The organism is Arthrobacter sp. Soil761 (assembly GCF_001428325.1).
Classification (GTDB): domain Bacteria; phylum Actinomycetota; class Actinomycetes; order Actinomycetales; family Micrococcaceae; genus Arthrobacter.
In genome coordinates this window covers 166,036-393,865 of the sequence record NZ_LMSF01000028.1, presented here as the reverse complement: position 1 = coordinate 393,865, position 227,830 = coordinate 166,036, and the positions used below count along the sequence as shown (strand labels likewise).

Sequence of the window (227,830 nt, the reverse complement as noted above, 5' to 3'; positions counted from 1 at the left end):
GGCCGCCGTGCTGGCAGGCATGCCCGGGGTCCTGGGCTGGATTACCCTGGCCGGCGCGGGCTACCTCCTGTGGCTGGGGGTGGGAACCCTCCGGTCTTGGCGCGGCGCGAGCTTCAGCGCGGACGCGGCCGGCGCCGCCGGAACACAGGCCGCCGGAACACAGCTGCGCACCTTCCTGCAGGGGATGGGCACCAGCGGGATCAACCCCAAGGGCCTGCTCTTTTATGTGGCCCTCATACCGCAGTTCGTCAGCTCCGAGGCCTCCCTGCCCGTGCCGGTGCAGTCCGGGCTGCTGGGCATGACGTTCGTGGCACTGGCGGGCCTGGTTTACACGGTGGTGGCCCTGCTCTCGCGCTCCCTGCTGCAAAGCAGGCCCGGCGCCGCCCGGGCAGTAACGCTTGCCAGCGGCATCATCATGGTGGCACTGGGGGCCGTGCTGCTCGGCGAGCAGCTGGTGCCGTTCCTGGCCGGCCGCCCCCAGTAGCCGGTCCGGGTTCCTACTCTCCGCCGAGTTCCTTCCAGTCCTGCTCCCAGATCCGCCGCATCTCCTCATCCTTGCGGATGCGCGGCGGCGCCTCGAGTTCGCGCTGCAGTTCCGGGTCCCCGCGCCGGCGTCCCCAGTCGCGGGGATTCAGCGACCGCCGGCCCGATTCCAGCACGAGCAATGCCCGGTCCGTCAGCGCGTCGTTGCGGAGCACAAGGTGTGTCTTGCGGCGGCGCAAAACTTCGGCGATGGCCTGGTGCGCAGCCTCCAGCCGGCCTTCACGCCGCAGGGCACGGGCGCGGACCAGCAGCAGGGCAGCGGAGAGATCGTCCGCGTTCAGCAGCCCCTCCGTCCAGTCAATGACCGTGCGGCTTCGTCCCAGGGTGAGGGCCAGCGAGCAGCGCGCCAGGGCCATGGGAAGCGATGGCGGCAGCCCGCCCAGTGCGTCGAGCGCCGCTTCGGTGCGGCCCGTCTCGCGCAGCGCATGGGACAGGGCAAGGAACACCGATTCCTCGCTGAACAGCACGGGGATCTCCACCCGCTCGGCCAGTTCGATCCGGGTGACGATACGGGTGAGGTAGGTCGATGAGTAACGGTTGGCTTCGTCGTCATTGCGGGTGGCGAGCCCCCGCTGCAGGAGTTCCGACGCCCGCAGGTAGCCGCCGTGCTTGTACGCCAGGAGCCCGCCCATGAGGTAGCAGAGCCCCGCCCACCCGGGGTAGGCGCGCGCCAGGGTGATCAGGCGCTCCGGTTCGTGGCTGGTGAAGACGGCTTCATGAACCGCCTTGGCAGGCTTGGGCAGCAGCCGCTTGAGCCGCGGCACCTCGCCGTCGATGGAGAGCAGGGCAGGGTTGCGGCCGCCGAGGACGCCGGTCAGCAGGCCGCCCACTCCCCCGGCAAGGTCGTGGACAGGGGTGCGCAGCTGGGCCTGCCCGAACGGTGTGAGGTCGCGGTTGTCCCAGTAGATCGGTGCGGTCTCCCCGGCGCTCATCTTTCCATGCTAACCGGGAGGGATCTCCGGCTTCCCCGCCATGAACCATTCAGTAAAGGAGCGGGCACGGCCGGATCCATCAAACCTGATCACCCACAGATTGTCGTACGTGGGCCTGCCGCCCGAGTAGGTGGTGAGGCCCTGGACAAAGGCGGTGTCGCCGTCGCACCCCAGCAGTTCCCAGCTGAACGTCCAGTCGGCCGGCTCGTCACGTGCCGCCAGCCAGCCCTGGACGATCCCGTCGTGGCCGCGCCAGGGTTCGGGATCATGGGGACGCGTCTCGTAGAGCGCGTCCGGGGCAAACAGGTTGCGGATGTCATCGGCGCCGTTGCTGGTCCAGGCAGCCTGGTATTTTTCCATCCAGGCGTGGACATGGTCCCGGGCTGAAGCTGGCTGGGTCATACCTTGGTTGTACCCGGGCAGGGTCCGGGGCGCAATGGACTCAGCCGTTGGCGGCGGCGATCCACACACCAATGACCCAGGTGCTGGCGGCAAGGCAGGCCAGCCCGAACTCCGCGAGCATCCCCAGCCCGGTGGCCTTCAGCGCGGCCCAGCTGGACTTCGCCGCCGTCGAAAAATTCCGAGTCCGGAGGAACTCGCTGGCCAGCAGCCCGGCCGCGAAACCAACGAAGAGGCCCACCACAGGGATGATGAACATCCCCACCACGCCCGCCACGAGGGCCACCACAATGCTGCGGCTGGGAATGGCATGCTGCTTGAGCTTCCTGCCGGTGAGGACGGCACCCGCCGTCATCCCCGCGGCGACAAAGATCATGGCCACCGCAAACACGACCCACCCCGCAGACCCGGCGCCGCCCCAGATGGCCCACGCCAGCAGGCTCACGCCAATGAGGACGCTGCCTGGCAGGACGGGAATGATGGTGCCGGCCACCCCCACCAGGATCGCCAGGCCGCACAGGATGGTCACCACGGTTTCGGAGCTCATGGACTTCAGTCTAGGGCCGGCCCTTAACGCCCGACGGCGGTGCCTCCTTCGGGGAAGGAGGCACCGCCGTCGTGGTTTCTGCCGGAAAGGGGATTTACTCCGCTTCCACCGCCGCGGCGACGGCCGCGGTGACCGCCGGTGCCACGCGGGGATCCAGCGGGCTGGGGACGATGTAGTCGGCCGAGAGGTCCTCGGCGGCGAGCCCGGCGATGGCGCGCGCCGCTGCGAGCTTCATGGCCGGGGTGATGCGGCGGGCGCCGGCGTCGAGGGCACCGCGGAAGATGCCTGGGAACGCCAGGACGTTGTTGATCTGGTTGGGGAAGTCGCTGCGGCCGGTGGCCACCACGGCGGCGTACTTTACGGCCACCTCGGGCAGGACTTCGGGATCCGGGTTGGACAGGGCGAACACGATGGCGTCCTGGTTCATCGATGCCAGGTGCGCCTCGTCCAGCTTCGAGGAGGAGACGCCGATGAAGACGTCGGCACCGGCCAGCGCTTCAGCAGGTCCGCCGGTGATGCCGCGGGGGTTGCTGCGGCCGGCGAGGTCGGCCTTCTTGCTGTCGGGGCTGGCAGCGAGGTCGGCGCGGCCGCTGTTGATGACTCCGCGGGAGTCGAGCAGGACGACGTCGGTGATCCCGGCTGCGAGCAGGATTTCGGCGACGGCGATCCCCGCCGCGCCGGCGCCGGACACCACCACCTTCAGGCCCTCGAGGCCGCGGCCGGTCACCTTGGCGGCGTTGGTCAGCGCTGCCAGGGCCACGACGGCGGTTCCGTGCTGGTCGTCGTGCATGACCGGGCAGTCAAGGGCTTCGATCAGCTTTTCCTCGAGCTCGAAGCAGCGCGGGGCGGAGATGTCCTCAAGGTTCACGGCGCCGAAGCTGGGGCGCAGGCGGACCAGGGTTTCCACGATCTCGTCCACGTCCGTGGTGTTGAGGACCAGGGGGATGGAATCAAGGTCGCCGAAGGTCTTGAAGAGGGCGGACTTGCCTTCCATGACCGGCAGCGAGGCGCTGGCCCCGATGTTGCCCAGGCCCAGGACGGCAGTGCCGTCGCTGACCACGACCACCAGGCGCTCGGCCCAGGTCAGGGTGCGGGCCAGTTCGGGCTTGGCGTGGATGGCCCGGCTCACCTCGGCCACTCCGGGGGTGTAGGCGATGGACAGGTCCCGCTTGTTGGACAGCGGAACAGTGCTGGTGACGGAGAGCTTGCCGCCCTGGTGGGCCGTGAAGATTTCGTCTTCGGTCAAGGCCGTGGCTGCTGAATCGTCGGTGGCTGTGATTGCGTCAATGGACACGTCGTTGTCTCCTGGTGCTGGCCGTGGGCACACGGCACATCGGGAACCGGGCCCTCCCGGGCCCAGGCGTGGAAGGTAGTGCGACAGGAAACCCAAGGGTGGCGGGTCCGCGGGAACGCCGGGGATGTTTCCGCCCTGCCGCTCCTGTGCCCCAATGGTAGGCAGGCCCGAAAGGGCTGCCGGGTCCTGCTTGACACAGCTTTAGCCTGACAAAACGTTTATGCAGGACGATTTGTGATCCAGATCACGGCATTATGGCGTATTTAATTGCCCTTTGGTCTAGACCAGTTACGCCGACCGGGACACTGTGAAGCCCGCCTCGGCCCCGGGGGACAGCCGACCGCACGCCTTTTTCAGGTCCTCCTCGGCTTCGAAGAGGGACAGTCGGCGGCTCCGGACGGACTGGACCAGACCAGTGACGGTCAGGAGGAGGACCCTGGCTCCCACGGCGTCGCCGCAGGCACCCGCAACGAGCTTTTCGCTGAGTGCATCAATCTCGCGCAGGAGTGCGGTGGTGTCCTTGTCCGGGTGGTACACGCCCCGGCTGAGGCATTGCTCCACCGCGGGCTGCATGACGCGCATGTGGAAGATTTCCATCAGCAGGCCGGACAGTGCCCGGCCCCGGAAGCGCGGCGACGAGCCCCGGGAACCGGCCTGCAGCTCGTCCAGCTGCTGCCGGTACAGCGCCAGCATCAGGTGGGTGGGGGACGGAAAGTAACGGTAGAGGGTTCCCAGTGGCACGTCCGCTTTTTCTGCGACTTCGGAGAGTTCCACGGCGTCAAGACCCGTGCGGGCGAACCCTGCGGCGGTGTCCAGAATCCGCGTGTAGCGGAGGCGCTGGCGTGGAGCGGAAGGCCGGGCGGCCATGGGCGGATGGTCTGAAAAAGTCTCGGGCATCAGCATTCCGGGGTTGTGTCGTAGGGACTGCGGCCAGGAGCGCCCCCACTTCCGTACCGCCCTGCAGCCCGGTTCAACTATACGGCACAGGCGTGTGCCCTAATTAGTCAGCGGCCTTAGTTTCGGGCGCCGGCAGGTCAGTCGACGCCCTTGATTTTCACCACGAAAACGGCACCCAGCAGCCCGATGGCAGCCGCCGTGAGGAACAGCGTCCGGTAGCCACCCCAGTAGGCCACGGCCAGCAGCGCCAGTCCCGGGGCAACCACCTGCGGCAGCGAGTTGGCCACGTTGATGATCCCCATGTCCTTGCCGCGGCTGACGGCGAACGGCAGGACCTGGGTCAGCAGCGCAAAGTCCACGGCCAGGTAGGCGCCGAAACCGACGCCCAGGACGGCGGCGCCGGCGAGCGCGCCGGGCCAGACGGGAAAGAAGGCCATGATGGCTCCGGCCATGGCGATTATGGCCGAGGAGGCGATGACGAACGGTTTCCGCCTGCCCACCCGGTCACTCCAGGGACCGGCCACCACCGCGGTGGCCATGACCATCACCGCGTAGATACCCGTCAGGACCAGAACCCCCGCGGCAGGATCCTCATGGCCTATGACGTCACGCAGGAAGAAGAGCAGGTAGACGATGGTCAGCTGGTTTCCCACGTTGACCAGGAAGCGCGTGAGCCAGGCCCAGGCGAAATCCGGGTGGCGCCGGGGACTGATCCAGAAACCCTTGAGGAAAACCCTGGGCCGGAAAGCCTCCAGCCCGGACTTGGGCAGGGCGGGATCATTCCGGTGGAACAGGTACGGCAGCACGGACACCAGCAGGGCGCCCGCACACAGCCAGTAGCCCACCATGAAGTTGCCGGAGACCACTGCCCCGAAAACCGCGCCAGTGAGGATGCCAAGGGTCTGCCCCATGGCCGCGAGTCCGCCCACTCCCCCGCGCTGGATGACGGGAACCCGGTCCGGGACGGCGGCGGTAATGGCCGCGTACGCGGCATTTGCACCCAGCTGCACCAGGCACCAGAAAAGCACCATCAGGGCCACCGCGGCAGAGAAGGACATGGCCAGCAGCGCCGCCGTGGCCAGGACTGCCCCGGCCAGCACCCACGGGGCCCGCCGGCCGAACCGGGACGTGGTCCGGTCCGAGAGGGCACCGAAGAGGGGGTTGGCCACCAGCGAAACCCCCGCACCGCAGGCCGTCACCAGCGAGAGGATGGCTTCCTTGGAAGGCGCATCAATGCTGATCGCCTGCTGGCCGATGAACACGTTGATGGGACCGAAGAACGCCGCGTTGATGCCCACGTTCACCAGCACCAGACCGGTGACCCAACGGGCGGTGACCTTCTGCACCGGCTCGGCGAGCGCCGCCGTCGCGGTTTTGCCTGCGGCATCATCCGGCGGCGCGGGCGTGTTGAACGGACTCATTGGCGTGCTCCCCCTGGTGCGGCCGGCTGGCGGTGGAATCAGACTATCGTGGGCGGTACCGGGCCACCGGGCACGCGGCGGTCAACGCCGCCCGGGGGATCACGTTGCCGGGTAACAAATTGCCGAGTATCGAGGAGAACCAGATGAGCGCACCCACCCCGGCCGAAGGCACAGCGGTCAATACCGCCGACCTCTACGATGAGCGCGGCGACGAGCTGGCGTCCGTCTCCCTGCAGTTCCAGTCCCTGGGTGGCCGCTCGCACTTCAGCGGCCCGGTCCGCACCATTCGCTGCTTCCAGGACAACGCCCTGGTGAAGTCCACGCTGGGGTCACCGGGGAACGGGGCGGTCCTGGTGGTGGACGGCGGCGGATCGCTGGGCACGGCCCTGATGGGGGACATGATCGCCGAAAGCGCCGTGGCAAACGGCTGGGCCGGCGTCGTCATCAACGGCGCCATCCGTGACCGGCTGGCGATCGCGGACCTGGACCTTGGCGTCAAGGCCCTGGGCAGCAACCCCAGGAAGAGCCAGAAGGCGGGGGCCGGCGAGGTTGACGTGGATGTGGTGATCGACGGCGTGACCTTCCGTCCCGGAGCCACCGTCTGGTGCGATCCGGACGGCATCCTCGTGGAGCGCCAGCAGGAAGCCCGGCAGGGCGGGGAATAAAAACAACGAGTAAGATAGTTACTGAAAGCAACTATCGCTGCTTATATCCTTTCCTTCCCCTTGGAGCACCCATGTCCAAAGCCACTGCCGCGCCCGGCCCCGGAGAAACCCTGACGCAACGCCAGATCGTCACCGTGATGGTGGGCCTGATGCTGGGCATGTTCCTGGCATCCCTTGACCAGACCATCGTCTCCACTTCCATCTACACCATTGCCAATGACCTGGACGGGCTCTCCCTGCAGGCGTGGGCCACCACCGCGTACCTGATCACCTCCACGGTCAGCACCCCGCTGTACGGCAAATTGAGTGACATCTTCGGCCGCCGCCCGCTGTACCTGACCGCGATCCTCATCTTCCTGGTGGGCTCGCTGTACGCCGGCTCGGTCCACTCGATGACCGAACTCGCAGTTGCCCGCGGCATCCAGGGCCTTGGCGCCGGCGGCCTGCTGGCCCTGGCGCTGACCATCATCGGCGACATCGTCTCGCTCAAGGACCGCGCCAAGTTCCAGGGCTACTTCATGTCCGTGTTCGGCATCTCCTCGGTCCTGGGCCCGGTGGTGGGTGGGGCATTCGCCGGGTCGGCGAACATCCTCGGTTTTGACGGCTGGCGCTGGGTCTTCTTCATCAACATTCCCATTGGCCTTGCCGCGCTGACGGTGGTGTTCCTGTTCCTGCACCTGCCCGCCAAGCACCTGAAACAGAAAATCGACTACTGGGGCGCCGCCGCCATCACCGTGGCCATCGTTCCGCTCCTCCTGGTGGCTGAGCAGGGCCGCACGTGGGGCTGGACCTCCGTGAACTCTTTCCTCTGCTACGGCCTGGGTGTGGTGGGCATTGCCTGGTTCCTGCTGGCGGAGAAGCGCGCCGGCGACTACGCCCTGATCCCGCTCCGGCTCTTCCACAACATCACGTTCGGACTGTCCTCGCTGCTGAACTTCATCATCGGCATCGGCATGTTCGGCGCAATCGCCATGCTTCCGATGTACCTCCAGCTGGTCAAGGGCCTCACCCCCACCGAGGCCGGCCTGATGATGATCACCTTCACCGTGGGCATCCTGTTCGGCTCCATCACCGCCGGCCGCACCATCTCGGCCTCCGGCACGTTCCGCATCTTCCCCATCATGGGTACCGGCATCCTGACCGCCGCCGCCCTGGTGATGGGCTTCTCACTGGCAGTGGACACCGAACTCTGGGTCCCCGGACTCATCGCCGTCTTCTTCGGCGTCGGCCTGGGCTTCTGCATGCAGCCGCTCACCCTGGCCATGCAGACCTCGGTACCGCCGCGGGACATGGGCGTGGGAACCTCCTCCGCAGCGTTCTTCCGCTCCATGGGCGGCGCCGTGGGCACCGCCGTCTTCATCTCCATGCTCTTCAGCATGGCGGCAAGCCGCATTGCCGACGGCATGAAGGCCGCCACCACGGACCCGGCCTACCTGGCCGTCCTGAAGGACCCTGCCGTCGCGTCGGACCCTGCCAACGCCAAGCTCTATGAATTCTTCAAGAACGGCGCCTCGAACGACTCCCTGAACGACACCAGCTGGCTGCATACCGCCAACAGCACCCTGACCAGGCCCATCACCGAGGGCTTCGCCACGGCCATCGACACCGTGATGCTGACGGCCGCGGCGCTCACCGGCCTGGCGTTCCTCATCAGCTTCGCCCTTCCGCGGAAGAAGCTGACCGACCAGAAGGCATCCCCGCAGGACAAGGACAGCATGGAGATTCCGGCGCACTAGCCGGCAAGCGCACGGGTGGGACGACGACGGCGGCACAGCCCGCCGTCGTCGTCCTGCGTTAACGGGGCAAACGGCGCCAAGTGGAACCTCGGGCGGTGACGTGCCACACTGTTTAGCGCGTGTGCGCCGGCCATTCTGCCGGTACCGCAGCCGACGACGTCCGCACCGCATCCATAAAACCCCCAAACCCAGGGAGAACCATGCCCACTGCACAGGAGCAGACCACAACCGGGATACCGCGGCGGGTGATCTGGCTGGCGCTCGCGGGGGCGGTGGGCGGATTCCTCTTCGGCTTCGACTCATCGGTGGTCAACGGCGCCGTGGACGCCATGAAGGAAGAATTTGCCCTGTCAGAGGCCGTCACGGGCTTCGCCGTAGCCATTGCCCTGCTGGGCTGCGCGGCCGGCGCCTTCCTGGCCGGCAAGGTGGCGGACCGCTACGGCCGCATTCCGGCCATGAAGCTGGGCGCCCTGCTGTTCCTGGTCAGCGCCGTGGGCACGGGTTTCGCGTTCGGCGTCTGGGACCTGGTGTTCTGGCGCCTGGTGGGCGGCCTGGGCATTGGGCTGGCCTCCGTCATCGCGCCCGCCTACATCTCCGAGATTTCGCCGCGAAAGGTCCGCGGCCGCCTGGCTTCGCTGCAGCAGCTGGCCATCACTACGGGTATTTTTGCCGCGCTGCTGTCTGACGCGCTCCTGGCCACCAGTGCCGGCGGTGCGGACCAGGCCTTCTGGCTGGGCATTGAATCATGGCGCTGGATGTTCCTGGCCGCCGCCGTCCCGGCCGTCGTTTACGGTTGGGTGGCGTTCACCCTGCCCGAGTCCCCGCGGTTCCTGGTGTTCCAGGGCAAAGAGGACCAGGCCCGGGAAGTCTTTGAGTCCATCGCACCCACCGAGGATGCCGGTCGGCATATCCGGGACATCCGGGAAGCCATTGAGGAAGACAAGCTGGCCGGGCAAAAGGGGTCCCTCCGCGGCAAGGCCTTTGGCCTGCAGGCTGTGGTTTGGGTGGGCATCACGTTGTCGGTGCTCCAGCAGTTCGTGGGCATCAACGTGATCTTCTACTACTCCACCACCCTGTGGAAGGCGGTGGGCTTCCAGGAGAAGGACTCCCTGGCCATCTCGGTGGCAACCTCCGTCACCAACATCCTGGTAACCCTCGTGGCCATCGCCCTGGTGGACCGCGTGGGCCGCCGGCCCATCCTGCTGGCTGGGTCCGTGGGCATGGCCGTGTCCCTGGGCGCCATGGCCGTGGCGTTCTCCTCGGCAACAGGCAGCGGCGAGAACATCAGCCTGCCGGGCGCGTGGGGCCCCGTGGCCCTGGTGGCCGCCAACGTCTTCGTGATCAGCTTCGGCGCGTCCTGGGGACCGCTGGTGTGGGTCCTCCTGGGCGAGATCTTCCCGTCCCGGATCCGTGCCCGGGCGCTGGGCCTGGCCGCAGCGGCCCAGTGGGTGGCCAACTTCGTGATCACCCTGAGCTTCCCGGTCATGGCAGCGGGCTCGCTGCCGCTGACCTATGCCATGTACGCCCTGTTCGCTGCGGCTTCCTTCTTCTTCGTCATGTTCAAGGTCCCGGAGACCAACGGCATGTCCCTGGAGCAGGCCGAGACGCTGTTCGTACCCAAGGGCTCCGCCAAGGCCTAGCAACGCCCCATCACTTTTGGCGGCCTTCCCTGGAACGCTCCATCAGCTTCAGCAGGAAAACACCAAACCCTCCATCACATGCCGTGATGGAGGGTTTGGTGTTGGTGCGCCGGCAGCGGCTACACGACGTGCGGTTCGTGCGAGGACAGGTAGGCCCGGCCGCCGAACGCGACCAGGATGGCGATCACCATGGCCACCGCCCCGGCAAAGAACGGGACCTGCGGGCCGAAGTGCTCACCGAGCTGCGCCGCCGCGAACGGGGCCAGGGCACCGCCCATCCAGCGGACAAAGTTGTAGCCGGAGGAAGCCACCGGCCGGGGCGAATCAGAGACGCCCATGGCCAGTTCCGTGTAGATGGTGTTGTTGATGCCCAGCAGCGCGCCGGCAACAATGACCAGGACGACGACGGCAGGCACCGAGTGCCCCGCGGCCAGTCCCAGTCCGGCCAGGTCCAGCATGAGGACGAACAAAGTGCCGGTCAGTACCTTCACCGCGCCGAAGCGGGTCTGCAGGACCGGTGCAACGAAGACGGAAAATACCGCCACGGCCACACCCCAGCCAAAGAAGACGCCGCCGATGCCGTACGCGTCCATGCCCAGGATGAACGGGGTGAAAGCCAGGATGGTGAAGAAGCCGTAGTTGTAGAACAGGCCGCTTGCCGCCGTCGTCCGCAGTCCCTTGTGGCCCAGCGCCAGCAGGGGGTCCCGCAACCGCACCTTGCGCTCAGGCAGCGGCGTCCTGGGCAGGAGGGCGATCAGGGCGATGAAGGCGGCGGCCATGAGGACGGCGGTGCCGAAGAACGGGGCGCGCCACTGCCAGCCGCCCAGGAGGGCGCCGAGCAGCGGGCCGAGCGAGATGCCCAGGCCCAGTGCGGCTTCGTAGAGGATGATGGCGGTGCCGGCGCCGCCGCTGGCCACCCCAACAATGACGGCGAGGGCGGTGGCGACGAACAGGGCGTTGCCCAGTCCCCAGCCGGCGCGGAAGCCCACCAGCTCGTCGACGCTGCCGGACAGGCCGGACAGCGAGGAGAACACGACGATGACGGCCAGGCCGATCAGCAGCGTCCGCTTGCCGCCGATGCGGGAGGAGACGAACCCCGTGATCAGCATGGCCAGCGCGGTGACCAGGAAGTAGCTGGTGAAGAGGAGGGAGACCTGGCTGGGGCTGGCGTCCAGGTTGGTGGCGATGGCCGGAAGGATGGGGTCCACCAGGCCGATGCCCATGAAGGCGAACACTGCGGCGAGGGCGGTGGCCCATACCGCCTTCGGCTGTTTGAGGAATGAGGCCTTTTCGGCCGTCAAGGTTGATTCTGGTGCTTGCAGGGTTTCTGCGAGCTGGCCTTCCATGGAGGGTGCTCCTAAGTTCGTGGCTGGTTCAGTTCTGGAGGGATGCGTTGATTTTGTCGATGACCGGCAGGGCCTCCGCCAGGGCTTGGCGGTCCTGGTCGGTGAGCGTGCTGAGGATGGCGGCCATCACCTGGTTGCGCCGCCGGTTTGCGGAGTCGACGGCGGCACGGCCTTCGGGGGTCAGGATCACCCTGACGGCGCGGGAGTCATCCGGGTCCGGTTCCCGGCGCGCCAGGCCTGCGCGTTCGAGCTTGATGATCTGTTCGGTAGCGCTGGGCACGCGGACACCGAGGTTCCGGGCGATCTCACCGACGCGCTGGCCCTCGCCGAGCAGCATCTTGAGGGTACTGAGCTGGGCGGCGCTGAGTTCGCCGTCCGCGTCGAGGCGCCGGACCAGGTAGACGCTGTGCCGCAGGGCTTCACGGAAGGCGCCGGCAAGTTCGTGGAGCTGGGGATCGTCGTCAGTCATCGTTAGGTACCCTAACAGTTAGGGAACCTAACGGTCAAGGGTCAGAGGGTCCGCTTCATTCCGACATGGCTTGCTTCGAAGCCCAGCTGTTCGTAGAACCTGTGGGCGGCCGAACGGCTATGGTGCGTTGTCAGCTGCATCAGGTCGCAGCCCCGGCGCCGCGACTCCGCGATGGCCCAGCCCACCATGAGCCTCCCCAGGCCCTGCCCGCGAAGGGACGCGGCCACGCGGACACCTTCGAGCTGCGAGCGCCACGCGCCCTGCCTGGAGATGCCGGGAAGGAAGCTCAGCTGGAAGGTTGCAACCACCGGCCCCTCCTCTTTCCCCTGCGGCACCCTTTCGCCGACGAGCAGGAGATGGGCGGGGTCGGCGTGGATCGCGTCAAAGGCGCGTTCGTAGGGTTCCATATCCTTCGCGGTCTCGCGGCCGGCGCCCAGGGCGTCGTCGGCCAGCAGGCGCACCATGTCCGGGATGTCGGCACGCGTCGCGTGCCTGAGGCGGAACGTCCCGCCGTCGACGTCGGCGGTGAGCAAAGCAGGCGCGGCATTTGGGTTCTGGTTCACCCGCCCAGCTTGGCACAGACAAAGAACGACGCCGGCACTTGGGTAAGTGCCGGCGTCGTTCTGATGGAGCGTCGCCGGAATTCCTGCAGGATCTGATGGAGCGTTGCGCTTGAGGGCGCAGGTAATGATGGAGCGTGTCAGTTGGGGCGTCAGGCGGGGGTGCCGGCCATTTCGGCCTGCCGCTCCTCGACGAGGGTGGCAACGGCGGCGAACAGCGGGTGGCCAGGCGCCAGCCCGGTGATTTTTGCCGTGGCGTCGGCGGGGCTGGTGGAGCGAAGGATTTCTGCCAGCTCCGTGGCCTCTGTATCAGCGGGGTCGTTGAACCGGAGCGCTGATGCGATGGCACCAAGCAGGGCCTCCGGCACCACGCCACGTTCGGCCAGCTCGGCGGCGGGGCCAATGAAGCGCTCGTTCCGGCTCAGCTTCCGCAGCGGAGCACGGCCCACCCGGTTGACGGTGTCCGGAAGATAGGGATTGGAGAACCTGACCAGGATCTTCTGGACGTAGGCTTCCTGCTCATCGTTGCTGAACCCGTGCTTGGCCACCAGGAGCTGCTTGGTCTCCTCCAGCACCGCCCGGACATCCTCCGCCACGTCCTGGTCCGCCATGGCGTCGGAGATCTTCTCCAGGCCCGCCTCGAACCCGAAGTATGCCGCCGAGGCGTGGCCGGTGTTCACGGTGAACAGCTTCCGCTCGATGTAGGGCGAGAGGTCGTCCACGAACGTGGCGCCGGGGATCGCCGGAGCGGAGTCACCGAACGCGGTGCGGTCGATGACCCATTCGTAAAAGGTCTCCACTGTTACGTCCAGCCCCTGCCCGGCCTCCTGGTTGGGCACGATCCGGTCCACGGCAGTATTGGCGAACACTGCCTTGCCGTCCAGCACTGCGGCGGTGGCCCCTGGCTGGGCGGCCACCTCCTTGGCCAGGATGTCCGTGGCGTTGATCGCGTTCTCACAGGCCATCACCTGCAGGGGCGCCCGGCCGGGTTCCCTTGCGGCGATGCCCTTGGCGATCACCGGCGCCACGAACTTCAGGATGTGCGGGCCCACTGCGGTGGTGACGATGTCCGCCGTGGCGATCTCGGAGACCAGTTCCGCCTCCTGGGCGTTGGAGTTCAGCGCCCGGAAGTTGTCCACGGTCCGCACGGCGGGATTCTCCCCCACTTCGTGCACGGCGTAGCTGTCCGCTTCCTTGAGCCGGTTGATCAGGTCTTCGGCCACGTCCGCGAACACCACTTCGTAGCCGGCATCATGCAGGAGCAGCCCCACGAAGCCGCGGCCGATGTTGCCGGCCCCAAAATGTACTGCCTTCACTATGCGTTGACCTTTCCGAAAAGCTCCAGGACTTCATCCTCGGATGTGGCGGCCTCGAGCCGGGCAACCTGTTCCTTGTTGGTGAAGACCTTGGCGATGGACGACAGGATGTGCAGGTGCTCGTTGTTGATGCCGGCGACGCCCACCACGAACTTCACCTGCTTGCCGTTCCAGTCGATGCCTTCCGGGTACCGGATGACGGAAACCGCCGACTTGCGGATGTGGTTCTTGGCGGCGTTGGTGCCGTGCGGGATGGCCAGGAAGCTGCCCATGTAGGTGGATACGGACTCTTCCCGCTCATGCATGGCGGCGATGTAGCCCTCATCCACGGCGCCACGGGCCAGCAGCAGCCGGCCCGCCTCGTCGATGGCGGCGTCGCGGGTGGTGGCCGAACCGCGCATGACCACGCTCTCGCGGGCCAGGATGTCGGAGCTGCCGGCGGCAGGAGCTGCCGCTGCCGCACCTGCTGCGGCAGGCGCTGCGTCCACCGGCGCCTCGGCGGCGTGCGCACCGTGGGCGGTGCCGGCGTCGGACGTTCCGCCTTCCGTGTTGCTCTCGCGGACCAGCTCGACGATCTCGTCGTACCGCGGGCTGCTCATGAAGTTGTCCACCGAGTAGTGGACGGCACTGGACGTGGCCGGCTTGGCCCGCTCGGTCAGGTCCTGGTGCGTGATCACCACGTCGTAGGTGTCGCTGAGGCTGGCGATGGAGGCGTTGGTGACCTTGACGTCCGGGAACCCGGCCGCCTTGATCTTGTTCCGCAGCACCGAGGCGCCCATGGCGCTGGAGCCCATGCCGGCGTCGCAGGCGAACACGATGTTCCGGACGGGTCCGGCCAGCACGCCCACTCCGCCGCGGCCGCCGGACGCGGCACCTGCGGAAGCGCCTGCACCTGCACCTGCACCTGCACCTATCAGGGTGGAGGAAACCGAGCTCTTCTTGCCCTTCATTGCCTCCATGCGGGCGGTGGCGTCGCCTAGGTCTGTTTCGTCGCTGTGCTTGGTGGTCTTCATGATGACGGAGGCCACCAGGAAGGATGCCGTGGCGGCGAGCACCACCGACAGGATCACGCCGAGGTAGCTGTCGCGGGACGTCTGGGCCAGCACGGCGAGGATGGATCCCGGAGCGGCCGGCGCAACCAGGCCCGCGCCGGTGACGGCCAGGGTGGCGATGCCGGTCATGCCGCCTGCGATTGCGGCCAGGATCAGCAGCGGGCGCATGAGCACGTACGGGAAGTAGATCTCGTGGATGCCGCCCAGGAAGTGGATGATCGCAGCACCGGGCGCCGACGCCTTGGCGGCACCGCGGCCGAAGAACATGTAGGCCAGCAGGATGCCCAGGCCGGGACCCGGGTTCGCCTCGAGCAGGAACAGGATGGACTTGCCCTGGTCCAGCGACTGCTGGACGCCCAGCGGGGTCAGCACGCCGTGGTTGATGGCGTTGTTCAGGAACAGGACCTTGGCGGGCTCGATGAAGATGCTGGTCAGCGGCAGGAGGCCGTTGTTGACCAGGAACTGCACCACGTTCCCGGCACCGGTGCTGAAGGCCGTGACCAGCGGTGAAATGCCGAAGAAGCCCAGCATGGCGAGCAATGCGCCCCAGATACCGGCAGAGAAGTTGTTGACCAGCATCTCGAAGCCGGGGCGGATCTTGCCCTCCCACAGCATGTCGATCTTCTTCATGGTCCAGCCGCCCAGCGGGCCCATGATCATGGCGCCGATGAACATGGGGATGCCGGCACCGACGATCACGCCCATGGTGCCGATGGCCCCCACCACGCCGCCGCGGACGTCATAGACGTTCTTGCCGCCGGTGTATCCGATCAGGAGTGGCAGCAGGTAGGTGATCATGGGGCCCACAAGGCCGACGTTGGGCTTCCCGCCGGTCTCACCGAAGCCACCGAGGACGGGTACGGGCAGCCAGCCCTTCTCAATGAAGAGGGCCGTGATGATGCCCCAGGCGATAAACGCCCCAATGTTGGGCATGATCATGCCGGACAGGAATGTCCCGAACTTTTGGACGTGCACGCGCGCGCTGGTGCGGGGTTTTGCAACTGTCTCTGTTGCCATGTGATTTCCTAACCTCATTCCTGCTGCTCCGCAGGAGTGGTCCGATGATTACGACGACGTACTGCTGGGTACTACGGGGGTCCGGGGCTAACCGGCAGGGCTGGTGGAGATCCGGTGAAGCCATTCGAGGAAGAGCTTGAGTTCCGAGCTGGAAAGCTGGTCAGAGTGCGAAGCCTGAAGTGCGGCGTTCAGGGCGATCGCTGCCACCACCACCGAGGACTTTCCGGTGCCGCCCGGGGCCGGGCCGCTGGCGGGCTCGGCGGACACCGCGAAGATCATGGCGTCCCGGGTCATGGTGGACAGTTCGAGGTTGCGTTCGGAAGCGGGCTCCGCAATCAGCATCAGCGTCACGCCCACGTTGGCAGCCAGGATGGACCTGGCTGCCTCCCGGGGCTGGACGTTCAGCTGGCCCGCCGCCGCTGCCTTGTTCAGCATCTCCTCCATGAGCGCCTCGGCGTCCGCCACGATGGCAGGCCGGCTCTCCGGGCGGATATTGCCGAACATCACCAGGTACAGCTCGGGCTGGTTCAGTCCGAACTGGACGTGGTTGTCCCACATTCTCCGGATGTCCTCGATGGGCTGTCCGGAGGGGGCGAAATCCCTTTCGCCCGCGACATATTCTTCAAACCCTGCGGCGACGACGGCGTCGAACAAACCTTCCTTGTCACCGAAGTGGTGGTACAGCGTAGGAGCCGAAACCCCGGCCAGCTGCGTGATCTGGCGCGTGGACACCGGAGCCCCCGCGGATTTTGCCAGCAGTTCCGCGGCAGCACGGAGCAGCCGCATTTTGGGGGGAAGCTGGCCATCCAAACTCATAACCGCTACCCTAGCACCTATAGCGTTGCTATATGAACTGAATCACATACAATTTTTTCAGGCACGTTTCCCGCCCTGGACGTAGCAGTCCTCCGGCGGACCCGGCACGGCGCCGGGGGAACTTGGCGGGCCTGTCTACCGGCAGAGAATGAGGACCTTCAGTGCAGAACTTCCCAGGAGTAGGCGTCAGTCCAGGCCGCGTCATCGGCACCATCCGGCAGATGCCCAAACCGATCAGTGAGCCTCCCGCCGGTGAACAGCTGGCCCCGGACACCACTGCAGAAGAAGCCACCGCAGCACTGAAGGCCGCCGCGCAGGCCGTGCACGACGAACTGAAGGACCGCGCCGCCCATGCCACCGGCGACGGCAAGGCCGTCCTGGAGGCCACCGCCCTGATGGCCAAGGACACCATGCTGATCAAGGGTGCGGCCAAGCTGGTGGCCCGCGGCACCTCTGCCGAACGCGCCATCTGGGAGTCCGGCTCCTCCGTCTCCGAAATGCTGCACAACCTGGGCGGCTACATGGCCGAACGTGCCACCGACGTCCTGGACGTGCGCGCCCGCATCGTGGCCGAGCTCCGCGGCGTGCCCGCGCCCGGCATTCCCGCGTCCAACACCCCGTTCGTCCTGGTGGCCGAGGACCTGGCCCCCGCGGACACCGCAACGCTTGACCCGAACAAGGTCCTGGCGCTGGTCACCGCCGGCGGCGGCCCCCAGTCCCACACCGCCATCATCGCCCGGTCCCTTGGCCTGCCCGCCGTGGTTGCCGCCGTGGGAGTGGACGAACTGCCGGACGGCACCGAGGTGTACGTGGACGGCGCGGCCGGCCTCATCACTTCCGACCCCGACGAATCCCTCCGGGCAACAGCGGAAGCATGGGCCGCCACGGCGTCGCTGCTGGCTGAATTCACCGGCACGGGCGCGACGGCGGACGGCCACGAGGTGCCGCTGCTCGCCAACGTGGGCGGCGGCAAGGACGCCGAAGCGGCCGCCAAGCTGGGCGCCCAGGGCGTGGGCCTGTTCCGCACCGAGTTCTGCTTTTTGGAGCGCGACACCGAACCCAGCGTCGAAGAGCAGGCTGCTGCCTACAAGAGCGTTTTTGATGCCTTCCCCGGCAAGAAGGTGGTCCTCCGGACGCTGGATGCCGGTGCGGATAAGCCGCTGCCGTTCCTGACGGATTCCACGGAGCCCAACCCGGCCCTTGGCGTCCGCGGCTACCGCACCGACTTCACCACCCCAGGCGTCCTGGACCGGCAGCTGGAAGCCATTGCCCTGGCTCAGAAGCAGTCAGGAGCCGACGTCTGGGTCATGGCCCCGATGATCTCCACTGCGGAAGAAGCGGCCCGGTTCGCCTCCATGTGCGCCGACGCGGGCATCAAGACCCCCGGCGTGATGGTGGAGGTCCCCTCCGCGGCCCTCACCGCCGAGGCCATCCTCCGCGAAGTCAGCTTTGCCAGCCTGGGCACCAACGACCTCACCCAGTACGCCATGGCCGCCGACCGCCAGCTCGGCCCGCTGGCCAACCTGAACACCCCGTGGCAGCCGGCCGTCCTGCGGCTGGTCGGACTGACGGTTGAAGGATCCCGGGCCGAGGGCCACAACAAACCGGTGGGTGTCTGCGGCGAGGCCGCCGCCGATCCCGCCCTCGCCGTCGTCCTCACCGGCCTGGGCGTCAGCACCCTGTCCATGACGGCGCGGTCCCTCGCCGCGGTGGCAGCAGTCCTGAAGACGGTAACCCTGTCCGAAGCCCAGGACCTGGCCAAGCTCGCCCTGTCCGCGCCGAGCGCCACCGAGGCGCGCGCGTGGGTCCGGGAAAAGCTGCCGGTATTGGAGGAGCTGGGGCTCTGACGGGTCCGCGGCCACGCCGGCTGCGGCCGGGATAGGCTACGTCCATGGCATTGATAGCCCCCCGCGTCACGGCCGGCCTGCCCGCCGGCGAAGCCCGCGTCCTGACGCGCGCCCTCGAGGACAGCAATGACATCACTGTCTTCGTCGACGGAACGGTCCATCGGCTGCCCGGGCAGGCGCGGGACGCCGTCGTGGACCTCCTTGCCCGGCTGGGCCGCGGCGAAACGGTGACCGTGAGCAGCGTGGCGGAAATGCTGACCACGTCGCAGGCGGCAGAGCTGGCGGGGATTTCGCACACCTACCTGCGCAACATGACGGACCGCGGTGAGATCCCGGTGGAGTACCGCGGCTCGCACCGGCGGATCCGGCAGGCTGACGTCATGGCGTGGCTCGAAAGCCAGAAACTTGCCGAACACAAGCGCAGGCAGGACAAGAACGCCGGCGCAGACGCCGGCCCGCGGGAATAGTGCCCATGGCGAAGGCCGGAGACCGGACAAGCCCTCCGCTGCAGTCAGCCGACCTGGAAGCCCACGGGCTGAAAGGCCGGATCCTGTGGGCTGATGGAACACCTGCACCGGGGCTGGAACGCGCGGACGGTTCGCGAGAGCCCGCATACATCCTCATCCACGGCATCGGCGTTTCCCACCGCTACCTCCGGCGCCTGCACGGTGAGCTCGCCGCCACTGCCCCCACCTATTCCCTGGACCTGCCTGGCTTTGCCGGCACCCCCAGGCCGGGGAGGCAGTTGTCCGTGGAGGACTACGGCGCCTTCATCGCGCAGGCTCTGAAGGCCAGCGGCATTGGCCCGTACATCCTGGTGGGACATTCGATGGGCGTCCAGTTCGCCATCGAGGCGGCACTCTGCGCACCGGACCACGCACTGCGGCTGGTGTTGATGGGTCCCGTGGTCGATTCGCGGCACCGCAGCGTGGGGCGGCAGGGCCTGGCACTGTTCCTGGACTCACTCCTCCGGGAAAGCGCCTCCTCCAACTGGCTGGTGGTGTCGGACTACTTCCGCTGCGGTCCGCGATGGTACTTCACCGTGCTCCCCGTGATGATGGGCTACCCCACGGAGCTGCGGCTGGCGGGCATCAATGTGCCGGTGCTGGTCCTGCGCGGGAAACAGGACCCGGTGGCGGGCGCGGATTGGTCGCGCCTCCTCGCCCAGGTGGTGCCGCAGGGACGCTTTGTTGAGATCGACCGGGCAGGACACGTGGCCCAGCACCTGCGGCCACGGCAGGTAGCGGCCGCCATCATGTCCTTCACCGAGGCCGGTGCCTAACGCCAGGTCTGGGTACTCAGATCCTTGGCCTCGCCGCCCAGCGCCGCATCTTCAACGCGGCGTGCAGCTCCAGGCGGGGCATCCCCTTCAGCGGGTCCACCCCCAGCAGCTGCCGGATCCGGCCCAGCCTGTTGTAGATGCTGCTGCGGTGCAGGTGGAGCTTGCCGGCCACATCCTGCACGGACCCATCGTTGTCATACAGGAGTTCAAGGACCGGGATGAGCTCGCCGTTGCGGTCGTGGTCCTCGAGCATCCGGAAGTACACCGAACCGGAATCCGCCCAGGCCCCCACCCCTCCCCCGGCCGAGGCGAGAAGCTGGTAGACGCCCGTTGCGCGGATGTCCACCAGTTCACCCAGCTGCGGGTCCACGGCTGCCGCCTGCGCTGCCACCCGCGACTGCCGGTATGCCTCGGAGAGCTGGCGGGTCTTGGAGAAGCCCTCGCTGATGCCCAGGATGATCCGGTGGACCGGGCGGCCGGACCGTTTGGCCAGCTCCAGCTGGTAGTGGACCAGGACCTGGGCGTGGTTGGCCCGGCCCGTCGACTCGCGGAACAGCACCACCGAGTGGGTTTCCGTACCGGCGCTGAAAAGGGCGGCGTCCACGCCCACGGTTGCCTGGAGCGCTGTGGAGCGGTGGATCAGGGTGGACGCGATGGGGTCCGGGCCGCTGGCCCAGCCGTCCGCATCGAGCACCGTGACCATCTGCCACGGACCGCGGCCCTGGACTTCCTTCCACCCGGCCACGGCGGCCACAGCGTTCGGTTCTCCCGCGCAGGCGGCCAGGAACTCCCGCTCCCGGCCCCGCCGGAATTCGGATTCGGCCGTATTCGAATCGAGCAGGAGGCCGGACAGCAGCTCAAGCTCATGGTTCACGCCCGGCAGCTGGGTGAGGATCGCCGTCGGGCTTTCCTCCGCGGAGTCCTGCTGCACCCAGAGGTAACCCACGCGGAAGCCCCGCACCATGAGCGGAACGCAGACCCTGCCCAGCATGCCCAGATCAGGGTTGGCCGGGACCACAACGGGCCGCACGGCGGTGGCGATGCCGTGCGAGAGCTGCCACGCGCTCACGTCCGCCGGGACCTTTTTGCTCAGCAGGAAGTTCACCCGCACCCGGTCGGCGTGGGACTGGTTGGAGCTGTAGGCCAGCAAAAGGCCGTCCAGGTCCTCGAGGGACAGGCCGCGCCCCAGCTTCTGCGCCACCTGTTCGACGAGCTGTTCCACACCCTGCTGCTGCATGGGGCAACACTACTGCGCTGGGAGCTCTACAGACGAACGGACACGAGGCGACACCTGACGCTTCAGTGCTCGACACCTGTCGAGCACTGAAGCGTGAAAACCGCGGAATCACGGGGGTCCTTGGCATGGCTGCAAGCCCGCTCCGTGTCATGTGGCTCACAGCCGGATTTATCGTTGAAACACGAAATCCTTTCCGTTTTTACGGCCCACCGGCCCCGCACACTGGAGCAGACGATGATCATCGGCGTCCCCAAAGAAATCAAGAACAACGAATTCCGCGTGGCCATCACCGCGGCCGGAGTCCACGAATTCCGCACCCACGGACACACCGTCCTGGTGGAGCGCGGTGCCGGCCTGGGCTCAGGCATTACCGATGAGGAATACTCGATCGCGGGCGCCGAGATCGTTAACGAGGCGGACGATGTCTGGGCCCGGGCCGACATGGTGATGAAGGTCAAGGAGCCCATCAAGTCCGAGTACCACCGCTTCCGCAAGGGCCTGATCCTCTTCACCTACCTGCACCTGGCTGCCGAGCCGGAACTCACCCGCGAACTCATCAACTCCGGCGTCACTGCCATCGCCTACGAAACGGTGCAGGAAGGCCGCTCGCTGCCGCTGCTGGCCCCGATGTCCGAGGTTGCCGGCCGCCTCTCCGTCCAGGTGGGTGCCACCTCGCTGATGGCTCCGGCCGGCGGCAAGGGCGTCCTGCTGGGCGGCGTTCCCGGCGTGCGCCCCGCCAAAGTGGTGGTCCTGGGCGCCGGTGTTGCCGGCACCAACGCCGCAGCCATGGCCCTGGGCCTGGGTGCCGACGTCACTATCCTGGACATCAACATCAACCGCCTGCGCGAACTGGACGCCCAGTACCAGGGACGGCTGAAGACGGTTGCCTCCAACAAGTACGAGATCGAAAAGTCAGTGGTGGACGCCGACCTGGTGATCGGTTCCGACCAACGACCTCGTGGCCCGGATGAAGCCCGGCTCGGTCCTGGTGGACATCGCGGTGGACCAGGGCGGCTGCTTCGAGGACACGCACCCCACCACGCACCAGGAACCCACGTACAAGGTGCACAACACCATCTTCTACTGCGTGGCCAACATGCCCGGCGCCGTGCCCAACACCTCCACCTACGCGCTGACCAACGTCACCCTGCGCTACGCCGTGTCCCTGGCCAACCTGGGCGTGAAGGCCGCCTTCGACCGCGACCCCGCCCTCGCCGCCGGCCTGAACATCGCCGCCGGCCACGTGGCACACCACTCCGTGTCCGAAGCCCACAACCTGCCCCTCGTCAAGGACTGGCACGAACTGGTCTCCGCGTAAGCCCCTCCGTCGATTGCTCCCTACTCGCCCTTTTGAGCCCTCAAAACGGCGTCTACGGGGGCCCTGTGGGGAGCAATCGACGGGCCTAGGCCAGTTCGCGCGCTTTTTCCATGATTTTCAGGACCGCGACCGCGTCCTCCGGGTCTACCGGGAGGGGACGGGCCGACGCGGTGCCGCCGTCGAGGATCTTGTCCGCCAGGATCCGGTAGAACTCGGGGTACGCGCCGCGTTCGGTGGGGAGCCGGTCCAGGTGGCCGTCGCGGCCCAAGAGGCCGGCCCACTCCGGCGCCTCCTGGCCGTAGGCGGGATCCAGGGGGCTGCCGCCGGCCGCCATGTAGGGCTCCTGGGGGTCCACACCGTTCTTGGTGAAGCCGCCTATCGAGCCCAGCACCCGGAAGCGCGGACCCTGCTGCGCGCACAGCATGTTCATGGTCAGGTGGCTGGTCACCCCCGAATCGTGCCGCAGGACCAGGAAGACGTCATCATCCGTCCGCTCATCCGAGCGCCGCGCCTTCAGCTCGGCGTGGAGCACGGCGGCCGGGCCGAACAGCTGCAGCGCCTGGTCGATCAGGTGGCTGCCAAGATCAAACAGGATGCCTCCCCCGTCGACGGCTGTGGCCCGGGCCTTCCAGGCTTTGCTGATGGCCGGGGACCAGCGTTCGAAACGCGACTCGAACCTGGTGACGCTTCCCAGCGACTGCGCGGCCAGCAGCTTTCGCAGCGTGAGGAAGTCCCCGTCCCACCGCCGGTTGTGGAACACCGTGAGCACGCGGCCCAGCTGCCGCGCCAGGTCGATCAGTTCCTGCCCCTGCCCGCTGGTGACCGCAAATGGCTTGTCCACCACCACGTCCAGTCCCGCTTCCAACGCTGCCTTGGCCAGCGAATGGTGCGTCGCGGGCGGCGTCGCCAGGACCAACAGGTCCAGGTCGGCTGCCCGCTTAAGGACGGCGGCACCGTCCCGCATTACCTCCACCCCTGGAAGCCTGGATGAGGCAGCCGCCCTCCGCCCGGCGTCGGACGTGGCCACGGCGTCCAGCGAGTAGCTGCTGTTGGCCGCGAGCAACGGCGCGTGGAACACGCTGCCGGCTAGCCCATAGCCGACGACGGCGGTACGGATGGTGCGCTGGTCGCCTTCAGTTCCGGTCATGGAACCAACGCTACCCCTGGCGTGGCGGCATCGAACAAGACCCGTTAAACGCCGAAAGAAGGCACCCCTGGTGACCAGGGGTGCCTTCTTTCGGCGTTGTGCGGCTACTGCCGCGGGAGGGACGTTACTTCTTTTCCCAGCCGATGGTGGTCCAGTCCGGAACCTGCGAGAGGCTCTTGAAGAGGGACGGGCCGTAGTTGGCCAGGCCGGTGCGGACGAAGGAGATCTGCGGGCCGTTGAAGACCACGCCCATGGAGTAGTACTTGGCCATGTGCTCCTTCTCCACATCCATGGCTGCCTTGTTGCGGGCGGCGTTGTCCTCGATCGAGGCGAGGTCGGCAATCTTCTTGTCCAGCTCGGCGTCGCCCAGCTTGTTCTCGTTGGTCTTGGAGTCGTAGTACTGCTTGACGGCATCGGTGGCGTCCGGACCAACCGTGTAGCCGGAGATGCTCAGGTCGAACTCACGGCTGCCCAGGACCTTGCCGAAGTCGGCGGAGGCGCGCTGGTCAATCCCGACATCCATGCCGCCGGCCTGGAGCTGCTTCTGGAGCGTCTGGGCCACTGCCAGGGTGGTGGGGTCGTCGCCAAAGTTGCTGATCTTGAAGGCGGCGGGCTTGCCGTCCTTCTCCATGATCCCGTTGGCGTTGGCCGTGTAGCCGGCGTCGGTGAGGACCTTCTTGGCGGCGTCCGCGCCGGTTTCCTTGACCGGGTAGTTGTCCTGGTAGTAGTCCGAGAACGGCAGGAGCATCATGGAACCGGAGCTGGGCTCCTCCCAGTTCAACCCGTTGAAGCGGACCTTGCGCAGGGCTTCACGGTCGACGGCGGCGAAGATGGCCTTGCGGACGTTGACGTCGGTGATGCGCTGGGCGTTCAGGTTCAGGCCGCCGGCAAACAGCCGCTGGCCGCGGCGGATGTCGGAGTCCTTGGTGCCGTCCAGCTGCTTGTAGAGGGAGATGGTGTTGGCCGACATCGCGTCAATCTCGCCGTTCTTGAACGCGGCGATCTGGGCGCTGGTTTCCAGCTGCCGGAAGGTCACGTTGGCAAGGACCGGCTTCTGGCCCCACCACTTGTCGTTCGGCACCATGGTGACGGTCTTGGCGGCGGTGTCGTACTGGTCCAGCTTGAAGGGACCTGCCATCCATTCGGGGTGCATGTTGCCGTTGAAGCCCTCATTGAAGATTTCGGGGGTGTTGACGGCGGGGTGGATGAGTCCGAAGAACAGCGAATCCACCGGGAAGACCGGCTGGCTGGTCTTGACGATGACTTCCTTGTCGTTGCTGCCCGCTTCGACGGAGTCAACGAACTCGTAGGCGCCCGAGCTGACGATGTCGTAGCCGGCATCCGGGCTCTTGAGGATGTTCCAGGTGTTCTTGAAGGCCTTGACGTCGATCGGGGTGCCGTCGTTGTAGGTGGCCTTGGGGTTCACCTTGATGGTGATGGTCTGCTTGCCGTCCTTGACCACGCTGTCCACTGACTCGCAGAAATCCGTGTTCGGCGTGACCTTGCCCTTGAAGTCCACCTTCCAGCAGCCGCCCATGCCGCCGCCGTTCATGGCGACCGGGTTCATGGGAACCTGCAGCGCTGAGTTGTCCGCACTGTTGCCGTTGTTGGAGAACCCGTTGAAGTCCGGCCCGATGTTGCCCAACGGAAGGGTGACCTTGCCGCCCTGCTGCAGGTCGGCAGCCGGCTTCTCGTTGATGCTGATCAGCTTGGCCAGGTCGCTTCCCGATGCCTGTGCCTTGGCCGTTTCGGGGCCGCTGGCACCGCCACCGCCGCAGGCCGTCAGCGCCAGGGCCGCAGCAACAGCTGCAGCTCCGCCGATCCTGTTCAGTTTCCTCATGGTTTTCCCTTCATTGGTGCGAGTGGTGGTGCTTGTGGGTCGAGAAGTCCTAGGGCGCATGGTGGTCCGCCGGTTCGTGGACCACCAGCATGTCCTCATCCAGTTCCCCATCCGGAAAGAAGCAGGCGAACTGCTGGTCCGCGGCGGATGCCGCAGCTTCCAGGGGCGGTTCCAGGGTGAGGCACTTTTCCTGCTTGGCCGGCGGCAGCGCCGCGAAGACAGGACAACGGGTGGCGAAGTTGCAGCCTTTGGGTGCCTGCAGCGGCGAGGGCAGGTCACCCTGCAGGATGATGCGTTCGCGGGTGCGTTCCAGCTGGGGGTCCGGAACGGGAATGGCGGAGAGGAGCGCGCGGGTGTAAGGGTGCCGGGGGTTGTCGAACACCCGGTCCACGGCACCGATCTCCACGATTTTGCCCAAGTACATCACCGCCACCCGGTTGGAGATGTGGCGCACCACGGAGAGGTCGTGCGCCACCAGCAGGTAGCTCAGGCCCAGTTCGGCGCGCAGGTGGTCCAGGAGGTTGATCACGCCGGCCTGGACCGATACGTCCAGGGCGGAGACGGGTTCGTCCAAAACCACCAGCTTGGGGTTCACGGCCAACGCCCGGGCGATCCCGATCCGCTGCCGCTGGCCGCCGGAGAACTGGTTGGGGAAGCGGTTGACGTGGTCCGGCTGCAGGCCCACGAGCTTCATCAGCTCCATGATCCGCTTCCTGGTGGCCGCCCGGTCCATGCCCGCGTTCTGCAGGGGTTCGGCAAGGACCTCGTACACCGTGAACCGGGGATCCAGGGCGCCGGTGGGATCCTGGAACACCATCTGGAGCTCGCGGCGCATCCTGGCTTTGGTCTTTGCGTCGGCAGCCTGCTTGTTGCTGAGCCCGCCGATCACCACCTCGCCGTCCTGGTCCGGATGGAACTCCATGATCTCCAGGAGCGTGGTGGTCTTTCCCGATCCGGACTCGCCCACGATGGAGAAGCATTCACCTTCGCGGATATCAAAGGTCACGCCGTCCACGGCCTTGACCGTGCCGATCCTGCGCTTGATCAAGGCGCCCCTGGTCAGCGGGAAATGCTTCCGCACGTCCTTGAGCTTCAGCACGGTGTCCCGCTGGGCACGGGGGATGGCGTCGAAGCGGGACACAGGCACCGGCGGGGCGGCGAACACGTCGTGGACATCCACAGTTCCGCCCAGCGATCCGGACTTGATGCAGGCGGCACGGTGCAGTGCGCCGCCGTCGACGGGTGCGAGGGCGGGCTCGCCGTCAAGGCAGGCCTCCGAGGCAAGGGGGCAGCGGGGTGCGAACGAGCATCCGGTGGGGGCGTGGAGCAGGTTGGGCGGCATTCCCTCGATGGGGACGAGCGAGGATTTCTCCGCCACGTCCACCCGGGGCACGGCGCCCAGCAGGCCCATGGTGTAGGGCATCCGCGGGTTGTAGTAGATGTCGTCCACGGCACCGGTTTCCACCGGCTTGCCCGCGTACATGACCATGATGTCGTCTGCCATCCCGGCCACCACGCCGAGGTCGTGCGTGATCATCACGACGGCGGCACCGGTCTCCTCCTGTGCCGCGTGGAGCACCTCGAGGACCTGGGCCTGGATGGTGACGTCCAGGGCCGTCGTCGGCTCGTCCGCGATCAGGACGCGCGGGTTGTTGGCGATGGCGATGGCGATCATGACGCGCTGGCGCATGCCGCCGGAGAACTCGTGCGGGAAGGCTTTCAGCCGTTCACGGGGGCTGGGGATCCCCACCATGGCGAGAAGCTCGACGGCGCGGGCTTCCTTGGCCTTCCTGCTCATGTAGGGGTGGTGGATGGCCAACGCTTCGATGATTTGGGTGCCCACCGTGAAGACGGGAGTAAGGGAGGAGAGGGGGTCCTGGAACACCATGGCAAGGTCGTTCCCGCGGAATTGGCACATGGCCTTGTCGCTCAGCCCCAGCAGTTCCCTGCCGTTGAGCCGGACGGAGCCGGAGACCTGGGCCGCGGGCGGGAGGAGTCCCATGATGGCCAGCGAGGTGACCGATTTGCCGGAGCCTGATTCACCAACGATCCCCAGGGTCTTGCCGGGCATCAGGTCGAAGTCGACGCCCCTGACGGCGTGGACAACGCCGTTCTCTGAACTGAAGCGGACATTCAGGTCGCGGACGGACAGCACTGCGTCGGCAGGGGCGTGCAGTCCTGCCACGTGCAGGCGCTCCACGTCCGACCGGGCGGGTTCCATGGCTCCGGTGGTGGTTTCGCTGCTCATGCCGTCTTCTTTTCCGCGGGGATGGTCCGGGCTTTGGCCTTCCTGGCCTTGCCGGTGGAACTGGAGCTGGGGTCGAAGGCGTCCCGCAGGCCGTCGTTCATCATGGCCAGCGAGCCGGTCAGGAGGAACATGACGGTCAGCGGTACCCAGAACATCCAGGGGAAGGTCTGCACCTGGGAGGTGGCACCGCCGATCAGGACGCCGAGGCTCACGTCCGGGACCTTGATCCCGATGCCGATGAAGGAAAAGGCCACCTCGGCGAGGATGGCCGCCGTGACCCCGCGGGTGATGTCCAGGATCAGCAGCGAGCCGATGTTCGGAACCAGGTGGCGCCAGACGATCCGCCGCGGCGGCACGCCCATGTACTGGGCGGCCTTGACGAAGTCACGCTGCATGAGGGACATGGACATGGAACGGATCAGGCGGGCCGTCCCCATCCAGCTGAATACCAGCAGCACGATGATGAGCAGCAGCCACGAGGGAAGGTCCCGCTTGAGGCCCGCAGCGCCGCCGCTGGTGGCGACGGCCACCACCAGGAGTGCCGGCATCATGATCAGGGCCTCCAGGATGAACAGCATCACCTTGTCCACCTTGCCGCCGAAGTAGGCCATGCTGCAGCCGTAGACGGCGGCGATCAGGACCGACACGAGGCCTACCACCAGGCCAATCAGGATGGAGATCCTGGTGCCCTCGACGGTCATGGCGTAGAGATCGATTCCGGCCTGGGACGTACCGAGGAAGTGGTCGGCCGATGGCGGCATTCCGATGTTGAAGGGGTCGATGGTTTCCTTGTCCCACGGGGTGAAGAATCCCCCGATGAACGAGAAAACCGTCAGGGCCAGGAAGATGGCCAGGCCCGCCACTGCGGTCCTGTTCCGCAGGAAGCGGCGGAAGATAATGGTGTTTTTGCCGATGACGACGTCGGCGCTCTCCAGGTGCGCGTCCTGCGCCACGGCTGCCGGGTCAACGGCGTTCAGGTTGGTCATGGCTACTGCACCCGCACTCTCGGGTCGACAAGCGTGGTGGCGAAGTCCGCCAGGATGGCGCCCAGGGCGAAGATCACGGAGCCGTAGGCCAGGGTGGCCGTGGCGGCGTTGACGTCCTGCAGCGAGATGGCGTCAATGCTCCAGGAGCCAACACCCGGCCAGGCAAAGATCTTTTCGGCGAAGAAGCCGCCGGCGAAGATGGCCGGGATGGTGAACGCGATGCTCTGGGCCACCGGAATGAAGGAGACGCGGAGGGCGTGCCGGGCGATTGCCTGGTTCCGGCTGAGCCCCTTGGCCCGGGCGGTGCGGACAAAGTCGGCGTTCACGTTGTCCAGCAGGTACTGCCGCTGCGCAATCTGGTAGGCGCCCCAGCCCACGAGTGTGATGGCCACCGTAGGCACCACGTAATGCGCGGCCAGGTCCATGGCCTGGGGCCAGCCGGCCGCTACGCCCGGTGTGGAGATGCCGGTGACGAAGAAGATCCGGTCCCCCACGGACTCATTGATGTTGATGGCTCCCAGCTGAACCAGGAAGTACGCGATGGGCGCGGGCACGATGTATGCGAGGTAGCTGTAGGACGTGATGACGCGGTCCTGGAACTTGTACTGCCGTGCGGCCGAATAGACGCCGAGCGCGACGCCGATAACCAGGGTAAGGATGATGGACGCCAGGAAGAGCCGGGTGGAGATCCAGACGCGGTCCCCAAACTCGGCGTTGATGTAGGCGCCGTTGGGGCTCCGGCCCCAGTCCCAGCGGGTGACGATCCCGGTGAGCCAGTCAACGTAGCGCTCCCACGGGCTGAGGCCCGGGTCCAAGCCCTTCAGCCGCATGGAGTTGGCCACCTGCTCCGGGGTGGGCCGGGGGATGCGTTCCTGCTCGAGCAGCGCCGGCTTGAGCGAGCTGACAGCCAGGAAGTATCCGGCGGATGTGGTGAGGAAGATCATCACCACGTACGTGAGGCCGCGTTTGGCGAGGTACTTGAGCATGGGGCTATTTCTTTGGCCGCGCCGCCGGATGCTGGACGGAGGAACACTCCAATGTCCGATGTCGTGCCGTGCCGCTGGCCAAGTCAACCTTCACTGCTGGATCCTTCCGTCGTCCCCGGACAAGCACGGGTTGTGCCGCCTCACCGGGTTCTGCACCAGCGGGTAGCTGGCCTCCCGCAGCCCCATGGGCAGGTCCTGGTGGACTATGTCGCGGGTCACATTCCAGAGGAAACTATCACAAGCATTCACCGGAAAAGCGCCGCAATCCCCCGAAATCAGGCGGGCCGTATCAGATCGTTATGAATAGTTCTGTGAAGTTGGTTTGACTGGACGCAAGGGCGTTCCACCGCGTAATCTACGCGCCGCCCGCCACGCGTGTGACAAGATCGCGCCAGGAAGTTGCCAGCCGTTCACTGGTGACCCCATGTTCGCGGACAAGGTGCAGGAGCCGCTCGGGGTCCAGGCTGGCATTAAGGGATCCGGCCATCAGCCACGGTTCGGGGGACTCGAAGCCGCCTTCGCGCAGGAGCATCTCCACGTGCCGGTTCCAGAGGGCGGCGGCCGGGACGTCAAACCTGCTGCGGGAGGCGTGTCCGGCAGCGAGGACCAGGTCGCCGTATTCCAGTACGTAAGCGATCCGCTCGGCGCCCAAGGGCGATGAGCCGGTCCAGCGGCGCAGCCCCTGGGCCCAGGGGCGGCGGGCCGAACAGGACGCGGGCCTGGAAGGCGGCCTCCGAATCGTTCAGCAATGTCAGCATCAGTCCGGCGCGGCTGCCGAAGCGGCGGAAGACCGTGCCCTTGCCCACCCCGGCGTGCCCGGCCAGGCGGTCCATGGTGAGCGCCGCCGCTCCGCCCTGCGCAATCAGCTCCCGGGCAGCCAGCAGGAGACGTTCCCGGTTCCGGGCAGCGTCGCTGCGTTCCGCGGCCGTTACCGGGGTCATTCCCGGCCGCACTGGGATGGAACTCACACAGACAGTGTAGCCACCGGGAATATAAGCGGACTGCGGTCCGTTTAGTACGGTGAAGGCTCCATGAGCCTCTGTTCACCCGAACGCGGTCCCCGCCGCGACCCTAGCCAGGAGATTCCATGACCAAGAGCACAGTCCTTACCCTTGTCGGCAGCCTCCGCGCCGAGTCCACCAACCAGAAGCTGGCGGAAGCCATCCAGCTCAACGCGCCCGAGCAGGTGGACGTGGTGATCCACGAGAGCCTGGGCAACATCCCCTTTTACAACGAGGACCTGGACGTGGAAGGCCAGGTCCCGGCTGCCGCCGCGGCACTGCGCGCCGCCGCCGAAGAGGCCGACACCCTCCTGCTGGTCACCCCCGAACACAACGGCACCGTTCCCGCCGCCCTGAAAAACGCCATTGACTGGCTGTCCCGCCCCTTCGGTGCCGGCGCCCTGGCGGGCAAGCCGACCGCCGTCGTCGGTACAGCATTTGGCCAGTACGGCGGCGTGTGGGCCCAGGATGAGGCACGCAAGGCCGCCGGCATCGCCGGCGCGCAGATCCTCGACGACGTCAACCTGGCCGTCCCGGGCTCCATGGTCCGCTTCGCCGAGGTCCACCCGAAGGACGACGCCGAAATCGTGGAGCAGATCAAGGGCATCTTCGACACCCTGGCCGCCGCAGCACCGGCAGCCTAACCTCCCGCGCCACTTGGCAGCTTAGGGGGCCCGGCAGCGCCCGGCATGCAGCTTTGCATGCCGGGCGCTGCCGGCTTAAGGGGCACTTCCCAGCCGTGACCAACTCTTGTCCCAACCGGTACCTTCCGGACATCTGCGCGGACCAGGGCCGCCGTAGCGTTAATCCACTGGACCTACCGGATGGGATTGCGTGCCGCATGGCAAAGAGACGGAGTTGGGGCGGCGGTGGCAGCGGCAGCAGGGTGCCTTGCGCTGCTGGTCAGCGCTTGCAGCGCCCCTCTCCCCCAACCGGAAGGGCCATCCGCGCCTGCCACCGGCGGAAATGCCGGAACCAGCGCAGCGCCGCTGGCCCTCCTTCCGGCGACGATGGAAAGCAGCCCTCCGGGGGCGGAGCAAGGAAGACCGGCCGGAAGGCCGCAAAGTACGCCCCAGGCAGCGGCACCCGCAGGTCCCCGGGCCAGCGCCGCCGCCACGGCCCCGCCGGTAACGGCCTACTTCGTGATGGTGGACGACGGCGGGAGGCACGGTATCCGCTTTGGCTGCAATGACAGCCTGGTCGCCTCCGCCCCACTGGCCGGCGCCGGGGATGGCCGGCTGAAGGCTGCAATCGCTGCCCTCCTTGACGGCGGACAGCAGGCGGATGGACTGTACAACGCGCTGGGCGGCTCCAGGCTGAAGTTCCTGTCCGGCAGCTTTGACGGCACCACGGTCACGGTCTACCTGGCGGGCGCGCTGAAGCCCGGCGGAACCTGCGACCTTCCGCGCATTGACGCCCAGCTCACCCAGACCGCCCTTGAGGCAGTGGGTGCAGTCCGGGCTGATATCTACATCAACGGAAAGACCCTGGCGGACTCCCTGAAACTGAAGTAGCCGGCCGCCGGTAAATCAGTAATAAACATATGTTGCTTTTAGAGCAACAACTGGCTGTATCCTGACTCTGTGACCCACGAGACACTTGACACCGCGGCAGGCACGCTGCCGGCGGAAGCCATTGATGCAATCGAGCGGGCGGCAACGTCGGCACACCGGCACGAGGAACTGTTCTCCGAGCGCGCGGCGAACATCCGGCAGTCGGCGGTGAGGGATGTCTTCGACATCTCCATGCGGCCCGGCTTGGTGTCGCTGGCGGGGGGAAGCCCGTACCTGCAGTCGCTCCCCCTGGACCGGCTCGCAGCCACGGCGGCGAAAATCATCGCGGAGGACGGCCTTACCGCCCTCCAGTACGGGGCCGGGCAGGGCACAGCGGAACTCCGGGCACAGATCTGCGATGTCATGGCTGCAGAAGGAATCCTGGATGCCCGTCCGCAGAACGTGGTGATCACCGCAGGTTCCCAGTCCGCCCAGGACGTTGCCACCAAGCTGTTCTGCAATCCGGGCGACGTGGTGCTGGTGGAGGACCCCACCTACGTGGGCGCACTGAACACGTTCGAGGCATACCAGGTCCAGGTGGAGACCGTGGAGATGGACCAGTACGGCCTGGTTCCGGAACTGCTGGAGGCGCGGATCGCCGCCCTGCAGCTGGCGGGCAGGAGCATCAAGTTCCTCTACACCATCCCCAACTTCAACAATCCATCCGGCATCACCCTGGCCAGGGAACGCCGGCAGCAGGTGGTCGATATATGCCGCAGGGCGAATATCCTTGTCCTCGAGGACAACCCTTATGGCCTGCTCCGCTTCGAGGGGGAGCCCTTGGCTCCCTTACGGGCCGCAAACCCAGACGATGTCATCTATTTGGGATCATTCTCCAAGATCTTCGCGCCCGGCCTGCGCATTGGCTGGGCCCTCGTGCCGGAGCACCTGCAGCGCCGCTACTACTTGGCCGCCGAAGCCGTGACGCTCTGCCCGCCCGCCCTGAACCAGATGCTTGTCTCGGCCTACCTGCGCGACTACGACTGGAAGGGACAGATCGAGACCTACCGCCGGCTGTACGCCGAGCGCTGCCGCGCCATGCTGGCCGCCCTCAGGGAATACATGCCCGCGGGAACCACCTGGACCAACCCGCAGGGCGGCTTCTTCGTCTGGGTGACGCTGCCGGAGGGTGTTGATACCTACCCATTGCTGCACAAGGCGATCGATGCCGGCGTCGTGTTTATCCCCGGCGCCGCCTTCACGCCGTCGGACGAACCGTCCAACAAGCTCAGGCTCGCCTTCAGCGCCGTACCACCCGATGCCATCGCCGAGGGAGTGCGCCGGTTGGCGCCGGTGCTGCAGGAAGCCATCGCCGCGCTGTAGCGTAAGCCACACGAGTGCCGAAACCTAGCAAAGGAGCATGCATATGGCTGGAATCATCGTTGTAGGGGTTGACGGCAGCGAGACGGCGAAGAAGGCGGCGCAGTCAGCCAGGGACCTGGCTGCGGCCCTGGGCGCTTCCCTGCACGTCGTGTCCGCCTTCGACAGCGACCGGACCGAGGTGTTCGGCAGCGGCAGCGACCGCTGGATCGTCTCCGACGCGGACGCCGCGGAGCAGGTGGCCCGGACGGTGGCGGAATCGCTGGGCCGCGACATCACGGTGACGTATTCGGCAGCGCGCGGCCGCCCGGCCGACGCCCTCATCAAGGAAGCCATCCGCATGGACGCCAGGATCATCGTGGTGGGCAACCGGCGCATGCACGGCATCGGGCGCGTCCTTGGCAGCGTGGCCAACAGCGTTGCCCACAACGCACCCTGCGACGTGTACATCGCCAACACCTACGACGCCGACTGAACCGTCAGGACCGGCCGCCGGCGTAACGCCGGACACTCCCCGTGGTGGTGCATGTCGCTGCGGGGGGTGTCCGTTCTCACCGGCTGAAACCGGTTTCGCTGCGTTCTCCAACGATAAAATTGGAAAAGGCCCCAAAGGCGTGGACATTGACAAATCCACCCCCATCGAAGGGCTCCCCCTTGATCACCTTGCAGCGCCGGCAGCTCGTTGGCCACGACATCCTCCTGGCCCGCCACGGAAACCACATCTCCTCCATGCGCGTGGACCGGAGCAACGGCAGGGTAGTTGCGCTGCTTGACGACGGCAGCCTGGACAGCGCCCCCAACCTGATCGCGCCGGGACTCGAGCTTCCCCAGACCGTGCGGAGCGTCCTGCGCGAGGACTGGAAGCTGCTGGGCGCCTGGGCCGGGATGGCGGCCCTGATGGGCGGCCTGATGACCGCAGCCGCTGTGGTTCTGGGAACCACAGCTGATCCTGCCCTGCTTGAGGCCCTCACGGCCTACTCCGCGTACTAGGCGTTCAGCCCACCAGCCAGCCCTGGAGCAGCCACCAGATCCCGGCCATCACCACTCCGCCAAAGAGCGAACCTGCCACCACCTGCCCCGGGGTATGCGCCCGCAGGACAACGCGTGACCAGCCCACCGCCGGAACCAGGAGCAGCAGCGGGGCCCAGGCCGCGCCAAGCATCAGCACCAATACGACGGCGGCACAGGACACTGCAGCGGCATGGCCGCTCATTTTCCAGAACGGGCTGACGACTGCCAGCACGGCCACGCCGCCCACCACCGCCAGGACCATGGCGGTCACGCTCTGCGGGGCGTTCACGGTGTCCAGCACCAGCAGCCCCACGGCAATGCAGGCCAGCGCCATCAGCAGCACCGGGGCGCGCTGCCTGCGGTCGCTCACATGATGGTCCGTCACCTTCCCCAGCCTGACCAGCACCAGCAGCACCACAAGCGGAAGCACGCACACAAAGAGGGCCGCCAGCGCCCCGTAACCCATGGTCCCGGGGAATCCTGCCTCCGTCAGGGGGCTGATCAACAGCTGGATGCTCACCACCACCGGCGGCTGGAAGACCTCAGTCAGCCACCTGGCGGTGTGGTTCCTGGCCCGGATTGAGCCGCTGCTTACCGTCACGTCCTGGTCCGGGCCCTAGTCCAGCAGGAGCGCGGGCTCTTCCAGGATGGCTGCGACGTCGGCCATGAAACGTGCGGACAGGTCACCATCCACCACGCGGTGGTCGAAGGATCCTCCCAAGGTGGTGATCCAGCGGGGAATCACCTCACCGTCCAGGACCCAGGGCTTTTGCTTGATGGTTCCGAAAGCAACGATGGCCACCTCGCCCGGGTTGATGATGGGCGTGCCGGTGTCGATGCCCAGGGCACCGATGTTGGTGATGGTGAGCGTGCCGCCCTGCATCTCGGCCGGCTGGGTCTTCCCGGCCCTGGCGGTGGTGGCCAGGTTGTTCAGCGCCAGCGCCAGCTCCTTCAGGGACAGGTCCTGGGCATTCTTGATGTTCGGGACCATCAGGCCGCGCGGGGTTGCGGCGGCAATCCCCAGGTTCATGAAGTGCTTGACATGGATTTCAGCGGTGTCGGAGTCTTCGTTGTCCACCCACGACGCGTTCACGCTGGGGTTCCGGGCCGCGGCCCAGATGACGGCCTTGGCCAGGATGAGCAGCGGCGAGACCTTGATGCCCTCGAAGTCCCGGGAGGCCTTGAGCCGCTTGACGAATTCCATGGTGCGGCTGGCATCCACGTCCACGAAGATGCTGACGTGCGGCGCTGCGAAGGCGGATTCCACCATCGCCTTTGCGGTGGCCTTGCGGACGCCCTTGACCGGAATCCGCTCCACGCGCTGGTCCTGCGGCTTTCCGGCCTTGCCCCAGAAGCCGTCCGCCTTGTCCAGCTCGGCATCGCGCTGAGACTGGTAGCTGACCAGGTCCTCGCGCGTTACTTCACCCCGTGAACCGGTGGCAACAACATCTGCCAGGTCGATGCCCAGGTCACGGGCAATTTTCCGGACGGGCGGCTTGGCCAGGACCCGGTTGACCAGGCCCGTGATGGTACCGCCAAGGGTAGGACGGTTGTCGACGGCCGCGGGTTCGGTGGCGGACACTGCAGCCGGCGTGCCCGGCTGGACAGGTTCAACCTGCGGGGCATTGACCGTCACGGCAGCGGCCGGCGCCGTTTTCCGCGGGCGCCGCTTGACCGCGTCGGCCTTGGGGCCGGACCCCACCAGCGGGCCGGCGGCCGGGGCACTTCCGCCAGCGCCGCCGTCGGCCGTTGTGTCCACTGCCGCATCCTGCGGGAGCTTGCCGTAGAGCGGCTGCACTGGTGCTTCCGGTGCACGGACGTCAGCGGGTGTGGGATCGCCGGACACGTGGTCGCTGACGCTGATGATGGCCGTGCCGACGTCCACGGTCACCCCTTCCCCCACCAGCAGTTCGGTGACCGTCCCGGCGAACGGGGACGGCAGTTCCACGATGGACTTGGCGGTTTCGATCTCGCAGAGGACGTCATTGATGGCGACGGCGTCGCCCGGCTTGACCTTCCAGGAGACGATTTCCGCTTCGGTGAGGCCCTCGCCGACATCGGGCAGGTTGAACTTGTTCAGGGTCATGGTGTCCTCAGTAGGAGAGGGCGCGGTCCAGCGCCTCCAGGATGCGGTCGATGTCCGGAAGGTAGTCTTCCTCCACCTTGGCAACGGGATAGGGCATGTGGAATCCGCCAACGCGGATCACCGGGGCCTCGAGCGAATGGAAGGCACGTTCACTGATGCGGGCGGCGATTTCGCCGCCGATTCCACCGAAGGTGGGCGCCTCGTGCGCCACGATCAGCCGTCCGGTCTTCTGGACGGAGGCGGTGACGGTGTCGAAATCGATCGGCGAGATGGACCGGAGGTCGATGACCTCAACGCTCCTGCCGTCCTCCGCCGCGGCGTTGGCGGCCGCAAGCGCCACGGGAACCAGGGGGCCGTAGGCAACAATGGTGGCATCAGTACCCTCACGCAGCACGTGGGCCTTGAAGGGGTCCTCCGAGGGACCCGGAGCGTCAACGTCGACGTCGCCCTTGAGCCAGTAGCGCCGCTTGGGTTCGAAGATGATCACCGGGTCCTGGCATTCCACGGCCTGCTGGATCATCCAGTAGGCGTCGTGCGGGTTGGAAGGGGTGATGATGCGCAGGCCTGCCGTGTGCGCGAACAGCGCCTCGGGGGACTCGGAGTGGTGCTCCACGGAGCCGATGCCGCCGCCGTACGGGATGCGGATGACGACGGGAACCGTAAGGTTGCCGTGGCTGCGGGCGTGCATCTTGGCCAGCTGGGTGGTGATCTGGTTGAAGCCGGGGAAGACGAAGCCGTCGAACTGGATCTCGCAGACGGGGCTGTAGCCGCGCAGGGCCAGGCCGATGGCGGTGCCGATGATGCCGGATTCGGCCAGCGGGGTGTCCACCACGCGGTCCGGGCCGAACTCGCCGATCAGCCCGTCGGTCACCCGGTACACACCACCCAGGGGACCAATGTCCTCGCCCATCAGCAGCGACTTGGGGTTTGCCGCCAGGGTGGCCCGGAGGCCCTCGTTGATGGCCTTGGCAATGGTCATGGTGGTCATCAGTGGCCTGCCTTTGCTTCCTGCGCGGCGGCTTCTTCCTCGCCGGCGAATCCTGCGCTGTACTCCTCGAACCATGCCAGTTCCTCGGCCACCAGCGGATGCGCCTGGGCATAGACGTTGGCGAAGGCCTGCCGGATGTCCGGGTTTTCAAGATCATGGGCGGTGCGCCGGACATACGCGGCCAGCTCGTCGCCGTCGGCCTTGACCTTGGCGAAGAAGTCGTCGTCCGCCAGGCCTTCGGCACGCAGGTACTTCTCGAGCCGTGTCAGCGGATCCTTGGCCCGCCAGGCGTCTTCTTCCGTCGACGGGCGGTACTTCGTGGGGTCGTCGGCGGTGGTGTGCGCGCCCACCCGGTAGGTGAAGGCCTCGATCAGGACAGGTCCGTTGCCCTGGCGGGCATGCTCCAGGGCCCATTCGGTGACTGCATGCACGGCGATCACGTCGTTGCCGTCCACCCGGATCCCCGGGAAACCATAGCCCTTGGCGCGGTTGGACAGCGGAACCCGGGTCTGGACGTTGGTGGGTACGGAGATGGCCCAGTGGTTGTTCTGGCAGAAGAACACCACCGGCGCCTTGTAGGAGGAGGCGAACACCATGGACTCGTGCACGTCACCTTCCGAGCTGGCGCCGTCACCGAAGTAGGCGATGACGGCGGCGTTCGGCTGCTCGTTGGCCGCATCCGTGGCGGCGGCGAGCTTCTGGTCGCGCTGGATCCCCATCGCGTAGCCCACGGCGTGGAGGGTCTGGGCAGCCAGGACCAGGGTGTACAGGTGGAAGTTGGTGTCCTTGGGGTTCCAGCCGCCGTTGGAAACTCCGCGGAACTGGCGCAGGAGTTCGGCCAGGTCCACGTTGCGGGTCAGCGCGACGCCGTGCTCCCGGTACGTGGGGAAAATGTAGTCCTGCGGCTGGCTGGCACGGCCCGAGCCAATCTGCGCTGCCTCCTGGCCGGTCAACGGTACCCACAGTGCCAGTTGGCCCTGGCGCTGGAGGGCGGTGGCTTCAATATCGAACCGGCGGATAGCGGCCATGTCCCCATACAGCCCACGCAGGTCCTCCGGGGTCAGTTTGTCCGCGTAGCCGCTGAAGACCGGATCGCTGCCGAGCTTCCCGTCGGGGCCGAGCAGCTGCACCATCTGGGCCGCGGGCTCGCCCATGACGGCTTCAGCATCGGCTTCCCGCTGATCGTCTACCGCTGTTCCGTCGAACTCGGTGGAAGGCAGATGAGTGCCCATACCGTCTCCTTGCTTGCCGCATCCGGATGCAATGCAAATGTCGCTGGGATATATGCCTCAAAAGGAATACATTCCCTTTGCGGCATATACATTGGCTTACTGATCCTAACTTTATCTTCGGTAAGTAGCGGGAGGGCTACTTGTTAAGTGCTAGGAAGTTGCCGGTGCCTTTGTATAGTCGGCACACAACTGGAGGAACCGGGTGTTGGCCTCGGGTTCCCCGATACTGACCCGGACGCCCTCCCCGGGGAAGGCCCGCACGGAAAGGGCACGCGTCCCCGCCAGCTCCGCAAAGGCTGAACTTTCAGGACCGAGTGCCAGCCATACGAAGTTGCCCTGGGCATCCGGGACGGCCCATCCGAGCTCCTTCAGGCCGGCGGTTACCCGCGCCCGCTCGTCCACGAGCTTTTGTACCCTTTCCACAACCTGGGCGTAATTCCCAAGGGAAACAATTGCTGCGTCCTCGGCAATTTGGGACACGGCGAACGGGGTGGCGGCAACGCGGAGGTACTGCGTCAGTTCCGGTTGGGAGACGCTGTAGCCCACCCGAAGGCCGGCCAGTCCGTGGGCTTTGGAGAAGGTCCGCAAAACCACCACGTTGGGGTATTTGCGGTAGAGGTCGATCCCCTCAACGGCGTCCTGGGCCCTGACGAACTCCTGGTAGGCCTCGTCGATGACCACCACCACGTCCGCCGGCACGGAACGGATAAAGGCTTCGGTTTCAGCAGCGCCGAGTGCCGGGCCCGTGGGATTGTTGGGCGTGCAGAGAAGGATGACTTTGGTGCGGGCCGTTACTGCAGCCGCCATCGCTTCCAGGTCATGCCGTCCGTCCGCGGTCACGGGGATGCGCACGCTTTCCGCACCTGCCAGGCCCACGCTGATGGGGTACGCCTCAAAGGAACGCCACGCATAGATGACCTCGTCCGCCTTGCCGTCCTCGTTCTGGCCCGCAAAGGCAGCCAGAATCTGGTTCAGTGCGCCCAAACTCCCGGCGCCGGTGACGATGTCCTCGGCGGGCACGCCAAGGAATTCCGCCAGCGCCGCGCGGAGCCTGCTGCTCAGCGGATCCGGGTACCGGTTGAAGTCCCGCTGCCGGGCGATCGCCTCGAGGACGGCCGGAATCGGGGGCAGCGGGTTCTCGTTGGACGACAGCTTGTAGCTGGCCAGCCCGCTGACGGCGGCCGGTGGCTTTCCTGCAGCGTAGCGGGGCAGCCGCTCCAGCACCGGGCGGGGTGCAATGCCGCCTGCCCTGGTCTCAGATGAGGTCATGGCTTCTAGCCTACTTCCAAGCCCCCACGGGAATCGGGGGACCATGCACCGAAATTCAGGGCACGCTGCCGGCCGCACATCAGCACCTTGTGGAAGCATGGTGCCATGGGTTCATTCATCCTCCGGGTCATCGTCAATGCCGCAGCTCTTTGGGTGGCCAGCTGGATCCTGCCGGGCATGGACATCTCCAGCACGGCGGCATCGGATGCCGTGGCCCGCAGCGGTATTTCACAGGACACCGATGCCATCGGGATCGTCCTGGCCTACCTCTTCATCGGCCTCATCTTCGGGGTGGTGAACGCCTTCGTGCGGCCGCTGGTCAGACTCCTGGCGCTTCCCATCACCATCCTGACCCTGGGCCTGTTCGCGATCGTCATCAACGCCGCCATGCTGTACCTGACAGCCTGGATCAGCGGCTACACACCGGTGCACCTCACTATCGATTCCTTCTTCTGGACCGCCGTCCTGGCGGCGATCATCATCTCCCTGGTCTCACTGGTGGCAGGTTTGCTCCCGGGCGGCAGGCGCTGACCCCGGGTCCGGGATCCAGCCTCTAAGTAGGAAGGCGGGCGGAAACAGGTACCCGGCAGGTGCCGTTTCGCCACCCAGCTCCCAAAACAGCAGTACCCGCCACCCATGACCCCTGCCGGACGGGCCGCTTAGGCTGCGAACCGGGGCCTCCAGAGGCCCTGTTGCTGTCAGTTCCGGACCACGGGGGGCCCACGCATGAAGCCCATGAGATTCCTGCTTGCCGCCTGCCTGCTTTTGGCGTGGCAGGCAGGCCCGGCACAAGCAGACGCCGAAACAGGGCCGGCACCGCGGAGCATGACCGCGCTTGGCAACGACATCTCCTGGCCCCAGTGCGGCGCAGACCTCCCCGCACCCCCGGCATTCGCAATCGTGGGCGTCAACGGGGGACGGCCGGACACCGTCAACCCATGCCTGGCTGCCCAACTGGCGTGGGCGGACCAGACGTCGGATGCCGCCGGGGGAACTCCGGCGGCGGTGTACGTGAACACCGCCGCAACAGGACCGGTGGAGTCGGTGTGGTGGCCTGCGAGCAACAACTACCGTGGCATGGACGTCAGCAACCCCTACGGAGTGTGTGACGGCACGGGGGCACCTGCCTGCGCCTACGTGCACGGGTACGCCATGGCCGCCAATGACGTTGCCATCCTGAAGGATTCGGGCGCCGGGGAGCTGCGGCGCATGTGGTGGCTGGATGTTGAAACCGGAAACAGCTGGCTGTGGGACAAGACCGCCAATGCTGCGGAGCTGGAGGGCATGACCGCGTTCCTGGAGGGCACTGGCTTGGACGTGGGGATCTATTCCACCGGTTATCAATTCGGTGAAATTGTGGGGGAAGTGGGCCCCGGCAGCAACCTCTACCGGCTGAGGAACTGGCTGGCGGGTGCGGAATCCACGGACTCTGCCCGCGAATACTGCTCGGCTTCCCCCCTGGCGCCGGGCGGGACCGTCACGCTGACCCAGTTCACCGAAGGCGACCTGGACTACAACTACCGGTGCACAGCCGCCGTGCCGGCGCCGGCCCCGAAGCCCGCCCCGCAGCCGGACCCGCAGGGAAAGACGCGCACCAAGAGGTTCGCGGAAATGCACGCCGCCCAGATCTCCTGAGGCCCTGCCCTGCTTTGGCTGGATGCAAGTTTTACCTGGCACCCGGCTGCGGCCGCCCCGAAAAGGGGTCCCTGCGTTCCCTGGGAAGAGGAGGCGGTGGCGGCTTGGACAGGGAAAACCTGGTGGCAGTGGCAGCACCGCCGGCACCCAGGACCCCGCCCAGCACCGCCGTGGACTGGGCCAGGGACGGGTCCTTGCTGGCGCCCACCAGGCGGGCTGCCTCCTCATAGCCGGTGAGGCGGTGGCCCGGCCCCAGTCCGGCGTCTTCTCCCCCGCGCACGTAGAGGTCGTTGTTCACGGTCACCGTGACCTGGTTCCTGGCATCCCGGTTGTCCAGGCCATCGCTGCCGGGCACCCAGTCCGTGCGGTGTTCCAGGTGAAGAGTGCTGACATCGGGGGGAGGCGTTATGCGCGAAATGGGCGATCCCGCAGTCAGGACGTATTTCATGTCGTACTCCTTGAGGAACTCCTTGTCCGCCGCCAGGTTCATGGCATGGATTCCGCCCTGGCTGTACCCCACCGCAACGACGTCCGCTCCCGGCTCGGCGCCGGCCTCCCGGAGTGCCTGCAGGACTGCGGCATTCACCTGCCGGGAATTGCTGCCCAGGCCGTCGACGATTCCGGCAAGATCGAACGGGTTGGTGCCTTCGTCTTCGTCATGGACCTGGGTTCCCGGAACCACCACCACGTAGGCCTTTCCGCCTCCGTTGTCCACCTCGATGACTTCGATGTAGCCACTGCCGCGCTCCTCCACCAGCCTGACCCGTTCAAGCAGCCCGGCGGGGGTGGCGTCGAGGTCGATGGGCACGCGCTCTTCCTGCCTGGCCGTCACCGGGCCCGGACGCAGCGCGGGGTTGACGCCTTCGACCAGAGACTTGATCAAGGGAAGGGTGGTGACGGCATTGGCCACCAGCATCTCCATGGCATCCCCATTGAGGAATCCCGTCCGCCAGAAGTCCACATGCTTCCGGAGCTCAACGTCCGGATTCGACAGGCCCAGCATCCACTGCGTGTGGGCAATGGATTCGGCCATCTGGTAATCCCACCTGCAGCTCCGTACCTGGCCGCTGATCCGCTGGAGCTCCAGCCGGACCCTGAGGACCGCCTCCCTTGACTCCCCCACGGCAATAAGCGCTGCAGTCCCCGTGGTTCGCGGCTGGTTCTGGTACTCACCAAGCTCCCGCCAGACCGTGAAAAGCTCCGCCTCGATGGCGGCGAGACGGCCAGCGAGTCCATCGAGCTTCGCGGCCCCCGCATCCAGTTCCTCCAGCTGGACGGTGATTCCACCCACGCCACCGGAAATGGTCAGGATGCCGTCCGGGGGCGGTGGTGAAACGTGGATGGGACCTCCTGAACCGGAGGGCGTCACATCGGCCATCAGAACCGGCTGCCCGGCGAGCACTCGGCCGTCAATGCTGCGCTGGCGTGCGCGGCCACCGCGGCAGACGCCTCCCGCACCCGGTCAAGCGCCCTGCGGACCGCCACCGCCTGCAGGCTGACCGAATCGCGGTATGCCTGCCCGGCAGGTGATTCCCAGTTCGCCAACTGGATGTCGTGGAATCCTGCGAGCACCTCTTCCGCCGTGTGACAGCACTGCGCCACCCTTCGCCCCAGTTCCTGGACTTCAAGGCTGACGCCCAGCCCGTTGCCCCATATCCCGTCCGTCAGATCGTTCCCCATGCCAGCTTCCCGTCACGGCCTTCCCGGCCAGATGTTTCGCCATCTCCCTGCTGTGTCCAACGCTAGGCAGGCAGCCCCCGCGGGGTAAGCACCGCCGTCGGCTATGTGGACAAGTAACGTGGCTGCCCGGCTTAAGGCGGTGCCGGACTTCATGAAAGAATCAGCACATGCCTGAAACTGCCGCCACAGCTGATACCCGTACGCCCTCAGGACGCCTGGCCCTCGCCGCGTCATCGGAAAAAATCGCGCTCGGACCCCTGGACGGCCGTTACCAGTCCGCCGTCGCCCCCCTCGTGGACTACCTGTCCGAGGCCGCCCTGAACCGCGACCGGGTGGCTGTGGAAGTTGAATGGCTCATCCACCTGACCAGCAACAACGTCCTGCCGGGAGCCGGTCCCCTCAGCAAGGAGCAGCAGGACCAGCTCCGCGCCATCGTCACCGAATTCGACGCCGCCTCGGTAGCCGAACTCGCAGAGATCGAGGCCGTCACCGTCCATGACGTGAAGGCCGTGGAGTACTACATCGGCCGCCGGCTGCCCGCTATCGGCATCGAAAACCTGACCGCCATGGTCCACTTCGGCTGCACTTCCGAGGACATCAACAACCTTTCCTACGCGCTGGGCATCAAGGGCGCCGTGGAGGATGTGTGGCTGCCCGCCGCCCGCGCCCTGGTGGAACAGATCAGCAGGATGGCGGAAGACAACCGCGCCGTCCCCATGCTGTCCCGGACCCACGGCCAGCCGGCCACGCCCACCACCCTGGGCAAGGAGCTGGCTGTCATCGCGCACCGCCTGACCCGCCAGCTGGACCGGATCGAAAAGACGCAGTACCTGGGCAAGATCAACGGTGCCACGGGCACCTACGCCGCGCACGTGGCCTCCGTCCCGGGCGCTGACTGGCAGCAGGTGTCCCAGACCTTCGTGGAGGGGCTGGGCCTGACCTGGAACCCGCTGACCACGCAGATCGAGAGCCACGACTGGCAGGCAGAGCTCTACGCCGACGTGGCACGCTTCAACCGCATCCTGCACAACGTCTGCACGGATATCTGGAGCTACATCTCCATCGGCTACTTCGCCCAGATTCCGGTGGCCGGCGCGACGGGTTCGTCCACCATGCCGCACAAGGTGAACCCCATCCGCTTCGAGAACGCCGAGGCCAACCTGGAGATCTCCAACGGCCTGCTGGACACGCTGGGCGCGACGCTGGTCACCTCCCGCTGGCAGCGCGACCTGACCGACTCCTCCAGCCAGCGAAACATCGGCGTGGCGTTCGGCCATTCCCTTCTCGCCATCTCCAACGTGGCCAAGGGCCTGGAGCGCCTGGACGTTGCCGGGGACGTGCTGGCGGCGGACCTGGACACCAACTGGGAAGTGCTGGGTGAAGCCATCCAGATGGTCATGCGCGCGGAGGCGATTGCCGGCGTCGAAGGCATGGAGAACCCGTACGAGCGCCTCAAGGACCTCACCCGCGGCCAGCGCGTCGACGCAGCGCGCATGCGCGAGTTCGTTCAGGGACTGGGCCTTTCCCCAGATGCCGAGGCACGCCTCCTTGCCCTTACCCCGGGCAAGTACACGGGCATCGCTGACCAGCTGGTGGACCACCTGAAGTAGGCTCCGCACCAACGCAGAAGATTACGACGGCGGCGCCGGGCTCCCCAGGGCCCGGCGCCTTTCTGCGACCCCGGCGATGTGACGCCCGTTCCGGCCGTACGCCGGCAGCATTCCGGAGTGCGAAACTGGGATCATGAAGTTGCTCCTGATCCGCCACGGCGAAACCCCCGGCAACGTGCTGGGCCAGCTTGATACCGACCATCCCGGCCCTGGGCTGACCGAACTGGGCGAGCGCCAGGCGGAGGCCATGGCGCGGGCCCTGGCCAACGAACGCATCGGGGCCCTCTACGCCTCAACGCTGATCAGGACCCAGATCACCGCCGCCCCGCTGGCGCGGCTGCAGACCCTCGATGTCGAAGTACTGGAAGGGCTGCACGAAATCGAGGCCGGATCGCTGGAGAAGCTCACCGACCACGAATCCCACAAGCGCTACATGGGGACGGTCATCTCCTGGGCCGCCGGGGACCTGGATCTCCGCATGCCGGCGGGTCCGGACGGCCACGCCTTCTTCGAACGGTTTGACGGTGCCATCGCCCGGGTGGTGGAGCGGGCCGAACATCACCAGCACGGCACCGTTGCGGTCGTCAGCCATGGTGCAGCCATCCGCACGTGGGCCGGGTTGCGGGCCGACGGCGTTGACCACGAGTTCGCCGCCCGCCATGTCCTTGCCAATACCGGGATCGTGGCGTTGGAGGGCGACCTGCGTGCCGGCTGGAACCTGATCCATTGGGACGGCAGCCCGGTGGGCGGCCTCGCCCTGGCGGACCCGACCGCCGAGGACCCGACAGGGCGGGACGCGGGCGCCCCCTAGATCTGCTGCCGGTGGCGCCGGGGAGAGAAGATGCGCATTGCCTTGCACGGGACGGCACCCGGCTCCACGCGCTGACTTACACGGCTGCGCTGGTCGTCCCCGCCGGGCCGGCTGTCTTGGGCCTGCACCGGGGCCGCGGGGATCAGCCGTGCTGCCATCCCCGCGGCGCTTGCCGCCGTCGGCCGTTCGACGGGATCCATGGCTGTCAGGGACCGCAGCAGGATGGCCCATTCACCGAGGTGGTCCGGAACATCCGGTGACCGCAGGGTCCTGGCCACAAGGGATTCGATGGCGGTGCCCGGAAACGCCTTGGAGCCGGTGAGAAGCTCCAGCAGGACCAGGCCCATGGCGTACACATCCCAGGAGGGGTCAGCCGTGCCGCCGGAGGCCTGCTCGGGGCTCATGTAATGCACGGTGCCGGAGGAAATTCCGGGCTCGGGAGCCGACCCCGCCGCGGCGGCGATTCCAAAATCGATGATCCGGACCGGACTCCTGCGCAGCCCGCTCAGCATCAGGTTGGCAGGCTTGATGTCCCGGTGCACAAGCCCGCTGGAGTGAAGGTGCGCCAGTGCACGGAAGAAACCCTGTGCCCAGAGTGCAACATCCCCGGGCCCCGGATTCTGCAGCCGGATGGTTTCGGCCAAGCTCGCGCCCAACGCAAGTTCCTCCACCAGAAAGGGGCGCCCGGAATGGCGCCCGCCGTCGGGCATGACGCCCTGGGCCAGCAGCCGCACGATGGACGGGTGGTTGAGCCCCGCCAGCACGCTTGCTTCATTGCGGATGCGCTGGTGCTGCTTCCGGCCGTTGACTGCCGCGATCTTGACTGCGGCATCAGGACCGCCCTCCAGGTCAACCGCACGGAAGACTTCGGCAGCGGACCCGCGGCCCAGGCGTTCCCTGAGCTGGTAGCGCCCGGCAATGAGACCGTCCGGGCCAGGTTTCTGCGGGCTGAGCGGCAGTACAGGCGCTGCCGTCCCGGCGATGCTCATGCTGAAAGGGCAGCAGAGGTGTGCGTGGCGCGGACATCGGCCGGCTGCCAGGCATCCAGCTGGAATCCGCAGGCGCAGCGCCACACGGGCGGAAGCTCCGTACCCCCTGCGTCGGCCGGCGTGAAGGTGTAGCTGGCGCGGTGCCATCCCACAGCCGGCGTCACGAGCTGCATGGCGGCACCACAGTGGACTGCCGGATCTCCCTGCGGCGCAGTGGTGCCGTCCAAGGTGGATTCCAGCAGGTCGCTTGTCAGGACCGCCCCGGCCAAGCGGGGTTCAGGCGGTGAAACTTCGGTGAAAGTAACCAACACACTCACGACTCCGTTGGGAAGCAACTTTGGGAACAATCGTAAGCTTACATATAACTAGTTGATCTAGCTAGTCCAGCTAGTGAATTTTCCGGTCCTTGCCTTCGGGCGCCTGGAGCGCGTCCGTCATCCGCTGGAGGAAATCGACCACGACCCGGGCCTCCTCCGCGGTCAGGCCTTCCGCCACCTGCATCATGCGCCGGTGCATGGCGCCGAGCGTCTCGCGGACCTCCTTGTCCGATTCAACGGTGGGGATGACCACCACGGACCGGCGGTCCGAGGGATGCGCCTCGCGGCGAACGTGGCCGCTGGCCACCAGCCGGTCGATCAGCGAGGTTGTGGAAGCGCTAGTAATATTGAGGAACTGGCTCAGGTCCTTGGGGACAACCTGCTTGCCTGAGGCCTGCACACGCAGCAGATACCGCAGCGCGAGAATGTCGGTTTCCCCCATGCCCATGGAGTCCCTGGTGGTGCGGCGGATTTCGGTTTCGGCCGCGCGGTAGTCGCGGAGCGACTTCAGCACCGCAGCACTGTAGTCCAGCTGCCCGTCGGGCCCGTACCAGTAGCCGGATCCCTCGTTGCCCATAGAAGCCATGGATTTATTTTAGACCAGCTGGTAACTAGGCTGCCAAGTAACCTGCCCAGCCGCGTCAACATCCGCGTTATCCAGGTGCTTACCGCCAGGAAACACCTGTGTAACTCCCCGCGCCTAGCCTTATCAGGCATACCCCTCCGGCGAATCGAGGCAGATATGCAGACCAACCCCAGGCTGAACATCCGGCAGGTCCCCTGGTCCAACCCCGTGGGCGCCGACCTCCGCCGCGCCCAGCAGGCCGAACTTGACGCCCGCTTTGGCCGGCCCGACCACGAACCCGGCCCGCCGCCGTCGGGCGCCGACTGTGCGGTGTTCCTGGTGGCGTACGACAAGGGTTCGGGGCAGCCTGTGGGCTGCGGGGGGCTGCGGCTCCTGGACGGATCGACGGCGGAAATCAAGCGCCTCTACGTACTGCCGTACACGCGGGGATCCGGGGTGGCCAGCTCCATCCTGGCGGCCCTGGAAGCGGAGGCCTTCAGGCAGGGCATTACCCGCATCAAGGCAGAGGCGGGGTCCGCGCAGCCGGACGGCCGGAACTTCTACGAGAATTCGGGATTCGAGGCCATCCCGAACTTCGGGCCCTACGTCGGGGTGGAACACTCGTACTGCTACGCCAAGAGCATCAATGCCCGCAGCGCGGCGCAAACCGCCATGGCCTAGCTGTAGAGCCTATGGCGCCGGTGCCGGCGCGCCGTCACACTGTAAGGGCGCACCGCCCCGTCGGCTAATCTCAGCCTATGGAAACAGCGGACATCACCTTCCGGACCCGCAAGTGGGTGCGGCCCGAGGACCTCAACGCCAACGGGACGCTCTTCGGCGGCAGCCTGCTGAAATGGATTGACGAAGAGGCCGCCATCTATGCCATCCTCCAGCTGGGAAACGGCCGCGCCGTCACCAAGTACATTTCGGAGATCAACTTCGTCAGCTCGGCCGTCCAGGGCGACCTCATCGAGATGGGCCTCACGGCCACCCGGTTTGGCCGGACCTCCCTCACCATGCGCGCCGAGGTCCGCAACATGATCACGCGGCAAAGCATCCTCACCATCGAGGAGATCGTGTTCGTGAACCTGAACCAGGACGGCAAGCCCGAGCCGCACGGCTACACGGAGATCACCTACGACCGGGACCGGATTCCCACGCGCCACCTCAGCGGTACCACGGTCAAGGACTAACGTTCGCCCCCGGTTCACGCCGCGGGCCCCCAGAGTTTCCCCATCTGGTCCAAAGTGGACAGCCGGGCTGTTTATCGAATCGATAGGTATAACAGCCCGGTTTTTGTCATGCACGGCTATAGGCTGTGCGGACATGCTCCGATTCCAGTCCAGAAATGAGTCCTGATCGTGCGTAAATTGCAGACTTTGGTTGCCGCCGCCGTCGCCGTCACCCTCCTCGCCGGATGCGGTGGTGGATCGAACCCACCAACTTCAACGGGGGAAGCTTCCAAAGCTCCGCAAGGTGCGTCCGGGGACACCCTGGTTGTCTACACCAACTCCAACGGTGAAGGCCGGGGTGACTGGCTGGCCGCCAAGGCGGCCGAGGCCGGATTCAAGATTGAGATCGTGGGGGCCGGCGGCGCTGATGCCACCAATAAACTCATTGCCGAGAAGAACAACCCGATCGCGGACGTCGCATTCGGCTTGAACAACATGTACTTCTCGCAGATCAAGAACGAGGGCGCATTGGAGGCCTATCAGCCGGCGTGGGCAGGTGACGTGGACAAGGGACTCGGTGACGGCGAGACGTACTGGCCCCTCGTGAAGCAGGCGATCCTCCTTGGCTACAACTCTGACAAGTTCGCCAAGGATGCAGCACCGAAGGACTGGACTGACCTGTGGGCCAAGGATGAGTTCAAGAGCCGCTATGAAAGGGTCACCGGCCTGGGCACCGCCACAGCCCAGCTGGTCTTTGCCGGCATCCTCTCGCGCTACCGGGACGACTCAGGGGATTTGGGAATCTCCGATGACGGTTGGAAGCAGGTTGAGCAGTACTTCAAGAACGGAAGTCCCGCCGTGGCGAAAACCGACCTGTTCGCCCGCATCGCATCCGGTGAAGTGGACATGGGGCAGATGCCGTCCTCGATCATTGCCGACCGCGAAAAGTCCTTCAAGGTGAACGTCGACACGGTGATCCCTGCGGTTGGCGTCCCGCTGGCGGTAGAGCAGATCGCGCTGGTGAAGGGGACCAAGAAAAAGGACCAGGCGCAGAAGTTCATCGACTGGTTTGGCAGCGCCGAGGTCCAAGGCGAGTTCGCCCAGAAGTTCAACTCCATGCCGGTCAACAAGGGCGCCCAGGCAAAGGCCAATCCCGAGGTGGTGGGCTTCTTCGCGGATCTTAAGCAGCAGGACATCGACTGGGACTTCGTCCAGAAGAACATGGGTGCCTGGGTGGAGAAGATCGAGCTCGAGTACATGACGTAACCGTCCTGCCAGTCACCGTTCCGCTTTCCATCAGACAGGTATGCCATGATCCGCTTGGAAAACATCGAAGTTACCTTTGGCGATTTCACCGCCATTCCGCAGCTGGACCTGCATGTGCGCCCCGGCGAGTTCTTCACCCTCCTGGGGCCCTCGGGCTGTGGAAAGACGACGGCGCTGCGCACCTTGGCCGGCTTCATCCAGCCGGCCAAGGGTACGGTCCGGGTGGATGGAAAGGACGTGACCCGGCTTCCCAGCGACAAGCGGCAGGTGGGCATGGTGTTCCAGAATTACGCCCTGTTCCCCAGCATGAGCGTGTGGGAAAACATCGCCTTCGGGCTCCGTGTCCGGAAAGAAAAACCTGCCGAGAGCGACCGACTTGTGCGGGATATCGCGCGGCGCGTTGAGCTCAGCGATGAGCAGCTGGCGAAGAACGTGGCGGAGCTGTCCGGTGGCCAGCAGCAGCGCGTTGCCGTGGCCCGCGCCCTGGTGCTGCGGCCCAAGATCCTGCTGCTCGATGAGCCGCTGTCGAATCTCGATGCCAAGCTCCGCCACCAGTTGCGCCAGCAGCTCAAGGACCTGCAGAGTGAATTTGGCATCACCACCGTCTATGTCACTCACGACCAGGATGAGGCACTCGCCATGAGTGACCGCGTCGCGGTGTTCAACAAGGGCGTCATCGAGCAAGTGGGGACACCCCAGGACATCTATGACCATGCCGCCACGGAGTTCGTCTGTAACTTCATCGGCGACAGCTCAACCCTGACTCTGGACTTTGTCTCCGAGGTGAACCAACTTTCGGGGGCCGGCCTCAGCACCGACGCCAGATCCTACCTCCGCGTGGAAAAGGCTTCACTGGACCGGCCCTCCGGCGGAGGCACCGCCGTCGGGCTTCCGGCCACTGTGGTCTCCCGCACCTATCATGGCCTCCACAGCCGCTACGTTGTGCGCAGCCACGGCGCGGACATCCGCCTCCTTGTCAGGGAGAACGGAGGCACGCACCCGGAGGCCGGCACGAACACCACCGTCTATGTCCAGCCTGAACACATCCTCCAGTACCATCCGGAAACCGGTGTGTCGCTGCGCCGGGACCGGGCGGTTGCCCTGCCATGAGCGCCAACGCCACTGTGCGCAGCATGGGCCGTTCACCCTTCGTCCTGGTGGTGGGCGTCGTCCTCACCTGGTTCATCACCGCGTTTTTGGTCTGGCCCAACGTCAATATCCTGATTGCCACCTTCTTTCCTGACGGCAGCTTCTCGGGGCGCGCCGCGGAGAAGCTGTTCTCGTCGCAGCGGGCCATGAAGGCACTCGGCAACAGCTTCCTCCTGGCCGTGGCCCTTTCCGTCACCGTCAACGTGGTGGGGGTCTTCATCGTGCTGGTGACGCACTATTTCCGGATCCGCGGCTCGCGCATCCTCTTCCTTGGCTACGCCTCCACCTTCATCTATGGCGGCATCGTGCTGGCTGCGGGATACAAATTCATTTATGGGGACAAGGGCATCGTCACCTCGCTGCTGGTCAAGCTGATCCCCGGAATGGACCCGGGATGGTTCTCCGGGTTTTTCGCCGTCCTGGTGGTCATGACCTTTGCCACCACCACCAACCACATGCTCTTCGTGGCCAACGCACTCAAGGGGATCGACTACCAAACCATCGAGGCCGCCCGGAACCTTGGCGCATCCCCCTGGACGATTCTTCGGCGCATCGTCCTGCCAATGCTCAAGCCCACGCTGTTCGCCGTCACCATCCTGTCGTTTCTGACCGGGCTGGGGGCTTTGAGCGCACCGCAGGTGCTGGGCGGCCGCGAATTCCAGACCATTACCCCGATGATCCTGACCTTCACCAACAGCCCCACGTCCAGGGACCTGGCAGCGCTGCTGGCAGTGATCCTGGGCCTGGCCACCATGCTGATGCTCGCCGTCATGTCCCGGCTTGAGAAGGGCGGCACCTACTTCTCGGTGTCCAAGGTGTCCTCCGAGCTGCAGAAGCAGGACATCACCAACCCCGCAGCCAACATGGCCGTCCACGCCGTGGCATATCTCCTCTTTGCCATCTACACGCTCCCGGTGGCCCTGATCGTGCTCTACTCGTTTGCCGACGGCGTGGCCATCCAGACGGGGCAGCTGTCGCCGGCCAACCTCACGCTGGACAACTACGTGCGCGTCCTCACCCAGCAGTCCGGGCTCCGTCCATTTGTCGTCAGTGTTGTGTACAGCGCCTCGGCGGCCGTTATTGCCGTCGGCGGACTGCTCTTCGTGGCCCGGCTGCTGCAGAAATACAAAAACTGGGTGGCCTCGGCCTTCGAGTACCTGCTGCACATTCCCTGGATCCTGCCGTCTGCGCTGCTGGCTTTGGGCCTGATCGTCAGCTACGACCACCCCAGCCCGCTGGTGGGCGGTGCCGTGCTCACCGGAACAACGGTGATCCTGCTCATCGCATTCGTCACGGTGAAGATTCCGTTCACCCTCCGGATGCTCAAAGCGTCCTTTGCCTCCGTGAATTCATCGCTGGAGGAGGCTGCATCCATCATGGGAGCCAAGACGCTGTACGTCTTTCGGCGCATCCTCCTGCCGTTGGTTCTCCCGGCGGCAGCAGCCATAACCGCCCTGAACTTCAACAGCCTGTTGGACGACTATGACACAGCCATCTTCCTGGCCCACCCGCTGGTACAGCCGCTGGGCCTGGTGATCAAGGCCAACACCGATGGCGCAGAAGGCACCGAGGGTATTGCCAACACGTTCGTCTACACGGTGCTCCTCATGATCATCACCGGCGTGACGATGTACCTGGTCTACGGCAGGTCGGGGCGGAGGCGGACCAGGAAACGACTGCCCGCGGTACCGCCCGTCCAGCAGGCTCCTGGAGGACTCCCCGGCGCCCAGGCCCCCGGCGGGGACGACGCAACACGGCCTGCCGCGGCCGTGCGCTGAATCACCTGCCGGAACTGCTGCCGACGGCGGCGCGTTTGTTGCGCCGCCGGGCCAGGTTGAGCAGGCCGTCACGCAGCGGCTGGCCGCGTTCGGTGAGCGCGACGCGGCCCAGCGCCGAGGACGCCAGGCTCACCGCGCGGGTCCGGAACCTCCGCTGCCGGTCGTAGGCGCGCAGTGCCTGGTCTTCGGGCAGCGTGTTAAGCAGGTCTGCAAGTGTCACCGCGTCAACCAGCGACTCGCAGGCGCCGCGGCCAAGTGTGGGCATCATGGCATGGGCCGCATCACCGATGAGCGCAATCCTGCAACTGACGTAGGAGCCCAGGCGCGGAACCGTCCACAGGCGCTGGACCAGGCATTCCTCCGGCGTGGCTGCAGCAAGGGCGCGCCGGATGGCAGGTGCGTGGCCCGCATAGCGCTCCCGGGCCTGTTCCAGCGCTGACGGAACGTCGATCCCGTAGGGGCCAAGTCCGGACCGGTAACTGGCGTACCAGAAGGATCCGCCCCGGGCGGCGGCCATGCCGAACAGGTCCCCGCGGCCCCAGTACTCGCCCACCTCGTCCGGGGCAACTGGAGTAGGCAGGGTCCCGCGGAGGGCGAGGTAGGGCGTCAGACGTGCGTCCGCGCCGGGACCCCAGGCCGTGCTGCGGACAACGCTGTGGACGCCATCGGCGCCAACCACCAGTCCCCCGTCCGCGGGCAGCCCCCGTATCTGGCTGGTGGCCCGGCGGACGCTCCCCGGGACGGCCGTGTCCAGGAGCCGCAGCAGGTCGGTCCGGGAAATGCCGAACATTTCCCCGGCATCGACCGTAACCCAGGGCTCCCCCTGGGCGTTACGTACCGACCCGCTCCCGAGCACCGGGCTCACCGCCCGCGCCCGGTCCAGTATCCCCAGCCGGGCCAGGGCGCGTTGGGCGTTGGGCCACATCCCGAGAGCGTTGCCGACGGCGGGCAGTTCCGGACGCTTCTCGTACACCGTCACGTGGAAGCGGTTGGGGTCCAACGCCGCCGCGAGGGCAAGCCCGGAGATGCCCCCGCCCACGATGGTGATCGTCTCCATACCCAGGATTCTACTACTTTTGTAGTGAATTGAAAGGAGTCCCACTAGACTGTGGCCATGCGCGACAGACGTACCCAGCTCCTTGATGCCGCGCTGTCCGTGGTGGCAAACAAGGGGCTGAAAGGCCTCACGCACCGGGCCGTGGATGCCGCCGCCGACGTGTCCGAAGGCACGACGTCAAACTATTACCGCAACCGGTCAGCACTGGTGGAAGGCGTCCTGGACCGTTTGCTGCAGCTGGACGCAGAGCTCCTGCAGCACGTTGGCCCGGCCGGTCCCCCACGGGACGTCGACCAGCTGGCCGGGCAACTGGCCGCGATGGTTCTCGCGCTGGCCCGGCAGCATGCCGGCCTCACCAGGGCCCGGCTGGCCCTGTCCCTGGACCATCCGGAGGCGGTGACCGGCGGGCACCACCTGCTGGTGGGCGGGCTGGAACAGGCTCTTGCAGCCCTGGGGGTGGCTGACGCAGCAGCACGCGCCCGGGATATCGCGGACTACGGCGACGGGGTGCTGTTGCACCTGCTTACCGTCAGGCGCGACGAGCAGCCTGACGCTGCCGCCATCGCGGCGGCCGTCCGGCGACTGGCAGGCCCCTGAACCCACCCCGGCCGACCGCCGTCGTCCTTCTCCCGCGGCTTTAGGCGCCGCCGGGCCAGCCCGTGTAGGCTTCGGCCAGGTAAGCCATGCCGTGGCGGGAGGAGACCACCGAGTTCAGCTCGCCGAGCTGGCGCGCGCGGGAGAAATCGTCCGCGTCGGCGGGGGTGTGCAGCATGGTGGTCATCCAGTACGAGAACTGCTGCGCCTTCCAGACACGCTCCAGGGCCCGGTCGCTGTAGGTTTCCAGCAGGCGGCCGGAACCGGAGTTGTAGTGGCTGTCCAGCCCCTCGAAGAGGACCTGGACGTCGTTGATGGCAAGGTTCAGGCCCTTGGCACCGGTGGGCGGCACGGTGTGCGCGGCGTCGCCGGCGAGGAAGAGGTTGCCGTGGCGCATGGGGGTGTGGACGAAGCTGCGGAACGGCAGCACCATCTTTTCCAGGACGGGCCCTTCCTTGAGCTCGAAGCCGTTGCCGTTGACGCGGCTCCGGAATTCGGCCCAGATCCTCTCGTCGTCCCAGTCGGCCACGTTCTCCTTGGGGTCGCACTGGAAATACATCCGCTGGACTGTCTCCGTACGCTGGCTGATCAGGGCGAATCCGTTGGCCGAGTTGGCGTAGATCAGTTCACCGGAGCTGCGCGGGGCCTCGGCCAGGATGCCGAACCAGGCGAAGGGGTACTCGTGGAAGTACCACTTGCGGTGGGCATCCGGGATCTGGAACCGGCAGTGGCTTCGGGAGCCGTCGGCACCCACCAGGAAATCCGCCTGGATCTCGAACTCAACGCCTTCGGAGTCGGTAAACCGGACTTTCGGGCTGCCCTCCAGGTCATGGACAGTGGTGTCGGTGACGCTGTAGCGGACGTCGCCGCCGTCGTCCTTCCTCCGCGCGGCGAGGTCCAGGAAGACGTCCGTCTGCGGGTACAGCCAGACGGACTCGCCCACGAGGTCCTTGAAGTCGATGCGGTGGCTCTCGCCGTTGAACCGCAGTTCGATGCCATCGTGCCGGTCGCCCTCGCGCAGCACACGGTCCGAGACACCGCTGTCCACCAGCAGGTTGACCGTCCCGTGCTCCAGGATGCCGGCGCGGACGGTGTGGGCAATCTCCTCGTGGCTGCGGACCTCGATGACCGTTGACTCGATGCCTGCCTTCGCCAGGAGATGGGACAGCATCAGCCCTGCCGGGCCGCCTCCCATGATGGCCACCTGGGTGGTGATGGTTTTTCGTGCCATGACTGCGTCTCGCTTCGTTGCGGGTCCCGCCACGGGCGGCACCGGATCGGTTTGTCTGCCATCAGTGTGGGGGAAGCCGGGTGACCGGCGTTACAGAAATTCCGTTGAATGGTTCAGGCGTCCGCAAGTTGCCGGGCAATGCCCCGGGCGGCCGTTTGCAGTGCCGGAACCAGTGCCTGCAGGCGCATCTCCTGCAGGGGCACCACGACGCCCAGTGAGGCTACGGCCCGCTGCCGGCGGTCCAGCACGGGCACCGCGATCCCCCAGGTGCCCGCATCCACCACGCCTTTCAGTTGCGCAAAGCCCTGATGGGCGGTCTCTGCCAGCAGCGCCCGGACGTCGGCCGCAGCCAGCCTTCCTTCGGGATCGGTGAACTGGCCCAGGTACTCCTGCTGCATGGCCTTGTCCTGGTGGGCCATCAGCGCCAGTCCGGCGGACGAGATATGGATGGGCATCCTGCCCGCTACCTGCGCCCGGTTGGCCACCGAGCCCCGGCGGGACAGCCGTTCCACAAAGAGCGCCTCCCAGCCATCCAGCACCGCGAGGTTCACGTTTTGGTTCAGGACCTGCTGGATGTCCTCCAGAAGGGCATGGCTGCCTGCCGGAGCGCCAGCGCCGGCGAGGCACGGTTCACCAGTTCCCACAGCCTGAGTCCAGGCCGCACCATCCCGCCGGGAGCAGTCTCCAGCAGTCCGTGACCTGCCAGCTGGCCCACCAGCCGGTGGGTGGTGGTCAGCGGAAGGCCTGCCCGCCCGGCAAGGTCAGACAACTGGAGGGCATTGACATCCTGGGGAAACGCGGAGATCAGCCGCACGATCCGGTCCACCACGGAATCGCCGGACGGGGAGTTGGCCAGCGTGAACACCTGCTTCCATTGAATGGGAAAAGTTGTCCCAGATTACACCCGATAGTGATACAAACCTCACTGGGGATGTGGGCAATGCTGCCCACCCACTGCCGGCAAAGCAGACTGCCGCTCAAAACTCCTGGAAGATACACCGAGGTATTTCTATGTCATTTGCGCCATCCCAGCACCGTTCCAAGTGGCCAGTCTGGCTTTGCTGGCTGGCTATGGTTCTTGACGGTTTTGACCTGGTGGTTTTGGGCACCGTCATTCCCACACTGATCAAGACCCATGAGCTTGGCTTCGACGCGGTGGGTGCCACCTTGGCCGCCACAATCTCACTGGTGGGCGTTGGCGCCGGTGCCCTGTTCATCGCCCCGCTGTCCGACCGCTTTGGCCGGCGCCGCCTCCTGGTGGCCTGCGTCCTCTGGTTTTCGATCTTCACCATCGCCGTGGTGTTCGCACCCAACGTGGCGGTGTTCTGCGCCTTCCGGCTTCTTGCCGGGCTGGGACTGGGCGCCTGCCTCCCGGCCGCCCTGGCCTACATGAACGATTACGCTCCGGCAGGTACCGCCGGAAAGTCGACCACCCGGACCATGACCGGCTACCACGCCGGCGCTGTGGCCACGGCCTTCCTTGCCCTGCTGCTGATCCCGGACTGGCGGATGATGTTCGTCGTGGGCGGGCTGGCAGGCTTCGCCCTGGCACCCTTCCTGTGGTTCAAGCTCCCTGAAACCCTTCCCCCGGCTGCGGCAGGAACAGAACCTGCCGCAGCCCGCACGGGCTTCCGGGACCTGGCACGGAAGCCCTACCCCTTGGTGGCGCTGGCCATCGCGGCCGCGTCCTTCATGGGGTTGCTCCTGGTCTACGGCCTGAACACCTGGCTTCCGCAGCTGATGGCCGGCGCCGGGTACACCGTCAGCACCGGCCTGGTTCTCCTGCTGGTCCTCAACGTAGGGGCCGTGGTGGGCCTGGTGATCGCGGGGATCCTGGCCGACAAACACGGCACCAAGCGTGTGGTGCTGCTGTGGTTCGGACTCTCCGCGGTTTTCCTGGCTGTCCTGAGCGTCAAGATCCAGAATGAACTGCTGCTCAACGCGGCAGTCTTTGTCACCGGCGTGTTCGTCTTCAGCGCACAGGTCCTGGTTTACGCATGGGTCAGCCAGCTGTTCCCGGCAACCCTCCGTGCTACAGCCCTCGGCTTCGCCGCCGGGGTGGGCCGGCTCGGCGCGATCATGGGCCCCGCCGTCACCGGCACGCTGGTCGCTGCCAACATCGCCTACCCCTGGGGCTTCTACGTCTTTGCGGCCGCTGCCGCGATTGCCGTGGTAGCGCTGGTGACGGTGCCGCACGCCATCGCTGCGGTCCGGGAAGCATCAGCCGCGGAACGTCCGTAACGGGTCACCACCCGCCCCTGCCCCTGGTGTTGCAGGGGCGTGCACAAGGCGGTCAGGCCGCCGTCGTCCTTTGCCTGATCCGGCGCCATGCGCCGGGCGCCAGCACCACGGCAATGCCGACGGCGGCGCCGATCACGGTCTCGATGATGCGGTCGCGCAGCAGGATGGAGGGTGACGCCGGGACCACCAGCAGTGTTGAGACCAGCGCGAGGGGTGTCACGAAAACCTGGGCCAGAAGGTACTGGCGGATGATGAACATCTCGGCCCCGAACTGGCACAGCGCCATCACCAGCACGGTTTGCCACGGCTGCAGGCCCACCAGCAGCACGGCCGCGAGGACCAGCAGGCCCAGGACCGTGCCGATGATCCTTTGTATGCCGCGGCGCACCCGGTGCCTGGTGGTGTGGCCCACCAGCGGCACCACGGCAGCAACCATGGCCCAGTAGTTGTGCCCGAACCCCAGGCGCTCCCCCGCCCACGTGGCCAGCGTGCCGGCAAGGCCTGCGGCCACCAGGTAGCCGAGCCCTTCAAGCCAGGCCGCGCGCTTCTCCGCGGGAGTGCGGCGGATGCGGGGAGGCCTGGCCCAGGGAGTCCTGTGGCTGGGAAGGATGCGGGACGAGAAGCCAACCAGCAGGGCGAACACCGTGGTCAGGACGGCCACCAGCATGCCTTGCCAGAGCGGCGGCTGGTTGGGAATGGATGCGATGGCGGCGAAGGCGAAGATATGGAAGAGCGAGCCGCCGGGGCGCAGCCTGAGCCAGGAAATGGCAACCGAACAGGCGCCGGCCACCAGCGTGGTGGCCAGGACCAGCAGCCACGTGTGGGTGGGGGCGTCCAGGCCCCAGGCGGGACCCATGCGCGCCGCCAGCGCCGCCAGGAGCATGACGAGCAGCATCAGCAGACCGGCGCGCAGCTGCAGGATAAACCGGACGGCGTGGGGTTCGCCGCGGCCGTAGATTCCGGTGAAGGCGCCGAAGGACGCGAAAATTGCCAGGTCCAGCCTGCCGAGCAGCACCAGCGTGATCAGCGGAACGAAGACGCCCACGGCGCACCTGAACGCGGGGTGGTGGTCCTTGTTGCCGGGGGCAATGCTGAACAATTCAGCAAACAACTTCACGGGCAGCGCCTTCCTGGGGTGGATTCTGACGGGCGGCCGCGCTGACGTTCCTGATAAATCCTACGGTGCGGGACCCGGAAGGCCCCCGGCGCGTTCCCATGAATGGAATCGGGAGGCAATGCGGTGGAAACAGCACCGCACCATGCTTGTGTCATGAAGCGCCCTGCCCACAACACACCCGCTGCCGAACTGCGCTGCGAGGTCTGCGGCCTGATGCCTGAGCCGCCCAAGGCGCGGCTGACCTTGGCGAACGTCGCCGTGATGCTGCCCATCGAGCTGCTGGTCCACGCCCTGGTGATGGAGACCCACCTTCCCTATGTGGCCAAGGTCCTGGTGCTGACCCTGACGGCCACAGTCCTGGTGATCTGGGTGGCCGAGCCCTCGGCTGCCCGGATCCTGCTGCGCTGGCTGCACGCCCCGGCCCTCCGGCACCGGCGGCAGCTGGCGTCGGCGCCGTCCCTGTGGCGGGCGCGGACGCTTCTCCAGGACCGGCCCGGTTCGCTGCAGCGGATCACGGCGGCGCTGGCCCGGCTGGACACCAACATCCTGAGCATCCACGTCCACCCGGTACCGGCTGGGGTCCTGGATGAGTTTGTCCTCTCGGTGCCCGGGGACGTGGGCGAACGGGAACTGCTGGCGGCACTTCACGACGGCGGCGGCAGCAGTCCGCACGCCTGGCCCACCACCGCCCTGGCCATGGCTGACGGGCAAACCCGGGCGCTCAGCCTGGCAGCGAGGATCGCCGCCACCCCGGACGAACTCCCCCTGGCGGTGGCCGAGCTGCTGCACGCACGGATTGTGCCGCCGTCGGACGCCGGCTTCAAAGCGTCCGACGACGGGACGCACCTTAAGATCCCCACGGCCTGGCATGGCCCCATCACCTTCTCCCGGCCGGATGAGCCGTTTACGCCGGCCGAGTCCGCGCGGGCCCACCGGCTGGCGGAACTGGCCGAGATCCTGTCCCACCGGCCGGACGGATCCCCCACGGCGCGTTGAGCTTTCGGCGTTGCTGCCGCCCGGCCTTACCCGTGCGCGGCAGTCACAATCCGTCAGCAGGGCCCTTGCAGCGCCCGGCCGGCAAAAACCCTTGACAGTGGCCGGAGTCACTTCTACCTTTGATTTTGGGATCCCAAATTGGGATCCCAAAAGTGCATTTCCCGCTCAACGCTCCGGATCGTCCAGTGGCCCCCTGCCGGCAGGCGCAACAACCCTGCCCGGCACGTACGTACAACGCACCATTCGCATCCTCCCCATCCGTAAACTTCCCCGTGAAGGAGAAGCTGTGTCCATCCCAAACACTGAAACAACGGCCACGTCCGACGAGGCCACCCCCGGCACTACCGAAACGCGCGGAAAGGACGGAACGCAACGGCGCACCTCCGTCCGCTGGCGGCTGTTCCTGCTGCTCCTGGTCCTGGTGTCCGTCAACTACATCGACCGCGGCTCCATCTCGGTGGCCCTGCCCATCATCCAAAAGGAGTTCGACCTCGCCCCGGAACTGGTGGGCCTGCTGCTCTCCGCCTTCTTCTGGACCTACGCCCTGATGCAGATCCCTGTGGGCCTGCTCATCGACAAGTTCGGTCCCCGCAAGGTGATGACCGCCTCCTGCGTGGGCTGGGGCGCGGCAACGGCCGCATCCGGCATGGCCGGCGGCTTCCTGAGCATGTTTATCGCCCGCCTCGGCATCGGCGTGACCGAAGCAGGCGTCATGCCCGCCGGCGGCAAGCTCAACGCCATCTGGATGCACAAGTCGGAGCGCGGCCGCGGTGCCACCATCCTGGACGCCGGCGCCCCGCTGGGTGCAGGCCTTGGCGGCATCCTCATCGCCGGCCTCATCGCAGCGACGGGCAGTTGGCGCAGTTCGTTCGTCATCGCCGGCGCCGCAACAGTCCTGATGGGCCTGGCCGTCTGGTGGTACGTCCGCGACGACCCGCGGCAGCACCGCGGTGTCAATGCCGCCGAAGCCGAGTACATCGAAGCGTCGCACGCTGCCGAGGATGCCGAAGCTGAGCTCGACGGCAGCCAGGGCAAACGCGCACTGCTCCCCTACCTCAAGTTCCGCTCCTTCTGGGCGATGTGCTTCGGCTGGCTCGGCTTCAATGGAGTGTTCTATGGCCTGCTGACCTGGGGCCCGCTCTATCTCGCCCAGGCCAAGGGCTTCGACTTGAAGACCATCGGCTGGTCCACCTTCGTCATCTTCGGTGCCGGCTTCGTCGGTGAAATCCTGGGCGGCACCATTGCGGACAAGTGGCGTGCATCCGGCGCGTCAGCCAACCGGGTGATGCGCACCCTCCTGGGCATCTCGAGTGTCGTGGTGATCGGCGGCCTGGTGGGCGTCACCGTGGTCCCGGACCCCACCACCGCTGTGGTCCTGCTCTCCCTCGTCATGTTCTTCCTGCGCTGGGTGGGCCTGTTCTGGAGCATCCCCTCCATCCTGGGCGGCCGCACCAACGCAGGCGTCCTGGGCGGTGCCATGAACTTCAGCGGTAACATCTCCGGCTTCGTCACGCCGATCGCCGTCGGCCTGATCGTCGGAGCCACAGGTTCCTACACCTGGGCGCTGCTGTACTTCGTGGGTTCCGCGGTGATCATGGGCGCCTCAGTCCTGACGCTGAACTACAACAAGCGGCTTCCTGTCTAAGCTGACCCTCGCAGGGAAACTTGCAACCAACGCCCCCGCAGCCGGGAGCAGTGCCGTACAAAATCCGAATGGAGCATCATGCTGACCGCAGAAGAGACCCAGGACAAGGACCGCCCCCTCCGCGAGACTGTCCGGGATACCCTCCGCACCAGGATTTTCGAAGGACACTACGCTCCCGGCACGCGGCTGGTGGAACGCGACCTGGCAGCCGAATTCTCCGTCTCCCGGCTGCCGGTCCGCGAGGCCCTGCGCATGCTTCGCCAGGAAGGCCTGATCAGCGACCGGGGCGCCCGCGGGGCTGAGGTGAGCAGCCTCAGCCCCAAGGACGTGGAGGACCTCTTCGATGTCCGCCAGTCCCTGGAAGTCCTGGCCTGCCGGCTCGCCGCCAAACGGGCCACCAAGGAGGACCTCGCCCATTTGAAGGGGCTGCTGGACGATGCGGAAACCTTCCTGGCCAAGGGATCAGTGATGGAGGCGCACCGCTCCAACAGCGAATTCCACGACGCCATCACCCGCATCGCGGACAACAACTTCCTCAAGTCCGCCCTGGAACCCCTCCAGGGCCGCATGCACTGGCTGTTCCGGCATGTCAGCGACCTGCCCGAACTCATCCGCGAACACCGCGACCTGTACACCGCCATTGCCAGCGGCGATCCGGACAAGGCAGCCGCCCAGTCCGCATCACACATTGGAAAGTACCGGGACCAGTTTCCCGAGGACTTCCAGAAGACCGAACCAGAATTCCACCGGAAGAGAAAATGAAACTCCTGGTCATCAACCCCAACATCAGCGCCGATGTCACCGCGCTGATTGAATCCGAGGCGCTCCGTTCCGCCTCCGCCGGCACCGAACTGCTGGTCAGGACTGCCGGGCACGGCGTGGAGTACATCGAGACCCGCTTCGAAGCCCTCATCGCCGCGGGTGCCGTGGCAGAGATCATTGCCGAACACACCCGTCCCGGCGCAGACCCGGTGGACGCCGTGGTGGTGGCTGCCTTCGGGGACCCGGGAATGCCGGCCCTCAAGGAACTGGCCGAGGTGCCCGTCATCGGGATCACCGAGGCCGCCCTGTGCGCAGCAGCACTGCAGGGCCACCGGTTCTCCATCATCGCCATCTCGGACCGGATCAAGCCCTGGTACCGCGAGTGCGTGGAGCAGTTCGGACTTGCCGGACGGCTGGCCTCCATCCGTTCCATCAATGACTCCCTGACCAGCATCGCCTCCGTCCAGCAGGACTTCAGGGAAACCCTGCTGGCACTCAGCCGGCAGGCCGTGGCGGAGGACGGCGCCGACGTCGTGATCCTTGCCGGCGCCCCGCTGGCCGGCCTGGCCCGCGACCTCACGGGGCAGATACCCGTCCCTGTGGTGGATGGCATCTCCGCAGGCATCCGCATGGCCGAGGCCGTTGCCGCCCTGCAATCCGGGCCGCACCGCGCCGGCGCCTTCGCCCCGCCGCCGGCCAAGGACCGCAAGGGCCTGTCGCCAAATCTGGACGCGGCCCTTGCCGCCCGCCAGGAGCACGCCGGCACCCCCCAGCCCGCCGCCTAGCCAGAGCCCAACAACTTTAGGAGGACACCGATGTCCCACCAGCCACAACTCGTCATTGCCAACGCCATCGTGGTGAACAGCCACGGCCGCCGGGAGGCGCACGTCGTGGTCCACGACGGCCGCATTGCCCGGCTCGTCGACGCCGCCGGACCCGTCCCCGCGGCGGACCGCACCATCGACGCGGCGGGCAAACTCGTGATCCCCGGCGGCGTGGACGGACACTGCCACGTGGCCCAGGTCACGGGGCGATTCCGCACCCTGGACGACTACCGGACCACCTCCACGGCAGCGCTGTGGGGCGGAACCACCACCATCATCGATTTCGGAATTCCCCGCGACGCCCAGGAAACCCCGCTCGCCGCCGCCCTGTACAAGAAGGAACTCGCCACGGAGTCCCGCTGCGATGTTGCCCTTCACGGCGCCGTGGTCACCTGGGACGAAACCGTCCCGTGGCAGCTTGAGCAGCTGGCAGCGGAAGGCGTCCGGTCGGTGAAGATGTACACCACCAACCGGGGCACCACCATGGCGGACGGCGACACCATCCTGAAGGTCATGCGGGAAATGGTCCGGCTGGACGGGTTGACGTACATCCACGCCGAACACGATCCCATCATCGCCGACTGCACCGCCCAGCACGCGGAGGACGGGCGGATCGGCATCGAACACCTGCACCGGACCCGGCCGGAACTGGCCGAGGAGATCTCGGTCAAGGAAACCCTGGCCATGGCCGAGTACACCGGCGCACCGGTGTACTTCGTCCACCAGTCCACGCCCGGGGCAGTGGACCTGGTGAGCGAAGCCCGCTCCCGAGGACTGGAGGCCTACTCCGAGACCTGCCCGCATTACGTCACGCTGGACGATTCCGTCTACGGATCCACCTTCCCCGAGTGGTTCGCCTGCTGCCCGCCCATGCGCAGCCCGGAAACCGTGGCCGCCCTCAAGGAGCGGCTGGTGTCCGGAGCCATCCACACCATGTCCTCCGACCACTCCTGCTACGACCTGTCCCAGAAGCGCGAGCGCACCGACGACGTGCGCGCCATGCCGCACGGACTGCCCGGCGTGGAGACGCGGATGCCGGTGACGTTCACCGCGATGACCTCCGCCGGGGCAACCGTGGAGCAGTTCGTGGAGGCTTTCGCTGCCGCGCCGGCACGGATCAACGCCGTGCCCGGCAAAGGCTGCATCGCCGAGGGGTTCGACGCCGACCTGGTGGTTTTCGACCCCGCAGAGGAACGCACCGTGAACGGCGCGGCCCTGCACATGGGAACGGACTTCTCGCCTTTTGACGGGAAGGCACTCACGGGCTGGCCCGCCGTCGTTGTTTCCAAGGGACGCGTGGTCCTGGACGCGGACGGCTTCCATGACCCCGGCGCCGTGGGCCGCTTCATCAACCGCACCGGCTTCCGGCAGCACCAGTCTGCTGCCCCCGAAGCTTCCCGACTCGCCGCCGCCCTCTAGGAGCCCCCATGCCTGCAAGCACACGCCCCCGCCGGATCGGCATGATCGTGCCGTCCTCCAACACCTGCCTGGAACCGCAGACCTACCGCATCCTGGGCGGCCGCACCGACGTCACGGTGCACTTCACCCGGATCCCAGTCACCCGCATCGCGCTCGATGACTCCTCCGACCGCCAGTTCGATCCCACAGTCATGCAGGAGGCAGCAGCGCTGCTGGCGACGGCGGACGTGGACGTGATTGCCTGGAACGGCACGTCAGGCTCGTGGCTGGGCCCGGCGCACGACCAGGAGTTGGCGGCCGGGATCAGCGGCGCCACGGGCATCCCCGCCACCACCTCCACGCTTGCCTACCTGGAAGCCTTCCGGACCTTCGGCACGGAGCGGATCGGCCTGTTCACCCCCTACACCGCGGACGTGAACCACCGGGTCATCGCCTGCTACGAGCGCGAAGGCATCAAGACCGTGGACCACCGGGCGCTGGGTTTGAGCGACAACGAGTCCTTTGCCCGGGTCACCGACGACGAGGTGCGCCCGGGGTCCCTGGAACTCGCAGCCAATGCCCCGGACGCCCTGGTGTACCTGTGCACCAACCTCTACGGGGCCAACATCGCCGCCGAAATCGAGGACAGCACCGGAGTGCCGGTGTTGGACTCCGTTGCCGTCACCCTCTGGCACGCTCTGAAACTGGCAGGCGCGCCGTTGCTGGAACCACGCTGGGGACGGCTGCTGGGCTAAACCGCCCTACATCCGCAAGGTCAGGGCGCCGGGCTCCATGGTCATGAGCACGTGCTTGCTCTCGCCTTCGTGGTCCCCGTCCAACTGGTAGTCGTCCTTGTGTTCCAGCGTGATCTCAACGGTCTTGCCCTGGAAGTACTCCACGGCGGTGTCCTTGCCGCGGCCCTTGCCGATCATTCCCGCCACCACGGAGAGCCACCCCAGCTTTCCGTGGTGGGGAGCCAGGATGGCGATGTCCAGCAGGCCGTCGTCCACCTTGGCATCAGGGAAGATTTCAAGACCGCCCTGGACCTTGCCGCAGTTGCCCACCATCACGCTGCGGACGCCCCGGTGCACCACGGGCTTGCCGTCGATCACCACGGTAGCCTTGACCGGTTTGCCGGGCAGGTTCCGGATGCCGGCGTCCACGTAGGCCAGCCAGCCCACCTTGTCCTTCAGGTCCTCGTTGGTGTCCGCCATGATGGTGGCGTCATAGCCCAGGCCGGCCATGACCAGGAAGAGCTGGTCCTTGTCCGGGTCGCTGCGCCGGGCCCGGACCACGTCGATCTTCCGCTCCGTGCCGATGAGGGCCCCGGCCATGGCGCCGTCGTAGTCGGTGACGTCCATGCCCAGGTTGCGCGCCAGCAGGTTGCCCGTCCCCAGCGGCAGCAGGCCCATGGGGGTGTCGCTGCCGGCCAGGACCTCGGCAACGCACCTCACGGTGCCGTCGCCGCCGGCCGCGATCACGATGTCCGCACCCTGGGCCAGCGCTTCCTTCGCCTGGCCGACGCCCGGATCCTCCTTGGTGGTTTCCAGCCAAATGGCTTCCCCCCACCCGTTTTCCACGCAGTGCTTGGCCACCAGGCCGCGCACGTCGATATCCACCGGCTTGGCAGGATTGACGATGATGGCGGCACGTTTGGGCGAAGTGGAGCTGTTGTCAGTCATGGCGTCCTCTGATGGCGGATGGAAAGCAAGCTTCTGAGAGAAGGGTAACCCGCCCGGTGCGCCGTTCCGCGCCTACAGGGCCTTGACCGCGCCCAGCACCTGGGCCAGGGAGTCCTTGGCGTCGCCGAACAGCAGCGATGTCTGGGGTTCATACAGCAGGTCGTTCTCGATGCCGGCGAATCCCGGGCGCATGGACCGCTTGAGGAACACCACCTGCCGCGCCTCCGCCACTTCAAGGATGGGCATGCCGTAGATCGGTGAGCCGGACGAAGTCTTGGCGGCGGGGTTCACCACGTCGTTGGCGCCCACCACCAGGGCCACGTCCGTCGTCTTGAACTGCGGGTTGATCTCGCCCATCTCCTTGAGCGACTCGTACGGGACGTTGGCCTCGGCCAGGAGCACGTTCATGTGTCCGGGCATCCGGCCGGCCACGGGATGGATGGCAAAATCCACTTCGATGCCTCGGGCCTCCAGGGCCAGGGCCAGCTCGGCGGCCGTATGTTGGCCCTGCGCCACGGCCAGGCCGTAGCCGGGGACGATGATCACCCGCTGGGCGTACCCCAAAAGGACCGCCACGTCCTCGGCCGAGGACGAACGGACCGGACGCTCGCTCACGGCGGTGGACCCCGCCGTCGAACCTCCCCTGAAAGCCCCGAACAGGATGCCCGCCACGCTCCGGCCCATGGCGGCGGCCATGGCCCGGGTGAGGATGGTGCCCGAAGCCCCCACCAGGGTCCCGGCCACCACCAGCAGGACGTTGCCCAGCACCAGGCCGGACGCCGCAACGGCCAGGCCGGTGAAGGCGTTCAGCAGCGAGATGACGATTGGCACGTCGGCGCCGCCTACTGGCAGCACCAGCAGGACGCCGGCGGCAAGGCCCAGCAGCAACAGCAGGACCGCAAGGGGCAGCGAGGCGGTGAGCACCACGGCCACGCCGGCGGCCACTGCGGCGAGCAGGACCACGGCCATCACCACCGGGAGGCCCGGGAACACCACGGGCCGGGTGGTCATCAGTTCCTGCAGCTTGGCGAAGGTGACGCCGGAACCGGCGAAGGAAACGGCACCCACCAGGAGCGTGAACACGATGGCCACGCGGACCCAGGGATTGCCGGCATGGCCCAGTTCCAGGAGGGCCACCAAGGCAGCCGCGCCGCCGCCCACGCCGTTGAACAGCGCCACCAGTTGGGGCATCTGCGTCATCTTCACGCGCCGGGCCACGGGTGCCGCCACCACGCTGCCCACCGCGATGGCGGCCAGGATCCAGGGGATGTTCTCCAGTCGGGCGGACAGGAACACCGTGACGACGGCGATCAGCGCACCGAGTGCGCCCACCAGGTTTCCGCGGCGCGCGGTCCGCGGGGAACTGAGCCCGCGCAGGGCCAGGATGAAGCAGACCGCCGCGACGAGGTAGAGCAGGGAGGTCCCGATGGGGTCGAGGAGGCTCATTTGCTGCCCGTTTCAGGCTGCGCGGCACCTTTTGGGGCTGCGTCCTTCCTGGCATGGAACATGTGCAGCATCCGGTCCGTCACCACGAACCCGCCCACCAGGTTGGCGGTGGCAAGGACAACGGCGAGCAGCGCCACCGCCAGGACCCATGGGTCTGCTGCCTGGCCGGCCACAATGATGGCACCGACAAGGATGATGCCGTGGATGGCGTTGGCACCGGACATCAGCGGCGTGTGCAGGGTGCTGGAGACCTTGGACACCACTTCGAAGCCGACGAACACCGCCAGTACCGTAATGGTCAGCAGGGCTGTTCCGTCCATCAGAGCGTTCCTTCCTGCCGGGCCGCGGCCGTGGCCGGCTCTGCGGCGGCACGTGCGCGGGCGGCCAGCAGCTCCGCCGTGGGCTGGTGCCGCACCACGCCGTCGTGGGTGAGGCAGGCACCGGCCACCACTTCGTCGTCGAAATCCAGGGTGAGCCCGCCGGCACCGGCGTCATCCGGGCGCACCAGCAGGGCCAGCAGGTTGGCCACGTTCTTGGCGTAAAGACGGGAGGCGTCCGACGCCATCGCCGAGGCCGGGTCCTTCAGGCCCACCAGGGTGACGTGCCCCATTCCATCGGCGGTGGGGATGGGGATGTCCTGGCCCGGTACCGAACCCTCCACGTTGCCGCCGGACTCCGCGGCGAGATCAACCACCACCGACCCGGGCCGCATGCCCTGCACCATCCCGCGCGTCACCAGGAGGGGTGCGGGGCGCCCGGGGACTGCCGCCGTCGTAATCAGCACGTCCGACTGAGCCACGTGCGGCGCCAGCAGCTGCCGCTGCCGTGTGCCGGCATCGGAGCTCAGCTGCCGGGCGTAGCCGCCGGCCGCCTCCGCCGTCTCCAGGTCCAGCCGGATGAAGGTGCCGCCCATGGAGGCAACCTCGTCCGCGGAAGCCGGACGGATGTCGTTGGCGAAAACCCGGGCGCCCAGGCGCTTGGCCGTGCCGATGGCCTGCAGCCCCGCCACCCCGGCTCCGAGGACCAGGACCCTGGCGGGCGGAATGGTTCCCGCGGCCGTCATGTAGAGCGGGAAGAAGCGGGGCAGCCGGATGGCAGCCTCCAGCACGCAGCGGTAGCCGGCCACCAGCGCCTGCGAGCTGAGGGCGTCCATGGACTGGGCACGGGAAATGCGGGGCACCAGTTCAAGGGCGAAGGAGGTCACCCCGTTGTCCGCGAGCGCCTGCACTGCCGGCAGCTCGGACGACGGCGACGCGAGCCCCACGGTGACGGCTCCCCTTTTCAGGGACGCGGCGGTGTGCGGGTCAAGGGGGCGGACATGCGCCAGGATGTCGAGGGCCGTGGTGTTGAGTTCCGGGACGACGGCGGCGCCGGCGTTTTGGTATGCCTGGTCAGCGTGCCCGGCGCCGTCCCCCGCCCCGGTCTCCACCAGGACCTCCAGCCCCATCCCGGCCAGCTGCCTGACGGTATCCGGCGTGGCGGCCACACGACGCTCGCCCTCCCGGCGTTCCCGCGGTATGCCCAGTTTCACCCGCCGACCCCTCCTCCTGACAAGCGATGCAGCGGCTCTGCTGCACGCAGTTGGCTAGAGTCTATGGCCCGTTCAGCTGCGGCGGGAGTGGTGCGCTGTGCTTGTGTGGAAACAGTTACATGGCAAGCGGCCTTGAGCGCGGTCCACCGCGGGAGGGAGGGTCAGCCGCGGGTGGTTGGGCCAGGGCCGCCGTAATCGAGTGCGATCCGCCGCGCGGTCTCCATCAACGGGGGAAGGACTGACGCTTCAATGTCCTGGGCGGCCGCCCGGTGCGTCTGCAGTGAAACATTCGCCGCAGCCACCACCTCGTTCCCCCGCCGCACCGGCACGGCCACGCCGCGCAGGCCTTCCTCGAGCTCCTGGGAAACCATGGACCAGCCCCTTTTACGCGCCAGCTCCACTTCGGAACGCAGGTCGTCAATGCTGCTGATGGAGCGGTCGGTGTAGCGGTGCAGCTGGACCGTGCGGAGATACTCCTCGAGCTGCGCCGGGGGCATTCCGGCGAGGAGCACCCGGCCCATTGAGGTCGCCCAGGCCGGAAACCGGGTCCCCACGGTAATGGAGACGCTCAACAGCCGCGGCGACGGCACGCAGGCAACGTAAACCACGTCGCCGCCGTCGAGGATGCACAAGGCCGTGGTCTCGTTCAGGTCCTCCGCCAGTTCCTTGAGGTGCGGCTGGGCCACCCCGGGAAGCGTAAGGCCGGCCAGGTAGGCCCGACCGATGTCCAGGGAACGGGCGGTCAGTTCAAAGGCCTGGCCCTCGGCGCGGAGGTAGCCAAGATCTGCCAGGGTCAGGAGGAACCGGCGCGCGGAGGCGCGGGTCATGTCGGTCCGGGCAGCAACCTGGGAAACAGTGAGCCGTGGCTGGTCGGCGGAAAAGGCGAGCAGCACGTCGAAGGCCTTCTCAACCGACTTCACAAAGTAGGCTGGCTGCTCCTCCATGAACGTTGCGGTTCCTCTCCCGACGGTCGGCGCCCCGGCACAGGGTCCGCCGGGCTTCAGCGCCTGTCCGATCATATCGGGCCGGTGGGCACTGGAGTGCGGGGTGCGGCCCGCCGGTCAGGAGGCTGCCCGGATGCGTTCCAGCGTTTCCTTGAGCAGCCTCCCGGACTGCCCGTCGAGCCCCAGGAGCGGCACCATGGCCACCGCCTGTTCCCGCAGGTGCTCCCAGCCATCGATGCACCGGACTCCCATGCCACGCGCCCGGGCCACGCTTGCAGTGGTGTGGCGGGCATACACGAAGTCATAGACGACGGCGTCAGGGGCGAGTGGGCCGTCGCCCCATGCCGGACCGTCGGACATGCTTTTGCCGATGGGAGTGGCATTCACGATCAGGGAGGCATCGGCGGACAGCTCCTGCCCCTGCTGCCAGGAGACCGTCCGGGCGTCCATGCCGCGTTCCCGGGCAAGATCCAGCAATTCCGCCGCGGCGTGCAGGTCGCGGTCAGTGATGGAAACGGTCCCCAGATGCCCCTCCAGGGCGATCATCGCGGCCCTTGCCGCTCCACCGGCGCCCAGGAGGAGGGCGTGCCGTTGGTACTGGCCGCCCAGCAGCGCGGTCAGGGCGGATATATCGGTGTTGTGCCCCACCAGCCGTGTGCCCTTTCGAACCAGGAGGTTGCAGGCACCGCTCAACAGGACTGGGTCTGTTGCCTCGTCCGCTGTTTCCGCCGCCCAGTGCTTGTGCGGCATGGTCACGTTGGCCGCCACGATGCCGGGCGCCAGAAGCCGCCTGCGGACCTCGTCGAGGTCGCCGCCGGCCGGCACATCCCAGGCATCGTAGGTCCATTCAAGGCCGAGTTCCTGGAAAACAGGATTCCAGAGGCGCGGGGACATGGCCTTGGAAGCTGCTGATCCGATCAGGACTAAGCGGGAGGGTTCCATTGTGAAGCACCTTTCCGTCGGCGTTGTGATTGGCGTCACCGACTAGTATCCTCTTTCTAGGCGCATTACGCACACATGTTCGCAATGCGTACAAATAGAACAGATCCCCCGCCTTCAGCGTGGAAGGAAAACCCGGACATGACCGACATCGCAGCAGGAGCCCAGGCCAAGCCGACGCCTGAGGCACAACGCCGGCTAAAGCGCGCCAAGAAGGCAGCGCTGGCCGCATTCCTCGGCGGCGCCCTGGAGTACTACGACTTCTTCATCTACGCCACTGCCGCTTCCCTCGTCTTCTCGAAGATCTTCTTCCCGGCGGGCGACCCCACGGTTGCCTTGCTGGCCTCCTTCGCCACGTTCGGCGTGGCATACGTGGCCCGGCCCTTCGGCGCCGTGGTGTTCGGCCACCTTGGTGACAAGATCGGCCGGAAGAATACGCTCGTGCTCACCCTGGTGCTCATGGGCAGCGCAACGTTCCTCATCGGCGCCCTGCCGGACTTCAACACCGCCGGCTACTGGGCACCCGCGCTGCTGGTCCTGCTCCGCCTGATGCAGGGCCTCTCCGCCGGCGCCGAGACGGCCGGCGCCTCCGCCCTCTCCACGGAAGAGGCTCCCGAGGGCCGGCGCGGCTTCTTCGCCAGCTTTGCCATGAGCGGCATTTCCGCGGGCATCGTCATGGCATCCCTGGCCTTCCTGCCCGTGGCTGCCATGAGCGAGGCCGACCGCCTCGCCTGGGGCTGGCGGATCCCGTTCTGGCTCTCCCTGATCGTGCTCATCGTCGCCTACCTGGTCCGCCGGTCACTGGCCGAACCTGAGGTCTTCGAGGAAAAGCAGGAGCACGGTGAACTGGTGAAGCTTCCGTTCGCCAAGATGTTCCAGACCCACCCGGCGCAGTTCTTCCAGGTGGCGCTCATGTCCTTCGAAACGGTCACCAACACGTTCATGCAGTCATTCGGCCTGGCCTACGCCGTGTCCGTCGGCGTTCCCGCTTCCACCATGCTGTGGGTCAGCATCGTGGGCAACATCCTTGCCGTCTTCACCCAGCCCCTGACCGCGCGCCTGTCGGACACGTTCGGCCGCCGGCCCATCTTCATCATCGGCGTCCTGGGCTCCGGCATCATGATCTTCGTGTATTTCTCGGTGATCGCCACCGGCAACATCCCCATGATCTTCCTGACCAGCACGCTGATCACCGCCGGCACCTATGCCATGTCCAACGCGATCTACCCGGCCTGGTTCTCCGAGCTCTTCAACGTCAAGGTCCGCTACTCCGGCATGGCCATCGGGCTCCAGATCGGCATCCTGTGCGCCGGTTTCACCCCGCTGCTCGGCACCGCCCTGGTGGGCGCCGACAAGGCGAACTGGGGACCGGCAGCCTGGATCGTGGCGGGCTCGTCGATCCTCGCCGTGGCCGGCGCCTGGTGGGCGCGCGAGACCGCCAAGACGCCGCTGCGGGAGCTGGGCAACCCCGTCCGGTAGGGGCATTCACAGCCCCATAACGAACAGAAGAGGACGACGGCGGGAAGCACCCGCCGTCGTCCTCTTGCTTAACCTGGCGGCGCGGCGAGGCCCTGGTTGAGTGCGCAGGAACAGTCCCGGCGCACTCAGGCCAGGAGTGGACGCACGGCTGGGGTGGTATTGCTAACCGCGGGCGGTCAGGTCCGCGGAGATGAGTTTCGCGGTGGCCATGATCTCCTGCGCCACCGAGGCCAGGTAGGCTTCCCGGTCCGGTTTGGCCTCCACGGACTGGGCCTGCAGGGAGACGTTCACCGCGGCCACCACCTTGGGTCCGTCGTACACAGGAGCGGCAACGGACATCAGGCCCAGCTCCAGTTCCTGGTCCAGCAGGCACCAGCCCTGTGCACGGACCGTTTCCAGGACGGCCAACAGTTCCTGGACGGACCCGAGGGCGCGGGGGGTCAGGGGCTTGATGTCGGCCGCGGCGAGATAGGCCTTGAGGTCCGACGCCGGCAGGTGGGCCAGCAGGACCCGGCCCATGGAGGTGGCGTAGGCGGGGAACCGGGTGCCCACGGTGATCCCGATGGTCATGATGCGGCGCGTGGTGACGCGGGCAATGTAGGCGATGTCGGTGCCGTCCAGCACGGCGGCCGACGTCGATTCGCCGAGTTTGAGGGACAGTTCCTCCAGGTGCGGCTGGGCCAGTTGGGGCAGCGACAGCCCGGAGAGGTAGGCGTAGCCCAGCTGGAGGACTTTGGCCGTCAGCGCGAAGGTCTTGCCGTCGGTGCGCACGTACCCCAGCTCCACCAGGGTATGCAGGAACCGGCGTGCCGTGGCACGGGTCAGGCCCGTGCGGCCCGCCACCTCGGTGAGCGTCATGACCGGCCGGTCGGCGTCGAAGGCGCGGATCACCGCCAGCCCGCGGGCCAGCGACTGGACGTACTGGTCGCCGGCCTGCGGGGTTGGCTGGATATCGGTACCTGCGGCGTCGGTCATGGTAACCAATCCTAGGGCCGTCCTTAGCCGGCCGAGGCGGCCTTGAGCGGGACGGGGATGAGTTCCTGGAGTTCCTCGAGGGTGCAGCCAAAAGTCTCGCGGACGGTGACACCGTTGGGACCGGTGAGGAAGACGGCCTTGTCCGTGTAGACGCGGGTGACGCAGTTGACGCCGGTGACCGGGTAGGTGCAGGCCTCGACGATCTTGGAGGCGCCGTCGCGGGTCAGGAGGGTCATCATGACGAAGACGTCCTTGGCGCCGGTGGCCAGGTCCATGGCACCTCCGACGGCGGGAATCGCCCCGGGTGCGCCGGTGTGCCAGTTGGCCAGGTCACCGGTGGCCGAGACCTGGAAGGCGCCCAGTACGCAGATGTCCAGGTGCCCGCCGCGCATGATGGCGAAGGAGTCGGCGTGGTGGAAGTAGGAAGCGCCCGGGAGTTCGGTCACGGGAATCTTGCCGGCATTGATCAGGTCCTCATCGATCTCGTCGCCCTTGGCTTCGGGGCCCATGCCCAGCATGCCGTTCTCGGTGTGGAGGGTGATGTTCTGGTCCTCGGTGAGGTAGTTGGACACCAGGGTGGGCTGGCCGATCCCGAGGTTCACGAACGAGCCCGGGGCGATGTCGCGGGCCACGAGCCGGGCGAGGTCATCCCGGCCCAGGGGCGTGGCGGAGGTCTGGAGTGATGTTGCAGTGGTCAAGGTCAGGCCACCTTTCCGCTGGTGCCGGTTGCGCTGCGGTCTGAGGCCGGGACGCGGACAACCGTGTTGACGTAAATGCCGGGGGTGACCACGTTTTCCGGGTCCAGCGCCCCCGTGGGCACGATCTCGGAGACCTGCACGATGCTCTGCTTCGCGGCGGCAGCCATGATGGGGCCGAAGTTCCGGGCCGTCTTGCGGTAGACCAGGTTGCCCTTGCCGTCCGCCTTCAGTGCCTTGATCAGGGCGACGTCGGCGTGGATGGGGGTTTCAAAGACCTGGCCGCGGCCGTCAATGATCCGCGTTTCCTTGCCCTCGGCCAGCATGGTGCCGTATCCGGTGGGGGTGAAGAACCCGCCGATGCCTGCCCCGGCGGCACGGATCCGTTCGGCCAGGTTGCCCTGCGGCACCAGTTCCAGCTCGATCTCGCCGGCCTTGTACTTGGCGTCGAAGTGCCAGGAATCGGACTGCCGCGGGAAGGAGCAGATCATCTTCCGCACCCGGCCTTCCTTGATGAGCAGGGCCAGGCCCTGGTCGCCCTGCCCGGCGTTGTTGTTCACCACGGTCAGGTCCGTGGCGCCGCAGTCCAGCAGCGCGTCGATCAGTTCGAACGGCTGGCCGGCGTTGCCGAATCCGCCGATCATCACGGTGGAGCCGTCCTTGATGCCGGCCACGGCCTCCTGGACGGTGTCAACAAAAGTCAGCATTACTGGTCCTTTCCAGCGGTGACGTTCTCGAGTACCACGGCCAGGCCCTGGCCCACGCCGATGCAGATGGCCGCGACGCCCCAGCGTTCGCCGGAGGCCTGCAGGGACCGGGCCAGGGTGCCCAGGATCCGGGTGCCGGAGGCACCCAGCGGATGGCCCATCGCGATGGCCCCGCCATGCCGGTTCACGATCGAGGGATCGATGCCCCAGGCGTTGATGCAGGCCAGGGACTGCGCGGCGAACGCTTCGTTAAGTTCGACGGCGCCCACCTGGTCCCAGCCGATGCCCGCCTTCGCGAGGGCCTTGTTCGCCGCCTCCACCGGTGCGTACCCGAAGTACTGCGGATCATTCGCGTGCGCGCCGCGGCCGGCGATCCGGGCCAGCGGATCCAGCCCCAGCAGCCCGGCGGCCGCCTCGGATCCGATCCACGCCGCGGAGGCGCCGTCGGACAGCGGGGATGCGTTCCCGGCGGTCACCGTGCCGTTCTCGGTCCGGAACACGGTCTTCAGCCCGGCCAGCTTCTCCGCCGACGATCCGGCACGGATGCCTTCGTCGCGGACCAGGTCCGTCCCGGGCACCGGGGCGACCAGGTTGTCGTAGAACCCTTCATCCCAGGCGGCGGCGGAGAGGTTGTGGGAGGCCGCGGCGAACTCGTCCTGCGCCTCGCGGGTCACGTTGTACTTCTCGCGCAGCCGCTCGGTGGCCTCGCCCAGGGAGATGGTCCAATCCTTGGGCATGGCCTTGTTCACCAGCCGCCAGCCCAGGGTGGTGGAGGCCAGGGTCATGTCCCCGGCCGGGTAGGGCTTCTCCGTCTTGGGCAGCACCCACGGGGCACGGGACATCGACTCGGCCCCGCCCACCAGCACCAGGTCGGCGTCGCCGGCGTTGACCTGCCGCGACGCGATGATCGCCGCGTCCAGGGACGAGCCGCAGAGCCGGTTGACCGTGGTGCCCGGGATGGACACCGGCAGCCCGGCCAGAAGGGTTCCCATCCGCGCGATGTTGCGGTTTTCCTCGCCCGCGCCGTTGGCGTTGCCGAACACCACCTCATCGATCCGCTCGGGATCAAGCCCGGGTGCCCGCTTCACGGACTCGCTGATAACGTGCGCGGCAAGGTCATCCGGCCGGACGCCGGCGAGGCCGGAACCGAACTTGCCAAAGGGGGTGCGCACGGCGTCGTACACAAATGCCTGGTTCATGGGGTTTTATCCGTTCCGGTGTTGTCCATGTCGTGGAACACCTGCTGTGCTGTCTTGAAGGCGGTGTTGGCGGAGGGGACGCCGCAGTAGATGGCGGTCTGGAGCAGGATCTCCTTGATCTCGTCCCTGCTCAGGCCGTTCCGGAGGGCGGCGCGGATATGCATGGCCAGCTCTTCCCAGTGCCCGTGCGCCACCATGGCAGTGATGGTGACGGCGGAGCGCATCTGGCGCGGGAGCCCCGGGCGGGTCCAGATACCACCCCAGGCGATCCGGGTGATCATGTCCTGGAAGTCCTCGGTGAACTCATCCTTGTTGGCGTTGGCCCGGTCCACGTGCGCGTCCCCCAGGACTTCGCGCCGGACCACCATGCCGCCGTCGTAAATCTCCTGGCTGGTGGCGCCGGGCTGGACCACGCCGTGCCGCTCATTTCCGCTCACTTGGCTGCTCCTTGGGATTCGGTCCAGCTGATCAGGCTGCGCATGAGATCGGCAACATGCGCGGGAGCCTCGGCCGGTGCCAGGTGCGCCACGCCTTCCAGCGTGACGGCAGTGGCGGTGCCGCCCCCGGCGGTGATGCCGGCTGCCACCTCGTCAGCCATGGCCGGCGTCGCCACGCCGTCCACCGAGCCGGCGATGACCTGGGTGGGGACGCGGATGCTGCCCAGCTGGCTGCGGACGTCGAAGGAGGCCAGGGCCTCGCAGCAGAAGGCGTAGCTGAAACGGTCGGCGTCGCGCAGGGCGTGCAGGAGCCGGCTGCTGAACTCGGGTTCCCGGTCCATGTAGCCCGGCGCGAACCAGCGCTGCGCCGAGCCCTGGATCATCACGGGTGTGCCCTGGGTGCGGACCGTTTCGGCCCGTTCCAGCCAGCCCTCCGGGGTGCCGATCTTCGCCCCGCTGTTCTGGATGGAGAGGCTCTTGAGCCGCTCGCCGTGCTTGATGCCCAGCTGCAGGCCCACGGCGCCGCCCAGTGAAACGCCGGCGTAGTGGAATGTTTCACCGGGGGCGATGGAATCCACCAGGTCCACCACGGCGTCCGCGAGGGCTGCGACGTCGAAGGTTTCGGTGGCTGCCGGAGAGACGCCGTGGCCGGGCAGGTCCCAGGCGACCACGTCGTAGTCATTGCCGAGCAGGGTGGCCACCCTGTTCCACAGGATGGAGGAGGTGCCCAGGGATGGGCCCGCCACCAGCAGGGGGTGGTCGCCAAGGGGTCGCTGGGGGGACAGCAGCGCTGCCTTCAGGGTTGGCTTAGCCACGGGAAGCTCCGTTCGCGTCGGTGGTCTGGGAATCAAAGTCGGGGAACGCCGCCAGGATGCGGCGGGAGATCTGGGCCGCCTGGCCCAGGTAGCTGCCGGGGTCCAGGAGCTCCTCCAGCCGCTCGCCGGGAACGACGGCGGCAGGGACGGCCTCGCGGAGCAGCTTCCGGTAGGTGGCGGCTTGGTCGGAAGGCGGTGCTTGAAGGGTCTGGTCCACCACGTCCTGCAGCTGCTGCTTGCCGGTGCGGCCGTCCTTCCCGTCCAGGAGGGGCGCCACGGCCGCGCTGACGCCTTCTGCCAGCAGCAGCGGCCCGGACAGGTCCAGGTTGCGGCGCATGGCGTCGGGGAACACCTGGAGTCCTTCGGCGAGCTCACGGATATGTCCGGCAGCGCCGAGCGTGAGCGCCAGGAGCTGGCGGAGTGCCGGCCATTCGATGTGCCAGGCGCCGTCCGGGCGTTCGTCGTTGAAGGTGGCGGCGGCCAGGTGCAGCTGGGCAGCCAGGCCGGGCGCCTGCAGTGCGGCGCTGCGGACCAGGACGGACAGGACCGGGTTCTGCTTTTGCGGCATGGCAGAGGAAACCCCGCGCCCGGGAGCGCGTGGCTCGGCAAGCTCGGCCACCTCGGGCCTGCTCAGGAACAGGACGTCCGCGGCGATCTTTCCGAACGCATCCAAAACCGAAGCCAGCCCATGCCCAAGGGACGTGATGGCCAGCCGGTTGGTGTGCCAGGGAGCCGCCGCGGGGGCCAGGCCCAGCTGGGCGGCCAGGGCATCGGCCAGGGTAAACGGGGTGGCAGTGGATCCGTCGGTCAGCACGGTTCCGGCGGCGAGCGTTCCCGCAGCCCCGCCGAACTGGACCGGGAACTCCAGGCCTTGCAGCTGCCGGCCCGCGGCGGCCACGCCCTGGAACCACTGCGCGGCCCGGAGCCCGAAGGTATAGGGAAGCGAATGCTGCGTCAGGCTCCGGCCCACGCACAGTGTCTGCGCATGTTGCCCCGCCAGGGCGGCCAGCGCCGCGGCGGTGCCTTTGAGGTCGGCCAGCACGGCGTGGACGGTGTTGCGGGCCACCAGCATGAGGGCGGTGTCCAGCACGTCCTGGCTGGTCAGGGAGGTATGCACGGCCTTCCCGGCACCGATCCCGGCGCTGTCCAGCGCGGCCACCTTCTTCCGGAGGTCCGCCAGCAGCGGAATGACCGGGTTGCCGCCGCCCTGGGCACGCAGCGCGATGTCGGCGAGGTCGTATCGCCCTGCCTCGGCAGCGGAAGCCACGACGGCGGCAGAACCGGCAGGTGCCAGGCCGGCCCGTTGCAGCACGGCTGCCCAGCCCGATTCGACGGCGAGGATCGCCGCCAGCACTGCCCGGTCCCCCGTCAGCGCCGCCACCAACGGTGACGCTGATACGGGACTGAGCAGGCCGGCGTCGGCCTCTTCCGCGAAGGCGCGCAGATCTCCCGGGGCGGCGTTGGTCACTGGAAGTCCAGGAAGACCGTCTCGCCCTCACCCTGGAGGCGGATGTCCCAGGTGAGGCCGCCGTCAGGGTCGCGGCGGGCGATGAGCGTCTTGCGGCGCTCCGGATCCAGCGAGCTGAGCAGGGGGTCGTTGGCCAGCGCCTCGGCGTCCTCAGGCAGGTAGATGCGGGTGAACAGCCGGTTGGTCAGGCCGCGGGCAAAGAGCGCCACGGAGATGAACGGCGCCGCGCCCGGTTTGGTGGGGCCGGGGTTGACCGTTGTGAACGTGAAAACGCCGGAGTTGCCCACGGCGCCGCGGCCCCACCCGGTGAAGGTGTAGCCGTCGCGGACCAGGGAGCCGGTGCGCTGGACAACCCTGCCGTCGGCGTCCGGCTGCCAGATTTCCAGGATGGCGTCCGGGATGGTGTGGCCGGCGCCGTCGTAGACGGTGCCCTGCAGGCGGATGGAGCCCGGGAAGCCGGGAGGCAGCAGCTCGTTGTCCTTCTCGAACGGAAGCGCATAGCCATAGAAGGGGCCAACGGTCTGGCCCGGGGTGGGAACAAGTTTGGTGCTCATTTTCCTACTCCTCGTCACCTTCTGCGCCGAGCGCCTCGTTTTCGGTCCAGGTCCGCTTGGGCCCGGTCAGGACGATGTCCCAGTTGTAGCCCAGGGCCCACTCGGGCTCGGTGAGGCTGTGGTCGTAGGTGGCCACCAGGCGGTCGCGGGCGTCCTGGTCCACGATGGTCTGGTAGATGGGGTCCAGCGGGAACAGCTGGTCGCCGGGGAAGTACATCTGGGTGATGATGCGCTGGGTGAACTCCGTGCCGAACAGCGAAAAGTGGATGTGGGCGGGTCGCCACGCGTTCAGGTGGTTCTTCCAGGGGTAGGCGCCGGGCTTGATGGTGATGAACCGGTAGGAGCCGTCCGGGCCGGTGATGCAGCGGCCGATGCCGGTGAAGTTGGGGTCGATCGGGGCGGGGTGCTGGTCGCGCTTGTGGATGTACCGGCCGGACGAGTTGGCCTGCCAGATTTCCACCAGCTGGCCTGCCACCGGGCGGCCGTCGCCGTCCAGGACCTTGCCGGCGACGATAATCCGCTCGCCCAGCGGTTCGCCGTTGTGCTGGATGGTCAGGTCGGACTCCAGGGCGTGCACGTCCTGGTGCCCGAACGCTGGCGAGTACAGCTCGATGGTCTCCGGATCCGCGTGGTGCAGGCTCTTGGTGGGGTGGCGCAGGATGCTGCTGCGGTACGGCGGGTAGTCCAGCCGCGGCTGGATTTCCGGCTGGGCGCCGTCCTTCAATGCCCGCTGGTAGGCCTCGCCGATGGCGTTGATCTCTGCGCTGAGGTCCGCCTGTGACTCGATGGCCTTGTCCAGGGGCTGGTGGGCAGCCTTCGGTTCGGCCGGGGGCACGAGTTCCTCCGACTCCAGCTCGGCGGTGATGTCTTCCGGCATGGCTGGCTCCTTTCTGATCTGTTCGGTTTCTTGCGTCCGGGGTTGTGTGGTGCGGTCTAAGGCGTGCGGTGCAGCGAGTCGTACTGGACGGCGTGGCGCACCGGAGCATTGGGGGCGCCGTAGCCGTCGTAACCGCCGCGGCGTTCCACCATTTCGAAGAACACGCTGCCAACGGTGGCGGTGTAGAAGTGCAGGAATTCGCCGTCGGCGTCGCGGTCGAACAGCAGGTTCAGCTCCTGCAGGGTGGCCAGGAACCCGGGCTCCAGGTCGAACCGGGCGTCCAGGTCCTCGTAGTAGTTGGCCGGGATCTGCAGGAATTCCAGGCCCCGTTCCCGGGCTGCCCGGGCTGTGGCCACGAGATCGTCCACGGCAAAGGCGATGTGCTCCTGGTAGATCTTGCGGACCTCGCTCCGTGCCTGCTGGATGGGGGCGAGGTTGAGCACCAGCCGCACCGCGCCGTCGGAGGTCTGCATGACCTGCGAGCGCACCAGCCCGCCGGGGCTTGGCACCTCCGCGAACGGCTGCGGCTCCAGGGCCAGGGCGCTGGTGTAGAAGAGGACAGCTTCGTCGAAGTGCTGCCACGGCTGGGCAAGGTTGACGTGGTCGATCACGGCACTGGCTCCGGCGGACGGGTGTTCCAGCCCCTCCCCGAACTCGTGGGTCCACGCCGCCGTGCCGTCCGGGCTGCCCTGGCAGAGAAAGATCTCGGTGGAATCGGGCGCGGAGATGCCCTGGAAGACTTCCTCGTCCGCCTGCACCTTGCGGGCCACCACGGGGGCCTTGAGCTGCTGGGCGCGCGCCGAGGCAATCACGGGGGAATCGACGTCGAACCCCAGTGCGGCAATGGCCGGCTCGGCATGCCGGGCCGCCTGTTCGTTGATGATCACCCGGGCCTGGCCCATGGTCCACAGCTGGACGTCCTTGGTGCGGTGCCTGCCCTCGAAGGCGAAGCCCAGCTGGCCCAGGAGTTTCTCCAGCTGCGCGGTGTCGTCCGCCTTGACCTCGGCAAAGTTGAAGCCCGCGGGTTCGTTCACCTTGGGCAGGGTGGCAAGCTCCATGGGGTAACGACGGCGGAGCGCTGCTCCGTTGCCTGGTGCGGCTTCGGTACCGGCCAGCCATTTGGCGCTCTGTTCTTCAAGCCAGATGAGCGACCGCATGGCATCCACGGCCGTCCGCTCCACGTCCGACTGGCGGAAAACGTCATTGAAGACTTCCAGCGAGACGGGTCCGGTGTACCCGGCCCGGACCACGTGGCCCATGAACTTGGCCAGCTCAAACTGGCCCTCGCCCGGGAACACCCGGTAGTGCCGGCTCCAGGACAGCACATCCATGGAGAGCTTGGGGGCGTCCGCAACCTGGACGAAGAAGATCTTCTCCGGGTTGAATGCCTCAATGTGGGCGGTTTCCCAGTCCCGCGACAGGATGTGGAAGGAGTCCAGGCAGGTGCCCAGATTGGGATGGTCAACCATCTCCACCAGCCGGTAGGCATGCTCGTAGTCGTTGACGTACTTGCCCCACGCAAGCGCTTCATAGGCCACCTTGACGCCGTGGTCGCCGGCCAGGTTGGCAAGCTGTGCCAGCTGCTCGGTGCGGAGGCCGTCGTCGTCGATGGTGGCGGTGGCAACGTTGGAGCAGACCAGGATGGTGTCCATGCCCAGGCGGGCCATGAGCCGGAACTTGGCCTCGGCCCGGCGGAGGTTGGCCTTCAGCAGGTCCGGGCTGACGCCGTCGAAATCCCGGAAGGGCTGGTAAAGATCCAGGCCAAGGCCCAGGTCGGCGGCCAGCTTGCGGACGTCCTCGGGACTCAGCGGGGACGTCACCAGGTCCTGCTCGAAGATCTCGATGCCGTCGAAGCCTGCAATGGCGCAGGCCTGCATCTTCTCTTTGAGGGTTCCGGACAGGCAGACAGTGGCGATTCCGGTGCGCATCAGGCAGCCACCTCTTCCGCTGCCACGAGCTCCAGGAAGTGGGCGCGCATGCGGTCCGGGTCCGCGTCCAGGCCGGTGAAGATCCGGAACGCGTCCGCGGCCTGGCCCACGGCCATCCGGCCGCCGTCCAGGACGTCGCAGCCCTTGGCCCGGGCGCCGCGGACCAGTTCCGTGTCGATGGGGCGGTAGACGATATCCGCCACCCAGTGCCGGGACTCCAGCAGGTCCAGGTCCAGCGGCACGCCGGGGTGGGCGGCCATCCCCACGGGGGTGCAGTGCACCAGGCCGTCGGCCACGCGCATCAGCTGCGGCAGCTCCGCCGTCGTACCTGCCGTGACGGTGCTGTCCGGGAAGAAGCCCTGGAGCTCGGCGGCCCGGGCTGCCGCGCGTCCCGGGTCCACGTCCACCAGGTGCAGGGTCCTGACGCCGGCGGTCAGCAGGGCGTAGGCGACGGCAGATCCGGCACCGCCGGCACCGAGCTGGACCACGCGGTCCAGCGACGCCCCGGGGAGGCCGGAAGCCAGTGCCGCGGCGAAGCCGGAGAAGTCGGTGTTGTGGCCGATGAAGCGGCCGTCCCGGATCACCACGGTGTTGACGGCGCCCAGGCGGCGGGCGTCCGGGGAGATTTCGTCAAGGTGCTCCAGGACCAGCTGCTTGCAGGGATGGGTGATGTTCAACCCATTGAAGCCCAGCGTCCGGGCGCTCTGCAGGATGCTGCCGACGGACTCGCCCGCCAGGCCCAGCTCCAGGAGGTCGATGGGGCGGTAGAGGTAACGCAGGCCCTGCACGTCACCTTCCCGTTCGTGCATGGGCGGCGTGAGCGACGGCGTGACACCGTCTCCAACCAGTCCCACGAGGTAGGACTCAGTTCGAATACTCATCCGTGCAGCTCCTTTGGTAACGGCACCGGCAGTGTCCATGCGGGGATGGGCTGCGCCGGTGATAGGGATTACAGTACAGCATTTGTTCACTTCTCGCACTACTGTTCGAGATACGAACCAAATATTTTGAGTAACGGCACAGGCGCCTTAGCCGCGCTGCGGAAGGCGTGCAGCCAACTCGGCTGCCGCATCGACCAGGACGGGGACGTGGGCCTCCAGCTCCTCGAGGCTCAGGCGGAAGACCGGAACGGCCGTCGCCAGGGAGGCAAAGGCGTGGCCCTGGCTGTTGAGCAGGGGCACCGCCACGGCACGCATGCCGGCCTCGTTCTCCTCATCCATGACCGCGTAGCCGCGGCGGCGCACCTCCTCGATTTCCGCCCGGAACGCGTCCCGGTCGGTGATGGAGCGGGCGGTGAGCGCCTCGAGCGGGAGTTCCGCGAGCAGCCGCTCCCGTTCCGCATCCTCGGCGAATGCCACCAGGGCCTTGCCGACGGCAGTGGTGGACAAGGAGCCCAGGTGGCCCGGATCGCTGGTGACGCGGAAGATCTGCGGCCCGTCCACCTTGCTGACGGTGAGGTGGTGCAGGCCGTCCCGGACGCTGAGGATGGTGGCTTCCCCGGTCTGCTCGGTCACCCGGCGCAGGATGGGCATGGCAGTGCCCGCGAAACCGTGGTGGTTGGAGACCCGCTGGCCCAGCTGGAAGATGCGCAGGCCCAGGTGGTAGCGGCGGCCGTCCGGCTCGTAGTCAACAAAGCCGTCACGGGTCAGGGATCCGAGCAGCCGGTAGGTTGTGCTGAACGGCAGTTCCGCGCGGCGGGAAATTTCCGCGGCGCTGGCACCGCGGGGTTCGTCCCCCAGGAGGACAAGCAGGCCCAGGGCCTTGCCCACCATGTCCGTGCGTTCCGCAGGACGCGCGCCAACCTTCGCCTCCGGGGGCATGGCGTTCACGGGCTCCGTGGCGGCAGGGGCAGCAGCGGATTCTTCATTGGCCGCTGTGGTTTGGTTCACACTCATGGCAATCATGTTGCCACAATGTGAGAGCTATTTCTAGATGGTGATTATTTTCTTGACAGGTGACTGCCCTCACAGTCATAGTTTCTATATCGCACAAGTAGCTCCCACCATGTGGCTACTGACGCCGGGTCTTCTTCCGGACTCCAGCCGCATCGCGCCCCGCCCGCACCAAGGCAGCGGCGGCTGCGACCTCCAGATCCATCCGCGACAATGTCGTCACACCAAAGGAACACCATGAGCCAGACACTTCCGTCCGCCGGGGCGGGTGCCCTCACCCGTGCCGGGACGCCCAGGAAAGCAGCCCTCGCCAGCTTCCTGGGCAGCGCCGTCGAATACTACGACTTCTTCATCTTCGGATCCGCTGCGGCGCTGATCTTCCCCAAGGTCTTCTTTCCCGATGCAGACACCAACGCTGCCATCATGTCCTTCGCCACCTTCGGCTTCGCCTACGTGGCACGTCCCGTGGGCGCCATCATCCTGGGCCACTTCGGCGACCGGGTGGGCCGCCGGAAGGTCCTGATGTTTACCCTGCTGCTCATGGGCGCGTCGACGTTCGTGATCGGCTGCCTCCCCGACTTCCACACGGTCGGCTGGTGGGCCCCGGTCCTGCTGGTGCTGGCCCGCCTGTGCCAGGGCCTCTCCGCCGCCGGTGAGCAGGCCGGCGCCTCGTCCATGACCCTGGAGCACGCTCCGGACAACCAGCGTTCCTTCTTTACGTCCTGGACCCTCACCGGTACCCAGGGCGGCCAGATCCTCGCCGCCCTGGTCTTCATCCCCGTCCTGGCCCTGCCGGATGAGATCAAGTACGGCATCGGCTGGCGCGTCCCGTTCTGGCTCAGCGCCGTCGTGGTCATGGTTGCCTTCTTCATCCGCCGCACGCTGCACGAGCCGCCGGCCTTCGAGGAAGCGCAGAAGAACGCCCAGATCTCCAAGCTCCCGGTGGCCGACCTCCTCAAGGGCCACTGGCGCGACGTCCTGCGTGTTGTCGCCTGCGCCTTCATTGCCGCCGTCTCCACCGTCTTCGGCACCCTGGCCATCAGCTACGCCAAGACCGTGGCCGGAGTGGACGGCACCACCACCCTGTGGCTCGTCGTCGGGGCCAACCTGGTGGCCCTGGGCACCCAGCCGCTCTTCGGGAAGCTCGCGGACAGGATCGGCCGCAAGCCCGTCTTCATTTACGGCGCCGTGGCCAGCGCAATCCTCACCCCGCTGTTCCTGCTCAGCCTGGAATCCCACAGCATCCCGTTGATGTTCGTTGCAGCCATCGGCTTCTTCTCCTTCGGCTACGCCGCCTCCAACGCCGTGTGGCCGTCCTTCTACGCCGAGATGTTCAGCACCAAGGTCCGCTTCTCCGGCCTGGCCATCGGCACCCAGCTCGGGTTCCTGATGGCTGGCTTCGCCCCGGCCATTGTGGCTGCCATGGGCGGCATCCAGGCGGGCGGCTGGGTCCAGATCAGCATCTTCACCGCCATCATCTGCGCCATCGCCGCCGTCTCGGCACTCACGGCCAAGGAGTCCTTCCGGACCCCCACCAACCTGCTGGGCGTGAAGTAGGCGCCGACGTCACACCAGCCCGGTTTAGAGCCGGAAAGCCCGCCACCTACTGGAAGATGATCCATTAGGTGGCGGGCTTTTTGGTGCCATCTGCAACGTCCACGCGGGATCAGTGTGCAGCGATCGCTCCTTCGGATCGAGGCACACTAGATCGCACTGGCCGACGCCTCCAGGACGCTGGTGGCCTCGGAATCCTGGCGCTTCTTCATAAGAACTGCGAAGTAGGCCGCCGCCGCCGCCCCAAGCAGACCGATACCGGCAGTGACAATAAAGTACAAGTTGTTCGCGCCGGCAACATCGTCACCGAAGGCGGAGTAAATCGCACCGCTGATCTGGGGAATGACAATGTCAGGGAGATAACCCACGAACGAGATGATGCCGATGGCGATACCGGTTGCCGCAACGGGAACACGGCAGTCGTCAAGCAGGGACCAGTAGATCCCCCGGATCGCGTAAAGGAAGAGACCCACAACGACGACCAGCACATATGCCAGGCCAGTCGAGCCGTTGGGCAGGAGGCTCAGGCTGACGAATCCCAGTGCAGCCACCACCATTGAAACTGCGAGCACGCGGCTCTTGCCGAGCTTGTCAGCGAGAAATCCTCCTCCGAACCCACCGATTGGCCGCATCCACAGAACGATTACAGTCACTACGCCCGCATTGACCGGACTCACGGCGTGATTCACATTGAGGAAACCGGAGAAGTAGTAGTGTCCCCAGAACAGCGTGTAGCCGCAGAACAAAACTACACTCATCACCCATACCTCACGGATCTTGAGAATTCGACGGACCGCTGCGAACGTTGACTCGACGGGTTCCGCTTGCGCGGTTTCCGTCTTTTCGTGACCATCGGAAAGAACGAAGAAGATCAAAACCGCGACGACGACGAGCACGGCACAGTACATGTAGACGACTGCCTGGAAGCCTGCCGTGGTGTGCGTGATGTCGGTAGTTCCATTTCCGGCGAAAAGTGCGAAGAGGCCAACGGCGCAACTGGCCAGAATTGCTTCGACAAGCCCGCGACCGCCGTCGAGCGCACCAAAGTATTTGCCTTCCTCGTTCCTGTCCGCCAGCAGGCTGACAGTTTTGAGGATTGCGCTCCAAAACGTGAATACAGTGGCGAAGCCCCAGACGAGGTAGACAAAGACAAGGGCGGACTTGTCCGGAACCTGCGCATAGTACAGACCCGTAACCGCCGTGAGTAACAGTGAGAACACAATCAGGTACCGTACCGGGACCTTATCGGCCAACCATCCGCTTGGTATGTAGCCGATAACGAAGATGATCCCGATCATCGAATAGAGGCCTGCCAACTCCGCGTTACTCAGGTGAAATACCTCTAAAATCGTTGATTCGAAGTTCTGCCGAAGGTACACAAGCGGATAGATTGAGCCAGCCGCGAGAATGAGCAAAGCAAGCTGAAAAATCTTCTTTGATTTGCCGAGCTTGAGCATGAAATAGCTCCTTAGTTGTTAGATAGGATCTTGTGGATTTTTTCCAGGATGGGGTCCGTCTGCATGGGGATTTCAGCCGAGACCGTGCACAGTTGCTCGTACAGCGCGGCGTTGCGCGGGTCGGGCTCGAAGCGGTCCTCGCGCCGAACCATATGGGCAGCTGCTTCGTCGAAGTCAGGGTAGATTCCGCAGGCCACAGCAACGCAGACGGCGGCGCCGAGGCCGGCAGCGTTCCGGACAACATTCCTGACGACCGGGATATTGAAGACGTCGGCGAAAATCTGCATGACGAGGTCGCTGTTCGAGCCGCCGCCCGAAACAACAAGCGTCCTAAGACTGATGTCTCTTTCAGCGGTCATGGCAGCCATGTTTCGCTTCATTGTGAAGGCGATGCCTTCCAGGACGGCCCGGTACATGTGCGCGTAACCGTGCCGTTCATCGAAGCCGATGAACATACCTTTCTTGAAAGGTTTGTTCGGGGGCGCCAGCCAATCGAGAACGCACAGCAGACCGTCACTTCCTGCCGGAATGTCGGAAGCCAGTTTGTTGAGGAGTTCCTCGGCGCTGGCTCCAGCCGCGGCAGCAGCACGGGCGTTCTCCGCACCAAGCAGGTCCCGTAACCAGGAAACTGTCCACATGCCCCGGCGGATGCCGGCACATTCGTATATGTAGCGGTACGGCTCGGAGGCAAAGTTCGAAAAGTATGTCCGGGGTTCGGGCGCAAATTCCTTCCCAACAACCATGCCGGCGATGTAGGTGCCCAGTGAGATGAGGCCCGTCGAGTCGTCGCGGAGACCGGCGCCCAAAGCCTCGGCTGCCTTGTCGTTGGCCGTGTGGACGACCGGTATTCCTTGTGGGATCCCCGTGCGCCTCGAAAAGGTGGTGTTCACAAAGCCGCCGACGTCGCCGGGCATCTGCAACCGGTACAGCATGTCGCGCGGTACTTTGAAGGAGTCGAACTTTTCCTGGTCGTCGAACCAGTTCCAGGTCCGGACATCCATGGGCCACGGACCAATGTAGTTGGCCGCGGTGTCCGTTAATTCACCAGTGAGCCGGCCCATGAGGTACCCCGAAGCGGTGGTAACGAAAGCGACGTCGTCGTTTTCGTGCTCATACGCTGTGGAGAGTCGGTGGTCCATCCAGCTTTGGACGGGGCCGGCGAGGGTCCCGTCGCTGCGGACGAGGGCGCGGCAGCATCGGATGGTACACAATCCCACGCCGATAATGTCTGCGGGGTTGCCGGGGAAAGACTTCATCGCCCGGGAGGCCGCCGCAACCATGGAGTCATAAAGGTCGTCGTGCGGGTGCTCCGCGATACCCGCCCCGGGCGTGTGCATAGGTGCCAGGGGTTCACTTGCCTCGCAGACGACGTGGCCGTCCGTATCGAAGATAACTACCTTCGAACTCTGGGATCCACCGTCAAGTCCGATGATGTACTTGGTGGTCATGTCATGTTCCTCATCTGCTGACGGTGCCTAGCGCACCAGATAGCCGCCATCGACGCTCAGGATGTGACCGTTGACGTAGTCGGACGCCCGGCTGGCCAGGAATACGGTCGCGCCCATGAGGTCCTGGGTCTGCCCCCAGCGGTTTGCCGGGATGTGGTCCAGGACCCGCTGGTTGGCTTCCGGATCCGACCTGGTGGCAGTTGTAAGTTCGGTTGCGTAGTAGCCGGGCGCAATGCCGTTCACCTGCACACCGAACTGGGCCAACTCGTCGCAGTAGGCCTTGGTGAATCCTGCGATGCCGTGCTTGGTGGCTGCATAGGCCGGCGACCATTGGCCACCGAGGAAAGTGAAAACCGAGCAGATGTTGATGATCTTGCCGCTGCCCTGCGGGACCATGTGCTTGGCGCACTCGTGGGACATCTCGAAGGCGGCCGTCAGGTTCAACGCCACCATGGGGTCCCATTGTGCACGGGTGTAGTTGAGGACGTCGGGTTCATTGATGCTGCGTCCAGCACAGTTGACAAGGATATCAACGCTTCCGAATTCGGAGATACAGGCGTCCACAACCTTTTTCGGGTTTCCCGCCACCGTGATGTCGGACATCATGTAGGCGTATTTCGCGCCGGTTTCCTCAACCATGGCAGCCGTGCGGCCATCATCGGGCATGATGCTGGCCGCCAAAACATTGGCCCCTGCCTTGGCCAGCGCCAGTGTGAAGGCCTGACCGAGTCCGGTGTTTCCTCCGGTTACGATCGCGTTCTTGCCTTCCAATGAGAAGAAGCCCATTTGAAAATCGGCAATGTCTAAGTCGGGCATACAAACTTCCTGGTTCTCGATTGATTTCGGGCTGGCTCAGAGTGGGAAGATTGTCCCTGGATTCATGATGCCGTTCGGGTCGAAGGCTGACTTGAGAGTCTCCAGCATGTATAGCGAGGAACCGTATTCTTCTGCGAGAAAGTGCGTACGGTGTTTTCCCACACCATGGTGATGGCACATTGAACCGCCGAGCTTCAGCGTTTCCTCGACAATGATGTTCTGAATCGGATCATGGTAGGTCGTGCGTTCCTCGGTGGGGTCTACATCAATTTTGTAGTAGTAGACGAAGTACATATTGGTTCCATTGAGGTAGCTGTGGCTGGAGTGGCCGCCCAGAAGGCTGAATTCTGCAGGCACTTCGCTTCGGATTCTTGCAAGCGCATTATTGTAAATGTCGTTAATGACGCTCCAGTTTCCAGAGATCTCCGTGGTGAAGCCGTTGTTCAACGTCTCACGGATCTCAACCCTTTCCTCCTCGATCTTGGAGACGTCCCAGTTGAGGTGGTTGAACCAGTCCTCGATGAGCGAATCCTCCACCCGATCTGCAGAGGCGAAGGAGGAGACAATTTGCTCGATGGCTTCACCCGTGGCATCGGCAATGAGTTTGGGGCCCTCCGCCATGAAAATCAGCACGCAACGGCCTCCGGAGAAGTGCCCGAAATGGTAGAGCCCATCTTCTTTGTCGTAGAGGCGTGCCACGGAAGGCTTGTAGCCCTGCGTGACAACTTCCCTAAGGATTTCGAAGCCGGTCTTCATGTCGTCCAGCAGATACCCATAGAACCGGTTGTTTTCAGGGAAGTAGCGGAAGATCTTGACGCTTACCTCGGTGATGAAGTTCAGGGCGCCCTCATTTCCAAGCACCAGGTGTCGGATGTCCGGGCCGGCTGCCCGGCGAGGGACGTTTTTGATACGGCAAATCTCGCCGTTGGCAAACACCGTCTCAACGCCCACGAGCATGTCCTCGATGCCACCATAAAGAGTCGAAAACTGGCCGATGGACCGTGTTGCGACCAGCCCTCCGAACTGCGCAATTGGCTTGGACTGAGGGGAGTGCCCGGTGGTGTAGCCGATTTTTCGAAGTTCGTCCTCGAGATCCTGCAGCCGAACGCCGCACTGGACTGTCGCCAGCATATTCTCGACGTCGATGTTGATAATCTCGTTCATTGAGGATCCGTCAACAACGACCGAATTCTCAACGACGGTTTCAAGGCCGCCTTCCGTGGCTGAGCCGCCGGTCTTAGGCACGACACTGATACCGTATTCGTTCGCCAGTTTTAGTACTGACGAAACTTCTTCCGGAGTTCCCGGCTTCACGACCGCCGCAGGCAGGGGTAACGAATAAATGCCAAAGACGTTTTCAACCTTGTAGTAGCGGTCGACGCTGTTCTCTCGAAGCGTCTGCTCGTCGGTGATTACGCGGTCACTGCCGAGGATATCGACGTAGGCGCTTACAATTTCTTCGCGTGTGAGGGTTGTCAACTCTTATGTTTCCGTTCGTGTTAGGCATTCGCGCTTTCGCGCGCTGACTCAACCTCCACCTTGTTCAAAGAAGGCACAAAAAAAGAGAACAGCGATCCCCTTGAAATTGGGGGTCGCTGTTCTCTAGTTTTCGAGCAACCGTTATGGGCAGAGCCCAGAACAAGTATGAAGTTTTAAGTTGAGTAGGACTCTAGCATGTAGCCGGGAATCTGCCTAGGGGCAGTACGGATGTTTGCTACATAAGCCAGACGTCACGATTGGATGAAGCCACTGCCGCGGCGCCAGCACCCAATGCTCCAATCACATCCTCTTTGTCACACACCAGGCCGCCGGCTATCAGCGGAAGATCTATGTCATCGCAAACCCATGAGATCACGCGGGGCATGCATCCCGGCAGGATCTCGATGGCGTCTGCACCTGATATGGAAACCTGCTTGGGCAGATTGTTGTAGCTGAAGGAATCGATCAGGAAGAGGCGGTGAATCGACAGAAACCCCGCCGTCTTCGCCGCCCGTACGATGGCGGCCTTTGAGCTGAGAATGCCGTCGACACGCGTGTTTGCTCTCAGGAAATCGACCACGATTGGCTTGCTGGAGAAACCGTCCAGGAGGTCCACGTCGACAAAAACAGTCTTGCCTGCTGACTTGAGCGTCTCCACGATTCCTCGGATCGACATGACGGACCCAAAGAGCACAAAGACAACCGGGCACGGGGCGGACAAAACCGCCCGCAGACCATCATCATCCTTGATACTTGCGATCACGGGGTGGTCCAACAGCATGGCGTTCATCGCGGCAGATTCCCCCCGCGGGTGGCGGCTCTTGGTCGGTGATTCTGCCACAGCATTCATCTCCTGGTGTAGGGACCATCTCATTGCGGGAAACCAAACGATGCCGCTTCACGGACGGTTAAACAATGGTATCTTCCGGTCCATGGCCCCTCCAGATGGTTCGCCCCGGAGCATGCTCAGCGGCGATGCCGGCAATCAACGTCCCGCCTAAGGCCGCCCGGTCTCCAGCACCGAGGCCAGGTCGAAATTGACCGGCTCCTCCAACTGCTCGTACGTGCACGATTCCGGGTCCCGGTCCGGGCGCCAGCGGTTGAACTGGGCCGTGTGGCGGAACCTGTCGCCCTCCATGTGGTCGTAGCGGACCTCCACCACCAGTTCGGGCCGCAGTGGGACGAAGGACAGGTCCTTCCCGGCGCTCCACCTGCTGCCTTCGGCGTTCCGCGGCGTCCGTTCCCCTTCTTCCTGCTTGCCCCACGCCCACGGGTGGCCCTCGAAGCCGGTCACCAGCGGCTGGAGTTCTTCGAACAGTTCCTTGCGGCGCTTCATGGGGAAGGCGCCGATCACGCCAACGCTCGCCAGGCCGCCGTCGTCCTTGTAGAGGCCCAGCAGGAGGGACCCGATAGCATCGGGACCGCTCTTGTGGAGGCGGTATCCTGCCACCACGCAGTCGGCCGTGCGCTCGTGCTTGACCTTGAACATCACCCGCTTGTCCGGCTCGTACCGGCCGTCCAGCCGCTTGGCCACGATGCCGTCCAGCCCGGCGCCCTCGAACTGTTCGAACCACTGCGCGGCCGTGGCTTTGTCCGTGGTGGCAGCTGTGAGATGGACCGGGGCGCTGCTGGCCGCGAGCGCCTTCTCCAGCGCGGCCCGCCGCTCAGAAAAAGGCCTGCCGGTGTAGTCGTCGTCGTCCAGCGCCAGCAGGTCGAACGCCACGAAGCTCGCCGGGGTTTGTTGGGCCAGCAGCTTCACCCGGCTGGCCGCGGGGTGGATGCGCTGCTGCAGGGTGTCGAAATCCAGCCGGTCGCCGGACGCACCGATAAGGATGATCTCGCCGTCCACCACGCAGCGCGGCGGCAGGTTTTCCTTCAGTGCCGCAACGAGCTCCGGGAAGTAGCGGGTCATGGGCTTCTCGTTGCGGCTGCCGATCTCCAGGTCATCACCGTCGCGGAAGATGATGGACCTGAAGCCGTCCCATTTTGGCTCGTAGCTGAGGTCCGCGCTTCCTGGAATGCCGTCAATGCCGCTGACGGCCTTGGCGAGCATGGGCGGGACGGGCGGCATCACGGGAAGTTCCATAGTGCCCATTCTTGCCCGGCCAGCGCCCTGCACGGTAGGGCGGCGCGGCGGCGGAGTGGTTTTCAGCCTGCCAGCAGCCAAACCACCAGCACCAGCACCGGCGCCGCGGCGGCGGTGGAGAGCAGGATGGTTTCCCGCGCCACCGCCACCCCCCTCCCGTACTTGCTGGCGAACAGGAACACGTTCTGGGCCGAGGGAAGCGCCGCCATCAGCACTACGCCCAGCAGCATGTGGTGGTCCAGGTTGAAGACGAAGCGGCCGACGACGAACGCCACCGCCGGCATCACCGCGGACTTGAGTGCCGTGGCAGTGAGGATTTCGGCCGTGTGGCCGCCGCTTCGAAGCATCTTTGTTCCGTGCAGCGACATCCCGAAGGCCAGGAGCACCACCGGCACTGCAGCACCGCCCAGGAGCGTCAGTGGAGCCATCACCGGAGCCGGAAGCTGCACATGGAACGCGGCCAGGACCACGCCCAGGAGCGAGGCGATGATCATGGGGTTCCGGAAGGGCTGCGTCAGCATGAGCCGGGGCGAAAACCGGCCGGCATCGGAGAGGTCCAGCAGGGTCAGGACCAGCGGGGCGAACAGGAGCAGCTGGACCAGCAGGACCGGAGCTACGGGAGTGGCGTCCCCCAGGGCATACAGCGTGATGGGGATGCCGATGTTGTTGGCGTTGACGTAGGAGCCCGCCATCGCGCCCACGGCCGTCTCCGCGAGCGGCCGCGGAAACCAGATCCGGCTGGCGGCCACATACAGGAGGGCCGTGACCGCCGCCGTGATCATGGCGAGCGGAACGTATGCGGAGAGGACCACGGAGAGGTCCGATTTCAGCACCACGGTGAAGAGCAGCACCGGGTTGGTGATGAAGAAGGCGGTCCGGGTCAGCGCCGAGATGGTGGGTTCATCGCCCAGGCCGCAGCGTGCGGCGATGTAACCCACGGCAATGACGACGCCGATCACCGCCAGTCCGATCAGCACACCGCCCACGTGGGGTACTTCCTTCCGCTCCCGCCGCATCCTGCCGCGCCGCAGGACAAAGTACTACAAGTCTCAAACTTATCGGACAAGCGGTCCCGACATTGCCAGGTGGGCCGCGTGACCCGCTGCCCGCGGTGTGCGCTGTGTGAAAAGATCAACCATGCACGCAATGCAGCACTCCAGCAAGCTTGAAAACGTCCGGTATGAGCTCCGCGGGCCAGTCCTGCAGGCGGCCAAAAACATGGAGGCCGAAGGGCACCGGATCCTCAAGATGAACCTCGGGGACACGGCGCCGTTCGGCCTGGAAGCACCTGAATCCGTGGTGGTGGACATGATCCACCACCTTCGCGGCGCCCAGGGCTACAGTGACTCCAAGGGCATTTTCACGGCGCGGACCGCCATCTCGCAGTACTACCAGACACGTGGCCTGATGAACATCGGGGTCGAAGACATCGTGATCGGCAACGGCGTCAGCGAACTGATCTCCATGTGCCTCCAGGCGTTCATGGAGAACGGCGACCAAATTTTGGTCCCGGCACCGGACTACCCTTTGTGGACCGCCGCCGTGACCCTGACGGGCGGAAAACCCGTGCACTACGCCTGCGACGAGGCGGAGAACTGGTGGCCGGACATGGCCGACGTGGAGGCAAAGATCACCAGCCGCACCAAAGGCATCGTGATCATCAACCCGAACAACCCCACCGGCGCCGTCTACCCCCGCCACATCCTGGAGCAGTTCGCGGCGCTGGCCCGGAAGCACAACCTGGTCCTGTTCTCGGATGAGATCTACGAGAAGGTGCTGTACGACGACGCAAAGCATATCCACACCGCGTCCGTGGCTGAGGACCTGTGCTGCCTGACGTTCAGCGGACTGTCCAAGGCCTACCGGATGCCTGGCTACCGGGCAGGATGGGTGGCCATCACCGGACCGCTTGCCGCTACCGCCGCCTACCGTGAAGGCCTTGAGCTGCTTGCCTCGCTGCGCCTTTGCGCCAACGTTCCCGCCCAGCATGCCATCCAAACCTGCCTGGGCGGCTACCAGAGCATCGAGGCGCTGGTGAAACCCGGAGGCCGGCTGCGCGAGCAGCGGGACCTTGCCCATAGACTCCTTACCGCCATTCCCGGCGTGACCTGCGTGCCGGCGTCGGGCGCCATGTACCTGTTCCCGCGCCTGGACCCGGATCTGTATCCCATTGCCAATGACGAAAAATTCGTCCTGGACCTGCTCCGGGACCAAAAGATCCTGGTCTCCCACGGCTCGGCCTTCAACTGGCCCGCGCCGGACCACTTCCGGTTTGTCATCCTCCCCTCGGTGCTGGACATCGAGGAAGCCGTCCGGCGGATTTCCAGCTTCCTGGCCGCCTACCGCAACGGCACGGACGAATAACGCCGGGGACATGTAAGCAGAGGCAGGAAACCGCAGCGGCGCGAAGAACTAACCGGGCGCTAACCACGGGGAAACCGCGTCGCAACATTCCCGGCCCACACTGGGTAGTGCAGGCAAGAGCCGGCACCAGCTCCAGCCAGGAGGCCCCCGATGTTGAAGAAAGCGACCACGCATGTAACCAGAGTCCGCGCCCTGGACCAGCTCCACCGCGGTGACGAAATCGAAGCCCGCCTCTCCGTAGGCCCTTCCTACGACGACGTGGTGATCCGCCGCGGCAGCGTGCAGGAAACGGCGCCCGGCATTGGGGTGGTGTGGATCCTGGACCGGATCACGGGGGTCCGGAAAGCAATCAATACGGACGAATGCACCGTCTGGCGTGTGGCATAGGGACCTGGATGCGGGCTGCGGGCGTAGTCAGTAAGGACTGCCCGCCACCGGCCCGCCTCCCGGTCAGCCGCCGGCCACGGACTGGATCACCAGTACTTCCTGGCCCGGCGCCACCCTGGTATCCAGGCCCTGCAACCGCCGCACCTCGTCGCCGTTGACGTAGATGTTGACGAACCGGCGCAGCGCACCGGTTTCGTCACGGAGCCGCCGGCCCAGCACCGGGTAGTCGGAGGCCACCGCATCAAGCAGGCTTTCCACCGTCACCGGCCCGTCCGCGGGCGCAGTCAGTACGGACTGCCCGCCGGCCAGGGGCTGCAGGACGCTGGGCAGCAGCAAAGAAATCTCAGGCACCTGCCACCACGGCCGCCCTGACACACAGGACATCAGGCAGGTGGGAGGCCACCTCCCTGAATGTCTCCCCTTCATCCGCACTCGCATAGACCGTCCCGCCCCGCGTACCGAAGTACACGCCGGCGGGATCTGCGGTGTCCACGGACGCCGCGTCCCTGAGCACGCTGTTGTATTCGTGCTCAGGGAGCCCGGTGCTGAGCCGCTTCCAGGTGTTCCCGGCGTCGTCGGTGCGGTGAACGGCAAGCTTTCCGTCGGGCGGGATGCGTTCGCCGTCGGCCTTCAACGGAATAACCCAGGCGGTGCCCTCCCTGCGGGGATGCGTGAGCATGACGAAGCCGAAATCGGCAGGCAGGCCTTCGGCGATGGAGGTCCAGCTGTCCGCATTGTCGTCCGTCCGGTACACCCCATGGTGGTTCTGGGCATAGAGGCGCCCTTCCACGGCGGCATCGGCGGCGATCTTGTGCACGCACTGGCCGAACTCGGGATTGGGGTCCGGCATGAAGTAGGCCGAGATGCCCTTGTTGCGCGCCTCCCAGGAGGTGCCGCCGTCCAGCGAGCGGTAAACGCCGCCGGTACTCATGGCAACGTGCACCGTTTCCCCGGCCGGCTGGACCACGATCGAATGCGCAGCCGCCCCGCCATAGCCCGCTCCCCATTCGCTGCGGTGCGGGTGGTCCCACAAGCCGCGGTTCAGCTCGAAGTGCTCCCCGCCGTCCATGGATTTCCAGACGGAGATGGGTTCGGCTCCGGCCCATACCACTCCGGGGCGGGACCCGGCGTCCGGATAGATCTGCCAGACCCGCTCCAATGCTGCCCCGGTGTCCTCTGGGAACTTGATGGCGCCCTGTTCCGGCTCGGTCCAGGTGGTGCCGAAGTCGTCGGAGTGGGCAACCGTTGGTCCCCAGTGCGGACTGCGGACACCCACCAGGATGCGCGTGCGGCCTTCCCTGGTATCGATCCCGATGCTGGGGATCTCCGCCATGAGGAAGTGCGGCCCGGTGAAGGACCACTCCTGCCGGTCCCGGCTCGTGGCAAGCCACAGCCCTTTCTTGGTCCCGATTGCCAGGACAAATGATTCTGCGGCCGTTGCCATGCGGACCATGCAACCACCGGATCAGTCACCGCGCAACGTTTCCAGGTGCGCAGGCTCCACATTCACAGAGGCAGGAGTCAGTCCACGAACTCCGACTGCGTCTGGATGAAGTCCCAGTCGGCGACGGTCAGCACGGCGGCGGGATTTCCGGGGTGCGGGCCGCCCGCCTCAGCGATGCCCTGGAGCACCGGAAGGGGCAGTTCCTCCGCATAAAGGTTTTCCCGCAGCCACTCTTTGCTGGCGAGGTCCAGGTCCAGCCACCACATAAAGATTTCCACGAAACCCCTCCTTGCGTCGCTTTAAACGTTAGGCGCGGCCCCTCCGGGGGACAAGGTGCTGCGGCCGGAAGCAGGTGTGTCCGGCCGGGTTTCAAGTACTGGCAGGTAACTTTCCCGGCCAACCCCGTTGAAAGACGAGTATCCCCTACTGGCGACTGCGCAAGGCGGCGCTCCTAGCCTGAAATCTCAAGCAAGCTGACCGTGCTGCTGGGGCATACGGCGTCACCGCTGGCCTTTCCTCGCCATGGTCCGTTTCACACATATATGGGGAGACAAAATGAAACGCACCTTAGCAACAATGGGGGTGATGGGGCTTGGCCTTATCAGCCTCACAGCGCCCGCCATCGCGGCTTCCGACCAGGTGGTGGTCGCCCGCTCAAACGGAAGCGCCCTGATACCGCTGGAGATCAATACCAACGGCGGCACTAACAACGGCGGTGGCAACAACACCGGTGACACCAACAACGGCGGCGGCAACAACATCGGTGGCGGCAACGGCGGCGGCGGCACCAACAACGGTGGCGGCAACGGCGGCGGCGGCACCAACAACGGTGGCGGCAACGGCGGTGGCGGCACCAACGGCGGCGGCACCGGCGGCACCAACAACGGCGGCGGCAACGGCGGTGGCGGCACCAACGGCGGCGGCACCGGCGGCACCAACAACGGCGGCGGCGGCAACAACGGCGGTGGCGGCACCAACAACGGTGGCGGCAACGGCAACGGTGGCGGCAACGGCGGCGGTGGCGGCAACAACGGTGGCGGCAACGGCGGCGGTGGCGACAATACCGGCGGCGACAATACCGGCGGCGGCGATACCGGCGGCGACAATACCGGCGGCAACACCAACACCGGCGGCGACAATACCGGCGGCAACACCGGCGGCGACACAACCGGTGGAACTGCTCCGGCCGCTGTGGCGGCTGTGGCCCCTGCTGCCGCACCCGCGCAGCCGGCGCCCGCCAAGCAGGCTGTTGCCACACCCAAGGCCGCCCCTGCCGCGGCACCCGTCAGCGTCGGAACCAACCAGGGCTACAACGCACAGACGGCGGTGGGAGCACCCGATGGCTTGCCGGGCTGGCTGGTAGGCCTGGGAGCGCTTGCTGCCGCGGGGACCGTGGTGGCAGTACGGCGCCAGTCGCGTCCGCTGCACACTGCCGGCTAGCCGGAACACCGCCACCACCAGTGGCCCCCTGACAAGGAAGGCGTCCTGCCAGTGCCCGGCAGGACGCCTTCCTTCCACCCCCGCCAACCCGTGAGGAGCGCCATGCGGCAGGATCGAAGCCGGCACGCAGCCCCCCAGCACGGCATGTGGCGGCGCATATGGCGCCGGTGGAACGCCGGTGACCTGGCAATCCTGTGCTGTGGCGTCCTCGCCTTCGTGTCATTCACCCTCGGCGCTCCCCTGTTCCACCCGGCACCGCCACTGGCAATCGGAAATGCCGCCGCTTCGGTTGCCCTGGTTCGTGGCGGCATTCCATCCGCCGCGGGGGCGGCTCCCATTGCGGAGACCGGCCTGCCGGACGCCGCAGCGGCACCCGACCAGGCAGCGGCAGCCCAGGCTCCTGGCGAAACAGCAACGGAAGCGCCTGCGGGACCGGAGCTTCCGGCGGCATCCCAGCCGGTCCGCATCCGCTACCCGTCGGCCGCCTTCGATGTGCCCGTCCACCCGCTGGACCTGGACAGTGGGGCCCAATACAGCCGGACCATTGAACCTCCCGCCACCAAGGACGGCTACTGGCTCACGCCCTTCGGGGTTCCGGGCAAGGGCTCCGGCAACACCACCTACGTGATTGGCCACAGTTGGGACGGCGCGGATGCTCCCTTCAACCACCTCAGTTCGGCGGCGGCCGTTGGCGACCGCCTGGAGGTGGAAACAGTGGCGGGAACCATCAGCTACCGGGTGGACAGCGTCACGACCTACCTGAAGTCCAGCCTCAAGGACAGCCCCGTCTGGGACATGGTCCCCAACCGGCTGGTCCTCATCAGCTGCTACACCGAGGATCCGTGGGGCAAGAACGTGGTGGTCACGGCATATCCCAGCCTTCCCTAGGCCTCCGGGCCCGCACTCCGGAAGTTTGACGGGCCGAACGAACCTGTTCATGCAGCCGGTGCGGGCGGACAATAGCAGCATGACATGGGAAAACTTCGACGGCGCTCCGCTGCTGACGGGAATCATGCCCAAACAGCACCCGGAGGTTCTCCAGACCGCAGCCTCCCTGGCAGCCCGGTTGTCGGCGCCATTGGTCTGCGCGTACGTGGACGAAGCCAGCTACCTGGTGGAATGGGACCCGGCCCGCTCCGCCCACCGGCTTTCCCTGCACCCGGACGCAGATGACGACATGCTGGCGCTGACAACGGAGTTGAAGGCACAGGTCCAGGCTGCGGCGGACAAGGTGCCTTCCGACGGCGGGCCCCTGCAGTGGTCCTTCCGCACCCTTTCAGGCGATCCCGCACGGGCGCTGGCGCAACTGGCCGCCGAACTGGATGCCCCGGTCATCATCGTGGGCACCTCCGAGCGCGGCTTCACGCACCGGCTCTCGGAGGCACTCAACGGATCGGTCGGGCAGTGGCTAAGCCACCACCAAAGCCGCCCCGTGCTGGTGGTTCCATACCGGATGCCGGCCCATGAGGACAGGCCCTGAGCGGCGGATACCGGGGAAAATACGCCTGGAAAAGGCGGGCTTAAAGTAAAGCGAAAGTACTTATTCATGGTGCTGGCGCGCTGCCCGTACCTGCCAGTAAGCTGATTCAAGCAAGGCCGATCCACACGAGTGGAAGCCGGATTTGCCCAAAAGCTGCTCCGGAGTGCGTATCCCCCAATAACGCACTCCGGAGCTTTTTTTGTGCCCGGGATACTGTCCCACTGACGGGTGGGAAGAGTTCCCGGATACCCCTAGGGGGTACTTGCGCTCATACCCCCAAGGGGTATAGGTTGGCTTCATGAACGCTATCGAAGAAGCCGTTGCGGCGGTAGCAGCCGCACCACCGGCCGCGGAGTCCGGCGTTGCAGCCCAACACGGTTACGCAGCCCAGCACGGTTACACGGAAAACAAGGACGCGTACCTTCGCCGCCTGAAGCGCATTGAGGGGCAGGTCCGGGGCATTGCCCGGATGGTGGATGAGGACAAGTACTGCATCGATATCCTCACGCAGGTTGCCGCCGTCACCAAGGCCCTGCACGCCGTCAGCCTGGGGCTGGTCGAGGAACACATCGGCCACTGCGTGGTGGGTGCAGCCTCCGAGCCGGACCCGGCAGCACGCGCTGAAGCCATCGATGCCAAAGTCAAGGAAGCCGCCGACGCCATCGGCCGGCTGCTTCGCTGACACCCACCAACACCCGGATCCCGGCCACCGCCGTCCCAACTGAAGGAGCAAGCCATGAGCACCACCTCTCCCACCACCACTACCATCAGCGTCTCCGGCATGACCTGCGGGCACTGTGTGTCGGCCGTCAGTGAAGAACTTGAAGCCCTCGAAGGCGTTGAAGAGGTCAGCGTCGACCTGAACGCCGGCGGGGTCTCCACCGTGACCATCACCTCAAGCAAGGAACTCCCACCCTCCGACATCGGGGAGGCCGTCGCTGAGGCGGGCTACCTGGTGGTTGCCAACGAGGCCTAGAAACCCCTACACCGCGGAAAGCTGACATGAGCCACCAGGAACTGCTCCACCCACCGGGTACCCGGATCGTCGAACTGGACATCGAGGGGATGACCTGCGCGTCCTGCGTCAACCGGGTGGAGAAGAAGCTCGGCAAGCTCGACGGTGTGGCGGCCACCGTCAACCTGCCGCTGGAGTCGGCCTACGTGACGGTCCCCGAGGGCATCACCGACGAACAGCTCACGTCAACGGTCGAGGCAGCCGGGTACAAGGCGAGGGTCCGCCACCGCAGCACTACTGGTGCGGGGGCGCGGCCGGTGGACCCGTCTGCTGAGGTCCACGCTTCGAGTCTCCGCCCGCGCCTGGCCGCCGCTGCGGTGCTGACCGTCCCGGTGTTTTTGGTCAGCATGGTTCCGGCGTTCCAGTTCCCGCACTGGGGCTGGGTGGCAGCGGTCCTGGCGCTGCCGGTGGTCACGTGGGCGGCGTGGCCCTTCCACCGGGCCGCAGCAGTCAATGCCCGCCATCTCGCCTCCACCATGGACACCCTGGTGTCGCTCGGCGTGGCCGCCGCCTACTCCTTCTCCGCCTGGCAGCTGCTGGCGGACCCGCGCATGACGGAGCATCCCGGCATGGAAGGCATGTCCGGCGGCCTGTACTTCGAGGTGGCCGCGGTGGTCACCACCTTCCTTCTCCTGGGCCGGTACCTGGAGGCCAATGCCAAGCAAAAGGCCGGCGACGCCCTCCAGGCCCTGCTGAACCTGGGCGCCAAGGACGCCACCGTCCTGCGCGGCGGCCGGGAAGAGAAAATTCCCGCGGACGGTCTGCAGGTGGGCGACGTCCTGGTGGTAAGGCCGGGTGAAAAGATCGCCACCGACGGTGTGGTGGTGGACGGCGCCTCCGCGGTGGACGCCTCCCTGGTCACGGGTGAGTCCGTCCCCGTCGAGGTGGGGCCGGACAGCCGCGTTACGGGTGCCACCATCAACACCTCCGGCCGCCTGCTGGTCAGGGCAACCCGGGTCGGCTCCGAAACCACACTGGCCCAGATGGCGCGCCTGGTGTCGCAGGCCCAGACCGGCAAGGCCCCCATCGCGCGGCTCGCCGACCGCATCAGCGCCGTCTTCGTACCGGTGGTCCTGGCCATCGCCGCCCTGACGTTCGTGCTCTGGCTCCTCGTCGCCGGCCCGGGCGCCGACGGCAGCCACCTGCCGCAGGCGTTCACGGCCGCCGTCGCAGTGCTGGTGATCGCCTGCCCCTGCGCGCTGGGCCTGGCCACTCCGGTGGGCCTGCTGACCGGAACCGGACGCGGCGCACAGCTGGGCATCCTGATCAAGGGCCCCCAGGTCCTGGAGGACACCCGCACCGTGGACACCATCCTGCTGGACAAGACGGGGACGGTCACCACCGGCGCCCTGGCCGTGGATGCCACGGCCGCGTTCCCCGGCTTCCAGGACCGGGATGTCCTCCGGCTGGCCGGAGCCGTTGAGGCCGCCAGCGAGCACCCGGTTGCGCACGCCATTGCGGCAGCAGCAGTTTCCGCCGCACGCCTGGCGCCCGCAGGGGACGACGGCGGCACCTCGCCTTCAGTGCACCTGCCGCCAGTCCAGGGGTTCAGTTCCGCCCCGGGTGGCGGAGTGTCGGGCACCGTCGAAGGCAGCCACGTGATGGCCGGGCGGAGCAGCTGGCTGGAGCAGAACGGCATTGCCTTGGACGGCGGCCAGCAGGCGCAGTTGGCTGCTGCAGAGGAAGGCGGCGCCACGGCCATCTGCGTGGCAGTGGATGGCACGCCCGCCGGCATCATCAGCCTTAGGGACAGCGTCAAGGAAGGGTCCGCCGCAGCGGTCGCCCGGCTTAAGGCGCTGGGCCTGCGGCCCATCCTGCTGACCGGCGACAACGCCGCCGTCGCCGCCCAGGTGGCTGTCGCCGTCGGCATCGCCGCGGATGACGTCCATGCAGGCGTCCTGCCGGAAGGGAAGGTGGCAGCAGTCCGGGAGCTCCAGGCGGACGGGGCCACGGTGGCCATGGCCGGGGACGGCGTCAATGATGCCGCGGCGCTTGCGCAGGCGGATCTCGGGATTGCGATGGGCTCCGGGACCGATGTGGCCATCGAAGCCGCGGACCTGACGGTGATGGGGAACGACCTCGCCCAGGTGGCCCAGGCCATCGAACTGTCCCGGAAGACCCTGGGCACCATCAAGACCAACCTGTTCTGGGCGTTCTTCTACAACGCCGTGGGGATCCCGGTGGCCGCCCTGGGGCTGCTCAACCCCATGATCGCAGGAGCTACCATGGCTGCCAGCTCGGTGCTGGTGGTGGCCAACTCTCTGCGGCTGCGCAGCTTCGGCAAGTAGCAGCGCGGGCTCAGGCCGCGCCGTAACGGACCGCGGCGCGCGCCCTGGCCTTGGCCGCTTCGGCCTCCCGGTCCTTCGGCGGCGCCTGCGTCACCAGGGAATCCAGCAGGTGCTGCGTGATGTGGGCTATCTGGTGCACGGCCTCATCAAAGGCCTCCTGGTTGGCCTTGGACGGTTTGGTGCTGCCGCTGACTTTGCGGACATACTGCAGCGCCGCCGCGTGCACTTCCTCGGAGGTGGCGTGCGGCTCAAAGTTGTGAAGGGTTCGGATATTCCGGCACATACCGCCATGCTAGGCTCTTCCAACGCCTGGGATCGACCCCTTTTCATGGTCCCTACCCGGCGTCCATGGGGAGCCCGGCATGGGCAGGGCTGCCCATCGACACTGTTTTGGGGGCCGGGATAGGTTTGAGGCAATGGATCTTCCGGATGAGCCGGGGGGCCACTGGGGAGCCGATCTGGTTCGGATCCACGACCTAACAAGGAGAAACTGATGGCTATTTGGGGTGCAGACGTTGAGCAGCTTCGCCAGCTCGGCAGCAAGCTTCAGGCAGGGGCGTCCGAGATCGAGACGCAGAAGTCCACTCTCACCAAGGTCCTGAGCGGCACTGACTGGAAGGGCCCGGACGCTGATAAGTTCCGCCAGGAGTGGTCCGGAACCCACACCACCATGCTTACCAAGGTTGCCGAGGCGCTGAAGGAAGCCGGCGCGCAGGCCAAGCGCAACGCCGAGCAGCAGAGCCAGGCATCGAACTAGGCTTATCGCCGCATTCCGGCAAGGGGCAGGGACACCAGGTGGTGTCCCTGCCCTTTTGTGTTGGCGTGCGACGCCGGTGCCCGGCTTACGGGACCTGCGCTCCTAAGGGACAGGCTCGACGTCGTTCGCGTGCTCAAGCGGTGACGCCGGCACCTGGGTGCCCTTTCCGCCGTCGTAAGGAGCAATGGTGGCGGGGGAACGCAGCTCGTCGAGCCTTACCAGGATGACCCCGCCGACGATCAGCACCCCACCCAGGAGTTGGATGGTGCCCGGCAGCTCCCCAAGCAGCAGCCACGCCCAGACCACGGCGAAGAGGACCTCGGTGAGCGACACGAAGGACGCCACCTTGGAACCGAGGGCCCGGGCCGCCATGACGCCCGAGACGTACGCCAGCACGGTGGCCAGCACCACCAGCCCGGCAAGCGGCACCCACCACGGCGTAAGCCATGGGCCCAGGGTGGTGTCCGCAGTGCTGAAGGCCATGGGCAGCAGGCCCGTGGCGGCAGCGAGCCACATGGCGGCCGCACCCACCAGCAGGCCGCCGGAAGCCAGCACGATGGGCGGCAGCGTGTCATTTTCCTTTGCCGTGATGAAGAAGTAGATGGCCAGGCAGACCGCGGCAGCCATGCCCCACAGCACCCCCACCAGGTCAACCTTCACGGCTCCGGTGAGGTCAAGGACCAGTACCAGCCCGGCCAGCGAAAGCAGCGTCCCGCCGGCCGTGAGGACGCGCGGGCGGCGTCGGCTGGCGCCCCAGAGCCACAGGACGATGATCACCGGGGCCAGGTACTCCAGCAGGAGCGCGACGCCCACGGAGAGCAGGGCCACTGCGTTGAAGTAGAACAACTGGCATGCCGCCACCCCGATGAGTCCGAACAGCATGATGGTGAGCCAGTTGTCCTTCAACTGGCTCCAGCGGCCCCTAAGCGCCCACGCCGCGGGCAGGGCAAGGATCAGGGCAGCTCCCGTCAGGCGGGCAGTCACGGCCGCCCCCGGGGACCAGCCGGTTTCCAGCAGCGACTTGGCGAAGGATCCGGACAGGCCAAAGACGGCGGAGGAGAACAGCGCGACGCCGAGCCCGGAGGCTTGGAAGCCGGGACGCCTGGTGGACAGTTCCGGGGTGGGGGTGTGGTTTTGGGCGGCAGGCACCGTTGCCTCCTGTCAGGAGTAAAGTGGGGTAATGCTCATGACACTACGCTCAGGCGCTGTAAGGAGTCAACATGGTTTTCGCCCCTGACACTGAAGTGGCGCTGCGGACGGTGGTGAACCTCATCAACACGGCCGCGAATGGCAGGGAAGGCCTGGCCTCCGTTGCGGACCTGGACAGCTTCCTGGCCGCGGAGGGTTTTTCCGGCTCCCGGAACCGGGACGCTGCGGAATTGGAAAGCGTGCGGCAGTTGCGCCGTGAACTGTCCGCGGTATGGACGGCCGGTGAGGACGCCGCCGTGGAAACCGTCAACCGGCTGCTGCGGGACGCCAACGCGCTGCCGCAGCTGATGAAGCACGACGGATGGGACTGGCACCTTCATGCCACGGCGCCCGAGGCACCCCTTGCCGACCGGATGAGCACCGAAGCGGCCATGGCCCTGGCTGATGTGATCCGCAGCAAGGAGATGGACAGGCTGCGGATGTGTGAGTCAGAGGACTGCGATGCCGCCGTGCTGGACCTGAGCCGCAACCGGTCCAAGAGGTACTGCGATACCGGCAACTGTGCCAACCGTGCGCATGTTGCTGCTTACCGGGCCCGCCAGGCTGCTGCGGGGTAGGGATTTTCCCGCGCTTTGTCCGGCTGCCGCCGGTAACGGCTAGCGCTGGGGAGTTTCGTCACTGCCATCGCCGGATGCCGGCGGGTTCTGGTTGCCGGGAGCTCCGAAGCCATGGCTTGGCCCTGCGTGCGGGGATCCTTTGGGCGCCGAACTCAGGTTCACCCCTGATCCCTTGCCCAGGTGTTCGGCGTTCTCCTTGTAGCTCATGGACAGCATTGCGGCGATCACCAGGGTGGCGATGAAGGCGATGCCGGCTGCGGTGAACGCGAGGTCGAACCGGGGTGCACGTGCGCTTCCACCGGAGGCGAAGATCAACACTGCCACGAAGGCGACGACGGCCCAGAATGCCGAAAACATCAGCGGCCCCTTCACCGAGGTCCGCAGCTTGCGCGGTTTTCCTTGATGCTGGTCAGCCACGGTGGTTCCTCCCTGCGGGCGGCGCACGGCCGGCCCGGTTTACGAATTGCGGTGTCGCACCGAATTTTCTACAGAAAGTAGAAGGGCGCTCCCCCTAGTTTACGGCTTCCCTGCGCCGGCACGGGCATCGTGCCGCAGCGTCAGGCCGGAAAGCACCCACAGGACGCCGGAAATAATGGCGCCTCCACCGGCCACGCCCAGCAGGGCATGGGCACCGAGACTGATGAAGAACGGCAGGAGCACCGCGGTTCCAATCCCGATGACGCCGGAAGCAATCCAGTCGCGGGCAAGAACATGGCGGCCCCTGTGCTGCAGGCCGCAGGCAAGCTCCAGGATGCCGGCTGCGCCCAGGCCCAGGGCTGCGATCACCCCGAACAGCAGGTCACTGTGCAGGAGGAGCAAGGCAAAGCCTGCGCCGGCCAGGACCGCGCCGGCGGCGGACAGCAGCTTGCCGGCCGCCGAGTTCTGCGCGAATCCGGCTGCGGGGACGGTCCGCAGGGAAACCACACCGGCGGCCAGGAGGTAGAGTCCCCCGGCCCAGCCCATGACCTCCACAGACGGTGACGTCCAGAAGACCGTCACGGCGCCAAACACCAGGGCAGCGGCCGCACGGAGCAGGACCGGCTTCCAGAGGTCGTGGCGGGCGGTGGTTCCGGGAGCAGCACCGGCGGGGGTGGATGGTTGTGTCACCGGTCCAGTTTAGTGGGGGCAGCTGGAAGGTCTAACCGGGCCGCGTCAGGCAGAGCCCAGCACCATCCAGCGGTCGGACCGGGCACGCAGGCCCAGCGTCACGGCGCGCGCCGCCATATACCCCAGCGCGAAGGCCACCCAAAGCCATGCGAGCCCGGTGGTGCCGGTGGCACCGGACCAGGCAACCGCTGCCAGCAGCGGCACGTAGACGGCAAGGTTCACCAGCCCCGCCAGCGCGAGGTACCGCGCGTCCCCTGCGCCGATCAGCACACCGTCCAGGACAAAGACATAGCCGGCGATCGGCTGCCCGGCCGCCAGGATCCAGAGGGCAGCGGTGAGTGCCTGCCGCACTTGGGGGTCCGTGGTGAACAGAGCCCCGGCCCAGGGGGCTGCCGCTGCCAGCAGCAGGCCCGTCACCACGCCGAACCCCGCGCCCCAGCGGATCATCGTTCCGGTCAGCAGCCGGGCCCTGGCGGCATGGGACGCGCCGAGCTCCTTGCCAATGAGCGCCTGCGCCGCGATCGCCAGGGCATCCAGCGCGAACGCCAGGAAGGAAAAAATGGTCATGGCCAGCTGGTGGGCGGCAAGGTTGACCTCCCCCTGGGCCGTCACCACCAGCACCGTGGCCAGGATTGCGGCCCGGAGGCTGAGCGTGCGCAGCATCAGCCAGGATCCAACCCGCGTCATGCTGCGGATGCCGCGCCAGCTGGGGAGCAGGCTCACACCCTGCCGCACTGCGCTGCGCCGCACCATCACCACATAGACAGCCGCCATGGCCCACTGGGCCAGGCTGGTGCCCACCGCGGAACCAGCCACAGACATGCCCAGCCCGTACACAAGCCACAGGTTCAGGACAATATTGACCCCGAAACCGGCCGTGGCCACCACCAGCGGGGTGCGGGTGTCCTGCAGTCCGCGGAGAACACCGGTGCCGGCGAAGATCAAGAGCATTGCCACCAGGCCCGGCATGGACCAGCGGAAGTAATCGACCGCAAAGGTCCGGACGCTGCCCTGGGCCCCCATCAGGTCAATCAGCGGTTCGGCCGCCGCGAAGCCTGCCACGGCGAGGACCACGCCGAGGAGCAATGCCAGCCACACGCCGTCGCGCCCTGCCGCAAGGGCCTTGCCCAACTGCCCGTCACCAATGGCGCGGGCCACGGCGGGCGTGGTGGAGTAGGCCAGGAAGACCATGAGTCCGACGGCGGTCTGGAGCACCGCAGATGCCAGCCCCACTCCCGCGAGCTGCGCAACACCAAGATGTCCCACAATGGCGGAGTCCGCCAGCAGGAAGAGGGGCTCAGCCACCAGCGCGCCAAAGGCAGGGACAGCAAGGCGGAGTATCTCCCGGGCATGGCCTTGGCGGCCGGCCACGGCGGAGGGGGCGGGTTGTTGGGGCACGCTGCCAGCTTAACCGCGGCCGCCGACAACACGCTCCGGAGATGAGAAAGCCCACAGTCCCCCAAAGAATAGTTGACACTTCAACCATTGGTCGGCAAGAGTGGTATCCATGAACCAGTCACGACTCACCACCACCGCCCTCACCGCCCTGCGCATCGTCCTTGGCTTCCTCTTCGCAGCCCACGGATGGCAGAAGTTCAACGAATGGACCATCGCTGGCGCCCAGGCATCCTTCGCCAAAATGGGGGTTCCGGCAGCCGGGCTCGTGGCACCCGCCGTCGCCGTCCTGGAACTGGCGGGCGGCGTTGCCCTGATCCTGGGGATCCTCACCCGAGTGGTGGCCGCCCTCCTCGCCCTGGACATGCTGGGCGCCCTTTTCCTGGTGCACGCTCCCGCCGGCATCTTTGCCGCAAACGGCGGCTACGAACTCGTCCTGCTCCTGGCCGCCGCGGCATTCGCGCTGGCGCTCACGGGCGCCGGCCGGCTTTCCCTGGACCGCGCGCTCTTCGGGCGCAGCAACTCGCGGCTGGCCGCCCTCACCTAGGATCACTTGTCCCACCGGGTGCGACGGCGGCAGGTCACCCAAGGTGACCGGCCGGCGTCGGGCTTTAATCGCGGCACTCCCGCCGGGAAGTTTGTTTCAGGCCCAACCGGCCGGTAACCGTGGGCCTCAGTAAGATCGCAGCATGACTGAGACCGGCCGCGCCAACTCCGTGACCCTCCGCTTCCTCGCTGCCCCCACCGACGTGGGGCACAGCGGCTCCGTGGACGCAGGCACGGTGCTTGAGTGGGTGGACAAAGCCGCCTATGCCGCGGCAGTGGGATGGGCCAAGTCCTACTGCGTCACCGCGTACGTGGGAAACATCCACTTCGCCGATCCCGTCAACAGCGGCGACATGGTGGAGGTGGAAGCGACCATCGTCTACACCGGCCGGTCCTCAATGCACATCCATACCGTGGTTTCCTCGGGTGACCCCAAAGGCGGCCCTGCCACCATGCGCAGCCAGTGCATGGTGATCTTCGTTGCGGTCGGCCCGGACGGCAGGCCCATCCCGGTGCAGCAGTTCGAACCCCAAACCCCGGCCGAGATCGAGCAACGGGACCACGCGCTGGCCAGGATCAAGGTCCGCGAGCAGATCGTGGAAGCCATGAACCGGCAGGAATATACCGACGCCGGTACGGCCGAGCGGGTGACGCTGCGGTTCATGGCCGCCCCCACGGACGTGAACTGGGGCGGCAAGGTCCACGGCGGCATTGTCATGAAGTGGATCGACGAGGCCGCTTACGTGTGCGCTTCCCGTTACTGCGGCAGGGATACCGTGGCTGTCTTCTCCGGCGGCGTGCGCTTCTACCGGCCGCTGCTGATTGGCCATGTTGTGGAGGTTGAGGCCCGGCTGGTTTACACCGGGACCAAGGGAATGCACATCGCCGTCCATGTCCGTTCGGGCGATCCGAAAGGCCGTGAACTGGCCCTCACCACATACTGCCTCACCGTGATGGTGGCGCGCGACGACGAGGGCAACTCCGTGCCCGTCCCCGCCTGGGTGCCGGTCAGCGAGGAGGACAAGCGGCTCCACGCCCACGCCCGCGAACTCCTGGAGATCCGGGGAACAGCGCCCGGCAACCGCCTGCCGAACCACCTGCTGGCCGCCGCAGGGCCTGCCGGCGGCGGAACCAGCGCCCGCCGGGATACTTAGAAGCCGCCGCCGGTATCGCCGGCCATGTTGGCGAAGCGGGAGTAGTGGCCCTGGAAGGCCACCACAATGTCCTTGGTGGGACCGTTACGGTGTTTGGCCACAAGGATGTCCGCTTCTCCGGCACGGGGTGATTCCTTGTCGTAGACGTCCTCGCGGTGAAGCAGGATCACCATGTCCGCGTCCTGCTCGATGGAGCCGGACTCGCGGAGGTCGGACACCATGGGCCGCTTGTCCTGCCGCTGTTCCGATCCACGGTTCAGCTGGGACAGCGCGATCACGGGGACCTGGAGTTCCTTGGCCAGGAGCTTGAGCGCACGCGAAAACTCGGAGACTTCCTGCTGGCGGGACTCCACCTTCTTTCCCGAGCTCATGAGCTGCAGGTAGTCCAGGATGACCAGCTTGAGGTCGTGCTGCTGCTTCAGGCGGCGGCATTTGGCCCGGATTTCCATCAGGGACATGTTGGGGCTGTCATCAATGAACAGCGGTGCATCATTCATCCGGCCCATGGTGGTGGCGATCTTGGACCACTGTTCGTCCTTGATGGTGCCCTTGCGGAGGTCCTGGAGACCAATGGTGGCCTCGGCAGACAGCAGGCGCATGGCGATCTCATTCCGGCCCATTTCCAGCGAAAACATGACGGTGGCGAGGTTGTTCTTGATGGCTGCGGAACGGGCGAAGTCCAGTGCGAACGTCGACTTACCGACGGCCGGGCGGGCGGCGATGACGATCATCTGCCCCGGGTGGAGCCCGTGGGTCAGCTCGTCGAGCTCATAGAAGCCGGTGGGCACACCCGTCATGCCCTCTCCACGGTGGCCGGACGCCTCGATTTCGTCCACCGTGGACTCCATCACGTCCTTCAGTACCACGTAGTCCTCCGCGGTGCGGCGCTCCGCTACCGCGTAAACCTCCGCCTGCGCCTGGTTGACCAGGTCCTCCACCTCGCCGTCCGACCCGTACCCCAGCTGGACGATCTTGGTTCCGGCGTTCACCAGCCGGCGGAGCACTGCCCGTTCGGCCACGATCTCGGCGTAGTAGCCCGCGTTGGCTGCCGTGGGAACGGTCTGGATCAGTTCGTGCAGGTAGGCAGGGCCGCCGATCCTGTTGATCTCGGCGCGCTTGGTCAGCTCATCGGAGACGGTGACGGCATCGGCGGGCTCCCCCCGGCCGTAGAGGTCAATGATGGCCTCGTAGATGGTCTCGTGCGCGGGACGGTAGAAATCCTGCCCGCGGAGGATCTCAACGACATCCGCGATGGCATCCTTGGACAGCATCATGCCGCCCAGGACCGACTGTTCGGCCGCGATGTCCTGGGGAGGTTTCCGGCTGGCGTCCGATCCACGGGTTGTCTCGACAGGGTCCAGATGCGCGATTGACAAAGCTGCCGTCCTCAATTTATGCCCGGCCTGGCGGCCCGGCGATCCATCCTGTTCGCGGCACCCGGTAACCGGCTCCGCCACCTGCCCAGGTCTACCCGCTGGCCCTGACAATCAAGCGCCGGCGGCTCCGGATGCCTGGCTCCGCGGGAGTTATCCCCACTATCCACAGCTTTTCCACAGAGACCTGCAGGAGGCCGTGCGCCGGGCTGAAAACCGGTGCAGGCATACCCTGTTTTGACCGCGGAGAACAGGTACCCCGCTACGCTAACCGCCCTGGCGCCAGCCGCAAAGCCAGCATGCCGCAGGGGCTGTGGATAACCTGTGCAGTACGGGGCATACCTTGTGCACAGTCTGTGGGGAACACTGTGGATATCAAAGTTTTTTGTCGCCGCTTCCGCCTCTGACCTGCGGAAACACTTGGGACAGCATGTGGAGTAAATATTTCTTCCAAGGAATTTCATCCACAGGCCATTGTTGGCACCACTCGCGGAAAGCGGAGGTAAGGCCGGGCCGGGAGCACTTCGATCGGCGCTGTGGCACTACTCATATTCCCGTCAGGGAGTTTGACCCACACCAGCGGGGCGCTGTATGCGAAGCAGTGAATATGCTGTGGATAACCACGATCTGGATTAAGCTCTAGGTATGGGCGATCTACTGCTGGTGCTGTTGCCGGCGATAGTTTTGGTGGCGCTCATCTGGGGCATTGCCACAGCCCTGCGGCCGCGTGGTGCGGGCACCTCTGAAGCCGAAAAATACCAGCACGAACTTGCCGAGCGGTCTGCCCGGCATTACGCAGCCCAGGTCGAGGCGGCCACCGCCGCCCGCGCCCGGCTGGAGGCGGCTACCCACCCAAGCCAAAACAGGCAGCAGCGCATCCAACAGCAGGAACACGGCTGGGCGGATGACCAGCAAAGCAATCGCACCTGGCGAGGGCCAGGAAGTACATAGAACGGCTCGTGAAAATGGAATCGCTTGTGGTCCCGGTCCTTATCCTGCTCGCCGTGGTTGCGGGGGTCACCGTGGCCTACCGCGCGGCCACCAGGCGGAGGGCCGCACCTACCGCCTCCCAGTCCCAGCCCGCTGCCACCCCACAGGAGCTGGCCCGGGCCGCGGCAGACCGGCTGTCGGAAGACGAACACCGGCGGCTTTATGCCCTGATTGCCCAGGGCCAGGCCATGGCTGCCATCAAGCTCTACTACGAAATCACGGGCGACGGGCTTCGGGCCTCCCGTGACGCCGTCGGGGCCCTGGCGGCCCATCCCCAGCCCTACCGGAGCCCCGAGTCGGCGCAGGCACCCGAGGCCGACGACGACGAGCCCCAGCGGTTTCCTTACCGCTACCGGGCGATCGCCAGCAAGGGCGACGTCACCCGCGAAGTGAGCAGCAACATGCTCAACGACGAGATCTATGGCAGGATCCGCACCCTTGCCCGCAGTGGCGACACCGAAGCGGCAGCCACTGCACTGTCCAAGCATTCTGATATCTCCATGAAGCAGGCCCGCGAGTTCATTGCGCTGCTGGACGACTGACACCTGCCAATTGAAACGGCTGTACGGCCGGGCTCCCATTCCTGCGAATGGGTCCCGGCCGTACTTGTCCTGTATGCCTTGCCTGGCTCAGGATGAAGATGGGCTGGCTGCCGCCCGCCTACCCGGCACCGCCGGTGGAATCGTAGTAGTGCCAGTACCGGCTTGTGGCATTCACGTCAGCGAGCACCAGCAGGCCGCTGTTGGCCGTGCCCCGCGCAACACTGTTGACGTTCTGCTTGGTCGACGCGACGTTGTGGACGTACTGGTCGGCGTCAACGATCCGGGCCGTCTTGGTGGTGCTGAAGCTGATGTTGTCCAGCGACGTGGATTTCTCGTAGATGGCCCCGCCGGAACTCGTGCATACCCCGGCATTCGTTGTGCCACCCGGCTTCGGATAGGTAGCGAAGGTACGCAGCTTGCGCGCTGCCTCGTCGATCATGACGATCACCCTGTTCGGGCACTCAGACACTGTCGCAATCGTGTGTGCAGACCATGTCGACGTAGACGTATTCAGTGCCAGCAACTGGATCAGCGGCTGGGACGCCGAGGTGTACGAGGTTTTGATTGCGGCAAAAACCTTGTCTGTTGAGGCATCCAGCCATTTCAGGTTCATGTGGTCGTCGCCGCTCCGCTGCCCCTTCACCGCCGCCACAGGAGTGGTCCAGGTGGTTTTCGACGCTCCGTCGACGTGGTAGCTCCAGTACATGCCGTCAGTGGAGTCCCCCACCTGCCTGCTCCACATCACACCGATCTTGTTCCCGCTGAACGCGATGACCGCCGAGTTATCGTCCACGGACACATTGCTCAACGACGCCGGATGGGCAAACGGGGTGCCCCACGTGGCGCCGTCCGTGCCGGTGACGTTCATATAGATCCGATTGCCCTGCTGCCACGTGGCCCACACCCGGCCGGTTGAGTCCTTATCAATGGATATGGTTTCAGTTTTTTGGTTGTTGATTTGGCTGGATCCCAGGCTCGTGTACGACTTGGTGCTCGAGTTGTAGCTGTACCGCCGCATAGTCGTGGGGAAGTTCGGTTCGGACGGCAGGCCGTCATTGACGAACCGGAAGCTCGCGACATACAGGGTCTTCCCGTCCCACAACACGTCATGGTGGGTGTTCGCCCGGGACTCCGTCACCACACCTGTACTCGTCCACGAACTTGTCGAGGCATTAAACCGGAAGATGCGGAAAGTGGAACTGCCGGCGTCCCAAAGGTTCCCCCACCAGGTCCCGTCGTTGAACCACAGCGAATTCGTCTGCCGTTTGGTCCCGGTGGGCGTTGCCGTCCCGGAGTGGGACGGGCCCTGGACGCCTACATCACCGGTAGCGGCGGAGGCGGCCAACGGCGCCACCAGACCACCAAGCACAAGCAGCAGCGCCGTCAGCAGTGCGGGAAACGCCAGTCGGCGTTGACGCATGCGGCGGCCCTCGGGACCGGCAGGTCCCCATCTAAGAAAGGGCCGGGAAGCCCCGGCACCCCGATCATGCTCGTCCACGTTGGATATTGGATGGTCTCTCAACTTCACTCCCCGGTGTTGAATTATCAGTCAACCCCCAGATTGCTCAGTGTTGGCGGTGGAAGGATCAATAGCAATCCCCGGACCGCCCCCTAAAACCCGCGGCCCGGGTCCCCTAACCCCGAAACCACGGGGTCCGGCACCGGGGGCGGCCGCCCGTGTGTCAGCGGTTCCCGGAAATCCCGGCCAGCAGCTGCTCGAAGGGAAGGGACTCCAGCGGGGCGGGCTTCCGGCCCGGTTGGGGCCCCTGCAGCAGAGTGGTGAATTCACCGGCTGCGCGGTCGATGCGGTCCGCCAGTGACCCCCCGCCCTCTTCAGCTGTTCCCCAGTCCTGGGGTCCGGCAAAGACGCCGGTTGCAGCCATGCGCGTGCGGAGGTAGCTGAACAGTGGCCGCAGCGCGTAGTCCAAGACCATCTGGTGCCGGTCCGTGCCGCCGGTGGCGCCCAGCAGGACCGCCTTGCCGTCCAGCGACTTCGGGTCGAGAACATCGATAAAGGATTTGAAAAGGCCGCTGAAGGAGGCGCTGAAGACCGGTGTCACGGCGATGATGCCGTCCGAGGCCTCCACCCCGGCTATGACCTCGGCCAGGCGTGGTGCGGCATAGCCGGTGACGAAGTTGTTGGCGATGTCCACGGCAAGGTCGCGGAGTTCGACGACGTCCACCTCCACCTCGTAGCCGCCGGCCCTGAGCTGGCGCTCGGCGGCAGCAGCCAGCTGGTCAGCCAGCCGCCGGCTGGACGAAGGTACGCCAAGCCCTGCGGAAAGGACGGTGATGCGGCGGGTTTCCATGGCATTCTCCTGGTAATCGTTCACTTCAGCATACATGCGTTTGCATCTATACCTGTGAACTGCCGCCGGCAGCGAAGTATTCCCGGACGTGAACCCGGGCCGCCGCGTCAGAGCAGGACGCTTCCCTGGATGCAGGTGGCGGAGTCCCCGCCCACCCAGATGTCCCCGGCATCGGCAGTAATGTGGATGCGTCCGGCGCGCCCCAGGACGGTCCCCTGCGAAGCCACATATTCCTCCGGCGCCCTGCCGCTTCCAATGAGCCATTGGGCGGCGCCTGCATTGAAGCTGCCGGTGACCGGGTCTTCGGCCATGGCGTCGCCGGGCAGGAATGTGCGGACCTCAAAGTCGGCGTCTGCACCCGGCTCGTGCGGCCCGATAACGCCGATCTTCAGGTCGCCCATCGCCGCCTGGTCCGGATTCAGGGCCAGCACCTGGGCCGCAGAAGGCAGCAGGACACCGATCCATTCCGGACCATTCACCAGCCACGACGCGTCAACGATGTCGGCAACGGACACCCGCAGAGCCGCGGCCAGTTGACGGCGGATACCCGCATCCACAGGCCCGAAGCGTGTCAGCGGCGGTGCCGCGAAAGCCAGCCTCCCGCCGTCGCGCTTTATCCGGACCAGCCCCGCAGCGCACTCCTGCACCACGTGGCCGTCAGACCGCGGCACTCCCCCGGCCCGCAGCCACGTATGGGCCGAGCCAAGGGTCGGGTGGCCTGCGAACGGAAACTCTTCGCTGCCGGTAAAGATCCGGACCCGGTAATCGGCGCGGGGATCTTCGGGAGGCAGGAGAAACGTGGTTTCCGAGAGATTGGTCCAGTTGGCGAAGTGCTGCATTGTTGCCGTGTCCAGCCCTTGGGCATCAAGTACGACGGCGAGCGGGTTGCCGCGGTAGGCCTGGCTGGCGAAAACATCCACCTGATGGAAGGGGCGGCTGCGTGGTGTCGGGTTCACCGGAGCAGGCTACCACCGGAAAACGAAAGACCCCCGCCGCCGGAGTCCGGCGACGGGGGTCTTCCGATGCAGTTGAGGACTACTTTCCTGCAACCACGTCGAGTTCGATCACAGCAGCAACGTCAGCGTGGAGGCGGACGTTGGCCTGGTAGGAACCAACCGACTTGATGTGGGCAGGCAGTTCAACCTTGCGCTTGTCGATCTTGCCGAGGCCGGCGGCCTCAACAGCGTCGGCGACGTCGCCCTGCTTGACGGTGCCGAACAGGCGGCCGGACTCGCCGGCCTTGACGACCAGCTTGACCGGCTTCGCGGACAGTGCAGCGGCCTGCTTCTGAGCATCTTCCAGGGAAGCGTGCTCGCGGGCAGCGCGGGCAGCCTTGATGGACTCAACCTGCTTCTCGCCACCCTTCGACCAGGTCAGGGCAAAGTTGCGGGGCAGGAGGTAGTTACGTGCGTAACCGTCCTTGACCTCGACAACATCGCCAGCAGCACCGAGACCGGTTACTTCGTGGGTCAGAATGAGCTTTGCCATGTTAGTTAATCCCTTCCTTAGCCGCGGCCAGCGCCGGAGTAAGGCAGCAGAGCAACTTCGCGGGCGTTCTTGATTGCCTGGGCGATCTTGCGCTGTTCCTGCACCGTAACGCCAGTGACGCGACGGGCGCGGATCTTTCCGCGGTCGGAGATGAACTTGCGCAGCAATGCTACGTCCTTGTAGTCGATGACAGTGATGTCAGCGGCCTTCAAGGGGTTGGACTTTGGTTTGGGCTTACGGAGTTCAGCCTTAGCCATCGTGGAGCTCCTATTCTAGGGAGCCCGTGGATATTGATCCACGGGATGGTGGTGGTCCGACGGCGGCAGTTCCCTGGGTGCCTTTCGGCTCCCTGAGAGGCCCCGCGCCGGACCATTGTTTGGGTTTTAGAAGGGAGGTTCGGAATCGGGGCCGTTGCCCCAGCCGCCTGCGTTGGACACGCCGGGCGTAGCCCAGGGATCGTCCTGTGCAGCCTGCTGGTTGCCGCCGCCCCAGCCTCCGCCGGCGTTGGCGCCCTGGCTTCCACCAGAGTTGCCGCCGCCGAAGCCACCGCCGCTGTTGCCGCCGCCGAAGCCGCCGCCACCCTGTCCGCCGGAGCGCTGGGTACGGTTAACCTTGGCGTTGGCGTAGCGCAGGCTCGGGCCGATCTCGTCGACCTCAAGCTCGATAACGGTGCGCTTTTCGCCTTCCTTTGTTTCGTAGGAACGGCTCTTCAGGCGGCCGGTCACGATGACGCGCATCCCCTTGGTCAGGGATTCGGCAACGTTCTCGGCTGCTTCACGCCAGACAGCGGCGCGGAGGAACAGGGTTTCCCCGTCCTTCCACTCGTTGGACTGGCGATCAAAGGTGCGGGGGGTGGAAGCGATGGTGAAGTTCGCTACTGCCGAACCGGACGGTGTGAACCGCAATTCCGGGTCATTGGTGAGATTACCGATGACCGTAATGGTGGTCTCGCCTGCCATCTACTGCCTCCTTGTTCGATCCTGGGTGAAGAGTGCGTGTCCTGCGGGGTAAAGAATGAAGAGGTGGTGCTGAATTACTCAGCAACAACCTTCTGCTCTTCGGGGCGGGTGATCTTGGTGCGCATGATGGTCTCGTTAAGAGACAGCTGGCGGTCAAGTTCCTTGGCGGTTTCCGGCTTGGCGGTGAAGTTCACCACGGCGTAGATACCTTCGGACTTCTTCTTGATTTCGTAAGCCAGACGGCGACGGCCCCAGATGTCAACCTTTTCGATGGTTCCACCATCGTTGGTTATGACATTCAGGAACTTCTGAAGCGACGGCTCAACGGTACGCTCTTCGACCTCGGGGTCGATGATTACCATCAATTCGTAAGGACGCATATGTGAACCCACCTCCTTTGGGCTAAGCGGTTACGGCATTTCCGTAACAGGAGGTTCATTTGCGATTCCGTGCAATGCCTTGCCCCGGAACGGAGGCAGGACGCAGCACAGACTTCAATATCCTAGTGCATTTGGACCCGATAGGCGATTCGCGCTTGACTCAAGGCTAGTGCCGTGGTGCGAAGCCCAGGCAGCGGCGCGGCACGCTATGTGGAAAAACCGCGGCTGCTATCCACCCCGCCGCTGAAGCCCCTATTATCTGACACATGCGTCGACCCGCGATGGCCCTGGGGATGGCGGCACTGTTCCTGTCCGGCTGCTCGGCCAGCTCAGCCCAACCCATGACAGACTCTGCCGCGACCTCTGCCGCGGCAAGGCTGGGCTGGGGCACGCCGATCGCCGGCGACGAGTTCAATTACGCCGGGGCACCGGACGCCGCGAAGTGGTCCGTGTACGACAGTGACGGGCACGCAGGGAACGGCATACGCAGTCCCCGGCAGGTCACGGTGGATGGTTCCAGGATGGTCATTACCGGAACATCGGATGGCACGACCGCGGGAATGAGTGCCAAATTTGGCCTCCAGAGGTATGGCCGCTGGGAAGTCCGGGCAGCGGGATCCGGGGACGATGAATACCATATGGTGTCGATCCTGTGGCCGGACAGCGGGCACTGGCCCTGTGACGGTGAAGTGGACTATGCGGAGACCACTGGTGACTGGAACCGCACCAATTTCTTCCACCACTTCGGATGCTCGAACGCTAAGACCTCTGTTTCCAAGCCCCTGGACGTCACGCAGTTCCACAACTACGCAGTTGACTGGTCCCCCGGCGGCATCATCGGCTACGTCGATGGCGTGAAGTGGTTTGAGGACAGCGACCCCACGCATCAGCCGCCGGGGTCGATGCACCAGACGTTGCAGCTGGACTGGTTTCCGGACGGCACTCCCAACGGTCACGGCGAGATGCGGGTGGACTGGGTTCGCGTCTACGCCCAAGGTACCCCCTCTACCTGACGCACCGAACGGGACAAACCCCCAACGTACTTAACGCCACGCCCGGACGTGCCCCGCCACCCCCAGCCCTGCGAAAAGCGCGCCATTCCCCACGTAGCAGGCGATGCAAAAGGCGAGTACTCACTACCGGTGTTTACCCGGGCGGCCTACCCTACGCTCGATTCTGCCGGCGGAGTTTTACGGCCGGGGGTTTCGAATCCGTCTACGGGCACTGGGTGGATTGGCCCGGGCCGGAGCTGTATTCGGCCGACACCAATCAGACAGGGGAGGACTATGAGCACCAGGCGGGCGAAGGCACTGCACTTCGACATTCACGGCCGCGTCACGATCAGCGTCGACGCAATGGCCCCCACGGCAAGGCAGCTTCAAAGCATGTTGGCGTGTTTCGCCTCCGACACGGAGGATCGGCAGCCCGACATTATTGTTGATGACCGCCCCGAGCCTATGCCGAATGCCGGCTTCGTCGAGCATGAGCTGGCGTACACGGACAACAGTGTGCGCTTCCAGGCTGACCGGGTCCAAGTTGTCAGGGGTGCAGAGCAATGGCGTATTCACGGACCCGGAGAGCTCTTGACCTCCGTGGTACCGGTTCTCGATGCCGCCATGATCTCCCGCGGGGCGGCCATGATCCACGCGGCAACGATGGCCTACCGGGGCCACGCCATCGCGCTGCCCGCGGCCGGCGGGACCGGTAAGACCAGCACCGCCGCCAAGCTGATGCGGCGTGAGGGCTGGTCGTTCATGGGTGACGACTGGGCATTCCTCGCCGAGGACGCAACGCTGCTTGGATACGCGAAGCCCATGTTCATTAAGCCGCATCACCGCGCAATCTACCCGCACCTGTTTGAAGGTGCGCGCAAGCCCCTCGTCCCCTCCCGGTTCTCCGGGAGCATCGGACGCCTCACCACTGTGGTCCACCCGTTCGTTATCCGTTATCCACGCCTGGCCGACTTCTCCCGACGGTGGTCGCCGGAGCACCGCATGGTCACCCCGGAGGCAGCGTTTCCCGGTCGGAAGGTGACCACCTCAGCGCCGCTTGCGGCCGCCATATATGTGGAGCGCTACGAGGGCGCACGGTCACGGGTTGTTGAACGGACCACCGACTGGATGGTGGACCGCATGATCGGCAACTTCCATATCGAGATGGCGAGCTTCTCGCAGCGGGTCGTTACCGGCCTCGCGGCAAGCTCCGTGGTCCCGTGGCGCGAACACTTCGCGGCGAAAGGACTCGTTCTCAGCAAAGCCCTGGACGGACGCCCCTGCCACCTGTTCCAAGTCCCGGCCGCCTACTCCGCGGACGAGGCATCGGACGATATTGTCCGGCACCTGGACGAGCTGCTGCCGTCGATCCTCGACGAGCAGGCCTAAGGGGGATCACCGTGGGCTACAGCACAGCAGACGTCACCGCGGTCGTTCCGGCCCGCAACGCGGAGCAGCTGCTTCCGCGCTGTCTGGAAGCCTTGCGTCAGTCCGGTGTCGCGGAAATCATCGTGGTGGACGGGTTGTCCACCGACCGCACGGTCGAAATTGCCCGCGCTGCCGGCGCCCGGATCCTTAGTGACGAGGGCCGCGGCCTGCCCTGGGCCCGCACGCTTGGCGTCCAGAACAGCACCACCCGATGGGTCCTGCTGGTGGATGCCGACGTCGTGTTCGGAGCCACCGGCGTCGCAGACCTGCTCATTGAGTTGGTGGAGGACGGATATGACGCCCTCCAGGCAGGCCTTGAAAGCGTCGCAGGACCCGGCTACTGGGGCCAGGCGCTGGCACATCACCATCGCACCGGGCGCAGCCGCAACTGGTTCGGACTCGTCGCCACGCTCGTAGACCGGGACCTGATGTTGGGCCTCGGTTTCGACGACGCATTCAAGTCGGGCGAGGACATCGAACTGCGGTGGCGGATGCGCCAGTCAGGGATGAAGACCGGGGTGTCGCAGCGGGTCATGGTCGAACACCGGTTTGCCGCCGACGACTTCGACTTCGCGCTTGACCAGTTCCTCATGGATGGTACGGGACTGGGCCGGATGGTCCGGAAGCACGGCTGGGGCGGCGCACGATTGGCGCTCCTGCCCGCCGCCGCCGCCGTTCGGGGAAGCGCTTTGAGCCTCGCCTCCGGCCAGCCTAAATGGCTTCGCTATTACATCGCCTTCTGCTGGTACAACTACGCGGGTATGGCGAGGGGTTTAGGTCGTGACGGCTGAACGGGAGATCGCTCCAACGGAGGCCCCACCCGTCGTCCGGCATTCCCCCCTGCGCAGCTCGCTTGGACTCGTCCTGGCCAAGGCTGCGCAGACGGGCACGGGTTTCGCATTCTGGGTCGTCGCCGCGCACGCGGCGATAGACCGTGAGGTTGGGTTGACCACTGCTGCGGTTTCGGCGGTGATGATCTGCACCCAGCTTGCGGTGCTGGGCACCGGTTCGGCCGTCATCGTCTCGGTGGGGCGGGGGGAGCCGCCGGCCCGGGTGCTGGACGCGGCGTTTGGCATCGTGGGGGTGGCAGGGACCGTGCTGGCCCTGGGCTACCTCGTGCTGGAGTTGTTCGTGGCGCCGAACACGGCCCCGATGTCGGTTCTCTTCTGGTTGACGTTCGTGGTGGCTGCCGTCACGGGAACCATGTGCACGGTGCTGGACCAGGCGCTCGTCGCGTTGGGACGCGGCAGCAGCGCAACACTGAGGTACACACTGGGCGGCATGGTCTCCCTTGGGGCCACGGCGTTGGTGGCGTTGCAGGCGGCCCACGCGGCTACGGCCGATGTGCTGATGGCCTGCTGGACCCTCGGTTCGGCCGTCTCGTGCATCATCGGTGGCGTCCAGCTGCGGAGATTGGTGGGCTATCGGCCACGGCCGTCCCTGCATCCCGGGCGCGGACGTTCATTGCTGAAAATGGGCATTCCAAACCAGCTCCTCACCCTCACCGAACGCGCCCCGGGACTGGTGCTGCCGCTCCTGCTTGCGCACTTGGTATCGCCGGAGGTGGCGGCCTACTGGTATCCCGCATGGATGATGGCCTGGGCTGCCTACACAGCTCCGATGCTTATAGGCATTGTCCAATTCTCCGAGGGAGTCCGTGAACCGGGCCGCCTGGCGGCCACCACCTGGGCAAGTTTCCGCTGGTCCCTCATAGTCGGTGGCCTAGCTGCGATGGTCCTCATCGTCTTTGCCCACCCGCTGCTCCATCTGCTCGGCGACAGGTACGCCAATGCATCCACCGGCACCCTGCGGTTGTTGGCCGCGGGAGTGGTGGCCTATGCAGTGCTGCAGGCCTACAACTCCGTCTGCCGGGTGCTCGGCCGCTATACAGAGTCGATCATCGTCGGGGTGACACTTGGCGCCGCGCTCTGCGTCTCGGCGCTCCTGGGCGCCGACAGTGGCTCCAGCGCCATGGCCCTTGCGTGGCTGGTAGTGCTCTCCGCCGGGGCCCTGGTCATCGGACTGCGGCTCATCGCAATTCTCCACCGCACCAAAAAGGAGGCATCATGACCAGCACGCTCAAGGAGGCCATCCACCGTCCCCAGGCGCGCTGGAAAACCAGGGATGTCTGGTGCGCCGCAGCGGGGGCGGTGTCGCTCGCACTTGCAGCGTGGGCCGCCTCCACCGTGGCACTTCCTGTGAACAGCGACCTTGGACTGGTCGGTGTGCTGCCCTACCCGTTCTGGGTGGGGGTCCTGATTCTCAACATCGCCTTCGTCGTGGCACTGCGCGGGGATGCCGCGGGCCCTGCACGCAGCCCGGTGATGCTGTGGCTCCTCGTGGTACTGGTGCTCATACTCTTCGGCGCCGCTGTCTTCGTGACGGACGTACCGCGCGGTGAAGTGGCGTTCCGCCACCTGGGCATCGCCGACGCCATGTCGCGCAATGTGGCCATCGATCCCAACATCGATGCATACTTCAACTGGCCGGGATTCTTTGCCCTCCTGGCGACCGTGCTCGGAACGGCCGGCCTCGACCCCGTGAGCGTTGCCCTGTGGGCACCGGTGTTCAACGTGGGCCTGTGGCTCGTCGCCGTGGCCGTGGTGACACGGTACCTGATCAGCGATCCGCGCCGGCGCTGGCTGGTGCTCTGGCTCTTCTGCCTCGGCAACTGGCAGGACCAGGACTACCTCTCCCCCCAGGCCTTCGGCTTCTTCCTCTACCTGGTTGTGGTGGCCCTGGCACTGGGGCCGCTGGCAACGGAGCCTTCCCACTTCCGCGGGTTCCGGCGCGCCGACCTGGCAGCATGGTGGCGGGGCCGGTCCCCGGCCGAACCCCAGCCGGGGCGCCGGATTGGCGCCCTGGCCGTAACCCTCCTGCTGATCGTGGTCATTTGCGCGAGCCACCAGCTCACGCCGTTCATGGTACTGATCGCCCTCACCGCCCTTACCCTGAGCGGACGTCTCTGGCCCAGCAGGCTGCCCCTGATCGCCGGCGTCGTACTGGTGCTCTGGCTTGTCTTTCCTGCAAGCACGTACCTCGCAGGCCATCCGCCGCTGGCGGACGCGGGCCTGCAGACCGCCATCGAAGCAAATGTCGTCGACCGCACCAACGGGACCCCTGGACATCTGCTCGTGGTGCAGGTCCGAATGGGCCTCACCCTCCTGCTCTGGGCCCTCGCCGCCGTTGGAACGTTCCGCGACTGGCGCAGGGGGCGCCTTGACATCCGCGTGCTCCTCCTGGCCGTCGCCCCGTTCCTGCTCTTTCCCGCGCAGTCCTACGGCGGGGAAATGCTCATCCGCGTATCACTGTTCGCGCTCCCCTTCGTTGCGATGCAGGCGTCATCGGTCCTGCTTCCCGGAAACGTGGGATACCGGCCTTCCTTCCGTGCTGCGGGAGCCCTTGTCCTCACCTGCATCCTGTTCGCCGTCATGACCGTGACAGGCCGTTTTGGCAACGCGCAATATGACGTCTTTACCGATGACGAGATGGCCGCCATCGCCGCCGTGGACCACATGGCGCCGCCCGGCTCTTCGATTATCTCGGCTGACCATCCCACGCCGTGGCGCAACCAGGACTACCTGGAGCACCGATACCGGACCATTGAGGACCTCTGTCCCGCCGACCTGTCGGCCGAAACCTGCGGCCCCCTCATCTACGGTTACGCCAGGCACAATGCCGCCGGCGCCTACCTGCTGCTCCTGCGCTCATCGGAGTCGAGCCTGATCATCCAGGGCCAGACCACCGCCACGGGCCTCGGGGAGCTCGAGGACTGGCTTGATACGCAGGTCGGCGTGGAGCTCGCGTACAGCAATGCCGACGCACGCGTATACCGGGTGGGGCCATGACCGGCCGCGGAGTGAGCCGGCCCACCCTGGCGCTGGGGGTTGCCGCGGTGGTACTGGCCCTGGTCACGCTGGTCGGGTTGCCGACGCCGCTGCAGACGGTCGCCGCCATAGCCATCCTCATCCTGCTCCCGGGCCAGGCACTGGCCCGGCTTATCCCGATTACCGACGTCCCGCTTGGCGTGCTGCTCGTCCTGGGACTGGGCCTGGCCACACTCACCGCAGTGTCCACGGCCATGTTCTACCTCACGCTGTGGTCGTGGCAGGCATGCGTCGTGACAATGGCCGTCATTACTGTCCTCGCATGCTTGGCGCGGGCACGTCAGGAGGTCGCATCATGATGGATCTGGCAGGAGTGCTGGCAGCTGCCGTGCTGCTCATCACCCTCGTAACCCTCGAGGTCCGGCGGCTTGGACCCGGCAGGTCAACCACCGCACCAAGCACTGGATCAAGCACTGGATCAAGCACTGGGCAACCGGCAGCAGCGCCGGTTCCCCACAGCCAGTCCAGGAACAGCAGGATCGTAGTCGGCGTCATGTGGGCAGCCTTCCTGCTCCTTCTCTTCCCCCGCGTCCTTGGACTGCTTACGTGAACCTGGGGCGCGGGGCGCGATGGTTGCTCGTCAGCGACCTCCATCTGGACGTCACTGACGACGATCCCCGGAACCCCGGCAGGGTACTGCCGGGGTTCCTCCACCGCGAGGTGCCCGCCGCCCCGGGCATGCAGCAACACCTTGTCTTCGTTGGTGACACTTTTGAACTCACAGGCCTGTCCGAGAACGAGAGCCTGGCCCGGCTTGACTCCATCTTCGAACGGCACCCGGCCACTCTCCGGGCCCTGGAGGCGTGCGTGGCGCGCGGGGTGCAGCTGCACTTCGTATGCGGGAACCATGATGTGGAGTTGGCCCGCCCATCGGTGGCCGCACGGCTGGCGGCGCTGCTGGCACCCGATGATCCCACGCGGGTCCGGGTGCACCCGTGGTTCCTCTATGTCCCCTCCGTGCTGATGGCCGAGCATGGACACCTGCATCACGCGCTGCACCGGATACCCGAGGTGCTGCGCACCGCCGTCAACGGCACTGACGGGCTGGATCTGCCGCCCCTCGCCGCCTGGCATGCCCATCCCACGCGGTCGCGCCTCAGTCGTGCCGGAGCTGTTGCCCAGGCCTGTTTGGCCTCGGAACGGGCGGAACGGCGCGTCCGCGGCCCGGCCTATGACGAGCTGCTCCAGACCGAGTCGCAGCGGCTCGCGCTCAACGGGACGGCAGTGCGGGAACTTGCACGCCTGTCCCGGTTCCGGACGGTGTCAGCGCTCCCCCTTACCGCGACCCGCATGGTGCTTGCTGCCACTGGACGCAATATCAGTGGCGGGCAAGCTCCTGCGGCGGCAGCCCGGGTGGCGGGCATTCTTGAAGCGCACGGTTCCGAAGTGGCCTGGTACATCTCGGCCCACACGCACCGCGCCCTTGAATCACGGCTGGAAGGTTCTCCAACCCGGTACATCAACACCGGCACCTGGTCGTCGGACGTCCGCGGCCAAGGTCCGGATCAGTTGGACCGCCAGGTCTTTCCCTACGCGCTGATCGATGTCGCCGACGACGGGGGTACCAGCGGCGGATTGCGGTACTGGCACCCGGACGCCGGCTGACCCCACTGCCGCAGCCCCTGAACGCAGCGCTTGTGCCGGGTTTGATTCAACCTCCACATTGGGAAAGACCTCTTAGTCGTTGGCTCTGTTTGGTTGCCACCAACGTTAAGAGGTCTTTCCCATGGACGGGACGGGCAGCGTCCTGGCTAGGTGTTCACCCTCACTGGACTTCCCGCCAGACTGCGCCTTGGGGAATTTCACTGCCCAACTGGGTTGTGGAGCTGTGCGCCAGCCGGCGGCCGCGGAGGTAGCCGGCGGAGGTGAAGGCCAATACCGCAAGGACGGATCCTGCCCGTCCCAGTCCCATGGGATTGTCGCCCCGGCTCCAATCGCGGATTCCCGAGAACACGGCGCGCGGCAGTGTGCTGCGGACATACCGCCGTTCGGGACCGAGGGCCCGTTTGTGCCCCACGACGTGGCTGACCTGTGCCTTGGAGAGGCCCTCCGACCAGGACCTGGAAAGCATGTAGCGCACAGTCCCACGTTCCTGCGGGACGTGATGCCGGACCAAGGCAGCAGGTTCGTAAACGATCCGGGAACCGGGTGCGCCCATGGTGGAGCGGATGCAGATCTCGGTCTCCTCGCAGCCAAGCGGCAAATTGCCTTGCCTGCCCAGCGCGATGTTGAAGCCACCAACCTGCCGGAGGACGTCGAGCCTGAAGGACATGTTTGCCCCAATGAGGTTCCGGACTTCGGAGGCAACCGTCGGCATTCCGCGGTGGCTGCATCCAACGATCCAGTCGAGTTCTTCACCGAAGTAGCCTGGGCGGCCCTGGTCCCATACAGGTTCGACGCGGCCGCCAACGGCCAGCACGTCGGGATCGTCGTAGAGGACAAGCAGGCGTTCCAGCCAGTTTGGCGTCGCCACCGCATCATCATCCAGGAAGGCCACGATGTCCCCCTCTGCGAGTCCGACGCCCGTGTTGCGCGCCCCTGAAAGCCCCGGAGGGCCTTCGCTCTCCACCACTGTCACGTCGTCGACAATTTCGAGGAGCCGACCGTAGAGGTCCTCGTTATGGTCCACGACCACCAGGATCTCCTGGGGGGCGACAGTTTGGGCGCGGACAGACTCGATCACGTCCAGCAAAAGCTCCCAACGGCGTTCGGTGTAGGCACAAATCACGATCGACACACTTGGACGGACAATTCGATCCAGCATGCTAAGCCCCCTGAACCAATGCAAGGATGCTCTGCGGGTCGGTTGGCGTCCGCGGAACGCTGACGTTGGCGTAGGCGTACTTGACCCGGCGCAGGGCTTCGGGCCGGGCGCCGGCCGTGGGTGCCTCCCACATGGTGCATTCGTGGGCCAGCTTCCGCAGGACCCGCCACCCATCACGGAAGGTCTGCAGGTTGGAGGCTCCCGAAATCCGGTCAAGCTCAATGCTGGGGACTTCCGCAATCCGGAGGCCGGCCCGTGCTGCCCGGACGATCAGTTCAGTTTCGATTTCGAATCCATCTGATTCGAGTTGCAGGATCTCAAGGCATTCACGCCGAAACGCAATATATCCGTAGCAGAGATCGGAGTAATTGCTGTGCAGCACCGCGTTGGCCAACTTGGTCAGCGCCTGGTTGCCGGCTTTCCGCAGGCGCGTGAGGTCCTCGGAGCCCCCACCGGTGACATGCCGCGAGCCCTTGACGAAGTCGTAGTCATGTTGCAGCGGGGAAACGAACCACCCGATCTCCTGCGGGTCCATGCTGCCGTCCGCGTCAAGCATGACAATAATGTCGCCTGAGGCGGCAGCGAACCCTGAGCGTAGGGCCACACCTTTCCCCTTGCGGGGCTCATTGACGATGACGAGATTGTCGCGGACCGCCTGGGCTACTCCCACAGTGTTGTCGGTGGACCGGCCGTCCACGATGATGACCTCATCAACGTAGGACGGCATCCTGCGCAGGACCCACGGAATGTTCCTGGCTTCGTTCAGTGTTGGAATGACGACGCTGACGGAGGCCTTACCGGGCTCCGTGCCCTGCATCGCAAGAGTAATTGGGAGCTGGATGGAAATGGACAAATACCTCACCACTTCATGACGTTTGCGGATAGTTAACAACGAACCCGCCCGCTTGGAAGCCGAGCGCGTCTTTGACGCTTTATCCGGTCATGGGTCTGGTCTCGGGCCCCAGCTCTCGTTAGCCTTTGACTCTGGCCGTGGAGAAAGCCTATTTCCACCCCTTTCGAGTGTCACCAGTAGCGAGTACTCAGTTTCTGCAGTCATATTTACTGCGATAAGGCAAGTACGGGGATTACGGGTACAGGGTGATATTAGGTATAGGGGTTATTGTCTGCCGCGCGTTTTTAAGTACGGGGGTTATCATGCTGCCCTTCGTGGTTCATGCGATGGGGTGGCGCCGGTACTGCCGCCAATACCGCAATCGCCAGGCCCTGCAAGGCCCCAGCGTTCGCCGGGCCGGCCTTCAGCCACGCGGCGGGGACCTTGAGCAATTGTGGATCTAATCTTGATGCAATCCAGCGCAAATTTGTATGGTGCCATGTTTAGTGGCGCGTTATATTCGCTTGTAGCGGCCTACGCGTTGGGGAGCGCGGCCACCATTTGAACCGGCAGTACAAAATGCGGTCTCCTTCTTCGATGATTGGGGACCCCATGCCGCTTGTGGGCCGAAACAAAGAAATTGACCGGATTCTTTCTGCGATCCGTGGCCCCAAGGAAACAGTCTTGGCCATCGTCGGCGGCCGGGGCATAGGCAAGTCAGCCCTGTTGTCCGAAATTTCCTCTCTCTGCGAATACCGGTCCGTGTTCCTGGCTGCCAGCGCCGCTGAATCGGGCTGGCCCTTTTCCGGGCTGACCGCGCTGCTGAATGAGATGGATGACCCGGTCCTGAACGGGTCCGTCGACGCCCTCCGGGGTGGCAACGCCGGTGCCCTGACCGTTCCCGCTGTGTCCGGCATGCTGCTCAGCGGACTGCAGCGCCGGTCGTCAACGCGGACCATCATTGCGATTGACGACGCCGACTGCCTGGATCCGGCCAGTCAATCAGTCATTGGATTCCTGGCACGGCGACTGGCCGGCACGGAAATTGTCCTGTTTGCGGGCATGCGGGACGAGGTCCCGGGAAGCCCCTTCACCGGCCTCCCCGCCCTGCGCCTGGGTGCGCTGAGCCAGGGTGACACCGTGCGGATGCTGGAAAGCATGCCAACCAAACAGACCACGACGGCGGTGGCCCACGCGGTTGCCGCAGCCACCGGCGGCAACCCGCTTGCCGCCGTCGAACTGTACAGCGGGCTTGTGGAGAGGCACGCCGGCGGCAAGTGCGCACTGCCCATCCCGCTGTCCTCCACGAGCAGCCTTGACGCTGGACACGCATCAGCGGTGGCCGCTCTGACCCCCGGCGCGAGCATGGTCCTGGACCTGCTTGCGCTCTCGTTCCGCAGTGACATCACCACTATCGGGAAAATCGACCATGAAGCGTGGCTTCACGCAGATGAATTGGTGGCTGCCGGACTGGTGCAGCGCTCCGGACAACACCTGTGGATAGCGGACCAGATGCTGCGGGGCCATGTGCACGCGGCCATGCCACCTGACGTCCGCACCGCAACCCACCGCGCCCTGGCTGAAGCAGCACGGGGCACCGATCGGCATGCCCGCAGCTGGCACTTGAGCTTCGCGGTGGTCTTGGAGCACGAAACTCCCTTCCACCTTCTCCGTAACGCGGTGCACCTGGTCCGGAGGGGCGAGGTGTCCTTCGCGGTGGAGTGCATCGAGCGGGCCCTCGCCATCAACCCGGGCGAAGCGGAAACGGCGGCACGCCTCACCGGGCTGGCCGAGCTGCTCTTCACCCGCGGTGATCTGGTGCATGCGCGCCGGTACCTGGAGTGGGCGCAAGGGGTCACCCGCGACCCCAACCTGATTCTGCGGTTGACCGGCCTCTCCTTCGAGATCGATTTCGTCCAGGGCGTTGCGGTGCGCTGCAGCATGCTGCAGCGGCTGGTAAAGGAGTTTGGCCAGCACGATCCGGGGTATTCCGCTGCCCTGCTGGCCATCGGCGCCGTCTATTATGCCGAGCGGTGGGAACTGAAAGAGGCAGTTGAGCTGCTGCGCCAGGGCGGCGCGTTCCGCGGCTCCGCGTCCTTGCAGTGCCTGGCCATCGCCGACCATGCCGAACTGCTGGTCGAATCGATCAGCGGCGGAAGGGCAAACCCCTCCCGCCGCCCCGGGCAGGTCCGCAGCGCCCGGCCGGCCCGCCTCCTGCTGCGCGGCCGGGCGCTCACCTATGCGGAACAGTACGAAAGCGCCCGTGAAGCCTTCGCGATGCTCCGCAGCTCCACAGAACCGGACCACGCCAACTGGCGGGAAACAGCAGCCCTCACGGCAGTAGACAATGAGATCCGCGCCGGGAATGTGGCAGCGGCGGTCAGGCTGATCGACGAACTCGAGCTCTGCCAACCTGACCTGGAGTACCACCGGGGAGCCCGGCACCTGTTCCGGGTTTGGCGTGCCTACTCGTTGGGCGATGACGAACTCGCGCGTAACCAGGCCGCCAATGCCCTGGACTATCTGCGATCGGGAAACCACCCTGGGCTCACGGCACAGCTGGCGGCCTGCCATGGCCACTTCGCACTCCTGCGGGGTGACCTGGCGGAGTCCGTTGTCCAGTTGTCCAGGGCCACGGAAATCGGTCTGGGGCTGGGCAACCCCACCCTGCTGCGCTGTGAGGCCGACCTGGTGGAGGTACTGGTCCGTCTTGGCCGGCACCGTGAAGCCACCCAGGCTCTTCAACGCCTGGAAAGCCGTTCGGCGGGGTTGCGCTCTCCGTGGCTGGTCATCGTGGTTGCCCGGAGCCGCGCCATGCTTGCGGACGGCGAGCAGTCCCTGCAGCTCTTCAAGCAGGCGCTTGAAGACAGGAACGGTCACAGGCTTGAGCGGGGCAGGACCCTGATGTGCTATGCGGAACGTTTGCATGGCTTCGGCAGGCTGCGCCACGCGCGGGAGGCCTTGCTCCGGGCCAAGGTGATGTTTGACGAGGCCGGGGCTGATGCCTGGACGCAGCACGTGGACGCCCTCCTGCTGGACGAACGGTGGGAGGCCGCCCGCCCGCAGGGCAACCCGTCAATGCTCTTGCTCACGGACCATGAGAGGGCGCTGGCGATGATGGTGGCCCGGGGGATGCGCAACAAGGAAATAGCCGGCACATTGTATGTTTCGGTCCGCACCGTCGAAGTACGCCTCACGGCCATCTACCGCAAGCTCGGCGTTGAGTCCCGCGCACAGCTGACTGCCCTGGCCGCCGGCAAGGCAACTCCGGCTGCGGAGCCGTACGTCCTGCCCGTCCTGTGATCCACAGGTCCCCGCAGTTTCCACATAGTCCCTGTTCCGAACCACATAGCCTTCGGTGTCCAGCCGGAAAGTGTGCCCCTGGCGAATAGCCTTGTCCCACGTTCAGAGGACGTCACGCGCCGGAAAGGTACAGCATGGACCGGATTCCAGTAACGACACCCCGGCAGGCTGCTGCCGGCGCCGTCACGTGAGCGAACTGATCCTGATAGGTGCCAGCGGCCTGGCGCGTGAAGTCCTGGCCATGGTCCGCGGCAGCGGCCAGTATGACGTGGTTGGGCTGCTCGATGATGACAGGGAGATGGCCGGCGTCACCGTCGATGGTGCCCCCGTCCTTGGCAGCATTGATGATGCAGTCAACTACATGCACGCCTTCCTCCTGGTGTGCATTGCGTCCAGCAGGGAACGCGAAGCGGTGGTGTCGCATCTGGGCACTCTGGGGATCGGCGAGTCGAGGTACGCCAGTGCGGTGGATCCTTCCGTCCAGTACCCGGAAGGCTGCCGTGTGGGCCGCGGCAGCATCCTGCTGCGCAACGTAACCCTCACTGCCGCCGTGAGCCTGGGATCCCACGTGGTTGCCATGCCCTCAGTCACGTTCTCGTACGACGACGATGTCTCCGACTTTGCGACCTTCGCCGCGGGCGTCTCACTGGGCGGCGGCGCCAGGATAGGCAAGGGCGCCTACCTCGGATTGAATTCGAGCGTCCGGGAGAGGACATCCGTGGGAGACTACGCGACCATCGGCATGGGCGCGGCCGTTCTCAGCAATGTTCCCGACGGCGAAACGTGGGTAGGGGTGCCTGCCCACCAAATTGACCATGGTGGGTTCAACTACGGCTGGATCCGTTAGGGGTGTGCCCCCGCCGGCAAGGCCGCCGTCCGGAAGAACAGCTCCGTCACCGCGGCCAGGCGGTGTGGATCCTCAATCCCGCACAGCTCCCGGGCCGAGTGCATGGACAGCAGGGGCACGCCCACGTCCACGGTCCGGATGCCCAGCCTGGTCGCGGTGAGCGGCCCGATGGTGGAACCGCAGGGCACCACGTTGTTGGACACGAATTCCTGGTAGGGAACGCCTGCTTCGCCGCAGAGCCGCGCCCAGAATGCGGCGCCGAACGCGTCCGTGGCGTAGCGCTGGTTGGCATTGATCTTCAGCAGCGGCCCGCCGTTCAGCACGGGATGGTTGGCGGGGTCGTGCCGCTCGGGATAGTTGGGGTGCACGGCGTGGCCGGCATCGGCAGAGAGGCAGAACGACGCCGACAAGGCCTGCCGCCGTTGGCTCACCGTCGCGCCCAGGCCGTCGGAGATGCGCACCAGCACGTCCTCGAGGATGGGCCCGCAGGCCCCTGAGCGGGAGTTGGAGCCGATTTCCTCGTGGTCGAAGGCGGCAAGGACCGCAATCGGGCCGCCGGCGGCTGCGGACTCCGCATGGGCGGTCAGCGCTGCCAGTCCGGCATGCGTGGCGGAAAGGTTGTCCAGCCGCCCTGATGCGAAGAACTCCCCCTTGCCCCCGAAAACCGCAGGCGCCTGCGTGTCGGCAATGACGACGTCGTACCCGCCAATCTGCCCCGGATCGACGGATGCGCCGGCAACCGACGCCGCCAGCACGCCCAGCAGGTCGGAGTCTGAAGGACTTCCCAGCCCCCAGACGGGGTTCATGTGGCGCTGTTTGTCCAGGGTGAGGCCATCGTTCACGGCCCGGTCCAGGTGGATGGCCAGCTGCGGGAAGCGGAGCAGCGGCCCGGTGGCCGTGAGGTGCTCGGTGCCATCAAGCATCACCAGCCTGCCCGCCAGCCGCAGCTCCCGGTCCAGCCAGGAATTCAGCAGGGGGCCGCCGTAGATTTCCACCCCGGCCTGGAGCCAGCCGTGCGCACCCGTGGTGGGCTTGGGCTTGAGCTTGAACGACGGCGAATCGGTGTGCGCGCCCAGGATGTTGAAACCCGTGGCGGGTCCCGCGTCTTCGGGGACCACCCAGGCGATCAGGGCGCCGTCGCGGATGATGAAGAAGGAACCGGGCCCGGCCTCCCACGGCTGCAGCTCATCCAGGCGGGTGAACCCGGCTTCCTCCAGGCGCCGGCCCCCCTCATGCGCAGCGTGGAAGCTCGACGGCGATGCGCTGACATAGGCGCCAAGGTCCTGGATGTGGTCTGCAGCAGAGGGAGGCAAAGGCATGGTCCCGAGTCTAGCGCCGCGCCTACTCGACAGGTGCCGGCGCAGCCTCGGTTGCCACGTCCGGCTGGCCCGCGGCGGCCACGCCCTTCCGCCGGTAGCGCAGCACGCCCACCGCCACCACAACGGCGGCCAGTGCAATCGAAAGCAGCAGGGACTCCCGGGTGGACTCCACGATCACCATGCCGATCAGCAGGGCCACGATGCTGATGATCGCTGCCCACGTGAGGTAGGGGAAAAGCCACATCTTCAGCTGCAGGTCCTTTGCTGCGGCTCCCATGCGCTTGCGGAGGACCAGCTGCGAGGCGGAGATGACCAGCCAGACGAACAATGCGATGGCTCCGGAGGTGTTGACCAGGAAGAGGAACACCGTGTCCGGGGCAATGTAGTTCAGGCCCACCGTGACGAAGCCGACCACGGTGGAGGCGAGGACCGCGGCAGCGGGTACGCCGCGGCGGGAGATGCGGGTCCATGCCCGCGGTGCGTCACCGCGGGTGGAGAGTGAGAACAGCATGCGGCTGGCGGTGTAGAGGCCGGAGTTCAGGCAGGACAGCACAGAGGTCAGCACCACCACGTCCATGATGGTTCCGGCGCCCGGGATGCCGAACAGTTCGATGACCGCTACGTAGGGGCTCTTGGCCACCGAGGCCGAGTTCCACGGAAGCAGGGTGACCACCACGGCGATGGAGCCGATGTAGAAGACCAGGATGCGCCATACGGTGGACTTCACGGCCTTCTTCACGGCATCCACGGGGTTTTCTGATTCGCCGGCGGCGATGGTGGCGATTTCGGCGCCGAAGAAGGAGAAGACCACCACGAGGATTCCGGCCAGGACAGCGCCCGGACCGTTGGGCATGAAGCCGCCGTTGTTGATCAGGTTGCTCAGGCCGGGGGCTGGGACACCGGGGATGAGCCCCAGGATGGCGGCTGCACCGAAGACCAGGAAGAGGACGATCGCCGCCACCTTGATGGACGCGAACCAGAACTCGAACTCGCCGTAGGACTTCACCGAGCCGAGGTTGGTGAGCGTCAGCAGCACCATGAGGACAAGGGCCCAGACCCACTGGTCAATGCCCGGCACCCACCGGTGCATGATGGCCGCGCCTGCAGTGGCCTCGATGCCCAGGACGATGATCCAGAACCACGCGTAGAGCCAGCCGATGCTGAACCCTGCCCAACGGCCCAGTGCCTTGTCCGCATAGGTCGAGAATGAGCCCGTTTCCGGGTTTGCCGCGGCCATCTCCCCCAGCATGCGCATGACCAGGATGACCACCAGGCCCGCGGCAGCATAGGCGACGAGGATACCCGGGCCGGCCTGCTGGATGGCGGCGCCCGAGCCGACAAAGAGGCCTGCACCAATGACGCCGGCGATGGCGATCATGGACAGGTGCCTGGGTTTCAGGGACTTTGAGAGTTGCTGGTCAGCATGCATGGAAGCGCCGTCCTGTTGGGAAAATAGCATGGGTTGAGCGACGTGCCTTGGTGGACCACCGGGGGACCGTGTGATGCACCACATCGTCGTTTCACCCTAGGTCGGCCATTATGCACCTTGCTTTGTGCACTCCAACAGACCTGGTTGCTCCCAACAGGACGTGCCTCCAAGCAGGAACCACCACGGGCAAAGAAAGTTTCCCGCCATGCACTTTTGTAATGTGCCGGAAACCACGCGCCGTCCCTCTCGCCGGGGGCGTCAGCAGTGGTTGGCCGCTAAACGTCCCGCCGCTTCAACAGGACTGCCGCGAGCAGGACGGGGATAATGACCCAGGCGCCAAGGACGAGTGCCGCCTGCCAGGCTTCCAGGGTGTCCGGAACATGCTGGGCCGCCGTCAGCGGATCAACGGTATTGCCTGGCAGGTACTTGCGGGCCTCCTTGAAGAAGTCCCCGGGAATGAGCTGGAAGGCGATGGGTGCCACGAAGAAGATGCCCACCAGGCTCATGATGCCGCCGGCGGAATTCCTGATGAGAGTGCCCAGGGCCATGCCGATGGCGGCGACGGCGGCCACATAGAGGCTGTTGACCAGAAGGAGCTTCACCGACTGGGAACTGCCAAGGTCCAGCGTGAGGCCATAGTTGTCCAGGATGGGCACGGCCACCAGTCCTGCCACCCAGGTGGAGACGGCGGTAACCACGAATGACGTCACCATGACCACCACGAGCTTTGCAGCGAATGCGGGAACGCGCCTGGGCACGGCCGCGAAGGTGGACCGGGCCATTCCGGTGGTGAATTCCGAACTCATCAGGAGCACACCAAGGGACCCCAGGATCAGCTGGGCGAAGGCGATGCCGGAGGTGGGCACGCTGACGGCAAGATCGCCGCCCTGCGATGCCATCCGCGCCGCGGCCTGCGGATCCCTTGTGGCCGCGTCGGCGAACTGGCCCGTCCCCCACGCGGACAGCGCGCCGAACCCGACCATGACCACCGCCGTGGAAGCGAGCAGGATCAGCGTGGAAAGGAGGCTGCGGAACTTGATGACTTCCGAGTTGAGCACCCGGAGGAACGTGGGGCCGGGCAGGGCCCGTCCACCGGCACGGGGGCTGCGGCCCCCGGCGGAGGATGCGGGGTCAGGCGAAGACGTGGGTTCGGTGGTGGTTACGCTCATTACTTGCTTACCTCCGCGGCGGGCAGGGAGTGGTATTCGACGTCGTCCTTGGTCAGTTCCATGTACGCCTCCTCGAGGCTGGCGACGAGCGGCGTCAGTTCGTAGACCATGACGTGGTTTTCCAGGGCGGCCGCCGCGATGGTCCTGGGCTCCAGGCCCGTTACTTCGAGCAGTTCCCGCTCCGGGACGTCGATGGACGCGCCCCGTCCGGCGAGCAGCTGGTAGAGACGGTCGGGTTCGTCGGTACGCACCCGGACCCGTGCCTGCCCCTTGCCGGTGATGATGTCACGGATGGGTGCGTCGGCAATCACGCGGCCGCGCCCAATGACGATCAGGTGGTCGGCGGTCTGGGCCATCTCGCTCATCAGGTGGCTGGAAAGGAAAACCGTGCGTCCCTGCCCTGCGAGGTAGCGGACCAGGTTCCGCACCCAGACCACACCTTCCGGGTCCAGGCCGTTGACGGGTTCATCCAGGATGAGGGTCTGCGGGTCCCCCAGCAAGGCTGCCGCTATGCCCAGCCGCTGGCCCATCCCCAGGGAGAAGCCGCCGGCCTTCTTGCGTGCCACAGCCTCCAGCCCCGTCATTTCAATCACCTCGTGCACCCGGGATTTGGGGATGCTGTGCGTGGCCGCCATGGCCAGCAGGTGGTTGTAGGCACTGCGGCTGGTGTGGACCGCCTTGGCATCGAGAAGGGCACCCACTTCGCGCAGGGGTGCCTTGTGCCGGACGTACGGCAGGCCGTTCACGGTGACCGAGCCCGACGTCGGCCGGTCCAGTCCCATGATCATCCGCATGGTGGTGGATTTTCCTGCCCCGTTGGGGCCCAGGAAGCCGGTCACTTGCCCTGCCCTGACGGTAAAGCTGACGCCGGCCACGGCGGTTTTGGCGCCGTAGACCTTGGTCAGCCCGTTTGCCTCGATCATGAAGAATCCTTTGCACGGCAGCGCGCGGCTGCAGACGACTTTCGGTGGGTGTTCATGCCTTACGCTACCGATGCCCGGGCAGCTTTTTCCCGGAATCAGGGTTGATTCAGGGGAGAATCAGGGTAGTTACTTCCCCCACGTCCACGTGGTCAGCGGCGCGGGGAGTAATACGTCAGCGCCTTCGGCTGGATCCGGTATGCGACGCTGCGCACGCCGGCCAGCGCTTCGCCATCCACCGCCAGCGCCATGGGTGCGCCTCCGGCGTCGATCCTTACCTCTGTGGCCTCCCGCAGGTGGGTGATGCGGGAGCTTGCCACTGTTCCCGTCAGCACGGACCACAGCAGCCGCAGCCGGGCAAAGGATTCGTCAGCCGTGATCATCCGGACGTCCAGCACGCCGTCATCCATCACCGGCCGGAACAAGGGCGCATGGTCCCGGGGGTAATAACGCCCCCTGCCCAGATAGGCAATCCACACCTTGCGCACAACGCCGTCCACGGACAGGGTGGTTGGGGTGCCCGCCGCAAAGGTCCTGAACATGGCCACCACCCCTGCCAGCGGCTTCCCGAGCGCCGGCTGCAGGTGTTCCCGGCGGCGGACAAAGTTCGGATAAAGGCCGACGCTGGAGGTGTTCAGCATGACCATTTCGGAGACCTCCGGGCTTCCCGCCAGGCCCCGTTCCGCCGTCACCACCCCGATGTCCGCCAGGGCCGCTTCACCTTTGCTGGCCGCATCCACTGCATCCTTCAGGCTCCCCGTCCCCGCGTCGCGCGCAAAGTGGTTCAGGGTGCCGCCGGGCAGGACCAGCAGGGGAATCGAACGTGCGACGGCGGCGGCGGCAGCTGCGCCGACCGTTCCGTCACCGCCCCACACGCCCAGGGCGCGGGTGCCAGGGAAGTCGGCGGTGGCGGCGATCCGTTGCACCAGGTCCTCGTCCGGCTGCACGGTATTTATATGCGCTTTGGGAAATACTTCCTTGAGTGCTGACGCCGTCTCCTCCTTGAAGGATCCGCCCAAGGTGTTGACCACAATGCTCAGACCCTCGCCGCCCGGCAACTCAGGCGCACGGGTCCATGCCCTGGTCGTCTGCGGAATCGGCGGACGAACCGGCCACCAATGGCGGGTCACCAGCGCAGCACCGGCACCAAGGGCCGAACCGAAGAGGACGTCCGACGGCCAGTGGGCGCCGGTGTGAACCCGCGAATAGGCGACTCCCACGGCTGCGGGAGCCAGGGCAGCACCTACGGCCGGGCGGACCAGGCCTGCCCCGACTGCGAACGCTAGCGCAGACGCCGAATGCCCCGATGGCATGGAGGAACTGGTGGGCTGTGGATGCACGAAGCGGAATACCGGAAGATGTTCGGGGAGCGGGCGGGTCCGGGGGAGCAGCGTCTTGAACACCACGTTGGTCACGGCGGAGGCCACCCCCTGGGCGATCAGCCCATGCAGTGCTGCCCTCCGCGTCTTGCCGGGAAACAACGCCAGGACGGCCGCCGCTCCCATCCAGAGCTTTCCGTGGTTGGCCGAGGCGGAAAGCCGGCGGAAGAACACATCGTGGTTGCCGCCGGGCAGGTTGGATACATGCTTGAGAAGGTATCTATCGAGGCGGCTGATCCAGCTTCTCCCCCGCGGCCTGGCGCTTTGCATGTGATCACCCTAACCCAAGGTCTAGTCCCGCTTGGCGGCTTCCTGCCCGGCGGCTTCCTCGACCGCGTTAAGGGGCCTCGCGGCACCGGCAAGAAGCAGCGCCACCAGGATGGGTGCCATGATGGCCAGCAGCGCGGTGTGGATACCGGTGAGGTCACCGAGGTAGCCCAGCAGCGGTGGTCCAGCAAGGAATGATATATACCCCAAAGTGGATACAACGGAAACGCGTGCGGCTGAGTGCCGTGGGTCATCGGACGCAGCGGACATGCCCATGGGGAAAGCCAGGGCGGCGCCGACGCCCCACAGGGCTGCACCGATGCGGGCCAGCCAGATATTGGGCGCCAGCACAAAAAGGCCCAGGCCCGCGGCCGCTGCGGCCATGCTGGCCCGCAGGACTGCCACCCGTCCGTATGCGTCAATGACTCGGCCGCCCAGGAACCGCATGGCGGTCATGGCCAGGACGAAGAGGGCGAACATGAGGGCGCCGGTGGATTCGGAGGCCGCGAGCCCGTCCACTGAGGCCTTGGCGATCCAGTCGTTGCCCGCTCCCTCGGTGAGGGTGGCGCCCAGGACCACGACGCCGATGAGCAGTGTCCTGCTGTCCCGCCACGCGGACGGTCCCTTGGCGGGTTTCGGCTCCCCCTCCACGGGGGCGGTGGAGATGTGGGGAAGGAAGTAGCGTGGCACGGTCAATGCCACCAGCACCACCACGGCTGCAATCGCCATGAGATGCAGCGGCAGGTCCACACCCAGGGTGGAAAGCCCTGCACCCACCAGGGCGCCAACGAATGCGCCGCCGCTGAAGGCCGCGTGGAACTGGGGCATGATGGTGCGACGGAGCTTGTGCTCCACGTCGGCCCCTTCGATGTTCTGTGCCACATCCCAAAGGCCAATGCCAATGCCAAAGAAGAACAGCGAAACCGCTGTTCCGGGAATGGACGTGGCCGAAAGCGACAGGGCGATTCCCACACCTGCGGCCGCCGCCAGCAAGCCCGCAAAGCGGACCGTTTTGGCGGTGCCAATCCTGCCGACCACCAGGCCGGCGGTGGGAAGTGCCAGCAGTGAGCCTACGGCCGTGCACAGCAGCAGCGTGCCCATTTGCCCCGACGTGATGTGCAGCGTCTGCGTAACGGCAGGGATCCTGGCCGCCCAGCTTGCGAACACGAGTCCGTTGATCCCGAAGACCACGAACGTGGCTGCGGCGGCGGCTCTCAAGCCTGCCTGCTGTTCCTTACCTGTACTGGAGCTCATACGTACACTACTTCCACAGAGTATTTTTTAAGGTCGGCATGGTCCTGGGCGCTGAATTGCCGGTCCGTCACGATGACATCCACTTTTTCCAGGCCGGCGACGAGCACCCGGGCGCTGGCCTGCCACTTTCCCGCGGAGGCGGCCACCACCACTCGTGCCGCAGCTTCCAGGCCGGCCTTCTTCACCGCGGCATCGTCGAGGTCGTGGGCCAGCAGGCCGTCGCGGAAGTCCACTGCGCAGGGCGTGACCACCGCGGTGTCAAAACGCAGGGACCTGATGTTGGACTCGGCCAGCGGTCCGCGGAAACAGAGTTCACCGGGCACCACGCTTCCACCCGGCAGCAGCAGGGCGGGGCGGGAGCCTGCGGCACCGTCACCGCCTGCAGCCGCATTGAGGGCCTGCAGGGACATGGGCATCAGGGTCACCTGCCGGCCGGCCGCTGCCCGCGCCACTTCGGTTGCCGTGCTGCCGCTGTCCAGCCAGACGTGTTCGCCGTCGGCCAGCAGGCCGGCCACGGCAGCTGCGATGCGCTTCTTGGCATCCCGGTCCTCCAGCTCCCGCTGTCCGTAGCCCGGGTTGCGGCCGTGGCCTATCAGGCTCCTGGCGCCGCCGTGGACCCTGCGGAGCACACCGTGGCCGGCCAGTACTTCAAGGTCCCGGCGGATGGTTGCGCCGGAGGCGGCGCAGGCCTGCATCAGGTCCTCGACGCTCACCTCCGGCTGCCGCCGGAGGATTTCGGCAATGGTCCTGTGCCGCTCGTCCGTTTTCATGAGCAAATGATATCAACTCATGATCATTTGCTCATGTGGTGGCCGGGACAGCTCAGCGGCTGCGCGCCACCCTCTGTTCATCCCACACCGGCTCCGCCGACTCGTACACCTTCCCGTCGGAGCCGAATACCAGGAACCGGTCGAAGGTCCGGGCAAACCAGCGGTCGTGGGTGACCGCCAGGACAGTTCCCTCGAAGTGGTCAATGGCCCGCTCCAGCGCCTCAGCGGAGTGCAGGTCCAGGTTGTCCGTGGGCTCGTCCAGCAGCAGCAGGGTGGCACCACTGAGCTGAAGCAGGAGGATCTGGAACCGCGCCTGCTGGCCGCCGGAGAGTGACTCATACTTCTGTTCCGACTGTCCCGCCAGGCCGTAGCCGTCCAGGGCACCCGCGGCGGCCTCCCGGCCCAGCCCGGAACGGTGTTCATCGCCGCGGTGCAGGATTTCCAGCAGGGTCTTTCCCAGCAGGTCGGGACGGACATGGGTCTGGGCAAAGAATCCCGGCCGGATCCTGGCACCGAGCTTGACGGTGCCTTCGTGCGGTACCTCGGCGATGTCAACATCGGACACGGGCAGGTGTTCGCGTTCGGGGTCAGTGCCGCCAGTGGCCAGCAGCCGCAGGAAGTGCGACTTGCCGGAACCATTGGAGCCCAGCACGCCCACGCGGTCGCCGAACCACACTTCCGTGGAAAAGGGCTTCATGAGCCCGGTGAGTTCCAGCTTCTCCGCCACGATGGCGCGCTTGGCGGTCCGTCCGCCCTTGAGCCTCATTTGCACGTTCTGCTCGATGGGCAGCGCCTCGGGCGGCCCCACTTCAAGGAACTTTGCCAGCCGGGTCTGGGCGGCATGGTAGCGGTTGGCCATGTCGGAGCGGAACGCGGCCTTGTTCTTGTACATGTTGACGAGTTCCTTGAGCTTGATGTGCTCCTCGTCCCAGCGCTTGCGCAATTCCTCGAACCGGGCGTTCCGGTCCGCCCGGGCCTCCACGTACGATTCGAACCCGCCCCCGTGGATCCACGCGGCGGCCCCGTTGATCCCCGGCTCAAGGGTGACAATGCGCCCGGCGGCGTTGTTCAGCAGCTCGCGGTCGTGGCTGATGAAGAAGACGGTTTTCCTGGAGTCATTGAGCTTCTCCTCGAGCCAGCGCTTGCCCGGCACGTCAAGGTAGTTGTCCGGCTCGTCCAAAAGGAGGAGATCGTCCGGGCCGGCGAACAGTGCTTCCAGCACCAGGCGCTTCTGCTCGCCGCCGGAAAGGGTCGACGCCGGGCGGTGCTGTGCGCGGTCAAAGGGCAGTCCCAGCGCGGCCATGCAGACCTCGTCCCAGACGGTCTCGACGTCGTAGCCGCCGGCGTCCCCCCAGTCCACGATGGCCTGGGCGTACCGCATCTGGGTGGGCTCGTCGTCGTCCTCCATCATGGCCAGCTCGGCGTCATCCACCTCGCGGGCAGCGGCTGCCAGGGCCGGGGGAGCGGCGGACACCAGGAGGTCCCGGACGGTGGAGCCGTCCCGCACCTGCCCCACGAACTGGCGCATGATGCCCATGTTTCCGGACCGCCCAATGACGCCCTCGTCCGGGACCAGGTCTCCGGCGATGATCCGGAACAGCGTGGTCTTCCCAGTGCCGTTGGGCCCGATGAGGGCGGTCTTGGTGCCGTCAGGGACCTTGAAGGTCACTCCGTTCAGGAGCTGGGTGCCGTCGGAGAGGAAGTAGTCGATGCCGGAAACGTCAATATGGGCCACACCGTCAATCCTCCCACGCCGGTCCCTTGCCTGGCGGGGTCCCCTAGCCGGCGGCGGTGAGGAACTGCTTCAGCAGCGGGCCGGAGGTGGTGGCGCCCAGGCCGCCGTCCTCCACGAAGACGGCTACGGCCAGGTCCCCGTGGACGGCCACGATCCAGGCGTGCGTCTTTGGCGGAGTCTCGGTGCCGAATTCGGCGGTTCCGGTCTTCGCCCCTACCGGTGCCCCGGGGACGCTGGACAGGAACCCTGCGTGGCCGGACGTGACGACGGCGCGCATCATGTCTGCCAGCGACGCCGCCTCCGCAGCCGTGATCGGCTTGTCCGAGGCGGTGGAGGGTGCCTCGGCAGCGGCGGTTGCGGACCGGTCGGCCGCGGGGGCAGTGGAACCTGCCGTTGTTCCGGCAGCGGGCGCACCGGCGTCGGGGTTGAGGACCAGCTGCGCGGCGACGGGGGCGCCCTTGGCCACGGAGCCGGCCATGATTGCTGCGGCCAACGGGGAGAGCAATATCTTGCCCTGGCCAATCATGGACGCTGCGTGTTCGGTGCCCTGCGCCTGCCCTGGAACAGAGCCCAGGAAGGCTTCGGCGCCAAGTTTCGGCGCCTCCACCGCCACTCCCATGGACGTGGCAGCGGCTTCAAGCTGGCCCTGCGACACAGAGTCACGCTGGGAGATGAAGGCAGTGTTGCAGGAGTGGGCAAAGGCGTCCCGCAGGGTCACCGCGCCCAAAGAGGTCTCGGGGTAGCCTTCCGAGTTTTTGAAGGTCCGCCCGTCCACCGTGAGCGTGGGGGTGCACTGGATGGTGGAGTCGGGCGTCATCCCGTTCCGGAACATGGCCAGGGAATCCACCATCTTGAAGATCGATCCCGGGGCGTACTGTCCCAGCATTGCCGTGTTGTAGCCGTTGCTGCCCGGCCCGGAAGCCGCTGCCAGCACGGCTCCGGTGGAGGGTCGGAGGGCCACGATGGCTGACGCCGGCCCCACCGGCTCCAGGATGCCCTCAGCCAGCGTCTGCAGCCGCGGATCGAGGGTGGTCTTCAGCGGCGTCCCGGGCTTGGGCTCCACCTGGAAGAGGACGCGGCGGGGGTCGGTGCCGGCGGATTGGATCTGTTCGCGCGTGAGGTCGGCCCGTTGCGCGCGGATGACAACGGCGTCCGATCCGCGGAGCTGTTCGTCATACTGCTGCTGGAGCCCTCCGATGCCCGTGACGTCCCCGGGGGCCAGGGCGCCATCGGACGCCTCGATTTGTTCCGCCGTCGCTTCCCCTACCGACCCGAGCACGGCCCGGGCAAACGTCCTGCTCGGGGCCAGGGGGATGGATGCCGGGATGCCGCGGGCGCCGGGAATGGCCTGGATCTGTGCATCGGTGATGGTCCGGCCCTCTTCGCGGAGGGTGATGGCGGAAACAAAGGCCTGGGCACCTGCTGCCTTGACCTGCTGCACGTAGGCGGCAGGGTCCACTCCCACCAGGGCAGCCAGTTTGCCGGCGGAATCGGCGGGGTCTGCGCTGCCCAACTGGGGCTTGTCGATGCCCACATTCACCACGGGGCGGTAGGTCACCAGCGGGACGTCTCCGGCGCCCAGGATGTCTGCGCGCTGGGGGGTCTGGGATCCTTTGGTCACGATTTCGCTGTCCCCGAGGCCCGGTGCCAGGATGGCCGGATCCCAGACGGTGAGCCATTTATCGCCGGACTTCCTGAAGTTCGCTGCGATGGTGTACTTCCATTCCGCGTCGCCGAACTTCCAGGTGTAGTTCAGGGGTGCGGAGGCCTTGTCCCCGTCCAGCGTGAGTCCGCCTGCCTGGACCTCGGGCTTTTGCGGGTCCAGGGCCGCGAAGACCTGGTGCAGCTGGTCGTTCGCTGCGGCGGCGTCCTTGCCGTCGAAAGCCACGGACCCTACATCAAGCGCCGAGACTGCGCCGGCCAGCTGCCGTGCCGCGGCTTCGGCGCCGGACTTTCCGTCATCGCAGGCCACCAGCGAGGTTCCGATAATGAGCGCAGTTATGGCAAGCGAAAGTTTTGTTGTTTTCCCCATCGCGCCATTATCCCCCGGGCCGGCTGACATCAGCGCCACGCGTGTTCAGTCCCGGGTCATGGAGCGTTATGAGAGCCCCAGGTCCGGCACCGGCAGTTTGAAGACGTCCTTCAGGGCGGACGTTGCGGCATGCAGCCCGGGCATGCCCGTCACCCCGGGACCCGGCGGTGTCGACGACGAACACAGGTAGACGCCCAGCAGCGGCGTCCGCCACGGGATGGGGGACACCACCGGCTTCTGGACCAGACCACGGACGTCCATAATGCCGGCGCTGAAATCGCCCCCAATGTAGTTCCGGTTGTATTCGGCCAACTCCGCTGCGGAGATGACGTGTGATTCCACCACAAGATCGCGGAATCCCGGGGCGAACCGTTCCAGCTGCGCGGCAACCTGGCTGGTCATGTCCTTCGTCGAGCCGGAGGGAACATGGCAGTACGTCCACAGTGTGTGCCGGCCTGCAGGGGCGCGGCCTGCGTCGAAGCGGGACGGCTGGGCCACGAGCACATATGGCCGTTCAGGATGGCGTCCGGCACTGACTTCGTTTTCCGAGCGTGCCAGCTCGGCCCGCGTGCCGCCCACGTGCACGGTGCCGGCGTCGGAAAGTCCGCTGGCCTGCCACGGCACCGGCCCGGACAGGATGAAGTCCACCTTGCACGAGCCATTGCCGTAACGGAAGCGTTCCAGGGCCCGCCGGTAATGTCCGGGAAGTGATTCCCCTGCCATGTCCAGCAACCCTCGGGGTGCCACGTCCAGCAGCGTGGCGCGGGTGGCAGGAAGCTGTTCCAACCGGTCAATCGGGGTTCCGGTGTGGATGACTCCTCCGTGGGCGCGGATGTCGTCCGCGAGGGCTGCCGCGATGGATGCGGAACCGCCGCGGGGGATGGGCCATCCCACGGCGTGTCCCAGGGCACCAAGCATCAGCCCGGCTCCGGAGGCGGCGAGGGAGGGCAGGTGGGAGATGGCATGGGCGGCCACACCGCTGAGGAGGGCCGGCGCCAGTTCCTCCCGGAACCGAAGGTTCCACAGCCCGGTCCCTTGTTCCAGGGTCCGCAGGCCGTAGACGCCGGCCACCAGGGGGTTCCGGGGGATCCGGAGGAGTTGGTTTTGGGTGAAGTCCATGACGTCGTCAATGTGGCGGACCAGTGGCTCCATGAGCCGGCGGTACGCGGGTCCGTCCCGGCCCAGTCCTTCAACGGTCCTGTCCATCGATTGATAGGCCAGGGCTGCCCGGCCACCTTCCAGCGGGGAACCGAAGGACACGTCCGGGGTGATGAGGTCCACCCTTCGGGGCAACTCGAAAGCGCGGAAGAAAGGGGACGCCACAGCCATTGGGTGCACGGCGGAGCAGACATCATGGAAGTGCCCGGGCTGCATCAACTCCGTGGTCCGGGTTCCGCCGCCAATCGTCGCTGCGGCCTCGAAGACCTCCACTGACAGGCCGGCCCGCGCCATCACCGCGGCCGCGGAGAGTCCGTTGGGGCCGGACCCTACTACTGCCACATCAGGCACGGGACCCCGCCTTCGCCGCGCGGAATGAAGCCGGCAGCTTGAGCCGGATCCGGTCCGGCGCGTTGGAGAAGGGGCCGCCGTGGGGGTCGTCCAGGTGGTGGCGGCGGATGGGATCATAGGCGGGATCGTAAATATCCCAGACGACGCGTGCCATGAGATAGGCCACCGCGGCCATATGCGCGGCCACCGCCAGGACGTAGTAGGGCATGTCCAGGTTGTGCTGGGAGGAACCTGCGCTGGTCACCTGTCCAAGGTACATCCATATCGCAGCCCAATGCAGGGCTTCGATGCCCTGCCAGACCAGGAAGTCGCGCCACCGCGGCCGGGCCAGGGCCAGCAGCGGAATGAGCCACACCACGTATTGGGGCGAATACACCTTGCTGCTAAGGATGAAGGCCGCCACGATCAGGAAGGCGAGCTGCGCCATGCGGGGACGGCGGGGGGCCGTCAACGCAACAGCGGCAATGCCTGCACAGGCCACGGCAAAGAACCCGGTGGAAAACATGCTGACGGCACCGGCGCCAAGCCCGGACCAGCCCAGCCTGTCCGCCACCAGGTTGTAGGCAAACCAGGCTGAGCTGTACCCGGCGCCCCGCTCAGCGCTGTACTGGAAGAAGAAGGCCCACCCGGAAGGGTTGGCAGCCGCGAACGGCAGGTTCACTGCCAGCCAGGTGGCGGCCGCGCTGCCGCCGGCCACCAGCAGCGGGCGCCATCTTCCCGTGCGTACTGCAAGCAGCAGGATGGCGCCCAGCACCAGCAGCGGATACAGCTTGGTGGCCGTGGCGAGGCCAATCATGACCCCGGCGGGCACAAGCCGTTGCCGGGCAAAGAAGTACATCCCCAGGGCAAGCAGGCATGCGGCCCAAAGGTCCCAGTTGATGGTTCCGGCCAGCACGATCCCCGGGGCCACCGCCACCATGGCCGCATCCCACGGACGGCGGCCGGGCATGCGTGCTGTCACCAGCACGGTGGCCATGGCCACCGCCGCCAGCAGCACCGCGTTGATGTCAAAGTAGGCCAGGGCGCGGGCACCGGCCTCTCCGCCGGGTACCAGCCAGGCCGTCACACCCGCGATCAGCCCAAGGAGCACCGGGTATTCGAACTGGCTGCCGCTGCCCAGGATGGGAAAGATTCCCGCGGCCATGCCGCGGTTGCGGAACAATTCGGGGAAATCCGAGTAACACGTGGCATAGAACTGCGTGGGCGTCTCCCAGCCGTTGGCCCTGCAATAGCCCTTCAGCAGGACCCCCACCAGGGCTGCCAGGGCCGTGAGGACAATGAGCACCCGTTCCACCGAGTAGATACCGGGGGAGACCACGCCGGGATCTGTCCTGGATCCCAGCGGGCCGCCGATCACCTCGGTGAAATTCCGCAGCAGGGCATCGCTGCGGCTGGGCACTACGATTCGGGGCCGTCGTCCGCTGTCCGGCGACTGGGTCTCGTGCATGGCTTCGAGCTTACAGCCGGCCCCCTGCCGGGGGTTTGGGGGCCGGCCCGTCAGCGCAGGCCACCTATTTGCTGGTGCATGAGCACGAAAACGTCGTTCCGGTGCTGCTCCAGCAGGGCGCTGTTAAAGGAACTGCGGCGCTGCAGGGGCCGGGACAGGAGTCCCATGATTTTTTGCATCAAGGTAGCCACCTCCTTTCTTCGGTTATAAGGCACAAAAGTGCATGGCGAATTAGCACCCCTTTTCAGTGCGCAAAAGCGCGGAAATTTGGGCGCAAGGAATTCACCGAGGGAATTAGTGGAATTGCGCAGGAGCGCAGTGGCAGCGCGGACTACCGGGAGCCGGGAGTGAACCGCAATGCCGGTGGGAGAGCTGTGGCAAATGCGGGACTATGCGGCTGCGAAGGGGAGGCCTGGGCAGCAGCAGTTCCCGGAAGTCAGCGGAGAAGCACGGTGGTCCGACCTGGACGGCCCGTCCTGGACATGGAGTCCCGCATGGGCCTTGACGGTACTGGCACCGTGGCCCGCGGCCAGGTGGCTGGCGCCTAGCGGCGTCGCAGCAGGCCCGGGAGGTCCGCCGGCCGGCGGTAACCCGAGTTGACCGAAGCCACGCGCACAGGATCAGCAAAGGCCGGGAATGCATTGATGGAGGCATTCCATTCGCCAGTCAAAGTCATCATTATCCCAACCTCCTTTTCTACTGTCCGCTGCGTGGATTGCAATGCGGTCTTTGACCCCGGCAGATTGCCGTGGGGTCAGGAATAAAGGTACCCCAGGAATTCGCGGAAGACCAGCAATTTCCGGAGAAAAGAAGAAAACTTTTGAATAGGGGTATTTAGAGGCCCCAGCGGACAATGGCGGGGGTCTTCTTATCCCATCCAAGCGTGCAGACCTTCGCCGTGCCCAGGATGAAATGCCGGCCTTCCGTGGGCGGCAATTCCAGCCAGCGCGCGGTGAGGATCCGGGAGAAGTGCCCGTGCGCCACGATCAGCACATTGTCCATCCCGGATTCCAGGATCCGGCCGATGATCTTGTCCGCCCTGGCGGCAACCTCGTCGAGTGTCTCCCCGTTGGGCACGCCGTGGGTCCAGATCAGGTAGTCGGGGTTGTCCTTGCGGATCAGGTCCGAACTGATGCCCTCGTAGTCGCCATAGTTCCATTCGACCGCGAGCGGTTCATGCCGGGCATCGGGGAAGCCGGCGAGTTCGGCTGTCCGCCGTGCCCGCCGCAGCGGGGACGTGAGCACCAGGTCGAAGTCGACGCCGTCCAGCACCTTGCGGGCCTCCACGGCCTGCTGCTCGCCTTCCACCGTGAGGGGGAGGTCGGTGAGGCCGGTGTACTGCCCGCTCTTTGACCATTCGGTTTCGCCGTGGCGGAGGATCCAGAGCTGGGGGCGCGGGGCAAAGGCGGGGTTGGTCACTTGGACTCCTCAACGGGTGAAGGTTCGACGGCGGCGGAAGAGACTCCAGGGCCGGGTCCGGCAGGTGCTGATTCAGGCTGTTCGGCCCACCACCGGAGCAGGCGCGCCTCAGCTTCCGCGGTGGGCAGTGGTCCGTGTTCCATCCGTTCATTCAGGAGGAACTTGTAGGCGCGGCCCACCACAGGCCCCGGTTTGAGTCCCAGCACGGCCATGATCCTGGCCCCGTCCAGGTCCGGGCGAACTGCGTCCAGGGACTCCTGTTCCCGGAGTGCGGCGATGCGGGCTTCGAGGTCGTCGTAGGCGAAGGCCAGGCGCTCGGCCTTGCGCTGGTTCCGGGTGGTGACGTCGGAGCGGGTCAGGCGGTGCAGGCGCTCCAGCAGCGGACCAGCATCGGTCACGTACCGGCGGACGGCCGAGTCGCTCCAGCCGGCGTCGCCGTAGCCGTAGAAGCGCATGTGGAGCTCCACCAGGCGTGCCACGGCCTTGATGGTGTCATTGTCGAACCGCAGCGCCTTCATCCTCTTGGAGGTGAGCTTGGCACCCACCATGTCGTGGTGCCGGAAGCTCACCGCGCCGCCCGGTTCGAAGCGGCGCGTAGCCGGCTTCCCGACGTCGTGCATCAATGCAGCGAAGCGCAGCACGAAGTCCGGTCCGGGCACCGGACCCTCCGCGTCGGTTTCGAGCTCGGCTGCCTGCTCCAGGACCTGGAGCGAGTGCTGGTAGACGTCCTTATGCCGGTGGTGCTCGTCGGATTCGAGGCGGAGGGCGGAAACCTCGGGCAGTACATGCTCGGCCAGCCCGGTTTCCACCAGGAGGTCGATGCCCGTCCGTGGCCGGGCACCGCAAATCAGCTTGACCAGTTCATCCCGCACGCGCTCGGCGGAGATGATTTTGATCCGGTCCGCCATGCCTGTCATTGCGTCCCGCACGTCATCGTGGACCGAGACGCCCAGCTGCGCGGCGAACCTGGCGGCCCGCATCATCCGCAGGGGGTCGTCGGAGAAGGAAGCTTCCGGCGCGCCGGGGGTGGCCAGCACGGAGGCGTGGAGGTCGCGGACGCCGCCGAAGGGGTCCACCAGCTCCATGGAGGGCAGCTTCAACGCCATGGCGTTAATGGTGAAGTCGCGGCGCAGCAGGTCATCAGTCAGCGAGGAACCGAACGCCACCACGGGCTTGCGCGAATCGGGATCGTACGCCTCGGCCCGGTACGTGGTGATCTCAATCTGGAAGCCGGCCTTGCGCATGCCAATGGTGCCGAAGGCGCGCCCGATTTCCCAGAAGTTGTCCGCCCACTTTTTGATCAGGGCCACGGTCTGGTCCGGCGTGGCGTCGGTGGTGAAGTCAAGGTCGGGGGAGGTCCGCCCAAGGAACAGGTCACGCACCGGACCACCCACCAGGGACAGCTCGTGGCCGGCGTCCACGAAGCGCCGGCCGAGCTCCAGGACCACCGGGTCCACCTTGAAGTCGACAGTGTGGGAATCAATCTTGTGATGTGCGTGCGACATAGTTCCTTAAGCTTGGCAGAAACCAGCGCCGCGGCAGTCCAAAAAGCGTCACGATCCGGGCCAATTGACCTTCGCCGCCGGAAAGTGCGTCATATCCTGTCCATGTTGGTGTCATGTTCCGGTCATCACGGAAGGGCAACAGTCGTTAGAGTGGACTCCATGGCCCATCCAGTACCGAGCGCTCCAGGCAGGAGGACGAACGCACCATTGCCGTCGGCAATCGGGGCGCACGTTGCCCCTGCCCAGCAATCGGCACCGGCGTCGCTGCCTACGGTCGAGGAAGTCTCGGCCGGCGGTGTCGTGGTGGATACGTCCGACGCCGGGTTGAGGGTTGCGATCATCGCCCGCCTTAATAGGGGTGGCCGCCTCGAGTGGTGCCTGCCCAAGGGCCATCCGGAGGGCAAGGAAAACAACGAAGAGGCCGCGGTCCGTGAGATTGCCGAGGAAACCGGCATCGAGGGCACCATCCTGGCGCCGCTTGGCAGCATCGACTACTGGTTCACCGTCAGCGGCCACCGGGTCCACAAGACCGTGCACCACTACCTCCTGCGGGCCACAGGCGGCGAACTCACCATCGAGAACGATCCCGACCAGGAAGCCGTGGACGTGGCGTGGGTCCCCATCCAGGAACTTGCCCGGAAGCTGTCATTCCCCAACGAACGCCGCATCGCCGACCTCGCCCGTGACGTCCTGCCCGGACACCTCTAAGCCCGGACGCCGCCGTCGCCATTGCGGTGTTAAGTGCCGGTGGGTGAGACGATGAAGTCGATGTCAGCTACCAACTTTCCTTCCGACCGGTCCGGCCGGCCCGATGACGCGGCACCCGACGGCGTGCCCCCGGAGCCGGCCGCTCCGGACCTGGCCCAGCCCGTGGCCGCTGGCCCCAGCGAAACCCGTTCCAGCGCCATCATGGCCGCCGGAACGCTGGTTTCGCGTTTCCTGGGCTTCGGCAAGACCTGGATGCTCGGTACCGCCCTGGGCCTGGGCTCAACGGTCAATGACACGTTCATCAACGCCAACAACCTGCCCAACCTGATCTTCCTCCTGGTGGCCGGCGGCGTGTTCAACGCGGTCCTGGTCCCACAGATCATCAAGGCCAGCAAGGCTCCGGACAGGGGAGCGGACTACATCAGCCGGCTGCTGACGCTGGCTGTCCTGCTCCTGTTCGGCCTGACGGCCGTGGTCACCCTGGCAGCTCCCGGCGTGATCGAACTGACCACCCAGGGCTATTCACCCCAGCAAAAGGCCCTGGCGGTCACCTTCGCGTTCTGGTGCCTGCCGCAGATCTTCTTCTACGGCCTTTACGCCCTGCTCACCCAGGTCCTGAACGCCAACGGCGCCTTTGGCCCTGCCATGTGGGCGCCCATCATGAACAACCTGGTGGCCATCGCCGGCCTGGGCATGTTCATCTGGATTTTCGGCAGCAACGAGGTCAACCCGCACAACCTGGACAACTGGGGATCAACGCAAACGCTCCTGGTGGCAGGATTCTCCACCATCGGCGTGCTGTCCCAGACAGCCATCCTGCTGGTCCCGGTCTTCCGGCTGAAGCTCGGCCTCCGGCCACGGTTTGGCTGGCGCGGCGTGGGGCTGGGCCACGCAGCCAGGCTGAGCGTATGGACGCTCCTGACGGCCGCCGTCGGGCAGCTCGCCTTCCTGTACGTTATGCGCATCGCCACCATTCCCGGCGCCGAACGCATCCGCCTGCAGCAGGCGGGGGACCCGTCGGCATACACCCTGCCCGGCAACGCGGTCCTTGAAGTGGCCAGCCAGCTGTACCTGCTGCCGCACTCGATCATTGCCCTGTCGCTGGCCACCGTGCTCTTCAACCGGATGACGCGGGCATCGCAGGACGGCAACCGGGCTGAACTGCGCGATGCCCTCTCCCACGGCCTGCGGACCATGGCCGTGGCCACTGTGTTCGGGGCGCTGGCACTGTTTGCCCTGGCCGGTCCGCTGGGCATGTTCTTCTCCGGCGGACTGCGGCAGGACGGCGTCATGCTGGCCCAGACGCTCACCATCCTGGCCCTCAGCACTCCGTTCATGAGTGCCAACTTCATGATGTCCCGCGTGTTCTACGCCAACGAGGACGCCCGCACGCCGTTCTATGTCCAGCTGCTGCTCGCCGTGGTGTACGTGGCGGGGGCGTTTGCCATCCAGTTCCTGCCGGTGGGCCAGATCATCTATGCCATTGCCGTCCTCTACATGGTGGGCAACATCCTCTCGGTGGTCATCAGCGCGTTCTTCCTGCGGCGCATGCTGGGCCACCTCGACGGCCCACGGATCGCCAACTCCTACATCCGCATGGGGTACGCGGCCCTCGGTTCGGCAATCGCCGGTGCGGGCGCCCTGTGGCTCATGGGCAGCTACAACCCGGACGGTTTCGCATGGCAGAACCGAATCACTGCCCTGGTCACCGTCATTGTGGTGGGACCCGTCATGCTGGTGGTGTACTTCGTCCTTCTCAAGCTGTTTCGGGTCTCAGAGCTCAGCGACATGCTCCGGCCCCTGCTGGGCAGGTTTGGCCGCGGCAGCCAGGCCCCTGCTCCGGACGCCGGGGACGCGCCGTCGTCCCCTCCCGCTGAAGCTGTGGACGGGGAGCGCGGTCACCGCCCGGAGCGGGCCACCACGTCCGTTGATACCGGCCTTATCCCCCGTATCTCCGGTGAATTCGACGCCGTCTCCTTCCGTGCCGGCCCGGACCCGCAGCGTGGGACGCACCGTCCGCAGATGTACGACGGCGGCACGGCCCAGGGTGCCGAGGACGCCTACCTGCCGGGGGAGGACCAGCCCGGCACCGCCCGCGGCGGCCTGCTCAGGGAACAGATCCCGCTTCCCGGCCGCCGCACCTACCAGGGGAAGCCCGGCGAGAACCCGTATTTCAAGACCAGGCGCAAGCGGAAAAAGTAAATTCCGTCCGGTCTGGCGCACGTCTTCTCCGCAGCCGTTTGGGGCGGATCGGCTAGGATCGAACAGGTACAGGGGTAGTTGCATTACGGGTTTGCCGTGCGCGGCACCCGAACGGCGGTTGCGTCATCAGACCGGCAATCCCGGACAGTCTAGGAGGAACACGTGTCCAACCCGATCGACGTCGGATCAGTACTGGGCGGCCGCTACAAGGTCACCGCCACAGTGTTGGCCTCGCACGACCACGATCTGGTGCTGGACGGTGTGGACCAGGTCCTCAACCGCCCGGTCAGCATCCTGGTTGCCGGCCCGGAGAACACCGAACAGGTTGCGCAGAGCGCCCGCGAAGTCGCCACCGGCGAACGTCCCGGCACCGTTCAGGTCCTGGACCTTGGCGTCACCGAGGACGCCACCTACCTCATCACCAACCACACATCCGCCGCCGACCTGCTGGACTTGGTGGTTGCGCCCAATCCGCCGTACGTGGAGCCATTCTTCACGGACACGCTGGGCAGTGAAATTTTCGGCCAGCCGCGGTCGCACGAGCCGGAGCCGTACGACGAGGAAGACCACGTCGACGCCGGATACATCAACTACGCCGATTCGCACCCCAGCCAGGTTGATCCATACCGTTCAGCGCCGGCCGTACCGCCCAGGCCGTCCGTTCGTCCCGCTGCCCAGCAGCCCGCCGCACCAGTGCGCGCTGCCGGGGCCGCTCCGGGCGCTGGTGCCGCTGCAGCGGCCGGTGGGGCTGCAGCGGCCGGTGGGGCTGAAGGTGCTGCTTCGAACAAGGGAAACGGGTCCTCCCGGATGGATCCGGATGCCACTGCAGCGCAGCCGGTGGCAACCAATGCCCAGTCCCCGTCCGGACGCGCCAGCGCTGCGGAGGCGGACACAGGACCCAACGATACCGCTGCCGCAAGCACCCCACGGCAGCAGGTCCAGCCAACCGCTGAGGACCGGACGCCCAAGGTTTCCCTGTGGTCCGACGACGACTATGCGCAGTCAGGGGATCAGGACCACTACGAGGAGACCCACGAATCCCCGCAGGAATCGCATCCAGTCAAGGGGAAGGCAGCCCTCTTTGCACGTGCGGCTGCGCCCGCTGCCGCCGGCGTCGCCTTCGCGGACCGTGCCGAGGATGACGACGACGATCGTGATGAGTCCGAAAACCAGCCCCGATCCATGCGCTGGCTGGTGGGCGGGCTCCTGGCCGTTGTGCTGATCGCCGGCCTGATCTTCGCCGTGACCAACCTGGGCAGCCTCTTTACGCCGGGGCCTCAGGCCAAGCCGACAGCTGGCCCCGCAACCACCAACTCCCAGGCATCAGCGCCTGCCACTCAGGCAGCACCGTCGGCGCCGCCCGCCGCTCCGCCGGCCATCGAGAGCGTCAGCCGGCAGGGGAACTTCGACTTCGCCGCCACCTTCGATGGCGATCTGGTCAAGGCCTACGACGGCAATGCCGCCAGCTACTGGTCCGATATGGAATTCGCCACGGAAAACTGGGGTGGCCTGGCCCCGCAGGGCGTCCCCCTCGTTGTGAAGCTGAAGAGCGCTGCCACTGTCTCTTCCATCACGCTCTCCCAGCTCGGGGGATCGGGGGGCAACATCACGGTCTTCACCAATGACCGGCCCACCATGGACGGAGCCAAGGCAGTAGGAACCAACAGCTTCACGTCCACAGACCTGAACATGCCCCTTCCGGAACCGGTGCAGGCACAGTACGTGATTGTCTCCATCAATTCCCTTCCCAAGCTGGCGGCTCCCAAGACCCGCTACGGCTACGGTCTCCGGCTGGCTGAAATCAAGGTCCAGTAGGCGTCTTTCCGCCTGCGGGTGTTACCGGCGCTGTTACTGCCGCCCACCGGCACCCGCAGCGGGAATGTAGTCTGGAAAGAGCGCCCTGCGACGGCTGGTCCTCTGACTTCCCCGGTGGTTCACCTTGCCCGGGCGCTGGAATATTCAGCACGCGGACACAGTTGTGCCATGTGGCCGGCCTCCACGGGGAGGCGAGTCGAACAAGGAAGAGGTTCACGGTCCAGTGACCATCGAAGAGAAGACGGCGTCCGGCGTTCGCGACGTCATCATTGTGGGCTCCGGCCCGGCGGGCTACACGGCCGCCGTCTACACAGCCAGGGCGAACCTCAAGCCTCTGCTGCTGGCGGGTTCAGTGACCGCCGGCGGTGAGTTGATGAACACCACCGACGTTGAAAACTATCCCGGCTTTCCGGAAGGGATTATGGGGCCGGACCTCATGGAGAACTTCGAGAAGCAGGCGGCACGCTTTGGTACCGAGATCCAGTTCGAGGATGTAACCACGCTCGAACTTGAGGGCGCCATCAAGACGGTGACCATCGCCACGGGGGAGACCTTCAAGGCGAAGGCGGTCATTCTCTCCACTGGTTCCGCATACAGGGAACTTGGCCTGCCTAACGAGAAGCGCCTGTCCGGGCACGGTGTCAGCTGGTGCGCAACCTGTGACGGTTTCTTTTTCAAGGATCAAGACATCGCCGTAATCGGCGGTGGCGATTCCGCCATGGAGGAGGCCCTGTTCCTCACCAAGTTTGCGAAATCAGTAACGGTTGTTCACCGCCGCGATTCGCTGAAAGCCTCAAAGATCATGGCGGACCGGGCACTGGCACACGACAAGATCAACTTTGTGTGGAACAGCACCGTGGACGATGTCCTGGGAACGGACAAAGTGACGGGTATTCGGTTGAAGAACCTGTTGGACGGATCTTTGTCAGACCTCGCAGTGACAGGTGTCTTCGTCGCTATCGGCAACGATCCCCGTACGGACCTCGTCAAGGATGTCCTCGCGCTGACGCCTGAGGGAACCATCGCCGTGGAGGGTCGCAGCTCCCGTACCAGCCTTCCCGGCGTCTTCGCTGCCGGAGACGTTGTTGACCCTACCTACCGCCAGGCCATCACCGCCTCCGGTTCCGGCTGTGTCGCGGCGATAGACGTCGAGCACTACCTGGCCGACCTGCCGGCATAATCTGCCCCCACTGTTATCCGAAGAGAAAGATAAGGTTATGAGCAACGCTAAAGATGTAACTGACGCAAGTTTCGGCTCCGACGTTCTGTCCGCCGAAAAGCCGGTAATCGTGGACTTCTGGGCCGAATGGTGCGGGCCCTGCCGCAAGCTCGGACCTATCCTGGATGAGATTTCCGTGGAGTATGGTGAGAAGGTTGACGTCGTCAAGGTCAACGTAGACGACAACCCTGCCATCGCCGCTGAGTATGGAATCACTTCCATTCCTGCCGTTTACCTTTTCCAGGGTGGCGAAGTGAAGAGCACAGTTATCGGTGCCAAGCCGAAGCAGTTCTTCGAAAAGGAATTCGCAGACGTTCTCTCCTGAGCACCCCTCCCTGCGGTAGGCAGGAAGTGGGATCTGCACAAAGTTGGCCATCGCCCCGGGGCGGTGGCCAATTTTTTTGTCTGCGACCATTGAGATGGGACGGGTCAGACAGGGTTTCACGTGAAACATTTGTTCGGGAGGGCATGAAACGCCTACTCTGCACTATCAGGGCCTTTTCGCTGACGACGTACTTCGTAGGGGGCTGTGGACCAACCATTCGGGCCGCACAACGGGTTACTGCCTCCAGCTACTGGTAGGTCGCGTTTCACGTGAAACATCCGTCTGGGTGGAGAGGATGCCGAACTTGAGCCCATGCTGCCCTGGGTAAGTAGGACTAGGCGACCGTAACTAGCGTGGCAATGAATTTGTGCGTCCCCCCTTCTTGAGAGCGTGCGAGCCGTGTTCGCCTCGCTTGACCGCACGAGAAATGGGGTGCCGGTGTGGAGCTTTAGCTGCCCCCAACGCGGTGAGCGGCGATGAATCACTCTTGCCGCTATCCGGTGGGTCATTTCTGGTTCCGATCCCCTATATGTCAGGCAGAGCACAACTATCGAACTATTCCCGAGGCCGCGAAGCTTGTTCGACCAGTGAATTCATTACGTGCAGCCGGAGACCCTGACGTTCGGGGAGGGTGGAGCTGCGGTCCTCCCAGCACGCCCAGGTCGCTTTGGAGCGTCACGAGGGGACGAAATTGCAACCCGACCGAAACCGGCACAGTACGGCCAGGAATTCACCATCTTGACGCGGGGTGAAGGAGAACGGTGATAGTTCCCCGCTCCCAAACTATAGGCACAGCCGATCCTGGCCCGACCACAGAGAGTCGGGCATGATGTGAGGTGCAGTTGTGGGCATGTACGGAATCTGACGTTTAGAGATGCTGGCCCAGCGAGGCCGCTACATCTGTTGTCGTCCATGTCCGGGCTACTGTCGGTGCACCCTGGTCCTGCGGTGGGCCGTAGAGGTCTCACGTACTCCGGAACACTTGGAAATTCTATGGCAGGTCGTTAGCCATATAGAGGCATCCAGCGCTCCGGCGGAGCGCAGAAGTGTTTCACGTGAAACATGACAAGCACAGGGGAGTGCGCGGCGTTTCACATGAAACATCTCCACGCTCGGCCCGCGACGCAGACCGGAGACGGGCAGTAAGGGTAGCCCCGCACCAGTGAAGGAGTAACGGAAACCCTACGGCGCAACGCGGTATGAGTATCGGTACGTAGGACCCCCTTGCTTCGTTTATCCAAGCGCTTATCCGACCTCGGTTACCGAGATGCCGCAATCACTTACTGGACGGTCGCGCGCTGATCGACGCGACCGGCCGCCCCCAGCTCGGGGTCGGCAAAGGCAACAAGGATCGTACTAAGGGCCAAGCGCGTCAATCTCACCTGGTTCACGACGCATTCACACTGTGTGTGCGTTTCGACACCACGGCCCGGGAGCTCCAGCCGGCGGCACAAACCAATGCAGCAGCAGCTAGACCGCCAGGCTGATGGCCCAGCGTGGACATGTGGATCGGAGCCTCCCGTTCAGCGCCCCACGAAACGATAACCACTGTGAATTGGAGCAGGGGCATGTCCCTGTCCCGGTCGGAAGCTCCACGCATTCGCGCCTGCGGCCGAGCGCCCTGCGACCCGTCACCCCCACCGTGCGCGCAGAGTTATACACAAAGTTTTCCACATGCCAATCGCGTCAGTATCCACATACTTATCCACAGCCGCTGCAGCTTCCGCAAATCTGATCCCCATCACGTGGCAGACTTTACTGCCGGCAAATCAGGAGTTGTCCCAGCGGTTATCCGTGTGAAAATGCAGACCGACCGGTTCCCAGATGGGGAGGTGCGTCCCCAAAGGCCCGCAATCAACCAGCCGAGTGCTATCTACCAGCGTACGCGGGGGCTGCAGACGACATTGAGGATCGTTTCACGTGAAACGCATACCCGCGCTCCGAGTCGGATGGCGCGCGCGGCGGGAACGGTCGTCTTGGACCCCCGACTGACCTTTTAGCACCTGGAGTCTTACCCACACCTGCCGCCAGAGTTATCCACACTCTTATCCACAGGGATATCCACCGATGAAATTGGTCACACAAGCCCGTGGCATCCCAGTTCTGCTCCGCCGGCAACTGCGCCAAGGGGAGCCACGGGACCTCCTGCCGGCCAACAGGACAGAGACATGTGCCACCCGCGATGGGGCTTTTGGTTAGTCACCTCTGGAAGCGCAAGAAGCCAGTACCGTGATGACCCTATCCAGCCCCTCTCCTGGTCCTCAAGAGCTTCGAAGCAGACCACCCTTTCGGGCGCGCCTCCCGGTACAGTGGCTGGTGCAAAGTAGCGCGCACACCAGTAGGACATTGCCGGTACCTGGCCACGACTGTGCTCCTTCCATTACGAGGTGACGCATCTGCAATCCGCGAGCCATCAACATCCAGGTGAATCCCAGCCCCGCACTCAGTGATCGGCGCCCACCCATTCAGCGGCGGCGACACGTTCCGGAGAACAGCACCACATATGGCTCAGCTACCAAAAAAGGCGGACTCGTCACGAAGAGACGACCAGTGGCCAGGAGACAATTATGGCGCCCCAGATAAGGCCGGAGGCCAAGCAGGCATCGAACAGAGGTGTGGGAGCGAGCACGCGAGGCGAAGGCCATAGAGTCCGCTCTACTCTGGTGGGGCCGGCATTACTGCTGGGCTGACGGATGACGCCTTCCAGTCGAGCCTGGTTACCCATAGCAAGCGCACATGTTTCACGTGAAACGCGGAGCGTAGCCATCCCGCACGGCTCCAGCATCATCGGTATCAAGGATCCACGTCGTGGTCCACTGGCTCAGCGGGCAGCCAAACCCCATGGCAGCTGGCTGTTTCAGGGGAAACGATGAGCGTAGCCTTCCCGCACGGCTCCAGCATCATCGGTATCAAGGATCCACGTCGTGGTCCACTGGCTCAGCGGGCAGCCGAACCCCATGGCAGCTGGCTGTTTCACGCGAAACGCCATGCTTGACTGACGCCCGCGAGCAGCCGCGTGACGGCATCAACGCGCAGGTGGACGCAAGCGCATTCCTAGATACGGTGGACCCTGACATAGTGGACTTTCGCCTGGGCCATGATTCCGGGCTATCACCAGGATTGAACAAGTCCCATGGCTATCGTGCATGGCTATAGTGCTATGACAGTCGGCCCAGGTCGTCCACGTCGAGGACGTCTACGAGATTCTCTGCGCACACTTGGTGTCGGGATCGGACGCGCTCCGATATGGCACTGGACATGTTCCCGCAGTTACCGAACCTGACGCCGATATGCCGCTGAAGCGGGAAAGGTCAAGAACCTGGGTCTTCCACGAATGGGGGCGTTCATCGAAACGCCCGGATTCTCGGTTACCAGCCGCGTATGCCGATCATTTCAACTCGGGCGGAAACCCCATGCAGAGCAAAATGCTCCAGCAATGGCACTACATTCACCAAGATCTGGCAAGTCCTCCACGCGAGCGTCCAGCAAAAGGGTGGAGTGTGGCCGAGCGTGCAGTTATCGGACTTTGGCGGCAAGCCACAGATCACCGCAGCATCGCACTAAGCGTCTTTGCGGGGTGATTTGCGGAGCGATTGCACCGCAGAAGGCGGCGGGACTCACCCTTGTTTCACGTGAAACAAGAACGAGGGTAACCAGCCCATGAGTCCTTGACCCACCAGAGACCACACCACAACTGGCCGACGCATAAAGGTCAGGAACACCGTTTTGTGACGCCGGCACCGACGCCCGCGTCTAGCGTGGACCCAGTATGGCGGATCTGCAACTTACCGCTGCGCACGTACATAGATGGAGTTGGGGCTGCTGTCCGGCCTCCCAGCGGCACTAAATCGGCCCCGTGCACGCCACCAATCTGACAGAACAAGTGCAGCCGCACGATGTACGCCGGCAACCCCGCGGAAGCCAGCCAGGAACAACCAGGAATAGGCAGGGTTCGGGGACTAGCTGGGGGAGGGTTGAACGACACAAGGGCCTGAAAACAGCCTCATCAACCAACCATGGGAACCACGGGCAATGATCACCAAAACAAAAAGGCCCGATTCGCAACGAACCGGGCCTTCTAACTTTGAATCAGTTGGTTGAACCTGGAGCCAAGACATCCATGATCCTGTTCAGGTCTTCGACGCTGGCGAACTCGATACTGACCTTACCCTTCCTGACACCAAGGGAGATTTTAACGTTGGTATCAAGGCGGTCCGACAGCGAGGATGCCAGGTAGTCCAGGCGTTCGTGCCGTGCTCCGGGACGCGGGATATTGTTCTTGGCGGGCTTGGCCGGATCCTGGTAGAGCGTAACCGCTTCTTCAGTAGCGCGGACAGACATTCCCTCTGCGACAATTTTCTGCGCAAGCCGTTCCATGGCTGCAGCATCGGGAAGGGAGAGAAGCGCCCTGGCATGGCCGGCGGACAGCACACCCGCCGCAACTCGCCGCTGAACCAGCGGGGGCAGCTTCAACAGGCGGAGCGTGTTGGATACCTGGGGCCGGGAGCGGCCGATGCGATCCGCCAGCTGCTCGTGGGTGGTGCCGAAGTCTTCGAGGAGCTGCTGGTAGGCCGCCGCTTCTTCGAGGGGGTTCAGCTGGCTGCGGTGCAGGTTTTCAAGCAGCGCATCCCGGAGCAGGTCATCGTCCGTTGTGTCACGGATAATGGCGGGGATGGTTTCTAGGCCCGCTGCCTGTACGGCGCGCCAGCGGCGCTCACCCATGACCAGTTCATAGGGCTCGCTACCGGATTCGGTTGAGGTGCGGACCACAATTGGCTGGAGGACGCCGATTTCGCGCACCGAGTGCACCAGCTCAGCCATGTCATCCTCATCGAAGACATTTCGGGGCTGCTTGCGGTTCGGATGGATGTCTGACACCGGGATTTCCGCAAAGCGGGCACCGGGAACTTCCACCAGCTCAACACCGGATTCCTCCCGGAAGTCTGCACCGGCGGTCTCGGCAGGCACTGGACCGTCTTCGGCAGGGCTGTCCACAACCTCGGGGACCGCCGGGGTTTCAGCGGCGGGGGAGGATTCCGGGGACTCATTGGAGCTGGCCGCGGAAGTCTTCCTGGCAGCCGTCTTTTTCGCCGGAACTTCCGGACTTGAGGAAGCAGACTTCCTGCCGTCGCCGTCTTTGTCCGGCGCCGTCGTGGCAGCCGCTGCGTTGCCTGCCGCGGTGCGCTGGCCGGGAGCCGTGGCTTCCTTGTCCTGCGTTTTCGCGGGGGCTTCGGCTGCGGGTTGTTCTACCGGCTCGGTTTTCTTCCGTCCTTCCGGAAAGAACAGATCCACAGGCCGGGATACCGTCCCACCGTTGCCCGACCCATTGGTTGCGGCGGAACTCGGAATCAGCGCGCCAAGACCGCGGCCTAGGCCCCGTCGCTTCTCGCTCATGGGTAAATCCCTCCAGTGGTAGAGCCCCGGACCAGCCTGGCTCCGTGCGTTGCGGTATTGAAGATTTTAGCGTTCGGCTATTTCAGCGGCGGCTTCCAGGTAGGACAGTGCGCCACTCGAGGACGGATCATACGTCATGACTGTCTGCTGGTAGCTGGGAGCTTCGGAAATCCGCACGGACCGTGGAACCACAGCCGCGAGCACCTGGTCCGGGAAATGCTGGCGTACCTCTGCGGCCACCTGGGCAGCGAGGTTGGTGCGGCCGTCGTACATCGTCAGGAGGATGGTTGAAACAACGAGGTCCGCGTTGAGGTGCTTCTGGATCATCTCGATGTTCTTGAGGAGCTGGCTCAGGCCCTCCAGCGCGTAGTATTCGCACTGGATGGGGATAAGAACCTCGCTGGCGGCGCAAAAGGCGTTGACCGTCAGCAGGCCCAGGCTGGGCGGGCAGTCAATGAACACGTAGTCCAGGCGTTCTTCACCGTTCTTCTCGCGGGTCTTCGCGTAGACATCGATGGCACGCCGCAACCGCTGTTCGCGGGCAACAAGCGAAACCAGTTCAATCTCGGCACCCGCAAGATGGATAGTGGCCGGGGCACAGATGAGCTTTCCAATGTCCGGGCACGGGGCAACCACATCCGCCAGCGGGACGTCATTGATCAGGACGTCATAGATGCTGTCCACGTCGGCATGGTGCTCAATTCCCAGTGCGGTGGAAGCGTTGCCCTGGGGGTCGATATCGATGACCAGGACGTTCAGTCCGGCAGCCGCCAGGGCCGCGGCAATATTCACGGTGGTGGTGGTCTTGCCCACCCCGCCCTTCTGGTTGGAAACCGTGAAGATGCGGGTCTTGTCAGGACGCGGGAGCTGACGTCCCATCAGGCGCTCACGGCGCTTCGTCTCGTGGGCAAGCTCGCGGGCGATGGGACTTGAATCATCGATGGCGTCGATGACGTTCGAACGACCTGAGGAGGTTGTTTCACGTGAAACCGCACTGCCGGCGGACGCAGCACCAACCGTTTTAGGGTGATTACCACCTCTTCCGGGTGCCATTGCTATACCGGCAAGCCCGGACCCAGCGACAGAACGTGCCGACCCCAAGGACACAAACGGCGGGATCCGTTGTGCGGAGGCTTCACTACTGGTCACTGGGGCACACTCACTCTCGTTCAGCCAATTTTGCTGCCGTTGTCTAGCCTAACTGCTCCAACCCGCTGACAGCCGTCAGCGGGCCCGCATTAGGACTTCTTTTGGGGCTTGTTTACAACGATGCGGACCACCGTGGTGGGTTCCTCAAGGAGGTTGTCGCCCACCGTCAGCACGGAAGTCTCAATACCACCCAACTTGCGGATGGTCTTGGCAGCCTTCTCGATCTCCTCGCCGGCGCTGCGGCCCTTGATGGCCACCACTTCACCGTGGCCACCAAGCAGCGGGATGGTCAGGCCGGCGAGGTTGGTCAACGCCGATACCGCACGGGCTGTCACCACGTCAGCCTCCACCTGCCCCACGGCGAGCTCGGCGCGGGTGCGCATCACCGTGACATTGTCCAGGCCCAGGTCATCAACCACTTCCTGGAGCCAGATCACGCGGCGCTCCAGGGGTTCAATGAGCGTGAGCTCAAGGTCGGGGCGCGCAATGGCAAGGCACAGGCCGGGCAGTCCGGCGCCGCTTCCGACGTCGGCAACGTGGCTTCCCTGGGCGATCTCGCTTTCGATGACGGCACAATTGAGCACGTGCCGGCTCCACAGCCGGGGAACCTCGCGCGGCCCGATCAGGCCCCGCTCGGTGCCGGACGTTGCCAGATGCTCCACGTAGCGCTTTGCCAGGTCCAGGCGGTCGCCGAAGATCTTCTCAGCAGCGCGAAGCTCTGCTGCCGTGATGTCAACCATGGTTATGGGGTCAGCATTCTCTAGTCTGCGGAAACAACAATGTGGCGTCCGGCGCCTTCGCCCTCGGACTCGCTGACCAGGCCGAGGTCGGCCACGGCGTCGTGCACGATCTTGCGTTCGTAGGCACTCATCGGTTCCAGGGCGACGGACTTGCCGGTCTCCTTCACGGAAGCCGCTGCGTCTTCGGCGATCTTCTGCAGATGGCCGGTGCGTTCCTGCCGGTAGCCGTTGATGTCCAGGACAAGCCGGGAGCGGTTTTGCGTGGCGGACAGGACCGCCAGCCGGGTGAGCTCCTGGAGGGCCTCGAGGACCTCGCCGTCCTCGCCGACAAGGCTCTCCAGCCCCTCGGCTTCCTCGTCGGCAACGATGGAAATGTACGTCCGGCCGTTGCGGACCTCGATGTCAATGTCGCCGTCGATGTCGGCGATGTCCAGCAGTTCCTCAAGGTAGTCGGCAGCCACGTCCCCCTCTTCCTCGAGGCGGCTGGCGGCGGAGACCTTTGCGGACGAAGCATCCTGGTTCACGGACTCGTCCTGATCTTCAATCTCTTCAGAAAGGGCGTGTTCGGTGCTCTCGGCTGACATTACTTCTTCTTCCTGTTCTTGCGCTGGGGCTGGACGCGCTGTCCCTTGGTCTCAAGTGCGGCGGCCGCGGCGGCGTCGGTTTCTTCATCCCGCTTGCCGGTGAGGACGGAAAGGGCGGGGAGGCCCTTGGCGGCACGGCGTTCGGCGAGGGCCTTGGCTGCGGGGGATCCCGGCGTCGGCATGCGGCGGATGACGAAGAACTGCTGGCCCATGGTCCACAGGTTGGTGGTGGTCCAGTAGATGAGCACACCGATGGGGAAGTTGATGCCGCCCACACCGAAGACGATGGGCAGGATGTAAAGCATCATCTTCTGCTGCCGCATGAACGGGCTGGCCATGGCCTCTTCGGACATGTTCTTGGCCATGATCTGCTTCTGGGTGATGAACTGCGAGGCCGTCATGGCCAGGATCATCACGATGGAAAGGATCCACACAGCAACCTGGTTGCCGCCACCCCCGCCATGCAGCAGGGAGGCAGACAGCGGAGCACCAAAAATGCTCGACGCGTCGAATTCCACAACCTGCTCATGGCTCATGGCACCGATGCCGGCGCCCTGGTCCTTTGCGGCGGAGATACCGGAGAGCACCTGGAACAGTGCAAAGAAGAACGGCATCTGGATCAGCATGGGCAGGCAGGCCGAGAACGGGTTGGTCCCATGCTTCTTGTACATGGCCATCTGTTCCTGGGCCATGGCCTGGCGGGACAGCTGGTCGGTCTTGCCCTTGTACTTGTCCTGGAGCTTCTTCAGGTCGGGCTGCAGCAGCTGCATGCCGCGCTGGGCCTTGATCTGCTTGACGAATACCGGGATCAGGGCGGCACGGATCACCAGCACGAGTCCGATGATGGACAAAGTCCAGGTCCAGCCGTTCGCAGCAGGCATCCCGATGGCGCTCAAGCCATCGTGGAATCCGATCATGATGATGGAAACCAGCCACTTGAACGGGGCCATGATTGTTCCAAAGAAGTCCATACTTATCCCTATTCGTCAGGCCGCACTGCGGCCTTCTTCATCAGTCCGAGCAACCAGGTACCTGTCCGGATTGTTCAGCACAACAATTGTGGGGGTCTGGCCTGCGGGCCATTCCCTGTGGCCGGCGGGGACGTGGTCCACTCCGCCGGCATTCCATGGATGGCAATGGCCAAGGCGCCGGACCGCGAGCCAGCTCCCCTTGACGGCGCCATGGACAGTGACCGCTTCAAGGGCGTAGGCCGAGCAGGAAGGGAAGAATCGGCAGACCGGCCCGTACAAGGGAGAAACCACCTTGCGGTAGGCCATCAGCAGAAGAATGAGGACGTTGCGGGGCAGGTTCCAGAGGAACTTGCCGACGGCGGCAGGCACGTTGCGGAAACGGGCGACGACGGCGGTGGCGTTAGACACGCGTTGTCCCCTCCTGTGTTGTACCGGCCGAACCTGTCGCGGCAGCCCGTGGAGGGCGGCCAGCCAGCCGGTTCAGCGTGGATTCCAATGCAGCGTTGTAGTCCGACAGCAGCTGGTCCCAACTGGCGGACGCGGACGCCGGAAGCGCCCGCACCACAATAGCCAGTCCTGTACCGTGCTCTCGCAACGAGGCAGCAGCTGCTTCTCTCAGTCTCCTCTTAACGAGGTTCCTGACCACAGCGTTCCCTACACCCTTGGAAACAATGAACCCGATCCGGCTGGGTTCGTCGGCAGCAATGGCTGCCGCATATAACACTACGTTCCGGCGCCCATTGCGGACACCGGAACGTACGGTTGTTGAAAAATCGGTTGAGGTCCTCAAGCGGTTGCGGGCGGCCAGCACCTTAAACTCGCAAAGGGATGTCTACCGACAAGCCAGTTATCTAGGCCGACAGTTCGGTGCGGCCCTTGCCACGACGGGCTGCCAGGATGGCACGGCCGGCACGGGTACGCATACGAAGGCGGAAGCCGTGCTTCTTGGCTCGACGGCGGTTATTCGGCTGAAAAGTCCGCTTGCTCACGTTAGTTACTCCAGTGGATCAAAGGTGCGCCCACCCGATCAGTATGGGGAAGAACTGGCCGACGCTAAGTTTTGTATATGCACGCTTCCCCCGGCTGTCCGGACGCACTGCGCCTGGAGAGTTCAGATGGGGCCAAAAAGCGGACACAAAGGACTTCACAACGTTAGGGCAATCTGCAGGCCGGAGTCAAACCGGAAGGCGCCTTGGCGGCTGTCCCCAGCTGTGCCTAAGTATCCCCAACAGCCTGTGGATGAAGTGGCTCACAGGGGCGTTCCGAGAACCACAACAGTGTAATTATCCACAGCCGGATAGCCAGCTATCTTCTAGGCTTTTCATCCCCTAGAGTGTCCCAGTAGCCGATTATCCACGGACTGTGCATAACCCTGTGGATTAAGTGGGGCCAGCACCCTGGTTCCGGACTTGGGCTGCAGGCAATGCAGGCAAAGCAAGTTTTGAGGGAACCGATTGATGACAGTAGACGAAGCCAACCACGCCAATACTGTCGGAAGTTCCTGGCGCCGGGTTGTCAGCCTGCTGGAACAGGACCACCGCGTATCACCCCGCCAGAGGGGCTTTGTCATCCTTGCCCAGGCGCAGGGGCTCATCGGTTCCACCCTCCTGGTGGCCGTGCCCAATGAACTCACCCGGGAAGTGCTGCAGACCCAGGTCAAGGACGCCCTGGACGATGCCCTGCACAACGTCTTCTCCGAGGACATCCGCTGCGCCATCGACGTCGACACGGATCTGGTTCCCATCCATGAGGAGCCTGAGCCCGTCGTCGAGCCCGCCTACGCACCTGACCAGCTGATCGAGCAGAAGCCGCAGCCCATGCTGCCCAGCACGTCGCATGAATTCGGCCGGCTGAACCCCAAGTACGTCTTCGACACCTTCGTGATCGGTTCCTCGAACCGCTTTGCCCACGCAGCCGCCGTCGCTGTCGCCGAAGCTCCTGCCAAGGCGTACAACCCGCTCTTCATCTACGGTGACTCCGGACTGGGTAAGACCCACCTCCTGCACGCAATCGGCCACTACGCCCGGCGGCTCTACAGCGGGATCCGTGTGCGCTACGTCAACTCCGAAGAGTTCACCAACGACTTCATCAACTCCATCCGTGACGACGAGGGCGCCAGCTTCAAGACCACGTACCGGAACGTGGACGTGCTGCTCATTGACGACATCCAGTTCCTGGCGGGCAAGGACCGGACGCTGGAGGAGTTCTTCCACACATTCAACTCGCTCCACAACAACAACAAGCAGGTAGTCATCACCTCGGACCAGCCGCCCAAGCTGCTGGCAGGGTTCGAGGACCGCATGAAGTCCCGGTTTGAGTGGGGCCTGCTGACGGACATCCAGCCGCCGGAACTCGAAACCCGTATCGCCATCCTCCGCAAGAAGGCACTGAGCGAGGGCTTGTCGGCACCGGATGATGCCCTGGAGTACATCGCTTCCAAGATTTCCAGCAATATCCGCGAGCTTGAAGGTGCCCTGATCCGGGTAACGGCCTTCGCAAGCCTGAACCGCCAGCCCGTGGACGTGGCACTTGCCGAAATGGTCCTGAAGGACCTGATTACCGACGACGGCGCGCAGGAGATCACGTCCGCCCAGATCCTCCAACAGACGGCGGACTACTTCAAGCTCAGCATGGAAGAACTGTGCAGCAAGTCCCGGACCCGGACACTGGTCACCGCCCGGCAGATCGCCATGTACCTCTGCCGGGAGCTGACTGACATGTCGCTTCCCAAGATCGGGCAGGAACTTGGCGGCCGCGATCATACGACGGTCATCCACGCCGACCGGAAGATCCGCGAACTGATGGCCGAACGCCGTGTGATTTACAACCAGGTGACAGAGCTGACCAACCGGATCAAACAGCAACAGCGCGACTCCTGAATCCACACCGCCCCCGGCACTCCATACCTTATTAACAGGGGCATGTGGATAAGCCTGTGGATAGTTAAGGGGACAAGCGCGGTTAATGGGCTTAAAACCCTTAAGCCGTCTGTGGATCGTTAAAAACCGGCCTTCACGTTGTCCCCATCCACACCCTGTTTAAAACCCAGTTAACGCACAGTCCGTGAACAGGCCTTAACCGCGGAACGGTGGGGCAGGACAGGGTTATCCACAGTTTCCACAGCAGTTATTAACACTACGAATCCCAAAAAATTGAATTCCCTCAAACAACAAGATCGATCCGGACGCCCGGCGAGGGGGCCTGCCGGCCCCAAAGCGGGCCGGGCTGTACACCGGGGGATGGGTTAATCGAGGATCTTCCGGCTAAGCTGTCAGCAGCGCTCCCATCCCTGGGTTTCTGCGTGGTTGCGAGCTCGACGAACCATGCACCAGCCAGGGTGCGCCCCACTTCTTCCGGAGTTTCCCTGCGAAATTCCCGGGTTTACCTGGCAGCAGCAATGAAAGGCGGCACCCTTCCGTGAAGTTCAGAGTCGATCGGGACGTCCTGGCAGAAGCCGTCACCTGGACAGCCCGCTCGTTGTCTCCGCGGCCGCCGGTGCCTGTCCTCTCCGGCCTGCTGTTGAAGGCTGAAGCGGGAACGGTCAGCCTCTCCAGCTTCGATTACGAGACCTCGGCACGGCTTGAAATCACGGCGGACATCAGGGACGAAGGAACCATCCTCGTGTCGGGCCGCCTGCTCGCCGACATCTGCCGCAGCCTGCCTTCCGCTCCGGTGGATGTCGAAACGGATGGCAACAAAGTCACGCTCACCTGCCGCCGAAGCAGCTTCCACCTGGCCACCATGCCCGAAGCCGAGTACCCCCCGCTGCCTGCCCTGCCGGCCATCAGTGGAACCGTTCCGGGCGACGCCTTTGCCCAGGCCGTTTCCCAGGTCATCATCGCTGCGAGCAAGGACGACACCCTCCCCATCCTCACCGGCGTGCGGATGGAGATCGAAGACGACCTGATAACGCTTCTGGCAACGGACCGGTACCGGCTCGCCATGCGCGAAGTACCGTGGAAGCCGGTTACCCCGGGCATCTCCACCAGTGCCCTGGTCAAGGCCAAGACCCTCAACGAGGTGGCCAAGACGCTGGGCAACAGCGGTGACATCAACCTGGCCCTGTCCGACGACGACAGCCGGCTTATCGGCTTCGAAAGCGGCGGCCGCACCACAACGTCACTGCTGGTGGACGGTGACTACCCGAAAATCCGTTCGCTGTTCCCGGAGTCCACGCCCATCCACGCCACCGTCCAGACGCAGGAACTGGTGGAGGCCGTCCGGCGCGTCTCGCTCGTGGCCGAACGCAACACCCCGGTCCGGCTTGCTTTCACCTCAGGCCTGCTGAACCTGGACGCAGGCACCGGTGAGGACGCCCAAGCCTCCGAGGAGCTGGAGGCCCAGCTTTCCGGTGACGACATCACGGTTGCCTTCAACCCGCATTACCTGATTGAAGGCCTCAGCGTCATTGAGACCAAGTTCGTCCGTTTCTCCTTCACCACGGCGCCCAAGCCGGCCATGATCACGGCCCAGGCAGACGCCGACGGCGAGGACCAGGATGACTACCGCTACCTGGTGATGCCGGTCCGCCTTCCCAACTAGTCCCCATCGGCCGCCACCCCCGCCCCGCAAGCCCGGCCACGGAACCCTGGCGGCGTGGGCGCACGCAGTTGGGCTACACATCCCCCACCAGCGCAGAAAAGAGAACCCGCATAATGCACATTGGACTGATTGGCCTTGGCAAAATGGGATTCAACATGCGCGAGCGGCTGCGCAAAGGTGGCGTGGAGGTCACCGGCTATGACCGGAACCCGGACGTCACTGATGCCGCCAGCGTCGATGACCTGATCGCTGCCGTCCCGGTGCCCAGGATTATTTGGGTGATGGTGCCGTCGGGGGCCATCACGGACGCGGTAATCAGCGAACTCAGTGAAAAACTGGAACAGGGCGACCTGGTCATCGACGGCGGGAACTCCCGGTTCACCGAAGACCAGAAACACGGCGAACTGCTTGCCGCCAAGGGGATCCGCTTTGCGGACTGCGGCGTCTCGGGCGGAGTCTGGGGCCTGCAGAACGGCTATGGACTGATGGCCGGCGGTGACGCCGCCGACATCGAACGCGCACTGCCCGTCTTTGACGCCCTGCGCCCCGAGGGCGAACGGGCGGACAGTTTCGTCCACGTGGGCGGCATCGGTGCCGGCCATTACGCCAAGATGGTCCACAACGGAATCGAGTACGGCCTGATGCAGGCATATGCCGAAGGCTACGAACTACTCGCGGCCAAGGACATCGTCACCGACCTGCCCGGCACCTTCCGGGCATGGCAGAAGGGAACGGTGGTCCGCTCGTGGCTGCTGGACCTCATGGTCAAGGCACTTGACGAGGACCCGGGACTGTCCTCGATCGACGACTACGTGGAGGACTCGGGCGAGGGCCGATGGACCGTGGAAGAGGCCATTGCCAGCGCAGTGCCCGCTCCGGCCATCACCGCCGCGCTGTTCGCCCGGTTCGCATCGCGCGAAGACACCTCTCCTGCCATGAAGATGGTTTCCGCGCTCCGCCACCAGTTTGGCGGCCACGCAACCCGTCCCGCCAAGTAGCACCCACCGGGAACCAGCAGCGTTCCCAGAATTGCCGAAAACCGCGTGTACCTGGAACACCTTTCACTGACCGACTTCCGCAGTTACGCCCAGGTTGACCTTGCCCTGGGCCCGGGCGTCACCGTCCTGGTGGGATACAACGGCATCGGCAAGACCAACCTCATGGAGGCCATCGGCTACCTGGCCACGCTCAGCTCGCACCGGGTGAGTTCCGATGCGCCGCTGCTGCGGTTCGGCACGGAGCGTGCCCTGGTGCGTGCCCGGCTGGTCCGCGGAACCCAGGTCACGGTCCTCGAGCTGGAAATCAATGCCGGCCGCGCCAACCGTGGCCGCATCAACCGCAGCAACCCGGTCCGTGCCCGCGATCTTCTCGGCATCTGCCAGACCGTCCTGTTCGCGCCGGAAGACCTGGCATTGGTCAAGGGCGATCCGTCCAACCGCCGCCGCTTCCTTGATGAGCTGCTGGCCAGCCTTATTCCGCATCATGCCGCCACCCGCAGTGACTACGACCGTGTCCTGAAACAGCGCAATGCCCTGCTGAAATCGGCCCGCGCCGGAAAATTCACCGCAGCGCATGAATCCACCCTCGACGTTTGGGACCAGCACATGGCCCGCGCCGGTGCGGAACTGTTGCACGCCCGGCTGGAGCTGGTGGAACGGCTCCGCCCGCACCTGGCCCGCGCCTATGCTGAGCTCACGGACGCCACCAAGCCCGCCGACGCCACCTACCGTTCAACGCTCCAGAACCAAATGGACGACGACGGCGTCCCGGCCGGCGGCGTGCAGCGCGCCGCTGCCGAGGGTACTTCGGACGGGCAGGATGACCTGCGACTTCTCTCGGTGGAACAACTCACGGAACGGTATGTCCAGGCCTTTGCGGAGTCGCGGAAGAAGGAACTGGAACGGGGCATATCGCTGGTCGGGCCGCACCGTGACGAACTGGAGCTGATGCTGGGCCAGGCGCCGGCCAAGGGGTATGCCTCGCATGGGGAAACATGGTCCATGTGCCTGTCGCTCCGGCTGGCCTCGTACTACGTGATGCTGGACGATGCCCGGACCGGAGGCTCGGCGCCCATCCTCATCCTGGACGATGTGTTTGCCGAACTTGATGTCCAGCGGCGGCGTAAACTGGCGGCAATAGTCTCCGGCGCGGAACAGGTCCTGGTGACCGCCGCCGTCGACGCCGATATTCCGGAAGAGCTGTCCGGGCGGCGGGTGAAGGTCATCCCGGGAGGTATCGATGAGCACTGAGCAGGGCGGCGGGCCGCAGCCCGGCCGCGAGCCTGACAACATCGATGCCCCGCAGGCTGCGCTGAACCGGATGCGCGAAGCCGCGGCCGCGCGCGGTGAAGTCCGGCGCAGGGTGGCCCGGCCTGGTTCGCAGAAGGCCAAGGGCGGTATCCGTGACACGCGCGGCTTCAGCCAGTTCCACTCCACGGGCCGCGACCCCCTGGGCCTGGGAAAAGTTGTTGGCCGGCTGGTGGCAGAGCGCGGCTGGACGTCACCGGTGGCCGTCGGTTCCGTCATGGCGGAGTGGGCCACACTGGTGGGGCCGGAAATCTCGGCCCACTGCACTCCCGAAAGCTTTACCGACACCACACTCCACGTGCGGTGTGATTCCACTGCCTGGGCCACGCAGCTGCGGCTTTTGAGCAGCAGCCTCCTCGATAAATTCCGCCGGGAACTGGGCGACGGCGTGGTGACCAGCATCCAGGTACTCGGCCCCTCGGCACCCAGCTGGCGCAAGGGTGGACGCAGCGTCAACGGCCGTGGGCCGCGGGACACGTACGGATAGCCGGCACCCAGCTCTTGAAACTGCGCCCGAGGGCGTGTAGGGCGCTGTAAGGACCGCAGCGTGTATAGGCACCCGGAGGGCGTACCGCGGGGCCGCCCTAGGCGGGACCCAGAGCCTCGGAGGGCCATGTTCACTGGCGGCGAAGGCCCTCCGAATGCAGGGATCTGGACCTGTTCGCGGTAGAATCGATGCAGATAACTGGGCGCGGATGAAACGTTGACACCAGTCCGTTCTCCGCGCGCTATCCGCGTGCGGAGCGTGGAGCACAAACCGTCAACAAGTCACCGGCGCCATAAGTTTGTGCCTGTTGGCGGGTGGCTTTTCCCTGGGAAAAGAAACCGGCCGGCCATCATCGAGAACAGAGGAGTCGCAGCGCCTGTGGCTAACGACAATACAGATATTCTGGCAGCAGATACAGCAGTCGAGGATGGCCGCACCCCTGATACCCCGGCTGCGCCCAGCACCCAAAGGGAATACGGCGCCAGCGATATCACTGTGCTTGAAGGCCTCGAAGCTGTCCGCAAGCGTCCCGGCATGTACATCGGCTCCACAGGGCCCCGCGGCCTGCACCACCTGGTCTATGAAGTGGTGGACAACTCGGTGGATGAGGCGCTGGCCGGCTACTGCAGCCATATCGAGGTGGTCCTTCAGGCCGACGGCGGCGTGAAGGTGGTGGACGACGGACGCGGCATTCCCGTGGACATGCACCCCACTGAACATAAGCCCACCGTCGAGGTGGTCATGACCATCCTGCACGCCGGCGGCAAGTTCGGCGGCGGCGGTTATGCCGTCTCCGGTGGCCTGCACGGTGTCGGCATTTCCGTGGTCAACGCCCTCTCCAGCCGCGTGGACACCGAAGTGCGGCGCCAGGGGCACGTATGGCGGATGTCGTTTGCCGACGGCGGCAAGCCCCAGGGCAGCCTGGTGAAGGGCGAGGAGACGGACGCCACCGGCACCACCCAGACCTTCTACCCCGATCCTGCGATCTTTGAATCCACCGAGTTCGATTTCGAGACGCTCCGCGCCCGTTTCCAGCAGATGGCCTTCCTGAACAAGGGCCTGCGTATCACCTTGACGGACGAGCGCACGGCAGCCGACGACTCGGACGGCGACCTGGACCTCGACGACCTCAGCACCGAGGGTGAGGTCAGCGCAGAGCACCGCACAGTGGTGTACCAGTACGACGAAGGCCTGCTGGACTACGTCAAGCACCTGAACTCGGGCAAGAAGGTGGAGGTTGTCCACGAAGACGTCATCGCCTTCGAAACCGAGGACACGGAACGCCGCATCGCCCTGGAAATGGCCATGCAGTGGACCAGCGCGTACTCCGAGAGCGTGCACACCTACGCCAACACCATCAACACCCACGAGGGCGGCACCCACGAAGAAGGTTTCCGCGCTGCCCTGACATCCCTCATCAACCGGTACGCCCGGGAGAAGGGCATCATCAAGGAGAAGGAAGACAACCTCACGGGTGACGACATCCGTGAGGGCCTCACCGCCGTCATCTCCGTCAAACTGGCTGAACCCCAGTTCGAAGGCCAGACCAAAACCAAGCTGGGCAACTCCGAGGTCAAGGGCTTCGTCCAGCGCGTTGTCACCGACGGCCTGGGCGACTGGCTGGAGCGCAACCCAGGCCCCGCCCGCGACGTCATCCGCAAGGCGATCTCCGCCGCCCAGGCAAGGATGGCAGCGCGCAAGGCCCGGGACAACGCCCGGCGCAAGAGCCCGCTGGAGTCCTTTGGCATGCCTGGCAAGCTTTCCGACTGCTCCTCCAAGGATCCGGAAAAGTGCGAGGTCTACATCGTGGAGGGTGACTCCGCCGGTGGTTCCGCCAAGCGCGGCCGCAACCCCGAGACACAGGCCATCCTGCCGCTGCGCGGCAAGATCCTGAACGTGGAACGCGCGCGCCTGGACAAGGCCCTGGGCAACGCGGAGGTCCAGTCCATGATCACCGCCTTCGGAACCGGCATCGGTGAGGACTTCGACCTCGCCAAGCTGCGGTACCACAAGATTGTGCTCATGGCAGATGCCGACGTGGATGGCCAGCACATCACCACCCTGCTGATGACCCTGCTGTTCCGCTACATGCGTCCCCTGATCGAGAACGGCTACGTGTACCTGGCGCAGCCGCCGCTGTACCGGATCAAATGGTCCAACGCGCCGCATGACTACGTCTACAGCGACCGCGAACGCGACGCCAAGCTGGTGGCGGGACAGGCCGCCGGCCGCCGCATCCCCAAGGATAACGGCATCCAGCGCTACAAGGGCCTGGGCGAGATGGACTACACCGAGCTGTGGGACACCACCATGGATCCCGACCACCGCACGCTGCTGCAGGTGACCATGGACGATGCCCTTGCCGCCGACCAGATCTTCTCCGTCCTCATGGGCGAAGACGTGGAATCACGCCGCAACTTCATCCAGCAGAACGCCAAGGACGTCAGGTTCCTGGACATCTAAGGACCCGCTCCAAAGTATTCAGAACCAGACATATACCTGAAACGGAAAATAAAGAATGAGCGACGAAACCCCCGAGATTCCCGCCCCCGAGACCGGGACTCCGGACACCGTTCTTGAAGGCGACGTGCTGATCGACCGTGTGGAACAGGTGGACCTGCAGACCGAAATGCAGCGTTCCTACCTGGACTACGCCATGGCCGTCATCGTGGGCCGTGCCCTTCCGGACGTCCGTGACGGCCTCAAGCCCGTGCACCGCCGAGTCCTGTACGCGATGTTCGACGGCGGCTACCGCCCCGACCGGTCCTTCAACAAGTGCGCCCGCGTGGTGGGCGAGGTCATGGGCCAGTACCACCCGCATGGCGACACCGCCATCTACGACGCCCTGGTCCGCCTCATCCAGGACTGGACCATGCGCTACCCGCTGGCCCTTGGCCAGGGCAACTTCGGTTCGCCCGGCAACGACGGCGCAGCGGCACCCCGGTACACCGAAACCAAGATGGCACCGCTCGCCATGGAAATGGTCCGGGATATCGACGAGGAAACCGTCGACTTCCAGGACAACTACGACGGCAAGAACCAGGAACCCACCATCCTGCCGGCAAGGTTCCCCAACCTGCTGGTGAATGGCTCCTCGGGCATTGCCGTTGGCATGGCCACCAACATCCCGCCGCACAACCTCCGGGAAGTTGCCGACGGCGTGCAGTGGTACCTGGCCAACCCCGGCGCCACCCGGGAAGAACTGCTCGAGGAACTGCTGGTGCGGGTCAAGGGCCCCGACTTCCCAACCGGCGCCACCATCCTGGGCCACAAGGGCATCGAGGACGCCTACCGGACCGGCCGCGGTTCGGTCACCATGCGCGCAGTGGTTGCGGTTGAGGAACTGCAGGGCCGCACCTGCCTGGTGGTCACGGAGCTCCCGTACCAGGCCAACCCTGACAACCTGGCCATCAAGATCGCCGAACTGGTCAAGGACGGCAAGATCTCAGGCATCGCCGACCTCCGGGACGAAACCTCCGGCCGCACCGGCCAGCGCCTGGTGATCGTCCTCAAGCGCGATGCAGTGCCCAAGGTGGTGCTCAACAACCTTTACAAACACACAGAGCTGCAGAGCAACTTCTCCGCCAACATGCTCGCCATCGTGGACGGCGTTCCGCGGACACTCAGCCTCGATGCGTTCATCCGGCACTGGGTAACCCACCAGATGGACGTCATTGCGCGCCGTACCCGTTACCGCCTGCGCAAGGCGGAAGAGGAAGCCCACATCCTCCGTGCCCTCCTTAAGGCACTGGACATGCTGGACGAGGTCATTGCCCTGATCCGTGCCTCCAACACCACCGAAGCCGCACGCGACGGATTGATGGAACTGCTGGATATCGACGAGCTGCAGGCCCGGGCCATCCTGGACATGCAGCTGCGGCGCCTGGCCGCCCTGGAACGCCAAAAGATCCAGGACCGGCACGCCGAACTTGAAGCCCTGATCGAGGAGTACAACGCGATCCTGGGCTCCGAGCAGCGCCAGCGCGAGATCATCAGCGTCGAACTGGGCGAAATCGTTGACAAGCACGGTGACGACCGCCGGACCAAGATCCTGATGGGCTTTGATGGCGACATGTCCATGGAGGACCTCATCCCCGAAGAGGAGATGGTGGTCACCATCACCCGCGGCGGCTACGTCAAGCGCACCCGCAGCGACAACTACCGGTCGCAGCAGCGCGGTGGCAAGGGTATCAAGGGTGCCCAGCTTCGGGGTGACGATGTAGTGGAACACTTCTTCGTGACCACCACCCACCACTGGCTGTTGTTCTTCACCAACCTGGGCCGGGTCTACCGTGCCAAGGCGTACGAGTTGATGGAAGCGGGCCGGGATGCCAAGGGCCAGCACGTGGCCAACCTGCTGGCATTCCAGCCGGATGAGCACATTGCCCAGGTCCTTGACCTGAAGGACTACCAGCAGGCGCCGTACCTGGTCCTGGCCACCAAGAGGGGCCTGGTGAAGAAGACCAGGCTGGAGGACTATGACACCAACCGTTCCGCAGGCGTAATCGCCATCAACCTGCGCGACGGCGATGAACTGGTCTCCGCCCAGCTTGTGTCGGAAACCGACGACCTCTTCCTGGTGTCCCGCAAGGGCCAGTCCATCCGCTTCACCGCTACGGACGACGCGCTGCGCCCCATGGGACGTGCCACCTCGGGTGTGACCGGCATGAAGTTCCGTGAGGACGATGAACTCCTGGCTGCCGACGTGGTCACCGACGGCTCATTCGTGTTCGTCGTAACTGAGGGCGGCTACGCCAAGCGTACGGCCGTGGAGGAATACCGCCTCCAGGGCCGCGGCGGCCTGGGCATCAAGGTGGGCAAGTACCAGGAAGAGCGCGGGCACCTCGTGGGGGCGCTCATTGTCCAGGAGGAGGATGAAGTCCTGGTGGTCATGGAGGGCGGCAAGGTTGTCCGCTCCTCCGTTGCCGGTGTCCCGGCCAAGGGCCGTGACACCATGGGCGTCATCTTCGCCAAGCCGGACAAGAACGACCGGATCATTGAGGTGGCACGCAACAGCGAACGCGGTCTTGAGGACGAGGAATCCTCGGGGGATGACGTAACGTTGGCTGAAGATGGCGGGACCGCTGGGGAATCCGCCGAGCCAGCAGTGGTAGAAGAATCACCGGCCGTTGAGTCAGAGGACGCCTCGGGCGACGCTGAGCCGAACGAAGACAACACGGAGGTAACGAGTGAGTAATTCCGACTCATTTCCCAAGCCGAACAGTACTGTTCCCGACGGGAACCGGCCTGCAGGGGCTCCCCGCGTGAACGCCCCCGTACGTCCGCAGCAGCGGCCGGCAGCCCCTGCCGGCGCTCCCGGCCAGCGACCTGCTGTCCCGGGCCAGCGGCCGCAGCAGGGAGACCGTCCCGCGCAGCCCGGCCAGCGCCCCTTCCAGGGCCCTCAGGGGCAGCGCCCGGCACCGGCGGGGCAGCGTCCCGCCCAAGGGGCCCCGGGCCAGGGGACGCCCGGCCTGGTCAAGCCGGCGCCGAAGGCCAAGGTCCGCCGGGCCCGTCTTCTGATCAGCAAGGTGGACCCGTGGTCCGTCCTGAAGATGGCGTTCCTGCTCTCCGTGGCCCTGGGAATCGTTACCGTGGTGGCCGCCATTGTCCTCTGGACTGTCCTGGACCTGACCGGGATCTTCGACCAGGTGGACAGCCTGCTCGGTACGCTCGCAGGTTCTGAAAGCGGCGGCTTCGAACTGAAGAAGGTGGCCTCACTGGGACAGGTCGCCTCGTTCGCCACCATCATTGCCGTGGTCAACGTCGTCCTGTTGACGGCGCTGTCCATGCTGTCAGCTGTCCTCTACAACATTTCTGCCACCCTGGTGGGCGGCATTGGCGTTACCCTCACCGACGACTAGGAAGCCATTTCCGCCGGCCCAAAACCGGCGGAAAGGCCCGATTTGAGATCGGGCCGGGGTGTGCTGTAAAGTCATGTCTCGGCCCGATGAGGGATCGGGGCGTATAGCTCAGGCGGTTAGAGCGCTTCGCTGATAACGAAGAGGTCCCAGGTTCAAGTCCTGGTACGCCCACGGAACCTGTGCAGGTTTCAAACAAGGGTCAGGGATGGATTCATCCATTACCTGGCTGGAACGGGGAGCATGTGAAGAAGTTGCTTGTACTGGCAGCGGCAATCGCAGGCATCCTGGTCTACCGGAAAGCACAGGAATCCGAAGCCCGGAAAACAGTCTGGAGCAAGTCAACCGATACGGTGGACTAGCCCGGGAGCCCGCACCGGGAGCCTGTCAGGGGCTCCACGGTTCTAGGGTATGATTGACGGGTTGCTTCTTATGGGGGCATGGCGCAATTGGTAGCGCACCTGCTTTGCAAGCAGGGGGTTCGGGGTTCGAGTCCCCGTGCCTCCACCATAAGGAAGTCCCGGTCAGCGGAAACGCTGGCCGGGACTTTTCGCTTTCCATCTCTGTCAGGGACGAGCTTCAGGGGGTTGCCGTGAATCTGATCATCGCGGCCCTCGGCGTTCTCGGCGTCGCCTCATCGGGCCCCCTGATAGCGGCCACACTTGGCGCAACCAGCGTCAGCGCCCTGGCCATTGCCTTTTGGCGGAACGCCATCGGAGCGGCCGTCATGGCCACGCCCACCCTGGTCCGGGAGCCCCGCCAGTTCGGCAGGATTTCCCGCCGCGAGTTCGGCTGGTCGTCCCTGGCCGCGGTCGCCCTCGCACTGCACTTTGCCTGCTTCATTACTTCCCTGCAGCTCACCTCCGTAGCCGCCGCAACAGCCCTGGTCTGCCTGCAGTCGGCCTGGATTGCGGTCTTCCAGCTCTTCCGCGGCACCCGGCACCGCTGGCAGGTCCTGGCCGGTCTGGGCATCGCCTTCGGCGGGGTCGTTGCCATCACCGGCTTCGACCTCGGAACCTCACCGCAGGCACTCACGGGAGACCTGCTGGCGGTGGCCGGTGGGGCACTGGCAGGCCTCTACACCCTGGCCGGGGGCAAGGCGCGGCAAAGCATGACCACCGGAACCTACACCACGCTTTGCTACGGGATGTGCGCCGCCCTCGTGGCAGGACTGGCGCTGTTCGCCGGCCAACCCCTGGCCGGGTTCGAGCCCGCAGGCTGGCTGGGAATCGCAGCCATCACCGTCTGTGCGCAGCTGGTGGGCCACACCGCATTCAACCACCTGCTGGCCACCATGAGCCCGCTCATCGTCTCCATGATCATCCTCCTGGAGATCCCCGGGGCAGCGCTGCTGGCTGCCGTATTCCTGCACGAGACCCTGCCGGCCGGCACGTACGCCGGACTCGGCCTGATCCTGGCTGGACTGGCCGTCGTGGTCCTGGGCCAGAGGGCCGCAATGGCAACGCGGCGCGGAACGGCCCCGCCGCCGGACCGGCTCGCGGAGTTAGGGACGGACTGAGCTACTGCCCGCCGCGGCGCACGGGCTGGGCTGTGTTGACCGTGTGGATGGCCCGGAGGAGCTTGGCCGGGAAATATACCGAGAAGAAGACCACCATGGGGGCCTTCAACGCCATCTTCCTGACATTGTGGGCTTTATAGGTCCGGTCAAAACGGGTGACGTAGTAGCGGTAGTCGCGCGGGGAATCCTCCAGCCGGCGTGCCGACATCCCGGACACCATTTGTGGCCAGTACCGTACCGGAAGCTCATGATCGGCCAGGTGCAGGGACAAATCGATGTCCTCGTGCATTTCGTCCTTTTCGTCGCGGCAGGTCTCGGAGCGGATGGTCTCCCAGGCACTGGCCCGCAGGGCCATATTGGAGCCGAACAGGAAATGGTACTGGTGCTTGGCCAGCTTGAGCATCAGCTGGCGCATTTTATCGTCGGCCTTGAGCCCAAAGCGGCGCATCGGCATGTCGTAGTACACCACAGGGCCCGTGGCAGCCTGGACGGACCAGTCAGCGAAAGCCTTCTGGACCTGCTCAACCCAGTCCGGCTCCACGATGGAGTCCGCGTCAATGCGACCCAGGATGTCCCCGGTGGCGCTGTCCAGACCGAAGTTCCGGGTGGGGATCAGTCCCTGCTCCCGGTCCTGGCTCAGCAGGATGATGGGACTTTCCGGGTACTCAAGCTGCATCTGGCGGACAATGTCGGCAGTGCGGTCTTTGGAGAGGTTGTCCACCACGATGATCTCGTGGGCGGGAACGGACTGGTAGATGGCAGCGATGAGGCACTGCCTGATCACGCTTTCCTCGTTGTATGCCGGGATGACGATGGACACGCGGAGCTGTTCGGCTGCGTCGTTCAAGGCATCCCCAGAGGGTCGATTGGCTGGCATCACTACAAATCTAGCACCCGGGCCACCGCCTGCCTTATGCGGTGGCCGCGCTTCTGCGGCGGCTCGGGAGTCTGTGGAGGGCAGTCAGCAAAATCGGCGGGAGGAATGGCTCTGGTACGCAAAAGGGGCCCCGCGGTGAAACGGAGCCCCTTGGTGCGTTGCGGGAAAACTAGGCCTGGCTGCTGCCCTTGTCAGTCTCCGTGGCCGGCTTTGCGTCATCGGCTGTGCTCTTGGCAGCCTCCGCGGTGTCGGCGGCCACGTGCTTGGCCTTGTCAGCGGCGTCTGCGGACTTTTCAGTGGCCGTGTCCGCTGCCTCACCTGCCTTCTCCGCTGCGGCGGCTGAGGCAGATCCGGCAGCAGAGGCAGCGCCGCCGGCAGCGTTTGCCGTGCTTTCCTTGACATCACTGACAGTGGTGGCGGGCACCGGGGCAGGAGTCGGCGTGACCGGTGAAGGAGTCTTCCAGGGGTCCTCCACAGGCTTGGATGCCTTCCACGCGGCGACACCGGCGGCAACGGCAGCAGCAACAACTCCGAAGACCAGCCAGCCGCGCTTCTTGGGCTTTTCGGGCTGGGCCAGCTGGAGTTCAGCGGCACGGCCGGCACCTGCTGCGGCTGCCTTCAGCTGTGCACCGGTTGCCTGGGCCTGTTCCTGGAGGGCGTGGATGATTCCCACATCGCCCAGCTTCTGTGCGACGGCATCCACCCGTGCCGGAGTGTTTTCCAGGGTGCGGTGGACTGCACCGGATGCCACGCCGATCTGGTCCGAAAGCTTGGGCAGGTATTCCACCACCACCCGGTCGCGCGCATTCAGGACAACGGGCGTGGCTTTGTCCAAAGCCTCGTGCAGCCTGGGTGACGCGCCTTCGACGACGTCATTGATCTTGGGGGCCAGCTGGGCCAGACCGTCCTGGATCCGGGGAGTCACGGTGGCAACACCGTCGGCCAGGGAGTGCGCGGCCGTCTTCAGGCCTTCCTGGATCTTGGGAGAAGCGGTATCCAGGCCGTGCTGGAGACGGGGAACAGCCCAGTCCACTGCAGCTTCCACCCGCGGCGCCGCCCAATCCTTGGCATTTTCCACCGCACTGGTGACCGACTGCTCAAGGTCACGGGTAATACGATCCGATTTCTTCACAACTACCTCCCGATTAATGTGACGGTTCTGTCGCTAGCCTACGTGCCCAGATCACCCCGGGCTATTCACTCTGCGGATTTTAGGGGGATTTCACCCAGCGCGGAACTGCCCCCGCAGCCGTGGCCGCAAATAACCGACATGGGAGAATGGGGCCTATGACTGCCATCGCAACTGCAAAAGCAACCATCCACACCAGCCTCGGCGACATCGTGGTTAACCTCTTCGGCAACCACGCGCCCAAGACTGTCAAGAACTTCGTTGGCCTTGCCACGGGTGAACAGGCATGGACCCACCCGGAAACCGGCGAGGACAAGACCGGCACCCCGCTCTACAACGGAACCATCTTCCACCGCATCATCAAGGACTTCATGATCCAGGCGGGCGACCCCCTGGGCCGTGGAACCGGTGGCCCCGGCTACCGCTTCGACGACGAAATCCACCCGGAGCTGAGCTTCAACCAGCCCTACAAGCTCGCCATGGCCAACGCGGGAATCCAGATGGGCAAGGGCACCAACGGTTCACAGTTCTTCATCACCACCATTCCCACTGACTGGCTCCAGGGCAAGCACACCATCTTCGGTGAAGTGGCTGACGAGGAATCCAGGAAGGTCGTCGACGCCATTGAGGGTGTCCGCACCGGCATGGGCGACCGCCCGGTTGAAGACGTCACCATCAACAGCATCGACATCGATCAGCTGTAACACCCCAGCATGAGTTACGGAATTCCGTCGGCCGAGCCGTCCGCCCAGGTCCCGGTCTGTCCCCGGCACCCGGACCGGCCGTCCTACGTGCGCTGCCAGCGCTGCGGGCGCCCGGCATGCCCTGACTGCCAGCGGGCGGCCGCCGTCGGATTCCAATGCGTTGACTGCGTCAACGAAACAGGACGTTCGACGCCGGAAGTGCGGACCGTCTATGGCGGCGCCGTTGCCACCGGCAAGCCATTGGCGACGTTCGGCATCATCGCGGCCTGCGTTGTTGTCTATGCACTGCAGATGCTCATCCCGGGCGACTTCGTATACAAGCAGTTCGCCTATAACAACATTTTTGTTGCCCCGCAGTACGGTGCTTTCGAGCCTTGGCGGATGCTGACATCAGCCTTCCTCCATTCCCCGGATTCGCTGCTGCACATCCTCCTGAACATGTATACGCTCTGGATTTTCGGCCAGGCCCTCGAACCTGTTCTGGGCCGCGTCCGGTTCCTGGCGCTGTACCTGATTTCAGCGGTTGGTGGTTCAGTCGGCTACCTGCTGCTCAATCCCGTGTTGGTGCCCGGCCAAGGGCTCGTGGGGCTGGTAGGTGCTTCCGGAGCCATCTTCGGCCTTTTCGGCGCCATGCTGTTGGTTCAACGGCAGCGCGGCGGCGACACCCGCCAGCTGTGGGTCCTGATTGCCATTAACGGCGTCATTGGCTTCCTGATCCCCCACATCGCCTGGCAGGCCCACCTTGGCGGCCTCATTACGGGCGGACTGTGTGCGGCCGTCCTCGCCTACACTCCGCGCGGACGCCGCCAGGGTGTCATCCAGGCCTTGGGGCTGGCGGCCGTGCTGGCCCTGCTCATCGCTGTGAGCTGGGTGCGGGTAACTCTCTAGGATCCCGCCCAAACCGCAACGGCACTCTGCCCCCGCCACCAATGGTGTCGGGGGCAGAGTTGTTTTCCACAGGGCTTATCCACAATGTTGGTAACTTACACAGCTGTAGTTCATATGCGCATCCTCCCGTTTATGGCCTGCGTCCGGGGATGGGCTGGAAGGCTGCGCCGCTTTCTCCACATCTGTGGATAACCTGTGGGGATATTGCTGTGTGTAAGTGGATAAGCAGGGGATTCCACGGGATTTTGTGGACAACTACGCACCGGCAGCGTCATGTTGGCCCAGTGCACCACCCCGGAGGGGCGTTATCGACACCCTTATACACAGTGTTAATAACTGACAGAGGTGTAGTTTCCGCGTTGGAAAACCCGCGGGAGTAGGCGCAGCGCCCGGCGGCGGGAGGATTTCCACGGGCTTACCCACAGTTGTGGATAACTTGTGGGTATTGCGCTGTTGGTAAGTGGATAACATCCCCGGCGGGCTCTCCGCGTCCTGCCTATGATGGTTGCCTGCCAAGCCGTTCTATCGACAAGGACCCCCGTGAGCGTCACCGAGCATCTATACCTGGACAAACAGCACCCCGCTCTCTGGAAGTCAATCAGCGGCCTGGGCCTCAGGGTGCAGGAAGCAGCAGAGGAGGCTGGAATCGGGCGCGGCCTGCTGGAACTCCTCAACGTCCGGATCTCCCAGATCAACGGATGCGCCTACTGCCTGGACCTTCACGTGCGAAAGGCGGGCGAGGCAGGGGAAACCCCGCAGCGGCTGGCAGTATTGCCCGCGTGGCGTGACACGGCCTTGTTCACCGGCAAGGAGCGGGCGGCCCTGGCGTTGGTGGAGAGCATCACTGAACTCCCGGACCAGCGGACGCAGGAGCATGCGGAGGCGGCCGCCCGCGAATGCCTCACGGCAGAGGAATTTTCGGCCGTGAGCTGGGTTGCGGTGACGATGAACGCGTTCAACCGGGTTTCCATTACCAGCCACCATCCCGTCAAGCGGGACCGCCTGTAGCCTCCCGGACCCCCGGACCCCGCGGGTATCCACCGGGCACGTAGGGATTATCCACAGGTATTCCACACTGTTAATAACCGCATCCGCCCGGCAGACTTAGCCTTATCAGCACGGCCCCGGGGGCCGGCTGCCACATCTGGAGCTGCCAGGGAGGCTTTTCCACACTGTGGATAACTTTCCCAACAGTTGGGGATAACGGTATGCCACGGACCGGTTCTGCCCCGACCGGCCTCACACCTGCCAGACGCCGGAAGATCCCCGCCGATGGCTCGCCAGGAGGTGGGTGTCCACGATTCCCACCGCCTCCATCAGGGCGAACATGGTGGTGGGTCCCACGAAGGAAAAGCCGCGCTTCCTAAGTGCCTTGGACAAGGCAATGGACTCTGCAGACTGGGTGGGAATCTCCGCGGCAACCCGGGGCTCCGGGGTGCTGTCCGGCCGGAAGCCCCAGACAAAGTCCACCAGGCCGCCGTCGTTCCGAAGCTCCAGGGTGGCCTGTGCGTTCTTAACCGTGGCAAGGATCTTCAGCCTGTTTCTGATGATGCCCGGATCCTGCAACAGCCGCTCCACGTCCGCGTTGCTGAACAGGGCCACAGCCTCCGGATCGAAGCCGGCAAAGGCGGCGCGGAACGCGGGGCGTTTGCGCAGGATGGTGGCCCATGAAAGCCCGGCCTGGAAGCCCTCCAGGCAGATGCGTTCATACAGGCCCTGCTCGTCGGTGACGGGCATGCCCCATTCCTGGTCGTAGTAGTTCCGCATGAGCGGGTCCGTCGCGGCCCACGCCGGCCGCGCGAGGCCATCCTCGCCGATAACTACGCCGGCGGATTCGGGAGCCACGGCAGTCCTCCCCGGAACAGTCGCGGGACGCCGCTCAGGAGCGCCAGCGGGTAGTCATCAGGAAGCCGACGATGGCAATGCCAAAGCCGGCAACGATGTTCCACGACTGCCAGGCCTGCACAGGGAAGCGTCCCTCGCTGATGTAGAACGTGATGATCCAGAAGAGGCCAATAATCATGAGTCCAAACATGACCGGCTTGAACCAGACGGGATTGGGCTTGTAAGCCTGGGGGGAAGCCGGCTGGGCGGTGCTGGCGGTCTTCTTGCGAGGCTTTGACTCGGGCACTGGCTCTCCTTGGCGGGCTGGGCAAGACCGGCGCCCCGGGCTTGGTATCCTGCAAGAAGGAAATTTCCAGCGGTCTGCGCGATCTTGGTCAAATCTGGATTCTTACTAGCAGCCAATTCTAGCCGCAGTTGATGGGCAGCCGGTGCCCAGGGTAAACGCCCGGAGGAGAACGCGTGGTATTGCAGGAGAAGGCGGGGCCCGCCACTGCGCCCGCCCCCCGTCGTGCCCTGCTGCGCGGCACCATCCAGCTTCTGGGCGAGCTGTTGATAACCGCCGGCGTCATCCTCCTTCTCTTTGTGGCATGGCAGCTGTGGTGGACCAACGTCGAGTCCGATGCCAGGCAGAGCCAGGTCATCAAGGAATTCGCCCAGGACCTGGGCACTGCCGCCCCCGCTCCCGCACCAACTGCGCCCGCCGCGGCACCCGCCGCCGGTGAGGATTTTGGCAAGCCCGTGGTGGGTACCGCCCCCGGCCACGCGGGAACGATCGGCATCATGTACATCCCCCGGTTCGGCCCCGGCTACACCCGCCCCATTGTCGAGGGGACCAGCCAGGATGTCCTGGACACCCTGGGCCTTGGGCACTACGGCAACACGGCCATGCCCGGTGCGGTAGGCAACTTTGCGGTGGCTGGGCACCGTCAGACGCACGGTGCAGTGCTGGATAACATCCACACCTTGGTGCCCGGCGACAAGATCTACGTCCAGACCAAGGACGGTTATTACGTCTACGTCTTCCGGAACAACCAGATTGTGATGCCTTCGCGCACGGACGTCCTGGAACCGGTACCCACCCAGCCCGGCGCCACGCCCACCGAAAGCTACCTCACCATGACCAGCTGCAACCCCCGCTTCGGGGCGGAAGAACGCATCATCGCCTACGCCCTCCTGGACAGCTGGCGTCCGGCTGCAGCGGGCCCGCCGGCCGAAATCGCGGCGCAGGTTGCGGCAGCCACCGGAAGGAACTGACTGTGTACGCCTGGATTTTCCGCCACCTGCCCGGACCGCTCTGGGTCCGGATCTTCATCTCGCTGGTTCTGATCTTCATTGCCCTGGTATTGATGGTCCAGTTCCTGTTTCCCTGGATGTCCCATTTCACCCAATTCACCGACTCGACGATTGGTTCCACAGACCAGCCATGACCACAACCAAGATCCTTGTAGTGGATAACTACGACAGCTTTGTCTACACCCTGGTGGGCTACCTCCAGGAGCTGGGCGCCGAGACCACAGTTGTCCGGAATGACGACGTGACGCTGGCGGAGGCGATTGAGCTTGCCAGCACCCGCGACGGCGTCCTCATCTCCCCGGGTCCGGGTAATCCTGCTGAAGCGGGCATCTGCATCGAGCTGATCAAGTGGTGTGGCGAAAACAGCGTCCCCATGTTCGGCGTATGCCTGGGCCACCAGTCACTGGCCGAGGCCTTCGGCGGCAAGGTGACGCACGCCCCGGAACTCATGCACGGCAAGACGTCCCAGGTGGAGCACATCGGCACCAGCGTTTTCGCCGGGCTCCCCTCCCCCATCACGGCCACCCGCTACCATTCCCTGGCCGCGGTCCGGGAGTCCATTCCTGACGTCCTGGAAGTCACCGCGCAGACCGCATCCGGCGTGGTCATGGGGCTGCAGCACCGGACCGCGCCGCTCTGCGGTGTGCAGTTCCATCCCGAATCGGTCCTTACCGAAGGCGGCTACCAGATGCTCGGCAACTGGCTGGAGTCCCTGGGCATGAAAGGCGCAGCCGCGCGGGCGGCGAAACTGAGCCCCCTCATCCAGCACTAGGCCGGCGCCCTCCACCAACCGAAAACAGGTCCAGGGAGGACGTCAGCCCTTCCTGGTGGGCTTCGGCGTGGGAGTGGGAGTGGGCGTCGGCGTCGCCGTTTCGGTCGGAGCCGGTGGGGGCGGGGCCTTGGCCACAACGATGCCGATGGTCTTTCCCTGGTCGACGGCGGCGTTGGCGGGGTCGCTTTGGTCCGTCACCTTGCCCGGCTCTACCTGGGAATTCTCCGCCTCCATCACCGACGGCACCAGGCCAAGCCCCTTCAGGGCCGCCTCGGCCTCATCACGGGCCAGGCCGCGCAGTTCGGGGACAACCACCTTGCCCGTGGAAACGATGAGTTCCACGCTGGTGCCGACGCCAACGCTTTGCCCGGGCGCCGGATTGGAGGTGATCACTATTCCTGCCGGAACGGTGGCGCTGTTGGCCGTGCTGGTTGACGGCGCGCCCACCAGCCCCACCTGCCGCAGGATATCCCGGGCGGCTGCCTCAGTCTTGCCCGGGATGCTGTCCGGGACCTTAACCGAACTGGGGCCCTCGGAGATGTTGAGGATGACCTCCGCCCCCGGCTCAAGTGACCCGCCCGCCGCGGGATCAGTCCCAATGGCGGTTCCCTTGGGCACGGTGTCATTCACCGCCCGCGCGATCCTGGGGCGCAGGCCGGCGTTGTACAGTGCCTGAAGCGCCGCGGTCTCCGTCATGGACGACACCGAGGGGATTGACACTTTGGGTGCAGCGGGGGCTGGTCGGTTGACCGTTTGGTAGAGCCACAGGCCACCGCCTGCCAGTACCAGCAGGGTGAAAATCACCAGGGTGGCGATCCACGCACGACGGCGGGACTTTTGCCCGGTGGTCCGCTCACGTTCCGGAGGGAAGCCAAGCGGGAGCGGCGCAGCCGACCCGTAATGGTCTGCCCTGTATCCGTCCGGCCTGTACCCGTCCATCTCCTGCTCATCCGCAAGTTCCAGCGGACCTGCTGCTCCGTCGTCATGGAGGGAGGTGGCTGCCAGGCGGCCGGTGGGCGCGTCATCAAGGAAGTTGGTCCCCGATGCGGCGAACGCCTCCGTTGGCGGGGACGCTTCGGGAACGTGGTCGTTGGGATCGGTGGGCGCCTCGGACACAGGCACGGCAGGGACAGGGACCCCCGCCTTTGCAGCCCTCAGGGCGCGCCGGAAGGCTGCGGCATCCTGGAACCTGTCGGCCCGGTTCTTTTGCAGGGCCTTGGCCAGTACGGTGTCCAGGGCCGGTGACACATCCGGATTCAGGCTGCTGGCGGGCTCCGGAATTTCCCGCACGTGCTGGTAAGCCACGGACACCGGGCTGTCCCCGACGAACGGAGGGCGCGAGGTCAGCATTTCGTAGAGCAGGCATGCGGCGGAATAAAGGTCACTGCGGGCGTCGACGGTTTCGCCCCGGGCCTGTTCCGGTGACAGGTATTGCGCTGTTCCCACCACTGCCTGGGTCTGGGTCATGGTGGCGGAGGAATCGGCAATCGCGCGGGCAATGCCGAAGTCCATCACCTTGACGGAATTGCTGCCCGGGCAATACATCACATTGGCGGGTTTGATGTCCCGGTGCACGATTCCGGCCTTGTGGCTGTATTCCAGGGCGCCCAGGACCCCCAGGCAGTACTCGATGGCCTGGTCGATGCTGACCTCATGGGCGCGGATCAGATCGCGCAGGGTCTTTCCCTCGACGTACTCCATCACGATGTAGGGCACGCGGACGTCCTCGCCGGTGCCGTCGTGGACCAGGTGTTCACCGGTATCGAAGATGGCCACGATCGAGGGGTGGTTCAGGGCCGCCACCGCCTGTGCCTCACGCTTGAACCGTGCCTGGAACTGCGGGTCGCGGGCCATATCCGGCCTGAGCAGTTTGATGGCAACAGTCCTGCCCAGGCGGGTGTCGGTTCCCCGGTAGACATCCGCCATGCCGCCCCGGCCAATGAGGCTGCCCAGTTCGTAGCGGCCGCTCAGGACACGCCGGTTGTCCACCGGCAGGCTGTCCTCCCGGTGCAACGGTGTGCGTGGTGACTCATTCACTGGTGGTCCCGACGTTTACGGCGTGCAGGTCGCAGGCGTTCCGGGCGTCTGGCCGGCCGCACAGGTTGGCAGGGGCGAGAGGGGCGTGGGGCCCGCCACGGGTGAGGAGGTGGTGGGAGCAGGCGTGGGTGCCGCCGTCGTGGGCGCGGGTGATGGAGCGGTCGCGTAGATGACGGTAATCAGCGAACCCTTGGGCACCACGCCGGTCGGATTGAGCTCCAGGACGGTGCCGGGGGCGGCCGTCCGGCTCTCCTGCGGCAGGACCGTCACCTGGAGTCCCAGGTTGGCAAGGGCAGTCTGGACCTGGCGGTAGTCCTTGCCGAGGTAGGCGGCCGGGATCACGTTGACCGTGTCCTGGGTGGGCTCGGAAGTAGGCGTCGGCGTCGGTGTGCTGCGCGTCTGCGTCGGCGTGGCTGACGCAGTGGTCCGCGTGGGCGTTGCCGACGACGGCGGCGCGCTGCTGGTGGTGATGCCGGATGTCGGGTTGCCGGAGGGCGAGAAGAGTCCCATTTGGTTCAGCAGGAAACCCACCAGCGCAAACAGGAGCAGCAGGATCAGGGCGACCAGGGGCCAGGTCCATGGACTGCGTCCCTTGCGCCGGGGCTCATCGGAGGGACCGTCGTCGTACGTTTCCTCCTCCTGGTCCCAGTTCCGCTCGGCAGCCAGCGCATCGGCCCGGGCCAGTGGCCCCTTGGGAACATCCCCGTCGGCGGAAGCGCCCGCGGCGCCCGCAGCCAGCCCGGCCGCGGCGCCCGCCGCGCCGGCACCCAGCACTGGAAGGGCTGATGTGGCAGCCGGAGTGGAGTCATGCTGGGCGCCAATGACTCCGGTGGGGGCAGTGGCAGTGTCAACGGGGGCCGTGATGGGCCCTGTGTCGGCGTCGAAAAGAAGCATGCCGGGAACGGCGGCGCGTGCTGCGCTGATGTCGCCGTTGCGGATGGCCTCCGCAGCCTCGGCCAGCTTGATGGCGTTGGCGGGACGGTCCTTGGGGTCCTTGGCCAGCATTGACATCAGGAGGGCCCGGACCGGGGCCGGCAAGGTCTCCGAAAGAGGCGGCGGAGCGTCGTTCACCTGGGCCAGGGCAATGGCGATCTGCGATTCGCCGGAGAAAGGACGGTGCCCGCTGAGGCACTCGTAGCCGATAACGCCGAGCGAGTAGATGTCCGAGGATCCCGTGGCGGTTTGGCCGGTCGCCTGCTCGGGTGCCAGGTACTGCGCCGTTCCCATGACCTGGCCGGTCTGCGTGAGGGGCACCTGGTCGGCGAGGCGGGCGATGCCGAAGTCCGTGACTTTGACCCGTCCGTCCGGGGTGATCAGGAGGTTGCCGGGCTTGACGTCGCGGTGGACCAGGCCCTGGGCGTGGGCGACGGCCAGGGCGCGGGCGGTCTGCGCAATGATGGACAGCGTGCGGTCCGGCGACAGCACTTGTTCGTGCTCGATGATGCTGCTCAGGGGCTGGCCCGGGACCAGTTCCATGACCAGGTAGGCCGAGCCTTCTTCTTCGCCGTAGTCAAAGACGTTGGCGATTCCCACGTGGTTCAGCAGGGCAGTGTGGCGGGCCTCCGCACGGAAGCGCTGGAGGAATCCGGGGTCCCCCGTGTACTCCTCCTTCAGCACCTTGATGGCGACGATGCGGCCCAGGACGAGGTCTTTGGCTTTCCAGACTTCCCCCATGCCGCCGATCGCAATCCGCGTGGTCAGCTGGAATCTGCCGCCGAGGGTGATTCCGGTTGTAGGCCTCACTTATTCAACACCGCCTCAAAAATCTTCTTCGCGTTAGGACTGGTCAGCTGTGCGCCGGTGGTGATGTTCACGCCCTCCATGACGATCGTGACACTCACCTGCGGATTGTTTGCGGGCGCGAAGCCGGTGAACCAGGAGTTATTGGTTCCGTTCCCGAGCTCTGCGGTTCCTGTCTTGCCGGCCACCTGGACGCCGGGGACCGCTGCGCCCTTGGCAATGCCCTCGCTGACTGCGCTTGCCATCCACTCGGTGATCTGGCTGGCGATCTGCGGGGTGGTGGAGGTGCGCAGTTGCTGCGGCTGCGGTTCGTCGATGACACGAAGGTCCGGGGAGCGCAGGGTCTTGATGAGGTTAGGCTGCATCTGCTTGCCGCCGTTGGCGATGGCGGAGGTCATCATGTTGATCTGCAGCGGCGTGGCGCGGACATCCTTCTGTCCGATTGCCGACTGGGCAAGGCCGGGTGCGTCCAGGTTTCCGGGGAAACCATTGCCCAGCGCGTGGCCCAGCTTCAGCTGGCCGCCGACGTCCTCGCCGAAGCCGAACTTCTTGGCCTGGTCGGCGATGGCGTCGCGGCCAAGATCCAGGGCAATGCTGGCGAAGGGGGTATTGCAGGACTGCTGCAGCGCGAAGGCGAAGCTGGCGGTGTCCCTGGTGTAACAGTTGCCGCCCGCGTAGTTGGGCAGTTTGTACTGGATGCCGTCAAAGGGCATCTCCGCCGGGTTGGGGAGGACACTGTCCTTGTTGTACTTGCCGGAGGCAAGCGCCGCCGCGGTGTCCACGAGCTTGAAGACCGATCCCGGTGCGAGCAGCTCGCCGGTGGGGCCGCTGACGTTCTGGTTCAGGTTGATGCCCGGAACCTTGACCAGCTCGTTCATGCCGGCGCGCTCCGCGGCAGCGTCCTGGGTGGCCACCACGTTGGGGTTGTAGGACGGCTTGGACACCATGGCCAGGATGGCGCCGGTCTTGGGGTTGGTCACCACAATCGAGCCGCGCTGTCCGTCCGGGATCAGGCTGTAGGCAAGCTTCTGGATCTGGGGGTCGATGGTGAGTTCCACGGACGCGCCCTTGGGCTGGTTGCCCAGGAAGAGCTGGCCCACCCGGTCAAGGAAGAGCTGGTCCGAGTTCCCCGCCAGTTCGGCGCCCATGGCCTGTTCCAGGCCGGTGGCGCCATAGTTCTTCGAGAAGTAGCCGGTGATTCCCGCATACAGTTCCGGCTGCGGGTAGGTGCGCTGGAACTTGCAGGTCTCCGAACCGGTTTCCACCGACTCGGCAACGGGGGTGCCCCCAACGATGATGGCGCCGCGGTCGTTGCAGTAGTTCTGCAGGATGGCACGCTGGTTCAGGGGGTTGGTCTTGAGGTCGTCGGCGCCTACCACCTGCACGTAGCTGATGGCCCCGAACAGCAGTGCAAACATGGCCACTGCGGCTACCCATGAATGCCGGATTGCCTGGTTCATGCCTGCTTCACCGCCTCGGTTGGAGTGTCAATGCCTGTTGCCGCTGCCGTCCCGGCCGGCGGCAACGGTGTAGTGTCCACCGGCCCGCGGGCCGCATGCGAGATCATCAGGAGCAGTCCCACAATGATCCAGTTGGCCAGAAGGGACGAACCGCCGGCCGCCAGGAACGGCGTGGTAAGCCCGGTCAGTGGAATGAGCCGGGTGACCCCGCCGATGACCACGAAGCACTGAAGCGCCACCGCGAAGGAAAGGCCGCAGGCGAGCAGCTTTCCGAACGCGTCCCGTGTGCCCAGGGCGGCGCGGAATCCGCGGGTGATCAGCAGCAGGTACAGCAGGACGACGGCGAACAGGCCGATGAGGCCCAGTTCCTCGCCCAGGGAGGCGATGATCATGTCGCTGTTGGCGAACGGGACCAGGTCCGGGCGGCCCTGGCCAAGGCCGGTGCCCACCAGGCCGCCGTTGGCCATGCCGAACAGGCCCTCGATGACCTGCCGGCTGCCGTTCTCGTAGACATCGGGGGAGAAGGCGTTGAGCCAGCCGTAGACGCGCTGCTGGACGTGGGAGAACACCTGGGCGGCCACGAAACCGCCGCCGAGGATCAGCGCCAGTCCAATCACGACCCAGCTGATGCGGCTGGTTGCCACGTAGATCATGACGATGAACAGCCCGAAGAAGAGCAGGGAGGAACCAAGGTCCCGCTGGAAGATCAGGACACCGATGCTGACCAGCCACGCGGTGATCATGGGGCCCATGTCCTTGAACCGGGGAAACTGCAGGGGGCCGATCTTGCGGCCTGCCAGCAGGATGAGGTCACGGTTGGAGGAAAGATACCCGGCGAAGAATATGGCGAGCGTAATCTTGGCTACTTCGCCCGGCTGGAACGTCATGGGGCCAAACCTGATCCACACCCGTGCGCCGAGGATTTCGCCGGCGCTGATTCCCGGGACCAGGGGCAGGATCAGCAGCAGGGCGGACGCAGCCAGGGAAATGAAGGTGAACCGGCGCAGGATGCGGTGGTCCTTCAGGAAGAACACGACGGCAATGGCCACCGCCATGGCGATGAGGGTCCACCGGAGCTGGTTGTTTCCCGTGTCCTCGCCCGGAGCATCCAGGCGGTGGATCATCGCAAGACCCAAGCCGTTAAGGGCGACGACAATCGGAAGTATTACCGGATCAGCATACTTTGCGCGGAAGCGCAGGACACCGTGGAAGGCCAGGGCTGCCGCTGCCAGCAGGCTGGACTGGAACCAGAAGTCGGAATCGAAGGCCTTCTCCTGGTCCACGCCCACCATCATGTTGGCGCCGATGCCAACGGCAAGGGCCAGGAGCAGGAGGGCAAGTTCAACGTTGCGGCGGGGCTTGGGCAAAGTGCTTACCTGGCTCATTTGGCCGCCTCGCAGGTGATAGTCGGAGTGGGGGACGGAGAAGCCGCGGAGGGTGCGGGCGCGGCGGCATCCGGTGCGGGCGGCGGAGCGGCTGCGCTGGCGGGCGGTGCTGCACTTGCCGACGTGCCTGTGCTTGCCGACGGGGCAGGCGCAGTGGCGGAGGCAGATGGCCTGGGGCACTCCTCCTCGGGGGAGGTTGATCCCGTGAGCTCCAGGTTCTTGACGATCCGCTGCGCGTCATAGAGGTCATTGGCGGGGACGGTCTGGCGGACCCGTTGCTGCGAGAACGGCGGGAGCGAGTCCATGCGGATATCCGTCACAGCCTCAAGGGAGGACAGCTGGATGGGTCCCAACCGTTGGGAGACCCCGTTGTAGATGGCCACCCGGGAATCGAATTCGCCGACGTAGTAGCGGGTCTGGGTCCAGGCGTACCCCAGCCACAGGCCGACGGCAACGACAACCAGCACGGCGGCTGCAACGGACCAGGCCACCCAGCGGCGCGGACGCAGCGTCGGCAAAGTGTCCTCGGGATCGACGGCCGGTTCTGCCTTATGGGTGAGGAGCGTGGCTGCCCGTCGTGCCACGGTACGTCCGGCCACGGTGGGGATGGAGCCCGATTCGGCGGCGGCAGCGGCAGCACCCACCAGTTCATGCGGGCGGGAGGCAAGTTCTTCGCGGAGGACTTCAGCGGAAAGATGTTCGCCCAGGTGGGGATCTGTACTGCCGGCCTCGGAGGAGCCGGCCTCCGGATCCCTGGTGCCGCCGTCGGCGGTCTTCTTTTCGGGCGCCCGTTCCTGCCCGGCATCGTCAGTGGCTGAACCGGACTTGGCCGGTTCCGTCCCGCCGGCCGGAACAGGGGACGCGGCGGTGGCGCCTTGCCCGCCAGCTGCCGCGGCAGCGGACCTGCCGCCCTGCACCGGCGGAACGATTTCGACGGCGGCCGTGCTGACGTCGTCGGGCGTTTCCTCCACGATGTCCACCATGACCACGGTGACGTTATCCGGCGAACCGGCCTCAAGAGTCAGTTCAACGAGGGTGTCAGCGCATTCGTGCAGGTTGTGGGTTTCCCGGACCGTCCGCTCCACGGCGTGCGCGGCGACGTAGTTCAGCCCGTCGGAGCACAGCAGCCACCGGTCGCCGGGACGGGCGTCCAGGGTGTCCAGATCGAGTTCGGGGCTGGCATCGACGTCGCCCAGGACCCGCATGAGGACATTCTTGTGCGGGTGCGTTTCCGCTTCCTCAGGCCTGAGCCGGCCTTCGTCGATGAGCCGCTGGACGAAGGTGTGGTCCACGCTGACCTGTTTGAATTCGCCGTCGCGGAGCCGGTAGGCCCGGGAGTCGCCGATGTGCGCGAAGTGCAGTTTGCCGTCTGCCAGCAGGAGGGCCGTCACGGTGGTGCCCATGCCGGCCAGCTTGGGGTTGATGTGCACCAGTTCGGAGAGCAGTGAGTTGGCGGTCTGGATTTCGTCGGCAAGGATCGTCCCGGCCTCATCGCCGTGGTCGGGGCTGTCCAGGTGGATCATGTCCAGGACGGTCGCGGCTGAGGCAACGTCACCGCCCGCGTGGCCGCCCATGCCGTCGGCGACGACGGCGAGGTGGCGGCCCGCGTAGGCGGAATCGTCATTCTTCGAACGGATCCGGCCGACGTCGGACCGCGCCGCGAAGCGCATGATGAGGGGCCGCTGCGCCGGGCTGGAGCCGGTTGCGGGGTTTTCAGCCTCGGCCACGGTCACGGCCTCAATTCAATGACCGTCTTGCCGATTCTCACGGGGACCCCTGGCTCCACGGGCAGGGCACGGGTCAGTTGCTGGTCTCCCAGGTAGGTTCCGTTGGTGGAGCCAAGGTCTTCGATGAACCAACGGCTGCCCTGCGGGAAGAGCCGGGCGTGGCGGCCGGAAGCGTAGTCGTCTTCCAGCACCAGGGTGGCTTCCTGGGCGCGGCCCAGCAGGATGGGGCTGGCCGCCAGGGGCAGGGTCCTGCCCTTGAGCGGGCCTTCGACCACCACCAGTTGCCGGGCCTGCTGCTTTACGGGCTGCGGGGTCTCGGCAAGTTCCGGGTTCCGGCGGACCTGGCGGGCGGTGGGCACGCCGGATGCGGCCTTCCGGCCCAACATGAGGTCCCGGCGCATGGCGGAGACGATGCTGAAGATGAGTACCCAGAGGAGCAGCAGGAAGCCGAACCGCAGCGCGGTGATGGTCAGGTCGCTCATGCGTGGCCACCCGGGTTGGCAGGAAGCAGGCGGAAGATGATCTTTGTCCGTCCCATCGTGATGGTGGAGCCGTCTGTGAGTTCGATGCTTCCGGAGACCTTCTGCCCGTTGACGTAGCTGCCGTTGGTGGATCCCAGGTCCACGGCGCTGGTGGCGCCGTTGGCCGTTCGGATTTCCAGGTGGCGCCGCGATACGCCTGTGTCATCAATGTGGATGTCCGCCTCGGACGACCTGCCCAGGACGATGGACGGGGCGTTCAGCGAATAACGCTGGCCCTCGATGTCCAGCACAGGCTGCAGCCTCACGGGCGGCCGGCTGGGAGCTGCCGGCACGTTCGGCCGGGGCGGCGTGGCGCCGCCGGGGCCTTGGGACTTTTCGGTGGAGGAGGCAATTTCGAAATCACCGGGGCGGAGTGCCGTTTCGCGGCGGAAGGAGATCCGGACGGGCCCCTGGAGGGTGTAGCCCTGGCTCCGGACGTGGTTGATGACCACGTCGCAGAGTTCTTCGGCCAGCGGCGTGCCCCACTCCTGTGCGCGTCCGAAGTCCTCATCGCTGAGCTGGACGTCGAAGACGTTGGGCACCAGCGTACGTCCGGCCGCAATGGTGATCGCTTTATGGTCCACCTCGCGGCGGAGCCTGCTGGCGATCTCCACAGGTTCGACCTGGGCCTTGGAACCGGTGGAGAAGACACCGCGGACGGCCTTTTCAATGCCACGTTCAACCTTGTCCAGCAGACCCATGGTTCTTCTCCTTTCCCCCCGGTTCCGGGGCAGTAGTTGTTGCTGACCAGCACCTGCAGGGCGGTCCGGCACTGCGCGGCATGCCCGCCGGCAGCGGCCACTCCTACATCCGATACTACTGGGCACCCCTGCGAATGACCTTAATCCACAACGGCCGGGCGCCGGCAAAAGTTCAGATCTGTGACTGGTCCGGTCCCAACCCGCGCAAACCGGCGGCGGCTCCGGCCCTCCGTCTCCGGCCGGTAAGGCCCCTCTGTTATGCCGCCTTTAAGGGCATGGGGAAAGGGTGCCGGCGGCCAATTGGTAATTTGCGGCATCTGTCCGTTATGCTTGATCTCGCTGCTTTTACGAGGCGCGAAAACGGGAAACCGGACCGGCTGAGTGGAAGAAGTTGCGCGCGAGTGGCGGAACGGCAGACGCGCTGGCTTCAGGTGCCAGTGTCCGAAAGGGCGTGGGGGTTCAAATCCCCCCTCGCGCACGCAAATGGTAAGGGCCCCAATTACACGATTGGGGCCCTTACCTATTTAACACCGGGCTGGGTCTGGAAACGTCAGGGGCTTGTTCGCAGATCCGGCCCTCGAGGGCCTGGATCCGCGAACAGGCTTAGGACCCGGCGGTCCTGGCTGCGTCCTCCTGACTGGACGGGCGCGCCGACGCCTTGAACCGGCGTCGTGAGTTTGCCAGGTGGCAGCGCATGGCTGCCGCGGCCCCAGCCTCGTCACCATCTGCGATGGCGTCCCGGATGGATCGGTGCTCCAGCACCACCTGGTCGAAATGGTCCCGGGCGTAGTGTTCGACGCCGGTCATCAGGCGGGTGCGCGGCATGGCGATCATGGTTTGCCCCAGCGCCGCCAGGCAATCTGAGTAATAGGGGTTGCCGGATGCCGCCGCCACAGCGCGGTGGAACTCGAAATCCGACTTCATGGCGTGGGCAGGGTGGCCTGCGCTTTCGGTGAAGGATTCCAGTGCGGCGCTGACGGCCCGCAACTGGCGGTCCGTGCGGTTCCGCGCCGCCAGTGCGGCGGCTTCGGCCTCCACTCCCATCCGGAATGCCAGCAGGTGCAGCCGGTCCTCCGTGGTGGCCACCGGGCGGCCACCCGGCACTGCCGGGGGCACGTCGGTGGGGGGAGTGAGGGCGAAGCTTCCCCGCCCCCGCTCGGTTTCGACAAGCCCTTCGGCCTGGAGCCGGGTGAGGGCGGCACGGACGACCGTGCGGCTGACGCCAAAGTCGTTGATGAGCGTGTTCTCGCTGGGCAGCTTCTCGCCCGGCTGGATCACGCCGTCGACGATGCGGTTGCGAAGGTCAGCGGCAAGGTCCGCGGTGAGGTTCCGGCTCATGGCTCAAGATTACGCGCCGAACTCTACGCGCTCGGTGGTCCAGGCACGGGCCTGATCGCTGAGCGTGATGCCAAGGCCCGGGCGGTCCGGAACGATCATGCGGCCGTCTTTGGTTTCCAGCCGTTCATTGAACAGCGGGTCCAGCCAGTCGAAGTGCTCCACCCAGGGTTCACGGGGGTAGGCCGCCGCGAGGTGGAGGTGGATTTCCATGGCGAAGTGCGGTGCCAGGCCCAGCCCGCGTTCGTCTGCGAGGGCGGCGAGGCGCAGGAACTGGGTGATGCCGCCCACGCGCGGGGCGTCGGGCTGGATGATGTCGCAGCCATTGGCGGTGATCAAGCCCTTGTGCTCGGCCACGGACGCCAGCATCTCGCCGGTGGCAATGGGCGTGTCCAGGACCTGTGCCAGATGGGCATGCCCTTCGAAGTCGTAGGCGTCCAAGGGCTCCTCGATCCAGACCAGGTCGAATTCCTCGAGGCGGCGTCCCATCCGCAAGGCGGTGGCACGGTCCCATTGCTGGTTTGCGTCCACCATGAGCGGCACGTCCCAGCCGATGTGTTCGCGGATCCCTGCCACGCGGCGGAGGTCTTCCTTGCTGTCGGGAAGGCCAACCTTGATTTTGATGCCACCGATGCCTTCCTCGACGGACTGCGTGGCCCGGGCCTTAACTTCGTCCAGGGTGGCATTCAGGAAGCCGCCGGAAGTGTTGTACGTCCGGACGGAGTCGCGGTATGAGCCCAGGAACTTCGCCAGCGGCAGGCCTGCGCGCTTGGCCTTGAGGTCGTACAAAGCAATGTCGACGGCGGCGAGAGCCTGGGTGGCGACGCCGGACCGGCCCACCGAGGCACCTGCCCACAGGAGCTTGGTGTAGATCTTCGCGATGTCGTTGGGGTCCTCGCCGATGAGGCCTTCGGCGACTTCCTTGGCGTGGGCGTACTGCGCCGGGCCGCCCGCGCGCTTGGAGTAGCTGAAGCCGATGCCGGAGTGGCCCAGCTCCGTGGTGATCTCCGCGAACAGGAAGACCACCTCGGTCATGGGCTTCTGCCGCCCGGTGAAGACCTTGGCGTCGCTGATGGGAACGGCGAGGGGAAGGCGGGCGGTGGACAGTTTGACGTGCCGGATCAGATCAACGGTGCTCATAAGTTCTCCTGGAGGCGGGATAGGGCTCCTTCGCCCCACCTGCTTAGGATATAAGTAGCAGACTTGTATTACAAGTACATCCGCCGGAGGTGTGGTGCGACACTCCCGGGCCGGAGCAGGAATAGTGGCGGACCCCTGCGCCGTTGTCGCAGGCATGAAGGCAATTACCTACAGCGAATACGGAAGCCCGGACGTCCTTGAATTGACCGAGAGGCCGATGCCGAAGGTGGGGCCGGGGATGGTCCTGGTCAAAGTGAAGGCAGCCTCGGTGAACCCCGTGGACTGGAAGATCATGGCCGGTTACCTGGATGCGGCAATGGACCTGCAGTTTCCCGCGATCCCGGGATGGGACGTGGCGGGGGTCGTCGAGTCGGTGGGGATCGACGCCCGGGCGTTCCAGCCCAGTGACGAGGTCATTGCCTACGGCCGGAAAGACTATGTCCATGGCGGAAGTTTTGCCGAGTACATCGCATTGCCGGAACGGCTGCTGGCCCGCAAGCCCGAGTCTCTGGGATGGAACGAATCGGCGGGGCTTCCGCTGGCCGGACTGACCGCTTACCAGGTCCTGAACCGCCTGGGCCTCGCGTCCGGTGAGACTGTCCTTATCCACGGTGGCGCCGGTGGAGTGGGGTCGCTGGGCATCCAGATTGCGGTGGCATTGGGTGCGAAGGTCATTGCAACGGCCTCCGAAAAGAACCATGAATTCCTCCGCTCCTTGGGGGCCGAGCCGGTTGCCTATGGGGAAGGGCTCGTGGAGCGTGTTCGTGCATTGCGTCCCGCCGGCGTGGAGGTCGTTGCCGACTTCGCTGGAGGCAATCTTGAGGCGACGCTGGCCGTACTGGCTGAAGGGGGCAGGCATGCATCCATCGCCGACAGCGAAGTGGAGGAGCACGGCGGCACCTGGATGTGGGTCAGTCCGGTGGGAGCAGACCTGCAGGAGCTCGCCGGGTTGGTGGACCGGAACAACATCAGGGTAGAGGTTGCCAAGGTTCTTCCGTTGGCTCAGTCCGCGGAGGCTTTCCGCCTGAACATGGAGGGCCATACCCGGGGCAAGATCGTGGTGGCCGTGGACGGAGAAGCCTGATTCAGGGCTTTTGCGGCACGGCGGCCAGCGCTATGAACCGGATGTGGCGTCCTGTGTCCGCAGAGCCCCCAGCCCGGAGATCAGCGCATCAAGCCCCAGGCTGAAGGCGGTGTCGGCAGGCCGGCCACGCTCCCGGCCAGCTGCCGAACTGCGCACCGCGGCAGAGAAGTTGGGGGTGGAGCCGGCCATGGAGCCGGAATCGAAAATGTCCTCCGGAGCGGTGACGTCGTAAGCGGAGCCGAAGATGAAGGACTCCAGCGCCACGATGGCGGGGATGATGCGCTCCTGGGGGAAGCCGGCGTCGAGGAACCCCTTGCTCACGGTTTCGTACATGGCAAGGGTCTGCGGCGCGTCCGTCACGGGCAGGACGGCGATCACGGGAATCAGCGGTGTGTGCTCGGCGAAGACATCCCGGTAGCTCCACGCCCAGGTCCGGACGGCGTCCTCCCAGCTCCCGCCGCCGAAACCCGTAACGTCCACCAGGGACATCAGGTGGTCCTCCACCAGCAGCAGGACGTCCTGCTTTGATGCCACATGGTTGTAGAGGGCGGAGGGAGCGACGTCCAGCACCTTTGCCAGGGCGGCCATGGTCAGCCCGTCATATCCCTTGCGGCTGATCAGTTCCAGCGCGGCTTCGGTAATTCCGGACTTGGCCAGCACGGCCGCAGACGGCCTGCCTGCCCGCCTCCTTTGTGCTCCGCCGTTGCTGGTGGAGCGTCCCTGTGCGGCTGATACTGCCGGCATTGCTGCCCTTTCGTCGATGTCCCCTGCATTATTCCACCCGGCACTTCCCCTCCCGGCAGGCACCCGCTATAGTTCTCATAAATGAATGGCATTCATTTAGTGGTCCCCGTCACTAAGGGGCCCAGAGAGGACATCATGCTGAACCTGAACCGCGACGTCGTGGTCGTCGGAGCCGGGCCGTCCGGACTCACCGCCGCCCGCGAACTGAAAAAGGCCGGCCTCACGGTCGCCGTGCTCGAGGCCCGTGACCGCGTGGGCGGCCGCACCTGGACCGACACGGTGGACGGTGCCATGCTCGAAATCGGCGGCCAGTGGGTTTCCCCGGACCAGACCGTACTCCTGGACCTGCTCCAGGAGCTGAACCTGGAAACGTACCCGCGCTACCGCGAAGGGGAGTCCATCTACATCGGCGCGGACGGCGCACCCGTGCGCTATACGGGTGACACGTTCCCGGTGGATCCGGACACCGCCGTCGAAATGGACCGCCTGGTGGCCCTGCTGGACGGCCTTGCGGCGGAAATCGGCCCCACAGAGCCCTGGGCGCATCCCAAGGCGCGTGAACTGGACACCATTTCCTTCCATCACTGGCTCCGGCAGAACTCGGGCAACGAGGAAGCGTGCAAGAACATTGGCCTCTTTATCGCCGGCGGCATGCTGACCAAGCCGGCCCACGCCTTCTCTGCCCTGCAGGCCGTCCTGATGGCAGCCTCCGCAGGTTCGTTCACCCACCTGACGGACGAGGATTTCATCCTGGACCGCCGCGTGGTGGGCGGAATGCAGCAGGTCTCGCTGCTGCAGGCGCAGCAGCTGGGTGACGACGTAATCCTTAACTCCCCGGTGCGCACCGTCAACTGGGAGCCGGATTCCGACGGCGGCCACCGGGTCACCGTTGAATCCGACCGGGCCACGGTCAACGCCCGGTTTGTGATCATGGCCGTACCGCCGAACCTTTACTCCCGCGTCTCCTTCAACCCGCCGCTGCCGCGCCGCCAGCACCAGATGCACCAGCACCAGTCCCTGGGCCTGGTGATCAAGGTGCACGCCGTCTACAGCACGCCCTTCTGGCGGGACAAGGGACTCTCCGGCACCTGCTTCGGGGCGGACGCCCTGGTCCAGGAGGTCTACGACAACACCAACCACGGCGATCCGCGCGGCACCCTGGTGGGCTTCGTGTCGGATGAGAAGGCGGACGCCGTCTTCGAACTCAGCGCCGAAGAGCGCCGGAAGGCCATCCTGGAATCGATCGCCGGCTACCTTGGCGACGAGGCCCTGGCGCCGGAGGTCTACTACGAGTCCGACTGGGGCTCGGAGGAGTGGACCCGCGGCGCCTACGCCGCCAGCTACGACCTGGGCGGACTGCACCGTTACGGCAAGGACCAGCATGCACCCGTGGGCCCCATCTACTGGTCATCGTCCGACCTTGCTGCCGAGGGCTACCAGCACGTGGACGGCGCGGTCCGCATGGGCCGGATTACCGCTGCACGCATCGCCGAGGTGGCAAAGGTGCCGGTGGCCGCTGGCTGGTAAATAAGCATGCTTACTAATAGGCTGGCGGCGGGGAGCGTCCCCGACTTTCGACGAACGAGGTGAGGCATGACTGACGCCCAGAGCATCAGCAAGGTTACTGAGATCATCAACGATTCCAGGATCGGGATGGTCACCACCATCAACGAAGAAGGCGCCCTCGTCAGCCGGCCGCTGGCCGTCCAGGAGGTAAAGGACGACGGCGACATGTGGTTCTTCACCGGCCTTGGCACTTCCCAGGTTGCGCATGTCCGGGCTGATCCGCGCGTGAACGTCGCCTTTGGCAGGAAGACCGAATGGGTTTCCGTGGCCGGGACCGCCGAAGTGGTCACAGACCGGGCAAAAATCCGTGAACTGTGGAACCAGGCGGTTGAAGCCTGGTTCCCTGATGGCCCGGATACCCCCGAGGTGTGCCTGCTGCGCGTCGATTCGGATTCTGCCGAGTACTGGACCAGCCCCGGCGGCACGGCCGCCACGGTGCTGCAGTGGGTGAAGGCAAAGGTCACCAACAGCCGGATGAGTGTCGGTGAAAGCGGCACCGTGGAGCTGTAGTTCCCGGGAGCGCCGGGTAAGCGAACGGGGCGGAGCGGCTAGGGCTGCTCCGCCCCTTTCAGTGCCTGCAAGACCGCCGGAAACAGTACGCCGTTCCTTCCCCAGACCGGATCCAGGATTTCCACGTACCAGGAGTCGGCCAGGAGCAGGGCCAGGGCATCATTGGTTTCCTCTGCCCAGTCCCGGATCTGTTCCTCCTCAACGGGGTTCTCGCTGGAGCCGAGCACGGTGGTGACTTCCGATCCGGCAAGGGTTACCGGGATGGCTGCACTGCTTGCCTCGCCCGGTGCATGTGCCACGGTCACCAGTTCGGTGCGGGTGGACAGCGCCAGCAGTTCACCGGCGGTGGCGGCGCTGCAGAATCCGGTGACGTACTCCCGTTGGGCCGCGGCCCCGTTACGGATGCCGGGCTGGGATTCCTTGGTGAACAACCCGTGACGGTTCAGCTCTGCCAAGTCTGTGGCGATGGGTTTGGTCTCGTCGTCGGAGCCCGGCGCAAAGTGTCCAGGCTGGTAAGAACTCCCGCCCTCCAGCCACCGGGCAGTCAGTTCGCCGGCCGCTTCCAGTGTGGTGGCCTGCCGCCAGACTCCGCGGTCCTCCAGCAGGCGGCCATACTGATCGTGGACAGGCAGTTCCTCAGGCTTCATCCTGGGATGCTACCGCCGGGCTCTCCGCTGATCCACCGCCGGCGACACAGCAGTTAACCTCAGGTGGCCTGCTCCGCAGGCAGCGCCGCCGGGATTCCCGCCGCCCGTTCCGCCGCTGCCAATGACGCAGCCAGCCTTCCGACGGCGTCCGGGTAACCCTTGTGCGCGGCCGTCCGCAACTGGTCCGCCGTCCGCATCGCCTTGATCAGTGCCGACGTTTCGGGCAGCCGCACGTCAGTCAGTGCCGGGTAGTCGATGCTGTACGCCGGATCAAGTTCGTAGCGCTGCCACCGGACCATGAGCTCGTCGTGATGCGCGCTGGCGGCCTGGTGGGCCGAACGCTGCCGCCGCCCTTCCCGGCGGGCGGTGCGCCAGGCCAGGAACCGGGGGCTGCCAAGGTAGGCGGCGATGCCGGCAGCGGCAGCTGCCCCTGTCAACAGCAGTCCAGCCCACGGCGAGACCAGGGCGGGGATAATCAACGCGGGAAGGGCGACACAGGCACCCAGGAACAGGTCCCAAAACAGCTGGTCCGGAGCCTCCGCTGCGCGGCCGGCCAGTGCGTTGCCGGCTGGTGCGCTGCCTCCGGAAGCCAAAGCCCGGCGTCGGACAACAAAGACCGTGGCGGCCACGCTGGCCACCAGCACGGGACCGCACAGCAGGACCGCCCACGCACCTTGAAGCAGCCCCTGCATCAGAGACTCCGCCACAACTGACATCCTGCACCTCCAGCGCCCAGCCCCCGGGCCGGAAGAGGCCGGGCTGGTCCTTCCATTGCACCGTCTCCCGGGCGCAGCGTCAATGGCGGAGAAGGCGTGCCACAACCTCACACCGTCAGAAGGGGCGGAAGAGGCGCTGCAGCCGCTGCTTGATCAGGTCATTTCCTGGTCCAAGGCACTGCAAACCGTCAGGAGCTGAGCGGTACGGTGAAGGCATGCGACTCAAAATGTGCAGCATCCACGTCCAGGACCCCGCCGCCGCCCATGCCTTCTATACGGGAACGCTCGGCTTTGACACGCTCATGGCCATGCCGGAGTACAACCTCTACATCATCAAAGACCCGGGAGCGGACGACAGTTCAGTAGGACTCCTCCTCGAGCCCAGCGACAACCCAATCGGCGCGAACTACATGAACGCCGTGCGCGAGGCGGGCCTACCCGCAATAGTCTTCGGGGTTCCCGATGTGCAGGCGGAATACGACAGGCTGGTGGCCGCCGGAGTCAGCTTCAAGACCCCGCCCACCACGGATCCGTTCGGGACCAGTGCAGTGTTCGACGACGGCTGCGGAAACTACATCCAGATCCACCAGGACTGAGGGCTAACGGGCCTGGGTGCGGTCCTTCTTCGCCTGCTTCTTCGCGGCCTCTTCCTTGACCCGCTGGGCCTCCGCGCGGACAGCCGCGTGGGTGGCACGTTCGGTGACCAGCCACTGCGGCGGAGCCTGCAGCAGCGCGGTGATTTCCGCCGTCGTCAGTGCTTCCTCCACGCCGCCGCGGGTTAGGCCGCTGATGGACACGTTCAGCTTCTGTGCCACCACGGGGCGGGGGTGCGGGCCGTTGCGGCGGAGCTCGGCGAGCCATTCCGGCGGGTTGGCCTGCAGTTCGGCGAACTCCTCGCGGGTGATGGTTGAATCCTGGAACTCCTGCGGCGTGGCCGGGAGATAGATGCCAAGTTTCTTGGCAACGGTGGCCGGCTTCATGGACTGGGAGTTTGCAGAGGTCATGCTTCAAGGGTATCCGGGCGGCGGGTACTGTGAAGACGTGCCCTCCGACAATACCCCCTCGCCTGATGCCCAATCCGCCCCTGACGGGCCGGCCGACCAGGCGGCACCCCGGGTGCTGCGCATCGCATACGTGGCCGGCGTGACGCCGGGCAAATGGATCCGCCGCTGGGAAGAGCGGATGCCGCATATTCCCCTTGAGGCATTCATGGTCGACGACGGCGCGCAGCTTGGGAAGCTGCGGGACGGCGCGGCGGACATGGGTTTTGTCCGCCTTCCCATCGAGCGGGAAGGGCTCAGCGTCATACCGCTCTACGAGGAACAGCCGGTGGTGGTGGCGCCGAAGGGGCACGAGATTTCAGTGTTCGAGGAAGTGGCCCTGGCCGACCTGGCGCAGGAGTCATTCCTCGATGTTGCTGCCCTGGGCGGACCGGAGGCCGCGCTCCAGGTGGTTGCCGCCGGCGCCGGCCTGGTGGTCCTCCCCATGTCGGTGGCCCGCCACTTCAACGTCAAGGACACGGTGGCGCGCAGGCTCACCGGCGCGGACGGAACTGAGATCGCGCTGGCCTGGCCGACGGAGGCCACGGATGAGGTGCTGGAGGAGTTCATCGGCATCGTGCGCGGACGCACTGCCCAAAGCTCACGCCAGCCCTCGGCCCAGCCGGTCAAGGTCAAGAAGGATCCGAAGCCGGACCGCCGCGGCACCGGCGCCAAAAAGGCGCCCAAGGTAGCCCAGAGATACGCCCCCAACCCGGACAAGGGCCGGGGGAAAGGGTCCCGAAAGAAGGGCAAGCGCTAGGCAGGAGTCCAGGCCCGGCAACGGCAAAGCCGGCCCGCGGGATGCGGAGCCGGCTTTGCTTTGGTACGTGGATACCCACGCGGGTTACGTGTTTTGGACGTGGTCTTTGGCGTCGGTAGCGCGGTCTTTGACGTCGGTGGCGGCTTGTTGGCCTTCGAGTTTGACGTTTTGGGCGGCGTCGGTGGCGGTGGCCTTGACGTTTTCCATGGCTTCCTGGGCTGGTTCCTTGAGGTCCTGGGCCAYGGTTTTGGCGGCGTCGGTGACCTGGGTTGCCAGGGGCTGGGCTGCGGTTTTGAGCTGGTCCGCGGCTTCGCGTTCCTTCTGGCTTGCCGGGATCAGGGAGGAGACCAGGAGYCCGGCGCCGAAGGCGATCAGGCCGGCGGCGAGYGGGTTGCCGGCGGTTTTGGCTTTGACCTGGTCCGGGGCGGCGGAGACGGCGTGGCCGGCGTCGCTGAGTTTKGYCGAGACGGTGTCGCCTGCCTGGTGGAGGCTGTCGCCGGCGGTGTGCATGGCGTTGGTGGTGTGYCCGGCGCCGGTGGCGGTGGTGTCGTGGACCCTGGTGGTGGCGTTGTCTGCGGCGCCCATGATTTTCTCCTTGACGCCGGTGACGGCGTCTTTGACCTTGTCGGTTTCAACCCCATGCTCCAGAGCATCGGCGTTTNCATCGGTTTACCTCACCTGGTTTTAGGGTTGGGGGAATTTCTGAGAGGGTTTCCCCGGTTTGGGGCAGGCCTTTGATCTGCTTGAGTTCCTTGCGGCCGGTGGAGGCCAGGACGGCGGCGATGATGGCCCAGATGACGGCGACGATCAGTGCGGACCAGCCCAAGGGCATGATGGCGCCCAGGGCCCACACCAGGGCCAGGGAGAGGAAGAGCAGGACGAAGTGTCCGCCGACGCCGGCGCCGGCGAGCATGCCGGCGCCTTTCCCTGCGCGGGAGGTGGATTGTTTGAGTTCGGCCTTGGCCAGTTCCACTTCCTGGCGCATCAGGGTGGACAGGTCCCGGGTCACGTCGCCCAGCAGCTCGCCCAGGGACGCGTTGTCCGCTTTCACATGCGCCGCACTCGGCGGCATTTCCGGAATCTGGCTACTCATTACAGGCCACCCGTCTGGCCGCCCCGGGTGCGGTCCTGCGTGAGGGGGTCGTTTGCCATGGGATCGTCGGCGACTGCGCGGTCACGCAGCGGATCGTCCGAGAGCTGGTTGCCGGACCACGGTTCTTCTACCAGCTGCGGGCTGTCCAGGCCGCTGGCCGGCCCCGCTGCCTCCGGATAGCTGCTGCCGGGGGCACCGCCGTCGTAACCGGCCGTAGTGGTGGCCGGGCCGGGGAGCTGGACCGGAGGCGGAGGAACGGTCCCGCCGGCAACGGGGGTTGTCTGGTTGTACTGGCCACCGTAGGGGGTGCCGGAGTACTGGCCGGACAGGTCGGATGTCCTGGTGCCGGCAGAAGTGGATGAAGTTTCTGGCGCGCCTGCGGTGAGGCCGCGGGTGAGGCGTCCGGCAAGGACACCGGCGCCGGCGGCGAGGAGCAGGAACGTGCCGGGATTGTTGCGGGCGTACCGCTGGACCTCGTTCAGGAGGTCGCCGGGTTCCCGGTTCTCCAGCCAGGACGCGATGGAGGAGGTCCGCTCGGCTGCCTGCCTGACAAGGTCGCTGGCCATGCCCTGCTGGTCCGGGGCGCTGGCCATGCTGTGCAGTTGGCTGGAAATGTTGCGGATGCCCTCGGCGGCCTTCTGCTGCTGCGTACCGGCCTGGGTGGTCAGGCCCGACTTGGCCTGGTGAAGCAGGTCCTGGGCATTGAGCTTGGCCTCGTGGGCCACATTCGCGGCCTCGCCCTTGGCGGTCTCCGCTACATTCTGGGCGGCTGATGCGGCTTCACCAGCAACGTTGGAAGCCTCTTCCTTGGCTGCCGGCAGTGGGTGGAGAAGGTCAACGAGGCTGTTGNCGCTCGTGGCGGGGCGCTGGCTGGGCGACTCCGAGGGTGGAGCAGGTCCTGGGCATTGAGCTTGGCCTCGTGGGCCACATTCGCGGCCTCGCCCTTGGCGGTCTCCGCTACATTCTGGGCGGCTGATGCGGCTTCACCAGCAACGTTGGAAGCCTCTTCCTTGGCAGCGTCTTTGCGCGAGGACGCAGAGGTGTCACCGGTGGTGGGGTAGCCGGTTCCGGCCTCGCCCGCGTATGGGCTGGCGGTTGACGGGAAGGTGGTGGCCTCCCGTTCACCGGGGATTCCTGTGCTGCCCGGAGGAGTCGTGTAAGCGGGGTCCTCGGGCCATTGGTTCTCTGTCATCTTCGCTCTCTCTTTCCAAGAAGGCCGGTTGTTGATCAAGAACCAGCAATACTGGCCGTAAAATGATAAGCATGGTTACTAATAAAAAGTAAGTACCCTTGCTAAGCGAGTTATAACCGTTCCAAAAATGTCAGCCGGAATGGCGAGGGCCTGCCCGGTCACAACGAAGTGGAAAGTGGTGGGAAACATGGATACAGCTCCATGGGTTTGGGTGATAGTTGCCATCGTTGTCATTGCACTGATCGTGGTGCTCCTTTTGGCCGGCGGAAAGCGCCGGAAGGCCCTCCAGCAGAAGCGGGACCAGGAGCACCGGGAAAAGGCGGCAGAGATCCGGCGTGAAGCCGAGAACATGGAAATCGACGCCCGCGAGAGGGAAGCCAAGGCCACCCGGGCACGCGCCGACGCCGAACAGGCACAGGTCGACGCGGCGCGCCTTCGGCAGGAAGCCGAGCAGCGGGCCCATGAGGCGCAGGCCCTGCGTGGCGACGTAGCCAGCCACACCCGGAAGGCGGACGAGCTCGATCCCGACGTCGGCCGGGATGGCCGGCGGGACCAGGCGGCGGGCCCAGACGGCCGCCAGGCGGAATACGGGAATGCCGGCCCTGACGGGCGTGGACCTTCCGACGCTGGTGCCGGCCGGGCTACGGGCGGGGACGCGGGATACGTGGAGGGCCGCCATGCCGACCTGCCACATGACGGCCGCGGCAGCCGCGGCACGATTGACGGCGGAAACGGGTCGGATATGCCGGCGGGCATGACTGGCGCCGAATCCGAGCGGAGGCGTCATCGCGATGAGACTGGCACCCCGGGAAATACGGGCACTTCGGAAAATCCAACTAGTTCGGAAAATCCAGACACCCCCACGGGACGTGATGCGCGCGGCAGGGAAAACCCGCGTATCTAAGGCCCGCAAGCGGCCGCAGGCGGCGGCCGCAGTGGTTGAGCCCGGGGTCTTAAGCGCTAGGGCCGCCGCGGCTTGAGAGCGGGGGAAGGGCCAACGCCTTCCCCCGTTCCCATGCCCGCGAGGACTTCCTTGACGGCGTCTATTGATGACACCCGTGGTTCCCACCCCAGGATCCGTTGTGCGCGGCTGGTGTCCATGATGGGCGCGCCCGCCGCCATCTCCACCCATCCGGAATCTGTGGGCTGGATACGTGCCCGCCACGTCAAGTCCACCACGGCGTGAAGCAGCCGCATGGGAATGGGGAGGATCCTCTTGGCGCCCAGGATGCGGCCCAGTTCCTGCGGGGTCAAAACCGGCTCGGCGGCGATGTTGAAGGCTCCGCTGGCCCGCTGGTCCACCACCCGCCAGTAGGCCTCTGCCACGTCGTCCGCGTGCACGGCCTGGAAGACCAGGTTGTCCGGGACCGGCAGCAATGGAACCCAGGGTTTGCGGGGTACGAGCTGCGAAAGAACCCTTCCCAGGAAGTACCTGCCAATTTCACTCCCTGCGTTTCCCTGGAAGATGAGGGCCGGCCGCAGCCTGGCGACCGAAATCTCCGGTTCAGCGGCGGCGAACTGGTCAAGGAGCTTTTCCTGCTCGGCTTTGTGGCGGCTGTAATGCGATCCGGCCATCCCGGTGGCGGGCCAGGACTCGTCCCTGCGCCGGTCTTTGTCCGCCTTGCTGTAGGCGCCGACGGACGAGGCGCAGACAACCTGTTTGACGCCCATCTTTCCGGCAGCGTCGAGGACATTCCTGGTGCCTGTGACATTGGTGCGGTGCAGGAGGGGCAAATCGCGGTTCGGCTGGATCTGCCACGCCAGGTGGACGACGGAATCAACCCCTTCGAGCGCCTTCTCGAGCAGCGGCCTGTCCTGTTCCAGGCCCACGTCCAGGCTGTGCCACTGCACGCCGCCGTAGGGGTCCCGGGACGTGTCAGGCACCCTCCGGCTGATGCCAACCAACTGCAGGCTCCCGGGCTTTCGGGCGACGTGGCCCTGCAGGTTGCGCAGCAGTGCTGTTCCCGCGTTTCCGCTGGCCCCGGTGATGGCAATGCGCATGCCAACGACTCCTTTGCACGCTTGGACTGGTTGCGGGCCCTTCAGGACGAGCCTACAGCGGAGAAGCATTGTTTTATAAGCAACCTTATGATTTGCTGCTTCTAAGTCTTGCCGCAGGCTTTCGGAACCAGACCGAGGGAAACCAACACTCATGCCCGAATCCTTTGCCGCATTTGCCGTGGACGCTGCCCCTGTCCGCTGCCAACAGCCCGAACCGGCACAACAACCCACTCCTCCCGCAACCTCAGGACGGCTGCGGGAAACGTTTGAAAACGAACTGGTCCTCCGGTACCTGGACCTCGCCGAGGCTTTGGCCGCCCGTTTTGAGGCCCGCGGCCGGGAGCGGGCAGACCTGAACCAGGTGGCCTACCTTGGCCTGGTCAAAGCGGCCCGCGGCTTTGACCAGGCCAAGGGCGATAGCTTTCCGGCCTACGCCGCGCCCACCATCACGGGCGAACTCAAGAGGTATCTCCGCGACCGGACCTGGGTTGTGCGCCCGCCACGCCACATCCAGGACCTGAGGACGCGGCTGTTCCGTGCAGAGCCGGAACTGACCCAATCCCTGGGCCGGAATCCCAGCGTCGCCGAACTGGCCAGCGAATTGGGAAGCGACCCGGCTGAGGTGCAGGAGGCCATCTCGGCATCCAGCAGCATGCACCCGGACTCCCTTGACGCCGCGAACCCCAACTCGGATGCCCCGTCCATCGGCGACGTCCTGGCAAGCCCCGAGACGCCCCTGGAACGGCTTGAGGAACTCGCCTGCCTGCGGGACGCCATGCAGGACCTGGATGACTCGGACCGGGAGCTTTTGTACCGGCGCTACTTCTGTGAGGAGACGCAGGTGCAGCTGGGGAAGCGGTTGGGGATGTCCCAGATGCAGGTGTCCCGCCGTTTGGCCAAGGTGCTGGTGGAACTGCAGCGGCGCCTGGAGGCCGGCGCCCAGTTCGGCGCGCCGGAGGATGCCGCCGGCAACGGGACCTCATCCCGGGTTGTGCCGGCAGGCCGGACAGCCAACCACTCCGCGCCTTTCCGCCGTGCCCGGAACGGGCACACCGGCGCAGGTGCCGGCCGCCGCTTCGGCGGTGCGGGGACCAGGTAAAGCCCGGCCTTCGACCGGACCCGCGCAGTCAACGGACGACGGCGGGTGGCGGCCGCGGAAGCACATCATCGCCGGCTGCCGGGAGGGGCTGCGAAGCGCCCCGGAGGGAGTGCCTGCAGCAACAGGCATCCTATCTTGCCTGTTCAGCCGCCGAAAGGAAACACGCTCCTGCGGCTGAAAGAGGCCGTGGCCCTGTTTAGGAGCATCAGCAGGAGGGAACTGTTTGGTCATGGGAAGCTCTGAAAGATCCAAGCTCCGCGCTGTCCTGTTCGACCGGGACGGAACCTTGGTGATCGATGTGCCCTACAACGGGGACCCCGGCAAAGTACGGCCAATGCCCGGCGCCAAGGCCGTGCTGGACAGCCTGCGGGCGGAGGGTATCGCCACCGGCGTGATCAGTAACCAGTCGGGCATTGCCCGCGGCCTGATCTCGGCCGGGGACGTGGCAAGAGTCAACGCCCGGGTGGAAGAACTGCTGGGACCTTTTGACGTGTGGGAAGTCTGCCCCCACGCGGAGCAGGACGGCTGTACATGCCGGAAACCCGCTCCGGGGATGGTCCACAGCGCCTGCCGCAAACTTGGCATCCATGCCTCGGAGGCCGCCCTGATTGGGGACATTGGCGCCGACGTCGGTGCTGCCGAAGCGGCCGGCGCCACCGGAGTCCTGGTTCCCACCCCCGTGACCCGTGCCGAGGAGGTGGCTGCGGCGCGGCTGGTTGCTTCCGACCTGGCGTCCGCCGTCGGCCTGCTGCAGGGGACGCCCTGATGGGGCGCGTCCTGGTGGCCCGGCTGGACAGCATGGGCGATGTCCTGCTGGCAGGTCCGGCCGTGCGGGCGGTAGCCAACGGCCGTGCCCAGTACGGCGGCAGCACCAACCACGTGGTGATGCTGTGCGGCAGGCAGGGTGAAGCTGCGGCCGCGATGCTCCCTGGCGCCGCTGAGGTGTACAGCTGGGACAGTCCCTGGATTATGAACCCGGCGCCCGGGATGACCGGGCCGCACGCCGACCGGCTGATCGAGTATGTCCGCAATTCCCGGATCACCGAAGCAGTCATCCTCACGTCCTTCCATCAGTCGCCGCTGCCGCTGGCCCTGTTGCTGCGGCTGGCAGGAGTGGAACGCATCACCGGCGCCTCCACTGACTACGCCGGCTCCTTGCTGGATGTCCGCCTCAAGCCGGGGGAGGACTTCCCCGAAGACCAGCCCGAGGCGGAGCGGGCACTGGGCATTGCCGAGGCCGCAGGTTTCCGGCTCCCCGCGGGCGATGACGGGAAGCTGCGCGTGAAGTCCGGTCCGGACGTGACGGGCCTGGTGGGTGACGAACCGTACGTTGTGGTCCACCCCGGAGCCGCTGTTCCCGCCAGGGCGTGGCCCCCGCTGCACCATGCCGCCGCCGTCGAACTCCTCCAGGGTGCCGGGTACCGGGTGGTGGTGACCGGCGGACCCGGCGAGGAGTCGCTGACCGCCACGGTGGCCGGCCCCTCTGCGGTGGACCTCGGCGGGCGCACCGACCTGCCCACCATGGCCGCCGTCATGGCCGGAGCCGATGCGGTGGTCAGCGGGAACACCGGACCGGCCCACCTGGCAGCTTCGGTGGGCACACCCGTGGCGTGCCTGTTTTCCCCTGTGGTCCCGGCCATCCGGTGGGCGCCCTATGGCGTGCCCCTGGAACTCCTCGGGGACCAGAACGCACCCTGCCGTATGTCCCGCGCCCGGCTTTGCCCCGTCCCGGGCCACCCCTGCCTCGACTCCGTATCGCCGGAGGAAGTGGTGGCAGCGGTGGAACGCCTGATCAGCGGAGTGAGCTCCTTCAGCACCCATGTCAGCACCCGTAGAAAGGCCCGCAACAGATGAGAATCCTGCTCTGGCATGTCCACGGTTCCTGGACGGACGCCTTTGTCCGCGGCCGCCACGAGTACCTGCTTCCCGTCCTGCCCGGAGGCGGCGCATGGGGCCTGGGCCGCGCCGGCAGGGACTGGCCGGAATCAGTGCGGGAGGTGGACCTGGCGACGCTCCACCCTGACGCCGTGGACGCCGTCGTCCTCCAACGCCCGGAAGAGATCGATGAGGTGGTCCGAACCCTGGGCCGGATGCCCGGCGTCGACCTTCCGGCCGTGTTCGTGGAGCACAACACGCCCAAAGGCAACTTCCCGAACACCAGCCACCCGCTTGCGGACCAAACCAGCATCCCGGTGGTCCACGTCACCCACTTCAACCGCCTGGCCTGGGACAACGGCTCCGCTCCCACCACGGTGATCGAGCACGGAATCCCGGACCCTGGCCAGCTCTATACCGGTGAACTGCCGGAACTGGGGGTAGTGGTCAACGAACCGGTCCGCCGCGGCCGGGTCACCGGAACCGACCTGCTGCCGGCCTTCGCGTCGGTGGCGCCGCTGCAGGTGTTCGGCATGAAGACAGAGGGCCTGGCGGCAGCCACCGGAATCGAGGCTTCACGCGTGACGTCCCGGGGCGACCTGAAGACCCGGGACCTGCACCGGGAACTTGCCCGCTGCCGGGTCTACGTCCATCCCATGCGCTGGACCTCGCTGGGGCTGTCCCTCCTGGAAGCCATGCACCTGGGCATGCCGGTGGTGGTGCTTGCCACCACCGAGGCCCCACGCGCCGTGCCGCAGGAAGCCGGCGTGGTCTCGGCCGACGTCGACGAGCTGCTCCGTTGCGCGGCGCGGCTGGTGGCCAATCCGGATGAAGCCCGACGGCGGGGAGCTGCCGCCCGGGAGGCGGCGCTGGAGCGTTACGGCCTGGGCAAGTTCCAGGACCGCTGGGATGAGCTCCTGGCGGACCTGCGGAACCGTCCGCGGCACCCCGTTAACGAGCGGCCGGACGAGCGGATCCTCGTTCCGGCGCGGGAGAGGAAGACACCATGAAGATCGCCATGATTTCTGAACACGCCAGTCCGCTGGCGGCACTGGGCGGAGTGGATGCAGGCGGGCAGAACGTACACGTTGCCGCGCTGTCCGAGGCCCTTGCCAAGCGCGGCCACCACGTCACCGTCTACACCCGCAGGGACGCAACGGAGCTTCCCGCACGGGTCCGGGTGGGGCGCCGGTTCGAAGTGGTCCACGTGGACGCCGGGCCCGCCCGCCACGTGCCCAAGGACCAGCTGCTGCCCTACATGGGCGACCTCGCGGACGGCGTGGCCAGGGACTGGGGGCATCGGCCGCCGGATGTGGTGCACGGCCACTTCTGGATGTCCGGCCTGGCAGCCCTGGAGGCGGCCAGGCGGCCCGATGCCGGATACCGCGTGCCCATGCTGCAAACGTTCCATGCGCTGGGCACCGTCAAGCGGAGGCACCAGGGCGCGGAGGACACCAGCCCGGAGGCACGCCGCTGGCTGGAACCCGGCGTGGGACGAGCTGCCGACCGGATCATCGCCACCTGCTCAGACGAAGTTTTCGAGCTCAAGGCCATGGGTATCGCCACCGGCAAGATCTCCATTGCACCCTGCGGCGTGGACCTGGGCTTCTTCTCTGCAGAGGGGCCGGTGGCAGCCAGGAAGCGCCGCTACCGGATCCTGTCTGTGGGGCGGCTGGTGCCACGCAAGGGTGTGGACCTGGTGATCCGTGCGCTCCCGTACCTCAAGGCGGCGGGATTCGACGACGTCGAACTCCTGATCGTGGGCGGGGGCGGCGACACGAACGTGATGCACGCCGACCCCGAAATCCGGCGCCTGCTGGACCTCGCCGCCGGGCTGGGCGTGTCTGAACACGTGACCCTGCAGGGGCAGGTGTCCCGCGCGGAGATGCCCGGCATCTTCCGCAGTGCCGATGCCGTGGTGTGCGCACCCTGGTATGAACCGTTTGGCATCGTGCCGCTGGAAGCCATGGCATGCGGCATTCCGGTGGTGGCAGCAGCGGTTGGCGGCCTCCGGGACACGGTGGTTGACCACACCACCGGCCTGCACGTCCCGCCGCGGGACCCTGAAGCCATTGCTTCGGCACTGTCACTGCTGCTGGAAAACCCCGCCCTCAGGACGAAGCTCGGCCAGGCCGGGGAGCGGCGCGCGCGCACCCGTTACTCCTGGGACCGGGTGGCAGCGGAAACCGAAAAGGCATACCAGCTGGCCATGGCCGGTGCCCCGGCCAGCGTTTCGGCCGGGATCGTACCGATGGAAGGAGCCGCCCTGTGACTGCTGAATCGTCCCTGCGTGAAGCAGACCTCCGTACCCTGACCGCAGCACCGGCCCTGCCCGCTGTGCTCCCGGGCGCCACGTTCGTGGATGCCGCCAGCGCCGAGGCCGTCCGCACCCACCTGGACAACGTCATTCCGGCGCTTGATTCGCTCCGCAGCCAGTCGGGCCGGCTGGCTGCCTGGGGCGTGGAGCTGGCACAGCGCCTGCTGCGCGGCCAGCGGCTCCTGGCCGCGGGCAACGGCGGCTCAGCCGCGGAGGCGCAACACCTCACCGCCGAACTGGTGGGCCGGTTCGACAGCGAGCGGGTCCCGTTCTCCGCCATTTCCCTGCACGCGGAGTCATCGGCGGTCACCGCCATCGCCAACGACTACGGGTACGACGAAGTCTTTTCCCGGCAGGTCCGCGCGCATGGCCGCTCCGGTGACGTGCTGATGCTGCTGTCCACCAGCGGCAAGAGCCCCAACCTGCTGCGCGCCGCGGAAGCGGCCTCCCGGCTCAACGTGACCACCTGGGCGCTCACCGGCTCCGGCCCCAACCCGCTGGCGGACGTCTGCGACCAGGCCGTCATGATCGACGCCCTGAACGCCAACGCCCAGGAAGGGCACCTGATCGCCCTGCATGCCGTGTGCCGGGCCTTCGACCTTGAGGTTGCCCGGCACACCCCGTCAGTGGTCCCAGGGTTCCCCAGAGGTGGCCGGCCATGAGGATCGTCGTCGTGGGAGACGTGATGCTGGACGTCGACCTTTCCGGTGAGGCCACCCGGCTCAGCCCGGACGCCCCTGTTCCCGTGGTGGACGTTTCGGCTGTCCGCCGCCGCGCCGGCGGCGCAGGCCTGGTGGCGCGCATGCTGGCCCAGGACGGCTGGCCCGTCACGCTGGTGACGGTCCTTGGCAACGACGACGCCGGCAGCCAGTTGCGTGCGCAGCTGGCCGGCGTGCGGCTCGTCGCGGGCAGCAGCAGCTATCCCTCGCCCGTCAAGACCCGGGTCCGGGCGGGTTCCCATCCGGTGGTCCGCTTCGACCAGGGCTGTGAAAAGACGCCGGTCCCGGAGGTCAGCCCCGCCATGCTCCGCGCCGTGGAAAAAGCCGGCGTGGTGATCGTGGCGGACTACGGCCGGGGACTGGCAGCCAACCCGCAGCTGCGCGACGTGCTGGCCCGGCTCGCGGACAGGGTGCCGGTCATCTGGGACCCGCATCCCTCGGGGCCCGAACCGGTGCCAGGCGTAACCGTGGTGACCCCGAATATCTCCGAGGCCACCAAGGCGGTGCAGTCCGGTCCGGGGAAGGGCTCCGCCCAGGCGGATTCCGCAGACCCAGCCGCAGCCGTGGCAGGGGTCCTGCTGGAACGCTGGCGCAGCCAGGCGGTGCTGGTGACCAAAGGCGAGGAAGGGGCCGTGCTGCTGCAGCGGGGCGGTACCGCCGCCCGTTCCGTTCCCGCGCCGAGGGTGGAGGCCGGCGATCCCTGCGGGGCAGGCGACCGGCTGGCAGCCAGCCTGGCGGTGCACCTCCTGGCCGGCCGCGACCTGCCGGATGCGGCGGCCCTGGCGGTCCACGATGCCGCCGATTTCCTGGCCGCCGGAGGAGTGTCGGCCCTGCCCGATGCCGGTGGGGAAGATGCCGCCCCCGGACATCGCGGGCCGGCGCAGGCGCCCGGCCGGCGTACCACCGAACCACTGCTCCTGGCCCGTTCGGTCCGTGAAAACGGCGGAAAAGTGGTTGCCACCGGCGGCTGCTTCGACCTGATCCACGCCGGCCACGTCCGAACACTCACCGCAGCCCGGGAGCTGGGGGACTGCCTGATCGTGTGCCTCAACTCCGACGATTCGGTGCGCCGGCTCAAGGGGCCGGAGCGTCCCATCATCGGCCAGCATGACCGGGCCGAGCTGCTCCTGGCGATGGAATGCGTGGACGCCGTGATGGTCTTCGACGAGGACACACCGGAAGCCGTCCTGGACCGTCTGCGTCCGGACATCTGGGTCAAGGGCGGCGACTACAAGGGCGCCCGCCTGCCCGAGACGGACCTGGTGGAAAGCTGGGGCGGCCGCTGCCTCACCGTCCCCTTCCACCCGGCCCGCTCCACCACCGGCCTGGCGGACGCACTCGCCAAGGTCAGCTGAACCTCCCTGCCCATCGACTTGTTTTCCCCATTGAAAGGAACACCATGACAGCAGAACCAACTGCAACCGCACCCACCAACCCCGGCCGCGTCCTGGTCACTGGAGGTGCCTCCGGACTGGGGGCCGCCGTCGTCGACGCCGTCCTCCGCTCAGGTGGCACCCCGGTGGTCCTGGACCGCGACATCAGCAGCGTCTCCGGGGTGAAGGCGTTCGAAGTGGACGTCGCTGACCGCGCTGCCGTGGAGAAGGCTGTCCTGGAAGCCGCCGAAACCCTGGGCGGCCTGGACGCCGTGGTCACCGCCGCCGGAATCGACCGCTGCGGCAAGCTCGCCGACGTCGAAGCCAACGAGTGGGAAAAGGTCATCGGCGTCAACCTGATGGGCACCGTTTCCGTGGTCCGCGCCGCCCTGCCCTACCTAAAGGAAACCCACGGCCGCGTAGTGACCGTGGCATCCACCCTGGGCAAGCGCGCCGTGGCTGATGCCACCGCGTACTGCGCCTCGAAGTTCGGCGTGGTGGGGTTCAGCCACGCACTGGCCGCGGAAACCGGCGGCGAAATCGGCGTCACCACCATGATCCCCGGCGGCATGAAGACCCGGTTCTTCGACGACCGCACCGAGCAGTACAAGCCGCAGGACGACTCCCGGCTCAACGACCCCGCCAACACCGCGCAGGCCATCCTGTTCGCACTCAACCAGCCCACCGGCTGCGAGGTGCGCGAGATGCTGATCTGCCACGAGGAAGAGGGCTCCTGGCCCTAAGCCGCCGCCGGCCACAACTACGCTGCCATCCGCAGTTTGCACAAGCGACATATCCAGCACCGACACATCCAGCACGGAAAGGCGGGAGGAACACCATGCCCACCACAGCCACCGAAACATCCGCAGGCCATGAGACAGTCCAGGGCTCCGGCATCACCATCCAGGACCCGCGAACCGGTGAAGTGCTTTGGACGGTGCCCGAAGCGGCGCCCGAGGCCATCAACCACGCCGTGGGTGTGGCCCGCAGCGGTGCAGCAGCGTGGGCCGCAACTGCACCGGCCGAACGGGGCGCCGCGCTGCGGGCAGCCGCCAAAGCCCTTGATGCAGCTGCGCGGGAGCTCGCGCGGCTGAACGCCAGCGAAACCGGCCGGCCGGAGGATGAGGCCCTGGCCGGCATCGCCGCCGGGGTTTCCACCCTGGAGCAGTACGCGGAACTTGGCCCGGTCCACCGTGGCCACAGCCTCCGCGGCAACCGGCTCGCCTCCGACTACACGCTGGCCGAACCGCGCGGCGTGGCCGTCCTGCTGACCCCCTGGAACGATCCGGTTGCCGTTGCCTGCGGGCTGATCGGCGCCGCGCTGGCCACGGGCAACACGGTCATCCACAAACCCAGCGAGCGGTGCCCGCGGCTTGGGGAGGCGCTGGGCGAAGTGCTGGCGCCGGCCTTCCCTGCCGGGGTATTCCAGACCCTCTCCGGTGGCGCAGGGGTGGGAGCGGCGCTGTCGCAGGCCGCCGTGGACGTCATAGCCCACGTGGGATCCAGCGCCTCAGGCGCCCGCATTGCCCAGGCCGGAGCCCTTACCGGCGCCCACGTCATCAGGGAAAACGGTGGCAACGACCCCCTGCTGGTGGACCGCGACGTGGATCCCGGGTGGGCTGCCCAGCAGGCAGCCATCGGAGCCTTCAGCAACAGCGGCCAGATCTGCACCTCCGTGGAACGGATCTACGTCCATAGGGACATTGCCGCCGAGTTCTGCAAAGCCCTGGAGGCCGAGGCAGCGCTCCGGAACAGCAGCGGCAGCGTGGCGCCGCTGGTGGACCTGCGGATGCGCGACGCCGTCCACGCCCACGTCGCCGAGGCCCTGGCCCAGGGCGCCCGCGCGGTGGAGGGCGGTGCCCTCCCGGCCGGCCCGGGTTCCTTCTACCCGGCCACCGTCCTGCTCGGCTGCACCGAAAGCATGCAGGTGATGGCGGAGGAAACGTTCGGCCCCGTGGCTCCGGTGCAGGTGGTGGACACGTTCGACGACGGCCTGCGCCTGGCGTGCAGCGGCAGGTATGGATTGGCGGCCACCGTCCTAAGCAGCAACATCGCGCACATCCAGCAGGCGGTGGCTGCGCTGCCCGTGGGAACGGTGAAGGTCAACGAGGTGTTCGGCGGCGCCCCCGGCGGAGCAGCCCAGCCGCGCGGCGAGAGCGGGGCCGGGTTCGGCTACGGGCCAGAGCTCCTGGACGAGTTCAGCCAGGTCAAGGTGGTGCACATCGCGGCCCCGCCGGCGGCCGGTTCCGGCGACGGCCCGGATACCATCATCAACACTGACGACCGGGACCTGCCGTGAACGCGTCCCCGGAATCCATCGACCTGTCCACCCAGCGGGCACTGTCCGACTGGCTCCCCGGCCGGCTCGCCGCGGAACATCCCTCCATCCTGGTCATCGGCGACGTGATGCTCGACGGCTGGTGGAGCGGCAGCATCGAACGGCTCTGCCGGGAAGCGCCCGCCCCCGTGGTGGACATCCAGTCCCGCGAATCGGTCCCGGGCGGCGCGGCCAACACCGCCATGAACCTGGCCGCCCTGGGAGCAAAGGTCTCGGTAGCCGGAATCATCGGCTCTGACGACGCCGGCGAAGACCTCCGTGCGCAGCTTGCCGCCGCCGGCATCGACGTCCGGCACCTGCACACCCACCCGGACATGGTCACCACCACCAAGATCCGGATCAGCAGCGGCGGCCAGGTGATGCTGCGCCTCGACGACTCGGCCGGCGCTGTCCCGGCCGACGCCCTGGCCGCGCTCGCCGCCTCGGTGCGTGCCGCCGTCGAACGCCAGGACGCCGTGCTGGTGTGCGACTACGGGACCGGCGTGGTGGCGGACCCTGTCCGCACGGAACTGGCGCGCGTCCTGGGACCTGACACCGCCGGCGAAAACCGTCCGCTTGTGGTGGTCGACGCCCATGATCCGCGCCCCTGGGCTGCCCTGCAGCCCCACCTGGTGACCCCGAACGCGCAGGAAACCGCCCGGCTCCTGGACCGGAAACTGCCGGAAGGGCAGGCGCGGGTGGAGGCGGTGTCCGCGGAGTCCGCGGCCCTGCTTCAGGCAACCGGCGCCCGGGCCGAGGTGGTCACCCTGGACCGGGACGGAACCGTGCTGTTGATGCCCGACGGCGTGCGGCACCGGACGTGGGCCCGGCCCGCCGCGGAGAAGCAGGCATCCGGGGCAGGGGACACCTTCGTGGCGGCCCTGACGCTTGCCCGTGCCGCCGGGCTGCCGCTGACCGCCAGCCTGGACCTGGCCCAGTCGGCCGCCGACGTGGTGGTCCACCAGCCCGGCACGTCTGTGTGCAGCACCGCCCAGCTCAGCCGGTACCTGGAGGCCTTCGCCGATACCGCCCTGAGTGCGGACGAACTGGAACGGCAGATGGAAATACACCGCGCCCAGGGCCAGCGGATCGTGCTGACCAACGGCTGCTTCGATGTGCTGCACAGCGGCCACACCAGGTACCTCAACCAGGCGAAACAGCTGGGCGACATCCTGGTGGTGGCACTGAACAGTGATGATTCGGTGCGCCGGCTCAAGGGCCCCGGCAGGCCCATCAACACCATGGCGGACCGTGCAGCCGTGGTGGCGGCCCTGAGCTGCGTGGACTATGTGACAGTGTTCGATACCCCCACGGCCACCCCGCTGATCCGCCGGCTCCGGCCCGAAGTCTATGCCAAGGGCGGGGACTACACGCCGGAAATGCTGGAGGAGACCCCGGCGGTGGAAGAGTACGGCGGCCGGATCGCCATTCTTGATTACGTGGCTGAACGGTCCACCACCGCCGTGGTGAAACGGATCCGCGACGGTGAAGGCGCAGTGCCTACCAACTAAGGTTGAAGCATGACTGAAGCGTGGCACGGGTAATGGCAAAACGCGGAAGGTCAGGGGGCCGGAACAGCATCCGTGCGGTTGCAGGCGTGGTGGAGGTGCCTGCGGGCTCCCGCCAGAGTGGTCCGGTGGAGGGTGTCTACTACATCGATACCGGTGACTGCGAGCTGGTGGCGGACCAGGACAACTCCACGGGCTGGCTCCTGAAGATCAACGGGGTCATGAGCTCGCACATCGACCTCGCCGATCCCCTGTTTTTGGACTTCGAGTACATGCGGTGGATGGCGGCGCTCATTGAATCCCGCTGGCCGCCGTCGGACGCATCGTCGGCAAAGCTGCGCGGGCTGCACCTGGGCGGCGGCGCCTGCTCCATGGCCCGCTACTTCGCCGCAGCCTACCCGGACGCCCGCCAGGTGGTGGTGGAACTGGACGGCAAGCTCGCGGAGCATGTCCGCAACTGGTTCGACCTTCCCAAGGCGCCTTTGCTCCGGATCCGGGTAGGGGAGGCCCGCGCCGTGACGGAGACCCTGACGGCCGGCACCCGGGACTTCATCATCCGCGACGTCTTCGCCGGCGCCCACACCCCGCGCCCGCTGACCACCGCCGAATTCAATGCGCACGTCAAACGGGTCCTGGCCCCGGGCGGCCTGTACGTGGCCAACTCCGGCGATGCCCCCGACCTCCGGAATGCGCGGGAGGACGCGGCCACCATTGCGGCAGCCTTCCGGCACACGGTGATCATTGCCGACCCCGCCATGCTGAAGGGCCGGCGCTACGGAAACATGGTGATGGCCGGCAGCGACTCGCCCATCGTGGACGACCCACAGCTGCGGCGCAGGCTCCTGGGCGGAGCCGTCCCGGCCCACCTCTGGGACGACGCCCAGGTCCGGGCGTTCGCCGCCGGAGCGGCAGTCCGCCACGACCCGCCGGCGCCCCCGGAAGCCTAAGCCCGGCCCAGGAGCGCTTCGCGGTAATCCGCCATCCGTTCCCGGAGGGCCTGCACCACCGCGGCAACCGCGGGCCGGCGCAGCGAATCCGGGCGCAGGACCAGCCAGTAGGGGAGCAGTTCGCCGATCTCGTCGGGCAGCAGCCGGACCAGGTCATCGTGCAGGTCCGCCATGAAGCACGGCAGGAACCCGACCCCCGCCCCGGCCCGGGTTGCCTCCACGTGCACGAACACGTTGGTGGAGGTGAGGCCGTCGCGCATGGCCGGAACCAGCCGCCGCGGCGCGTCAAGGTCATCCACCTGCAGCATTGAATCCACGAAATACACCAGCGGGTGCCCGTTGAGTTCAGCCACGGTGGCCGGTGTCCCGTGCTCCGCCAGGTAGGCGCGGGACGCGTACATTCCCAGCCGGTATTCACCCAGCCGGATGGCCTCCGCCCGGTGCACCTGCGGCTCGCCCACCACCACCTCGATGTCCAGGCCGGACCGCTGCTGCAGGGCACGGCGCGTCATGGTCACCACTTCCACGCTGAGGCCCGGATGGTCCCGGCGCAGGCGCGCCACCGCTGGGGCTGCAATGTAGGCGCTGAAGCCATCGGTGGCGGTCATGCGTACGACGCCGGTAATCGGGTCGGGTGCCTGGCCTGCCGGTCCCAGCGTGCCCAGCACCGCTTCCACCTGTTCCGCTGCCCGCACGGCCCGTTCGCCGAGCTCCGTCAGTTCCCAGCCGCCTGCTGCCCGGGACAATACCCGGCCGCCGAGCGCTTTCTCAAGGGCGGCGATCCTGCGGGACACCGTGGTGTGGTTCAAGCCCAGGGCCTGGGCCGCCGTCGTGAACCTGGCCGAGCGGGACACTGCCAGGAGGACCAGCAGGTCATCGGGGTTCGCATTCATATCTGCAATTGTGCACATGTTTCGTGCCGCTTTGGGCATTGAAGTGCCTGGTTTGTGCAGCAATACTCATCTGAGTCACTTGTGCTGGAGATCACAGCGCGTGTCAATGTGGACACTAGGAGAAACCATGAGCGTAGAGCAGCGCCCCGCCAACGAGGCCGGGCATGCACCCAAAGGATCAGGACTGAAGAAGATCGTCGCGGCCTCCATGGTGGGGACGGTGGTGGAGTGGTACGAGTTCTTCCTCTACGCCACCGCCGCCACCCTGGTCTTCGGCAAGTACTTCTTCCCCGCCACCGGAAACGAGCTCGACGGGATCATCCAGGCCTTCCTCACCTACGCCGTGGGCTTCATTGCACGCCCGCTGGGCGGCATCGTGTTCGGCCAGATCGGTGACAAGCTGGGCCGCAAGCCCACGCTGCAGCTCACCATCGTGATCATCGGCGTCTCCACGTTCCTGATGGGCTGCCTCCCCGGCTTCGCCGACATCGGGTACCTGGCCCCCGCACTGCTGGTGGCCCTGCGGTTCATCCAGGGCTTCGCGCTGGGCGGCGAATGGGGCGGAGCAGTCCTCCTCGTGGCAGAACACAGCCCCAACAAGACCCGCGCCTTCTGGTCCAGCTGGCCCCAGGCCGCCGTCCCGGTGGGCAACCTGCTGGCCACCCTGGTGCTGTACATCATGTCCACCACCCTCAGCAGCGAGGCTTTCCTTGGCTGGGGCTGGCGCGTGGCCTTCTGGCTCTCGGCCGTGATCGTCTTCGTGGGCTACTACATCCGTACCCACGTCAGTGAATCCCCCATCTTCCTCGAAGCCAAGGAACTGGTGGAAAAGGAACAGGCCGTCAGCTACGGCGTGTTCGAGGTGGTCCGCAAGTACCCCAAGGGCATCTTCCAGGCCATGGGCCTCCGGTTCGCGGAGAACATCATGTACTACCTGGTGGTCAGCTTCGCGATTGTCTACCTCAAGAGCGTGCACAAGTACGACACGTCATCACTGCTGCTGGCACTGCTGATCGCGCACGTCATCCACTTCGCCATCATCCCGCAGTACGGCCGCCTGGCGGACCGGATCGGCCGCAAGCCGGTCTACCTCGCCGGAGCCATCCTGGGTGCCACCTGGCCGTTCTTCGCCTTCCCCATGTTCGACACCCGGAACGCCGTGGTGATTGTCCTGGCGGTGACCATCGGACTGTGCCTGCACGGCCTCATGTACGCCGGCCAGCCGGCCATCATGGCCGAGATGTTCCCCACCCGCATGCGGTACTCCGGAGCCTCCCTGGGTTCCCAGGTCACGTCCATCTTCGCCGGCTCCCTGGCGCCGCTGCTGGCCACCCAGTGGCTCAAGGACACCGGCTCATGGGTGCCCACCGCCATCTACCTGGTGGTGGCCTGCGCCATCACAACCGTGGCCGTCCTGAGCCTGAAGGAAACCAAGGGCATTGCCCTGGAAGACGTGGACAAGGAAGACGCCGCCCGCGAGGGACTGCTCAGCCCCACGCACGGCTGACCTGGCCACGATTGGACCGATGGAACCCGCTGGACCGCGTAGGCGCACAAAAGGAGAACTGCAATGGAGGACACGTTGAATGGACGCAAGGCGCTGGTCACCGGCGGTGCCAGCGGAATCGGGGCGGCGTGCGTGCGCGCACTTGCCGCGCGGGGAGCGAAAGTGGTGGTGGCCGACGTCGACGCCGCCGCGGCGGCGACGCTCGCCGATGAGGTGGGCGGCACCGCGTGGGGCGTGGACCTGCTGGACGTTGACGCCCTGGCCACCCTCAGCCTGGACTGCGACATCCTGGTGAACAATGCCGGTATCCAGCGCATCAGCCCCATCGAGGACTTTGAGCCGGCAGATTTCCGCCGGCTCATCACCCTCATGCTGGAGGCGCCCTTCCTGCTGATCCGGGCGGCGCTGCCACACATGTACGCGAACAACTTCGGCCGCATCATCAACCTCTCGTCGGTGCACGGGATCCGGGCCTCCCCGTTCAAGAGCGCCTACGTTTCCGCCAAGCATGGCCTGGAAGGGCTGAGCAAGGTGACGGCGCTGGAAGGCGGGGCTCACGGGGTCACGTCCAACTGCATCAACCCCGGCTACGTGCGCACGCCCCTGGTGGAGTCGCAGATCGCCGACCAGGCCAAGGTTCACGGCATCCCCGAATCCGAGGTCCTGGCCAAGGTGATGCTCACCGAGGCGGCCATCAAGCGCCTGGTGGAGCCGGAAGAAGTGGCGTCCCTGGTGGCCTGGCTGGCTTCCGCGGACGCCGGAATGGTCACCGGCGCCAGCTACACCATGGATGGGGGCTGGTCCGCGCGGTAGCACCCGTCCGGCCCCGCGCCTCCTATTCCAGGGGTTTGACCAGCCGGTGGTCGAAGAAGAAGACGCCGTAGGTCGTCTTCACCCCCACCGAACGCCGGTCCCGCCACACGACGACCCCTTCGCGCCTGCCGCTGAAGGGGTCGTCGCCTATGACGGTGTCACCCACCCGGTAAGGGGACCGCGGACTGAAGGCCTCCAGCATCAGTCCCAGGACCTGTCCCAGCGCTTCACCCACGCTGACGGGCTGGCCCAGGCGGGAAAAATCCTGTGCGTAGTCGTCCCTGGCCATGTGACCAACTCCTCCAGGCGGCAGCCTGCCGCCCGCTAACGGTGCTGGTTGGCCGAACGCTCCCAGCGGAGGATGGTCCTCCCATTCCGGCCGCCACCGTACGCCCACGCTAGGCGCTAATCACATCAGCAACATCAGTAACAGGTACTCAAGTTCTGAGGGGGGCATTACCTGCCCAGGCCGGCTCCGTTGATGATGTCCTCGGCGTTGTCGAATGCCCACGCAACCAAAGGCACCAGGAGAGCGCTCAATTCGTAGCCCCGCTCCGTGAGGCTGTAATCCACGCGGGGCGGAATGACCGGCTGGGCGTTCCTGCTGACCAGGCCATCACGCTCCAGGGTCTTCAATGTCTGGGCCAGCATCTTCTCGCTGATTCCCTCGGCCCGCCGCCGCAAATCACTCCAGCGCTGCTCACCCTCGGACAGGGAAAGCAGGATCAGGACTCCCCATTTGCTGGTGATGTGGTCCAGCAGGGTCCGGCTGGGGCACCCGGCGGGGAACACGCCGTCGGCAAAGGCCTGCGGGAGGGGCGACGCGTGAGGTGCTGTTTCCATGCCTTCAGCTTACCCAAAGCCTGGTATCTAACTTTTGGGTTAGTACCTTACTTCAAAGTGCGTACTCTCTGTTGGGAAGTTCTGCCGACTGGCCATGGTTGTGCCCTCTGACAGAGAAAAACTCCCGAAAGGAACCACCGTGAGCATTGTTGTTACAGGCGCCACCGGACAGTTGGGCCGCCACGTTCTTGAAGCCCTCCTGGAGCGGGGCGTACCCGCCGCGGATATCGTGGCCGCCGGCCGGTCGGTGGAGAAG

At 65.9% G+C, this 227,830-nt stretch carries 216 protein-coding genes, 3 tRNA genes and 5 pseudogenes (2 of these 224 running past the window's edge); 100 read left to right on the top strand and 124 right to left on the bottom strand.

Annotated elements, in window-relative coordinates; translation table 11 throughout:
- Window positions 1-484 carry the 3' portion of a LysE family translocator gene (locus ASG79_RS16370; protein WP_056392508.1) on the top strand. It extends 176 nt beyond the left edge of the window, so 484 of the gene's 660 nt are visible here — the last part of the coding sequence; the start codon falls outside the window, past its left edge; it ends in the stop codon at window positions 482-484.
- A 13-nt stretch (window positions 485-497) separates the two neighbouring features.
- On the opposite strand, the gene ASG79_RS16365 is transcribed toward ASG79_RS16370, so the two are convergent.
- The 6 genes from ASG79_RS16365 to ASG79_RS16340 all read right to left on the bottom strand — a co-directional run bounded on the left by ASG79_RS16365 (window position 498) and on the right by ASG79_RS16340 (window position 6,033).
- Window positions 498-1,475: a hypothetical protein gene (locus tag ASG79_RS16365; RefSeq protein WP_056392503.1), complete on the bottom strand. Its 978-nt coding sequence runs from the start codon at window positions 1,473-1,475 to the stop codon at window positions 498-500.
- A 9-nt stretch (window positions 1,476-1,484) separates the two neighbouring features.
- Window positions 1,485-1,877 carry a nuclear transport factor 2 family protein gene (locus ASG79_RS16360; protein WP_056392501.1) on the bottom strand — a complete coding sequence of 131 codons (393 nt, stop codon included), beginning with the start codon at window positions 1,875-1,877 and terminating at the stop codon, window positions 1,485-1,487.
- A gap of 40 nt (window positions 1,878-1,917) precedes the next feature.
- A complete protein-coding gene (locus tag ASG79_RS16355; RefSeq protein WP_018769725.1) occupies window positions 1,918-2,421 on the bottom strand; it encodes a DUF456 domain-containing protein in 504 nt (167 codons plus the stop codon).
- A 94-nt stretch (window positions 2,422-2,515) separates the two neighbouring features.
- Window positions 2,516-3,715 carry an NADP-dependent malic enzyme gene (locus ASG79_RS16350; protein ID WP_018769726.1) on the bottom strand — a complete coding sequence of 400 codons (1,200 nt, stop codon included), beginning with the start codon at window positions 3,713-3,715 and terminating at the stop codon, window positions 2,516-2,518.
- Window positions 3,716-4,003: 288 nt separating this feature from the next.
- Window positions 4,004-4,612 (bottom strand): TetR/AcrR family transcriptional regulator, encoded by a 609-nt coding sequence (locus ASG79_RS16345; protein ID WP_018769727.1) that lies wholly within the window; start codon window positions 4,610-4,612, stop codon window positions 4,004-4,006.
- Window positions 4,613-4,749: 137 nt separating this feature from the next.
- Window positions 4,750-6,033: an MFS transporter gene (locus ASG79_RS16340; protein WP_018769728.1), complete on the bottom strand. Its 1,284-nt coding sequence runs from the start codon at window positions 6,031-6,033 to the stop codon at window positions 4,750-4,752.
- A gap of 143 nt (window positions 6,034-6,176) precedes the next feature.
- Here ASG79_RS16340 and rraA point away from each other — a divergent pair, with 143 nt between their 5' ends.
- The 3 genes from rraA (at window position 6,177) to ASG79_RS16325 (ending at window position 10,074) form a co-directional block, all read left to right on the top strand.
- A complete protein-coding gene (rraA, locus tag ASG79_RS16335) occupies window positions 6,177-6,698 on the top strand; it encodes a ribonuclease E activity regulator RraA (protein ID WP_056392499.1) in 522 nt (173 codons plus the stop codon).
- 71 nt (window positions 6,699-6,769) lie between these two features.
- Entirely contained in the window at window positions 6,770-8,434 is a 1,665-nt protein-coding gene (locus ASG79_RS16330) for an MDR family MFS transporter (protein ID WP_056392498.1), read from the top strand.
- A gap of 200 nt (window positions 8,435-8,634) precedes the next feature.
- Window positions 8,635-10,074: a sugar porter family MFS transporter gene (locus tag ASG79_RS16325; RefSeq protein WP_026265837.1), complete on the top strand. Its 1,440-nt coding sequence runs from the start codon at window positions 8,635-8,637 to the stop codon at window positions 10,072-10,074.
- A 119-nt stretch (window positions 10,075-10,193) separates the two neighbouring features.
- On the opposite strand, the gene ASG79_RS16320 is transcribed toward ASG79_RS16325, so the two are convergent.
- The 6 genes from ASG79_RS16320 to ASG79_RS16295 all read right to left on the bottom strand — a co-directional run bounded on the left by ASG79_RS16320 (window position 10,194) and on the right by ASG79_RS16295 (window position 16,650).
- A complete protein-coding gene (locus ASG79_RS16320; RefSeq protein ID WP_056392496.1) occupies window positions 10,194-11,420 on the bottom strand; it encodes an MFS transporter in 1,227 nt (408 codons plus the stop codon).
- Between the two features lie 28 nt (window positions 11,421-11,448).
- Window positions 11,449-11,889: a MarR family winged helix-turn-helix transcriptional regulator gene (locus tag ASG79_RS16315; RefSeq protein WP_056392494.1), complete on the bottom strand. Its 441-nt coding sequence runs from the start codon at window positions 11,887-11,889 to the stop codon at window positions 11,449-11,451.
- A gap of 41 nt (window positions 11,890-11,930) precedes the next feature.
- A complete protein-coding gene (locus tag ASG79_RS16310) occupies window positions 11,931-12,422 on the bottom strand; it encodes a GNAT family N-acetyltransferase (RefSeq protein WP_082581788.1) in 492 nt (163 codons plus the stop codon).
- A gap of 179 nt (window positions 12,423-12,601) precedes the next feature.
- Entirely contained in the window at window positions 12,602-13,765 is a 1,164-nt protein-coding gene (locus ASG79_RS16305) for a mannitol-1-phosphate 5-dehydrogenase (RefSeq protein WP_018769735.1), read from the bottom strand.
- A complete protein-coding gene (locus ASG79_RS16300; RefSeq protein WP_056392490.1) occupies window positions 13,765-15,834 on the bottom strand; it encodes a PTS mannitol transporter subunit IICBA in 2,070 nt (689 codons plus the stop codon). Before ASG79_RS16300 ends, ASG79_RS16305 begins: the two co-directional genes overlap by 1 nt.
- Before the next feature lie 87 nt (window positions 15,835-15,921).
- A complete protein-coding gene (locus tag ASG79_RS16295) occupies window positions 15,922-16,650 on the bottom strand; it encodes a TetR/AcrR family transcriptional regulator (RefSeq protein WP_026265838.1) in 729 nt (242 codons plus the stop codon).
- Between the two features lie 161 nt (window positions 16,651-16,811).
- Here ASG79_RS16295 and ptsP point away from each other — a divergent pair, with 161 nt between their 5' ends.
- Genes ptsP through ASG79_RS16280 form a run of 3 tightly spaced genes read left to right on the top strand, consistent with a single transcriptional unit; the run spans window position 16,812 to window position 19,779 of the window.
- The gene (gene ptsP, locus ASG79_RS16290) at window positions 16,812-18,497 is read left to right on the top strand and encodes a phosphoenolpyruvate--protein phosphotransferase (protein ID WP_056392488.1); all 1,686 of its coding nucleotides are present in this window, start codon (window positions 16,812-16,814) and stop codon (window positions 18,495-18,497) included.
- 44 nt (window positions 18,498-18,541) lie between these two features.
- Complete coding sequence (locus ASG79_RS16285) at window positions 18,542-18,964, top strand: helix-turn-helix domain-containing protein (RefSeq protein WP_056392486.1); 423 nt, start codon at window positions 18,542-18,544, stop codon at window positions 18,962-18,964.
- A gap of 5 nt (window positions 18,965-18,969) precedes the next feature.
- A complete protein-coding gene (locus ASG79_RS16280) occupies window positions 18,970-19,779 on the top strand; it encodes an alpha/beta fold hydrolase (RefSeq protein WP_056392542.1) in 810 nt (269 codons plus the stop codon).
- 16 nt (window positions 19,780-19,795) lie between these two features.
- Here ASG79_RS16280 and ASG79_RS16275 read toward each other — a convergent pair whose 3' ends face one another.
- Entirely contained in the window at window positions 19,796-21,016 is a 1,221-nt protein-coding gene (locus ASG79_RS16275; RefSeq protein WP_056392484.1) for a PucR family transcriptional regulator, read from the bottom strand.
- Between the two features lie 234 nt (window positions 21,017-21,250).
- On the opposite strand from ASG79_RS16275, the pseudogene ald reads away from it, so the two are divergent.
- Window positions 21,251-22,334 (top strand): annotated as a pseudogene (gene ald / locus ASG79_RS16270) (alanine dehydrogenase).
- Between the two features lie 85 nt (window positions 22,335-22,419).
- Here the strand turns inward: ald and ASG79_RS16265 are convergent.
- The 7 genes and pseudogenes from ASG79_RS16265 to ASG79_RS16240 form a co-directional block, all read right to left on the bottom strand.
- Window positions 22,420-23,481, bottom strand: a complete 1,062-nt coding sequence (locus ASG79_RS16265) for a Gfo/Idh/MocA family oxidoreductase (protein ID WP_056392482.1) — start codon at window positions 23,479-23,481, stop codon at window positions 22,420-22,422.
- 124 nt (window positions 23,482-23,605) lie between these two features.
- Window positions 23,606-25,321 carry an ABC transporter family substrate-binding protein gene (locus ASG79_RS16260; RefSeq protein WP_056392480.1) on the bottom strand — a complete coding sequence of 572 codons (1,716 nt, stop codon included), beginning with the start codon at window positions 25,319-25,321 and terminating at the stop codon, window positions 23,606-23,608.
- 49 nt (window positions 25,322-25,370) lie between these two features.
- Entirely contained in the window at window positions 25,371-27,569 is a 2,199-nt protein-coding gene (locus ASG79_RS16255) for an ABC transporter ATP-binding protein (RefSeq protein ID WP_056392478.1), read from the bottom strand.
- Window positions 27,566-28,555, bottom strand: a complete 990-nt coding sequence (locus ASG79_RS16250) for an ABC transporter permease (RefSeq protein ID WP_018769746.1) — start codon at window positions 28,553-28,555, stop codon at window positions 27,566-27,568. The genes ASG79_RS16255 and ASG79_RS16250 overlap by 4 nt, the downstream gene beginning before the upstream one ends.
- 2 nt (window positions 28,556-28,557) lie before the next feature.
- Complete coding sequence (locus ASG79_RS16245; RefSeq protein ID WP_056392475.1) at window positions 28,558-29,541, bottom strand: ABC transporter permease; 984 nt, start codon at window positions 29,539-29,541, stop codon at window positions 28,558-28,560.
- 90 nt (window positions 29,542-29,631) lie between these two features.
- The gene (locus tag ASG79_RS24335; protein ID WP_018769748.1) at window positions 29,632-29,760 is read right to left on the bottom strand and encodes a hypothetical protein; all 129 of its coding nucleotides are present in this window, start codon (window positions 29,758-29,760) and stop codon (window positions 29,632-29,634) included.
- A gap of 136 nt (window positions 29,761-29,896) precedes the next feature.
- Window positions 29,897-30,482: pseudogene (locus tag ASG79_RS16240) on the bottom strand (TetR/AcrR family transcriptional regulator).
- Window positions 30,483-30,628: 146 nt separating this feature from the next.
- On the opposite strand from ASG79_RS16240, the gene ASG79_RS16235 reads away from it, so the two are divergent.
- The 5 genes from ASG79_RS16235 (at window position 30,629) to ASG79_RS16215 (ending at window position 34,405) form a co-directional block, all read left to right on the top strand.
- Window positions 30,629-31,186: an NAD(P)H-dependent oxidoreductase gene (locus tag ASG79_RS16235; protein ID WP_056392473.1), complete on the top strand. Its 558-nt coding sequence runs from the start codon at window positions 30,629-30,631 to the stop codon at window positions 31,184-31,186.
- Between the two features lie 225 nt (window positions 31,187-31,411).
- Window positions 31,412-32,056, top strand: a complete 645-nt coding sequence (locus ASG79_RS24170) for a GerMN domain-containing protein (protein WP_235509827.1) — start codon at window positions 31,412-31,414, stop codon at window positions 32,054-32,056.
- A 69-nt stretch (window positions 32,057-32,125) separates the two neighbouring features.
- Window positions 32,126-33,418 carry a PLP-dependent aminotransferase family protein gene (locus tag ASG79_RS16225; protein WP_056392471.1) on the top strand — a complete coding sequence of 431 codons (1,293 nt, stop codon included), beginning with the start codon at window positions 32,126-32,128 and terminating at the stop codon, window positions 33,416-33,418.
- Window positions 33,419-33,461: 43 nt separating this feature from the next.
- A complete protein-coding gene (locus ASG79_RS16220) occupies window positions 33,462-33,890 on the top strand; it encodes a universal stress protein (protein WP_018769753.1) in 429 nt (142 codons plus the stop codon).
- Window positions 33,891-34,069: 179 nt separating this feature from the next.
- The gene (locus ASG79_RS16215; protein WP_018769754.1) at window positions 34,070-34,405 is read left to right on the top strand and encodes a hypothetical protein; all 336 of its coding nucleotides are present in this window, start codon (window positions 34,070-34,072) and stop codon (window positions 34,403-34,405) included.
- Between the two features lie 4 nt (window positions 34,406-34,409).
- Here the strand turns inward: ASG79_RS16215 and ASG79_RS16210 are convergent, their stop codons facing one another.
- The 5 genes from ASG79_RS16210 to ASG79_RS16190 all read right to left on the bottom strand — a co-directional run bounded on the left by ASG79_RS16210 (window position 34,410) and on the right by ASG79_RS16190 (window position 40,001).
- Window positions 34,410-35,027 carry a phosphatase PAP2 family protein gene (locus ASG79_RS16210; protein ID WP_026265843.1) on the bottom strand — a complete coding sequence of 206 codons (618 nt, stop codon included), beginning with the start codon at window positions 35,025-35,027 and terminating at the stop codon, window positions 34,410-34,412.
- Between the two features lie 15 nt (window positions 35,028-35,042).
- Window positions 35,043-36,512 (bottom strand): dihydrolipoamide acetyltransferase family protein, encoded by a 1,470-nt coding sequence (locus tag ASG79_RS16205; RefSeq protein ID WP_056392469.1) that lies wholly within the window; start codon window positions 36,510-36,512, stop codon window positions 35,043-35,045.
- A 7-nt stretch (window positions 36,513-36,519) separates the two neighbouring features.
- Complete coding sequence (locus ASG79_RS16200; protein WP_018769758.1) at window positions 36,520-37,500, bottom strand: alpha-ketoacid dehydrogenase subunit beta; 981 nt, start codon at window positions 37,498-37,500, stop codon at window positions 36,520-36,522.
- Window positions 37,500-38,732: a pyruvate dehydrogenase (acetyl-transferring) E1 component subunit alpha gene (pdhA, locus tag ASG79_RS16195; protein WP_018769759.1), complete on the bottom strand. Its 1,233-nt coding sequence runs from the start codon at window positions 38,730-38,732 to the stop codon at window positions 37,500-37,502. Before pdhA ends, ASG79_RS16200 begins: the two co-directional genes overlap by 1 nt.
- Window positions 38,733-38,882: 150 nt before the next feature.
- The gene (locus ASG79_RS16190; protein WP_018769760.1) at window positions 38,883-40,001 is read right to left on the bottom strand and encodes a histidinol-phosphate transaminase; all 1,119 of its coding nucleotides are present in this window, start codon (window positions 39,999-40,001) and stop codon (window positions 38,883-38,885) included.
- A 105-nt stretch (window positions 40,002-40,106) separates the two neighbouring features.
- Here ASG79_RS16190 and ASG79_RS16185 point away from each other — a divergent pair, with 105 nt between their 5' ends.
- Window positions 40,107-40,532, top strand: coding sequence for a phage holin family protein (locus ASG79_RS16185; RefSeq protein WP_018769761.1), 426 nt, complete (start codon window positions 40,107-40,109; stop codon window positions 40,530-40,532).
- Between the two features lie 195 nt (window positions 40,533-40,727).
- Entirely contained in the window at window positions 40,728-41,636 is a 909-nt protein-coding gene (locus ASG79_RS16180; RefSeq protein ID WP_026265844.1) for a hypothetical protein, read from the top strand.
- 31 nt (window positions 41,637-41,667) lie between these two features.
- Here ASG79_RS16180 and ASG79_RS16175 read toward each other — a convergent pair whose 3' ends face one another.
- Window positions 41,668-43,014 carry a hypothetical protein gene (locus ASG79_RS16175; protein WP_223993108.1) on the bottom strand — a complete coding sequence of 449 codons (1,347 nt, stop codon included), beginning with the start codon at window positions 43,012-43,014 and terminating at the stop codon, window positions 41,668-41,670.
- Entirely contained in the window at window positions 43,014-43,316 is a 303-nt protein-coding gene (locus tag ASG79_RS16170) for a hypothetical protein (RefSeq protein WP_056392466.1), read from the bottom strand. Before ASG79_RS16170 ends, ASG79_RS16175 begins: the two co-directional genes overlap by 1 nt.
- 167 nt (window positions 43,317-43,483) lie before the next feature.
- Here ASG79_RS16170 and purB point away from each other — a divergent pair, with 167 nt between their 5' ends.
- A complete protein-coding gene (purB, locus tag ASG79_RS16165; protein ID WP_056392462.1) occupies window positions 43,484-44,926 on the top strand; it encodes an adenylosuccinate lyase in 1,443 nt (480 codons plus the stop codon).
- A gap of 133 nt (window positions 44,927-45,059) precedes the next feature.
- Window positions 45,060-45,737: a histidine phosphatase family protein gene (locus ASG79_RS16160; protein ID WP_018769766.1), complete on the top strand. Its 678-nt coding sequence runs from the start codon at window positions 45,060-45,062 to the stop codon at window positions 45,735-45,737.
- On the opposite strand, the gene ASG79_RS16155 is transcribed toward ASG79_RS16160, so the two are convergent.
- The 3 genes from ASG79_RS16155 to ASG79_RS16145 form a co-directional block, all read right to left on the bottom strand.
- On the bottom strand, window positions 45,734-46,726 hold the full coding sequence (locus ASG79_RS16155; RefSeq protein ID WP_056392461.1) for a serine/threonine-protein kinase: 993 nt from the start codon (window positions 46,724-46,726) through the stop codon (window positions 45,734-45,736). The genes ASG79_RS16160 and ASG79_RS16155 overlap by 4 nt on opposite strands.
- On the bottom strand, window positions 46,723-47,043 hold the full coding sequence (locus tag ASG79_RS16150) for a hypothetical protein (protein WP_134164888.1): 321 nt from the start codon (window positions 47,041-47,043) through the stop codon (window positions 46,723-46,725). Before ASG79_RS16150 ends, ASG79_RS16155 begins: the two co-directional genes overlap by 4 nt.
- Window positions 47,044-47,113: 70 nt before the next feature.
- Window positions 47,114-47,629 carry a MarR family winged helix-turn-helix transcriptional regulator gene (locus ASG79_RS16145; protein WP_056392459.1) on the bottom strand — a complete coding sequence of 172 codons (516 nt, stop codon included), beginning with the start codon at window positions 47,627-47,629 and terminating at the stop codon, window positions 47,114-47,116.
- 156 nt (window positions 47,630-47,785) lie between these two features.
- Between ASG79_RS16145 and ASG79_RS16140 the strand changes: the two genes are divergently transcribed.
- The 5 genes from ASG79_RS16140 to ASG79_RS16120 all read left to right on the top strand — a co-directional run bounded on the left by ASG79_RS16140 (window position 47,786) and on the right by ASG79_RS16120 (window position 52,973).
- Window positions 47,786-48,289, top strand: a complete 504-nt coding sequence (locus ASG79_RS16140) for a GNAT family N-acetyltransferase (protein ID WP_018769769.1) — start codon at window positions 47,786-47,788, stop codon at window positions 48,287-48,289.
- A gap of 77 nt (window positions 48,290-48,366) precedes the next feature.
- Window positions 48,367-48,801 carry an acyl-CoA thioesterase gene (locus ASG79_RS16135; protein WP_082581786.1) on the top strand — a complete coding sequence of 145 codons (435 nt, stop codon included), beginning with the start codon at window positions 48,367-48,369 and terminating at the stop codon, window positions 48,799-48,801.
- Between the two features lie 168 nt (window positions 48,802-48,969).
- Window positions 48,970-50,046 carry an extracellular solute-binding protein gene (locus ASG79_RS16130; RefSeq protein WP_026265846.1) on the top strand — a complete coding sequence of 359 codons (1,077 nt, stop codon included), beginning with the start codon at window positions 48,970-48,972 and terminating at the stop codon, window positions 50,044-50,046.
- Window positions 50,047-50,091: 45 nt separating this feature from the next.
- Window positions 50,092-51,156, top strand: coding sequence for an ABC transporter ATP-binding protein (locus ASG79_RS16125; RefSeq protein WP_056392457.1), 1,065 nt, complete (start codon window positions 50,092-50,094; stop codon window positions 51,154-51,156).
- Window positions 51,153-52,973 carry an ABC transporter permease gene (locus tag ASG79_RS16120; protein ID WP_056392455.1) on the top strand — a complete coding sequence of 607 codons (1,821 nt, stop codon included), beginning with the start codon at window positions 51,153-51,155 and terminating at the stop codon, window positions 52,971-52,973. Before ASG79_RS16125 ends, ASG79_RS16120 begins: the two co-directional genes overlap by 4 nt.
- Window position 52,974: 1 nt before the next feature.
- On the opposite strand, the gene ASG79_RS16115 is transcribed toward ASG79_RS16120, so the two are convergent.
- Window positions 52,975-54,030: an FAD-dependent monooxygenase gene (locus tag ASG79_RS16115; protein ID WP_082581785.1), complete on the bottom strand. Its 1,056-nt coding sequence runs from the start codon at window positions 54,028-54,030 to the stop codon at window positions 52,975-52,977.
- 57 nt (window positions 54,031-54,087) lie between these two features.
- Here ASG79_RS16115 and ASG79_RS16110 point away from each other — a divergent pair, with 57 nt between their 5' ends.
- Complete coding sequence (locus tag ASG79_RS16110; RefSeq protein ID WP_056392537.1) at window positions 54,088-54,627, top strand: TetR/AcrR family transcriptional regulator; 540 nt, start codon at window positions 54,088-54,090, stop codon at window positions 54,625-54,627.
- Between the two features lie 40 nt (window positions 54,628-54,667).
- Here ASG79_RS16110 and ASG79_RS16105 read toward each other — a convergent pair whose 3' ends face one another.
- Window positions 54,668-55,855: a 4-hydroxybenzoate 3-monooxygenase gene (locus ASG79_RS16105; protein ID WP_056392449.1), complete on the bottom strand. Its 1,188-nt coding sequence runs from the start codon at window positions 55,853-55,855 to the stop codon at window positions 54,668-54,670.
- Window positions 55,856-55,968: 113 nt separating this feature from the next.
- A pseudogene (locus ASG79_RS16100) lies at window positions 55,969-56,711 on the bottom strand (IclR family transcriptional regulator).
- A 215-nt stretch (window positions 56,712-56,926) separates the two neighbouring features.
- Between ASG79_RS16100 and ASG79_RS16095 the strand changes: the two are divergent.
- On the top strand, window positions 56,927-58,096 hold the full coding sequence (locus ASG79_RS16095; RefSeq protein WP_156400221.1) for an MFS transporter: 1,170 nt from the start codon (window positions 56,927-56,929) through the stop codon (window positions 58,094-58,096).
- A 52-nt stretch (window positions 58,097-58,148) separates the two neighbouring features.
- Here ASG79_RS16095 and ASG79_RS16090 read toward each other — a convergent pair whose 3' ends face one another.
- The gene (locus ASG79_RS16090) at window positions 58,149-59,213 is read right to left on the bottom strand and encodes an FUSC family protein (protein WP_056392445.1); all 1,065 of its coding nucleotides are present in this window, start codon (window positions 59,211-59,213) and stop codon (window positions 58,149-58,151) included.
- Between the two features lie 153 nt (window positions 59,214-59,366).
- On the opposite strand from ASG79_RS16090, the gene ASG79_RS16085 reads away from it, so the two are divergent.
- The 6 genes from ASG79_RS16085 (at window position 59,367) to ASG79_RS16060 (ending at window position 65,593) form a co-directional block, all read left to right on the top strand.
- The gene (locus tag ASG79_RS16085) at window positions 59,367-60,209 is read left to right on the top strand and encodes an ACT domain-containing protein (RefSeq protein WP_056392444.1); all 843 of its coding nucleotides are present in this window, start codon (window positions 59,367-59,369) and stop codon (window positions 60,207-60,209) included.
- Window positions 60,210-60,495: 286 nt separating this feature from the next.
- A complete protein-coding gene (locus ASG79_RS16080; RefSeq protein ID WP_056392441.1) occupies window positions 60,496-61,854 on the top strand; it encodes an MFS transporter in 1,359 nt (452 codons plus the stop codon).
- A gap of 78 nt (window positions 61,855-61,932) precedes the next feature.
- A complete protein-coding gene (locus ASG79_RS16075; RefSeq protein WP_018769782.1) occupies window positions 61,933-62,616 on the top strand; it encodes a GntR family transcriptional regulator in 684 nt (227 codons plus the stop codon).
- Window positions 62,613-63,401 carry an aspartate/glutamate racemase family protein gene (locus tag ASG79_RS16070; protein WP_056392439.1) on the top strand — a complete coding sequence of 263 codons (789 nt, stop codon included), beginning with the start codon at window positions 62,613-62,615 and terminating at the stop codon, window positions 63,399-63,401. The genes ASG79_RS16075 and ASG79_RS16070 overlap by 4 nt, the downstream gene beginning before the upstream one ends.
- Window positions 63,402-63,431: 30 nt before the next feature.
- On the top strand, window positions 63,432-64,859 hold the full coding sequence (locus ASG79_RS16065; protein ID WP_056392436.1) for an amidohydrolase family protein: 1,428 nt from the start codon (window positions 63,432-63,434) through the stop codon (window positions 64,857-64,859).
- An 8-nt stretch (window positions 64,860-64,867) separates the two neighbouring features.
- Window positions 64,868-65,593 carry an aspartate/glutamate racemase family protein gene (locus ASG79_RS16060; RefSeq protein ID WP_056392435.1) on the top strand — a complete coding sequence of 242 codons (726 nt, stop codon included), beginning with the start codon at window positions 64,868-64,870 and terminating at the stop codon, window positions 65,591-65,593.
- A gap of 6 nt (window positions 65,594-65,599) precedes the next feature.
- Here the strand turns inward: ASG79_RS16060 and ASG79_RS16055 are convergent, their stop codons facing one another.
- The 6 genes from ASG79_RS16055 to ASG79_RS16030 form a co-directional block, all read right to left on the bottom strand.
- Window positions 65,600-66,520: a diacylglycerol/lipid kinase family protein gene (locus ASG79_RS16055; protein WP_056392433.1), complete on the bottom strand. Its 921-nt coding sequence runs from the start codon at window positions 66,518-66,520 to the stop codon at window positions 65,600-65,602.
- Between the two features lie 72 nt (window positions 66,521-66,592).
- Window positions 66,593-67,966 (bottom strand): NAD(P)(+) transhydrogenase (Re/Si-specific) subunit beta, encoded by a 1,374-nt coding sequence (locus tag ASG79_RS16050; protein ID WP_018769787.1) that lies wholly within the window; start codon window positions 67,964-67,966, stop codon window positions 66,593-66,595.
- Complete coding sequence (locus ASG79_RS16045; RefSeq protein WP_056392431.1) at window positions 67,963-68,286, bottom strand: NAD(P) transhydrogenase subunit alpha; 324 nt, start codon at window positions 68,284-68,286, stop codon at window positions 67,963-67,965. Before ASG79_RS16045 ends, ASG79_RS16050 begins: the two co-directional genes overlap by 4 nt.
- Window positions 68,286-69,497 (bottom strand): Re/Si-specific NAD(P)(+) transhydrogenase subunit alpha, encoded by a 1,212-nt coding sequence (locus ASG79_RS16040; RefSeq protein ID WP_018769789.1) that lies wholly within the window; start codon window positions 69,495-69,497, stop codon window positions 68,286-68,288. The genes ASG79_RS16045 and ASG79_RS16040 overlap by 1 nt, the downstream gene beginning before the upstream one ends.
- A 161-nt stretch (window positions 69,498-69,658) precedes the next feature.
- A complete protein-coding gene (locus tag ASG79_RS16035; protein WP_056392429.1) occupies window positions 69,659-70,441 on the bottom strand; it encodes an IclR family transcriptional regulator domain-containing protein in 783 nt (260 codons plus the stop codon).
- A 117-nt stretch (window positions 70,442-70,558) separates the two neighbouring features.
- Window positions 70,559-71,383 (bottom strand): shikimate dehydrogenase family protein, encoded by an 825-nt coding sequence (locus ASG79_RS16030; protein ID WP_082581784.1) that lies wholly within the window; start codon window positions 71,381-71,383, stop codon window positions 70,559-70,561.
- 138 nt (window positions 71,384-71,521) lie between these two features.
- Between ASG79_RS16030 and ASG79_RS16025 the strand changes: the two genes are divergently transcribed.
- A complete protein-coding gene (locus ASG79_RS16025) occupies window positions 71,522-72,859 on the top strand; it encodes an MFS transporter (protein ID WP_056392427.1) in 1,338 nt (445 codons plus the stop codon).
- Between the two features lie 162 nt (window positions 72,860-73,021).
- On the opposite strand, the gene ASG79_RS16020 is transcribed toward ASG79_RS16025, so the two are convergent.
- The 12 genes from ASG79_RS16020 to ASG79_RS15965 form a co-directional block, all read right to left on the bottom strand.
- Window positions 73,022-73,834 (bottom strand): IclR family transcriptional regulator domain-containing protein, encoded by an 813-nt coding sequence (locus ASG79_RS16020; protein WP_056392426.1) that lies wholly within the window; start codon window positions 73,832-73,834, stop codon window positions 73,022-73,024.
- 23 nt (window positions 73,835-73,857) lie between these two features.
- A complete protein-coding gene (locus ASG79_RS16015) occupies window positions 73,858-74,532 on the bottom strand; it encodes a 3-oxoacid CoA-transferase subunit B (protein ID WP_056392424.1) in 675 nt (224 codons plus the stop codon).
- A 2-nt stretch (window positions 74,533-74,534) separates the two neighbouring features.
- On the bottom strand, window positions 74,535-75,236 hold the full coding sequence (locus tag ASG79_RS16010; RefSeq protein WP_018769796.1) for a 3-oxoacid CoA-transferase subunit A: 702 nt from the start codon (window positions 75,234-75,236) through the stop codon (window positions 74,535-74,537).
- Complete coding sequence (locus ASG79_RS16005) at window positions 75,236-76,435, bottom strand: thiolase family protein (protein ID WP_056392422.1); 1,200 nt, start codon at window positions 76,433-76,435, stop codon at window positions 75,236-75,238. Before ASG79_RS16005 ends, ASG79_RS16010 begins: the two co-directional genes overlap by 1 nt.
- Complete coding sequence (gene pcaC / locus ASG79_RS16000; RefSeq protein WP_018769798.1) at window positions 76,432-76,872, bottom strand: 4-carboxymuconolactone decarboxylase; 441 nt, start codon at window positions 76,870-76,872, stop codon at window positions 76,432-76,434. Before pcaC ends, ASG79_RS16005 begins: the two co-directional genes overlap by 4 nt.
- Window positions 76,869-77,687 carry an alpha/beta fold hydrolase gene (locus ASG79_RS15995; RefSeq protein WP_056392419.1) on the bottom strand — a complete coding sequence of 273 codons (819 nt, stop codon included), beginning with the start codon at window positions 77,685-77,687 and terminating at the stop codon, window positions 76,869-76,871. Before ASG79_RS15995 ends, pcaC begins: the two co-directional genes overlap by 4 nt.
- On the bottom strand, window positions 77,680-79,155 hold the full coding sequence (locus ASG79_RS15990; RefSeq protein ID WP_056392417.1) for a lyase family protein: 1,476 nt from the start codon (window positions 79,153-79,155) through the stop codon (window positions 77,680-77,682). Before ASG79_RS15990 ends, ASG79_RS15995 begins: the two co-directional genes overlap by 8 nt.
- Window positions 79,152-79,709, bottom strand: a complete 558-nt coding sequence (gene pcaG, locus ASG79_RS15985) for a protocatechuate 3,4-dioxygenase subunit alpha (RefSeq protein ID WP_018769801.1) — start codon at window positions 79,707-79,709, stop codon at window positions 79,152-79,154. The genes ASG79_RS15990 and pcaG overlap by 4 nt, the downstream gene beginning before the upstream one ends.
- Window positions 79,710-79,713: 4 nt before the next feature.
- On the bottom strand, window positions 79,714-80,586 hold the full coding sequence (pcaH, locus tag ASG79_RS15980; RefSeq protein WP_056392415.1) for a protocatechuate 3,4-dioxygenase subunit beta: 873 nt from the start codon (window positions 80,584-80,586) through the stop codon (window positions 79,714-79,716).
- 56 nt (window positions 80,587-80,642) lie between these two features.
- Window positions 80,643-82,514, bottom strand: a complete 1,872-nt coding sequence (locus tag ASG79_RS15975; RefSeq protein WP_056392413.1) for a bifunctional sugar phosphate isomerase/epimerase/4-hydroxyphenylpyruvate dioxygenase family protein — start codon at window positions 82,512-82,514, stop codon at window positions 80,643-80,645.
- Window positions 82,514-83,395 (bottom strand): shikimate dehydrogenase, encoded by an 882-nt coding sequence (locus tag ASG79_RS15970; protein ID WP_056392411.1) that lies wholly within the window; start codon window positions 83,393-83,395, stop codon window positions 82,514-82,516. Before ASG79_RS15970 ends, ASG79_RS15975 begins: the two co-directional genes overlap by 1 nt.
- Window positions 83,396-83,542: 147 nt before the next feature.
- Window positions 83,543-84,409 carry an IclR family transcriptional regulator gene (locus ASG79_RS15965; protein ID WP_018769805.1) on the bottom strand — a complete coding sequence of 289 codons (867 nt, stop codon included), beginning with the start codon at window positions 84,407-84,409 and terminating at the stop codon, window positions 83,543-83,545.
- 234 nt (window positions 84,410-84,643) lie between these two features.
- Here ASG79_RS15965 and ASG79_RS15960 point away from each other — a divergent pair, with 234 nt between their 5' ends.
- A complete protein-coding gene (locus ASG79_RS15960; RefSeq protein ID WP_018769806.1) occupies window positions 84,644-85,963 on the top strand; it encodes an MFS transporter in 1,320 nt (439 codons plus the stop codon).
- A gap of 146 nt (window positions 85,964-86,109) precedes the next feature.
- Here ASG79_RS15960 and ASG79_RS15955 read toward each other — a convergent pair whose 3' ends face one another.
- The 7 genes from ASG79_RS15955 to ASG79_RS15925 form a co-directional block, all read right to left on the bottom strand.
- Window positions 86,110-87,417 (bottom strand): MFS transporter, encoded by a 1,308-nt coding sequence (locus tag ASG79_RS15955; RefSeq protein WP_056392410.1) that lies wholly within the window; start codon window positions 87,415-87,417, stop codon window positions 86,110-86,112.
- An 11-nt stretch (window positions 87,418-87,428) separates the two neighbouring features.
- The gene (locus tag ASG79_RS15950) at window positions 87,429-88,865 is read right to left on the bottom strand and encodes an FGGY-family carbohydrate kinase (protein ID WP_056392407.1); all 1,437 of its coding nucleotides are present in this window, start codon (window positions 88,863-88,865) and stop codon (window positions 87,429-87,431) included.
- Between the two features lie 27 nt (window positions 88,866-88,892).
- Complete coding sequence (locus tag ASG79_RS15945; protein WP_156400220.1) at window positions 88,893-89,681, bottom strand: SDR family oxidoreductase; 789 nt, start codon at window positions 89,679-89,681, stop codon at window positions 88,893-88,895.
- Window positions 89,682-89,717: 36 nt separating this feature from the next.
- Entirely contained in the window at window positions 89,718-91,160 is a 1,443-nt protein-coding gene (locus tag ASG79_RS15940; RefSeq protein ID WP_056392405.1) for an FAD-binding oxidoreductase, read from the bottom strand.
- A gap of 235 nt (window positions 91,161-91,395) precedes the next feature.
- A complete protein-coding gene (locus ASG79_RS15935) occupies window positions 91,396-92,001 on the bottom strand; it encodes a glycerol-3-phosphate responsive antiterminator (RefSeq protein ID WP_200953186.1) in 606 nt (201 codons plus the stop codon).
- 156 nt (window positions 92,002-92,157) lie between these two features.
- Complete coding sequence (locus tag ASG79_RS15930; protein ID WP_056392402.1) at window positions 92,158-93,246, bottom strand: ATP-dependent DNA ligase; 1,089 nt, start codon at window positions 93,244-93,246, stop codon at window positions 92,158-92,160.
- Window positions 93,247-93,308: 62 nt separating this feature from the next.
- Window positions 93,309-94,232: an AEC family transporter gene (locus ASG79_RS15925; RefSeq protein ID WP_056392400.1), complete on the bottom strand. Its 924-nt coding sequence runs from the start codon at window positions 94,230-94,232 to the stop codon at window positions 93,309-93,311.
- Between the two features lie 151 nt (window positions 94,233-94,383).
- Here ASG79_RS15925 and ASG79_RS15920 point away from each other — a divergent pair, with 151 nt between their 5' ends.
- A complete protein-coding gene (locus ASG79_RS15920) occupies window positions 94,384-95,610 on the top strand; it encodes a pyridoxal phosphate-dependent aminotransferase (RefSeq protein WP_056392398.1) in 1,227 nt (408 codons plus the stop codon).
- 150 nt (window positions 95,611-95,760) lie between these two features.
- Window positions 95,761-95,997 (top strand): hypothetical protein, encoded by a 237-nt coding sequence (locus ASG79_RS15915; RefSeq protein WP_056392396.1) that lies wholly within the window; start codon window positions 95,761-95,763, stop codon window positions 95,995-95,997.
- Window positions 95,998-96,060: 63 nt separating this feature from the next.
- On the opposite strand, the gene ASG79_RS15910 is transcribed toward ASG79_RS15915, so the two are convergent.
- The 3 genes from ASG79_RS15910 to ASG79_RS15900 all read right to left on the bottom strand — a co-directional run bounded on the left by ASG79_RS15910 (window position 96,061) and on the right by ASG79_RS15900 (window position 97,719).
- Window positions 96,061-96,381 (bottom strand): MoaD/ThiS family protein, encoded by a 321-nt coding sequence (locus ASG79_RS15910; RefSeq protein ID WP_377204588.1) that lies wholly within the window; start codon window positions 96,379-96,381, stop codon window positions 96,061-96,063.
- A complete protein-coding gene (locus ASG79_RS15905; RefSeq protein ID WP_056392393.1) occupies window positions 96,341-97,450 on the bottom strand; it encodes a WD40/YVTN/BNR-like repeat-containing protein in 1,110 nt (369 codons plus the stop codon). The genes ASG79_RS15910 and ASG79_RS15905 overlap by 41 nt, the downstream gene beginning before the upstream one ends.
- A gap of 68 nt (window positions 97,451-97,518) precedes the next feature.
- Window positions 97,519-97,719: a hypothetical protein gene (locus ASG79_RS15900; RefSeq protein ID WP_018769813.1), complete on the bottom strand. Its 201-nt coding sequence runs from the start codon at window positions 97,717-97,719 to the stop codon at window positions 97,519-97,521.
- Between the two features lie 277 nt (window positions 97,720-97,996).
- Here ASG79_RS15900 and ASG79_RS23565 point away from each other — a divergent pair, with 277 nt between their 5' ends.
- The 6 genes from ASG79_RS23565 (at window position 97,997) to ASG79_RS15870 (ending at window position 103,664) form a co-directional block, all read left to right on the top strand.
- Window positions 97,997-98,881: a hypothetical protein gene (locus ASG79_RS23565; RefSeq protein WP_056392391.1), complete on the top strand. Its 885-nt coding sequence runs from the start codon at window positions 97,997-97,999 to the stop codon at window positions 98,879-98,881.
- A 102-nt stretch (window positions 98,882-98,983) separates the two neighbouring features.
- Window positions 98,984-99,769, top strand: a complete 786-nt coding sequence (locus ASG79_RS15890; protein ID WP_056392389.1) for a class F sortase — start codon at window positions 98,984-98,986, stop codon at window positions 99,767-99,769.
- A 79-nt stretch (window positions 99,770-99,848) separates the two neighbouring features.
- Window positions 99,849-100,361: a universal stress protein gene (locus tag ASG79_RS15885; RefSeq protein WP_026265853.1), complete on the top strand. Its 513-nt coding sequence runs from the start codon at window positions 99,849-99,851 to the stop codon at window positions 100,359-100,361.
- A 298-nt stretch (window positions 100,362-100,659) separates the two neighbouring features.
- Window positions 100,660-101,043, top strand: coding sequence for a metal-sensitive transcriptional regulator (locus ASG79_RS15880; RefSeq protein WP_018769816.1), 384 nt, complete (start codon window positions 100,660-100,662; stop codon window positions 101,041-101,043).
- A gap of 54 nt (window positions 101,044-101,097) precedes the next feature.
- Window positions 101,098-101,337, top strand: a complete 240-nt coding sequence (locus ASG79_RS15875) for a heavy-metal-associated domain-containing protein (RefSeq protein ID WP_056392387.1) — start codon at window positions 101,098-101,100, stop codon at window positions 101,335-101,337.
- A gap of 26 nt (window positions 101,338-101,363) precedes the next feature.
- A complete protein-coding gene (locus ASG79_RS15870) occupies window positions 101,364-103,664 on the top strand; it encodes a heavy metal translocating P-type ATPase (RefSeq protein ID WP_056392385.1) in 2,301 nt (766 codons plus the stop codon).
- Window positions 103,665-103,674: 10 nt separating this feature from the next.
- Here the strand turns inward: ASG79_RS15870 and ASG79_RS15865 are convergent, their stop codons facing one another.
- Window positions 103,675-103,947 carry a DUF2277 domain-containing protein gene (locus ASG79_RS15865; protein ID WP_018769819.1) on the bottom strand — a complete coding sequence of 91 codons (273 nt, stop codon included), beginning with the start codon at window positions 103,945-103,947 and terminating at the stop codon, window positions 103,675-103,677.
- 210 nt (window positions 103,948-104,157) lie between these two features.
- Between ASG79_RS15865 and ASG79_RS15860 the strand changes: the two genes are divergently transcribed.
- Window positions 104,158-104,421 (top strand): WXG100 family type VII secretion target, encoded by a 264-nt coding sequence (locus ASG79_RS15860; RefSeq protein ID WP_018769820.1) that lies wholly within the window; start codon window positions 104,158-104,160, stop codon window positions 104,419-104,421.
- A 102-nt stretch (window positions 104,422-104,523) separates the two neighbouring features.
- Here ASG79_RS15860 and ASG79_RS15855 read toward each other — a convergent pair whose 3' ends face one another.
- Window positions 104,524-105,570: an EamA family transporter gene (locus tag ASG79_RS15855; RefSeq protein WP_056392382.1), complete on the bottom strand. Its 1,047-nt coding sequence runs from the start codon at window positions 105,568-105,570 to the stop codon at window positions 104,524-104,526.
- A 71-nt stretch (window positions 105,571-105,641) separates the two neighbouring features.
- Here ASG79_RS15855 and ASG79_RS15850 point away from each other — a divergent pair, with 71 nt between their 5' ends.
- Window positions 105,642-106,187 carry a CGNR zinc finger domain-containing protein gene (locus ASG79_RS15850; RefSeq protein WP_018769822.1) on the top strand — a complete coding sequence of 182 codons (546 nt, stop codon included), beginning with the start codon at window positions 105,642-105,644 and terminating at the stop codon, window positions 106,185-106,187.
- Between the two features lie 39 nt (window positions 106,188-106,226).
- On the opposite strand, the gene ASG79_RS15845 is transcribed toward ASG79_RS15850, so the two are convergent.
- The 3 genes from ASG79_RS15845 to ASG79_RS15835 all read right to left on the bottom strand — a co-directional run bounded on the left by ASG79_RS15845 (window position 106,227) and on the right by ASG79_RS15835 (window position 108,665).
- The gene (locus tag ASG79_RS15845; RefSeq protein ID WP_056392381.1) at window positions 106,227-106,604 is read right to left on the bottom strand and encodes a hypothetical protein; all 378 of its coding nucleotides are present in this window, start codon (window positions 106,602-106,604) and stop codon (window positions 106,227-106,229) included.
- Window positions 106,605-106,703: 99 nt separating this feature from the next.
- Window positions 106,704-107,294 carry a hypothetical protein gene (locus ASG79_RS15840; RefSeq protein WP_056392380.1) on the bottom strand — a complete coding sequence of 197 codons (591 nt, stop codon included), beginning with the start codon at window positions 107,292-107,294 and terminating at the stop codon, window positions 106,704-106,706.
- Between the two features lie 45 nt (window positions 107,295-107,339).
- Window positions 107,340-108,665, bottom strand: coding sequence for an MATE family efflux transporter (locus ASG79_RS15835; RefSeq protein WP_056392378.1), 1,326 nt, complete (start codon window positions 108,663-108,665; stop codon window positions 107,340-107,342).
- Between the two features lie 136 nt (window positions 108,666-108,801).
- Between ASG79_RS15835 and ASG79_RS15830 the strand changes: the two genes are divergently transcribed.
- Both ASG79_RS15830 and ASG79_RS15825 read left to right on the top strand, forming a co-directional pair.
- Entirely contained in the window at window positions 108,802-109,236 is a 435-nt protein-coding gene (locus ASG79_RS15830) for a DoxX family protein (protein WP_056392377.1), read from the top strand.
- Between the two features lie 142 nt (window positions 109,237-109,378).
- A complete protein-coding gene (locus tag ASG79_RS15825) occupies window positions 109,379-110,389 on the top strand; it encodes an acyl-CoA thioesterase (protein WP_056392374.1) in 1,011 nt (336 codons plus the stop codon).
- On the opposite strand, the gene dnaB is transcribed toward ASG79_RS15825, so the two are convergent.
- Entirely contained in the window at window positions 110,386-111,765 is a 1,380-nt protein-coding gene (gene dnaB / locus ASG79_RS15820; RefSeq protein WP_018769828.1) for a replicative DNA helicase, read from the bottom strand. The two genes, ASG79_RS15825 and dnaB, sit on opposite strands and share 4 nt — an antisense overlap.
- 642 nt (window positions 111,766-112,407) lie before the next feature.
- Here dnaB and ASG79_RS15815 point away from each other — a divergent pair.
- Together ASG79_RS15815 and ASG79_RS15810 are read left to right on the top strand one after the other, a co-directional pair.
- Window positions 112,408-112,713, top strand: coding sequence for a hypothetical protein (locus ASG79_RS15815; RefSeq protein WP_056392372.1), 306 nt, complete (start codon window positions 112,408-112,410; stop codon window positions 112,711-112,713).
- A gap of 14 nt (window positions 112,714-112,727) precedes the next feature.
- Entirely contained in the window at window positions 112,728-113,294 is a 567-nt protein-coding gene (locus ASG79_RS15810; protein ID WP_056392370.1) for a hypothetical protein, read from the top strand.
- 118 nt (window positions 113,295-113,412) lie between these two features.
- Here ASG79_RS15810 and ASG79_RS15805 read toward each other — a convergent pair whose 3' ends face one another.
- The 7 genes from ASG79_RS15805 to rpsF form a co-directional block, all read right to left on the bottom strand.
- Window positions 113,413-114,714 (bottom strand): hypothetical protein, encoded by a 1,302-nt coding sequence (locus ASG79_RS15805; protein ID WP_056392368.1) that lies wholly within the window; start codon window positions 114,712-114,714, stop codon window positions 113,413-113,415.
- Window positions 114,715-114,976: 262 nt separating this feature from the next.
- Window positions 114,977-115,603, bottom strand: coding sequence for an FMN reductase (locus ASG79_RS15800; protein WP_056392532.1), 627 nt, complete (start codon window positions 115,601-115,603; stop codon window positions 114,977-114,979).
- Between the two features lie 107 nt (window positions 115,604-115,710).
- Complete coding sequence (locus ASG79_RS15795) at window positions 115,711-116,559, bottom strand: PhzF family phenazine biosynthesis protein (RefSeq protein WP_056392367.1); 849 nt, start codon at window positions 116,557-116,559, stop codon at window positions 115,711-115,713.
- A 79-nt stretch (window positions 116,560-116,638) separates the two neighbouring features.
- Window positions 116,639-117,091 carry a 50S ribosomal protein L9 gene (rplI, locus tag ASG79_RS15790; RefSeq protein WP_018769834.1) on the bottom strand — a complete coding sequence of 151 codons (453 nt, stop codon included), beginning with the start codon at window positions 117,089-117,091 and terminating at the stop codon, window positions 116,639-116,641.
- Window positions 117,092-117,108: 17 nt separating this feature from the next.
- Window positions 117,109-117,348 (bottom strand): 30S ribosomal protein S18, encoded by a 240-nt coding sequence (gene rpsR / locus ASG79_RS15785; RefSeq protein WP_003800144.1) that lies wholly within the window; start codon window positions 117,346-117,348, stop codon window positions 117,109-117,111.
- A gap of 126 nt (window positions 117,349-117,474) precedes the next feature.
- Complete coding sequence (locus tag ASG79_RS15780; protein WP_018769835.1) at window positions 117,475-118,050, bottom strand: single-stranded DNA-binding protein; 576 nt, start codon at window positions 118,048-118,050, stop codon at window positions 117,475-117,477.
- A gap of 74 nt (window positions 118,051-118,124) precedes the next feature.
- Window positions 118,125-118,430 carry a 30S ribosomal protein S6 gene (rpsF, locus tag ASG79_RS15775; protein ID WP_013602900.1) on the bottom strand — a complete coding sequence of 102 codons (306 nt, stop codon included), beginning with the start codon at window positions 118,428-118,430 and terminating at the stop codon, window positions 118,125-118,127.
- A 266-nt stretch (window positions 118,431-118,696) separates the two neighbouring features.
- On the opposite strand from rpsF, the gene ASG79_RS15770 reads away from it, so the two are divergent.
- The 8 genes from ASG79_RS15770 (at window position 118,697) to ASG79_RS15735 (ending at window position 126,342) form a co-directional block, all read left to right on the top strand.
- On the top strand, window positions 118,697-119,443 hold the full coding sequence (locus tag ASG79_RS15770) for a glycoside hydrolase family 16 protein (protein WP_235509825.1): 747 nt from the start codon (window positions 118,697-118,699) through the stop codon (window positions 119,441-119,443).
- 273 nt (window positions 119,444-119,716) lie between these two features.
- Window positions 119,717-120,811: a hypothetical protein gene (locus ASG79_RS15765; RefSeq protein ID WP_018769838.1), complete on the top strand. Its 1,095-nt coding sequence runs from the start codon at window positions 119,717-119,719 to the stop codon at window positions 120,809-120,811.
- 11 nt (window positions 120,812-120,822) lie between these two features.
- Window positions 120,823-121,641, top strand: coding sequence for a glycosyltransferase family 2 protein (locus ASG79_RS15760; RefSeq protein ID WP_018769839.1), 819 nt, complete (start codon window positions 120,823-120,825; stop codon window positions 121,639-121,641).
- Window positions 121,631-122,920 (top strand): lipopolysaccharide biosynthesis protein, encoded by a 1,290-nt coding sequence (locus ASG79_RS15755; protein WP_018769840.1) that lies wholly within the window; start codon window positions 121,631-121,633, stop codon window positions 122,918-122,920. The genes ASG79_RS15760 and ASG79_RS15755 overlap by 11 nt, the downstream gene beginning before the upstream one ends.
- A complete protein-coding gene (locus ASG79_RS15750; RefSeq protein ID WP_018769841.1) occupies window positions 122,917-124,698 on the top strand; it encodes a hypothetical protein in 1,782 nt (593 codons plus the stop codon). Before ASG79_RS15755 ends, ASG79_RS15750 begins: the two co-directional genes overlap by 4 nt.
- Window positions 124,695-125,036 (top strand): hypothetical protein, encoded by a 342-nt coding sequence (locus tag ASG79_RS15745; protein WP_018769842.1) that lies wholly within the window; start codon window positions 124,695-124,697, stop codon window positions 125,034-125,036. The genes ASG79_RS15750 and ASG79_RS15745 overlap by 4 nt, the downstream gene beginning before the upstream one ends.
- Window positions 125,033-125,287, top strand: a complete 255-nt coding sequence (locus tag ASG79_RS15740; protein ID WP_056392363.1) for a hypothetical protein — start codon at window positions 125,033-125,035, stop codon at window positions 125,285-125,287. Before ASG79_RS15745 ends, ASG79_RS15740 begins: the two co-directional genes overlap by 4 nt.
- Window positions 125,284-126,342 carry a hypothetical protein gene (locus tag ASG79_RS15735; RefSeq protein WP_056392361.1) on the top strand — a complete coding sequence of 353 codons (1,059 nt, stop codon included), beginning with the start codon at window positions 125,284-125,286 and terminating at the stop codon, window positions 126,340-126,342. The genes ASG79_RS15740 and ASG79_RS15735 overlap by 4 nt, the downstream gene beginning before the upstream one ends.
- Before the next feature lie 160 nt (window positions 126,343-126,502).
- Here the strand turns inward: ASG79_RS15735 and ASG79_RS15730 are convergent, their stop codons facing one another.
- Both ASG79_RS15730 and ASG79_RS15725 read right to left on the bottom strand, forming a co-directional pair.
- Entirely contained in the window at window positions 126,503-127,474 is a 972-nt protein-coding gene (locus ASG79_RS15730) for a glycosyltransferase family 2 protein (RefSeq protein WP_018769845.1), read from the bottom strand.
- 28 nt (window positions 127,475-127,502) lie between these two features.
- A complete protein-coding gene (locus ASG79_RS15725) occupies window positions 127,503-128,318 on the bottom strand; it encodes a glycosyltransferase family 2 protein (protein ID WP_018769846.1) in 816 nt (271 codons plus the stop codon).
- A 594-nt stretch (window positions 128,319-128,912) separates the two neighbouring features.
- On the opposite strand from ASG79_RS15725, the gene ASG79_RS15720 reads away from it, so the two are divergent.
- On the top strand, window positions 128,913-131,636 hold the full coding sequence (locus ASG79_RS15720; protein ID WP_321165893.1) for a helix-turn-helix transcriptional regulator: 2,724 nt from the start codon (window positions 128,913-128,915) through the stop codon (window positions 131,634-131,636).
- Window positions 131,637-131,823: 187 nt separating this feature from the next.
- Window positions 131,824-132,483, top strand: coding sequence for an acetyltransferase (locus ASG79_RS15715; RefSeq protein ID WP_018769848.1), 660 nt, complete (start codon window positions 131,824-131,826; stop codon window positions 132,481-132,483).
- On the opposite strand, the gene ASG79_RS15710 is transcribed toward ASG79_RS15715, so the two are convergent.
- The 15 genes from ASG79_RS15710 to ASG79_RS15650 form a co-directional block, all read right to left on the bottom strand.
- Entirely contained in the window at window positions 132,480-133,802 is a 1,323-nt protein-coding gene (locus ASG79_RS15710) for a M18 family aminopeptidase (RefSeq protein ID WP_056392357.1), read from the bottom strand. The two genes, ASG79_RS15715 and ASG79_RS15710, sit on opposite strands and share 4 nt — an antisense overlap.
- A gap of 22 nt (window positions 133,803-133,824) precedes the next feature.
- Complete coding sequence (locus ASG79_RS15705) at window positions 133,825-135,231, bottom strand: amino acid permease (RefSeq protein ID WP_018769850.1); 1,407 nt, start codon at window positions 135,229-135,231, stop codon at window positions 133,825-133,827.
- Window positions 135,232-135,506: 275 nt separating this feature from the next.
- Window positions 135,507-136,400, bottom strand: a complete 894-nt coding sequence (locus ASG79_RS15700; RefSeq protein WP_200953185.1) for an ABC transporter permease — start codon at window positions 136,398-136,400, stop codon at window positions 135,507-135,509.
- Complete coding sequence (locus ASG79_RS15695; RefSeq protein WP_018769852.1) at window positions 136,400-137,323, bottom strand: ABC transporter ATP-binding protein; 924 nt, start codon at window positions 137,321-137,323, stop codon at window positions 136,400-136,402. The genes ASG79_RS15700 and ASG79_RS15695 overlap by 1 nt, the downstream gene beginning before the upstream one ends.
- A 149-nt stretch (window positions 137,324-137,472) precedes the next feature.
- Window positions 137,473-138,969, bottom strand: a complete 1,497-nt coding sequence (locus ASG79_RS15690) for a bifunctional phosphatase PAP2/diacylglycerol kinase family protein (RefSeq protein ID WP_056392355.1) — start codon at window positions 138,967-138,969, stop codon at window positions 137,473-137,475.
- A 21-nt stretch (window positions 138,970-138,990) separates the two neighbouring features.
- Entirely contained in the window at window positions 138,991-140,220 is a 1,230-nt protein-coding gene (locus ASG79_RS15685) for an MFS transporter (RefSeq protein WP_056392354.1), read from the bottom strand.
- Window positions 140,217-140,990, bottom strand: a complete 774-nt coding sequence (locus tag ASG79_RS15680) for a DeoR/GlpR family DNA-binding transcription regulator (RefSeq protein WP_018769855.1) — start codon at window positions 140,988-140,990, stop codon at window positions 140,217-140,219. Before ASG79_RS15680 ends, ASG79_RS15685 begins: the two co-directional genes overlap by 4 nt.
- Window positions 140,991-141,042: 52 nt before the next feature.
- Window positions 141,043-142,725, bottom strand: coding sequence for an ABC-F family ATP-binding cassette domain-containing protein (locus tag ASG79_RS15675; protein ID WP_056392351.1), 1,683 nt, complete (start codon window positions 142,723-142,725; stop codon window positions 141,043-141,045).
- A gap of 43 nt (window positions 142,726-142,768) precedes the next feature.
- Window positions 142,769-144,757 carry a penicillin-binding transpeptidase domain-containing protein gene (locus tag ASG79_RS15670; protein ID WP_056392349.1) on the bottom strand — a complete coding sequence of 663 codons (1,989 nt, stop codon included), beginning with the start codon at window positions 144,755-144,757 and terminating at the stop codon, window positions 142,769-142,771.
- Between the two features lie 66 nt (window positions 144,758-144,823).
- Complete coding sequence (locus ASG79_RS15665; protein ID WP_056392347.1) at window positions 144,824-146,266, bottom strand: phytoene desaturase family protein; 1,443 nt, start codon at window positions 146,264-146,266, stop codon at window positions 144,824-144,826.
- Window positions 146,259-147,713, bottom strand: a complete 1,455-nt coding sequence (locus ASG79_RS15660; RefSeq protein ID WP_056392345.1) for a glycosyltransferase family 87 protein — start codon at window positions 147,711-147,713, stop codon at window positions 146,259-146,261. The genes ASG79_RS15665 and ASG79_RS15660 overlap by 8 nt, the downstream gene beginning before the upstream one ends.
- A 50-nt stretch (window positions 147,714-147,763) precedes the next feature.
- The gene (locus ASG79_RS24330; protein WP_261377430.1) at window positions 147,764-147,895 is read right to left on the bottom strand and encodes a hypothetical protein; all 132 of its coding nucleotides are present in this window, start codon (window positions 147,893-147,895) and stop codon (window positions 147,764-147,766) included.
- A 362-nt stretch (window positions 147,896-148,257) separates the two neighbouring features.
- Window positions 148,258-148,392, bottom strand: a complete 135-nt coding sequence (locus ASG79_RS24325; protein ID WP_018769862.1) for a hypothetical protein — start codon at window positions 148,390-148,392, stop codon at window positions 148,258-148,260.
- Between the two features lie 155 nt (window positions 148,393-148,547).
- Entirely contained in the window at window positions 148,548-149,132 is a 585-nt protein-coding gene (locus ASG79_RS15655; protein ID WP_018769863.1) for a histidine phosphatase family protein, read from the bottom strand.
- Window positions 149,129-150,637 (bottom strand): CCA tRNA nucleotidyltransferase, encoded by a 1,509-nt coding sequence (locus tag ASG79_RS15650; RefSeq protein WP_056392343.1) that lies wholly within the window; start codon window positions 150,635-150,637, stop codon window positions 149,129-149,131. The genes ASG79_RS15655 and ASG79_RS15650 overlap by 4 nt, the downstream gene beginning before the upstream one ends.
- A gap of 207 nt (window positions 150,638-150,844) precedes the next feature.
- Here ASG79_RS15650 and ASG79_RS15645 point away from each other — a divergent pair, with 207 nt between their 5' ends.
- From ASG79_RS15645 to trxA, 5 genes are all read left to right on the top strand, one after another.
- Complete coding sequence (locus ASG79_RS15645) at window positions 150,845-151,345, top strand: NUDIX hydrolase (RefSeq protein WP_018769865.1); 501 nt, start codon at window positions 150,845-150,847, stop codon at window positions 151,343-151,345.
- Window positions 151,346-151,405: 60 nt separating this feature from the next.
- Window positions 151,406-153,547, top strand: coding sequence for a murein biosynthesis integral membrane protein MurJ (gene murJ / locus ASG79_RS15640; RefSeq protein ID WP_056392342.1), 2,142 nt, complete (start codon window positions 151,406-151,408; stop codon window positions 153,545-153,547).
- 162 nt (window positions 153,548-153,709) lie between these two features.
- On the top strand, window positions 153,710-155,362 hold the full coding sequence (locus tag ASG79_RS15635; protein WP_056392341.1) for a hypothetical protein: 1,653 nt from the start codon (window positions 153,710-153,712) through the stop codon (window positions 155,360-155,362).
- A gap of 223 nt (window positions 155,363-155,585) precedes the next feature.
- Window positions 155,586-156,542, top strand: a complete 957-nt coding sequence (trxB, locus tag ASG79_RS15630; protein WP_056392338.1) for a thioredoxin-disulfide reductase — start codon at window positions 155,586-155,588, stop codon at window positions 156,540-156,542.
- 37 nt (window positions 156,543-156,579) lie between these two features.
- Window positions 156,580-156,906, top strand: coding sequence for a thioredoxin (gene trxA / locus ASG79_RS15625; RefSeq protein ID WP_018769869.1), 327 nt, complete (start codon window positions 156,580-156,582; stop codon window positions 156,904-156,906).
- Window positions 156,907-160,995: 4,089 nt separating this feature from the next.
- On the opposite strand, the gene ASG79_RS15620 is transcribed toward trxA, so the two are convergent.
- From ASG79_RS15620 to rpmH, 8 genes are all read right to left on the bottom strand, one after another.
- The gene (locus ASG79_RS15620) at window positions 160,996-162,300 is read right to left on the bottom strand and encodes a ParB/RepB/Spo0J family partition protein (protein WP_056392336.1); all 1,305 of its coding nucleotides are present in this window, start codon (window positions 162,298-162,300) and stop codon (window positions 160,996-160,998) included.
- 66 nt (window positions 162,301-162,366) lie between these two features.
- Window positions 162,367-163,449 (bottom strand): ParA family protein, encoded by a 1,083-nt coding sequence (locus ASG79_RS15615; protein WP_321165892.1) that lies wholly within the window; start codon window positions 163,447-163,449, stop codon window positions 162,367-162,369.
- An 89-nt stretch (window positions 163,450-163,538) separates the two neighbouring features.
- Window positions 163,539-164,189, bottom strand: coding sequence for a 16S rRNA (guanine(527)-N(7))-methyltransferase RsmG (rsmG, locus tag ASG79_RS15610; protein WP_056392334.1), 651 nt, complete (start codon window positions 164,187-164,189; stop codon window positions 163,539-163,541).
- Between the two features lie 20 nt (window positions 164,190-164,209).
- Window positions 164,210-164,773: a protein jag gene (locus ASG79_RS15605; RefSeq protein WP_056392332.1), complete on the bottom strand. Its 564-nt coding sequence runs from the start codon at window positions 164,771-164,773 to the stop codon at window positions 164,210-164,212.
- Window positions 164,773-165,744, bottom strand: a complete 972-nt coding sequence (gene yidC / locus ASG79_RS15600; RefSeq protein WP_018769874.1) for a membrane protein insertase YidC — start codon at window positions 165,742-165,744, stop codon at window positions 164,773-164,775. Before yidC ends, ASG79_RS15605 begins: the two co-directional genes overlap by 1 nt.
- A 15-nt stretch (window positions 165,745-165,759) precedes the next feature.
- Window positions 165,760-166,152 (bottom strand): membrane protein insertion efficiency factor YidD, encoded by a 393-nt coding sequence (yidD, locus tag ASG79_RS15595; RefSeq protein WP_018769875.1) that lies wholly within the window; start codon window positions 166,150-166,152, stop codon window positions 165,760-165,762.
- On the bottom strand, window positions 166,145-166,555 hold the full coding sequence (gene rnpA / locus ASG79_RS23140; protein ID WP_081620205.1) for a ribonuclease P protein component: 411 nt from the start codon (window positions 166,553-166,555) through the stop codon (window positions 166,145-166,147). Before rnpA ends, yidD begins: the two co-directional genes overlap by 8 nt.
- Before the next feature lie 40 nt (window positions 166,556-166,595).
- On the bottom strand, window positions 166,596-166,733 hold the full coding sequence (gene rpmH, locus ASG79_RS23135) for a 50S ribosomal protein L34 (RefSeq protein ID WP_003800212.1): 138 nt from the start codon (window positions 166,731-166,733) through the stop codon (window positions 166,596-166,598).
- A gap of 468 nt (window positions 166,734-167,201) precedes the next feature.
- Here rpmH and dnaA point away from each other — a divergent pair, with 468 nt between their 5' ends.
- From dnaA to ASG79_RS15540, 12 genes are all read left to right on the top strand, one after another.
- The gene (dnaA, locus tag ASG79_RS15590) at window positions 167,202-168,623 is read left to right on the top strand and encodes a chromosomal replication initiator protein DnaA (RefSeq protein WP_018769876.1); all 1,422 of its coding nucleotides are present in this window, start codon (window positions 167,202-167,204) and stop codon (window positions 168,621-168,623) included.
- Window positions 168,624-169,161: 538 nt separating this feature from the next.
- On the top strand, window positions 169,162-170,286 hold the full coding sequence (dnaN, locus tag ASG79_RS15585) for a DNA polymerase III subunit beta (protein ID WP_018769877.1): 1,125 nt from the start codon (window positions 169,162-169,164) through the stop codon (window positions 170,284-170,286).
- A gap of 113 nt (window positions 170,287-170,399) precedes the next feature.
- Window positions 170,400-171,284, top strand: coding sequence for a phosphogluconate dehydrogenase (NAD(+)-dependent, decarboxylating) (gene gnd / locus ASG79_RS15580; RefSeq protein ID WP_056392328.1), 885 nt, complete (start codon window positions 170,400-170,402; stop codon window positions 171,282-171,284).
- 45 nt (window positions 171,285-171,329) lie between these two features.
- Window positions 171,330-172,535 (top strand): DNA replication/repair protein RecF, encoded by a 1,206-nt coding sequence (gene recF / locus ASG79_RS15575; RefSeq protein WP_056392326.1) that lies wholly within the window; start codon window positions 171,330-171,332, stop codon window positions 172,533-172,535.
- The gene (locus ASG79_RS15570) at window positions 172,525-173,079 is read left to right on the top strand and encodes a DUF721 domain-containing protein (protein WP_018769880.1); all 555 of its coding nucleotides are present in this window, start codon (window positions 172,525-172,527) and stop codon (window positions 173,077-173,079) included. Before recF ends, ASG79_RS15570 begins: the two co-directional genes overlap by 11 nt.
- A gap of 378 nt (window positions 173,080-173,457) precedes the next feature.
- Window positions 173,458-175,542 (top strand): DNA topoisomerase (ATP-hydrolyzing) subunit B, encoded by a 2,085-nt coding sequence (gene gyrB / locus ASG79_RS15565; protein ID WP_026265861.1) that lies wholly within the window; start codon window positions 173,458-173,460, stop codon window positions 175,540-175,542.
- A 55-nt stretch (window positions 175,543-175,597) separates the two neighbouring features.
- Window positions 175,598-178,276, top strand: coding sequence for a DNA gyrase subunit A (gyrA, locus tag ASG79_RS15560; RefSeq protein ID WP_056392325.1), 2,679 nt, complete (start codon window positions 175,598-175,600; stop codon window positions 178,274-178,276).
- The gene (locus ASG79_RS15555) at window positions 178,269-178,940 is read left to right on the top strand and encodes a DUF3566 domain-containing protein (protein ID WP_026265862.1); all 672 of its coding nucleotides are present in this window, start codon (window positions 178,269-178,271) and stop codon (window positions 178,938-178,940) included. Before gyrA ends, ASG79_RS15555 begins: the two co-directional genes overlap by 8 nt.
- 97 nt (window positions 178,941-179,037) lie before the next feature.
- Window positions 179,038-179,111 (top strand) — tRNA-Ile (locus ASG79_RS15550).
- Window positions 179,112-179,182: 71 nt separating this feature from the next.
- A complete protein-coding gene (locus ASG79_RS24165) occupies window positions 179,183-179,299 on the top strand; it encodes a DLW-39 family protein (protein WP_018769884.1) in 117 nt (38 codons plus the stop codon).
- Between the two features lie 72 nt (window positions 179,300-179,371).
- Window positions 179,372-179,447, top strand: a tRNA-Ala gene (locus ASG79_RS15545).
- A gap of 82 nt (window positions 179,448-179,529) precedes the next feature.
- Window positions 179,530-180,456 (top strand): DMT family transporter, encoded by a 927-nt coding sequence (locus ASG79_RS15540; RefSeq protein WP_056392525.1) that lies wholly within the window; start codon window positions 179,530-179,532, stop codon window positions 180,454-180,456.
- Between the two features lies 1 nt (window position 180,457).
- Here ASG79_RS15540 and ASG79_RS15535 read toward each other — a convergent pair whose 3' ends face one another.
- Together ASG79_RS15535 and ASG79_RS15530 are read right to left on the bottom strand one after the other, a co-directional pair.
- Entirely contained in the window at window positions 180,458-181,333 is an 876-nt protein-coding gene (locus ASG79_RS15535) for a glycosyltransferase (protein WP_026265863.1), read from the bottom strand.
- A 169-nt stretch (window positions 181,334-181,502) separates the two neighbouring features.
- Window positions 181,503-182,465, bottom strand: a complete 963-nt coding sequence (locus ASG79_RS15530; protein WP_056392323.1) for a hypothetical protein — start codon at window positions 182,463-182,465, stop codon at window positions 181,503-181,505.
- Between the two features lie 155 nt (window positions 182,466-182,620).
- On the opposite strand from ASG79_RS15530, the gene ASG79_RS15525 reads away from it, so the two are divergent.
- From ASG79_RS15525 to ASG79_RS15515, 3 genes are all read left to right on the top strand, one after another.
- Window positions 182,621-183,166: a peptidylprolyl isomerase gene (locus tag ASG79_RS15525; RefSeq protein WP_056392320.1), complete on the top strand. Its 546-nt coding sequence runs from the start codon at window positions 182,621-182,623 to the stop codon at window positions 183,164-183,166.
- A 9-nt stretch (window positions 183,167-183,175) separates the two neighbouring features.
- Entirely contained in the window at window positions 183,176-184,054 is an 879-nt protein-coding gene (locus ASG79_RS15520; protein WP_026265864.1) for a rhomboid family intramembrane serine protease, read from the top strand.
- A gap of 540 nt (window positions 184,055-184,594) precedes the next feature.
- The gene (locus tag ASG79_RS15515) at window positions 184,595-185,062 is read left to right on the top strand and encodes a carboxymuconolactone decarboxylase family protein (protein ID WP_018769890.1); all 468 of its coding nucleotides are present in this window, start codon (window positions 184,595-184,597) and stop codon (window positions 185,060-185,062) included.
- A 231-nt stretch (window positions 185,063-185,293) separates the two neighbouring features.
- Here ASG79_RS15515 and ASG79_RS15510 read toward each other — a convergent pair whose 3' ends face one another.
- Together ASG79_RS15510 and ASG79_RS15505 are read right to left on the bottom strand one after the other, a co-directional pair.
- Window positions 185,294-185,899: a DNA-3-methyladenine glycosylase I gene (locus tag ASG79_RS15510; protein WP_018769891.1), complete on the bottom strand. Its 606-nt coding sequence runs from the start codon at window positions 185,897-185,899 to the stop codon at window positions 185,294-185,296.
- 34 nt (window positions 185,900-185,933) lie between these two features.
- Window positions 185,934-186,185, bottom strand: coding sequence for a cell division protein CrgA (locus tag ASG79_RS15505; protein WP_018769892.1), 252 nt, complete (start codon window positions 186,183-186,185; stop codon window positions 185,934-185,936).
- Window positions 186,186-186,358: 173 nt separating this feature from the next.
- Between ASG79_RS15505 and ASG79_RS15500 the strand changes: the two genes are divergently transcribed.
- From ASG79_RS15500 to ASG79_RS15495, 3 genes are read left to right on the top strand one after another with little or no spacing between them, the layout of a single operon-like run.
- Window positions 186,359-187,153, top strand: coding sequence for a class E sortase (locus ASG79_RS15500; protein WP_056392318.1), 795 nt, complete (start codon window positions 186,359-186,361; stop codon window positions 187,151-187,153).
- Between the two features lie 2 nt (window positions 187,154-187,155).
- A complete protein-coding gene (locus tag ASG79_RS23885; RefSeq protein ID WP_186447823.1) occupies window positions 187,156-187,326 on the top strand; it encodes a hypothetical protein in 171 nt (56 codons plus the stop codon).
- Window positions 187,323-187,964 (top strand): aminodeoxychorismate/anthranilate synthase component II, encoded by a 642-nt coding sequence (locus ASG79_RS15495; RefSeq protein WP_056392317.1) that lies wholly within the window; start codon window positions 187,323-187,325, stop codon window positions 187,962-187,964. Before ASG79_RS23885 ends, ASG79_RS15495 begins: the two co-directional genes overlap by 4 nt.
- Before the next feature lie 42 nt (window positions 187,965-188,006).
- Here ASG79_RS15495 and pknB read toward each other — a convergent pair whose 3' ends face one another.
- The 7 genes from pknB to ASG79_RS15460 are packed head-to-tail and all read right to left on the bottom strand — an operon-like array spanning window position 188,007 to window position 197,535.
- Window positions 188,007-190,001, bottom strand: a complete 1,995-nt coding sequence (gene pknB / locus ASG79_RS15490; RefSeq protein ID WP_056392314.1) for a Stk1 family PASTA domain-containing Ser/Thr kinase — start codon at window positions 189,999-190,001, stop codon at window positions 188,007-188,009.
- 15 nt (window positions 190,002-190,016) lie between these two features.
- Window positions 190,017-191,744: a protein kinase domain-containing protein gene (locus ASG79_RS15485; RefSeq protein WP_056392312.1), complete on the bottom strand. Its 1,728-nt coding sequence runs from the start codon at window positions 191,742-191,744 to the stop codon at window positions 190,017-190,019.
- On the bottom strand, window positions 191,741-193,201 hold the full coding sequence (locus ASG79_RS15480) for a peptidoglycan D,D-transpeptidase FtsI family protein (RefSeq protein WP_056392311.1): 1,461 nt from the start codon (window positions 193,199-193,201) through the stop codon (window positions 191,741-191,743). Before ASG79_RS15480 ends, ASG79_RS15485 begins: the two co-directional genes overlap by 4 nt.
- Window positions 193,198-194,586, bottom strand: coding sequence for an FtsW/RodA/SpoVE family cell cycle protein (locus tag ASG79_RS15475; protein WP_056392309.1), 1,389 nt, complete (start codon window positions 194,584-194,586; stop codon window positions 193,198-193,200). The genes ASG79_RS15480 and ASG79_RS15475 overlap by 4 nt, the downstream gene beginning before the upstream one ends.
- Window positions 194,583-196,313: a PP2C family protein-serine/threonine phosphatase gene (locus ASG79_RS15470; RefSeq protein WP_056392523.1), complete on the bottom strand. Its 1,731-nt coding sequence runs from the start codon at window positions 196,311-196,313 to the stop codon at window positions 194,583-194,585. The genes ASG79_RS15475 and ASG79_RS15470 overlap by 4 nt, the downstream gene beginning before the upstream one ends.
- 2 nt (window positions 196,314-196,315) lie before the next feature.
- Window positions 196,316-196,795: an FHA domain-containing protein FhaB gene (locus ASG79_RS15465; RefSeq protein ID WP_018769901.1), complete on the bottom strand. Its 480-nt coding sequence runs from the start codon at window positions 196,793-196,795 to the stop codon at window positions 196,316-196,318.
- Window positions 196,792-197,535 (bottom strand): FhaA domain-containing protein, encoded by a 744-nt coding sequence (locus ASG79_RS15460; RefSeq protein ID WP_056392307.1) that lies wholly within the window; start codon window positions 197,533-197,535, stop codon window positions 196,792-196,794. Before ASG79_RS15460 ends, ASG79_RS15465 begins: the two co-directional genes overlap by 4 nt.
- 395 nt (window positions 197,536-197,930) lie before the next feature.
- Here ASG79_RS15460 and ASG79_RS15455 point away from each other — a divergent pair.
- Window positions 197,931-198,013: transfer RNA gene (locus ASG79_RS15455), tRNA-Leu, on the top strand.
- A 125-nt stretch (window positions 198,014-198,138) separates the two neighbouring features.
- Here ASG79_RS15455 and ASG79_RS15450 read toward each other — a convergent pair.
- Together ASG79_RS15450 and ASG79_RS15445 are read right to left on the bottom strand one after the other, a co-directional pair.
- On the bottom strand, window positions 198,139-198,873 hold the full coding sequence (locus tag ASG79_RS15450; RefSeq protein WP_056392305.1) for a FadR/GntR family transcriptional regulator: 735 nt from the start codon (window positions 198,871-198,873) through the stop codon (window positions 198,139-198,141).
- Between the two features lie 9 nt (window positions 198,874-198,882).
- Window positions 198,883-200,010: an L-talarate/galactarate dehydratase gene (locus ASG79_RS15445; protein ID WP_018769904.1), complete on the bottom strand. Its 1,128-nt coding sequence runs from the start codon at window positions 200,008-200,010 to the stop codon at window positions 198,883-198,885.
- 154 nt (window positions 200,011-200,164) lie between these two features.
- On the opposite strand from ASG79_RS15445, the gene ASG79_RS15440 reads away from it, so the two are divergent.
- Window positions 200,165-201,094: an NADP-dependent oxidoreductase gene (locus tag ASG79_RS15440; protein ID WP_056392521.1), complete on the top strand. Its 930-nt coding sequence runs from the start codon at window positions 200,165-200,167 to the stop codon at window positions 201,092-201,094.
- A gap of 30 nt (window positions 201,095-201,124) precedes the next feature.
- Here ASG79_RS15440 and ASG79_RS15435 read toward each other — a convergent pair whose 3' ends face one another.
- Window positions 201,125-201,838 carry a TetR/AcrR family transcriptional regulator gene (locus ASG79_RS15435; protein ID WP_026265867.1) on the bottom strand — a complete coding sequence of 238 codons (714 nt, stop codon included), beginning with the start codon at window positions 201,836-201,838 and terminating at the stop codon, window positions 201,125-201,127.
- A gap of 135 nt (window positions 201,839-201,973) precedes the next feature.
- Between ASG79_RS15435 and ASG79_RS15430 the strand changes: the two genes are divergently transcribed.
- Window positions 201,974-203,365 carry a flavin monoamine oxidase family protein gene (locus ASG79_RS15430; RefSeq protein WP_018769907.1) on the top strand — a complete coding sequence of 464 codons (1,392 nt, stop codon included), beginning with the start codon at window positions 201,974-201,976 and terminating at the stop codon, window positions 203,363-203,365.
- A 66-nt stretch (window positions 203,366-203,431) separates the two neighbouring features.
- Window positions 203,432-203,914 carry a pyridoxamine 5'-phosphate oxidase family protein gene (locus ASG79_RS15425; protein ID WP_018769908.1) on the top strand — a complete coding sequence of 161 codons (483 nt, stop codon included), beginning with the start codon at window positions 203,432-203,434 and terminating at the stop codon, window positions 203,912-203,914.
- A gap of 38 nt (window positions 203,915-203,952) precedes the next feature.
- On the opposite strand, the gene ASG79_RS15420 is transcribed toward ASG79_RS15425, so the two are convergent.
- Together ASG79_RS15420 and ASG79_RS15415 are read right to left on the bottom strand one after the other, a co-directional pair.
- Window positions 203,953-204,561, bottom strand: coding sequence for a DUF6919 domain-containing protein (locus ASG79_RS15420; RefSeq protein ID WP_018769909.1), 609 nt, complete (start codon window positions 204,559-204,561; stop codon window positions 203,953-203,955).
- A gap of 59 nt (window positions 204,562-204,620) precedes the next feature.
- On the bottom strand, window positions 204,621-205,277 hold the full coding sequence (locus ASG79_RS15415; protein ID WP_056392304.1) for a hypothetical protein: 657 nt from the start codon (window positions 205,275-205,277) through the stop codon (window positions 204,621-204,623).
- Window positions 205,278-205,492: 215 nt separating this feature from the next.
- Between ASG79_RS15415 and ASG79_RS15410 the strand changes: the two genes are divergently transcribed.
- A complete protein-coding gene (locus ASG79_RS15410) occupies window positions 205,493-205,873 on the top strand; it encodes a VOC family protein (RefSeq protein WP_056392303.1) in 381 nt (126 codons plus the stop codon).
- Window positions 205,874-205,876: 3 nt separating this feature from the next.
- On the opposite strand, the gene ASG79_RS15405 is transcribed toward ASG79_RS15410, so the two are convergent.
- Entirely contained in the window at window positions 205,877-206,281 is a 405-nt protein-coding gene (locus tag ASG79_RS15405; protein WP_026265869.1) for a DUF5997 family protein, read from the bottom strand.
- Here ASG79_RS15405 and ASG79_RS15400 point away from each other — a divergent pair.
- Entirely contained in the window at window positions 206,244-207,077 is an 834-nt protein-coding gene (locus ASG79_RS15400; RefSeq protein ID WP_018769914.1) for a LysR family substrate-binding domain-containing protein, read from the top strand. The two genes, ASG79_RS15405 and ASG79_RS15400, sit on opposite strands and share 38 nt — an antisense overlap.
- 662 nt (window positions 207,078-207,739) lie before the next feature.
- Here ASG79_RS15400 and ASG79_RS15390 read toward each other — a convergent pair.
- From ASG79_RS15390 to ASG79_RS23130, 3 genes and pseudogenes are all read right to left on the bottom strand, one after another.
- Window positions 207,740-208,170: phage holin family protein (locus ASG79_RS15390; RefSeq protein ID WP_235509822.1), on the bottom strand; the 431-nt coding region annotated here is incomplete at its 3' end.
- Window positions 208,170-209,019 (bottom strand): annotated as a pseudogene (locus ASG79_RS15385) (hypothetical protein); the annotation flags it as partial. The pseudogene ASG79_RS15385 and the gene ASG79_RS15390, both read right to left, overlap by 1 nt.
- A gap of 1 nt (window position 209,020) precedes the next feature.
- Window positions 209,021-209,362 (bottom strand): annotated as a pseudogene (locus ASG79_RS23130) (hypothetical protein); the annotation flags it as partial.
- 187 nt (window positions 209,363-209,549) lie between these two features.
- Here ASG79_RS23130 and ASG79_RS15380 point away from each other — a divergent pair.
- The gene (locus ASG79_RS15380; protein ID WP_156400219.1) at window positions 209,550-210,266 is read left to right on the top strand and encodes a hypothetical protein; all 717 of its coding nucleotides are present in this window, start codon (window positions 209,550-209,552) and stop codon (window positions 210,264-210,266) included.
- A gap of 56 nt (window positions 210,267-210,322) precedes the next feature.
- Here the strand turns inward: ASG79_RS15380 and ASG79_RS15375 are convergent, their stop codons facing one another.
- On the bottom strand, window positions 210,323-211,363 hold the full coding sequence (locus ASG79_RS15375; protein WP_056392297.1) for an NAD-dependent epimerase/dehydratase family protein: 1,041 nt from the start codon (window positions 211,361-211,363) through the stop codon (window positions 210,323-210,325).
- 151 nt (window positions 211,364-211,514) lie between these two features.
- Between ASG79_RS15375 and ASG79_RS15370 the strand changes: the two genes are divergently transcribed.
- The 11 genes from ASG79_RS15370 to ASG79_RS15320 all read left to right on the top strand — a co-directional run bounded on the left by ASG79_RS15370 (window position 211,515) and on the right by ASG79_RS15320 (window position 223,518).
- Window positions 211,515-212,462: a sigma-70 family RNA polymerase sigma factor gene (locus ASG79_RS15370; RefSeq protein WP_056392295.1), complete on the top strand. Its 948-nt coding sequence runs from the start codon at window positions 211,515-211,517 to the stop codon at window positions 212,460-212,462.
- Window positions 212,463-212,691: 229 nt separating this feature from the next.
- Complete coding sequence (locus ASG79_RS15365; RefSeq protein ID WP_018772192.1) at window positions 212,692-213,228, top strand: D-glycero-alpha-D-manno-heptose-1,7-bisphosphate 7-phosphatase; 537 nt, start codon at window positions 212,692-212,694, stop codon at window positions 213,226-213,228.
- Window positions 213,228-214,316 carry a glycosyltransferase family 9 protein gene (locus tag ASG79_RS15360; protein WP_018772193.1) on the top strand — a complete coding sequence of 363 codons (1,089 nt, stop codon included), beginning with the start codon at window positions 213,228-213,230 and terminating at the stop codon, window positions 214,314-214,316. The genes ASG79_RS15365 and ASG79_RS15360 overlap by 1 nt, the downstream gene beginning before the upstream one ends.
- Window positions 214,313-215,347: a glycosyltransferase gene (locus ASG79_RS15355; protein ID WP_056392293.1), complete on the top strand. Its 1,035-nt coding sequence runs from the start codon at window positions 214,313-214,315 to the stop codon at window positions 215,345-215,347. Before ASG79_RS15360 ends, ASG79_RS15355 begins: the two co-directional genes overlap by 4 nt.
- Window positions 215,344-216,609 (top strand): glycosyltransferase, encoded by a 1,266-nt coding sequence (locus tag ASG79_RS15350; protein WP_018772195.1) that lies wholly within the window; start codon window positions 215,344-215,346, stop codon window positions 216,607-216,609. The genes ASG79_RS15355 and ASG79_RS15350 overlap by 4 nt, the downstream gene beginning before the upstream one ends.
- A complete protein-coding gene (locus ASG79_RS15345) occupies window positions 216,606-217,316 on the top strand; it encodes an SIS domain-containing protein (protein WP_018772196.1) in 711 nt (236 codons plus the stop codon). Before ASG79_RS15350 ends, ASG79_RS15345 begins: the two co-directional genes overlap by 4 nt.
- Window positions 217,313-218,728, top strand: a complete 1,416-nt coding sequence (gene rfaE2, locus ASG79_RS15340; protein ID WP_018772197.1) for a D-glycero-beta-D-manno-heptose 1-phosphate adenylyltransferase — start codon at window positions 217,313-217,315, stop codon at window positions 218,726-218,728. The genes ASG79_RS15345 and rfaE2 (ASG79_RS15340) overlap by 4 nt, the downstream gene beginning before the upstream one ends.
- Window positions 218,729-218,772: 44 nt before the next feature.
- A complete protein-coding gene (locus ASG79_RS15335; RefSeq protein WP_018772198.1) occupies window positions 218,773-219,489 on the top strand; it encodes an SDR family oxidoreductase in 717 nt (238 codons plus the stop codon).
- A gap of 95 nt (window positions 219,490-219,584) precedes the next feature.
- Complete coding sequence (locus tag ASG79_RS15330) at window positions 219,585-221,045, top strand: aldehyde dehydrogenase family protein (RefSeq protein ID WP_056392291.1); 1,461 nt, start codon at window positions 219,585-219,587, stop codon at window positions 221,043-221,045.
- On the top strand, window positions 221,042-222,574 hold the full coding sequence (gene rfaE2 / locus ASG79_RS15325) for a D-glycero-beta-D-manno-heptose 1-phosphate adenylyltransferase (RefSeq protein ID WP_056392290.1): 1,533 nt from the start codon (window positions 221,042-221,044) through the stop codon (window positions 222,572-222,574). Before ASG79_RS15330 ends, rfaE2 (ASG79_RS15325) begins: the two co-directional genes overlap by 4 nt.
- A gap of 32 nt (window positions 222,575-222,606) precedes the next feature.
- A complete protein-coding gene (locus tag ASG79_RS15320) occupies window positions 222,607-223,518 on the top strand; it encodes a spermidine synthase (RefSeq protein WP_018772201.1) in 912 nt (303 codons plus the stop codon).
- On the opposite strand, the gene ASG79_RS15315 is transcribed toward ASG79_RS15320, so the two are convergent.
- Entirely contained in the window at window positions 223,515-224,411 is an 897-nt protein-coding gene (locus ASG79_RS15315) for a LysR family transcriptional regulator (protein WP_018772202.1), read from the bottom strand. The two genes, ASG79_RS15320 and ASG79_RS15315, sit on opposite strands and share 4 nt — an antisense overlap.
- 127 nt (window positions 224,412-224,538) lie before the next feature.
- Between ASG79_RS15315 and ASG79_RS15310 the strand changes: the two genes are divergently transcribed.
- Complete coding sequence (locus ASG79_RS15310) at window positions 224,539-225,918, top strand: MFS transporter (RefSeq protein WP_018772203.1); 1,380 nt, start codon at window positions 224,539-224,541, stop codon at window positions 225,916-225,918.
- 63 nt (window positions 225,919-225,981) lie between these two features.
- Window positions 225,982-226,731: a 3-hydroxybutyrate dehydrogenase gene (locus ASG79_RS15305; protein WP_018772204.1), complete on the top strand. Its 750-nt coding sequence runs from the start codon at window positions 225,982-225,984 to the stop codon at window positions 226,729-226,731.
- Between the two features lie 22 nt (window positions 226,732-226,753).
- Here ASG79_RS15305 and ASG79_RS15300 read toward each other — a convergent pair whose 3' ends face one another.
- Window positions 226,754-227,020 (bottom strand): hypothetical protein, encoded by a 267-nt coding sequence (locus ASG79_RS15300; protein ID WP_018772205.1) that lies wholly within the window; start codon window positions 227,018-227,020, stop codon window positions 226,754-226,756.
- 167 nt (window positions 227,021-227,187) lie between these two features.
- Entirely contained in the window at window positions 227,188-227,574 is a 387-nt protein-coding gene (locus ASG79_RS15295) for a winged helix-turn-helix transcriptional regulator (RefSeq protein ID WP_018772206.1), read from the bottom strand.
- A gap of 139 nt (window positions 227,575-227,713) precedes the next feature.
- Between ASG79_RS15295 and ASG79_RS15290 the strand changes: the two genes are divergently transcribed.
- A protein-coding gene (locus ASG79_RS15290; protein WP_018772207.1) for an SDR family oxidoreductase crosses the window boundary here: on the top strand, window positions 227,714-227,830 show its 5' portion. It continues 747 nt past the right edge of the window; the window shows 117 of its 864 coding nt (coding positions 1-117); the start codon lies at window positions 227,714-227,716; the stop codon falls past the right edge of the window.

Bases quoted from the DNA above. Each gene is read 5' to 3' on its own strand.
- ASG79_RS16365 (WP_056392503.1), bottom strand. From the start codon at position 1,475: ATGAGCGCCGGGGAGACCGCACCGATCTACTGGGACAACCGCGACCTC.
- ASG79_RS16360 (WP_056392501.1), bottom strand. From the start codon at position 1,877: ATGACCCAGCCAGCTTCAGCCCGGGACCATGTCCACGCCTGGATGGAA.
- ASG79_RS16355 (WP_018769725.1), bottom strand. From the start codon at position 2,421: ATGAGCTCCGAAACCGTGGTGACCATCCTGTGCGGCCTGGCGATCCTG.
- ASG79_RS16345 (WP_018769727.1), bottom strand. From the start codon at position 4,612: ATGCCCGAGACTTTTTCAGACCATCCGCCCATGGCCGCCCGGCCTTCC.
- ASG79_RS16340 (WP_018769728.1), bottom strand. From the start codon at position 6,033: ATGAGTCCGTTCAACACGCCCGCGCCGCCGGATGATGCCGCAGGCAAA.
- rraA (WP_056392499.1), top strand. From the start codon at position 6,177: ATGAGCGCACCCACCCCGGCCGAAGGCACAGCGGTCAATACCGCCGAC.
- ASG79_RS16330 (WP_056392498.1), top strand. From the start codon at position 6,770: ATGTCCAAAGCCACTGCCGCGCCCGGCCCCGGAGAAACCCTGACGCAA.
- ASG79_RS16325 (WP_026265837.1), top strand. From the start codon at position 8,635: ATGCCCACTGCACAGGAGCAGACCACAACCGGGATACCGCGGCGGGTG.
- ASG79_RS16320 (WP_056392496.1), bottom strand. From the start codon at position 11,420: ATGGAAGGCCAGCTCGCAGAAACCCTGCAAGCACCAGAATCAACCTTG.
- ASG79_RS16315 (WP_056392494.1), bottom strand. From the start codon at position 11,889: ATGACTGACGACGATCCCCAGCTCCACGAACTTGCCGGCGCCTTCCGT.
- ASG79_RS16300 (WP_056392490.1), bottom strand. From the start codon at position 15,834: ATGGCAACAGAGACAGTTGCAAAACCCCGCACCAGCGCGCGCGTGCAC.
- ASG79_RS16295 (WP_026265838.1), bottom strand. From the start codon at position 16,650: ATGAGTTTGGATGGCCAGCTTCCCCCCAAAATGCGGCTGCTCCGTGCT.
- ASG79_RS16285 (WP_056392486.1), top strand. From the start codon at position 18,542: ATGGCATTGATAGCCCCCCGCGTCACGGCCGGCCTGCCCGCCGGCGAA.
- ASG79_RS16280 (WP_056392542.1), top strand. From the start codon at position 18,970: ATGGCGAAGGCCGGAGACCGGACAAGCCCTCCGCTGCAGTCAGCCGAC.
- ASG79_RS16275 (WP_056392484.1), bottom strand. From the start codon at position 21,016: ATGCAGCAGCAGGGTGTGGAACAGCTCGTCGAACAGGTGGCGCAGAAG.
- ASG79_RS16265 (WP_056392482.1), bottom strand. From the start codon at position 23,481: ATGACCGGAACTGAAGGCGACCAGCGCACCATCCGTACCGCCGTCGTC.
- ASG79_RS16260 (WP_056392480.1), bottom strand. From the start codon at position 25,321: ATGAGGAAACTGAACAGGATCGGCGGAGCTGCAGCTGTTGCTGCGGCC.
- ASG79_RS16255 (WP_056392478.1), bottom strand. From the start codon at position 27,569: ATGAGCAGCGAAACCACCACCGGAGCCATGGAACCCGCCCGGTCGGAC.
- ASG79_RS16250 (WP_018769746.1), bottom strand. From the start codon at position 28,555: ATGACCAACCTGAACGCCGTTGACCCGGCAGCCGTGGCGCAGGACGCG.
- ASG79_RS16245 (WP_056392475.1), bottom strand. From the start codon at position 29,541: ATGCTCAAGTACCTCGCCAAACGCGGCCTCACGTACGTGGTGATGATC.
- ASG79_RS16235 (WP_056392473.1), top strand. From the start codon at position 30,629: ATGACCAAGAGCACAGTCCTTACCCTTGTCGGCAGCCTCCGCGCCGAG.
- ASG79_RS16220 (WP_018769753.1), top strand. From the start codon at position 33,462: ATGGCTGGAATCATCGTTGTAGGGGTTGACGGCAGCGAGACGGCGAAG.
- ASG79_RS16205 (WP_056392469.1), bottom strand. From the start codon at position 36,512: ATGACCCTGAACAAGTTCAACCTGCCCGATGTCGGCGAGGGCCTCACC.
- ASG79_RS16200 (WP_018769758.1), bottom strand. From the start codon at position 37,500: ATGACCACCATGACCATTGCCAAGGCCATCAACGAGGGCCTCCGGGCC.
- pdhA (WP_018769759.1), bottom strand. From the start codon at position 38,732: ATGGGCACTCATCTGCCTTCCACCGAGTTCGACGGAACAGCGGTAGAC.
- ASG79_RS16190 (WP_018769760.1), bottom strand. From the start codon at position 40,001: ATGACCTCATCTGAGACCAGGGCAGGCGGCATTGCACCCCGCCCGGTG.
- ASG79_RS16185 (WP_018769761.1), top strand. From the start codon at position 40,107: ATGGGTTCATTCATCCTCCGGGTCATCGTCAATGCCGCAGCTCTTTGG.
- ASG79_RS16180 (WP_026265844.1), top strand. From the start codon at position 40,728: ATGAAGCCCATGAGATTCCTGCTTGCCGCCTGCCTGCTTTTGGCGTGG.
- ASG79_RS16175 (WP_223993108.1), bottom strand. From the start codon at position 43,014: ATGGCCGATGTGACGCCCTCCGGTTCAGGAGGTCCCATCCACGTTTCA.
- ASG79_RS16170 (WP_056392466.1), bottom strand. From the start codon at position 43,316: ATGGGGAACGATCTGACGGACGGGATATGGGGCAACGGGCTGGGCGTC.
- purB (WP_056392462.1), top strand. From the start codon at position 43,484: ATGCCTGAAACTGCCGCCACAGCTGATACCCGTACGCCCTCAGGACGC.
- ASG79_RS16160 (WP_018769766.1), top strand. From the start codon at position 45,060: ATGAAGTTGCTCCTGATCCGCCACGGCGAAACCCCCGGCAACGTGCTG.
- ASG79_RS16155 (WP_056392461.1), bottom strand. From the start codon at position 46,726: ATGAGCATCGCCGGGACGGCAGCGCCTGTACTGCCGCTCAGCCCGCAG.
- ASG79_RS16145 (WP_056392459.1), bottom strand. From the start codon at position 47,629: ATGGCTTCTATGGGCAACGAGGGATCCGGCTACTGGTACGGGCCCGAC.
- ASG79_RS16140 (WP_018769769.1), top strand. From the start codon at position 47,786: ATGCAGACCAACCCCAGGCTGAACATCCGGCAGGTCCCCTGGTCCAAC.
- ASG79_RS16135 (WP_082581786.1), top strand. From the start codon at position 48,367: ATGGAAACAGCGGACATCACCTTCCGGACCCGCAAGTGGGTGCGGCCC.
- ASG79_RS16125 (WP_056392457.1), top strand. From the start codon at position 50,092: ATGATCCGCTTGGAAAACATCGAAGTTACCTTTGGCGATTTCACCGCC.
- ASG79_RS16120 (WP_056392455.1), top strand. From the start codon at position 51,153: ATGAGCGCCAACGCCACTGTGCGCAGCATGGGCCGTTCACCCTTCGTC.
- ASG79_RS16115 (WP_082581785.1), bottom strand. From the start codon at position 54,030: ATGGAGACGATCACCATCGTGGGCGGGGGCATCTCCGGGCTTGCCCTC.
- ASG79_RS16110 (WP_056392537.1), top strand. From the start codon at position 54,088: ATGCGCGACAGACGTACCCAGCTCCTTGATGCCGCGCTGTCCGTGGTG.
- ASG79_RS16105 (WP_056392449.1), bottom strand. From the start codon at position 55,855: ATGGCACGAAAAACCATCACCACCCAGGTGGCCATCATGGGAGGCGGC.
- ASG79_RS16095 (WP_156400221.1), top strand. From the start codon at position 56,927: ATGGTTCTTGACGGTTTTGACCTGGTGGTTTTGGGCACCGTCATTCCC.
- ASG79_RS16085 (WP_056392444.1), top strand. From the start codon at position 59,367: ATGAAGCGCCCTGCCCACAACACACCCGCTGCCGAACTGCGCTGCGAG.
- ASG79_RS16075 (WP_018769782.1), top strand. From the start codon at position 61,933: ATGCTGACCGCAGAAGAGACCCAGGACAAGGACCGCCCCCTCCGCGAG.
- ASG79_RS16070 (WP_056392439.1), top strand. From the start codon at position 62,613: ATGAAACTCCTGGTCATCAACCCCAACATCAGCGCCGATGTCACCGCG.
- ASG79_RS16065 (WP_056392436.1), top strand. From the start codon at position 63,432: ATGTCCCACCAGCCACAACTCGTCATTGCCAACGCCATCGTGGTGAAC.
- ASG79_RS16060 (WP_056392435.1), top strand. From the start codon at position 64,868: ATGCCTGCAAGCACACGCCCCCGCCGGATCGGCATGATCGTGCCGTCC.
- ASG79_RS16055 (WP_056392433.1), bottom strand. From the start codon at position 66,520: ATGACTGACAACAGCTCCACTTCGCCCAAACGTGCCGCCATCATCGTC.
- ASG79_RS16050 (WP_018769787.1), bottom strand. From the start codon at position 67,966: ATGAGCCTCCTCGACCCCATCGGGACCTCCCTGCTCTACCTCGTCGCG.
- ASG79_RS16045 (WP_056392431.1), bottom strand. From the start codon at position 68,286: ATGGACGGAACAGCCCTGCTGACCATTACGGTACTGGCGGTGTTCGTC.
- ASG79_RS16035 (WP_056392429.1), bottom strand. From the start codon at position 70,441: ATGGAGGAGCAGCCAGCCTACTTTGTGAAGTCGGTTGAGAAGGCCTTC.
- ASG79_RS16030 (WP_082581784.1), bottom strand. From the start codon at position 71,383: ATGGAACCCTCCCGCTTAGTCCTGATCGGATCAGCAGCTTCCAAGGCC.
- ASG79_RS16025 (WP_056392427.1), top strand. From the start codon at position 71,522: ATGACCGACATCGCAGCAGGAGCCCAGGCCAAGCCGACGCCTGAGGCA.
- ASG79_RS16020 (WP_056392426.1), bottom strand. From the start codon at position 73,834: ATGACCGACGCCGCAGGTACCGATATCCAGCCAACCCCGCAGGCCGGC.
- ASG79_RS16010 (WP_018769796.1), bottom strand. From the start codon at position 75,236: ATGCTGACTTTTGTTGACACCGTCCAGGAGGCCGTGGCCGGCATCAAG.
- ASG79_RS16005 (WP_056392422.1), bottom strand. From the start codon at position 76,435: ATGAACCAGGCATTTGTGTACGACGCCGTGCGCACCCCCTTTGGCAAG.
- pcaG (WP_018769801.1), bottom strand. From the start codon at position 79,709: ATGAGCACCAAACTTGTTCCCACCCCGGGCCAGACCGTTGGCCCCTTC.
- pcaH (WP_056392415.1), bottom strand. From the start codon at position 80,586: ATGCCGGAAGACATCACCGCCGAGCTGGAGTCGGAGGAACTCGTGCCC.
- ASG79_RS15975 (WP_056392413.1), bottom strand. From the start codon at position 82,514: ATGCGCACCGGAATCGCCACTGTCTGCCTGTCCGGAACCCTCAAAGAG.
- ASG79_RS15970 (WP_056392411.1), bottom strand. From the start codon at position 83,395: ATGAGTATTCGAACTGAGTCCTACCTCGTGGGACTGGTTGGAGACGGT.
- ASG79_RS15965 (WP_018769805.1), bottom strand. From the start codon at position 84,409: ATGAGTGTGAACCAAACCACAGCGGCCAATGAAGAATCCGCTGCTGCC.
- ASG79_RS15960 (WP_018769806.1), top strand. From the start codon at position 84,644: ATGAGCCAGACACTTCCGTCCGCCGGGGCGGGTGCCCTCACCCGTGCC.
- ASG79_RS15955 (WP_056392410.1), bottom strand. From the start codon at position 87,417: ATGCTCAAGCTCGGCAAATCAAAGAAGATTTTTCAGCTTGCTTTGCTC.
- ASG79_RS15950 (WP_056392407.1), bottom strand. From the start codon at position 88,865: ATGACCACCAAGTACATCATCGGACTTGACGGTGGATCCCAGAGTTCG.
- ASG79_RS15945 (WP_156400220.1), bottom strand. From the start codon at position 89,681: ATGCCCGACTTAGACATTGCCGATTTTCAAATGGGCTTCTTCTCATTG.
- ASG79_RS15930 (WP_056392402.1), bottom strand. From the start codon at position 93,246: ATGGAACTTCCCGTGATGCCGCCCGTCCCGCCCATGCTCGCCAAGGCC.
- ASG79_RS15920 (WP_056392398.1), top strand. From the start codon at position 94,384: ATGCACGCAATGCAGCACTCCAGCAAGCTTGAAAACGTCCGGTATGAG.
- ASG79_RS15915 (WP_056392396.1), top strand. From the start codon at position 95,761: ATGTTGAAGAAAGCGACCACGCATGTAACCAGAGTCCGCGCCCTGGAC.
- ASG79_RS15910 (WP_377204588.1), bottom strand. From the start codon at position 96,381: ATGTCCTGTGTGTCAGGGCGGCCGTGGTGGCAGGTGCCTGAGATTTCT.
- ASG79_RS15905 (WP_056392393.1), bottom strand. From the start codon at position 97,450: ATGGTCCGCATGGCAACGGCCGCAGAATCATTTGTCCTGGCAATCGGG.
- ASG79_RS23565 (WP_056392391.1), top strand. From the start codon at position 97,997: ATGAAACGCACCTTAGCAACAATGGGGGTGATGGGGCTTGGCCTTATC.
- ASG79_RS15890 (WP_056392389.1), top strand. From the start codon at position 98,984: ATGCGGCAGGATCGAAGCCGGCACGCAGCCCCCCAGCACGGCATGTGG.
- ASG79_RS15885 (WP_026265853.1), top strand. From the start codon at position 99,849: ATGACATGGGAAAACTTCGACGGCGCTCCGCTGCTGACGGGAATCATG.
- ASG79_RS15880 (WP_018769816.1), top strand. From the start codon at position 100,660: ATGAACGCTATCGAAGAAGCCGTTGCGGCGGTAGCAGCCGCACCACCG.
- ASG79_RS15875 (WP_056392387.1), top strand. From the start codon at position 101,098: ATGAGCACCACCTCTCCCACCACCACTACCATCAGCGTCTCCGGCATG.
- ASG79_RS15870 (WP_056392385.1), top strand. From the start codon at position 101,364: ATGAGCCACCAGGAACTGCTCCACCCACCGGGTACCCGGATCGTCGAA.
- ASG79_RS15865 (WP_018769819.1), bottom strand. From the start codon at position 103,947: ATGTGCCGGAATATCCGAACCCTTCACAACTTTGAGCCGCACGCCACC.
- ASG79_RS15860 (WP_018769820.1), top strand. From the start codon at position 104,158: ATGGCTATTTGGGGTGCAGACGTTGAGCAGCTTCGCCAGCTCGGCAGC.
- ASG79_RS15850 (WP_018769822.1), top strand. From the start codon at position 105,642: ATGGTTTTCGCCCCTGACACTGAAGTGGCGCTGCGGACGGTGGTGAAC.
- ASG79_RS15830 (WP_056392377.1), top strand. From the start codon at position 108,802: ATGAACCAGTCACGACTCACCACCACCGCCCTCACCGCCCTGCGCATC.
- ASG79_RS15825 (WP_056392374.1), top strand. From the start codon at position 109,379: ATGACTGAGACCGGCCGCGCCAACTCCGTGACCCTCCGCTTCCTCGCT.
- ASG79_RS15815 (WP_056392372.1), top strand. From the start codon at position 112,408: ATGGGCGATCTACTGCTGGTGCTGTTGCCGGCGATAGTTTTGGTGGCG.
- ASG79_RS15810 (WP_056392370.1), top strand. From the start codon at position 112,728: ATGGAATCGCTTGTGGTCCCGGTCCTTATCCTGCTCGCCGTGGTTGCG.
- ASG79_RS15805 (WP_056392368.1), bottom strand. From the start codon at position 114,714: ATGCGTCAACGCCGACTGGCGTTTCCCGCACTGCTGACGGCGCTGCTG.
- ASG79_RS15800 (WP_056392532.1), bottom strand. From the start codon at position 115,603: ATGGAAACCCGCCGCATCACCGTCCTTTCCGCAGGGCTTGGCGTACCT.
- rplI (WP_018769834.1), bottom strand. From the start codon at position 117,091: ATGGCAAAGCTCATTCTGACCCACGAAGTAACCGGTCTCGGTGCTGCT.
- rpsR (WP_003800144.1), bottom strand. From the start codon at position 117,348: ATGGCTAAGGCTGAACTCCGTAAGCCCAAACCAAAGTCCAACCCCTTG.
- ASG79_RS15780 (WP_018769835.1), bottom strand. From the start codon at position 118,050: ATGGCAGGCGAGACCACCATTACGGTCATCGGTAATCTCACCAATGAC.
- rpsF (WP_013602900.1), bottom strand. From the start codon at position 118,430: ATGCGTCCTTACGAATTGATGGTAATCATCGACCCCGAGGTCGAAGAG.
- ASG79_RS15770 (WP_235509825.1), top strand. From the start codon at position 118,697: ATGCGTCGACCCGCGATGGCCCTGGGGATGGCGGCACTGTTCCTGTCC.
- ASG79_RS15765 (WP_018769838.1), top strand. From the start codon at position 119,717: ATGAGCACCAGGCGGGCGAAGGCACTGCACTTCGACATTCACGGCCGC.
- ASG79_RS15750 (WP_018769841.1), top strand. From the start codon at position 122,917: ATGACCAGCACGCTCAAGGAGGCCATCCACCGTCCCCAGGCGCGCTGG.
- ASG79_RS15745 (WP_018769842.1), top strand. From the start codon at position 124,695: ATGACCGGCCGCGGAGTGAGCCGGCCCACCCTGGCGCTGGGGGTTGCC.
- ASG79_RS15740 (WP_056392363.1), top strand. From the start codon at position 125,033: ATGATGGATCTGGCAGGAGTGCTGGCAGCTGCCGTGCTGCTCATCACC.
- ASG79_RS15725 (WP_018769846.1), bottom strand. From the start codon at position 128,318: ATGCAGGGCACGGAGCCCGGTAAGGCCTCCGTCAGCGTCGTCATTCCA.
- ASG79_RS15720 (WP_321165893.1), top strand. From the start codon at position 128,913: ATGCGGTCTCCTTCTTCGATGATTGGGGACCCCATGCCGCTTGTGGGC.
- ASG79_RS15710 (WP_056392357.1), bottom strand. From the start codon at position 133,802: ATGCCTTTGCCTCCCTCTGCTGCAGACCACATCCAGGACCTTGGCGCC.
- ASG79_RS15705 (WP_018769850.1), bottom strand. From the start codon at position 135,231: ATGCATGCTGACCAGCAACTCTCAAAGTCCCTGAAACCCAGGCACCTG.
- ASG79_RS15700 (WP_200953185.1), bottom strand. From the start codon at position 136,400: ATGAGCGTAACCACCACCGAACCCACGTCTTCGCCTGACCCCGCATCC.
- ASG79_RS15695 (WP_018769852.1), bottom strand. From the start codon at position 137,323: ATGATCGAGGCAAACGGGCTGACCAAGGTCTACGGCGCCAAAACCGCC.
- ASG79_RS15690 (WP_056392355.1), bottom strand. From the start codon at position 138,969: ATGCAAAGCGCCAGGCCGCGGGGGAGAAGCTGGATCAGCCGCCTCGAT.
- ASG79_RS15685 (WP_056392354.1), bottom strand. From the start codon at position 140,220: ATGAGCTCCAGTACAGGTAAGGAACAGCAGGCAGGCTTGAGAGCCGCC.
- ASG79_RS15680 (WP_018769855.1), bottom strand. From the start codon at position 140,990: ATGAAAACGGACGAGCGGCACAGGACCATTGCCGAAATCCTCCGGCGG.
- ASG79_RS15670 (WP_056392349.1), bottom strand. From the start codon at position 144,757: ATGGGGAAAACAACAAAACTTTCGCTTGCCATAACTGCGCTCATTATC.
- ASG79_RS15660 (WP_056392345.1), bottom strand. From the start codon at position 147,713: ATGCACGAGACCCAGTCGCCGGACAGCGGACGACGGCCCCGAATCGTA.
- ASG79_RS24325 (WP_018769862.1), bottom strand. From the start codon at position 148,392: ATGATGACTTTGACTGGCGAATGGAATGCCTCCATCAATGCATTCCCG.
- ASG79_RS15650 (WP_056392343.1), bottom strand. From the start codon at position 150,637: ATGTCGCACGCACATCACAAGATTGATTCCCACACTGTCGACTTCAAG.
- murJ (WP_056392342.1), top strand. From the start codon at position 151,406: ATGTCAGCTACCAACTTTCCTTCCGACCGGTCCGGCCGGCCCGATGAC.
- trxA (WP_018769869.1), top strand. From the start codon at position 156,580: ATGAGCAACGCTAAAGATGTAACTGACGCAAGTTTCGGCTCCGACGTT.
- ASG79_RS15620 (WP_056392336.1), bottom strand. From the start codon at position 162,300: ATGAGCGAGAAGCGACGGGGCCTAGGCCGCGGTCTTGGCGCGCTGATT.
- rsmG (WP_056392334.1), bottom strand. From the start codon at position 164,189: ATGGTTGACATCACGGCAGCAGAGCTTCGCGCTGCTGAGAAGATCTTC.
- ASG79_RS15605 (WP_056392332.1), bottom strand. From the start codon at position 164,773: ATGTCAGCCGAGAGCACCGAACACGCCCTTTCTGAAGAGATTGAAGAT.
- yidC (WP_018769874.1), bottom strand. From the start codon at position 165,744: ATGGACTTCTTTGGAACAATCATGGCCCCGTTCAAGTGGCTGGTTTCC.
- dnaA (WP_018769876.1), top strand. From the start codon at position 167,202: ATGACAGTAGACGAAGCCAACCACGCCAATACTGTCGGAAGTTCCTGG.
- gnd (WP_056392328.1), top strand. From the start codon at position 170,400: ATGCACATTGGACTGATTGGCCTTGGCAAAATGGGATTCAACATGCGC.
- ASG79_RS15570 (WP_018769880.1), top strand. From the start codon at position 172,525: ATGAGCACTGAGCAGGGCGGCGGGCCGCAGCCCGGCCGCGAGCCTGAC.
- gyrA (WP_056392325.1), top strand. From the start codon at position 175,598: ATGAGCGACGAAACCCCCGAGATTCCCGCCCCCGAGACCGGGACTCCG.
- ASG79_RS15535 (WP_026265863.1), bottom strand. From the start codon at position 181,333: ATGCCAGCCAATCGACCCTCTGGGGATGCCTTGAACGACGCAGCCGAA.
- ASG79_RS15525 (WP_056392320.1), top strand. From the start codon at position 182,621: ATGACTGCCATCGCAACTGCAAAAGCAACCATCCACACCAGCCTCGGC.
- ASG79_RS15520 (WP_026265864.1), top strand. From the start codon at position 183,176: ATGAGTTACGGAATTCCGTCGGCCGAGCCGTCCGCCCAGGTCCCGGTC.
- ASG79_RS15495 (WP_056392317.1), top strand. From the start codon at position 187,323: ATGACCACAACCAAGATCCTTGTAGTGGATAACTACGACAGCTTTGTC.
- ASG79_RS15480 (WP_056392311.1), bottom strand. From the start codon at position 193,201: ATGAACCAGGCAATCCGGCATTCATGGGTAGCCGCAGTGGCCATGTTT.
- ASG79_RS15475 (WP_056392309.1), bottom strand. From the start codon at position 194,586: ATGAGCCAGGTAAGCACTTTGCCCAAGCCCCGCCGCAACGTTGAACTT.
- ASG79_RS15465 (WP_018769901.1), bottom strand. From the start codon at position 196,795: ATGAGCGACCTGACCATCACCGCGCTGCGGTTCGGCTTCCTGCTGCTC.
- ASG79_RS15460 (WP_056392307.1), bottom strand. From the start codon at position 197,535: ATGGGTCTGCTGGACAAGGTTGAACGTGGCATTGAAAAGGCCGTCCGC.
- ASG79_RS15450 (WP_056392305.1), bottom strand. From the start codon at position 198,873: ATGAGCCGGAACCTCACCGCGGACCTTGCCGCTGACCTTCGCAACCGC.
- ASG79_RS15445 (WP_018769904.1), bottom strand. From the start codon at position 200,010: ATGAGCACCGTTGATCTGATCCGGCACGTCAAACTGTCCACCGCCCGC.
- ASG79_RS15440 (WP_056392521.1), top strand. From the start codon at position 200,165: ATGAAGGCAATTACCTACAGCGAATACGGAAGCCCGGACGTCCTTGAA.
- ASG79_RS15435 (WP_026265867.1), bottom strand. From the start codon at position 201,838: ATGCCGGCAGTATCAGCCGCACAGGGACGCTCCACCAGCAACGGCGGA.
- ASG79_RS15430 (WP_018769907.1), top strand. From the start codon at position 201,974: ATGCTGAACCTGAACCGCGACGTCGTGGTCGTCGGAGCCGGGCCGTCC.
- ASG79_RS15425 (WP_018769908.1), top strand. From the start codon at position 203,432: ATGACTGACGCCCAGAGCATCAGCAAGGTTACTGAGATCATCAACGAT.
- ASG79_RS15420 (WP_018769909.1), bottom strand. From the start codon at position 204,561: ATGAAGCCTGAGGAACTGCCTGTCCACGATCAGTATGGCCGCCTGCTG.
- ASG79_RS15415 (WP_056392304.1), bottom strand. From the start codon at position 205,277: ATGTCAGTTGTGGCGGAGTCTCTGATGCAGGGGCTGCTTCAAGGTGCG.
- ASG79_RS15410 (WP_056392303.1), top strand. From the start codon at position 205,493: ATGCGACTCAAAATGTGCAGCATCCACGTCCAGGACCCCGCCGCCGCC.
- ASG79_RS15405 (WP_026265869.1), bottom strand. From the start codon at position 206,281: ATGACCTCTGCAAACTCCCAGTCCATGAAGCCGGCCACCGTTGCCAAG.
- ASG79_RS15380 (WP_156400219.1), top strand. From the start codon at position 209,550: ATGGATACAGCTCCATGGGTTTGGGTGATAGTTGCCATCGTTGTCATT.
- ASG79_RS15375 (WP_056392297.1), bottom strand. From the start codon at position 211,363: ATGCGCATTGCCATCACCGGGGCCAGCGGAAACGCGGGAACAGCACTG.
- ASG79_RS15370 (WP_056392295.1), top strand. From the start codon at position 211,515: ATGCCCGAATCCTTTGCCGCATTTGCCGTGGACGCTGCCCCTGTCCGC.
- ASG79_RS15365 (WP_018772192.1), top strand. From the start codon at position 212,692: ATGGGAAGCTCTGAAAGATCCAAGCTCCGCGCTGTCCTGTTCGACCGG.
- ASG79_RS15360 (WP_018772193.1), top strand. From the start codon at position 213,228: ATGGGGCGCGTCCTGGTGGCCCGGCTGGACAGCATGGGCGATGTCCTG.
- ASG79_RS15355 (WP_056392293.1), top strand. From the start codon at position 214,313: ATGAGAATCCTGCTCTGGCATGTCCACGGTTCCTGGACGGACGCCTTT.
- ASG79_RS15350 (WP_018772195.1), top strand. From the start codon at position 215,344: ATGAAGATCGCCATGATTTCTGAACACGCCAGTCCGCTGGCGGCACTG.
- rfaE2 (WP_018772197.1), top strand. From the start codon at position 217,313: ATGAGGATCGTCGTCGTGGGAGACGTGATGCTGGACGTCGACCTTTCC.
- ASG79_RS15335 (WP_018772198.1), top strand. From the start codon at position 218,773: ATGACAGCAGAACCAACTGCAACCGCACCCACCAACCCCGGCCGCGTC.
- ASG79_RS15330 (WP_056392291.1), top strand. From the start codon at position 219,585: ATGCCCACCACAGCCACCGAAACATCCGCAGGCCATGAGACAGTCCAG.
- ASG79_RS15320 (WP_018772201.1), top strand. From the start codon at position 222,607: ATGGCAAAACGCGGAAGGTCAGGGGGCCGGAACAGCATCCGTGCGGTT.
- ASG79_RS15315 (WP_018772202.1), bottom strand. From the start codon at position 224,411: ATGAATGCGAACCCCGATGACCTGCTGGTCCTCCTGGCAGTGTCCCGC.
- ASG79_RS15310 (WP_018772203.1), top strand. From the start codon at position 224,539: ATGAGCGTAGAGCAGCGCCCCGCCAACGAGGCCGGGCATGCACCCAAA.
- ASG79_RS15305 (WP_018772204.1), top strand. From the start codon at position 225,982: ATGGAGGACACGTTGAATGGACGCAAGGCGCTGGTCACCGGCGGTGCC.
- ASG79_RS15300 (WP_018772205.1), bottom strand. From the start codon at position 227,020: ATGGCCAGGGACGACTACGCACAGGATTTTTCCCGCCTGGGCCAGCCC.
- ASG79_RS15295 (WP_018772206.1), bottom strand. From the start codon at position 227,574: ATGGAAACAGCACCTCACGCGTCGCCCCTCCCGCAGGCCTTTGCCGAC.